Origin of the sequence: Polynucleobacter sp. MWH-UH35A, from assembly GCF_018687075.1 — a bacterium.
Lineage (GTDB): Bacteria > Pseudomonadota > Gammaproteobacteria > Burkholderiales > Burkholderiaceae > Polynucleobacter.
Genome location: NZ_CP061285.1, coordinates 620,727 through 848,372 on the forward strand (window position 1 = coordinate 620,727; position 227,646 = coordinate 848,372).

Sequence of the window (227,646 nt, forward strand, 5' to 3'; positions counted from 1 at the left end):
GGGGAAGGGTGGTGCAGCAATCGGGTGCAAAATTAGAGTAGCAAAAGGTGTTCGCGCCTCTTTTCAATAAATATTTATTTTCTTGTCAGCTTGACCAGATTTGAAGCGTTATTGCTAGTAAGACCAGTAAAAATTAAAATAAATTCATACAGATATACAAGACCAATATATGGGGGTCGATGATGAAGCGCATTAATCAATTCAGACTTTTAGGGCTTGCCGTAATGGCTTTATTGCTAGCTTCGCCCGTGATAGCTCAGGCAGGTAATGTAGGCTGGAATGTATCCGTTGGCGGTGGCTATGGTGGTTGGCGTCCAGCACCATATGGTTTTTATGGCCGCGGCTGGGGTCCAGGTTGGGGTGGTAATTGGGCTTATGCTGGACCTTATTACGGCCCTTACGCTGGTTACTATGCTCCGCCAGTGGTGTATTCACCACCCGTAGTGGCTTATGCTCCACCCCCGCAACCCATGGTTTTGGCTGCGCAACCACAACCCGCAGTTTGGTATTACTGTGCTGCTAGCGGCAAGTATTTCCCATATGTGCAAGAGTGCCCAAGTGGTTGGCAAACTCAGTCTGCAACTCCTCCCACAGGTAATGCCCAGTTACAGCACTAAATATATTTCATTCAATATATTTAGAATTCCAGAATAGCGAAGGATTTATTTGTAATGAAACGATTTACTCGAAACGCAGTGTTAACCGCATCAGTTATTGCGTCATTATCTGCCTGCGTATCCGCCCCAACCGGCCCAACTGTCGCGATCATGCCGCGCGAAGGAAAGCCGTTCGAAGTATTTCAGCAAGAAGATAAAGTATGTAGAGAGTTTGCTGCAAATGCCGTGAAAGATACTGGTGATGCCGCTCTTAAAGAGGGTGTGACGAGCGCAGCTTTGGCAGCCGCTCTTGGTGCCGCTGCTGGTGCTGTGATTGGTGGCGGAAGTCATACAGGTGTTGGGACTGGTGCGGGGGTGGGATTGTTAGGTGGTTCTGCAATCGGTGCCATGAATGCCTCTGGCAAACAAAACCAAGCGCAAGCCCAATACAACATTGCCTACCAGCAGTGCATGTATTCCAAAGGTAATCAAGTTCCTAGTTATGCAACGCCTGCCCCAGGATCAAACTATCGTTAAGCCCTAGGGTATTTGCTGTCTAGGTTTCTACTGGCGGATGTGTTTTCTCATAGCGCTCCGCCGTTCTTCTGAAGAGGTAGAGTAAGAAGCATGCAGCCAAACCTAGGCTCAAGCTATTGCCTGCCCAAAAGCCATTAGCGCCTTGCAAGAATGTAGGTGTATTGCCGAGGACATTAAATCCCATTAAGTAGCCACCACCAAGGCCTACGCCCCAGAGCGAGCCAGCGTAAATCACCATGGGCCAAAAAGCGATGCGATACGCACGCAGAATAAATGCTGCAGTCACTTGTAAAGCATCAAAGACTTGATAAAAAGCAATAAACAAAAAGAGTGGAATGGAAAATACTTTCACTTCTGCTGGCGGGTCATACAAGTCAAGCAGTTGTATCCTGAATATCCAAACGGCTATTCCAATGCTGATACAAAGTGCGGTTGTAAACAATACTGATGACCAGCCTATCTCTTCCGCGCGCTCGGGTTTGTTGGCGCCAATAGATTGCGACACTAAAGTCATCGTAGCAATCGAAAGGGATAAGGGGACCATATAAATCACCGTTCCCATATTGGCCACAATTTGGTGGCCAGCTAATGCAGTGGTCCCAAGGCGTGCAATAAAGAGCGACATGAAGGTGAATGAAGTCACTTCAATCAGGTAGCTAAAACCAATTGGTGTGCCTAGTTTTAGCAAGGTCCAAATGCGATGCCAATTCGGCAGGCTAAAGCGCGCAAAGATCTTAAACGGTCTGTAAAAGCGGTCAAACATGACAAAGCCAAGAGTCATTAATAACCAAGACCAGTTGATGATGACGGTGGCTACAGCGCACCCAGGGCCGCCCATGCCGTCAATGCCAAAACCACCATAAATAAACAGTAGGTTCAAGGGAAGTTTTAGTGCCAGCCCAATGATCTGAACTACGGTGATCACAGTAGGGCGCGAGACGGCATTATGTAATGCCATCAGTACCCGCATTCCCATGCTTGCTGGTAAGCCGATAGCCAAAATGTTGAGATACAACTTTGCTTTATCCTCAATCACCCCGTTCACTTGTGAAATGGCTAATAGGTGATCGGCGTTTAGCAAAATAAAGCAGCCAAATACAGTAAGACCTAAAGCAAGCCAAGTTGCTTGTCTAACTTCTTCGCCGATTTCATGAAAACGTTTTGCGCCAAAGAGTTGTCCAGCAATAGGTGCGAGTGCAGAGACAACACCTGTTAGACCCACATAGATGCTAATGAAAATAGCGGATGCCATTGCTAGTGCGGCGAGGTCATCCGCGGAGTAACGTGCAGTCATCGCAGTATCGAGGACACCAAACGCAATGACTGCAAGCTGACCAATTAATAGTGGTCCAGCTAGTTTTAGTAAAGAAGGAATATCCTCGCGAAGGCGCGATAACTTGAAGTGCAGCACGATTTATTCTGGAATTACTTCGTAAAGACGCAGACGTTCATCGCGATCAGCTGCGCGACGATCTTCCCAGAGAAGGTTCAACTTTTTATTATTAAGTTGCGCGTATGCTTTTGCCTCAGATTGGCTATGCGTCAACATCCATGGACAATTTGGGTCATCGCGTAAATTGAGTTTAGAAAAATACTCAAAAGAGGCGAGCTGTGCAAAGCCGATGTTGCTTGTATCAATGCAACCACCACCTGATGGGACTACTTGCACCAAGCGTGCTGAAACATGGCGATAGGTTTTGGCGTAATTAATAGTTGGAAGCCATAATGTCATGAGGAGCACCCACATTAAAGTGGTGCCAGAGGCGGAGATAATCAAGCAGCGCCAAATTTCTTTTGGGGCACGTGAAGTTCTCCAGCGCACTACTGCTAACCATACGCCGGTAATTGTCAGCGCTACGATAAAGGCCAATAGATTAAATTGACTCTCAAATCCAGGGAGGAGGCGCGCAATATTAGCCGCAGTTGTTTCTGGATAGCCCGTGACCTTTGCTAACCAAATAATCCAAATGGCGAGCGCAATCAGCGTAAAGCTAAACATCGCAAACCAGTCGATAAAGCTAATGACGCTGCGCTTAAGAACTGGAAGGCTAAAGGCAGCGATGATCGAAAGACTTGGAATTAAGATCATTAAGTCATGCTCATTCGCTTCTAGGCGGAACAGCACGTAAATTAAGCTGCCAATAAACAAACTTAATGGGATAGCGAGGTGTGGGGCACGCCAAGCACCCGCTTCTTTAACGCGACCCCAGTGTGCAAGCGAAACAATAGCTAGGGGCCAAACAGGCCAAGCATACGCCCAGAAGTTCACACTTAAAAATCCTAGTGACTCAATTGAAGGTGTGGAACGCATTTCTGGCATATTGCGCCAACCTTCTTCGGCGATGTGACGCCAGTAAGGAGGAAGGTCTGCGAAATACCAAACCAAAGGCCAAATTGCAAAACCAATTAAACCCAAAGCGGTACCGGTAAGCGTCCAGCGAAAACGCAATTTTGCATTGCTGGCAAGCACCGCAATAATGGTAGAGCTGACCACGATCAAACTCAAAGTCAGGTTGCTTGATAGCGCCACGATGGCGATACCCAGGCCGGTCCATAAGCCCCCTTGCCATGGTTTATCTAAACCGCGTACTGTGCCGTAAAGCACGATACTGATACCCATGAGTTGCGCCATCATAGGTGTGGTTTCATGGGCGCGTTGCGCAAGACCGACGCATGCCAAGAAAATCAATAGCGCGCCATCAGCCAAGGTCATGCCGTAGCTCTTCATATTAGGCTGACCACCAACAGCCAAAGCCATTGGCTGCACTTCACGACGACGCCCTAATAAATAAGTGGCATACCAAATAGCTAGCGCTGCAGCAAAAAAGCAGATGGCTGAATACAGTCGAGCAGCATTAGCTGCGCCAATCCATGGACCAAATAATTTAATGAGTGTGGCGCCCATCCAATATGGCAGGGGTGTACCTAGTGAAATGTCGCGGCCTATAAGATGGGGCACAATCCAGTCGATCGTATTGCCGCGAAAGAGAGTCCACATGCCACCAAAGCCAACCGCATCTTCATTCTTCCAGGGGTCCCGAAAGAAGAGGCCGGCAAAACCATAAATCAATGTCAGCGAAAAAATAATCATTCGCGGAATCGATTTAGTGGCAGCGGCAGTAAGTTTGACCATGAGTGAAGTTCAAAATAAAAAAGGCAGCAAACGCTGCCTTGATTATCTCGCAGAGCAGGTATTAAACATACCCTGCGATTAGAAGTGGTTTAAGCCTTCTTCTTAGCTGGCTTTTCAGCAGCTTTAGCTTCTGCAGCAGCAGCTTTTTTCTCAGCTGTTTTAGCAGCGCCATCACCGGAAGCTTTAGCAACAGCTTTAGTTCCGAATTTCTGACGGAATTTCTCAACACGACCAGCGGTATCCATAATTTTCTGGGTACCAGTGTAGAAAGGGTGTGATTCAGAAGAAGTCTCGATCTTGGCTAATGGATATTCATTGCCATCTTCCCACTTGATTGTCTCTTTAGTAGGCATCGTGGAACGAGTCTTGAAGCTGAAGTTATTAGAAACGTCTAGAAAGACGATTTCGCGATAGTCGGGGTGAATGCCAGGTTTCATGTTGAGTCCTAAGAGCGGGTAGCCGTTTTAGTCAAATTGACTTAAATACTTTCCCAGGTTTTAAAAGCAAGTTAATAATGCAGCAAAGGCGAAATTATGCCATGAAATCAAGGACAAAGCGCACTTTGAGGGTCTAAAAAGGGCTAAAACAGCCCCCTAGACCCTTAAATTAGCCTCCGCGACGCATGAGGTCAAAGAATTCGCCGTTGTTTTTGGTGGATTTGAGCTTATCGACAATAAAGTTCATTGCCTCAATATCGTCCATATCGGCCAGCAATTTACGCAATACCCAGATCTTCTGGAGATTTTCGGCTTTAACCAATAATTCCTCGCGGCGAGTACCCGACTTATTGAGATTAATAGATGGGTAAACACGACGCTCAGCCAAACGACGCTCGAGGTGAACTTCCATATTGCCAGTGCCTTTGAATTCCTCATAAATGAGGTCGTCCATACGGCTGCCAGTTTCAATCAGGGCGGTAGCGATGATGGTTAATGAACCACCTTCTTCAATATTGCGAGCGGCACCAAAGAAACGCTTAGGACGTTGCAATGCATTGGCATCCACACCGCCTGAAAGTACCTTGCCGGATGAAGGGACAACTGTGTTGTATGCGCGTGCAAGACGAGTAATCGAGTCAAGCAAGATGATGACATCTTTGCCCATCTCTACTAAACGTTTAGCTTTTTCAATCACCATCTCGGCAACTTGAACGTGACGCACAGCTGGCTCATCAAAAGTTGAGGCAACCACTTCACCACGAACGGAGCGTTGCATTTCGGTAACTTCTTCAGGACGTTCATCAACGAGCAAAACGATCAAGATTGCATCCGGATTGTTTGCAGAGATGGCATGCGCAATGTGTTGCATCATCACTGTCTTACCGGACTTTGGTGAGGCCACGATCAAACCACGCTGACCATAACCAATTGGGGAGATCATGTCGATGATTCGGCCAGTCAGATTCTCTTCGGCCTTGATATCACGCTCTAAGCCGATCACGCGGTTAGGGTGTAATGGCGTTAAGTTTTCGAACATGATGCGGTTTTTAAGTGCTTCTGGAGCTAAACCGTTAATCTTGTCTACCTTGACTAATGCAAAGTAACGTTCGCCATCTTTAGGTGTGCGTACTTCTCCCTCAACGCTATCGCCAGTGTGTAAGTTAAATCTGCGGATCTGTGCAGGAGAGATATAAATATCATCAGGAGAAGCCATATAGGAAGCTTCTGGGGAACGCAAGAAACCAAAGCCATCAGGCAATACTTCTAAAGTGCCATCGCCAAATACAGTTTCACCAGCCTTCGCACGTTTCTTCAGAATGGCAAACATCAATTCTTGTTTGCGCATCCGTTGTGTATTTTCAATCTCCAGGCTAGCAGCCATTTCAAGCAGGGCGGATACGTGGAGGCCTTTAAGTTCAGTTAATTGCATGTGGTTCTCGGGTGTTGGTAAAGATAAAAATGAATATTGGGAATTTGTTTTGGGGTATCGCTGCGCCGATAAAGATCACGCAGATGTGGAAAAACAGAATTTGGAAATTTGCTAAAGAAGGGGGAGGTAAATTACTGAAAATCGGAGCACTGATTAGTGCGTTTGAGTAATACTACACTAAAAAACGGGTCTAGCAACTGCGGTAAATCGGTAAAAACCACAGGCTCAGCGGGTGAACCTGTGGTCTGAGACTATTTACAGATGACTATCAATAAACGCAGTCAACTGGGATTTGGCCAAAGCGCCTACTTTTTGAGCAGCCACGGTGCCATTTTTAAAGAGGATCAGGGTAGGAATGCCGCGAATATTGAACTGGGCAGGAACGCCTTGGTTCTCATCCACGTTCATTTTTGCGATCTGAAGCTTGTCGCCATACTCGCCAGCGAGCTCTTCCAAGATTGGACCAATCATTTTGCAAGGACCACACCACTCAGCCCAGAAGTCGAGCAGAACAGGTTTATCGGACTTGAGGACGTCTTGTTCGAAAGAGGCGTCAGTTACATATTTAATGCCGGCACTCATGAAAATTCCTTATTTAGACTTATTTAGCGAGTTATTTAATTATGTCGTTACAACGCTTATATTAGCAATAAGCGGAACGTTCTGCTCAAAATAGATAAATTACGCCATTAATGTCTCAGCCTTTTCCCATTATTTCTGACCAAAAGCAGCCGCAGGCTTGGTCCATCGTGCCTGATAGTCAAGCTCTGACGCAGCTGGCAAAAGGCATTTGGGATTGTGCGCTGCAAACAAATCAACGCCCCTTGGTGGTGCTGAGTACTGCCGGTCCACTCATAGGGGTGCGGGCTGCCTTAGAGCAAAGCCGACCAAAAGACCTGCCAAACAATATTGCTTTCTTGCCTCAGGTAATCAGTTTTGCTGATTGGCTAGAAGCAGCGCCTGGTGCATGGAAGTTTCCAAAGAAGCAAAGTGATTTGGAGAGATGGTTGTCGGTCTTTGCCAATCTGCGAAAACACAAAACCTTGCAAGCATGGTTCAAGGCAGAAAGCGAAGCAGGAGCTTGGGGGTTGGCGCAGGCGGTGATTGATGCATGCGATTCATTGTCTGAAGTGGTTATTCCACAATTGCAGGGCGAGCTTAATGACTTACTAAAAACACATGCTTTAGATGCAGAAGTTTGGCTTAAGAAGGTGGAGCTTGTATTAGATCAGGCAATTGCAAAAGCTTATGTTGGTCTCGCGCGCAATGTTGTAGATGAAGAGTCTGCGGTACTTCTCACTTTTTGGCGATACCTCACCAATCTTGGCGACCCAGTGATACGCAAACATTTAGCGATGGCGGCACATATGCAATTGGCAAAAACCATTGCAGAAAATCAGCACAACAATAGGCGCCCATTTATTTGGGTGCAGACCGCAGACCCAAAATCGGTTGATAAAGAGTTGATTGAGTGCTACCTAAGTGATTACGCACAGTTTGCACCTGTGGTGCACGTAAGCCTTTGTTGGAATTCAGTGGCTCTTTGGTCTGAAGCACTTTGTGGGCTTGATCTGGAAGGTCAGATAGCATCCGCAAACCCTGCAGAACAATCTCAAGTGAATCGCAATATTCAAGCCAATAGAAATGATGGCTGGCGCTTATTGGTTGCGAGGCGCTTTGAAGAGCTGGCTTGGGCTGCAACCAAATCAATTGAGGCTCACCTCATTGCCGGTAAAAAGAATATTGCCTTGGTTGCGCAAGATCGTTTAGCAGCTCGAAGAGCGCGAGCATTATTGAGTCGCTTGGGTGGTGCATTGCGTATTCGTGATGAAACTGGCTGGAAGTTATCCACCACTAGAGCAGCAGCAGCCTTTGATAGTTGGCTTGAAGTTATTCGCTCACCTAAAGAGGGGCCAAGTGCAAGTGCTTTACTAGAGTTTCTACAAAATCCCTATTTTGATCTGGCGCATAGTCTCAATAAATCTCCTGAAGTATGTGTTGGATTACTGGCGCAGCTTGAAGATATTTTGATTGCCAGTCAGGCGAAGTCCGGATGGGAAACTTTTCTCATGGCGATAGAGCGTGCCAATAAGCATGCGGCTTCTAATGGCGGCTCTCCTAATGAGCATTTAATCGATCTCATCAAATTTGTACGGCACCTGCACGTTGCTTGGCAGCAATTGTCGTTAGATTGCACCAGTGCCTATGACGTTTTGCAGAAAAACCTAGTAGATACTGGCATGGCAGGGCGCCTGGAAAAGGATGCGGCAGGTAAGCAGCTACTAGAGGTGTTGAATAGTTTTAATCTCAGCGATGGCATTTACAGCAAGCTGAAGATGCGATTGCCAGAATGGCTTAGCCTCTTAAAAACAGTGATTGAAGAAGCGACTTATGAGGAGGCTGGCAAAGAAGCGCAAGCCACTTTGAGTATCTTGCCACTAAGTTCAACACGTTTGCGTCAGTTTGATGCGGTAGTGTTGGTTGGATGCGATGAGCAACAGTTACCAGCGTTTTCTGAGCCGCCATTATTTTTCTCGGATACGCTTAATCGCTACCTCAAGTCTTCTACGATTGCTGCGCAATATGTGCAGCAGGCAAGAGACCTATCGCAATTGTTAGCGTCTTGTCAGTCTGTAGATTTTCTGTGGCAGAGCAAAAGTAAAAGTGGTGAACCCCTTCGTCCATCCGCTTGGATCCAGCGCTTGCAGACTCAATTAAAAGACTGGAAAGCAATTGAGTTAAAGCCAGAGGTATATGAGGGTATATCGCAGCCGATTCAGATGTCAGTGGGTGTGCCAGATAAGGATTTGGCGATTCCGGTAACCGTCTCGCCTAGTGCCTATAAGGCTTTGCGGGATTGCCCTTACCGCTATTACGTTAGCAGCCTATTAGGATTACGAAAGGCAAAGGAATTCGAGGAAGGTTTTGACGCCTCTCTCGCAGGCCAGACTTTACATGCACTTCTAAAAACATTTTTTCAGAACCTCAAGACGGAGGAGGCGAAGTCGCATTCACCAGTTCATGAAGGCGCAGAGATGCGGCGCCAGTGGATGATTGAACACTTAATCAAATGCTCGGAACAAGAATTTGAGCGTCTGATATCTGGTGATGCGAGAGTGTTGGGAATACTCAGGGATTGGCAAAAACAAATTCCTAGCTTTATTGATTGGCAAATCAAAAGAGAAAATGAAGGTTGGCGCTATCACGATGCGGAGCTCACCGTTGGCTTCACATTGAGTTTGACTGACCAAAATGGTGTGCAAAGAGATATTCGTATTTCAGGGCGCGCTGACCGATTTGATATTCATCAGTCCGATAGCACAGCAGCAGCTGTTATTGACTATAAAAATCAAAAGATGAAACGGATTGCTGATCGCTCTGAGAATCTCTTGGATGATCCACAGTTGTTAATTTATGCCCGTGCTGCCAGTGAAAATCCCAGTGCTGCCCATATTCCGGGTCGTAAGGTGGATCAGGCTGAGTGGGTGAGTCTCAAGGCCGACTTGGATAAAGGTGAGGATAAAGCCATCCGGGCCCATCCAGTAGAGAATATGCCCGAACTGATGACTCAGTTTTCTGATCAGATCACCCAAGACTTAAATGGTTTGTGGGCACGCAAACCTATGCAAGCATTTGCACCTGATAGCGTTTGCCAATACTGTGAAGCTAGGGGTATTTGCAGAAAGGGCATGTGGTGAGCGAAGAATTTAATTACCCCTTAGCGTGTAATCCAGAAAGATCTGTGATTGTTTCTGCCTGTGCGGGTAGTGGCAAAACTTGGTTATTGGTAGCTCGCATGATTAGGTTGTTGTTAGCAGGCGCAAAACCACAAGAGATCTTGGCGCTCACCTTCACGCGTAAGGCTGCGCAAGAGATGCGTGATCGTCTCTATGGATTATTAGAGGAGTTCGCTTCTGCGGATGACGCAATACTCATACAAGAATTGCAAATCAGAGGGCTGACAAAGGAAGAAGCTACTCTGTTATTGCCACAGGCCAGAGCTCTCTACATCAAGGTCTTATCGAGTCCACAGGCCATTGTTATTGATACCTTCCATGGCTGGTTTGGGCGCCTCCTTGGCGCAGCCCCTGTATCGGCAGACGTACAACCTGGATTCAATCTGAGGGAAGATGCCAAGCGTCTACAAGAAGAATGCATGGAGGATTGGTGGGGCAACCTTCCAGAGGATTTAAAGAATCACTATGACGTATTGCTAGCAGAGTTTGGCGCAGTTGAAACTCAAAAGTTTTTGATGGGTAATTACAGTCTCTTTAAGCAAAGAGGCGCATGGACTTTTTTTAAAAATGCATGCATTGCTAAGAACTTAAAACCAGTTGATTATTTAAACAAAGTCTTGCCTTACCTTAGTCAGAAAAATCCTCTAGAAGAATTTTGGCAGCGCCCCGGTACTAAGAAGGATCTAGAAGTACTCTATAAATGCTTTAGTAACGGCACACCAACACAAGTTGGTAAAGCAGGGTATCTCCAAAAAGTCATTGAGCATCATGATGCCAATGGCTTGGTAATGGATATCGCGAATGAGTTTCAGACTTACTTTTTGACTCAGTCCAGAACTCCTTTGGCTGATATTGCTAAGACTTCAGCCCCTATGCTGAAGTATTTGGAGAAGACCGGCGGTGATCCTGCGCAGATTACATCGATTCGTAATGGCTGGGTGGAGGCATATCAGTCATTATTTGCATGGCAAGGTGAGCATCTCATTCGTGAGCTCAATCTAGCTTGGTTTGCGATGAGTGAAGCAATGCTCGCTCATATGGAAAAAGCCAAAGAGGCTATGCGTGTCCGTGACTTTGATGATTTAGAGATTGGTGTGAGCCAATTAATGGCTAGCTCTGCCAACGCCTCTTATTTGCAGGCTCGCTTGGATGCTAAGTACAAACATATTCTGATCGATGAGTTTCAAGACACCAACCCATTGCAATGGCAAATCTTGCGCTCATGGTTAGATGGGTATGGTGATGATGGTTCGATGCCAAGTGTCTTTATTGTTGGCGATCCCAAACAATCTATCTATCGATTCCGCCGCGCTGATCCAAGGCTGTTTGATAGTGCTAGAGATTTTCTAGTGAATAAACTCAATGCAGTAGCTTTGTCACAAAATACAACCCGCAGAAATGCGCCGGCTATTAACGATGCAGTAAATCAGGTATTTTTGGCGGGTCCTTTGCCAGAGAGCTATCAATTTGCTAAACAATCCACGGCCTGGAAGGCTTTGCAGAGCGGCCCTATAACAGCGGCTTATACGGAAAATGGCGAAGCGCAATTACTGCCTCTCATTGGGTCGATGGTGCATGAGCAGCCAGAGCGACGCAGTACCGCTTTTGATGCTGCGATTCAGGATTCCAGTCAAACGAGTGATGTGCAGCAACGTTACGAAGAAGGTAGGCAAATCAGTCGTTTAATTCATCACGTGATTGCCACACGCCAAGTGATGGATAAAAAAGATGGTCAAGATTATTGGCGCCCAGCAAGAGCAAGTGACTTCATCTTATTGGTGAAGCGTCGTAAATATTTGCCGCAGTTTGAGAGGGCTTTGCGTGAAGCAGGCTTGGCTTATGACAGTACGCGTTTGGGTGGGCTCCTCAATACCTTGGAAATCGATGACTTGATTGCCTTGCTTACGGTCCTGGTTTCTCCCCGTCATGATTTGCCATTAGCCCAAGTTTTGCGTAGCCCGATTTTTGGCTTTACTGAAGCGCAGATGCAAGAACTGAGTATGACTGTAAATGGCAATCAGCAAGGCTATCGCTGTTGGTGGGATGCTTTGCAGGCCAGTCATAACCCATATATCCAAAAGACTTATCGGTATTTGGAGCACTGGCGCAGGCTAGGCGAGGTATTGCCCGTACATGACTTGCTAGATTTGATTTATCACGAGAGTAATTTGCGTGTGCGCTATGCTGTTGCCGCTCAAAATCTGGCAAGGGCACAAGTCTTGGCCAACCTAGACGCCTTTATAGAGCTTGCATTAAATCAAGATGGGGGCCGTTACCCAAGCTTAACTCGATTCATTGATGAGATGAATGCGATGCGTCGTGGCGAGGATGATGAAACGCCAGATGAGGGTGATGTAGAGGCAGAAGTCGATGTCGGCGAGGACATTGGTCAAGCGGATGAGCAAAGCGAGATGTCAGAAGAGGACCGTCATAAACGCGTCCGTTTAATGACGATTCATGGGGCCAAGGGGCTGGAAGCGCCTTTTGTCATCTTGGTCGATGCAAATAATACTGAGTGGCGCGCACCGCATCGCGGAGTTTTATTGGACTGGTCATCCGAGCAATCAAGTCCGACCCATCTTTCTCTATACACGAAGAAGACGCTTACAGGTGAGCGTAGCGTTATTTTCAATAACGAGAATGAAGTTAGTCAAAATGAAAATTGGAACTTGCTTTATGTCGCTATGACTAGGGCTAAGCAGGGTCTATGGATCAGCGGTGCTGCAGGCAATACCAAAAGCGGCATTAATGAGCGCTCTTGGTATGGAAGAGCTTTAGCCGCAGGTATTCCGGTTTTGGATATGAGTGATCTTAGCCAAGAAGATACCCCTGAATTTGAAGAAGAGATTAAAGCAGAGCTAGGAAGCATGTCCTTTAAGATTGACCACTTTCAGACTGCGTGGGATCAAGCGAAGACCAGTTACCAAAATTCGATTGCAAAGATTGAAAGTGGCGCGCTAGCGAAGGAGCTTGCGGAAAAATTGTTGGAGCAAGAAAAAGAAATGCCTGATCCAGAAATCCTAGAAGAGGGCACAAACTTCCACAAACTGCTTGAGTTCCTCACCCCAGACTCTAGCAGTCAAATAAAGCCACCCATGCCAAGCGAGCAAGAGCTTATGAATTGGCTGGGTGTAGATGCGGAGCATGCAAAAAGGCTGCTTACTCGCACGCAAACGGTAATCGAGGCCCCAGAGCTCAAGCCTTACCTAACATCTGGCGAATGGGTTCAGGCCTGGAATGAGTTAGACATTGCCAGTCAAGAAGGCAAGAGCTATCGCATGGATCGCTTGGTGGAGCTTGATGATCACTTGGCGATCATCGATTACAAACTCACGATTCCAGAAGTGGGTAGTGAAAAGTATGAGAGCTACCGCAAGCAGTTACAAGGCTATCAAGCCGAACTTACGCGTATCAGGGGAGATAAGCCCAACAAGGCTTACTTGATTTCATCTAGGGGTGAGATGGTGGAAGTGAAGTAAGTGGCAAGGCGTTGATATTAGGCGGTATCTTTGGGTTTGTTGTCGATCAATTTGCCATTGGTCCTGTTAACCACTGGTCTGGTTCTGCCACGAACTAATCGATGCTTAATTTCACTCCACTCTTCATCTGTCATAGGCAGGTTATCGGGGTCAGATAGAGCGGCCTTAGTAATTGCAGCATCCTCTTCAGCGCTCGGTCTAATTAGTTTTTTCTTCATTGGTATACCTTGTTGGGGGTAGGTATATTAGCGAATGAATATATCCATAGAAATTATGGGAATAGGGGCATAAAGCACTATCATCTCGATATGGAACGCTTTCCCATCATCATCGAACTTGTAGAGGTTGCTCAGCCTTGGCTGTATCGCGTCAGCATTTATCTTTCAAATGCTTTCGTGGATGACCCAGCGATTCTGGCATTTGCTTTTTGCTAAGGGCAAAACAACCCTGACAAGCCACCTGCGGGTGGTTTTTTGTTGCCTAAATTTTGAGCAAATAGCCCCAAAACAACAAAAAGAACTTCATTTTTGCGGTTTTTATATATACTGTATAAACATACAGTACATTAGTAACTATGACGCAAGTAATGAACCCCGCAAAAGCAACCTTAAGCCAGGCACCACAAGCCTTGGCAGGGCATTTTGCTGCCTATGAGCTCAAGCTTCTAAGCCACCGGATTTCAGCTGGGTTCCCTAGTCCAGCGGCAGATTACGCTGAAGATGGCCTGGATCTGAATCATTACCTTGTTCAAAACAAGCCAGCCACTTTTATGTTCACCGTGAAGGGCGATTCGATGCTGGGCGCAGGCATTTGCGACGGCGACAAGGTAGTTGTTGATAAGGCGCTCAAACCAAAACATAAAGACATCGTTGTAGCGGTCGTCAATGGTGAGTACACCATCAAGCGTCTTTATCAATTGCGCGGCCGCATTGAACTCCAGCCAGAAAACCCAAGCTATCAGCCCATCACCTTTAGCGAGGGTAGTGAGTTGCAAATCTGGGGCGTGGTCGTTGGGGTGGTGCGTAAGTACAGCAATGCTAGTGCTAGATACAACAAAGAGGGGAAGTGAGATGAGTGCAAATTCGCAAACTACATCAAGCCCATTAACTCCACTCTTCGCTCTCGTTGATGTAAATAATTTCTACGTTTCTTGCGAGCGGGTATTTCAGCCTAAATTAGAAAATGTGCCAATGGTCGTGCTCTCCAATAACGATGGCTGCGCTGTAGCACGTAGTGCTGAAGTCAAAGCGCTCGGCGTAAAGATGGGAACACCTTGGTTTCAGATGACGGATCTGGCGAAGAAGCATGGCATCTTGGCTCAATCATCGAACTACACGCTGTATGGCGATATGAGTAGCCGCGTAGTGCAAGTGCTGAGAACGTTTACCCCCAATCTGGAGGTCTACAGCATCGACGAGAGTTTTTTGCAAATCGAAACTGTTCTCAAGCAATACCAAGACACCATTGAGTTAGGTCAAAAGATCAAACAGCAAGTTAAAGATACTACCGGCTTACCTGTCTGCGTTGGTATTGGTGCCAGCAAGACATTAGCAAAGCTGGCCAATCACTTAGCTAAAAAGCATAAGCAGTTTGTTGGTGTATGTGATGTGAATGCCATGGCAAAAGAAGGGCTCTATCAATGGATGAGCGAGACTGAAGTGGGTGAGGTGTGGGGTGTTGGTAAACAAATCGCCAAGAAACTCAAAGCCCAAAATATTCAGAGCGTATTTGATCTCTTGCAAGCCTCGCCACAAGCAATGCGTCAACAGTTTGGTGTAGTCATGGAGCGTCTCTGTTATGAGTTGCGCGGCACATCCTGCTTGCAACTAGAGGAGGTGGCGCCAGCTAAACAACAGATCATTGCTTCGCGCAGTTTTGGAAAGCTGGTTACTAGCCAGGTAGAGCTTGCGGAATCGGTGGCCACGCATGTAGCCCGAGCAGCGGAAAAGCTCAGAACGCAAAACAGTACTTCGGGCGCGCTCACGGTATTTATTCAGACCAATCCGTTTAAGCAAAACGAACCACAACATCATCAAAGCATCACGATTCCATTGGCTGACCCAACAGATAACACACTGACATTAACCAATGCAGCCTTGGCAGGCCTTAAGCAAATCTATCAAGCGAACTTTCGCTACAAGAAGGCTGGGGTCATTTTGAATCTGATTAGTGATAAGCCCACAGCCCAGCAATCTTTGTTTGACGATATCGAAACCAAAGGCAAATCTGCACACCTCATGAAGGCGGTAGATGAAATCAATACTCGCTTTGGTAATGCGGCCGTTCGATCTGCAGCCTCAGGAACTAATAGCACTAAAGAAGAGTGGCAGATGAGATCAGGCAATAGATCGCCGAACTACACCACGCGCTGGGATGAGTTGCCAATCGCACGGTGAAAAACATGAAATATTTAAATAAAAACCACCATTTTTTACAAGCTCATTTCGTGAGCTTTAAGTCAATTATTCTGAATTCATAGCAGTAGATAGCAAAAACCAAATAGCAAAAAAGGAGAAATAAATGAACACAATCAGCAACTTGATGAATAACTTTAACGGCATCTCATTGGCAGTGATCATGATCCTGTCTTACTGCGCAGTGTTGAAAAACACCAAGCGTAATGAAGCTGAAACAAAACAGATCTTTAATCGCAGATATCAGTAAAAAATATCAGCGGTAGTAGTAAGCGAAAAAAGCGGTAGGCAGTAAAAGTAGAGGGGGATAAGGGAATCACGGATTCCTTATTCCCTTACTCTTTTTAGGCGGCCTTTAGTTCAAACTTAATTCTCTTTCCTAGGGCGGTTGCTGCACTGGCTAAGGTAATTAAAGTAAGGCTAGTATCGGTTTCATTAAGAAGGCGATTTAAGGCGGCGCGACTAGTGTGCATTCTCTTGGCCATAGAAGTCTTCGTGATGCGTTGTTTCTCCATCTCCCGTTCGATTTGCCAGGCAATTACACGTTTTACTGCCACGGCAGTAGAGTGTTCAAGCAGCGATTCATCTTTTAAAAATTCATCAAAATTACTGCCAATATGTTTTTTCTTCATAATTCTCTCCTTAACAGCTTTACTCTAGTTCTTGCTAAATCTAAATCAGGCTTTGGCATCTTTTGTTGTTTCTTGATGAATCCATGTATTAAAACCATGGTGTTGCCATTAAGAAGAAATAGAATTCTGGCAATTCCATTACTTAGTTTGCTGCGCACTTCCCAAAGTTCGCCATCAATATGTCTCACAAGAGGCATGCCAAGCGGCCAGCCAAATTGAATTGTTTTTATATCTTCACCTATCACCTTTTTATCCTTAGGGCTTAGTAATTGAAGCCATTGCCTAACAGGCTCATTGCCAACTTCGGTCTTAAAAAAGTACACATCTAGTATTGGTCTCTTCATCCATAGAGCGTATCAATAATGATACATATATTACATCAGAAATTACTGAAATCTTTGTAGGGGAGGTCAACTACTAGAGTTCTACAATGAGAGGGTGAGATTTGAAGAGATAGCCCAGTAGGATCAAATTTTGTCTATAAACCCCTGTTTTGAATGTGGCATGTGCTGCCAGTATTTCCGGGTAAGTTTTTATCATGGAGAAATTGCAGGCAATGGTGCAGGCACCGTTCCTGAAGAACTCACATCCAGAGTCTCAACGCACCTAGCATGTATGAAGGGTACAGAGAAGGGTCATGCGCCTTGTATAGCACTTCGCTACACCGAGAAAGATGGTTATCGCTGTTCTATTTATGAACAGCGTTCAAGCACCTGCAGATCGTTTAATGTTCTGAACGAAGATGGCACGATCAATGAAGAATGCCAAAAGCTACAGCAGATTGCTAAACAGAAAAAGCAACAAAAACTACCAACTATTTAGCTTCTAAAGCCTTGCGAAGATATTCTGGGACGTTATCTTGACGCAACATCCATTGCTTGTAGTCAGCCGGCATTTGACTAATCAGTTCACCTTTGTGTTTGCCGTAGGGCATTACCTTCGGAATGTGAGCTTTTTCAGACATTTCCCATAGGGCATCTAAGGAGATGGGTTGCAACTTAGTAATAATTTGCCTAAGAATTTTGGAGCAAATCCAAACGTCAGCTAAGGCACTATGGGCGCTGCGCAATTCCTCTCTAGCGGTATCGCGTTCAAAGTAATACAACAGAGCGCTTTGAGTGTGGCTATCTAGCTCAGGCCATAGGCTGCGCGCAAGAGCAAGGGTGCAAATACGTTTTACTTCTGGCTTGCCAATAGCAACCCAATCAAAATCAATATTGTGGCCAATGAGATATTTGGTGCCAGCTGGCAACCGAAAGGAGCTGCTTGGTGGGCAATTGACCAATTCTTCATCCATGATGTGATGTGTAGCAAGAGCGCCCAAGCTAATCGGTTTACCAGGGTTGTAACGCTGCACCCAGGGATTGCCCACATCAAATGGATTAAGTGAGGTGACATCCAGTGAGGCTGCTTCAATGATGACAGCATCGTTCTTATCAGTTGCTTCTATATCAAAAATAATGGCTTGGGACATAAGGATGTTTTGGTATTAAATAGTTGAATAATTCCATTGTGCCTCGAATTGATTTCTGTAATTGACTTTGAATATAAAAGCACTCATACTTGAACCTACATCAAGAGATGGCTTTGTCGCCACAGCAACCTGCTAACGCTAGTAAGGTGCTCAAAAGATGAGACCCAACACCAACTGGTGGCGGGTAATCAAAAGCGACAAACCCACTTTTTGGTGGGTTTTTTATTGGGCAAACCGATCAAAAAGAGGTCACAAGCTCATTATTTGAACCTGCCAATCTTGATAATGAAGTTATAGAGCTGAATCAATTGATATTGGAGGTCTTATGCGTGACTACACATACTTAAATGGTGCCCGTTTTTCTATTAACAACCTATTTCGTAGTTTGCGGTTTGATATTGACCGCCTTGATATGAGTTGGGTGGATGGTGAGAAGCCAGAATTTTCCAGGGGGCTTCGCGTAGTCGATAACGATGCCGTAAATACTGTGACGGTCGATGGTGAAGATGCGGATAACTTGATTTATAGCCTGACATACATTTTTAGTAAGGAAGATGGCCAGGAAGCGTTTAGGACTGCTACAGATAACTACCTTGCGGTTGCCTTGGAAACTAAGAACTTTTTGGTAACTAGTCAAAAAAAAGATCCCGAGGGAAAGTCTGAAGTAGTGGAGGCGGTGATCCACTAAGCGAACCGAGTTGTTGAAAGAAAGTAGTGCGTGGGCGGAGTTAAACCGAATTGCCAAGCCCTGACATTCGTCCAATTGGCTAAAGAGGAGAAAAACATGAATTTTCAGTTAATTAATATCGAGCTGCATTCCGATGAGCTTAAAAAGTTTGACCCAGCAGAGCAGGGCTTATCAGAGTATCGGTATACCGGGTTCGCTATTGAGGAAGGTGGCAAATACTACTACTGGGCCAAAGGGATCAGTTTAGAAATTAGCGATTGGGAATATGTCAATATCAAGCTCAATCCAAAGCTGTATTACTTTTCAACGGCACTCAAACTGCACCATCGTATTGATAGGGCATTGCAAGCAAGGCTCTCAGTATGACAAGAACCATTTCAGAGAATTTAGCGAGCGCCTATCTTGATGCATGCTATGTGGTTCATAGTGAGAATGGGGGCACAGTGATTAGAGTTGATCAAGTAAACCCCAATCTTGCAAGGTTAATGAAAAAGCATGGGGTAAATAGCGCTGCGTTCTTAACGGCATTCAATCCCTATAGCCAACCTGCAACTGAAGCTGAAAATATCAGCAATCAAAATAGTTTGCTTGCTGATATAGGTGCTCTTGGCCTTAAGAGTGTTTTGGGAGAGGGCAGCGATCCTCGCAAGATTTGGCCTAGCGAGCGCAGTGTTCTTGCGCTAGGCATCTCTCTTCAAGATGCCGAGCGCTTAGCAGATCGATATCAACAAAATGCATTCTTGTGGATTGCAGGCGATGAAGGTTCTGTAGAGCTCAATCTGCGTTACCCCGTAGAAAGGTCGTGCACATGAAAGCTGAATATGACCGGACTGGCCTCATTGCCCTAATCAAATCTGAATTTAAGATTGATTGGCATGGAATTCATGGGGCTAATCATTGGGCTCGAGTGCTAAACCACGGCAAAAATATTGGCCAAATACGCCAGGCTGATTTATTGGTGGTAGAGCTCTTTGCTTTTCTGCACGATAGTTGCCGATTCGATGAAGGGCGAGATCCACAACATGGGGCACGTGCAGCAGAGTTTGCGCACGGCATTCATGGGGATTATTACCAGCTCAATACTGAGCAACTCGATACCTTGTGCTACGCATTAAGACATCACTCGGGAGGCGAGGTCTCGACTAATAAAACGATACAAACCTGCTGGGATGCGGATCGTTTAGATCTTGGTAGGGTAGGAATATTTCCCTCACCTCAATTTCTGTCTCAGGAGGCCAATATCTTTATTGATTTGGCGTATGACTGGAGTAAGCAGAGGACAGGGAGCCACCATCCATGAGCGATGACAATAATTCAGGTGGAATCGTTGGCACGATTATTTCCCTATTGATATTGGCATTTCTATGGCCATATCTATTGGCGATATTGGGTCTCTATATCGCATATATGGTTGCACTAGCGGTTCTGGAATGGATGGCACAGAATCCCCTAATAGTAGTTCTGATTCTATTGGGAGTGGCCTTCGCCTATGCAATCTTTCATTATCGGCTCATACCCAAAGCATGGGGATGGCTAGTTGCTCAATTCAAACCAAAGGCAATAGAAAAAATTTTCATCAACCATGAAATGACAGAATCAATACCAGATTTAGCGCAAAGAAAATTCATTCCCTCAAGCGATCTCTACTGCTACTGGTGTACCAAAAAGCTTGGCAAAAAAGCTTGGGAAAGAAATGGCAACTATTATTGTGATGAATGCCAATCTAAGCGGCTAACAAATTCTTAAACATGGTAATTTTTGGCAGTACCTTCTTAAGTTTTAGTTCCGCCTGCCATAAATCATATTTAGATTGCATCTCAATCCATAACTGAGGGCCGTTACCTAAAAAGACGCCAATACGCAATGCTAGTTCTGGAGTTATTGAGCTCTTCTCTGCTAAGACAGAATGAAGCGTTTGTCTAGAGATGCCAAGGTGCTTAGCAAACTCTGTTACAGAGATGCCGAGCGTAGGGAAGACATCTTCTCTAAGGATGGCACCAGGATGAGTGGGTGATCTTTTGCGCATGATATTAGTGATAGTTTTCTAGGTTAAGTCGGTAAGCATTTTCTTCGCGCCATTCAAAGGTAAGGCACCAAGGTCCGTTGACATGAATGCTATAGCGTTTTGGAACCCCTTCTAGTCCATGAAAATTAAAGCCAGGAATCTTCAGATCATCCAGAGATATAGCGGCATCAATCGCATCTAAGCGACGGATGATTCTATTGATGAGAGACCTTTGTATTCGAACGCTTTTGCCATCTACAAACAACTCTTTTAAGCCTTTGTGAATAAATGATTCAATCATTTACGCATTGTATAGGCTTAGGCTAAAGTGTAAAGTAAAGCCTTACACATGTAAAGCCTTAAAAAACCAAAGTTCATTTGTAGGACATAAGTGCTTTCTCAAGCTCTGCTTTCACTTTGTTCTTTAGGCTTGCTGGCCCAATAACCTCTACGCCCGAGCCATGTTTCAGAATATCCATGATGAGTTCTGGATCTTGGTTGAAATCAAACTCCAGGTTGTAGTAACCCTCTTTATCAAAACTGCCAACTTGCTGCCCATGCCAATGCTCGCCAGCAACCCAGCGCGCATGCTCAGGGGTAAAGCGCAGCTTTGCCCTTTGGGTGGCCTTGCCAGAGAAGATGCCGTAGCTCTCAGCAAAATGATCGTGACAGTCTTTTTCAGTAACTTCTTGTGCTTTTTTGTTGGTTAGAACGGCACTACGAATGCCATCAATGGCAAAGCTGCGTAAGTCATTGCGCATGTGGCAAAAAGCATCGAGATACCAGTTCTCACGATAGTAGATCAGGCGTTGAGGTGAGATCTCGCGTTTAGTGTCCTCACCCTTTCCTTTGGAGTAGTACTCAATCTCAAGGCGATTACGTTTAAGTAGGGCAGCACCAATTTCGGAGAAGTTTTCAATGGAGTTCTTGCGTGAACCCATGCCAATTACTTTAATGCGCTTACGCAATTCCTTGGTTGTCGTTTCACTCTGACCTAAGATGCCATCAATGATTGCCGTGAGCGGTTCAATATGTGGCCCAATCAAGCCGCCTTGATCAAGTGAGGAGAGTAAGTGCTGCATCAAGACCAGCGCAGTAGCTTCCTTCTCAGAGAACCACAAACCCGGCATCTCAATTTTGTCCACTTGATCCGGAAACTCAAATTTGTAACCATTTAAAAAGCGGTCATACACAATCGATGCCTTGAGGCGGCTGCGTAAATATTCCAAGTCGCGTTTGAAGGTTGCCTTGGAGATCTCGAGCTCACTCAGAAAGTCGTCAATCGGCACGCACTTGCGCTGTTGAATCATGTATTTGATGCGGTGCAGACGTTCTGTATCACTCATACAACCCTCTCAGGAGCAAAGAATGGGACCAATAGGTCAAAAACTACATATTTATTGTTTTTATAACTTTAATTAGTTTAAGGCTCATTTGATGAGCTAGCAAGTCTTTAGTCTTGAAATAGGTAAACCACTAGGCGGAGGCCAAAATGATCAAATTTATCGGCATTTTCTTTATGTTTCTGAGTTGGATGGGCTTAGATCGCGGTTTTAGCTTCAGCTTGGTGCTGTTTTTCTTATTAGGCTTTTTCTTGGTTTGTAGCCAAGGCATCTTTGCGCACATGATGTTTGTGCAGCGTGAGAAAGTCAGGGCTCAGTATCGGAGAGGAAGATGACATCAAGCATTCCAAAACTAAATTGTGAGGTGGGTGACTTGGCGATTACAGTTGATTGCCGTATCCCAGCAAACCTCGGAAACATTGTCAGAATTATTTCAGCTGAAGGCTTTAGTGAGTGGGAGGGCCATGACCAACCCCTGTATACCTGGAATGTAGAGGTTGCAACCACAGGCGGCGTTCTCTTTTACAAAGATGAAAATGGTCTTGGTGCCTATACAGCAGGACCTGCTCCGGATAAATATCTACGACGCCTCACTCCACCCAAAGGTTATCTTTTAGAGGAGTTCTCGGAGTCAGAGCAGTTGCAGATGGAGTTTTATGAGCAAGACTGTTTAAAGGGTATTGAGTAATTGCAAAATACTGTCCTTTGAAAACTTACCCAAGGTGATAAGGAAAAAATTTCGGCAATCATTGTCTTTTGCTAGGCGAGTACCCAATCCGATTGCCGTTGTTATCAAAAACATTGGTTACACCTGTTGGCGACTGGGTCTCATAGCCAATGCGATTGCCATTATTGTCATAAACACCATTTGTGGAATTCCAGTTACTAGGACTGTTATTCCAATTATTTGGACTGTTTTGCCAATTGTTAGATGAGTTATTCCAATTGTTCGGTGAGTTGTTCCAGTTATCTGGGCTGTTATTCCAGTTCGTCGTTTGCGCAAGACAGAGTCCAGAAATGAGTATTGCTGTAGCAGCAACAACTCGATAAAAAAGTATTCTCATGAAATTCTCCTGAAAGTAAAAATTACCAACCTCTTACACTCGGGGCGACGGGCGCTTGGCGTGGAGTGTTAATCGAAGTATTGGGGGTTGCATATACCGGTGTGGTTGAGGTGCCTTGGTAAGCGCCACTAGGACTATAAAAATTAGTCTGTCCGTTATCCGTCTGAAATGACTGAACATTCTGACCAGTGGCGTTATAGACATTCGTTACGCCACTCGGTGAAGTTTGGCTATAGCCAAGATAGTTCCCGTTAGGACCGTAAATAGCTTGAGCAGATGCTCCACGTACCAAAAGAACAGCCTGAGCAAGCAAAAAGAGGGTAATGAGGTATTTCATGGGTGACTCCTGAAAGAGTGAACAAAATCACAATAAATTCAGAATAAAAACCCAAGAGCTCACCTAATGAGCCTCCCAACCCCTAATCTGATCCTGTTGCTTTCATAACCGCCTGTATTTGCCCCTGCTGCAAATTTAGGCAAATACAGGAGAAATCATGATTAACGGAAAACCATTAGAAGTAGTTCTAGACACACGCAAAGCCGTCATGGCAAGCAATTCAGGCGAGAGCTTGGATGTATTGCTACGCCTGCGTGCACCAGTGCAGGAGATTGATGTGGCTGCCCGTGCCCAATTAGCTGTATCACTAGTGATTGATCGCTCGGGCTCGATGAGTGGCGGCAAGCTTGATGAAGCTAAACGTTGTGCTCTAGATTTGTTATCTCGCTTAAAAGATGGGGATTGGGTCTCAGTAGTGGCTTATGACGATCGAATTGAGGTCTTGCTAGAAACCATGTCTGTGCGTATGGCCAAAGCTTTACTACCATTACGTTTAGATGAGTTGCAACCCAGAAACATGACCAATCTTCATGGCGGTTGGCTCAAAGGTGCTGAGACTCTGGCGCCAAGAGCAGGGCGCGGTATGGTGAGTCGTGTGATTCTATTGTCTGATGGACAAGCCAATCGTGGACTAACCTCCATTGAGGGAATCTGTGAGCAAGTGCGCGAACTTGCCAGTGCTGGTGTCACGACCTCCACAGTAGGTATTGGTTTTGACTTCAATGAAGAGCTCATGACAGCCATCGCAAAAGCAGGTCAAGGTAATTGTTGGTATGGCCAACGCGCAGAAGATCTTGCTGAATCCTTTGATGCAGAGTTGGGGTTCTTGACCAATCTCGTTTGGCAAGATGTGCGCGTCAAGCTGGAGACACCCTTATTGCCTCGCATGGGTCAGATCAAAATGCGTAATGACTATGTACAAAATACTGCCCAGCAGTATTGTCTGCCAGCAATCGCTCAAGGCTCTGAAGTCTGGATGGCAATTTCCTTATCTATGTCAGAAGTGATTCACCTACAAGACAATGGCTCAGTTCTACGCTGCACCATCCTAGCAAAAGATAAAGATGGCATGGAGCACGAGTTCTCAGTATGCCTCCCGCAGTTGCCGGTAGTCTCATTGGCTGACTACCAACTCGCCCAAGAAAATGAGCTGGTTGCAAGGCGCTTTAATGAGGTTGAGGCAGCCGATATTCAGCGTGAAGCACGTTTGTTTGTGAGAGATCGTAACTGGGTAGCAGTAGAGCGCTTAATGAGAAAGCTAGAAGAGCGTGCACGTGAGAACCCATGGCTTGCTGAAACAGTGCGCTATCTACAAACTCTATTAGAGCGACGCGACCATGAAGCTATGGAAAAAGAGCTGATGTATTCCTCTGACAAGCTGAAGAACCGTGTTGCAGATTTAGATGACACAGTGATGTTCTGCATGATGGAAGAATCTGTTAAACCAGCATTCATGCGCAAGAAGGTTTCTCAAGGACGCAATACGGATTCACAAAAGTAATATTGATGGGTGTGGCGTAGGAAGGCGTTATGCTTTCCTACAGCCATTTCATCCCCAATCACTACCTATTGTTCTCTAAAACCTCTACGCTGAATCCATCCATATAGAGGAGGGATTCGGATTGCAAGTATCTGTTGAATGCACCCATAAGACATTACGTCTCTTTAAGATCCAGTTGGACGCCAGAACCGTCCTAGTTTTGCTGATTATTTGGATGATTTGGGGGATTTTCAGGATTCTGAAGATCTTTTAATAAATCGAAATAGCTTGCCTTGTCATTCAGTTAGAATTTCCTGATAGTTTATATAAGGAGATTCCATGAAATACCCATTGGCCAAGCAAGCTCTTGCCGCTTCATTATCTGCCGTATTGGCATTTACACCATTAATTAGTAATGCATGTACCAGTTTCTTGCTGAAGGGTAATGACAATGGTTATGTCTATGGTCGCACCATGGAGTTTGGTTTGCCCCTAAAGTCTCAACTCACTTTAATTCCCAAAAACACCCCAATGCTGGGTGTTGGTGTGGATAGCAAACCGGGAACAGGTCTCAATTGGACTGCCAAATACACCGCAGCCGGAATGAATGGTTTGGGCTTGCCCGTGCTTGTTGATGGTATGAATGAAAAAGGTTTGGTTGGGGGTTTACTGAATGCACCTAACACTGCAGTCTTTCAGGCGGTTCCACCAAGCGACTCTGCGAAGAGTATTGCCTCGGTTCAGATTCTGACTTATGCCCTGACAAATTTTGCAACGGTCGATGAAGTCAAAGCTGGCTTCCAAAATATTTTGGTAAATCGCTCCATTATTCCGGCTTTTCGAAATCAGTCAGCACCAGTGCGTATGACTTTGCATGATGCCGCAGGTAAAAGCATTGTGATTGAGTATCTCAAGGGCGAGCTAGTGATTACCGATAACCCAACAGGTGTTATGACAAATGACCCTGCGTTTAGAGAGCAGTTAAATAACATTGGTAACTATGCAAACCTGACTAATGTTGAGCGCAATTCTTTAGTCATTAATGGTGCCAACTATGCGCCACCAAGCTCTGGCAGTGGCTTGCATGGTCTGCCTGGAGACTACTTGAGTCCTAGTCGTTTTATTCGTGCGATCTTTTTATCAAAATCTGTGCCAACCAATTACTCTACTGTTCAGCAAACGAATAGTGCCTGGCACATTCTCGGTAGCTTTGATATTCCACCGGGCGCGATTAGCTTGCCAGCAACGAATGCATATGGCGGCGGTGCAGGTGGTATTGAGATCACAGAATGGACAGTGGTTGCAGACAATAAAAACCTGATGTACTACGTCAAGATGTTTGAAACCACCAACGTACAGGCATTTGACTTTAAAAAGGTTGATCCCAACATTAAGGGTGTTCAGTTCTACAACTTGGATAAGCCGCAGACCTACACTCCTATCAATTAAGTCTGCTAATAAGTCTGCTATTAAGCCTGCTTAATCTGGTGTTCTAGTAGCGGAAACAGGCCGGGGAGGGTGGATGAGCCAAACCCCCGGCACTGGCAGAAATTGGGTTTGGCTGCTTCGTTCCCGACCTGACCAGGTTATCCAACCCACCATGCGGGGAGGCCCATCCAATTCCATTTTAGCTTGTTAGAATGTAAGACATGACAGCATTGGCATTGGCCCGTTCGTGGCGCCCCAAAACCTTCTCTGAATTAGTTGGTCAAGACCATGTGGTTAAGGCCTTAACCCATGCTTTGGATCAGGGTCGCCTGCACCATGCATGGCTCTTTACAGGCACCCGTGGGGTAGGTAAGACTACGATTGCCCGCATTATGGCCAAAGCCCTCAATTGCACAGGATCCGATGGTTCCGGCAAGATGACTTCAGAGCCCTGCGGAAAATGCCCAGCTTGTATGGAAATCGATGCAGGTCGCTTTGTGGACTATATCGAGATGGATGCTGCTAGTAATCGTGGTGTTGACGATATTGCCGCTCTATTAGAAAAAGCAGCGTACGCACCAAGTAGTGGTCGTTACAAGGTTTACATGATTGACGAGGTGCATATGCTCACCAATCACGCCTTTAATGCCATGCTCAAAACATTAGAAGAGCCGCCTGAGCACGTCAAATTTATTTTGGCTACTACTGATCCACAAAAGATCCCAGTTACTATTTTGTCTCGTTGCTTGCAGTTCAATCTCAAGCAAATGCCAGTACCACTCATCGTTGAGCACTTAGAGAAAGTACTTGCCTCCGAAAAAGTCGAATACGAAGTCAATGCCCTGCGTGTACTTGCCAAAGCAGCTCAAGGCTCCATGCGGGATGCCTTATCTCTCACTGATCAAGCCATTGCTTACGCTGCTGGCAAGGTCACTGAAGAGTCTGTGCGTGGCATGCTCGGCACCCTAGATGATGCTTATCTCATTCGTATTCTGGACTGCTTAATTGCTAAAGATGGCAAGAGTCTGCTCGCAGTCGCCAATGAAATGGGTGAGCGCAGCATGTCTTTCTCATTAGCACTACAAGACCTCTCAAGCTTGTTGCAAAAGATAGCAGCAGCGCAAGTTGTTCCTGAGTCTGTATTGGATGATTGGCCAGAGGCAGGTGAGATTCGTCGCTTGGCTAGCCAACTGACAAAAGAAGAGGCGCAACTCTTCTATCAAATTACGATTACTAGTCGCCCAGATTTATCACTAGCTCCAGACGAGCAAACTGGTTTTGCTATGACGCTGTTGCGTATGTTGGCATTTCGTCCAGGAAGCAATAATGGCGGAGGAGGTAGCTCTTCTCCATCACCTTCAGCTCCACCAGTAAATACCGCACGTCCAGCAGCAACATCAACAACGCCCGCAGCTAAAGCCGCCGCACCCGCTGCAAGAGTAGCTGCTCCAGCACCAGCGGCACCGACTGCCCAAGCTGCCGTAGCGAGCTCAGCTGATCGCCCAGATTGGCATGCCTTGATGCGTCAATTGCCAGTCAAAGGATTGGTTCAGCAGTTAGCTTTTCAGACTGAATTGCAAGATTGGAATGATTCAGCGGCAGGGGTGCGCGCAACGATTGTGACGCCGATGCCGCAGTTAGCATCTGAGGCTTCAGTTGGTCGTTTGGCGGACGCATTAACAGCCCACTTTGGCAAGCCCGTAAAGATCGTGATTGAAAAAGGTGAAGTCGAGGGTAAGACCGTTGCTAAGGTAGATGCCCAGATTCATCAAGAAAAAAGAATGAATGCGGAACAAATGATTGCTGCTGATCCATTTATTCAGCAACTCGAAAAAGAGTTTGGCGCCAAAGTGGTTGGTGGCTCAGTTAAACCTCTTTGATGTGACTCATTTAGTTAAATATCAATATTCAAAAGCCCTAAGGAAATAAAGCGATGATGAAAGGTGGACTTGCTGGCCTCATGAAACAGGCTCAGCAGATGCAAGAGAAGATGAAAACAGCGCAAGCTGAACTGGCTGCGTTGGAAGTGACTGGTCAAGCAGCTGGTGGCTTAGTGAAGGTAACTATCTCTGGCAAATACGAGCTTAAGCGTGTGCAGATTGATCCAGGCGCAATGGATGATCGCGAGATGTTGGAAGATCTCATCGTGACTGCCTATACAGAGGCATTTAAGCAAGTAGAAGCTGCTAGTGCGCAGATGATGTCTGGTGCTACTGCTGGCATGCCAATGCCTCCTGGTTTCAAGTTGCCGTTCTGATTACATGGCACATATAGAAGCGCCTCAAGATGCACTCGGTCGTTTGATCGAGGCATTGCGTGTGCTACCAGGAGTAGGTCCTAAGTCTGCTCAGCGCATGGCCTTCTATCTCTTGCAGCATGACCGCAATGGTGCAGCAGTACTTGCTCAGTCATTAGGCGAAGCAGTTGAAACAGTAGGACACTGCGCGCGTTGCAATACATTTTCAGAAACCCAGATTTGCAGCACTTGTTCTGATGGTCGTCGTGACCCTTCATTACTTTGTATTGTGGAAACGCCTGCTGATCAAGTGATGGTCGAGCAGACTCTTAGCTTCAAAGGCAATTACTTCGTATTGATGGGTCGACTCTCACCGCTGGATGGCATGGGCCCCAATGAAATTGGTTTTGATCGCCTCCTCAATCGTATTGAGACTCCCGATACCGGAGTTCCTATTCGTGAAGTAGTCTTGGCCACCAACTTCACCAGCGAGGGCGAAGCAACTGCTCATTACATCGGCGAAGTACTCAAAGCTAAAGGTATCAAGGTCACCCGTATTGCACGAGGCATTCCGGTGGGTGGCGAGCTCGAATATGTGGATGCTGGAACCTTGGCTCGCGCCTTAATGGATCGCCGTTAGATGTTCATTCAAATTGAATTATCAGAGTCATTAGTGGCGGACGCTAAATCTGAGTCGAAAATTACAAAAAGAACTCTTTCGAAACAAATTGAGCATTGGGCTCGTTTAGGCAAATCTATTGAAGAAAATCCTGAATTGCCAGTTCCTCTAATTCAAGATATTTTGGAGGGCCAAGCGGAAATGGCCCTCAATAGGCTAACAAAATTTCGTTTTGGATAGTTCTGCCTCCTTCATCAGAATCGCCTGGTAAGTTGTTTCTGGGGTACAGGCCTTGCTTAATCTGAAGGCGATCCACCCAATCTGTCATCTTGTTGCCATAAAGACTAGGTAAATTGCCTCTTTTTGGGGATAATTCGGTCTGCACCACCCTTGGGCTTCAATCTCAAGCTGTGTTTGCCTAGTTTTCTCCATCGGCATGTTGTCTTTGCATTGCACTGGCACCCCAAATAGAAATTGTGAATGACCCGCAAGATTTATCTACTCCTCCTGTTGAGCATTATTTGCACATTCTTCGGAGCAACTGCATTTGCGCAGAAGGCGGGATCAGGCTCGGACCAAATTGCGAGTTTTGCAGAAGCGATTCAAGGTTTACCAACGGAAGGTGAGCTCTTTGGTTTGCCTGTAAACGTGCACGGTCAAACAACCTACATTAATCAGCGCTACAACAACTTTACTTCTAGCTATTCTGGCCCAAATAGTATGTCCTCATTGAAGTCAATGAGCTACACCTGGTCAGGAACTTTATTCTTCGGTGCGCGCTTAGCTCCGAACACGGATATTTATTTCAACCCCGAAGTAATTTCTGGTGTGCCATTTTCTGGATTAACAGGTCTTGGTGGATTTACTAACGGTGAAGCAACCAAGGCAAATGGTGCACAGGCTAAGTTCTATTCTGCACGTGCTTTTTTACGTCAAACATTTAATCAAGAGGGCGATAAAGTTGTTCTCGAGAATGAGGCCAATCAAATTACACAAACGGTAAGTAGTACTCGTGTGGTGGTTACTGCTGGACAGTTTTCTACATTAGATATTTTTGACGATAGTCGTTACGCCAAAGACCCCCGTGTGCAGTTCATGAACTGGGGCAATATGACCTATTTGGCCTATGACTATGCTGCCGATGCCCGCGGCTACAGCACTGGCTTGGCAGGCGAGTGGTACCTCAGTAATTGGGTAATGCGGGCTTCCCGCATGCTCGCACCAAAGAACCCAAATGGCCGCGATCTCAATTGGCAAATCTTCAATGCTTATGGCGATCAAATTGAAGTAGAGCGTCAACACAATATTGCTGACTTGCCTGGAAAGGTTTCGGTGCTCGCTTATCGTAATCGTATGATCTTGGCACGCTTTCAGGACGCAACTAATTATGTTGTAGCCAATAATGCCCAAGGTACGCAAGCAATTAACAACGTGCGCAACAACTATCAATACAAGACCGGTATTGGTATTAATGGTGAACAAGCATTAACTAAAGACCTAGGTATCTATGGTCGCGCCTTTACATCCGATGGCCATACTGAAACGATGTCTTTCACTGAAGCGGATAATTCTTTATCGGTTGGCTTGGGTATGAACGGCACAAGTTGGAGTCGTCCTAAAGATTCAATTGGTATCTCGATGATGCAAAACGGCTTATCGAGCTATCGTCGAAATTATTTACAGGCGGGTGGGGTGTCTTACTTTATCGGCGACTATGCAGGACCAAGCCAGACGATTTCTTATCGTCCAGAGCGCATCGGTGAGGTGTATTACAACGCTACCGTGATTAAAAATGTCTTGGCTGGATTGAACTTTCAGCACATCAATAATCCGGCTTATAACGCCGCGCGTGGACCTGTAAATATCCTATCTTTTAGGATTCATGCCGAGTTTTAAGACTTTACTGGGCTCAGAGGCAATACGAACATAATTATTATCTTTATATTCAACGACTTAGGGATTTTTAATTATTCGACTTTTAGGTTTTGTCCCCTATAATCCTTTAAACCCCCTGAAATGGGTGTGGATGGCTACTAAATCCACTTCTGGGGCTATAAAAACAGCATTTCTGATTTAGAGGCAGTCGCTTTTGTTGATTCTGGGCAAACATAAAACTGGCGTAGTTCGATCGCTCAACAGCGTGACACCATTTGCAATGGTTGCTTTTGTTGTTTGCGCCCCCATCTCTTCTGCCTTAGTGTTTGCTCAGTCTGCCGCTAATAACGCACCACCCGCTAGCGTGACTGTGCAAACGAGCGACACTTCATTGGCAGCCCCTCCATCGATTGGAGCGCAGCTTAGCGAGCAAGATAAGTCCAGTAAGGCAACCGAACTATTTGCGCCAGTAACTAAAGCGAATACACCTAAGATTTATACCAAGCCTGTTTCTTCTGGTCCTAGCGAGATGGATTTGCGCCAACTCTGGAATGAGTTGAAAATTAATAATCCGCAGCTATCTTCATTGCGTGAATCGTATTTATCTGCCAAAGCTTCTGTGCCGCAAATTGCAGCGCCAACTAATCCACAAGTGGGATTGGTGTGGTCTGGCATGCCTGTAGGATCACCTTTAGCGCTCGGTCTTGCGGGAAGTAATCCGAACGTTAGCAATAACAATGCTATTTCGATTGCGCAACCCTTTCAGTTTCCAGGAAAGAAGAGTTTGGCGGCGGATATCGCTGATACCAATGCAGAGGCTTTGCTAGCGAGCTCTGAATCTACCTATCTTCAGTTGGGCGCTCAGCTATCAACCTTGTACTACAACGCCTTGGCTGCGCAAAAGCAATTGCAGGTTCTCAAAGAGTCCGTGATTCGCTTGGAAATGATTAAGAATGTGGCAAAGGCGCGTTATGCCAATAATGCTGCAGCCTACGTTGAGTACCTCAATGCCCAAGTGGCGCAGAGCGCGGCGCAGGCAGATCAATTCAATGTAGAGCGCCAACTCAATGTAGCCTTAAATAACATCAATACATTGGTGGGCCGTCACTCTCGTGAAAAACTGGTCTTACGTGGTGATGTTCGTCGTGCAATCAATGGCGTACCAACCTTAATTGAATTAGAAGATTATGCAGAGACTAGTCACCCATCTTTGAAGAGCTCAGCATTACAGTTGGATGCGGCGCGCAAAGGTGTGGATCTGGCAAAAAAAGCTTATTTGCCAGACTTTCAGCTGATTGGCTCTTCCTACACACCGCGTGGACCATTTGCTTCGAACAATGGTGCACTGTTTTATCAATTTGAATTGGATCTGATTATTCCGCTTTATTTCTTCACTAAAGAAAAGTATGGAGTAGAGCAGGCGCAACGCAATCAAGCCGCTGCCGAAGCGGGTAACATCTCAAATCGTCAGCAAATCGTGCTGGCGGTCAATACGGCATACGCTGTTTATGAGCAAGCCAAAAATCAAACTCAGTTTTTGAGGGAGCGCCAAGTGCCACAGGCCGACGCTGCTTACAAGGTTGGCTTAACCCAATACTCAAATAATGGCCAAGGTTTTAATGATTTGTTGACTGCGCAAACGCAATTGCGTAACTTGGAGATTGCTTTGGCGCAAGCTGAGAGTAATCTTTTGCAGGCACAAGCGGTATTAATGGTTTCAGCGGGTAAAGAACCCTTCTAAGGAGCAGTTTTGAAAGACAAAATTCTTTCGTTTCTAAAGCACTTAACTGAAAAGGCAAAGCCAATTCTGCATAAGGGCGCGCATCATGGAGCGCACCATGCAAAGACAACTGCTGCTGGCTTGATAGGTTTGTATTGGAATCTATCACCACAGAATCGTCATCGTGTTCGCCTCGCCGCTTTTGCATTCGCCATTCTTTCATTAGGTATTGTGGTCGGTCGTGTAACCAACGTAAATCGCACTGTAAAAATTGAAGCCTCTGATAAGGCACTTAAAGTAGAAAAAACAGGGATACTCGAATTAAAGCTGCCTGGTGTTCAGCTTAACCCTGAGATCTACGTATTTCAGTCAGCTGAAAAAGTACAAGTGCCAGTCAATATCAAGGTGCCTGGTCGTTTGGCATTTAATGCTGAAAAATCTAAAGTCCTATCAGCTCGTGCGCCAGGAAGAGTAGAGCGTATTTATGCGTTTGATGGTGCTCATGTAGAAATTGGTTCTCCCATCGTCGAGTTGTATAGCCCAGAGTTTTTATCTGCTCAGCAAGAGTATCTGCTGTCCTCTAAGACAGCCAAAGTGCTTGAAACAAGTAAATCAATGAGTGACTTGTTGGGTGATGCCCGCATTACTCAGCAAGCCGCTGCCAACCGCATGAGAAATCTTGGTGCTGGCGAAGGCGATATTAAGAGTATTGAAAGTACAGGTAAGACCACCAGTAATTTGGTGATGCGCTCACCCCTTAAAGGTGTCGTGGTAAAGCGTAATGTTGAGCCTGGATCTGCAGTTAGTGCAGGAGATGTGATTACTACTTTGGCAGACCCAAAACAACTTTGGTTCTTGGGTAATGTATTTGAGCAAGATTTTCGGATGATTAAACAAGGCCAGAAGATGGTCTTAAGTCTTGAGGCATACCCAGATAAAGAGTTTGTTGCTTACGCTAATTACATTGCGCCAACGATTGACCCACAAACTCGCGCTCTGTTGATACGTGCGGATGTGGAGAATACCGATGATCTCTTGCGTCCCGATATGTATGCCTCGGCATTATTAACGACTGGCACGGCTGATGCTGTGGTTGTTCCGCAGTCAGCGATTGTTCGTGTTCGTGAGAATCGTTACGCCATTATTAAGGTTGGTCCGGAGGTTTACAGACGAGTTCCGGTGAAGGGTTACGACCTAAACAGTAAGAGCTTTGCAATTACTGAGGGTGTAGAACAGGGTTGGCAAATTTTGGCTCAGGGCGCTGTTTTGTTAAACGATCGCTTTGCCAAGCAGGAGGACTAAGTGAGCGTTTTCACCTCCTTTATTCGAGGGGTCATCGAGAAGCGCGTATTGGTTATATTTGCTTCGATCGTGTTGCTCGGACTTGGCATGCTCAGTTTGAGCAAGCTACCGATTCAGCCATACCCAGGTGTTGCACCATTAACTATTCAGGCTATTTCTCAATGGCCAGGTAGAAGTACCACTGAAGTTGAGCAGCAGGTCACTATCCCGGTGGAGAATGCTTTAGCTGGCATTCCTGGATTGCACGCATTTCGCTCCGTATCGCTATTTGGCTTATCAGTTGTAACACTCAAATTTAATGACACTGCCGATCCATTTAAGGCGCGTCAAGTTTTCATTAGCAACCTGTCGAATGTGAGTTTCCCCCCTGGCGTTACATCCAGCATTAGTCCTGACTCTGATGCTACCGGTGAGATCATGCGTTATGAAGTCCGTTCAGACTATGCAAGCTCAACATTACTCAAGACTTTGCAGAACTATGAGATCTATAAAGAACTGAAGCAAACTCCTGGTGTAGCCGATGTTTCATCTTTTGGCGGAAAGGTTCGCCAATATCAAGTGATTGTGAGCCCAGAAAGCTTGCAAGCAAAAGGTGTTTCAGTTAATCAACTCATTACTGCCTTAACGAATGCCAATAGCAATACTGGCGGCGGTTTATTACCTAGTGGTGAACAGCAATTTGTTGTGCGGGGCGTTGGCCTACTCAAAAATATCGACGATATTAAGCAGGTAGTGATCACCATTAATAATGGCGTGCCTATTCACATTGGTGATGTTGCGCGTGTGGAGATTGGTAATGCTCCGCGTTTAGGCATGTTCCAGTTTAATGACAATCCTGATTCTGTAGAGGGAATTGTGTACCTTCGTCGGGGTGAGAATGCCACTGAAGTATTGGCTCGTGTACGAAGCACAGTAGAAAATATTAATAAACATATTTTGCCGCCAGGTATCGAAGTCAAGCCTTTCTACGATCGCCAGGTGCTTTTAGATATCACTATTGGCACTGTTAAACATACTCTATTCTTTGGTATCTCGCTGGTATTGGCAGTGCTGTTTTTCTTCTTAGGCAATATCCGTGCAGCTGCAGTCGTCGCTGCAGTCATTCCTTTGGCCTTATGCGTCTCATTCATACAGATGCATTTATGGAGCGTGCCGGCCAATTTGATTTCTTTGGGTGCAATCGACTTTGGGGTCATCGTGGACTCTGCCGTGATTTTGACGGAGAACGTCATGCGTCACCTAGAGGAGGGTGGCAAGCGCTTAAATCAAAGCATCATTATGGCAACGAGCGAAGTACAGCGTGCCATGATTTATTCGACTGGCATCATCATCGTGGCTTATTCCCCATTGTTCTTTATGGGCGGTGTTGAGGGCATCATCTTTAAGCCCATGGCCTTCACGATGGGCTTTGCTTTGATTGCTGCCATGGTATTAAGTCTGACCTTCTTGCCGGCAATGATCTCTTTGGTGTTTGGTGAAAACTTACACCATACGCCACCGTCTTTTATCACTCGGATTTTGAATGGCTACAAGCCTTTACTCAGAAGATGGATGGATCGTCCATTAACAGTCTTCTCAGTTGCAGTCTTTGTACTGGGTCTCACCTTGTTGAGTATGACCCGTTTGGGAACTGCTTTCTTGCCAACCCTTGAAGAAAATAATATTTGGTTGCGGGTAACCCTCCCGAATACGGTTGACTTGGATTATTCGGTAAAGATAGCGGATCAGTTGCGTGCTACTTTTATGGCGCAACCAGAGATCGATAAGGTTGCCGCACAAATTGGTCGCCCTGATGATGGTACGGATTCAACGGGTGTGTTTAACCAAGAATATGGTCTTTACTTAAAGAGCCCAGAAAATATGCCCAGTGGCTCATCTAAAAAGGACTTAATTGCGCATTTAGAAGCTGAGCTCAATAAGATTCCGGGCATTACTTATAGCTTCTCCCAATACATTCAAGATAACGTCAATGAAGCTTTGTCAGGGGTTAAGGGCGAGAACTCCGTAAAGATATACGGTACCGATTTGGATGTGTTGGATCAAAAAGCTCACGAGGTTATAGAGCAGCTTAAACAGGTTCGCGGTGTAGCTGATGAGGGTATTCTGAAAGAGCTTGGTCAGCCAACCCTGAATATTCAAATCGATCGCGATAAAGCAGCTCGTTACGGCATCAATGTGAATGATATTCAGACAGTAGTAGCCAATGCGATTGGTGGCGCTGCTGTAACCAGCTTGCTCGAGGATGAGAAAACCTTCGGCATTGCTGTGCGCCTCAACGAGGGAAGTCGCAACGATGTTGCAGACATTGGACATTTATTGGTTGAGGCGCCCGATGGCACCAAGGTTCCACTCTCAATGGTTGCCACTGTGCGTTTAACCGATGGCCCATTCTTTATTTATCGTGAAGCAGGCAAGCGATATATTGCGATTAAATTTAGCGTCCGCAATCGTGACTTGGGTAGTGCGGTAGAGGATGCGCAGTTCTTGGTAGAAAAGAACATCACTTTGCCACCAAACTATTCGATTAGCTGGGATGGGCAATTCAACCAAATGAAACAGGCGCAAAAGAAATTGATGTTGATTGTGCCATTAGCACTGTTAGGTATTTTCCTGTTGTTAGTGAGTGCATTCGGCAATTTCCGCGATGCCTTTATTGTGATGATTAATGTGCCATTTGCTGCTATTGGCGGTGTGATTGCATTGCATTTAGCGGGTGAGACCCTGAGTATCTCGGCATTCTTTGGTTTCCTCTCGCTCTTTGGCATTGCGATTCAGGATGGCGTGATTCTGATTTCATTCATCAATAAGACGGCTGCGACAGAGCACGGTCAGATGAAAGATGTGATGGTTGAGGGTGCCTCGTTACGGGTGCGCCCAGTATTAATGACTGCTGCACTTTCAGGCTTGGGCCTCTTACCAGCTGCGCTTTCACACTCGATTGGATCTGAGGCGCAACGTCCGCTTGCCTTGGTGATCGTAGGTGGCATGGTGACAACCACAGTATTGACCCTCTTAGTATTGCCAGTTATCTATGGTTGGTTCAGAGGTCGTGCATTAACTACGCCTATGAGCAATATTTAAGAAGTCATCAAGAGAATCAGAAAGCCTATTCCTATGAGCAATCGTCAACCGCACATCTTGGTCTCTAATGATGATAGCTACTTAGCGCCTGGCTTATTAGCCTTGGTTAATGCCGTTCGTCCATTGGGACGTATCACTGTGATAGCTCCAGAGCAAAACCATAGTGGGGCATCAAACTCTTTAACGCTCTCGAGACCGCTCTCGATTCATCGAGTAGCTGGTGGTGAACGTGATGGATTCTTTTTCATCAATGGCACTCCTACGGATTGCGTGCACGTTGCCATGACTGGTTTCTTAGATGAGAAGCCCGATCTCGTGATCTCCGGCATCAACCAAGGTGAGAATATGGGCGAAGATACGCTTTATTCAGGCACGGTCGCTGCTGCTATTGAGGGGGTCATGTTTGGAGTCCCCGGCATTGCCTTTTCACAAATTGATCGCGGCTGGAATCGTATTGAAGATGCTGCTAAGGCAGCGCACGATGTAGTTGCACAAATGCTGGTCTCCGCTTTAAGTAAAAATCACACTGATGGCGTAGCAACACTACTTAATGTCAATATTCCCAATCGCCCTTATGCAGACCTGTATCGCTGGCGTGTAACCCACTTGGGTAATCGTCATCATTCACAGCCAGTAGTAGTGCAAGATAGCCCTCGTGGTGAAAAAATTTATTGGATCGGTGCGGCAGGTGATGTCAAAGAGGGCTCGGAGGGAACGGATTTTCATGCGATTGCCGAAGGCTGTGTTTCGATTACACCAATGCAATTGGATTTAACGCACCACGCGCGTTTAGCGGCGATGCGTGCTAATGGCTGGGATCGCGGTTGAAGGCTCCCACTGAACGCTTTGCCGCATACCGGCAAGCCTTAGCGGCCAAAGTGCATGCTGGTGGCGTTAAGCACGGAAAAACATTAGAAGCTATTGCTACCGTTCCACGCCATGCATTTATGGATGCGGGTTTGCATGCGCAAGCCTACGAAGATACGGCATTACCGATTGGGCACGAGCAAACTATTTCCAAGCCTTCAGTAGTAGCACGCATGATTGAGTTGTTACACAAGCCTAAACACAAGCTTGGTAAAGTTTTAGAAATCGGGACTGGTTGTGGATACCAAGCAGCAGTTTTAAGTTTGTTAGCCGACGAGGTTTACTCCATTGAACGAATTCGTCCTTTACATGACATGGCCAGATCTAAGTTGCGTCCATTTCGGATTAATAACCTGCGCCTAATTTACGGTGATGGTATTTTGGGTTTACCTCAAGCGGCACCATTTGACGGAATTATTTTGGCGGCAGCAGGTCTGGGCATCCCAGATGCCCTGTTAGACCAGTTATCGATCGGTGGACGCCTCGTTGCGCCAGTTGCCAAAAATGACAAAGAGCAGCAGCTCGTTATGGTTGAGAGGATGAGCTCCCAACGCTACCAAAGAACCGTGCTGGACGAGGTCTTTTTTGTGCCCTTACAATCAGGGGTAGTATGAAATCTATTTCAAATTCCATGATGAATTCATCCAAAAGCCTTTTGATTGCAATCCTGTCTGCATCTTTGGTGCTGATTACTGGCTGCTCTACAACGCCCCGCGCAAAACCGGCAAATGTGGTCGACCGCAGTGGTGGTTCAAGTGAACCAGCTCCTCCTGGTTACTATCGTGTGAAAAAAGGTGATACCTTGGCGCGGATTGCGTTAGACCATGGTCAGGCTCCACGCGATGTCGCTCAGTGGAATAAAGCAATTAATCCCAGCTTCAACCCAAATGTGATTGAAGTGGGTGATTTGATTTTGGTTAAAGCGCCTAGTGGCTCTAAATCTACTGCCGTCGTTGTTGATAAAAAACCTGCGGTAGATAAGTCTGTTGCCTCAACTCCAGCAGCGACTACAGAGCCAGCAAAATCAGAAGTGGTTGCTGAGCCAGGTATTCGTTTGTCATGGCCCGTTAAAGGCAAGGTTACTGGTGAGTTCAGTGAGACCAATAAAGGGATTGATATTGCCGGTAAAGTGGGCGAGCCTGTGCTCGCAGCATCAGACGGTAAGGTGGTTTACGCAGGCAACAGTTTGCGTGGCTACGGTAATCTAGTGATTATTAAACATGACAATACTTATCTGACAGCATATGCCCACAACAGCAAACTCTTGGTGAAAGAGGGTGATACTGTTCGTAAAGGTCAAAAGATTGCCGAGATGGGCGATACCGATGCTACATCTGCAAAGCTGCATTTTGAGTTACGCGTGAACGGTAAACCAGTCAATCCAATACCGTATTTGCAGTGATATTGCAGTAAAACCGCATGGCCACCGTACTTGTATTTGATATCGAAACCATCCCAGATGTAGCGGGCTTGCGTCGTCTGGAGGATTTTCCAGATTCGATGAGCGATTCTGAGGTAGCTAGCAAGGCTATGGCAGATCGGTCTGCTAAAACAGGCAGTGAATTCCTTCCCTTATTCCTACAAAAGATTGTTGCCATCTCTTGCGTCATTCGTAGAACCACAAAAGAGGGTTTGCCACAAATCAAAGTCGGCACTTTGGGTACGCCGCAAGATGATGAGAAGGTCCTCATACAGACCTTCTTTGATCTAGTTGAAAAATACACGCCTCAATTGGTTTCTTGGAATGGCAGTGGTTTTGATCTGCCAGTGCTGCACTATCGCGCCTTAGCGAATCATGTACAAGCCCCACGCTATTGGGAGATGGGCGAGAGTCAAGATTCTGATAGCCGAGAGTTTAAGTGGAATAACTACATTAGTCGTTATCACATGCGTCATCTCGATATGATGGATTTATTGGCTAAATTTAATAGTCGTGCAAACGCACCTTTAGACGGTTTGGCTAAGCTGTGCGGTTTTCCGGGCAAGATGGGCATGGACGGTAGCCAAGTATGGCCTGCTTATCAAGATGGCAAGATCAATGACATCCGCCGTTACTGCGAGACTGATGTCGTTAATACTTATCTCATGTATTGTCGCTTTCAGTTGTTGCGTGGTGGCTTTTCTCTTGAGGAGTATCAGGAAGAGATTGAGTTTGTAAAAGCCTATTTAGAAAAAGAAGCCAAAGAGCCTAACGGTGGTCAGTGGCAAGAATACCTCCAAGGTTTTTCAGCGGATGCGTAGAGGAGATAAGCCAGTCAATATTGAAGTGGCTGAGCCGATTAGAGTGGAGGCGCTAGATCTTGATGCACAAGGAATCGCCCGCCTAGCGCCAAGTGAAGAAGAGGTAACGCAAGACCAAGGCGGCAAAGTCATATTTATCAAGGGTGCATTACCAACAGAGTTGGTCAGATACACCATCACTAGCGATAAGGCGCGCTTTAGTAAAGCCAAGGTCCGTGAAATTCTTAAGCCCGCAGTATTCAGAACTGAGCCTAAATGCAAAGCTTTTGGCGTATGCGGCGGCTGCACTATGCAGCATTTAGAAATTCGTGCACAAGTGGCAATGAAGCAGCGAGTGCTTGAAGATGATTTGCAACATATTGCTAAAGTAAAGCCCGATGAAATTCTCCGCCCCATGGGAGGACCCACTTGGGAATATCGTCATCGCGCACGCTTAAGCGCTGTAAATCGGTCTATTAAAAAGGGCACAGTGCTCATTGGTTTTCATGAAGGTAAAAGCGGTTATGTAGCAGATATGCTGGCCTGTGAGATCTTGCCCAAGCATGTGTCGGATTTATTGCCAAAGATGCGCAAGCTCGTCATGGGTTTATCGATTGTTGATCGCATGCCGCAGATTGAAATTGCTGTTGGCGAACCAGAAGATCCTCATTCTGACGACCCTCAGAAAAATAAACCAGTTACCGCCTTGGTATTTCGCAATCTCAAGCCGCTAACAACACAAGACGAACAACTCCTGCGAGCTTTTGCTGATCAGCATCAAGTCTGGATCTGGCTGCAACCCAAGGGTATTGAGACCGTAGCGCCGTTTTACCCGCAGACCGGCAAGCTTTGCTATCGTCTGCCCGAGTTTGAAATTGAGATGCCATTTAAACCTGCGGATTTCACGCAAGTCAATCACATGATGAATCGTGCATTGGTGAGTAGGGCGATTCGGATGCTAGAGGTAAAGCCAACAGATCGCGTGCTGGATTTGTTCTGCGGCATTGGTAATTTCACATTACCACTTGCACGAAAAGCAAAACAAGTTTTAGGTATTGAGGGGCTTGAGAGTTTGACGGCCCGAGCTAAGGCCAATGCAGTACATAACGGTTTAGTCGACAAAGCGAGTTTCATGCGAAGCGATTTGTTTGAAGTCACAACCGAAACAATAGCTTCATGGGGCAAAGCAGAGCGTTGGTTGATGGACCCACCACGTGAAGGTGCGATGGAAATTTGTAAAGCGCTTGCAGAATTGCACTCACAAGGAAGTGACTTGCTCCCGCAACGCATTGTGTATGTCTCTTGCAATCCCAAAACCTTAGCAAGAGATGTCGATATCTTGTGCCATGAAGCAGGTTATCGACTCAGTAGTGCGGGGATTATTAATATGTTTCCCCATACCTCCCACGTTGAATCTATCGCCGTATTTGACCGCCCGAAGAGTCTCTAAACCTCTGATTTAGAAGCGGTTTCACCTAAAACAGTTCATAATTGCCCCATTTTTGTGCAATAGACCTTAGGGCCTGTCTTATAGAAGAGTAGATTGAACTTGTGCAGTGAAGCATTGCTGCCCAATTCGCAATTTTACTTTTGGGAGTGCGTCATGAAAGCCTCAGATAGTTTTGCCCTCTTACTCATTTTGATGGCACTGTCTTATGCTGTGAGTATGTTTGTAGCTGCTTAATTATTTGCAATACAGAGCTACAAATCATTCACAGGAAGCTTGTTAGTAGTAAATAAAAAGGCGCCCGCAGGCGCCTTAGTGAAGATCACACTTTGCAGTGTGACTAAGTTGGATTGATATCGCTTAGTCTCTATTGCCACCAACAATACCCAAGAGGGCAAGTAAGTTGGTGAAGACGTTGTACACATCCAAGTAGATAGCCAAAGTAGCCATGATGTAGTTGGTTTCGCCGCCGTTGATGACGCGTTGTACGTCAACCAAAATAAAGGCAGAGAAGATTGCAATAGCCAATACCATCACAGTCAACATCAAAGCAGGCAACTGCAACCAGATGTTTGCCAGGGAGGCAACAATCAAGAGCAGTACGCCAACCATCAAGAATTTACCTAGGCCAGAGAAGTCGCTCTTGCTGACAGTTGCGATGGTTGCCATCGTGGCGAAGATTGCTGCAGTACCACCAAAGGACAGCATAATGAGTGTTGCACCATTGCTATAGCTATTGAGGGTGAAGCCAACCAAGCGGGACATCATGATGCCCATGAAGAAGGTAAAGCCCAGGAGTAGAAGAACGCCTACGCCAGTATCTTTATTCTTTTCGATTGCCCAGAAGAAACCAAATGCAACAGCCATAAACACCATGAAGCCAATAAAAGGGCTGCCGGAGAAGAGGTCTAGGCCCATGGCAACGCCAAGCCAGGCGCCGATAACAGTTGGCACCATGGACAGCGCAAGCAGCGCATAGGTATTACGGAGTACGCGGTTGCGTACTTGTACGGTACTGATTGAGCCTGTTTGGCCAAAGCCGTAAGAGTTCAGATCACTCATATTGACTCCTTCTTTGTATAGTGATTACAAGAGCCCATGAAGGGCTGTTGAGGATAAGTATAGACAAAACACCCTAATTTCAAGCCCCTTGCCAAAAGACCTACAAATTAAAGGCTTATGCCCTGTAAATTCAAGGGCTTAGCCCTACAGACATAGGGGTAAATACGGTCAGGCAATGTATAATTCGGGGGTCGCTGGAGTGGGGTGGCAAGTAACCCCATCTGGCAAATACCTTTGAAATCACTATTGGAGTCTTGAATGGCAATTGAACGCACCCTATCTATTATCAAACCTGATGCTGTCGCTAAAAACGTCATCGGCAAAATCTATGACCGTTTCGAATCAGCTGGTTTGAAGATTGTTGCTTCCAGAATGGCACATTTGTCACAAAATGAAGCAGAGCAGTTCTACGGCGTTCATAAAGATCGTCCTTTCTTTAAAGACTTGGTGAGCTTCATGATTTCTGGTCCAGTCATGATTCAAGTTTTGCAAGGCGAAGGCGCTATTGCTAAGAACCGCAACTTGATGGGTGCTACTGATCCTAAGAAAGCAGAAAAAGGCACAATCCGTGCTGACTTTGCTGACAGCATCGATGCAAACGCTGTTCATGGTTCTGATGCTCCTGAAACTGCTGCTGTGGAAGTTGCATTCTTCTTCCCTGGCATGAATGTTTTCAATCGTTAATCAACACCTATCTTTTTATAAGTAGGCGCATTGACCTCCCCGCGCGTAAATCTCTTAGATTTTGACGCTGACCAAATGGCAGCGTATGTCGCGGGGTTGAATGAAAAGCCCTTTAGGGCAAAGCAGCTCATGCAGTGGATACATCAACGAGGTGTGTCGGACATTAATGACATGAGTGATTTAGCAAAAAGCTTTAGAGCGACTTTGCTAGATAAAGCCGAAGTACTTTCTCTCCCCGTTATCAAAGATGAACATGCCCTAGACGGCACCCGCAAGTGGTTGCTGGACGTGGGTGCAGGTAATGCGGTGGAATCTGTGTTTATTCCCGAAGATGATCGAGGCACTTTGTGTATCTCTTCTCAGGCGGGCTGTGCAGTCAATTGCCGTTTTTGCTCTACTGGGCATCAAGGCTTTTCACGCAACCTCACTTCTGGCGAGATCATCGGGCAACTTTGGTTTGCTGAGCACCTTTTGCGCAATGATCCAGACGCAATTCGTCGCATTGAAAAATTTCCTACGCCCGGCTGGGAACACGCGGGCCGAGTCATTTCGAATGTGGTGATGATGGGCATGGGCGAACCCTTACTCAATTACGATAATGTTGTGTCTGCGTTGCGCTTAATGCTCGATGACAGAGCTTATGGTTTGTCACGTCGTCGTGTGACTGTTTCTACATCCGGTGTAGTGCCGATGATTGATCGCTTGGCACAAGATTGTCCAGTGGCGTTAGCTGTTTCCTTGCACGCACCGAATGACGCATTACGTGATCAGCTGGTGCCGCTAAATCAAAAATATCCTTTGCGTGAATTGCTAGACGCTTGTGAGCGTTACTTGCCATTTGCGCCAAGAGACTTTTTAACCTTTGAATACTGCATGCTCGATGGCGTGAATGATTCTGATATTCAAGCGAAAGAATTGGTGCGCTTACTTAAAAATATCAAGTGCAAGATTAATCTCATTCCGTTCAATCCATTCCCAGAATCTGGTTTAAAACGCTCCTCAGCTCAGCGTGTAAATGCCTTTGCGAGCATCTTGTTGGATGCCAGTATGGTCGCAACAGTCCGTAAGACTCGCGGTGATGACATTGCCGCAGCCTGCGGACAGTTGGCGGGGGATGTAGTGGATCGCACCCGTGTACGTGAACGTGCTGTGCATAGCGCTGAGATTGACATCGAAGAAATTAAATCTGAAGACTACCCCATTGAGCGTCCGATTGAGTGGCTCAAAAAGTTAAATTAAAGATGAGATTCTGATTAATCCCATGAGTTCAGCTAATTCTTTGTCACCATTGCCCAATTTACCCTTAGGTCCTTCGCCAAAGCGGGCAACACGTCAAGCAACAGTTGCCTGGAAAAATAACATCATCACGGTTGGTGGCGATGCGCCTGTGCGCGTGCAGTCGATGACCAATACCGATACTGCGGATGCAGTGGGTACAGCGATTCAAGTAAAAGAATTGGCTCGTGCCGGTTCCGAGATGGTGCGTATTACCGTCAATACGCCAGAGGCTGCAGCAGCAGTTCCATACATTCGTGAGCAGTTAGATAAGATGGATGTATTGGTGCCATTGATTGGTGACTTTCATTACAACGGCCACACCTTATTAAATGATTACCCAGAGTGCGCTAAGGCACTCTCTAAGTACCGCATTAATCCAGGCAATGTGGGTAAGGGCGCAAAGCGTGACCCGCAATTTGCACAAATGATTGAGGCAGCCTGCAAATACGATAAGCCCATTCGGATTGGGGTGAACTGGGGAAGCCTAGACCAGGAACTTTTGGCTTCCATTATGGATAGCAATGCTGCTTTAGCAGTTCCAAAGACTGCGCAAGAGGTCATGATTGAAGCTTTGATTCAGTCAGCATTGCAATCTGCAGAAAAGGCTGTCGAATTGGGCATGAACCCCAATCAAATTTTGCTCTCTTGCAAAGTCAGCAATGTTCAAGATTTAGTTGCGGTGTATCGTGATCTCTCCCGTCGTTCTGACTATCCATTGCATTTGGGATTAACTGAAGCAGGCATGGGTAGTAAAGGGATTGTCTCTTCAACAGCAGCAATGGCCATCTTGTTGCAAGAGGGTATCGGCGACACGATTCGTGTTTCATTAACTCCTGATCCAGGTGCGCCTCGTGAAAACGAAGTGATTGTTGCTCAAGAAATTTTGCAAACTATGGGCTTACGTAACTTCACGCCTATGGTGATCGCATGCCCTGGTTGCGGCAGAACGACTAGTACGACATTCCAAGAGCTCGCTGCCAATATCCAGTCTTATTTGCGTCAACAGATGCCGGTTTGGAAGAAAACCCATCCGGGCGTAGAGAATATGAATGTAGCTGTAATGGGATGTATCGTGAACGGCCCAGGTGAGTCCAAGCATGCCAATATTGGTATTTCCTTGCCAGGAACCGGCGAAACCCCAGCGGCGCCAGTATTTGTGGATGGAGTTAAAGTAAAAACGCTGCGTGGTGAGAAAATTGCCGAAGAGTTTCAGGTAATTGTTGATGAGTACGTCAAACAGAACTATGCATCTCAAATTTAAGTAAACATCTGCAAAAAATAAAGCACAACAAAGTACAACAATAATAAAAATGACCGACCAAAGTAAAGATCCGAAAGCGCAAGCTAAAGCACAAAAGACGCAAAAAATTAATGGCGTGCGCGGCATGAATGATCTGCTGCCAGCAGATGCTGCGCAGTGGGCACATCTTGAGCATGTTTTGCGCGATCTTACTCGTTCTTATGGTTATGAGTTTTTGAGAACTCCAATTGTTGAGGCAACAGCCGTATTTCAACGTGGCATTGGTGAGGTTACCGACATTGTTGAAAAAGAAATGTATTCTTTTGAAGATCGCTTGAATGGCGAGCAACTCACTTTGCGTCCTGAAGGTACAGCGGCGTTAGTGCGCTCTGTCATTGAAAATAATTTGCTTTATGAGGGGCCCAAGCGTCTTTGGTATACCGGCCCCATGTTCCGACATGAGCGCCCACAACGTGGTCGCTATCGTCAGTTCCACCAGTTTGGCATTGAGGCCCTGGGGTTTGCTGGTCCTGATATCGATGCCGAAATCATTCTGATGGGTCAACGCCTCTGGGATGAACTCGGCTTGAAGGGTGTGCGCCTAGAAATCAATTCTTTAGGCCAGGCGCCAGAGCGCGCTGAGCATCGCGCAGCCTTGGTAACTTACTTTGAGAAGAATCAATCTCAACTAGATGAAGATTCACAGCGTCGCTTGTTGACCAATCCATTGCGTATCTTAGATTCTAAGAATCCGGAGATGCAGGCCTTGATTGAAGGGGCACCCAAATTATTGGATTTCTTGGGTGAAGAATCACTCAAGCATTTCAATGCAGTACAAGAATTACTCAAGGCCAATAATATCCCTTGCAAAATCAATCCGCGCTTAGTGCGTGGCCTGGATTACTACAACCTCACAGTGTTTGAGTGGGTAACCGATGAACTTGGTGCGCAAGGCACGATTGCTGGTGGCGGACGTTATGACCCATTGATCGAACGCATGGGTGGTAAAGCTGCACCAGCTTGTGGATGGGCAATGGGGATGGAGCGTGTCCTTGAGCTCATGAAAGTTTCTGGTTCCTTGCCCGAAGCGCAAGCTCAATGCGACATTTTTGTATTGCATCAAGGCGGTGAGACATTGACCGCTGCCATGATTATTGCTGAGCGCCTCCGCAGTGCAGGTATCGACACTATTCTTTTCTGTCCTCCAGATGGTCAATCGGCCAGCTTTAAGTCTCAAATGAAGAAAGCTGACAGTAGTGGGGCTGCCTTTGCGGTCATTATTGGTCCGGATGAATTGGCCAGAAATGAGGCGCAACTCAAGGACTTACGTGGCACAGGCGAGCAAAAGTCAGTTCCCCTGGAAGATGTCTTGGGTGCCGCAATTGATGCGCTAGTAGGCGCCTCCGAATAGAATAAGTCTGATATCTATAAATTACCTATTTATTACCTTTTAATTACCCATTAGTTAGCTTGGATTGACATGCCTTTAGATTTAGAAGAACAAGAACAATTAGACCAATTCAAGGCGTTTTGGCAAAAGTACCGAAACCTCATCACTGGCGTAGTAACGGTTGCATTGTTTGCTTATGCTGCATACAGCGGCTATCAGTGGTGGCGTAATAGTCAAGCACTTGAAGCCTCTAAGTTGTATGAAACCATGGTGGGCGCCATTGCTAAGGGCGACAAAGATCAGACTTTACGCGCAGCGGATGATTTGCAGAAAGATTTTGGACGCACGCCTTATGCAGCAATGTCCAGTTTGATTGCTGCACGGATTGCAGTGGATGCGGGAGATAGCGCCAAAGGATTAGATTATTTGCGTTGGGCGGCAAAGAATGCCTCAAATGACGGTTATCTCGCATTAGCGAAATTGCGTTTAGTGACTCAGCTCATTGAGCAGGGCGGTGAGAAAGATTTTGCGGAAGCCGATCAAATCCTGAAAGAGAAGCCGATTGCTGGCTTTGAATCTTTATGGCTTGAGCGTCGTGGCGATTGGTATTTGGCTCAAAAGAAAAATGCTGAAGCGAAAACAAGCTACCAAGATGCTTGGAAAAAATTAGATCAAGCAAAAGAATTTCCTGAGGAGGCACGTCGCCTCTTAAAAGTTAAATTAGATGCTGTTGGAGGAGTTGCTCAGTGATGACTAAAGTGATGACTAAAGCGATGACTAAAGGAATGAAGCGTTTGCCCATGCGCATAGGCGCTGCCTTGGTATTAAGTGCCACGGTCATTGCTTTGGTCGCCTGTTCAGGCGGCTCCAGGGTGCGCAAACCTGCAGAGTTAGTTACCGTAACGAATCAGTTTGATTTGCAACCGGTCTGGTCAACCAGCATTGGTTCATCTGAGTCATTTAACTTTCATCCGATTGTTGCAGGGGATGCGGTATACGTTGCCTCTCACCGCGGTAATCTAGCTAGGATTGATTTAGCAACTGGCAATAAAACGTGGGAAGTATCCGTACCTGAGCGCTTGTCAGTGGGCCCTGGATCCGATGGTCGAACCACTGTTGCAGTTTCAACGAAGGGCATGGTTTATGCCTATGACGATATGGGTAAGCCCATCTGGAATGTCAGCGTTGGCAGTGAAGTGTTAAGTGAGCCTGTGGTAGCTGCTGGCATAGTGGTTGTGCGCGCACTCGATAATCGCTTTGTAGGGTTAGATGCGCAAACAGGTGTTAAGAGATGGACTTATCAGCGTCAGCAGTCCGCTTTATCCTTGCGCGTCGGTTATGGCATGCTTGCGATCGGAAATGAAGTCATTGTTACGGGCTTCACAGGTGGTCGTTTTGGCATGATTGCCATTGCTAATGGCGGCTTGGTTTGGGAGACCCCGGTTTCCTTTCCGAAGGGATTCTCAGAAATTGAGCGCTTGAATGACGTCACTGCAAAGCCAAGTATGGAGGGTGACATTCTCTGCGCAGTTTCTTATCAGGGCCGTATCGGTTGTGGTCAAGCCCGCACTGGCAATCTTTTATGGTTTAAAGACTATTCAAGTTATACCGGCACTTCCCAAAGTAGCGATATGGTTTTTTCAGCGAACGATAAATCCCATGTGACTGCTTTTGCAACTAAAGATGGCACGCAAGTTTGGGAGAACACACAGCTGACTTATCGCGACGTAGGTGAGTCGCTCGCAGTTGGCAGAGTTTTGTTAATGGGCGATGCTCAAGGTTATATCCATGCTTTTTCACAGGCGAACGGCGAGATGGTTGCGCGTATTCGTCACGACAGTAGTCCAATCTCAGCTGCCCCCATTGCGGTAGGCGGTCTCATCTTGGTTCAATCTCAAGGTGGAAAAATAGCGGCGTACAGTCCAAAATGAATCCAGTCATCACCATTGTCGGCCGTCCTAATGTAGGGAAGTCGACGCTCTTTAATCGCTTAACCCGTTCACGCGATGCTTTGGTTGCTGACTTCTCTGGTTTAACGAGAGACCGACACTACGGCAAGGGTCGTATTGGTGAGCGAGCATTTATTTGTGTAGACACTGGTGGTTTTGAGCCAGTAGCAAAAACTGGCATCGTTGCTGAAATGGCAAAGCAAACCAAGCAAGCGGTTGCTGAGTCGGATATTGTGATTTTCTTGGTGGATGGTCGTCTTGGTATGGCCCCGCAAGATCGAGTCATTGCTGATTTCTTGCGTAAGACTGGTAGACCAGTCATTTTGGCGGTCAACAAAACAGAAGGTATGCAGGCGGGTGTTGTTACTGCGGACTTTCATGAGCTTGGTTTAGGTGAGCCTTTTCCAATCTCTTCTGCGCATGGAGATGGTGTTCGCGGTCTGATTGACGATGCATTAGATTCGCTTGGTATCGCAGAGCCAGAGGATGATGATTTAGCTAAAGATCCAAATCGCCCCATGAAGATTGCGGTAGTGGGTCGTCCAAACGTAGGTAAATCAACTTTGATCAATAAGTTGATCGGCGAAGAGCGTGTGATTGCCTTTGATATGCCGGGCACAACACGTGATGCGATTGAAGTGCCATTTGAGCGAAACGGTAAGCCTTATATCTTGGTGGATACCGCCGGTTTACGTCGTCGTGGCAAAGTATTTGAAGCGATTGAGAAATTCTCAGTGGTTAAAACATTACAAGCGATTGCCGACTGTAATGTGGTGATCTTGATGCTAGATGCGCAACAAGATATATCGGAGCAAGATGCCCATATCGCCGGGTTTATTGTTGAGGCTGGTCGTGCATTAGTGGTTGCAGTGAATAAGTGGGATGGCTTGGATTCCTATGTCAAAGAACGAGCGCGCTTAGAGATTGCTCAAAAGCTGCGCTTTCTAGATTTTGCAAACGTCCATCCTATCTCCGCAAAAAAGGGGACTGGTCTTAAGGAGCTCTTTAAGGATGTGGATTCCGCTTACGCTGCAGCAATGGCAAAGCTACCAACCCCTCGTTTGACCCGGATCTTGCAAGAGGCGATTGAACATCAACAGCCAAAACGCGTTGGCATGGGTCGTCCAAAGTTACGTTATGCCCATCAAGGGGGCATGAACCCCCCAATTGTGGTGATTCATGGCACCTCCCTGAGCGGGGTGACAGATAGCTACAAGCGATATTTAGAAGGTCGCTTTAGGGATGTCTTTAAATTACGCGGTACGCCCTTACGTATTCAGATGAATACGGCCAAAAACCCCTATGTTGATGACGATAAGGGCAAAAAAGGCAAAAAGCGGTAATTTCGGCTAAGCTGTCATTCTGCGTTCGAAATGGGCTTGATTTTTTCAAAAATCAGCCCACTTTAGAAGGCTCAATGTGTTCTTAATGAGAGTAATTTGTCGTTAATTAATATGCAGTGCAGATGTGCGGTAAAGATGTGTAGTGAAGATGTGTAGTAAGAGATATATAAAAAAGCAAGACTCCCAAAAAAGTATGTAAGCAAAAAATAATTAAGGAGCAGTATGAGTAATAGCAACCCTAACAAAATTCAACTACTTCAGGATCCATTCCTCAATGCTTTACGCAAAGAGCATGTACCTGTTTCGATCTATCTGGTCAATGGCATTAAGTTGCAAGGCAATATTGAATCGTTTGATCAATATGTCGTGCTCTTGCGCAATACTGTGACGCAGATGGTTTACAAGCATGCAATCTCCACGATCGTTCCTGCTCGTGCGATTGATTTCCGTTTGGAAGAATCTAGCCCTGTATAAAACTGGAGTAGATGCCGCTCGCGCTGTTCTGGTTGGAGTAGACACGGGGCGCGAAGATTTTGCAGACAGCATGGCAGAGCTCAGCCTTTTGGCTGATAGCGCTGGCTCTATACCCGCAGCCAGTGTAATTGCCCGCAAGGGCAGAGCTGATCCCGCACTGTTTATCGGCTCAGGTAAGGCAAATGAGCTCAAGCGTGCCATGGAAGAGCAGGGCGCTGAGCTCGCAATTTTCAATCACCCGCTTTCTCCAACGCAACAACGCAATCTAGAACGCCATATTGGATTTCATGTGATGGATCGCACCGGTTTGATTTTGGATATCTTTAGTCAAAGAGCGCAAAGCCATATCGGTAAGACGCAAGTTGAACTTGCGCAAGTGCGTTATCGCATGTCGCGTTTGGTTAGGGCTTGGAGTCACTTAGAGCGACAGCGTGGTGGTATTGGCGTTCGCGGTGGTCCTGGTGAAACTCAGATGGAGTTAGACCGCCGCATGTTGGCTACTAAAGCTAAGCGCTTAGAAAATGAGTTGGAAAAACTGCAGCGCCAACAACGCACCCAAAGAAGGGCGCGAAATCGCAAAGATGTATTCTCGGTTTCTTTAGTTGGCTATACCAACGCCGGTAAATCCACCTTATTTAATGCCCTAACAAAAGCAGGGACTTATGCGGCCGATCAATTATTTGCCACCCTGGATACCACCTCTCGAAAGGTTCATTTGGACGGGGTAGGTTCGATTGTGGTCTCAGATACAGTGGGATTTATTCGAGAATTGCCTCACCAGTTGGTGGAGGCATTTAGGGCCACCTTGGATGAAACCATCCATGCGGACCTCATTTTGCACGTGATTGATGCGTGCAGTCCGGTAGCTAGGGAGCAAAAGGCTGAAGTTGAGGCTGTTTTGGCGGAAATTGGGGCTGATGACATCCCTCGGATTGAGGTGATGAATAAGATCGACCAGATGCCTCAAACCTTTACCCGAGGGGCTGTTTTGGAGCGTGATGGGCAGGGCTTTCCAAGCCAGGTTTTCCTGTCGGCCAAGACCGGCTTGGGCCTTGATTTACTTCGCTCGGCCTTAGCTGAATGCTCCCAAATGACTGATAGAATAAGGGTCGAGCACAACCGTGCCAAGAAGCAATTGGCCCCGGATGAGTTTTTAGAACCTTTACCCGAACGACCAGAATCTGCTGAATTTAATCCGATTGCCAACCGAAGCTATTTTTCTAATGACGCGTAAATTTCTCGACCTTTTTTCGGTTAATGATCCAGGATGGGGCAATAGTCACAATGCCGGCGGATCCAAGGATGCCAAAGACGGGCAGGCGAGTGATCAAGCCCCTAAAGCAGATCCTGAAACGAATAAGCCAGTAGAAGTTCAGCCGAACCAGCCACAGAATCCCGTGAATAGGCCAGATGGTCCGCCAGATTTAGATGAGTTGTGGCGCGATTTCAATGACAGAATTGCTGGCATCTTTGGCGGCAAGAAAAAGCCAGGCGCTAATAGCGGTTCCTCTTATAAACCCAGCAGCACGGACATTCCTCCGCCATCACAACGCGGCAATGGAGGCGGTAGCAATGGTGGCGGTAATGGCGGTATCAATACGCCTAACTTTAATTTCAGCAATCCATTTGGCTCTAAGGCAAGCTTCCTTATCGCTGGGGCGATTGTTTTCTTTATGTGGGTATGCAGTGGCTTCTTCATTATTCAAGAAGGTCAGGCCGGCGTTATTCTCACTTTTGGTAAGTATGACTACACCGCCAAGCCAGGTATTAATTGGCATATGCCTTGGCCGATTCAGTCTGAAGAGACGGTCAATTTATCCGGCGTGCGATCTGTTGAAGTAGGGCGCCCCGTATTAATTAAAGCTACTAATCAAAAAGATTCATCCATGCTTACTGAGGATGAAAACATCATCGATGTGCGCTTTGCTGTGCAATATCGCTTGAAAGATCCTACAGATTATTTATTCAATAACCGTGATCCAGATGCGGCGGTAGTTCAAGCGGCCGAAACAGCGGTTCGTGAAATCGTTGCTCGCAGCAAAATGGATACTGTTTTGTATGAAGGTCGTGAAAAGATTGGCGTGGATTTAGCGAACTCGATTCAGAAGATTTTGGATAGTTACAAAACAGGTATTTATGTGACTAGCGTGACTGTGCAAAACGTGCAACCTCCTGAACAAGTTCAGGCAGCGTTTGATGATGCGGTTAAGGCAGGTCAAGATCAAGAGCGTTTGAAGAGTGAAGGTCAGGCTTATGCCAACGACATAATTCCACGTGCCAAAGGTACGGCTGCGCGCTTGATTCAAGAGGCTGAAGGCTATAAGGCTCGAGTAGTGGCTACCGCAGAGGGTGATGCCACCCGCTTTAAGCAGATCTTGGTTGAATATGCAAAAGCACCGCAAGTGACGCGTGATCGTATGTATATCGATAGCATCCGCGAGATGTATAACAACGTCACCAAGATCTTGGTGGATACAACCAAGAGCAATAGCTTGCTGTATCTTCCGCTCGATAAAATCGTAGCCCAGGTTAGCGCTGAGAGTGCTCAGGTTGCTAGTGGACAGGCTGCCTCAACCACAAGCACGCCAACAGGTAGCGTGACAGTTGGTGGTGCAACCGGTGGAAATGCAAATCCTTCAAGCTCGACCTCTAGTGCAACTCCTGTAACACCAGCGCCAGCATCAAATAGCGCTATCGATAAGCGTGACGGTCTTCGCAGTCGTGATCGGGAGTCCAGATAATGAATGCGAATCGTTTAATTGCTGCCGGTATCGGCTTTATTGCGCTGATCTACATTTTGTCTTCGAGCGTCTTTGTGGTTGATCAACGTAAATTTGCGGTGGTGTTTTCATTTGGACAAATTGTTCGTGTCATTGAGAAGCCGGGCATCCAAGTAAAGCTACCAGCACCTTTTGAAAGCGTGCGTTTCTTTGATCGCCGTATTTTGACCATTGATAACCCCGAAGCCGAGCGCTTCATCACTGCTGAGAAGAAAAACTTATTGGTAGATTCTTATGTGAAGTGGCGTATTGTCGATCCGCGTAAATTCTTTATTAGCTTTAAAGGGGATGAGCGCTTAGCCCAAGACCGTTTAACGCAATTGGTGCGTTCAGCGCTCAATGAAGAATTTACGAAGCGCACTGTTCGTGAGTTGATCTCCGATCAGCGTGAAGAAGTGATGCAGGGTATTCGCAAGAAGGTTGCTGATGATGCATCGGATATCGGCGTAGAGATTGTAGATGTGCGCTTAAAGCGCGTTGACCTCTTAGCAGAAATCAGTGATTCTGTGTATCGCCGGATGGAGGCAGAGCGTAAGCGTGTGGCTAACGAGTTGCGTTCTATGGGTGCAGCAGAGTCTGACAAGATACGGGCCAATGCGGAACGTCAGCGCGATACGATCTTGGCAGAAGCCTATCGTGATGCTCAAAAGATTAAAGGCGCTGGTGATGCTAGAGCTACCGCTCTTTATGCAGAGGCGTTTGGGCGCGATCCACAGTTCGCTCAGTTTTATCAAAGCTTGGAAGCCTATAGAAGCTCTTTCAAGGATAAGAAGGATGTCATGGTAGTTGAGCCAAATGGTGAGTTCTTCAAGTTCTTGCACAAAAAATAAGAAAGCAAATAGACCAAATCATGAATCGCTGGTTACTTCCTGAAGATATTGCAGATGTTTTGCCTGCTGAGGCACGCAAGGTTGAGTCTTTGCGCCGCGCCATCTTGGATTTGTATCAGTCCTATGGTTATGAGTTGGTTGCTCCTCCCATTCTTGAATTCTTAGATTCTTTGTTAACCGGCACAGGCTCTGATCTCAATCTGCAAACCTTTAAGTTGGTAGACCAACTATCTGGTCGGACATTGGGCTTGCGTGCCGACATAACTCCGCAAGTTGCACGGATTGATGCTCACCTTTTAAATCGTGCTGGCGTCACTCGTCTTTGTTATGCCGGCTCTGTAGCGCATGCTCGCACACCAGTAGGAAGCTCAGCACGTGAAGAGTTGCAGCTTGGTGCTGAGATTTATGGTTGCGCCACCTGGGAAGCCGATTTGGAGGCAATCACCTTATTGCTTAAAACGCTCTCTGTTGCGGGTCTGGAGAAGGTTTACCTGGATTTGTCACACGCTGGCATTTTGGCGGGGATCTTAGATGGTCAGAACTTAGACAAAGAAACAATTGAAGCCCTGTATGGTTTGTTGCAAAGCAAGGATCGCCCTCGTTTGAATAAGTGGGCGGCTTGTTTGCCGGCAAAAGTGGCTGAAGCGCTGCTCGCCTTAACTGAGTTGAATGGTCCTTGCGCAGATGTATTGGCGCAGGCTCGGAAAACATTACCCAAGCATGCGGCAATTGACAAGGCTTTAGCGGATCTCGAGCGTTTAGTCGCCGCTACTGCGAAGTTATCGACCCATTTAGAGCTCAGTATTGATCTGGCAGATTTGCGTGGCTATCAATATCACAGCGGTGTCATGTTTGCCGCTTACGTTGATCAACTGCCGCAACCTATCGCTAGAGGCGGACGTTATGACCATGTTGGTCAGGCCTTTGGACGCCCACGTCCTGCCACTGGGTTTTCATTGGACTTGCTAACTCTAGCCAACTTATCGCCCTTGAATGCGCGCAAGATGGTGATTTCAGCGCCTTGGATTGAGGATGCTGAATTGGACCGAGTGATTGCAACCCTCAGAATTCAGGGTGAGGTGGTGATACAGATTCCGGTAGGCGCAACAGTGGATGCTGCCGAATATCAATGCGATCGTGAGTTGGTTAAGCAGGCGAGCACTTGGGAAGTAAAGAAAAAGTAGCACAACACATTTGTCATTAAGCAGTTAACTTATTTTGTAATTATCTTTTTGGATTTCATTATGTCTTCAAAGCAGCAAGCAAAAGGTCGTAACGTAGTTGTCATTGGCACTCAATGGGGTGATGAAGGCAAAGGTAAGGTTGTAGATTGGTTGACTGATCATGCGCAAGCTGTGGTTCGTTTCCAGGGCGGTCATAATGCCGGCCACACTCTTATCATCGGCGACAAGAAGACGATTTTGCGTTTGATTCCTTCTGGAATCATGCATAAAAATGTGATTTGCTATATCGGCAATGGTGTGGTGCTCTCTCCTGAGGCGCTCTTTAAAGAAATCGGCGAGCTTGAATCTGCTGGTTTAGATGTGCAATCTCGTTTAAAAATCTCAGAAGCAACCACTCTGATTCTGCCGTATCACGTCGCGATTGATCATGCGCGTGAGAAAAAGCGTGGCGAGGCAAAGATTGGTACAACAGGTCGCGGAATTGGTCCAGCATATGAAGATAAAGTAGCCCGCCGTGCATTGCGCGTACAGGACTTGTTCTATCCAGAAAAATTTGCCGAGCAATTACGTGAGAATTTGGAATATCACAATTTCATGCTCACCAATTACTATGGTGCTGAGCCAGTGAATTATGAAAAGACTTTAGCGGAAGCGATGTCTTACGCAGAGCGTCTCAAACCCATGGTGGTAGATGTTTCTAGCGCTTTATACGCCGCAGAACAATCTGGTCAAAATCTCTTGTTCGAAGGTGCACAAGGTACATTGTTGGATATTGACCATGGAACATATCCCTATGTCACTTCCAGTAACTGTGTAGCAGGTAATGCTGCTGCTGGCTCTGGCGTGGGACCCGATTCATTGCAATACATCTTGGGTATTACTAAGGCCTATTGCACTCGCGTTGGTGCTGGCCCATTTCCAAGCGAACTTTATGATCATGACAATCCTGCTAAGCAAGACCCAATTGGCGTTCGTTTAGCGGAAGTCGGTAAAGAATTTGGTTCAGTCACCGGTCGTCCACGCCGTACTGGTTGGTTGGATGCCGCTGCATTGAAGCGTTCAATTCAGATCAATGGCTTATCTGGTCTTTGCATCACCAAGCTTGATGTTCTGGATGGTTTGGAAACCATTCGCTTATGCGTTGGTTACACGCTGGATGGTAAAAAACTAGATGTATTGCCACGCGGCGCAGAATCTGTAGCCCGTTGCGAACCGATTTATGAGGATTTCCCGGGCTGGAAGGGTACAACCTTCGGTATACGCGAGTGGGATAAGCTACCCCCAGAAGCGCAAAAGTTCCTGCGCCGTATTGAAGAGGTGGCGGGTAAGCCAATCGCAATGGTCTCTACAGGCCCAGAACGTGATGAAACCATCCTACTCCAACATCCTTTTCAGGATTGATGGAAAATAGTTGATTCAGTATTGAATGACCTAATTTATTAACTTTTGTTTAAGAAGATAACAACATGACTGCGCGCACTACCTGCAATAGCCTTCAAGTGGCAACTCCTTTATATCGCTTCATCGAAGACAAAGTCCTTCCTGGTACCGGCATTAAGAGTGCTGATTTTTGGAAGGGCTTTGATGAAATCGTTAAAGACCTCACTCCAAAAAATGATGCTTTACTAGCAAAGCGTAATCGCATTCAGTTGGATTTGGATAAATGGCACCAAGCTAACCCAGGCCCGATTAAAGATATGCCTGCCTATCGCAAGTTCTTAAAAGAGATTGGTTATTTGGTTGATGTGCCAGGGAAAATTACTGCTACTACTAAGAATGTTGATGATGAGCTAGCACTTCAAGCTGGCCCTCAATTAGTGGTTCCAGTGCTCAATGCACGTTATGCCTTAAATGCGGCTAATGCGCGTTGGGGTTCTTTGTATGACGCCCTCTACGGTACAGACGTCTTGTCTGAAGAGGATGGCGCTACTAAGACTGGTGCATACAACCCGATTCGTGGTGCAAAGGTAGTTGCTTATGCACGTAACTTCTTGGATCAGTCAGCTCCATTGGCTAAAGGCTCACATCGTGATTCAGTAGCTTATACAGTTGATGGCAATAAATTATCTGTGAAGTTAAAGGATGGCACTTCAACTGGTTTGGCTGATGAGAAGCAATTTGTTGGCTATCAGGGTGAGGCTGCAGCACCAAGCTCAATCCTCTTGCGCAACAACGGTATTCATATTGATATCGAAATTAATAAGAACAAAACGATTGGCGCAAGTGATCCTGCAGGCATCAATGATGTTGTGTTGGAGGCTGCGCTTTCCACCATTTTGGATTTGGAAGATTCTATTGCAGCAGTGGATGGCGATGACAAGGTTGTTGCCTATGAAAACTGGTTAGGCATCCTCAAGGGAACTCTAGTTGAGGAGGTGAAGAAGGGTGATAAGACGATTACTCGTGCGCTTAACCCAGATCGTAAGTACAAAGCCGGTATTGGCGCTGTTGATGCAAAAGACGGTATCGTCACCTTGCACGGTCGTTCACTCTTGTTCCTTCGTAACGTTGGTCATTTAATGACTAACCCAGCCATCATTACTGGTGAGGGCAAAGAGATTTATGAGGGTATTTTGGATGCGGTAGTGACAGTATTAATTGCCTTGTATGACATTAATCGCCCTGCAAGCCAAGCGATTGGCAACACACGCAAGGGCTCTGTCTATATCGTGAAGCCTAAAATGCATAGCCCAGAAGAGGTGGCTTTTGCGGGCGAGCTCTTTGGCCGCGTGGAAAAGCTACTCGGTTTGCCTGCAGATACTGTGAAGCTAGGCATCATGGATGAAGAGCGTCGTATGAGTGCGAACATTAAAGCAGCCATCGCTGCAGCTGGTGCTCGCGTAGCCTTTATTAATACCGGCTTCTTGGATCGTACTGGTGATGAAATGCACACTGCGATGTATGCGGGCCCTATGATGCGCAAAGGTGATATGAAAACCAGCAAATGGTTATCTGCTTATGAGCGTCGCAACGTGTTTGCTGGTTTGGATTGTGGCTTGCGTGGCCGCGCTCAAATCGGCAAGGGAATGTGGGCGATGCCTGACATGATGAAAGCCATGGTTGAGCAGAAGATTGTTCATCCTAAAGCAGGTGCAAATACTGCTTGGGTGCCATCTCCAACGGCTGCGACTTTGCATGCGCTTCATTATCACCAAGTAAACGTCGCTGAGCTCCAAAAGGAAATGGAAAAGCTCGATACCCAGGCAGAAGCTGAAGCATTGATCGATGACTTGTTGACCATTCCGGTGGTTGAAAAGGCTAATTGGTCTAAGGAAGAGATTCAGCAAGAGTTGGATAACAACTGCCAAGGTATCTTGGGTTATGTGGTTCGCTGGATTGATCAAGGCGTTGGTTGTTCTAAGGTACCTGACATCCATAACGTAGGTTTGATGGAAGACCGCGCAACTTTGCGTATCTCAAGTCAACATATTGCTAACTGGTTGCTCAATGGCATCGTGACTGCTGACCAAGTGAATGAGACTTTGCAGCGTATGGCTAAAGTGGTGGATGGTCAGAATGCTGGTGATCCTTTGTATCAGCCGATGATGCCAAATTTCCAGGATTCATATGCCTATAAAGCGGCTAGTGATCTGATCTTCAAAGGTCTTGAGCAGCCCAACGGCTACACTGAACCTTTATTACACGCTTGGCGCTTAGAGGTGAAAAAGGCGCACGCTAAGTAATTTAGTCATTGCCCTAACTAAAAATGGATTTGCCCGAAAAGCAAATCCATTTTTTATTGGCTAGCAACATATGTTCGGATTTTTAAACCTCTTCACTAAAACCCATTCCCGCTTTCCATTTCAATTCAATGACGGTGGCAGGGAGCAGGCTGGTTTTAAAGGTGGCGCAGGGGACTGTGTTGTGAGGGCCATCGCAATTGCTGCAAATCTACCCTATATGAAAGTGTATGAAGATTTAAGGCTGGCAAATGAGAGTTATGCCCAACTCAGAAATGATCGCTTGGCAAAGCGGCTCAATGCAAAAGGCTCTTCACCTAGGAATGGTAATCATCGTAATGTTTTTCATGATTACATCTTGGCACAAGGATTTGAATGGGTGCCGACCATGAAAATAGGTGCTGGCTGCCAGGTGCATTTATGCCCTGATGAGTTGCCTAAGGGGGTACTGATAGCCAAAGTCTCTAAACATCTCACCACGATTGTCGATGGCGTGATTCATGATACGCATGACCCCTCTAGAGGAGGCGCTCGATGCGTATATGGTTATTACCTTAAGAGGCGCTAGGATCTTTTCGGCGATGCTTCATATTCCAGGCAGTTTTGAAGGTATTGGTCATGCCGATCATGACGGATGTAGTCCATGCCATGGAAAATAAACCTGAAAAGGAGATGAAGAAGGCGAGACTTTTCCAGCCGTTCGGCAAGATATCCTCAATAAATCCGATGGTTGTGTAGCAGCTTCCTACGAAGAGCAGGGTTCTAATGCCATCCTGAATTAAGTGGAGTTCAAGAACGTAAACCGTCCATATGATAATTTCGATCATGTGCACTAAGGCAATAAAAAAGAAAGTGACATAGAAGTGAAAAAATACACGGTTATAGTGCTTTTTTGATAGCGATAGACTTGCAAGTTGCTCGAAGCGCAGCATAATGTAATTAATTGCGCTGCCATGAAATAAAAGAATCAGCAACAAGCCCAGCACACCATAAAGAGAGTCTCTCACCAAGGGTAGCAGCGGGATTCCATCGAAACTAGACTGACTGATGAGGTTTAGGGTGACTGACATATATTGGGGTGTATTTCTATGGGTTCTGGATAAGCAATTTTCTGAATCAGGGTTGATAATGTCACATTGATTACCCCAAGTAAAGTAGCCCTTGAACACCATCGCCCTTAATACTGAAACCAAGAAGCGTGAGCGCTTCTTTTTGTTTTCATTGGCGGGAATTCAGTTCACGCATATTCTTGATTTCATGATCATGATGCCTTTGGGCCCTGAATTTATTCGGGTGCTCAATATCAATACGCATCAATTTGGTTTATTGCTTTCTTCTTATACTTTTGCTGCAGCTGCCGCAGGCATCTTGGCAACCTACTATGTAGATCGATTTGAACGAAGAAAGCTGCTCTTAAGTTTGTATGCTTGCTTCATCATCGCAACGCTAGCCTGTGGTTTGGCGCCAAACTATGAATTGCTGTTTATAGCCCGAGCTTTTGCTGGTGCCTTCGGGGGTATCTTAGGTTCCTTAGTTCAAACCATCGTAGCGGATTCAATTCCATTTGAGAGAAGAGGCAAGGCCTTGGGAACGGTCATGGCTGCATTCTCGGTTTCAACGGTTGCTGGTGTCCCATTAGGACTGTTTCTAGCGAACCATATCCCATCTTTGGGTTGGCGTGCACCATTCTTCTTTATCGCCTTTGTTTCGGCCTTCATTCTTTATCTGGGTTACCGAAACATTCCTAGAATTGCGGGCCACTTAGGTCATGCCCATGAGGGGAGTCGCATTAGCCAAATTTGGAAAATCTTAGTTGCCCCTCAGAATATCAAAGCCTTCCTATTTATGGCATTGATCATGATTACTGGGTTCTCGGTAATCCCGTATATCGCCCTATATCTAACATCTAATGTCGGAATTAGTAATTCTTATATCTCCTTGATCTATCTTTGTGGCGGACTGGCTACTTTGATGAGCTCTCGCTTTATCGGGCATATGGCGGATAAGCACGGTAAGGTGCTTGTATTTAGGTTCTTGGCGATGATCAGCTTAATTCCTTTATTGGTTACAACGAATCTACCAGTTGTCCCCTTATGGGTTGTGCTGATTAACTCAACAGCATTCTTTATTTTGGTATCTGGAAGAATGATCCCTGCAATGGCTATGGTGAGTCAGATTGTGGAGAGCAAAGTACGTGGTACGTTTATGAGTCTGATTGGCTCCGTACAAATGCTCTCTTCTGGTATTGCTTCTGTCTTGGCGGGTTGGGTGGTGACCATTGGCCCGAATGGCATGATGCAGCACTACAACCTCGTTGGCTATGGTGCGGCGATTTGTGGATTGTTGACATTCTGGCTGGTAGGATATATTCATTCAGATGCAAAAAAACCATAAAAATAAAAGAACACAAGAACGCAAGAACACAAGAACGCAAAAACATAAAAACATAAGGAGGTCTCATGATCGAATTTAAAAGGCCCGATGGACAAGTTCTGAAGGGATACTTGGCTGAGCCCATCGATAAACCGAATGCCCCAGGGATTGTTGTTATTCAAGAGTGGTGGGGTCTGGATGATGAAGTCAAAGCCGTCGCGGAACGCTTTGCTAAAGCGGGGTATCGGGCATTAGTGCCGGATTTGTATCGCGGCAAATTGGCGCTCGAGGCAAATGAGGCCGAACATCTCATGGGCGATCTCAATTTTGGTGATGCAGCCGGTCAGGACATCCGAGGCGCTGTTCAATACTTAAAGGCAACTGGCAGCGCAAAAGTAGCCGTGACAGGTTTTTGTATGGGTGGTGCGCTAACTATTCTGGCTGCGTGCAATGTTCCTGAATTGGATGCTTCTATTGTTTGGTATGGTAATCCGCCCCTAGAGTATGTTGATGCAAAAGCAATTACGAAGCCTATGCTGGGGCACTGGGCTATGCATGATGAGTTTTTTCCAATTGCTGGTGTGGATCAGCTGGAAGAGAAGCTAAAGCAAGCCGGGGTGGCTTATGAATTCCACCGCTATGATACAAAACATGCTTTTGCAAATCCCAAGTCAGACACTCGAGGTTTGGCCCCATTAAAGTACAGCGCGGAAGCAGCGCAGCTTGCTTGGGAGAGAACCATTCAGTTTTTACAAAAACACATTAACAACTAAGCTATATGAATAATCGACGTGAGGATGCCTTCTTTAATTGGGTATACAAAAAAAGCAATGTCCAAATTCTTTTAATATTGATTCTGTTTTTTGTTACTTTGTTAGATGTATTGCCCCGCTTGCTGCAATTTATCCCAGTCTTTGCGCCGACACAAGATAGCACTCGATTGGGTCTAGCTCTTTTTGGGTCAATCATTACCTTAAGTGGACTGCTGATTGGTTTTTTATTAAATCAAGCACAGTCTAACTTTCGGGAAGTTCAGACCTTAGTATCACAAGAGGCTGGGCGCATTAATAATCTAGATCGTTTATTGACTCGTTTTGGCGACCCATCGATAGCGCCGATTCGGGCAGAGCTTTTTGAGTATATGAATTCCATTGTTGATGATGAATGGGCTTTGCTGCAAAAGGGCGAGGGAAGCACCAAGACGCATATGCTTTGGCGCGGCATCTCCAGAAAGCTGATGTCTATTGAGCCTCATAGCAATCGACAAACTGCGATGTATACCGACATCATTAAAAAATCCGAGGAAGTGGCTGAAAGCCGAGAAGCCCGTATTGAGCATGCCAATGTTCGCTTACCTGGACTGTTTTGGGTGGTTATTCTGATATGTATGCTCGCATTGTTGGGAATCAATACACTATTCCTACCATCAGATTCTTTTTTCTTGGGGTTAAAGATTTTGCCAGTGACCATGGGAGCATTGATTTCTTTATTGGTGATTACTGATCAACCGTTTAAAGGGCAGAATTCCGTCAAGCCAGATGCATTCTATAAAATCATCGAATCTATAAAAACCCGTAAAGAGTAATTCTTTTGTGAATCGCCATGCACTTATTCGCTGAAAATCTTGCTGTAGAAATTTCCACCTATTACCGTAACTTGGCTTTGGGTCATGGTGTCGTACCAAAGGTATTTACATTAGTGAATGGCGAGGGCGACCAATACCTCTTTTTTATTGATGATCTCCCCTTTAAATCTGAGGATGAGCAAAATCAATTTCTTACGTACATCGTGCAGGCTCATGAAGCAGTTTGCTACGCTCGAGGCACCTTGGTTATTGTTGAAAAGAATCAGCAATTTATTGAGTTTGCGGTAATCGATCGAGATGATGTTCAGGCGATTGTCTGCTCGGCTGAGCTGACTAGGGATATGGACGATAAGCCAATTGGCTTGAGTGAATTTGAAAAGACTCTGGCAAAGAAGAGTTCAATTATTTTTGGCTCTCTCTACGAGCCTATCAAGTTATCTGATGAAAAAATCGAGGATTTCGAGAGTCTCTGGCTAGAAATGAAATCTAAAATCTTGCACCGCTCAATGGGACTTTAATTTATTGCTCTGAAATTTACGTGAACTTGCCTCAAGCGCAAAGGATCCAATTAAAGCGGCAACCAAAACGATTGCGCTACCCTTGGCACTTTCGACCATGTTGATAAATAAAGTCGTAAATAAGCTGAGATTGATGATGATGGCTGCCCAGAGCGGCCATAATTTGGCCCCCGTTTTATTGCGCACGCGAATGTGCCCATAAGTAATAGCCGCATACACTAGCAAAAAGGCCAAGCTTGCCATTTTGCCTACGACATCGAGCGGAAATGCCAATACGAGGGCAATCACCAAAAGTGCGGAAATAGTTAATGCACGCAATTCTGTTTTTAAGACGGATTCACCAAGAACTTTTGAGATGGAGTTTTTATGCGCCATGTCAGCAGCAATATTCGAAGCGGCAAAAATGGTGGCATTGAGTGCCGCTGCGCATGCTAATAGGGCGGAGGTTCCAATCAATACAAAGCCTGCTCGTCCCGAGACAATTTGAGCGGCGTCGGCCAATACGTGGCCGTTGTACTGCAGCATTAGCGCAGGAGGGAGTAATAGTACTGCTGCAGTACTGACTAGGATGTAAGCAATGGTCACCAAAATCAGGGCTGAGAACATGGCTAGTGGCAGCTCTTTTTGTGGCTCTTGCATAGCATTAGAGGAATTGGTCACTACCCCAAAACCCTGGTAGTTGATATACAAAATGCCTGTGGCAATTGCAATGCCATTGATTGACCAGCTTGAAACTTGGAAGGCGGCAATATTGGCAGTATGAATGCCTTCTGCAGAGAAGAGTAAAAGGGCAACCGTTACAAAGCCGATAGCCAGAGTTTCCGCTTTACCGACAATATTGGTCCCCAGTAAGTTAATGCCAGCGCACAAAACGACAATGCCAGCACTAATAAGTTTCACTTCGAATGGGGATAGATCACCACCAAGCAAAGTGTTGGCATATTCAGAAAATCCGGCGGCATAGAGTGCTGCTGCAATCAGATAGGCGATGTATTGAAAGATATTAAGACCACCAGAAATTACTCCGGGTCCAAAACCCATGACCGTAAAGGTAGCGGCGCCTCCGCTACTAGGAAAGGTAGCGCCCAATTTGGCATAAGAGTAGACCGAGAACGAGGCGGCAATGGCGCCTAGTAAGAACGCCAAAGGAATGTGCGAACCAGCATGTGCACTTGCAGTGCCCAAAAGAGAAAACAGCCCCGCCCCCATCATCCCACCGATGCCTAGGGCAGTGGCTGAAAATAGGCTAATGCCTTTAGCCTTTTGATTCTCTTTTTTGAGTAAGGTGGGGTTTAAGGGGTTAGTCAAGGTAGGCAAACTGTTGGGTAGGTGCCCTATATTAAAGCTATTTAGGCTCTAGGGCGACGATATAGGGCTGACTTGAGAATGGCATAATTCTTGGGAATTAATCACTTAATGGGGATCCTGTGAAAAAAATGAATCGCACCTTAATTTCCAAATCTATTTCTGCATTGGTAGCGTGCTCCGTGCCACTTTTTGCCTCAGCAGAAATTATGGTCCTGAAAGCGGCAAACATTATCACCATGAATGACAAAAGTCCGCGCGCAGAAGCGATTGCTTTTGATACCAGTACAAAAAAGATTACTGCAGTTGGATCATTAAAGGATGTGCGTGCTTCAGCCCCTAATGCAACCTTTAAGGATTTGGGCAATACCGTTCTAATGCCGGGGTTCATTGATCCCCATAATCACCCCATGCTCTCGGGTATCACGACACAAGCTCCTGCTTATTGGGTTGCGCCCTATGTCGGTTACAAGTCTTGGTCAGATGTTCAAGCAAAAATTCTGAAGTCGGATAAAGAGGCAAAGCCAGGCGTGCCACTCATTTTTAATGGTGTGGATCGTTTGTTACAACAAGCACCACTTCCAACCAAAGATGTATTGGACAAACTTACTCCAAGTGGTCGCCCCGTGATAGTGATTGATAATTCTGGCCATGCGGTGTACTTTAATTCGGCAACCGTGAAATTTTTGGGATGGAAGGACGGTAAGCCACCGGCAAATCCAGTCGGAGGTAGTTACGGTCGCAACCCAGATGGAACATCCAATGGGGTGGCTAATGAAGCTGCGGCCCTGATGGCGGTAGTTGGTCCTTTATTTCCGACGGCTATTCCAAAGCCGTTGATGTCTGGTGCTGAGTGGTACGCCTTTATGGCCTCTAAAGGCATCACCTCAACCTCTGAGCATACTTATAACAGTGGCCTATACAAACCATATTTGGCGTTGGCTTCAATGCCAAATAGCCCATTAAGAATGCACGTTTATCACATGGCAATTGATGCGGATGCGGGCGATCAAGTTGCTTGGCCTGATCCGAGCATGGTACGCAAAAATGGCATTAAGCTTTGGGCCGATGGTAGCCCATGGTTGGGTAATGTGGCGCAGAGTTTTCCATATCTAGAAAATCAACGTACCAAAGACGCAGAAATCATTATTGGGCCGCTAGGTGAGAAGGGTATGAATTACACGCGCCTACAGTTAGATCAAATGTTGGATAAATATACGCCGATGGGCTATCAAATGTCATTCCACTGTAATGGGGATGTTGGTTTTGATGTGGTCTTGGATGCTTATGAGTATGCGTTGACCAAGTACAAACTCTTGGGCACTGATCACCGGTGGCGCGTTGAGCATTTGGGGGCGGCACGAGCAGATCAGTTCCAGCGGGCGAAAAGTCTAGGCGTCACAGTTTCCATGGCGCCGTTCCAATATATCTATTGGGGTGATTTGTTAGATGGCACGATGTTTAAATCAGAGTATGGCGCTGAATGGCAGCGTGTCAATGATGCATTTAAGGCTGATATCCACCCCTCTTTTCATAACGATGGTTCGGTTTCACCCCCAGATACACTCAGAAATATTCAGCATATGGTGACTCGTACCACCGAAGCTGGAAATGTCCATGGGGCTAATCAGGCGGTAACCATGGATCAGGCACTCAAAGCATCCACCATGAATGGTGCATATCAACTTAAACGCGATCACGAGATAGGTTCTCTCGAGGTTGGTAAGTATGCTGATATCGTCGAGCTCTCAGCAGACATCACTACCGTTAATCCGAATGAGATCTTGGAAAAAGTCAAAGTTCAAGGCACTTGGTTAGGGGGCAAGAAGATTGATACTGCTAAATTCTTAAAAGAAGTTGCAGCACTAAGTCCTGCAGAGCATAAGGATGCCGCTAAGGCAGCGCTGAAAGACGTCCACAGTCATTAATAAGCCTTTATAAAAAGCCGCCTTCGGGCGGTTTTTCTTTGGGCGAAGGAAAAACATTCAGCTATTGAAAAAAGAGCTTTAGCTCCCATATAGATCTTTGTAGGTGTATATGGTGCCCAGGAAGGGACTTCTGAACCTTGATTGAATGGGTCTTGCGGGTCGATGGTGTAAATTTGGTGTAATTCTTTATTGGCTAGCCGATGGGAAAGACATCCTCCAATAGCAGGCTTGGAAGGCTTTAATTGGTCAGTTTACTAGAAAACTGAATAAAAACAACGATTTACTGTGGGGTTTTTAGTAGGGTATTGCGTTATCTGTAATAATTTGTGTGATAATTGGGGCTCGGAATAAATCCGCATCAACTCTGGCGAAGCTGGAGCTTTTTGTTTTCTTAGAGGGGTTTTATGGCGGTTGCTGGAGGAAGTGCTACATGGGTTCAGATTGAGCAAAGGGTTGATCAAATTTGTGCTGATGTGTTTCAGACAGCATCTGAGGTTTTAAAAAGTGTAGAGCACCTTGGTTTTGTGAATCTTCTTTCGGAGCCAAAACCAAACGCTGAAGATAAGATGTTGCGTGTAAAGGTTGTTGAATCAGTATTTACGGCAATTATTGGTTATTTTGAGCAAAACGATAAGCATGACCTAGTCCAAAAAATGTTGAATGCTAAGCAACAAATTTTGCATTTAGAAATGCTTATTTATGCAGTAAAGTCAAAGGATATTGACGAAAGTAATAGACTTGTCGAGCTTCTAGAAAAGCAGAGGCATATATAAGGAGTTGCATATGAATATGACACTAAAAATCATTAAGCAAAAAGATCTTTCGGGGTCTATATCATCTAACGATGAGGCAATGCAATGCTTGAAAACTATTCAAAACAATTTTTCGCAAACTAAAAGCGAACTTCGTGAAATTGGTTTGCTTAATGGTGATGGGCAGTTAATACATAGCCATGCTGAGCTATCCCTTTGTGCATAAGATGTATTGTTGAGTTGGCGAATGAGAAGCCCCAGATATGGGGCTTTTTTATTTTTCTATTAGCCACTTCTAATTTGGTGTAATTTTGGTGTAATTGTGGTGTAAAGATTAAGAGAGAGTGAAAAGGCCCTTGTATTTAAAGGGATTGCTGTCAACGCAGCGCCAAAAATAATTTTTTGAAAAACCCTGAAAGCCTTATAGAATAAGGCTTAGCGGGCTATTTCGTGGTACCCAGGAAGGGACTCGAACCCCCACAACCTTACGATCGCCAGCACCTGAAGCTGGTGCGTCTACCAATTTCGCCACCTGGGCATGCCTCTATTATAGGGGGATAGGTGTTTTTGGGCATTTTCGACCCCATTTTGGCTTTTTCCATTCAGACTTAGTGGTTTGATACAGTAGCCTTATTCAGAACAAAAATAGATATCGGTAGATATATACAGGGCATGGATTGCCGAAGGAATTAAATGCGTAAAGCAAAAGACTTGATGCCACGCGAGGCTGACCGTTTAGGAACAGTTCAGGGGCATCGAGATGGATTTGGATTTGTTATTCCCGATGATGGTGGTGAAGACATCTTTCTCTCGGAAAGAGAAATGTCACGCGTGATGCACGGCGATAGAGTCAATGTCAGAGTATTGGGAACAGATCGACGTGGTCGTCCAGAAGGACAGATCGTCGAGGTAGTGCTGCATGCCAACAAAGTAGTGATCGGTCGCCTCTTAAATGAAAACGGGGTTCTGATTGTTGCGCCAGAAGATAAGCGCATTGGTCATGACATCTTGATTCCGCCAAAGGGTCAAGGACAAGCTAAGTTAGGCCAGGTCGTTAGTGTGGAGATCATTGATTACCCAGATAGCTATCGCCAAGCGGTTGGTCGCGTTGTGGAAGTCCTGGGCGAGATTGATGATCCAGGCATGGAAATCGAAATCGCTGTCCGTAAATATGGCGTGCCCCATGAATTTTCAGCAGCTGCCATGAAAGAGGCAGCAGCATTGCCTGATACAGTCCAGCAGTCTGATTTAGAGGGTCGTATTGACCTGCGTGACGTACCTTTGGTCACCATTGATGGTGCTGATGCGCGTGACTTTGATGATGCTGTGTATTGCGAGCCGGTAATGTATGGCCAGACTAAGGCTTGGCGTCTGATTGTGGCGATTGCTGACGTATCCCATTATGTAAAACCAGGTCAGCCATTAGATGACGAAGGTTTATTGCGCGCAACTTCGGTGTATTTCCCGAGACGCGTTATACCGATGCTTCCCGAGAAAATCTCTAACGGTCTTTGCTCTCTGAACCCTGGTGTAGACCGTTTATGTATGGTGTGTGATTCGGTTGTCGATAACAACGGTATAGTTTTAGCTTATCAGTTTTACCCAGCAGTAATGCACTCGGCGCAACGCTTTACTTATGACACGGTTTGGGAAATCCTTTCCAATAGCAAAGGTCCCGAGGCTGCGCGCTTTGCACAGTTCCGTCCTTTACTGGGTAATCTGTATTCGCTGTATAAGATTTTGCTCGCTGCTCGCGAGAAGCGCGGCGCAATTGAGTTTGAGACTACTGAGACACAAATTATTAGTAATGAGCTTGGCAAGATACTGCGCATTGAGCCACGCATTCGTAATGATGCTCACCGCTTAATTGAAGAGTGTATGTTGACTGCTAACGTTTGTGCAGCAGACTTTATTGAGAAAAATAAGCACCTCAGCCTCTATCGTGTCCATGGCGAGCCATCTGAAGAGAAGTTGATGACATTACGCCAAGTCCTGAGAACCTCAGGGCTCTCATTAGGCGGCGGCGATAAGCCCAAGCCACGTGATTACGCTAAATTAATGCGTGAAATTAAAGAGCGGCCTGATGCCAATATGTTGCAGTCAGTTGTATTGCGCTCGATGCAGCAAGCCATGTACCAGCCAGATAATGAAGGCCACTTTGGTTTAGCTTATCCAGCGTATTCTCATTTCACCAGCCCGATTCGCCGTTATCCTGACTTGCTAACCCATCGGGTGATCAAGTCGATTCTGCAGAAAAAGTCTTACGTGCCAGTCTTGCCGCCTAAGGTTCCACTAAACCTCACATTGCCGCGCAAGGGTAAAGGTCGTGAGAATGCAGTGAATGCTAAAAAATCTCAAAGTGATGCTAAGGCAGGAGTCGCTAAGGGCGCTAAGCCTCCTAAAGGTGCCAATGCTGCATTACCAATCTGGGGTCAATTGGGTGTTCACTGCTCATCTAATGAGCGTCGTGCTGATGAGGCATCACGAGATGTGGAAGCATGGCTGAAGTGTTACTACATGCGTGACCATTTGGGTCAAGAGTATGCGGGCACAGTCACTGGTGTCGCTAACTTCGGCTTATTTATTCAGCTTGAGAATCTTTTTGTTGAAGGGATGGTGCATGTCACCGAACTTGGTGGAGATTACTTCCAGTATGACGAAGCGCGCCAAGAGTTGCGTGGTGAACGTACCGGTATTCGGTATCGCTTAGGCGATCGTATGCATGTGTTGGTCAGTCGCGTTGATCTTGATGCACGTAAGATTGAATTCAGTTTGGTTAAATCTGTTGGTGCCGAGCCTGGAGGGTCATCTAATCGTCGTCAGTTGTTATTGGCAACGGATACCGGTAGACCAAATAAGAAGGCAGCATCAAAAAGAAGTCGTCCTGATAACAAGATTCCACAAAAGCCTAGCGGCATTAATGTGAATGCGGCTAAATCCGCAGGTACTTTAGGGGTTAACCAGTCTAAGAGCAAAGCTGCCCGTAAGAACAGTAAGTCCGCAAAGCCTGGTAGGTCTGTCGGTAAGCCCGCAGGAAGTAAACCTCCGGTTCGCAATACTAAGGCTCGCCGCAAATAAGGATGAAGTAGATAGATGAAGCAAATACTAGTTGGTTTTCATGCAGTACAAGCGCGCTTAAGGGTAGATCCAGACAGCCTAAAATCCGTGTACTTTGACCCCAGTCGGCGTGATAGACGGATGGGGGATTTTTTAAAGCAAGCCGAAGAGATTTTAGGTGAGCGTTTGCATGCGGCTGATGCTGAGCGCTTGCATAAGTTAACTGGCCATGATCGCCATCAAGGTGTAGTTGCTTTGGCTGAAAAAATGACGGTTGCTCGAACCATTTCTGAGGTGGTTGAGGATGTAGAGGGCGCTCAAGAGAAGCCACTATTTCTAGTATTAGATGGCGTAACGGATCCGCATAACTTTGGTGCCTGCCTTCGTGTGGCGGATGGCGCTGGTGTTGACGCTGTCGTAATTCCGAAAGATCGCTCTGCCTCGATTAATGCTACGGTAAGCAAGGTATCCAGTGGCGCTTCGGAAGTAATGCCAGTGATTACGGTGACTAATCTTGTTCGTAGCATGAAAGAAATGCAAGAAGCAGGTGTTTGGCTCATTGGCACCGATGATGAGGCGACCAAATCGATCTATGACATTGATCTCACAGGCTCTATTGGCATTGTGATGGGGGCCGAAGGCGAGGGTATGCGTCGTCTTACCAAGGAAAACTGTGATGAACTCGTCCGCATCCCAATGCAAGGCGTCGTTTCTAGTTTGAATGTCTCTGTTGCAAGTGGCGTATGCTTGTATGAGGCATTAAGACAGCGCTTGGCTAAAGTAACCAAGTAAGTTAACCAAGTAGCAACCTACTAAACCAAGGAGTTTCATATGAAATGCAATATTGGACACACTGACCGCGTTCTGCGAATGACAGTTGGTGTCACGCTAATGGGTTTAGCTGGTTTTGGTATCACTGGCCCTTGGGCTTGGATAGGGGTTATCCCACTCTTAACCGGAATGATCGGCAATTGCCCAGCCTATTCAATACTGGGTATTAATACTGGTAAAAAGTAGTTACTTAGCCAGTAATGCTTCCAACTTCTCGGTATCTACGCAGAAGTTTCGAATTCCCTCAGCCAATTTCTCCGTTGCCATCGCATCATTGTTCAGTTGCAGGCGGAAATTCGATTCGTCGAGCTTCAATTGTGTAATGCCTTCTGCTTGTAATGCCGCTTTGGCGTTAGCGGGATCGAGTTTTTTCTCAACAGGTGCATTGCCATTTTGAAGTTCAGCCAATAGTTCTGGGCTAATGGTTAATAGATCGCAACCGGCTAACTCTAATATCTGACTGGTATTGCGAAAACTAGCGCCCATGATCTCGGTAGGAATACCAAAGTGTTTGTAGTAATGAAATATTCTCTTCACTGATGTGACGCCTGGATCATTTGCGCCGCCATTATTAGCATCGCTCCAGTTGCTGCCTAGCTTTGCTTTATTCCAATCGGTAATACGACCGACAAACGGAGAGATCAGTTTGGCATTCGCCGCTCCGCAAGCTGCAGCTTGAATAAGCGAAAAGAGCAGAGTCATATTGCAATGGATGCCTTGTGCTTCTAATTCTTTTGCAGCGGCAATACCTTCCCATGTACCAGCTAATTTAATCAGAATACGTTGGCGATCAATGCCATGAGATTCATATAAGGCAATTAAATGTTTGGCCTTAGCCACTGTGCCCCTGGTGTCGAAAGAGAGTCTGGCATCTACTTCGGTCGAAACGCGACCTGGAACGATTTTTAAAATCTCTAGGCCGAAAGCAACCAAAATGTAATCAACTAAGTCTGTTGGGTGCATGCCTGGATGCGCTGCTTTTACAGATTGCACCAAAGCTTGGTAATTGCTTTGCTGAGCAGCCTTCAAAATCAGCGAGGGGTTAGTAGTTGCATCCTGGGGCCGAAACGCTTGCATGCGCTCAAAATCGCCTGTATCAGCTACGACCGTAGTGAGATTCTTTAGTTGGTCTAGCTGACTTTGTGCCGAGGTAGTAGTATTCATGGGCTTGCTCAATACTCGTAAGTTTTTTTTGAATATCATATGATAGATGGATTATTACTTCATTCCAACAAAGGCATAAGGGCGCTCAGCAGGTATATGAATCAAGATCAATTAAAGCAAATGGTGGGCGAGGCGGCTCGGGATGAAGTTCTCAAATTGCCTGCGGGGCAGATTTTGGGGGTAGGTACAGGCTCGACTGCCAACTGCTTCATTGATGCACTAGCTCCGCATAAGGATCATTTTGCTGGCACGGTATCGAGCTCCAATGCTACTACTGAGCGCTTACTCAAACATGGCTTTAAAGTGCTTGATCCCAACGATGTCCAAGGTCTTCCTGCATATGTCGATGGCGCAGATGAAATTGATCCTGCTGGCCACATGATTAAAGGTGGGGGTGGAGCACTCACGAGAGAAAAGATTATTGCTTCTATGGCAAAACAATTTATTTGTATTTGCGATTCATCTAAGCAGGTGCCTGTGCTGGGTAATTTTGCATTACCAGTTGAAATCATTCCGCTAGCTAAAGGTATTGTGAGTAGGGAGTTAGAGAAGTTTGGCGGCAAAGTGACACTGCGTTTAGCTAAAAGCACTCGCGCCGATCTCAATCAAACACCGAGCGAGCCATTTGTGACGGATAACGGTGGCTGGATCTTGGATGTTGCGGGATTGAAGATTGCCGACCCCTTGAAGATGGAGGCGCAAATTAATCAAATCGCTGGCGTTATTACCGTTGGTTTATTCGCCAAAGAAAAAGCCAATATATTGCTGGTGAGTAATGCTGCTGGCGTGGAACGCATAGCTCTCTAAACATAGCATGGATATTCAGATATTAAAAAACCCGACGGGGCATCCCCATCGGGTTTGTTTGCCATGGTATGCATGGCACAGGCTCTCGGAAGGTATTTAGTTCCTTAGCCTATAAGTACATAGATGTACTTATTGAGAGTGGCTTTCGCCAATGCAGTGGGGCACCATAACTGCCTCACCACGATCTCATCCTATGCCTGTGATTTAGGGATGTCAACACCCCAAATTCATCATTAATCAAAAGCTAATGAATATTTACTCTGCTGGAGGTACGTAACCTTGTGCCGTATCTGCGCCGCCTTCAAAGAAGTACTTTTCTACTTGCTTTAAGAGGTATTGGCGTGCGCGTGGGTCAGCCATATTGAGGCGGTTTTCATTAATCAGCATGGTTTGCTGCTTTAACCAGGCGGCCCAAGCTTCTTTGGAAACTTGATTCCAAATCTTTTTACCAAGTTCGCCTGGAAGTGGGGCGAAATCCAAGCCCTCAGCCTCTTTGTTAAGTTTGATGCATTGAACCATGCGTGCCATCTGTAATGCCTTTCTTGTATTTCTGAAGTTGCCGAGACTACTTATAGATCTTTAGTGAGAACCATGGACTTGCGGTCCCAGTTATAAATTTGTTTTCTTTCTACGGGCAAATCATCAACGGATGCCCGTTTAAAGCCACGCTTTAAGAACCAATGCTCAGTTCTGGTGGTGAGAACAAATAATTTTTTGATACCTTCTTGTTTGGCACGCATCTCTATCCGCTTGAGCAGGCGCTCGCCATCTCCCGATCCCTGTACATCTGGATCAACCGCGAGGCAGGCCAATTCGCCAACACCATTGGGAAATGGAAAAAGAGCGGCGCAACCGAAGAGTACTCGGTCATGCTCAATGACGGAGAAGCGTTGAATATCGCGCTCGATAACATCCTGGCCACGTGCCGCCAAAATACCTTCTTCCTCCAAAGGCATAGTCAGTTGCAGAATGCCGCCAACGTCATCTTGATTGGCTTCGCGCAGGTTCTCAATATCGGAAGAAGCAAGCATCATGCCAATACCATCATGGGTAAAGAGCTCTTCTAAAAGAGCGCCATCCTGGTTGCAGGGCAGGAAGTGAACGCGGCTCACGCCAGCACGAATTGCTCTACCAGCAGTATTTAGCAGGCCCTTCATGCCAAGGTCCATATCTTTATTTTGCGCTACATATTCTTGAAGCTGCGGCATGGAGAGTTCGGTGATGAAGTCTCCCTCAGCGTCTTTTAGGCCGTCATATGGACTTAAGAATATGAGCTTGTCTGCCTTCAGGGCGGCGGCAGTTGAGGCAGCCACATCTTCGTAGGCAAGATTGAATGCCTGTCCCGTTGGCGAAAAACCTAAAGGTGAAAGCAACACAATCTTATTGCTATCTAAAGATTGTCTAATAGAGCCAGAGTCAACTTTACGAACCAAGCCCGTATGAATGTAATCGGTACCCTCGACAACGCCAACAGGCATAGCAGTGATGAAGTTGCCAGAGATAACAGAGATACGAGATCCTGCCATTGGGGTGTTAGGTAAACCACGGCTAAATGCGGCTTCAATATCAAGGCGCAACTCACCAGCAGCTTCTTTCACGCACTCCAAGGCGGCGGCATCGGTAATCCGATAGCTGTGCATCGCACTCTTGCCGAACTTGCTTTTGATCTTACGGAGCATGAGCTGCTCTTCAATCTGTGGGCGTATGCCGTGAACCAACACAATCCGCATACCCATGGCATGGAGCATGGCGATATCTTCAATGAGGTTCTCAAGACCGGCTTCTTGGACAAGCTCGCCTGCGAATGCAATCACAAAGGTCTTCTCGCGGAAGCTATGAATATAAGGCGCAACATCGCGCAACCACCCCACAAAAGGGAAGTTGGAGGTCGTTTCTTCAGCCAAAGAGGCCTGGTTCGGTGCATTTGTCGGCATAGTGAGAAAATTATAGGGTGCAAGAGCCTATAAACCAACAAAAACCCAAAGCAATCCCCAAGCCTGTGTCTGCTTCCAACACCTCGCGCAAGCCAGACATTCGCTTTCCGGAGGAATTGCCGGTCTCTGGTCAGCGTCAACTGATCAAGGATGCCCTACAGAGCCACCAGGTAGTGATAGTTTGTGGTGAGACGGGTTCAGGGAAGACGACCCAGCTTCCGAAGATCTGCTTAGATCTGGGGCGAGGCACGATTAATGGTGGCAAGCTGATTGGCCACACCCAACCCCGCCGAATAGCGGCAACAGCTACTGCCAAAAGAATTGCCCAAGAGCTTGGTTCACCTATTGGTCAGGATGTTGGTTATCAAGTACGCTTTGCTGATAAGACTAGCAATACTGCTTCTATCAAGTTAATGACAGACGGTATTCTGCTCGCTGAGACGCAACGAGATCCTCAGCTGCGCGCTTATGACACGATCATTATTGATGAGGCCCATGAGCGTAGTCTGAATATTGATTTCTTATTGGGGTATCTGAGGCAACTCCTCCCTAAGCGACCCGATCTGAAGTTGATCATTACATCAGCAACGATTGATGCCCAGCGTTTTGCAGAACACTTTGCTATCAATGGCAAAGTGGCGCCAGTCATTGAGGTGAGTGGAAGACTATTTCCTGTAGAGCAGCGTTATGCACCATTAGAACCAGACGCGAATTCAGGCAATAAGTTAGATGGAAAAAAAGAATCCAAGGCTGCAAAAGAAATTCCAGATGCCGTAACAGAAGCGATAACGAACCTATGGCGAGAAGGTGCAGCCGGCGCTGGGGATGTTTTGGTGTTCTTGCCAGGTGAGCGTGAGATACGAGACTGTGCTGAGGCATTGCGCAAAGACCATCTACTACAACAACGCTTTCATCCGGAGATTCTGAGTTTATTTGCACGTCAGTCGGTTGCTGAGCAAGAGAGAGTGTTTAGTCTGGGTAATGGACGCAGAATCATTCTGACTACCAACGTTGCAGAGACCTCATTAACCGTTCCCAATATTCGATACGTGATTGATAGTGGTTTAGCAAGAGTAAAACGTTATTCCTACCGTAATAAGGTAGAGCAGCTCCAAATTGAGTCTATTTCTCAAGCAGCCGCCAATCAAAGGGCGGGTCGCTGCGGTCGTGTGTCGGATGGCATTTGTGTGCGCCTATACAGCGAGCAAGATTATCTAGCTCGTCCTCAATTTACTGACCCAGAAATATTACGTAGCTCACTAGCTGCTGTATTGCTACGTATGAGCTCATTGCGTTTGCCCAAGATTCAACACTTTCCATTTATTGATAAGCCACTAGGAAGGGCAATTGCTGATGGTGTGCAATTGCTTGATGAGTTGGGAGCAATTGAATTTGATGAATCTGAACCTGTCGACACTAAGGATGCCAGTAAAGACATTAATAACAACTTCAAATTGACTGCTATAGGTAAGCAGTTGGCGGATTTACCACTAGATCCTCGGATTGGCAGAATGTTGCTTGCTGCAAAAGAGCAGAGTGCTCTGAAGGAAGTAACCATTATTGCTTCTGCATTAGCCACTCAAGACCCTCGCGACCGACCTATGGATCAGGCGGGTGCCGCAGATCAAGCGCACCTCCAGTTTGCGGATGAGCGCTCCGATTTTCTGAGTTTTGTAAAGCTGTGGAATTGGTATCAAGACGCTTTGCAACATAAGCACAGCAATCGTCAACTGGAGACCCTTTGTAAGAGTAAATTTCTGTCACCGCGTCGCTTGCGCGAGTGGCGTGATGTACATGGTCAACTCCATACGATGCTGGGTGAGAAGGGGTGGAGGGAAAATGGTTTGGCGGCAACATATGAACAGGTTCACCTGTCGTTACTGACGGGTTTGCTTGGATATGTTGCCAAAAAAGAAGAGGATGAAAAATCCCAAGATCGCAATAGCAAGACAGGTGGTTATATTGGAGCGCGTGGTATTCGTCCATTTATCTGGCCCGGTTCTACTATCGGTAAAAAAGCAGGTGCCTGGATTCTGGCTGGTGAGTTGCAAGAAACGAATCGTATGTATGCCAGAACCATTGCGAAAATTGAGCCGCAGTGGGTTGAGCGGGTTGCTGCACATCGACTCATCAAGTCCTTAAGTGATCCCTTTTGGGATAACCGTCAGGGTGAGGTGATGGCATTTGAGCGAGGCACTTTATATGGTCTGCCCATATACCATGGTCGTCGCGTACGCTATGAGCCACATAACCCTGAAGAAGCGCGCGAGTTATTTATTCGCCAAGCACTTGTCCAAGAAGAAATGTTTGGGCGCATGGACACTCCCGCACTCCAGCGGGAAACAGAAACGGATGCGAAGAAAAAATACCCTAATGCGTTTGGTTTCTTCTGGCATAACCGTCGACTGATCAAAGAGATTGAAGCGCTAGAGCATCGATCACGCCGTCCTGATGTATTGGTGGACGATGATTTGCTATTTGCTTTTTATGACTCTCGCATTCCTAAGGGCGTTTGTAGTCGAGAAGGTCTTAAAGCATCGCTGACGAAAAACGGTAAAGAAGATAACAATCAAGGAAGCGATTTAGATAGTCAACTTCGCCTAGAGAAGGCGGACTTGATGCGTCATGAGGCGGCGGGCATTACCGTCGATCGCTATCCGAAAACCATGCTAGTGGGCGCTGCACAGCTGAGTCTTACGTACCACTTCGAGCCAGGCAGCCCAAAAGATGGTGTGACTCTGGTTGTTCCATTAACCCAACTCAATCAAGTCGATGGACGTCGCTGCGAATGGTTGGTGCCTGGCATGTGTGAAGAAAAGGTATTGCTGCTACTCAAATCCTTGCCGCAGAAATTAAGGCGCCACTGTGTGCCACTCCCGGATTGCGCTAAGTCTTTCCTTGAACGTAAGTTGGAAGAGAAGCAATTTGGTGTTGGCGACTTTTTAGATAGCTTGATTAGCGATATTCGTAAAGAACGTGGCTTGGAGATTAAGCGTACCGACTTTAGGCCGGAGTCACTACCTTTGCATTCCTCGATGAACTTCCGTTTGATTGATGAGCATGGGCGACAACTGGAGGTAGAGCGCAACCTGGCTCGCTTACGCTCAGAGTATGGCCAGACTGCCCGTAGTGCCTTCCAAGCGATTGCCCAAGAAGCGGCTCAGGTCGAGTTAGGTGTAGAGCCGCCAGTAGGTAGGTCTAATGTCAATGGCGGTGTCAGCCCTTCAAATGCCACACGCAAGGTCGAGCAAGGCGGTTATCGCACTTGGGAGTTTGGAGAACTACCAGAAACTCTGGAGATTCAAAAAGGCAATAAGACCTTATTTGGCTATCCCGCCTTAGTGGATCGTATTGATTATTGTGACCTAGAAGTATTTGATGACTTAGCAGAGGCCCGCAAACAACATGCCTTAGGCTTGCGACGCTTGTTTGCTCTGAATAACAAGGACACACTCAAGGCATTACAAAAGCAGTTGCCAGGAATCCGCGAACTCGGCTTGTTATTTATTAATGTGGGATCAGTAGATGGATTGATAGAGCAGATTCTTCATATCGCTCTTGAACGTGCATTTATGACCGAGCCGCTTCCAGTAAATGCGGAGCAATTTACAGAGCGACTTCAAGCCGGTAAGCCACGGTTAGCACTGATTGCCCAGGAGATCTCACGCCATGCATTAAACGCATTACAGGCTTATGCGGATTTACAGAAAAAGGTTGCCAGTGCGAAAGCGGCATCACCAACGGCTTATGCCGATATTCAGACGCAGATGCAGGGATTAATTTTCCCAAAGTTTGTCGCAGAAATACCCTATGCCCAGTTAGTACATGTGCCGCGGTATTTAAAAGCCATTGCCATGCGGATAGATAAATTGCGCTCTAATCCGAGTCGCGATGCCCAGTGTCAAAAAGACTGGGAATCCGTTGCCCGGCCATGGCAAAAGCTAATGCAGGGTAATAAGGGTTCCGCTTCTTATGTAATGACTGAAGACCAGGCTTTGATCGACTTCCGCTGGCAGTTAGAAGAGTTGAGGGTGGCCTTGTATGCTCAAGAGCTTAAAACGCCAACCCCGATGTCTCTTAAGCGCCTTGAAAAGGTTTTGGCAAGTTTGCGCTAGGTCAAATCCGTTGAGCCAGAGAGGTCATTTAGACCCCTCGATTGCTTACAATGGAGGCATGTATACATTTATCAAAATTAGAGGTTTTCGCATACTTGCGGACTTCGCGCTATTGTCTCTACTTGTAGTCAATCAGCACGCTTTTGCTCAGGCGGCTAATCCAGCAATTCCGGCATCTTCTGCAAATCAACCTAAATTGGCAGTGATTCTGAATTCTGGCGAAGCATCAGTCAGTTTGATTGACATGACAACGCGTCAAGTAATGAAAACGGTTCCGGTTGGGAAGGAGCCGCATCACTTGATGATTACGCCGGATCAAAAAACGTTATTGATTGCAAACGCCGCTGGCAATGATGTTGTTTTGATGAATCCCACTACTGGTGAATTGACTGGCAAGATTCCTAACATCATCGATCCATACCAAATTGGTTATTCACCTAATCACAAGTGGTTTATAGCAAATGGCAATCGCTTGGATCGTGTTGATATATACGCAGCCAACGGTGCTGATCTGAAATTAGCTAAGACTGTGAAATTAGCCAAGACACCTAGTCATATTGCTTTTACATCCGATAGCAAGATTGCATTTATCACGCTGCAGGATTCGAGTGAGCTTGCTGCGATTGATCTCGAGACACAAAATGTATTGTGGGTAATGCCTACAGGTAAAGTTCCGGCTGGTTTATGGATGACGCCAGGCGACCAATACCTGCTGGTGGGTATCACTGGCGAAGACTATGTACAAGTGATTGACTGGAAAACCCGTAAAGAAGTGAAGCGCATTCCAACAGGTAAAGGTGCACACAACTTCCGTCCTTTGGGGGACAAGAAACATGTATTTGTAAGTAACCGTATTGCTTCCACCATCAGCCTGATTAATATGCAAACCTTAGAGAAGGTGGGTGATATTACCGGTCTTCCAGCAGGTCCTGACGATATGGAAATTACCCCTGACGGTAAAACGCTCTGGGTCACTTTCCGCTTTTCGAAGAAGGTAGGTGTGATTGATATTCCTTCGATGAAGTTGATCGCTGTGATTCCAGTAGGCAAGTCTCCACATGGCGTGTTCTTTACTCCAAGGGCTGGATGGGAGTAAACCTCATAATGAAGTGCATGAGTAATAAAACTTTCATGTGTACTGCAGCCGCGCTTTTGCTCGGCTGTTTTTCATTAGGCGCCTTGGCTCAATCTGCTGAGTGCAACAAGAAGGTTTACCTCACTTTTGATACAGGCAATATGTCAGTAGCAGAAAAGGTTGCTGAGATTCTGAAGCGACAAAACGTCAAAGCCACTTTTTTCTTGGCGAATGAGAAAACCTTTCGTGGCGACTTTTCTTTAGATGATTCTTGGAAGGCCTATTGGCAAGAACGTGTTAAAGAAGGTCATCATTTTGGCAGTCATACCTATGACCATACGTATTTTGTGAAAGACGGTCCGAAGGGTGAAGTATTTGAAAAGCCTCAATTTGGTCCTAAGGCGGGTATGACCATTCTCTATAACGAAGCAGCGATGTGTAAAGAGATTCGCCGAGTGGATCAGCGGTTTCAGGAGCTTACCGAGCACCCGTTACAAAAGATTTGGCGTGCCCCAGGCGGTAAAACATCACCGACTTTGATTCGGATGGGGGATATGTGCGGCTATCAGCACATTGGTTGGGCCCCTGCTGGTTTCTTGGGGGATGAGCTAAATTCTGATAAATATCCCAACAGCAGTCTTTTGGATAAAGCGAGTCGCAATCTAGCGGATGGAGATATCACCATGGCCCACCTGGGTATTTGGTCTAGAAAAGACCCTTGGGCGCCAGCTGTTTTAGAGCAGCTTATTGTGAACTTGAAGGGGCGAGGGTTTTGCTTTGGACTGCTGCCCAAAAATTCCGCAAATCCGTCAAAATAAGTCATGGATTTCAACACTATTAACTCCTTTGTTGCGAACATTTACGCCAGTGTTCAGGAGTTTCTATTCTCCAATGTTGTAGGTCCGGTTCTGTATCAATTTGATCTGATGTCTTGGGCTGAGGATGTATTTGATGGCATTGATTGGTTTTTGTTTGGTTGTATTCAAATTTTCTTAATCATCGTTGTCCTCAGAACCTGGGAGCGACTTGCCCCAGCGGAAAAGCAGGAGCGCTTTGCAAAATCGACCAGGGCAGATATTTTCTATACGCTATTTCATCGCTTGGGGATTTTTCACGGGCTGATCTTTGTTGCATTATCTGGATTTTTCTTTGAGATCGATTCCATCTTGCATGATTTTCGCTTTGGTCGACTCAATGTCGAGTCGTGGTGGCCAGGGGTGAGCTCAATTCCGATGATCAGTTTCCTGATCTACTTGGTGCTGTTGGATTTCGTGGACTATCTTTACCACCGTGCTTCGCATATATTTAATTGGTGGTGGCAGTTGCATGCCTTGCATCATAGTCAAACGGTTATGACTGCTTGGTCTGACAATCGCAACCACATTCTTGATGACATCATGCGCGCCACTTTCATGGCTTTCTTTGCCTTGCTGTTTGGTGTATCACCAGGTCAGTTCATTATGTTGATTGCTCTAAGTCAATTTATTCAGAGTTGGCAGCATGCCAATATCAAGGTCCATTTAGGTTCAGCTAAATATTTCCTGATTTCTCCTATGTTTCATCGCATGCATCATGCGGTTGGGTATGGTCATGAGGCTAAAGGCAAGCCTGGTGTTCTAGGGGGTTGTAATTTTGGTATTTTGTTTCCATGGTGGGACATGCTTTTTGGAACTGCCGTATTTCCTAAAGAGGCCTATCCTACGGGTGTAAGAGGTTTATCGGTTTCGGAAAATATCTTCGCTCAACAATGGCAAGGTCTAGTCCGTGCTATCAAAGAATTTAAGCCTAAGAAGACTAGCGGTCATTAGGCAATAGGAGTTGTATGGTCGGATTGCAGCAGGTATTTAAATCTTTTGGAATGGCTTTGGTTGGAACTATGCACCCGCGCATACTCTGGCTAAGCTTAAGACCATTTCTGATTGTCTCTGTTTTATGGGGATGCCTTATTTGGCTCTTCTGGACGCCAGCACTGGAGGCTTTAAGCGTCTTCCTAACAACCTCTATCTTCACTAGTTGGATACAGGAGGGGCTCGTGTGGGCTGGCTTTGATAATGCCAGAGCGTGGATTGCGCCACTATTTTTTGTCATGCTGATCATTCCTTTAATTACGATTAGCTTATTGGTTTTTATTGCCTTCTCGACAGTGCCTGCAATTGTGAAGATTGCTGCGAGGCAAGCCCATTTTCAAGATCTTGAATGCAAGCAGGGCGGCGGCTTCTTTGGGAGTCTGATGTATAGCCTATGGTCTGCATTAATTTGTTTAGCTTTAGTCATGTTGACCTTGCCCGTTTGGTGGGTGCCCCCATTGGTGGCGGTATTGCCGCCATTGTTATGGGGTTGGCTAACCATGAGGTTGATGTCATACGATGTTCTTGCAAAACATGCGAGTGCTGAAGAGCGTGATCTTCTGCTTGAAAAATATCGCTGGCCATTACTCTGTATGGGGATTGCATCCGGAATGTTGGGCGCGGTGCCCACTTTCTTTTGGGCAACTTCTGCCTTGGCTTTGGTGCTGTTCCCGATCGTGAGCTTTATCGCGCTCTGGATTTATTCTCTAATCTTTGTGTTTGCTGCTTTATGGTTTAGCTACTTCTTGTTGGATGCCCTCAAGCAGTTGCGAGAAGACGAGCTGGACAAAGCGCTTACTGTGCAATCGCGTGTGGTTGATATGGAACTTCCGCATCATCGTTAATGCGATAGCCAATGAAATGAGTGATGCAATGAAAAAAGTTGAAATTGATGAACCAAAAGATGCAGTAGCCGTGGCGCAGCGTCGCTTTGGTTTAATTGTTATTGGCGATGAAATCTTGTCAGGGCGTCGTCAAGACAAGCACATGAGCAAGTTGATTGAGCTTCTGAATGAGCGCGGTCTTAGTCTTGCTTGGGCTAAGTATGTTGCGGATGATCCTGAGCAAATTACTGCTACGCTGAAAGAAAGTTTTGCGAGCGGAGATGTCGTTTTTAGCACCGGTGGTATTGGCGCGACTCCAGATGATCACACACGTCAATGTGCAGCACTTGCACTTGGCACCAAAACCGAATTACATCCAACTGCACAAGAGCTCATCGCTGGGCGTATTCAGTCAATGGCAGAGGGCGATCCGATGAAGGCGGATTTAAACACTCCCGAGAATCAACATCGCTTCAAGATGGGGGAGTTCCCCATTGGCAGTGACATCATTCCCAATCCCTACAACCAGATACCTGGATTTCGAATTCGAGAGCATCACTTTGTTCCAGGTTTCCCGGTCATGGCTGCGCCGATGATGGCTTGGTGTTTGGATACTCACTACAAGGATCTCTTTCATCAAGAGAACTGGGCTGAGCAAAGTTTCATTGTGCCTAAGGGCATTGAATCAACCTTGACCCCCTTAATGGAGCGTATAGAGGCGAATTTTCCTGGGGTGAAGGTCTTTAGTCTGCCGTCGGTAGGGGATGCCTCAAAGGGCGGTGTATACGCCCAGCGCCACATTGAATTGGGCATTAAAGGCAACGCCAATCTTCTGGAAAGTGCTTGGATTGCCTTAAGAACGGGCACCCAAGAGCTGGGTTACGAAATCCACGATATCAGCTGATCCTATTTGCACTAAAAAGGTGCAAATAGGGGTATTTGAGCTTATATGAGGGGTATTTGGGCACTTAAACAGTGCAATAATGAGAGTTCCCATTTGTTTGCTTCAGTAAATTACATACATCCATTAGGCATGTTTGATGCCTGGAATAAACAAGGGTGTATGCCTTAAGTTTTGATTCCGAATTTAGTTAATAGAGGAGATTTGCATGACGAAGACCGTCGCTGATGTGATGAAGTTAGTTAAAGAGAAAGAATGTACTTTCGTTGATTTCCGCTTTGTGGATACAAAGGGTAAAGAACAGCACACGACAGTTCCTATCTCTGCTTTTGACGAAGACAAGTTTGAGAGTGGTCATGCATTTGACGGCTCCTCTATCGCTGGCTGGAAGGGTATTGAAGCATCTGACATGCTGCTCAAACCAGATCCAACAGCTGCTTACATCGACCCATTCTATGAAGAGCCAACTTTGGTGTTGACTTGCGACGTAATCGAGCCAGCTGATGGCAAGGGTTATGACCGTGACCCACGTTCTATTGCTAAGCGCGCTGAAGCGTACTTAAAGAGCACAGGTATTGGTGATGCTGCTTACTTTGGCCCAGAGCCAGAGTTCTTTATTTTTGACGGCGTTCGTTGGGGCGCTGACATGCAGGGTTGCTTCGTGAAGATTGATTCCGAAGAGGCTCCATGGTCTTCAGGTGCTGAGATCGAAGGTGGCAATACTGGTCACCGTCCAGGTAAAAAAGGCGGCTACTTCCCAGTTGCTCCTGTAGATACATTCCAAGATATGCGCTCTGAAATGTGCTTGATTCTTGAATCATTGGGCATTCCAGTTGAAGTGCATCACCATGAAGTTGCTGGCCAAGGCCAAAACGAATTGGGCACTAAGTTCAGCACATTGGTACAGCGCGCTGACTGGACTATCTGGCAGAAATACGTCATTCAAAACGTTGCTCATGCTTACGGCAAAACAGCAACATTCATGCCTAAGCCAGTAGTTGGCGATAACGGTTCTGGTATGCACGTTCACCAATCTATTTGGAAAAACGGCGAGAACTTGTTTGCTGGTAACGGCTACGCAGGTTTGTCAGAATTCGCATTGTTCTACATTGGCGGCATCATCAAGCACGCTAAGGCATTGAATGCGATTACTAACCCAGGTACAAACTCATACAAGCGTTTGGTTCCTGGCTTTGAGGCTCCTGTGAAGTTGGCCTACTCAGCACGTAACCGTTCTGCTTCTATCCGTATTCCGCACGTTCCAAGCCCTAAGGGTCGTCGTATCGAAACACGCTTCCCAGATCCATTGGCTAACCCATACCTCTGCTTCTCAGCATTGATGATGGCTGGTTTAGATGGTGTGCAGAACAAGATTCATCCGGGCGAAGCTGCTGACAAGAACTTGTATGACTTGCCACCAGAAGAAGATGCAAAGATCCCAACCGTTTGCGCAAGCTTGGAAGAGGCATTGGATGCGTTGAGGAAAGATCACGAGTTCTTGACTCGCGGTGGTGTATTCACTGAATCCATGATTGATGCATATATCAATTTGAAGATGGAAGATGTCACACGTTTCCGTATGACAACACATCCGATCGAATTTGATATGTACTACTCCCTGTAAGCGAAGGAGAGAACTTGAGCGCAGATCTGTTGCGCAATTCGTTCAAGGGAGCAGCTTCGGCTGCTCCTTTTTTTCCGACATTGCTTGATCAGATGCCTAATGCCATCGTGGTATTCGGGGCTGAGAACCAACAATTGGTGTATGTGAACCCAGCCGCCGAGTCGGCTTTGGATCTTTCACGTAAATCACTTGAAGGCCAGTCTGTGCATAATTTGTTTGGCAATAACGATGCATTGAATGTCATGATTAGTGAGGTTAAGCAAGGGCATGTTTTGGCGCAGCGCCAAGAGATGATTCTGCATTCCTTGCCCGGAAGTATTCATCAAGATTCTATGCCCGCACATGTTGTGATTGCATCTCTAGAAGATCCCGCCCTCATCATGATGGAGTGGTTTCCGATCGATCAGCAACTGCGCAGTGAGCGCGATGAGCGCGTGACGCAGCAAGTAGAAGCCAATAAGCAGTTAATGCGCAATTTGGCGCATGAGATTAAAAACCCTCTAGGCGGCATACGTGGGGCAGCCCAACTACTAGAGTTTGAATTGCCTGATAAAGGCTTGCGTGAATATACGCAAGTCATCATTAAAGAGTCCGATCGCCTCCAAACCTTGGTTGATCGTCTCTTGGCCCCGCATCGCAAAGCGCATGTGATGGAGTCATTTAATGTGCATGAGGCTTTAGAGCGCGTGCGTAGTTTGGTTCTAGCTGAGTTTCCAAAGGGACTCAAAATTATTCGCAATTACGACACCAGCCTTCCCGATGTATTGGGAGACCGTGAGCAGTTGATTCAGGCAACCCTAAACATTGTTCATAATGCAGCGCAAGCACTGAGCGAAGAAATTAAGAGTGGTATTGCTCAAATTGAGTTAAAGACCCGTGTGGCACGCTCTGTCACGATTGCTAAACATCGCTATAAATTGGCGATGGACTTGCATGTGATTGATAACGGCCCAGGCATCCCCAAAGAAATTATTGAACGCATCTTCTTTCCCCTGGTTTCAGGCAGGGAGGGCGGTAGCGGTTTGGGTCTTACCTTAGCGCAAACCTTTGTTCAACAACACCAGGGATCTATTGCTTGCAATAGTCGTCCTGGTTGCACCGATTTTCATATTCAAATTCCATACCGTAGGCAGGAGAAAGCATCATGAAACCAATTTGGATCGTCGACGATGATCAATCCATTCGTTGGGTCTTAGAAAAAGCCTTAGCGCGCGAGAATATCCCGCACAAGAGCTTCTCGAATCCGAACGATGTCTTGAATGCTTTAGAAAAAGAATCTCCACAGGTACTGATTTCAGACATTCGTATGCCGCGTGGTAATGGCTTGGATTTATTGCAGCACGTAAAAGCCAGTCATCCCAATTTGCCAGTCATCATCATGACTGCTTATTCTGATTTGGATTCAGCGGTCTCCTCTTTTCAGGGTGGTGCCTTTGAATATCTCACAAAACCATTTGATGTAGAAAAAGCGATTGAATTAATTCATCGTGCAGTAGAGCAGGGCATTCGCAATGACTCCGGTGCCAAAGAGCTGACAGCATGGCGGCAGGATGCAACCGAGATTATTGGGCAAGCACCTGCCATGCAGGAAATCTTTCGTGCGATTGGGCGCTTAGCGCAAACCAATGCCACTGTACTCATCACGGGTGAATCAGGTACAGGTAAAGAGTTGGTCGCCCATGCTTTGCATAAGCATAGCCCTTGCGCTAAAGGTCCATTTGTCTCATTGAGCACCTCTGCTGTGCCAAAAGACTTATTGGAATCTGAGTTGTTTGGTCACGAGCGTGGCGCTTTTCCTGGTGCGCAAACTTTACGTCGTGGTCGCTTTGAGCAGGCTGATGGTGGCACACTATTCTTAGGTGAAGTAGGTGATTTACCGTTTGATTTGCAAACCCGTTTGTTGCGAGTTTTGTCTGATGGTCATTTTTATCGCATTGGCGGACAAGATCCAATTAAGGCCAACGTTCGCATTATTGCCTCCACTCATCAAAATCTCGATGCACGAGTGGCTGCGGGACTCTTTCGTGAAGATTTATTACACCGTTTAAATGTCATTCGTTTGCGTATGCCTTCATTGCGCGAGCGTAGTGAGGATATCCCGATGTTGGCTCGGCACTTTATGCTCAGTTGCGCCAAGTCCTTAGGTGTAGATCCTAAAAAGCTGTCTGATGAAGTCTTAAAAGAAATTAGTGCAATGCCATTTCCAGGTAACGTGCGCCAATTGGAGAACTTGTGTCATTGGCTTACTGTGATGACGCCTGCAAACGTGATCGGCGTTAGCGATCTTCCTACAGACATCGTTGCACAAGCTAGTGAGCAACCTATCATTATTCCTGGAGAGTCCTCGCCGAGTAGTCCGGTTGCCACTAAGCCTGCCGCAGGTGATTGGGAGAGTGGTCTTGGTCGCTTGGCTGTCAAGATGTTGCAAGATGGTGACAAAGAGGTGTTTGACGCATTGACTGCGCGTTTTGAAAAAGCGGTGCTGCAAGCTGCTCTAGAGGTTACGCGCGGCAGAAGGGTGGAGGCCGCACAACGCCTTGGCATTGGCCGCAACACTATTACTCGCAAGTTGCAAGAATTAGGTATTGATGACTGATTCAGTAAGAATTGCGGCGTGGAATGTGAACTCCTTAAAAGTTCGCCTTCCACAAGTCCTTCGCTGGTTGCAGGATCAGGAAAAAAAGCAGCAGCCTATTGATGCGCTCTGTTTACAAGAACTCAAGCTCACAGATGATAAGTATCCCCATCAAGAGCTGGAGAATGCTGGTTACCTTAGCCTAGCAGCTGGTCAAAAAACTTATAACGGTGTAGCGATCATCTTGCGCAAAGCAGCGCTTGCGCCAATCGCATCTGATCCAGACACGGCATTCTTAAAGCCTGTCAGAAATATTCCCAACCATGAAGACGACCAGCAGCGTATTTTGGCAGCAACGGTTTGTTTTGCTGGTACACAACCGATGAGATTGGTTTCAGCCTACTTTCCGAATGGCCAAGCACCGGGCAGCGATAAATTTATCTATAAGCTGGGTTGGCTCAAAGCCTTGCAGAGGTGGTTGGGTGAAGAGTTGGAACAAAATAGTCGCCTGGCTTTGTTAGGCGACTTTAATATTGCCCCAGCAGATGAAGATGTCCATGATCCCAAAGCGTGGGAAGGGCAGAATTTGGTATCTCCACCAGAGCGTGAAGCATTTCAGGAGCTTATTAAGCTTGGGCTCCACGATTCATTTCGAATGTTTGAGCAAGCACCTAAATCCTTTAGCTGGTGGGACTACCGCATGATGGGTTTCAGAAGAAACGCTGGTATGCGGATCGATCATATCTTGCTCAGTGAAGCGCTCAAAGAAAAGTGCAGTGCAAGCTCAGTAGATAAAGAACCTAGAACCTGGGAGCAGCCATCCGATCATGCCCCGGTAGTAGCTACGGTCAAAAAAGCCTAAGGTGGGCTAAGTTAATCCGCCATGCCGTAATAAGGCATCAATACTGGGCTCTCTACCTCTAAATGCTTTGAAGGATTCAGCTGCAGGACGACTGCCGCCAACTTCCAAAATCTCTTGACGATAACGAATGCCGGTTTTTTCATCCAGAACGCTACCCGTGAGCTTTGCTGCCTCTTCAAAGGCAGAGTAAACGTCTGCCGATAAGACTTCTGCCCACTTATAGCTGTAGTAGCCTGCAGCATAACCGCCGGCAAAGATATGGCTAAAGGTGTTAATCCAGCGTGAGATTTTGGGTTGCGGGATGACATTGAATTGATCGGCAATTTCTCGCGAGAGCTCCAGCACTGCTTGGCCTTGGGCATTTTTGGCATCAAAGCCAGCATGAAGGCGCCAATCAGTTAATGACATCACAATTTGACGCAATGTCATATAGCCGTTTTGGAAGTTCTTCGCAGCTAAGATTTTTTCATAGAGTGCACGCGGTAATGGTTCGCCAGTTTCAGCATGGGCAGTCATTTTTTCTAAGACTTCCCATTCCCAGCAAAAGTTTTCCATAAATTGACTTGGCAACTCAACCGCATCCCACTCAACTCCATTAATGCCAGAAACTCCCAAAGCACTTACTTGCGTTAAGAGGTGATGCAAGCCATGACCACTCTCATGGAAAAGGGTGATCACATCATCATGCGTAATGGTGGGCTGACGTAATACGCCATTCACCTTTACTGGTGGCGCAAAGTTACAGACTAAGTAGGCAACCGGTATTTGAATCTCACCATTTGGCAATACTCTGCGACCACGGGCATCGTCCATCCAAGCGCCGCCACGCTTTCCTGGGCGGGCATACGGATCTAAATAAAAATATGCCACGATATTACCCTTGGCATTCTTGACGGAGAAGGATTGCACATCAGCATGCCAAGTAGGCAAGTTGGCCGCCTCAATCTTAACGCCAAACAAAGTCTGAATCACTTGGAAGAGGCCGTCCAATACTTTTGGTAGGGGGAAGTATTGCTTGAGCTCATTCTCGGAAAATGAATAACGTTCTTGCTTTAATCGCTCAGAAGCAAAGGCAATATCCCATGGTTCCAAGCCATCGGCAATCGATAGTTCGGTTTTGGCAAATTCAGAAAGTTCTTGCCAGTCCTTGAGTGCAAATGGTTTTGCTTTTTGGGCGAAATTCGTTAAGAAGGAATCCACTTCATCAACACTCTTGGCCATTTTGGGCGCCAAACTCAGTGCGGCATAGTTTTTGAATCCCAGCATCCGTGCTTCTTCATCCCGCAGCCTGAGTTGTTCAAGCATGTTTTGCGTGTTGTCCCAATCTATCTTGCCCTTGGCGTACTGTGGAGCCAGCTCAGATGCTCGGGTGACATAAGCTTCATACATTAGGCGACGCAGTTCACGATTCTCGGAATACTGCATGATTGGGTAATAGGATGGAAAGTGCAGAGTAAATGCCCAACCCTTGAGATTCTTCTGTTGCGCAGTATCTGCAGCGGCAGCAATGGCATCTTCGGGTAGGCCGACTAGTTCAGTTTTATCCGTCACCAAATGGGTAAAGCCATCAGTAGCATCCAATACATGATCTGAGAAGGCTTTGCTGAGTGTGGCTTGCTCATCCTGAATTTCAGAAAACCGAGGTTTATTAGCATCACTAAGCTCTGCGCCACCCAAGCGAAAATCCCGTAAGGAATTCTCAATCACTTTTTTCTGTGCAGCACTCAGTTTTGCAAAGTCAGGAGATTTGCTGAGTTCCTTAAATTTCTTGTAGAGGTCTAAGTTCTGACCTAGACTCGAAAAGAAGGCGGTGACCTTTGGCAGCATTTCTCCATAAGCGGCGCGCAACTCTGGCGTATCAGCAACACTATTAAGATGAGAAATCACACCCCAAGATCTTCCTAAAGATTCGGTGGCATCTTCTAATGGTTCTGCAAGCGCATCCCAATTAGAAGGAGTGTTTGGATTGACTGCCACATCTACTGCGTCTTGTGCGTGCTTAAGTAAATGCTCAATCGCTGGTGCGATATGTTCTGGTTTCACCTCTGAGTAGGCTGCAATGCCGCGCCCAAAAGTCAGCAGGGGATTGTTTTGTAATTCGGCGGGGAGAGTGCTAGTCGGGGTGGAGGGTGAGGATGTAGTCATCCCTCTAGCTTAATCGACCGGGAGTACTTTTGCCAAAAATCCCGATCAATTCCTCATGGCAATATCAGTTAATGCTTGGCTGCCTTTTCGGCTGCCTCCAGAGTGTTCATGAGAAGCATCGTGATTGTCATTGGGCCAACTCCGCCAGGAACTGGGGTAATCCAGCCAGCGACATACTTGGCGGCATCGAAATCTACATCACCACACAGCTTCCCATCGGGGAGTCGATTAATGCCGACATCAATGACTACAGCCCCGTTTTTGACCATATCACCAGAGATCATTTTGGGCTTTCCGGTAGCTACCACCAAGATATCCGCATCCTTAGTGTGGTGTGCTAAATCTCGAGTCTTGCTATTACATATAGTGACAGTGGCGCCCGCTTGCAATAACAACATGGCCATGGGCTTGCCGACAATATTCGAAGCGCCAACAATCACTGCACGTGCACCCCGAATTGGGTATTCAATACTCTCTAAAATTTTCATGCAACCATATGGAGTGCATGGTTTGAATTCTGGTTGGCCAACCATCAGCGCGCCAGCATTGGCAACATGAAAGCCATCCACATCTTTCTCTGGGGCAATCGCTTCAAGTACGGGTTCTGAGGCAATATGCTCTGGCAATGGCAGTTGCACCAAGATTCCATGAATAGCAGGATCTGCATTCAGGGTGGCAATGCGAGCAAGTAACTCTTCTTCACCTAAGTCAGCAGAGTAGCGCTCTAACACAGAATGAAAGCCAACATCTTCGCAAGCCTTGACCTTGTTGCGCACATATACCGCACTAGCAGGGTTGTCGCCAACCACAATCACTGCCAAACCCGGTCTAGCGCCTTTGGCGGTAACAATAGCGCCACGAGCAGCAATCTCAGTGCGCAGTTTTTTTGAAAGGGCGTTTCCGTCTAGTAATTGAGCTGGCATGGAAAACTTCAGTAATTGCTCAGTGATTAATTGGGCTGAGGATCAGATAAAGCCAGGCGGAGCAGGTCTGCGACGGTATTGACGTTGAGTTTTTCCATGATATTCGCACGATGGGCTTCCACAGTCTTAATAGATATACCAAGGTCATCTGCAATTTGTTTATTTAGGCGACCAGCCACAATGCGCTCTAGAACTTGACGCTCACGACCCGTCAACTTGCTAAGCAAGCTTTGGGTGATTTTGCGTTGATTGGCTTGTGAGTAGTCAACGCGTGCTTTCGCAAGCATGCGATCTACTAAGCCACAAAGATCATTTTCTTTAAAAGGTTTTTCGATGAAGTCCACTGCGCCTCGTTTCATAGTGGATACCGCCATAGAAACATCGCCGTGACCAGTAATGAAAGCAACTGGCATTGGCAAGTTTTCGCTGGTAAGGCGCTCTTGTAATTCAAGTCCTGACATGCCGGGCATACGCACGTCTAAAATGGCGCATGAGATAGTGGACTTATCGGTACTCTGTAAGGACTGTAAAAAGCGTTCAGCGCTAGCATGGCAACGAACAACATAGCCATTGCTTTCTAGTAGCCATGTAAGTGAGTCTCTAACAGCTTCATCATCATCAACCACATAAACAACTTCAGCTTGATTAGGTTTTGCAGTAGCGCTTAAGTTCATATCAGTTCTCGCGAGGTAATTCTTTAAGTTCGGTGTTAAACATGACTCTTGGTTTCGGGGGATTCCAAGGGTAGAAGTATTGTAAAGGTGCAGCCAGCCAGCCTAGTCTGTTCCGAGTCCTGGACGTTGGTGGCCCAAAGCCTGCCGTGGTGAGATTCAATAATAGAACGACAAATATTCAGCCCCATGCCCATTCCATCGGATTTTGTGCTGAAAAATGGCTCAAAAATGCGTTCCAGAGCATTTTCTGCGATGCCACCCCCAGCGTCGGTAACCTGAATGCGGAGCATCGCCGGGAAAATACTGGTATCTAAATCGGTCCTGATTCGAACCGGGGGCGCCGACCAGCGGGAGGAGAGGGGGTAAGCCTCGCGCACGCTATCAAGGGCATTTTTTAGAAGATTCACCACCACCTGCAGAATGAGGACCGGATCTAAGTTGACTACTGGCAGGTTTTCAGCGATTTCTGACTGAATACTCAAGCGGTGACGATGGGCCTCAATTTCTACTAAGCCAACCGCATCATTGATGATTTCGCCAATATTGGATTCTTTGCGCTGGGGCTCGCTGCGTTTTACAAAACCCCGAATGCGTTGAATGATGGTGCCTGCACGATGCGCTTGTTCAGAAGCCTTCTCAAGAGCGGGGAGAATTTCCTTAGATACGGTAGGATCTAAATTGCCATCTAAGCGTTTTGCTACACCCATGCAATAGTTTGAGATGGCGGATAAAGGTTGATTTAATTCATGCGCCAAGGAAGAGGCCATTTCACCCATCGTGGTGAGACGACTAGTGAACTGCATGCGCTCCTCTTGTTGGCGTGCTTGCTCTTCAGCTGCTTTACGGGCGGTGATATCGGTAGCAATCAGTAATTGGGCAAGATGTCCGTCAACCCAAGGGATGAAGCGGCGCCTTACCTCAAACCATTTATTGCTACCATCAGTCAATTGAATATCTTCAGACTCCGACTCTTGATAGAGGAATGAAGTCGGAATGCCATCGTGAATGTAATCTTGAAAGTCTTGTGCAATGTTATGCAGAGTGTCGATTTTCTTTTCTTGCTGTGCTAACTGAAAGTGGCCTTTAGAGTCATTGCCAAAATTTTCCCGATAGAAGCGGTTTGCAAAAAGGAGCTCGTCTGTCTCAAGTGATACAACGGAGACGGCAGCATCTAAACCTTCTAGAACGGTTGTGAAACGTTCTTGCGAAGCAGCCAATTCTTCACGAATCTTTTTAGGCTCAGAAATATCAATCAGTGAAGTGACCCAGCCAGTCTGTTTGCCTTTTTCGTTGATCAAGGGGGCAATAAAGGTACGTGTTTGGATTAGGGTGCCATCGCGTTTTAAGATTGCGCCCTCAATGCCGATCTTCATGCCGTCGCTGATGCCAGATTGCAAGGCTCGATTCATTTTCTCAATGAGCTCATCTCGCCTGCTGTCGGGCCAGAATGGAAACGGTGGGGTGAGACCCATTAACTCTTCGGAAGACCAGCCTGTCATTTCACAAAAAGCGCGATTCACATAGGTAATGCGCTTTTGCATATCGTGAGCACGTATGCCTACAGGAGTAGAGTTTTCCATGGCATTACGAAAGCTGGTCTCGGTACGCAAGCTAGCCTCCGCCTCTTGGCGAACCTGCATTTGTTTGAGCACGGACCAAAGGCTCCAAATAACGAATACACACAAGCCCAATACAACGCCAATCAACATCCTGAAGGTAAGGTTGGTGGGAGGAGGGTAGGTGTCAATTCGTAAAGTGATATTTGGGCTTAAAACACCGATATCTAAACTAGTCTGGTTGCTGAATGCTCTTTTGGGAGTGCCTTTATCCGAAGAGATAGCCAACACCTTTTCGTTGTCGGTGATGAGGGTAAAGCGGTAATAGGACTTGAGGTCTCCAGGGATGATGTCCAGTATGCCTTGGGTGGTGTAGAGCGCTGCCAAATAACCAACAATTTCTCCGCTAATGATGTTTGGCACCACTTGCCAAAAGACGATTTTTCTCTCCGCAGAAATCGGCTCATCACCAGGTAAGTTGAGAGAAATAAATGGGCTGAAAGCAGCTCGACTAGTGACTCTGCTGAGTTCAATTGTGGAAGCTAGGCTGGAGTTAATGAGTTGATCATTTTGGGTTTTGGTAATCCAGTCCGTCTTGTTGGTTTCAGTAGGAGCTACCCACTGACGCTGACTCAGGTTGTTGAGCCAAATGATTTTGATTACTTCATGATTGTTGCTAACTAGCTCATCTGCTTGCTCTCGCGCAATTTGCTTGAGTTTGGCCTGATCCTCACTTGCTGCTACTTCTCGGTTGATCGTTGTCAGTGCATCAAGATTGCTAGCAAAGCGCGTTTGAATCCGTTGCTTAGCAAACGAGAGCTCTCTGAATAGCGCGGCCTCTTGCTGATTCTTTTCTTGTAAATGCAGCGTCCCCAAAATAATGCCCATGACTGCTGTGAAGAGAACAATGGCGAGTAGAGGGGTGTAAACCAGCCTAAATCCGCGTATTTTGCGGAACCACTGAATCGGGCTAAGGATTAATCTGGAAAGGGCTGTTTTTTTCATGAACACCGATCATTTTGCCCTATAGCACCCCTATTGAATGGTTTTTTAGATTAGACATTCTTTCTATTTGCAGCGCAATAAAATACCACATTATGAGAAATATTATCATTATGTGGAAAATTGCTTGTTTACACCCATATACCTTCCTAGAATATTGCCTATAGAGTTAATGACAAATTAAGCACTATTCATTGGAGACAAAAGATGGCCGCAGTTCCAGACCAAGTATTAGGTAAACAGAATGCCCAGGATGTGGATCCGGGGGAGACTCAAGAATGGTTGCAAGCGCTTGATGGCGTGATTCGCAACGAGGGTCCTGAGAGAGCGGCCTATCTGATTGATCAGCAAATTTCTCATGCGAGGGTTAACGGAGTAGTGCAGCCTTTCCATGCAGAGACTCCTTATATCAATACCATCCCTGTTGAAAACCAGGCACGCTTACCCGGTGACCAAAATGTAGAGCATCGCATTCGTTCCTACACGCGTTGGAATGCAATGGCAATGGTTCTGCGTGCTAATAAAGACACCAACGTTGGTGGGCATATTTCTTCATTCCAGTCAGCAGCTACTTTGTATGACGTTGGCTTTAATCATTTCTGGCACGCCCCATCTCCTGAGCATGGCGGGGATCTGATATTTGTTCAAGGACACTCGGCGCCGGGTGTTTATGCGCGTGCATATATGTTGGGCCGTCTTGAAGAGGGTCAGCTTAATAACTTCCGTCAAGAAGTGGGCGGTAAAGGAATCTCTAGTTACCCACATCCATGGTTGATGCCAGATTTTTGGCAGTTCCCAACAGTGTCGATGGGTCTTGGCCCAATTATGGCCATTTATCAAGCGCGCTTTATGAAGTACCTGACTGATCGTGGATTTATTCAGGAGCAAGGTCGCAAAGTCTGGGCCTTCTTGGGTGATGGTGAAACCGACGAACCAGAATCGTTGGGCGCAATTGGCATGGCCGGTCGTGAAAAGCTCGACAACCTTATTTTTGTTATTAACTGCAACTTGCAGCGCTTAGATGGGCCAGTGCGCGGTAATGGAAAAATCATTCAGGAGCTTGAGAGTGAATTCCGTGGCGCAGGTTGGAATGTCATCAAAGTAGTGTGGGGCGGTCAGTGGGATGCTTTATTTGCCCGCGACAAAAAAGGCATCTTGATGCAGCGCCTTGGCGAAATTGTTGACGGTCAGTATCAAACCATGAAGTCTAAGAATGGCGCTTATGTTCGCGAGATCGTATTTAATACCCCAGAATTAAAAGCTTTAGTGAGCGACTGGAGTGATGATGAAATCTGGCAACTCAATCGCGGTGGTCATGATCCTCATAAAGTTTTTGCAGCATTTCATGCGGCGGTAAATCACAAAGAACAGCCAACAGTGATCTTGGCCCACACCATTAAAGGTTATGGCATGGGAGGCTCTGGAGAGGCTATGAATATTGCCCACCAAGCCAAGAAGATGAACGCCGATGACGTCCGTCGTTTCCGCGATCGCTTTGAGATTCCTGTAAAAGATGAGCAATTAGATGAAATGCCTTTGGTGAAATTTGCCGAAGGTAGTCCAGAGTTGGAGTACATGAAGGCGCGTCGTCAAGAATTAGGTGGCTACCTGCCACAACGTCGTATGAAGGCAGAAAGTCTGCCTGTGCCAGCACTCGATGTTTTTGCTCCTTTGCTAGAAGCTACTACAGAGGGTCGCGAGATCTCAACAACCATGGCATTCGTACGCATGCTCAATACGGTTGTGCGCGATAAAGTTTTGGGTAAGCGTGTAGTACCTATTGTTCCAGATGAATCTCGTACCTTTGGTATGGAAGGCATGTTCCGCCAACTCGGCATTTGGAATCAATTGGGTCAGTTGTATACACCAGAAGATCATGATCAATTGATGTTCTATAAAGAAGATAAGACTGGTCAAATCTTGCAAGAGGGTATTAACGAAGCTGGTGGTATGTGTGATTGGATCGCCGCTGCAACTTCTTACTCTACCCACGGCGTCCCAATGCTGCCTTTCTATATCTTCTACTCGATGTTTGGTTTCCAGCGTATTGGTGACTTGGCTTGGGCAGCAGGCGATATGCGTAGTCGTGGTTTCTTGCTGGGGGGTACTGCCGGCAGAACTACTTTGAATGGTGAGGGCTTGCAACATGAAGATGGTCATAGCCATCTCTGGAGCGGTGCAGTTCCAAACTGCATTAGCTATGACCCTACATTCGCATTTGAGTTGGCTGTAGTAATTCAAGATGGTATGCGTCGCATGTTGGAAGTTCAGGAAGACGTGTATTACTACGTTACGTTGATGAACGAGAACTATGCTCATCCAGCAATGCCTAGGGGCGCAGAAAAAGACATTATTAAAGGTATGTACAAGTTGAAGTCTGTTGGAGACGACAAGGCATCGCTACGTGTACAACTCTTAGGTTCTGGCACCATCTTCCGTGAGGTGATTGAAGCTGCCGAGATTCTCCATAAAGATTGGGGCATTGCTTCTGATTTATGGGGTTGCCCAAGTTTCACTGAGTTAGGCCGTGATTGGACTGCGGTTCACCGCGCTAATTTACTGAACCCAACTGCTGCGCCAGCCTTATCTCATGTGGAGAAGTGCTTGAAAGATACCTCCGGGCCAATCGTTGCTGCTACCGACTATGTTCGTTTGTTCGCAGAGCAGATTCGTCCAGCGATTCAGCACATGGGTCGTCGCTATGAAGTGTTAGGCACTGACGGCTTTGGTCGTTCTGATACCCGTGAAAAACTTCGTGACTTCTTTGAAGTAGATCGCCGTTGGGTAGTTCTCACCGCTTTGAGATCGTTGGTTGACTCTGGTCAGCTTGATCGCTCTAAGTTGGCTGAAGCGATTAAGAAATATGACATCGACACTACTAAACCAAACCCGATGATGGTTTGATAAGAGATAAATACTATGAGTCAACTAATTGAAATCAAAGTCCCGGATATCGGTGACTATAAAGATGTGCCGGTCATTGAAGTCTTAGTCAAGGCGGGTGACAAGGTCGAGAAAGAGCAATCCATTGTGGTGCTTGAATCTGATAAAGCCACTATGGATGTTCCCTCATCGCACTCCGGCATCGTTAAAGAAGTCAAAGTTAAAGTGGGTGACAACCTTTCTGAGGGATCACTGGTGATTACTTTAGAAGAGGGCGCGGGAGCGCCTGCAGCTTCAGCACCACCGCCTGCGGTCAGTGCATCTGCTGCAGCACCTGCAAGCACTGGCGGCTCACCTATTGAAATTAAGGTTCCCGATATTGGTGATTACAAAGATGTTCCAGTCATTGAAGTCTTAGTCAAGGCAGGTGACAAGGTCGAGAAAGAGCAATCGATTGTTGTTCTTGAGTCTGATAAAGCCACTATGGACGTTCCTTCATCACACTCCGGCATCGTCAAAGAAGTTAAGGTCAAGGTAGGTGATAACCTCTCCGAAGGATCGGTAGTTGTGATCTTGGAAGGTGGGGCATCAGGATCTGCAACGGCTCCTGCCACCGCACCTGCAGCATCTCCAGCCGCTTCAGCAAGCAAACCGGTTGAACCTCCAATTGCACGTGCACCAGCACCGCCTCCCATTAGCAGTACACCTGCTCCAGTGGATGCAGCAGTGAGCCATGCAAGCCCATCTGTGCGCAAGTTTGCGCGTGAGCTCGGTGTGACCATTGCGCAAGTCAAAGGGTCTGGACCAAAGGGTCGGATCACGCAGGAAGATGTTCAAGCATTTGTGAAGGCGGCCATGAGTAGCGGAGCTGCAAGCTCTGCGGCAGCATCTAGTGGCGGTAGCTTAGGCGGCCTCAATTTGATTCCTTGGCCGAAAGTGGATTTCACGAAGTTTGGTGAGATTGAGCGTCAGCCATTAAATCGAATTAAGAAACTCACTGCAGCCAATTTGGGTCGCAACTGGGTGATGATTCCTGCCGTGACTTACCACGAGGACGCTGACATTACTGACTTAGAGGCATTCCGTGTTCTCACGAATAAAGAGAACGAGAAGAAGGGCATCAAAATTACCATGCTCGCTTTCTTAATGAAAGCCGCTGTAGCAGCGCTGAAGAAATATCCTGAGTTCAACAGCTCTTTGGATGGCGATGATCTGATTCTGAAGAAATACTTCAATATTGGTTTTGCGGCAGATACACCAACAGGATTGGTTGTACCTGTGATTAAGGATGCAGATAAGAAAGGCATCTTTGAGTTAGCGAAAGAAACCTCTGATTTAGCGGCGCTCGCTCGGGATGGCAAGTTAAAGCCAGATCAAATGCAAGGCGCTAGCTTTACGATCTCATCTCTAGGCGGTATTGGTGGTACGTATTTCTCGCCGATTGTGAATGCGCCTGAGGTAGCTATTCTGGGTGTTAGCAAGGCTGCCATGAAACCAGTTTGGGATGGCAAGCAATTTGTCCCAAGACTGATTTGTCCATTATCTTTGTCTGCAGATCACCGCGTGATTGATGGTGCTTTGGCTACGCGTTTCAATGTGTACATAGCTCAGCTCTTGGCCGACTTCCGTCGCGCTAGTCTGTAAGGGGGGTCTATGGCTAAGCAAACGATTCTCGTTCCAGATATTGGAGACTATTCAGATGTGCCGGTGATTGAAGTGCTGGTTAAGGTTGGTGACGTGATTGAAAAAGAACAGCCGTTATTGGTTCTTGAATCCGACAAGGCCACAATGGAAGTGCCAGCAGATGCTGCAGGCACCGTTACTAGCATTGCAATCAAACTCGGGGATAAGGTCAGCAAAGGTTCTGTGATCGCTGAAATTGAAGCGAGTGCTCCGGCTCCAGCAGCAAAACCTGTCACATCAACTGCGCCAACACCAGCAGTGCCAACAATGACAGCGGCTCCTGCACCAGTGGCGGGGCAGTACAGCGGCAAGGTTGATCATGAGTGTGAAATGCTGCTGCTTGGTGCGGGTCCTGGTGGTTACAGTGCAGCGTTCCGTAGTGCTGATTTGGGCATGAATACCGTATTAGTAGAGCGCTATCCGACTTTAGGTGGTGTGTGCTTGAACGTGGGTTGTATTCCATCAAAAGCATTACTTCATACCACCGCAGTCATGGATGAAGTCAAAACCATGGCTAAGCACGGCATTACTTTTGGCGCCCCCAAGATTGAGATCGATCAATTGCGTGCTTACAAAGAATCTGTGATTGCCAAATTAACGGGCGGACTGGCTGGTATGGCAAAAGCCCGTAAGGTGAAAGTGGTGCGTGGTCTAGGTAAGTTTTTGGATGCAAACCATGTCGAGGTTGAGCTAACTGACGGTTCAGGTCAGGATCTCACCGGCAAAAAAGAAGTGGTGCGTTTTCAGAAGGCCATCATTGCTGCAGGTAGTCAACCCGTTAAATTACCTTTCTTGCCAGCAGATCCACGTATTGTGGATAGCACTGGCGCATTACTGCTCAAGAGTATTCCAAAGAGAATGCTCGTTATTGGTGGTGGCATTATTGGTTTGGAGATGGCAACGGTATACAGCACACTCGGTTCGCGCATCGACATCGCTGAGATGATGGATGGCCTTATGGCTGGTGCTGATCGTGATTTAGAAAAAGTTTGGGAGAAGTTCAATGCCGGACGATTTGAAAAAATCATGCTCAAGACCCGCGCTGCCAAGGCTGAAGTTAAACCCGATGGCATACAAGTAAGCTTTGAAGGTGAAAATGCTCCAGCAGAACCGCAAACCTACGACTTGGTATTGGTTGCGGTAGGTCGCGCACCGAATGGCAAAAAGATTGATGCTGATAAAGCGGGTGTTCAAGTCGATGATCGCGGTTTTATTCCGGTTGACAAACAAATGCGTACCAATGTGCCTAATATTTTCGCCATTGGCGACTTGGTTGGTCAGCCAATGCTGGCTCACAAGGCAGTGCATGAAGGTCACGTTGCTGCTGAAGTTGCTGCTGGTGAAAAATCCTACTTTGATGCGAAACAAATTCCATCAGTTGCCTACACAGATCCTGAGGTAGCTTGGGCTGGTTTGACAGAGGAGCAGTGTAAGGCGCAGGGAATCGCTTATGAGAAAGGTTTATTTCCATGGGCGGCCAGTGGACGTGCCATTGCCAATGGTCGTGATGAAGGTTTCACGAAGCTGATTTTTGATGCTACTACTCATCGCATTATCGGTGGCGGTATTGTTGGTACACACGCCGGTGATTTAATTGGTGAAGTGTGTTTGGCTATCGAGATGGGTGCCGATGCAGTGGATATTGGTAAAACAATACATCCCCATCCCACTCTCGGTGAATCGGTTGGTCTAGCTGCTGAAGCGGCGCATGGTCATTGCACCGACTTGCCACCAGTAAAAAAGAAATCTTAAGTAGTTAAGAAATATTGGCGGTGCAAAAGTAAAAGCCCCGAGTCATCGGGGCTTTTGCATTCAAGCGGGTTCGCTTAAGTTTCTTTTGAGATTATTTCTTCTTGCCGGATTTACTGGCGGTATCAGCAGCCTTTAATACGGTTTCAGTTGCGGTGTTGAGATTGGTTTGCGCAACTTCAACTGCATGCTTCACCGCCTTTTGACTAGTTTCAAACACATTGTTTGCAGAAGCGATAGCCTGTTTCATAGCTTGCACGGCTGCATCAGAGCCAGCTGGCGCATTCTTAGTCCACTCTTCCACCAATGAGTTGATTTTCTTTTGCCCTGCTTGAAATTCTTTTTCAGCAGACTGGGTGAAACTATTTTGAGTCTCGTGGGCCAATTCATATAAATGACGACTATAAGCCATAATTTTTTCTGCCATCGGCTGCACAGTTTCAGCTTGATGAGCAAGCAATTGCTGAATGTCTTTAACTTCCAGCGCTTTCTTGGCGCTATTCATGCTATCGCTCAAGCTTTGTTTGGCAATGTGCATGTTGAGCTCAACCAATTTTTCAATACTTTGCAAAGCTTGATTGGTTAAGCCACTCAAGGTTTCTAAGTTTGCTTTTTGTGCGGCTGCAATTTGTTCTGGGGTTAAGTTCATCTTTATCTCTTTCCGTTTGACTGGTCTTTTGCTTGTGTACTTTTCTCTAATGTACTCCCTTTGGCAGCATTATATGAGCTAAATATTGCGTTGCAGCATAAGTTGCGCGTGATGGATCTAAGAAGGTCAAACGTGAAAAGAGCCTAAAATTGAACTCTTAGTAAAATTCTCAATATTTTCAGTAAGTTATCCATGAAGCTTTCATTAGACAATGCCATTGCCCCGATATTTGTACTTATTTGGAGCACTGGCTTTGTCATTGCGCGTCTGGCCATGCCCTATGTAGAGCCGGCAACCTTCTTATTTTGGCGTTTTACGGGTGTTTTAGCCGCCATGGCAGCCCTCAGTTTGGTGTGGAGAATTACTTGGCCTAGTTGGTCTCAAATCAAGCACATCGCCGTTGCCGGCATGTTGCTCCAGTTTGGGTATTTGCTAGGCGTATGGTTTGCTGTCAGATTGGGAATGACGGCTGGGCTCGTGGCAATCATTGTGGGGCTTCAGCCAATCGTGACTGCTTGGTTCGCCGCCTGGATTTCAGAAAAGGTAACTCCTCGCCAATGGATTGGCCTGGGATTTGGATTTGCTGGCGTCGCCTTGGTCGTTGCTGAAAAAATCGGCTTTGCACATATTCCTTTTGCAAGTTACATACTCGCATTTGCTGGATTGCTCTCGATTACCTTTGGCACCTTGTATCAGAAGAAATATTGTCCCGTATTTGACCTACGCGCTGGCTCATCCATTCAGTTTGGTGTGTCAGCGGTACTCTGCTTTATCTGCATGTATTTATTCGAGTCGGGAGAGATGGTTTGGAATGCATCCGTTATTAGTGCTTTGCTGTGGGCTATCTTCCCGTTATCAATTGGGTCCATCAGCTTGCTATTTATGATGATTCGCAAGGGGGCTGCAACTAAAGTCACCAGCTTTCTCTATTTAGTGCCACCGACAACTGCAGCAATGGCTTGGTTGATGTTTGATGAGCCATTTACATTATTAATGGCGGTGGGCTTGTGCTTGACGATGACGGGCGTGGTGCTAGTAAATGCCCGTCAGGCCAATACAGTGGCGACGATTGCGGAGTAGGGTAAGCCGTTTAAAGTTTATTTAGTGGGATGAATTACCTAGTTTGGGGCGAATAAAACCGTCATGTCTTAGGAAATTAATTATCATTCCGTATGTTGAAAGTTTTGGAAGGTATTTTGGGATGCGTTTGAATCGATTTTGGCTTGCTGCCTTAGGGACACTTTTTGTAGTTAGCACCTTAGTTAATACACCCGCTATTGCCTCTACTAAAGATAAGCAGACCGCTAAAACTCCCGCCAAAGCAACTACTAAGACATCTACAAAATCTGCCAAGAAGCCCAAAACTGTTCGCGTTACAGTAACGCGTTCAGCAGAACCCATCATTCCTGCGAGACCATCTCTTGCTACTGCATTGGGATTGCGTGGTCAGCACGATGAGCTCAGTCTCAAATCTAGCGTAGCCATGGTTGTTAATCAAGATACCAAAGAAGTGTATTTTGAAAAGAACCCATCGGTGAGTTTACCGATTGCCTCTATTACCAAGTTAATGACAGCGATGGTGGTGTTGGACTCTAAGTTACCTTTAGATGAAACATTGGTCATTAATGCAGACGACGTGCATATCTATCGCACATCCCGTTTAGCTGGCGGCACAGTTTTAACCAGAGAAGAGGCATTGCTCTTGGCGCTCATGTCCTCTGAGAACCGGGCCGCATATACCTTGGGAAGAAATTATCCAGGCGGCATCCCTGCGTTTGTGGATGCGATGAATCGTAAGGCAAAAGAATTGGGCATGGACCACTCTCATTTTGCCGATCCTACCGGACTCATGAGTGAGAACGTTGCCTCTGCGGAAGATCTAACAAGGATGTTGAATGCTGCTTATCAATACAAAATGATTCGGGAGTTTTCAACCTGGCCAGATTTAACTATGGTGATTGCGAAACGTCCGCAGAAGTTTCTCAACACCAATCGCTTAGTACGCTCCGGTGATATGAATATCGGCCTCCAGAAAACTGGCTTTATTAATGCCGCTGGTAAATGTTTAGTAATGCAAGCTAGAGTGAACAACACACCATTGCTGTTGGTTTTCTTGGACTCTGTTGGAACGCAATCACGTTTTGCAGACGCTGTGCGTGTGCGCGATTGGTATGAGCGTATGCCTTCTGGTGCGCAGCCGATCCGTCGCTTGATGTAAGCTGAGCTAACTAGCTTGCTGAGCCAGGCTCGGCAGATTTGGGTTTAAAGCCCATGCCCTTGGATATCTGTAGGGCAGTTTCTTGAAGGGCGCGTAGCCAATCTGCCTGAATGCGATCGGTTGGCGCACTCAAAGATAAGCCAGCAACTAATTTTCCAGTGTCATCCAAAATGGCGGCAGCTAAGCAGCTTACGCCCAGCTCTAATTCTTCATCATCACGAGCACTGCCGACTTTACGCACGTTATTGAGCTCTGTTTCGAGTTTGCCAAGTTCGGTAATGCTATTGCGTGTATGACCTGATAAGCCAGTGCGAGTGACATAAGCGCGTACTTGGCTAGGATCATCACTCGCTAAAAATAGTTTGCCAACAGAGGTGAGGTGAAGTGGTGCGCGACCGCCAATGGCGCGAACTACCTGCATACCAGAGCGTTCGCTATAGGCGCGGTCAACATAGACGATTTCATCACCTTGGCGAACCGATAAATTCACAGTTTCACCGGTAAGTTTATGAAGGGTGCGCATTGGAAGTTGAGCGGCTTCACGAACAGAAAGGCGAGCCTTTACCAAGTTTCCCAATTCCAAAAGTTTTAGGCCCAGACGATAAGCGCCGCCATCCCCACGCTCTACCAATCGACAGGCAACCATGTCATTCAAAATGCGGTGGGCAGTAGAGGGGTGAAGACCTGTAATTTCAGCTAAGTTCTTCAGGCTACTAGACTCTTCTTGAACGGCAAGGGCATCGAGCAAATTCATCATGCGCTCCACTACCTGGATAGCAGTTTTTCCTACTTCACCAGTAGATTTTGGGGTTTTGATGGTTTTGCTGGTGCTCATAGCCCGTATTGTAGCGATTTCCAATGAGATTGCATATTATGAAATCCCATTTTATAAACCTACAACAGCAAATTGTATTGGTGCTGAATCTAGCTTAGTGCTGCCTTAGTGCTGCCTTAGTGCTGCCTTAGTGCTGCCTTAAGGCTGTCTTAAGGCTTTGGCACATTCATTCACGAGGTCTGGGCCACGATAGATGAGTCCGCTATAGAGTTGAACAAGGCTAGCGCCTGCCATGATCTTCTCACGCGCATCGATACCGCTGAGGATGCCGCCTACGCCAATAATAGGTAGCTGATTGCCTAGTCTTGCCTTTAAAGCTTTAATCACGACATTCGAAGCATGACGCACAGGTGCACCTGATAGGCCGCCAGTTTCTGTTCCATGCTCCATGCCTTGTACCGCATCTCGTGCAATGGTTGTATTGGTGGCAATGACCGCATCCATACCAAACTCCATCAGAAGGTCAGCAATGAGATTGATATCGTCATGATCTAAGTCCGGTGCAATCTTCAGAAACAAAGGTTTGCGTACACCATAGCGGTCGCTTAAACGCTTGCGTGCTGCATCCAAGCTGCCCAGCAATTCGCGGAGCATTTCTTCGCCTTGTAAGGCGCGTAGGTTTTGGGTGTTTGGAGAAGAGATGTTGACAGTAATGTAAGTAGCAATTTCATAGACTGCCTCCATCGCTAAAACATAGTCACGTGAAGCCTCTTCTATAGGTGTACTGGCGTTCTTGCCAATATTCAATCCAAGCACACCACCGCTTTGCCAAAACTTTGAACGACGCACTCTCGCTACGCAAGCATCTACGCCATCATTATTAAATCCCATGCGATTAATGATTGCTTGGGCTTCTGGAAGACGGAACATTCGTGGCTTAGGATTGCCAGGTTGGGGTTTTGGAGTAATGGTGCCGATTTCAAGAAATCCAAACCCGAGTGCGGCAAGTGCATCAATATGTTTGCCGTCTTTGTCCAGTCCTGCAGCTAATCCCACTGGATTTGGAAACTCAATGCCGCAAACTATTTGGGGATCTTTAATGGGCTTGGTAACTAAGCGCTCTAACAATCCCCAACGCTCTGCGCGATCCAAATTGCTGAGAGTGAGATTATGGGCATTTTCTGGATCCAGGCAAAAGAGCCAAGGGCGTAGGAGGGAGTAACGATCGATCATGGATGGATATTATGACTCAGACAGCGGTTGCCAATGATCATCAATCAAGCCTTCCATAGGTTGGTATTTCACCTTGTATGACATCTTGTCGCTTTCCTTGATGTAGTAGCCAAGGTAAAGGTAGGGCAAGCTTAATATGCGGGCTTGTTCTATCTGCCACAAGATGCTGTAACTTCCATAACTCGCAGTAGGCTCAGAGGTGTCGTAGAAGGTATATACCGACGATATACCCTGTTCCAGAATATCGATCATGCTGACCATGCGCAAACGACCTGGATGGGGATCATGCGGGCCATCCCGAAACTCAACAATACGGGAGTTCACACGACTTTGCAGTAAGAACTGCATGTATTGATCTTGATCGTCGCTATCCATATCGCCACCTGCATGACGTTCAGCCTGATAGCGTTGATAGAGTTGGTAGTGCTCTTCTTGGTAACCAAGATTGAGTACAAAGGCCTCTAGACCTGCATGTTTTTTATGGGCTCGACGTTGACTGCGTGAAGGCACAAATTGATTCACCAAAATGCGTGTGGCAATACAAGCCTTGCATTCATCACAATATGGTCGATAAGTATATAAGCCGCTTCGTCTAAATCCTGCATTCAATAAATCACTGTACACATCTGCATGAATGAGGTGTGAGGGTGTAGCTACTTGTGAGCGTGCAGTCTTGTTCGGCAAATAGCTGCAAGCATAGGGAGCAGTTGCATAAAACTGCAGAGTGGTTAAGGGAAGTTCTTTAAGCTGAGTCATATCCAGTGATGCAAAATAGATTTGTCAAAAGTCCAGGATTTGTCAATATTAGTTTGATTTATGGATGTTTGCAGTTGTTCTAAAAAAGCTTGCCTAGGTATTGGGGTTGCGCCTAATGATAGGAGGTGGCTTGTCTCTTGCTGACAGTCAATCATTGAAACCCCGAGTTGGAGGCACCAGGCGCTCAGTGCGGCTAATGCAATTTTGGAAGCATTCGCCTTGCGACTAAACATGGATTCTCCGAATACCATGCCGCCAAAATTGACGCAATACAGACCACCTGTTAACTGGCCATCCTCTCTCACCGCAATACTGTGAGCATATCCTTGCTCATGAAGTGCAGTGTAAGCATCCATAATTTCGTGGGTAATCCATGTGCCATCTTGATTCTTTCGAGTGCTGGTAGCGCAAGAGCGGATAACAGCGCCAAAATCGTCATCCACCACAATTTGCGACGGTGAGTTTTGAGTAAAGGAGCGGATGATTTTTCGCAAGGACTCACTGCATTTAAATTCATTGGGCTTTAATACCATCCGGGGGTCTGGTGACCACCAGAGGATGGGTTGATTATCGGAGTACCAAGGAAAGATACCTTGTTGATAAGCGCGAGCAAGTTGCCCTGGATAGATCCGTTCGCTAACAGCAATTAATCCAGGAACGCTGGGATCGGGATCCGCCTCGATGAGGGGGTTTGGAAAAGGATCCTGAGGTCCTAACCAAGAGATCTGACTCATGTTGACTCAAATGCGTTCAGATGGCAAAACATCGCGACTGCGAACATGAAATTCTTTCCCAGACTCCAAAAGGCCGGCAGCGCGATCTGCAAAGAACCATTCGAGAGTTTGCTTAACAGTGGGGAAGGCTAACTCACTCCATGGAATCTCATCTTCATGAAAAAGTGCAACCTCTAGACTTTCTTCGCCGGCAGAAAACTCTGGCGTTTGCATCGTAGCAAGGTAAAACAGGTGTACCTGCTCTGCATGAGGTACGTTTAATAATGAGTAAAGCGGGCCAATCTCTACTGTGGCACCTGCTTCTTCTAAAGTTTCACGTGCAGCGCCATGACTGGTGCTTTCGCCTAATTCCATAAATCCTGCCGGGAGCGTCCAAAATCCATAGCGTGGCTCGATTGCACGTCGACACAAGAGAATTTGATTCCCAAACACCGGGATGCTGCCCACAACGTTGCGGGGATTTTGATAATGAATGCTGCCACAGGCATCGCAGACATGACGCTCTCGAGAATCATCCGCTGGAATTTTGATTGTCAATACAGCGGCACAGTTAGGGCAAAACTTCATACTGACTTTCTAAAAATAGGCCTTGATGGCGCCTCGCAGGGCATTGCTAAGAATAATCTCTTCTGCCATTGCAACATCATCAATAGTCAGGTTTGCTTCGCGGGCATTCATAGTAGGGTCAGCCAGTAGGGCTGCACGCATGACTCCAGGTAGAAGTCCCGCCGAAAGCGGTGGGGTAAGCCACTCAGCACTACCTTGAGGTTTGATAAAAATGCTAGTTCTACCACCCTCAGTGACAAAGCATTGCTCATTTAAGAATACAGCGTCAAAACCCCCGAGCTTTACAGCTTCTTGCCAGGCCTGATCGTATAGGGCACGGTTGCTAATTTTGTGGCGCAACAAAGGATCCCCTGAAAACATCGTGGTGTTGCCCTCAAGAATGTCTTTGGCCCAAAATATTTTGACGGGATCCATTATTTGGTGAATGGCAGTAGTTGCAACAGAAAGCTCTCCATGAGGCGCAAGATCAAGTCTTAATCGATAGGACAAGTTTTTGTCTAGCGTTGCACAAGTGCTCGCAATGAAGTTCTTGGCAGCCTCGGGATTGAAAGTCATCCTCAAGGAGCGGGCAGAAGCTTGCATCCGATCTAGATGTTCCTGTAACCGCAGTGCCTCACCATGAGATATCGCAATCGTTTCAAACAAACCTGTTGCGCTTGGTAGATCCATGAGAAAAGCCGATTTAATGCGGCACTCTTGCCACTCTTGGGTGGCATCGGAATCATTGGTAATGCCAGCGCCGATACCTAAGGTGAAAGCAGATTCGTGTGACTGACTATTTTCGGCAATCTCAACGGTGCGAATCGGTACGCTAAAAGCAAAATCACCGTTGGGATCAAGCCAACCCAAGGCGCCACAGTAATAGCCGCGATCTTTAGGCTCTAGTTCCTGAATAATTTCCATGCTACGTTTTTTTGGCGCTCCCGTGACGGAGCCGCAGGGAAAGACTGCATTAAAAACATCAAACAGACCAACATCTGGTTTGATTTGGCCTTGTACGGTGGAAGTCATTTGCAATACATCACCATGTCTGGCGACTTGGAATAAGTTTGGAACAGAGACGGTTCCCGGCAAAGAGATGCGACTTAGATCATTGCGCAGTAAGTCCACAATCATGACATTCTCTGCTTGATTCTTTGGGTCATCAGATAGGGCGCTCGCTACTGTCGATAAAGCGCTAGCAGTACCCTTCATCGGCATCGCTTTTAATGTGTCTCCATCACGCGCTATAAACAACTCAGGAGACTGGGACAATAAAAAATTACCTTGATGCTCTATGTAAGCGCCAAATCTTCCAGGCTGTCGATCTCTTAAGCGCTTATATAGAGCGAGTGGTGCGCCATATATATTGCCCGTGATCCGATAGGTGTGATTAATTTGATAGGTATCACCGCTTCGAATGTATTCCTGAATTGCATCAATATCCGCAGCAAAACGATCCTCAGATGTAGATTCGTGAACATTAACTACACCAGCGCTTCGCTGTGACTCGTCAAATAAGGCAATTTTTTCTGCAATGAAATGATCAACTTCTTGCTTGGAGAGTTTTTTGAAGCTCGCGAAAGACCAAGCTTCAATTAATGGATGGGGATCTGTGGATAAATTGGCTCTTTGGGGAAGATGATGAATTTGCCTGCCGAGTTCATAAGCAAAAGCACCGACAACGAATTGGCCGCTCGAGAGTGCTGTGGAAATTTCAGCAAAGCACTTTTGTGTAGTTGCTAAATCAACAGCTTGATCACCACTTGGGGTGACGCACCAGTACTGGTGCGTATTTTCATAGAGACGACTAGTCGGTGAGGCTGCGGTGCTTTGCGCATCGTCAAGCAAAATCATCGCAGCTTACCTAGGAATGTCTACTTACTTCAGAATCGTAGCGGATTCGATGGTGACAGTCTTGCTTGGTACATCCGCCATCCTACCCATACGGGGTGCTGGTGCAACCATCGTTGGTATCTTGCGAATGGCATCAATGGTTTGTGTGCCAGAGATTACTTTGCCAAATACGGTGTAGCCATTACCCATGGCATTGGGATAGTCCAGGCCAGCATTATCTTTTACGTTGATAAAGAACTGTGATGTTGCGGAATCAGGATCAGACGTGCGAGCCATCGCAATCGTGTAGGCATTGTTTTTTAAACCGTTTTGCGCCTCGGAAACCACTGGAGCATTGGTTGGCTTTTGATTCAAATCTGCAGTAAAGCCACCGCCTTGGATCATAAAACCATCAATCACGCGATGAAAGATCGTGCCGTTATAAAAACCGCTCTTTACATAATTTAAGAAGTTGGCAGTTGTTTTGGGTGCCTTCACATCATCGAGCTCCACTACGAAATTACCCATAGTGGTCTTGAATTCAACTTTTGGCCCCGCAGAGGCGGCTTGGCTGGTAAAGCAAGAAATGGCAACAACTAGCGTGGCAAATAGCTTGCGCATGAGAACTCCTTAATAAAATAACTTGTTAGATTGTATTGCTCAATATTACGGGTAAACCGGCCTGGAGTTATCAATTTAGCCCATTGGGTACATTGCCGGCATAGGCATAAGAGGCCTCTGAAAACATGCCAGGTCTAGCAAGGTAATCCAAGGTCCAGTCAATGGTATCGACACCCCAAAAGCAATGCTGGTTCACGATAAGAGCGGGCACTCCAAATGCGCCATCTGCTCTAGCTTGATTGGTATTGGCAATCAACTTAGCCTTTACTTCTGGATCTTCAGGTTTGGGTGTGTCTGCAGACAAGCCTAGGTAAGTGCAAAATTCTGGCCAAGATAGATTGGGATCTTTGCCTTCAACCCAAACATAATCAAAAGCGCACCCAACCATCTGCCAATCGGCATTCTGTTCAACCAACAGTCGTTGTGCAGCAACAGTCATAAATGGGTGATGCTCAGGAAAGCGAAAAGGGATACCAAGCTTTTCTGCTTGCCAAACGCAAAACTGATAGGTGTGTGGGCGTTTCGCTGCCACTTCGCCAGGCCCCTTGTTATCAGAGGCTCTAAGCAGACCACCCAACAATATTGGCACTGGCCTAATATCCAGCTTCTTTTCTAGGCGCTGTCGTTGCTTGATGTAAAGATAAGCAAAGGGGGAGACGATATCGTAATAGAAAGTGGCTGCAGTCTTTGTACTCATATCACCTTATTTTTTATCTCGCGATTTATTTTTTTTGATGCTCTTTATCAAGCTTTCTTAAGAAAGCCATCTTCTCTTTAATCTGAGACTCTAGACCGCGTTCAACGGGTTCATACCAATGCGGCTCTTTCATACCCTCTGGTAAGTAGGATTCACCAGCAGCATACCCATGTGGTTCATCATGTGCATAGCGATATGCTTTGCCATGACCAAGCTCTTTCATCAGTTTGGTCGGCGCATTGCGTAGATGATTGGGAACGGGTTTGGATTGATCATTTGCCACATAAGCGCGCGCAGCATTAAAGGCCTTATAGCTGGCATTACTCTTAGAGGCTACCGCAAGATAAACCACCGCTTGTCCGAGTGCCAGCTCACCCTCGGGGGAGCCCAATCTTTCATAGGTCTGCGCTGCGTCATTGGCTAATTGCATCGCCCTGGGGTCTGCTAGACCTATATCTTCCCAGGCCATACGAATGATGCGTCTGGCCAGATAGCGTGGGTCTGCACCACCATCAAGCATGCGACAAAACCAATACAAAGCTGCATCGGGATTGGACCCACGCACTGATTTATGTAGAGCAGAGATTTGATCGTAGAAATGATCGCCACCTTTATCAAAGCGTCGTGCTTGTGCGCTCAAAGAATTTTCGATAAATGGTTGATTCACCACTGTCACTTCAGCATTAGGTGTCAGTACTGCATTGTGCACTTGCTCAACTAAATTCAGAAGTCGTCGTGCATCACCATCAGCATTGGAGATGAGGGTGTCAATCGCATCAGATTCAAATTGCACTTCAGGCATTGCATGCTGATGTGCACGCTCAAAGAGCAGTTTTAACTCTTCTGGGGTTAACGACTTCAGTACGTAGACCTGAGCGCGTGATAGCAGTGCTGAGTTCACCTCGAATGAGGGGTTCTCGGTGGTGGCGCCAATAAAGGTAAATAAGCCTGATTCCACATGGGGTAGCAGGGCATCTTGTTGGCTTTTATTAAAGCGGTGGATCTCGTCGACGAACAAGATTGTTTGTTTGCCATACTGATCCATGTTTTGCTGGGCTTGATCAATAGCTTCACGAATTTCTTTAACGCCAGCCAATACTGCAGAGATAGCTATGAACTCACGATCAAATGCTTTCGCCGAGAGACGTGCTAGCGTAGTTTTACCAACGCCTGGCGGACCCCACAAAATCATTGAGTGAGGCTTACCTGAGGCAAACGCAAGGTTTAGTGGTTTGCCGTTCGCCAGTAGATGAGTCTGCCCAATGACTTCCTCAATCGTTTTTGGACGCAAGGATTCCGCTAGGGGCGGAGGCGGTGCGTTATCAAAAAGATTGCCCATTACATCATGCTTGAATAAATAGAATGACTAAGGATGCCCATGTTAAGCATCCAGCAGCAATATACGTTAAGCGGTTGCGCATGGTCATGAATGCTGAGCGGGTTGCTTCATCTGAAAAATAGTATTGATAGGTATTCTGATCAATATTGCGCTGAATCACTAAGGTGGAAGCCAAAATAAGCAAGCCAACAGGTATATAGATATGCAGCGCTACCCAGGCAACTAAGGCTGGAATAACCCCCCAGATCCAAGCATTACGGTCTTCCCAGCGATCACCCGCAGGGGCTTTACCCAGTAAGTGTAAGTTCGCACCCCAATGTAAGGCACCCATAAAGGATGTAATGACAGCCCCGTAGCCTGCCAAAGACTCGGCACTTAAGTAGTTAACGGGCGTTGGTGCTAGTTGCACCAACAGGGCTAAGCCAATGAATGGAATGAGGCCAGCATAGCCAAGTTTGCGTACGAGAGGAGAGATGGGATTCACAATTAAGGGATTCACAATGAAGTCTTCACAGTTGATGAGGTATGAATCAAGTTATTTGTCGTAGCTATAAACGCCACGGCCAGTTTTGCGGCCGAGATATCCTGCTGCAACCATTTCGCGAAGAAGTGGGCAAGGACGGTATTTAGAGTCGCTAAAGTTTTCAAAATAGACTTCCATTACTGCTAAGCAAGTATCAAGACCAATCAGATCTGCTAAAGCGAGTGGCCCAATCGGTTGGTTACAGCCTAACTTCATACCGGCATCAATATCTTCTGGGCTAGCAAGCCCCTCTGACAAAACAAAAAATGCTTCGTTAATCATCGGCAACAAAATGCGATTAACTACAAAGCCTGGTGAGTTTTTAACGGTGATTGGCTCTTTGCCAACACGCTTAGCCATTTCAATGATGGCGGCATGGGTAGCATCGCTAGTTTGCAGACCGCGGATCACTTCCACCAAAGCCATCAGGGGCGGTGGGTTAAAGAAGTGCATGCCAATAAAGCGGGCAGGGTTGGAATCGAGTGCTGCAAGTTTGGTAATAGATAGCGAGGAAGTATTGGTAGCAATGATGGTGTCTTTGCTGACAATCTCATCCACCTGCTTCAGAATCTTTTCTTTAACTGCTTGATTCTCAGTGGCGGCTTCAATCACCAAACCTAATCCCTTGAAATCCTCATAAGATGTGCTGCCTTTGATGCGCTTAAGTGCCGCATCTTTTGCCTCAACCGTTAAGGTTTCTTTTTTGACGAGACGATCTAGGCTCTTGCTAATTTGTTCAAGCCCACGTTGTACAGCGGCCTCGCTAATGTCAACCATAACTACATCAAGGCCTGCAACCGCACAGACTTGAGCAATTCCGTTGCCCATAGTGCCTGCGCCAATGACGCCTACTGATTGAATACTCATCTTATTTCCTTTTTTGATACTGGGTTGAACCAAATAACTGCTCTCTAGCCTTGTCATCATGCAAGGGTTTACGTAATGCTGTTAATACTTCGCAACCGCGCTTTACTGCTGGTCGCTTACCAATCTTTTCAAACCATTTTTTGAAATGCGGATACTCATGGATATCAATGCCTTGATTTTTCCAGTTGCGAGTCCATGGATAAATTGCAATATCCGCTATCGAATAGGATTTGCCTGCGATATAAGGATTATCTTGCAGTTGCCTATCCAATACCCCATAAATACGTTTGGCTTCATTAGTGTAGCGATTGATGGCGTATTCGATTTTCTCAGGTGCGTAGAGGCGGAAGTGGTGGTTTTGCCCAAGCATAGGGCCAAGACCACCCATTTGGAACATGAGCCATTGCAGTACTTCGTACTTGCCACGGGTATCTTGGGGTAGGAACTTGCCAGTTTTGCCTGCCAAATACAGAAGAATTGCGCCGGACTCAAAAAGGCTAATGGGTTTGCCATCCGGACCATTGGGGTCGACGATTGCTGGAATCTTGTTATTCGGGCTAATTTTTAAAAAGGCTTTGGCGAATTGATCTCCTGCGCCAATATCAATCGGGTGTGCGAGCCACTCTTTCCCCAAACGATAGCCACATTCTTCCAACATGATATGAACCTTGTGACCATTTGGTGTGGGCCAGCTATATACATCGATTACGCTAGGTTTCTGGTTAGCCATATTGTCCTCTATAAAGTTTGTAAACGCTGTAGTGCTTGAGACAGGGTTTGTTCTTGCTTTGCAAAACAAAAACGAATCACGCCAGACTCGGTAGATTGCTCATAAAAAGCGGAGACTGGAATAGCGGCAACCCCAATTTCAGTTGTTAACCATTTACAAAAGTCAGCCTCATTAAATTTTGCCTGGGGAATATCTAATGCCGAGTAGTCAACACACTGAAAATAAGTGCCTGGAGTAGGTAGTAATTTAAATTTAGTCTTATCTAATCCTGCTTTGAAAAAATCTCGCTTTGCTTGATAAAAGGCGGGAAGATTTAAATAGTGTTCAGCGTTCGATAGATAACAAGCTAGGCCATATTGCATCGGCGTATTGACAGTGAAGACATTGAACTGATGAACTTTGCGAAACTCCTTAGTCAATGCAGGCGGGGCGGCTACATAGCCCACCTTCCAGCCCGTGACATGATAGGTCTTGCCAAAGCTTGAAATCAGAAAACTCCTAGCGGCCAGTTCTGGGTGAGAAGCAACGCTGTGATGCTTTGCGCCGTCATAAACCATGTGTTCATAGACTTCATCACTCAAGATTAATGCGGAAGTATCTCGCACTAAATCTGCGAGCTGATCTAAGTCCGCCTTACTCCAAATCATCCCGGTAGGGTTGTGTGGAGTATTGATAATGATCAATCGGGTATTGGAATTGATTGCTTTTTTTAAGTTGTCCCAAGGAATTTCATAGGAAGCCACTTGCCCAGATTCATCGCGAACCACTTCCAAAGAGATGGCAACCGTTTTGCCGCCGGCCAATTCAATGGAAGGGCGATAGCTGTCATAAGCCGGCTCGATGATGATGACTTCATCACCAGGGCTAACGCAAGCGAGTATTGCCGTCAGAATACCTTGCGTTCCGCCTGCAGTAACTGTGATCTCAGCGTCAGGATCATAGTGATGGTTGTAAATGCGTTCAATCTTCTTGCTAATGCCATTACGTAACTCTGTAATGCCAATCATCGGCGGGTATTGATTGCGATCTGCCAGCATGGCAGCGTTTACTTCCTCAATCAGTTTTCGATCGCATGGAAAATCTGGAAAACCTTGCCCAAGATTAATTGCGTGATGCTCTGCAGCAAGAGCAGACATTACTGTAAAGATGGTGGTCCCAACCTTAGGTAGTCGACTTGGAAATAAAGGTGTTTTTTGTGGGCTCATGCGGGGAGGGGTAATGATTAGTCTTTTAAAGCGGATATATCCGGTAGTCGCTAGAATGGTAAAAATACATAAACAAATTGTGCCATGCTGATCGTTCTTTCACCTGCTAAATCCTTGGATTACAAGACCCCTGTTAAGGTCAAAGCACCAACCTTGCCTGAGTTTGTCTCAGAATCCGCAAAGCTGATTGCCGATCTCAAGAAATTGGCTCCACAAGATATCGCTAAATTAATGGGTTTATCTGATCAATTGGCTGCCCTGAATGTGGGTCGCTATCGGGATTGGTCCAAGAAATTCACCGAAGAAAACAGTAAACCAGCCATTTATGCTTTTGATGGCGATGTCTACGATGGCTTTGATGTCAAAACCCTAGATGCGAAGTCCGTAAAGTTTGCTCAAGACCATATCCGGATTTTGTCAGGCCTTTATGGCGCCCTTAAGCCATTGGATTTAATGCAGCCCTACCGCTTGGAGATGGGCACTGCACTCAAAAATGCCAGAGGAAAGGACCTTTATGCCTTTTGGGGGAATCGTGTCACGGATTCCATCAAGAGCGTTTTGGAAAAACAAAAGAAGCCTGTGCTGCTCAATTTGGCTTCTGAGGAGTATTTCAAGGTGCTTCAGCCTAAAGAGTTGGATTGCCAAATTATTTCTCCCGTATTTCAGGATGCTAAGGATGGTAAGTACAAGATTATTTCTTTTTATGCCAAGCGAGCTCGTGGCTTAATGGCTCGGTATGTTGTGGAAAATCGCATTACCGATCCAGCCGACTTGAAAGGTTTTAATCTGGACGGGTATAAATACTATGCCGCAGAATCGAAAGTAGATAAGCCAGTATTTAGAAGGGCAGAAAGAAAATAATGGCCGTACATCGTACTAAATCATCACAACGCAACTCTCCTGAAGTAGAGAAGTTGGTGGCCGATGCCATTTCTTTGGCAGCTTCTGGCAGTCAAATTGAAGATCGATTTTGGGAAGAGCGATTAAATGTCCGCTTGATGCGTCTTCTAAAGAGCCAGAATCAAAATGTAATCGATGCCGCCCTAGATCAAACCTTTCGAATTAACACGGTTGCCTTTGAAGTGCTTGCTGATATTGCAGAAACCTTGGCAGAGTCATTAAAGCTAGAGCATGAAGGGCAGGAGTGGGATGTGTTGTTATTGGCAATGCCGATTGTTGCTCACACGCGCTATCAAATTCCATCGGGCCCACTACCTGCCAATATTATTGAATCCACCGCACAAGCTTTGCATGCTGCAATCGCAGCAACGGATACCCGCTTAGCAATTGTTCCTTGGCTCTACAGCATTGATCAAATGCCCCATTCACATTGCCAAACTCGCATATTGACCGAAGCTTTAGCGACTGCCGCTATCTCTGGAAAAGAAGTCAAGCTTGAGTTGCGCGATATGTCAGAAACCATTGCTGTCTTAGCAGATCCACGTTTTATTATTGCGGCTTTAAGCGCACCAAGTGGTTCGCCGATTTTCCGCTGGCAGGCTGAGCCACCGGCGCGCCAAGAGCGTGGCGTAAGTTTGATTGGTTGGCAAAATGCAATGCAAGAGCCAATAGCTTCTTTAATGCCTGGGTGTGAGTTTGAGTTGTTATTGCCAGAAGCCTATTTCACAAATTGTCGCTTGGCGGATAAGCATGTGCGACCTTTGAGTATTCGTGCAGCGGTTAATTTCTTGGAAAGTGCTCTCGGAATATTGCCTGCAGGCTTATCGTGCGTAGTTGGTGCTTTTGGTGAAGAGCAGGCTGATGAGTATCGAATTTCGTTTAGTGCCAAAGGTTCCTCCGAGGTAATGTATGGGGTGATCTGGCCGTTATATGATCGTGAAAGTGTAGCCAGCGATGCCTTGAATGATCTTGCGGATGATGAGAGTCCAATCAAGAAGATTTGTGATGCCTTGCATGATGCTGGAGTGGATGATGTGTTCCGTCATGCCATGTTGTTTGATCCCGAGCTCTGTGATGACTGCGGTGCACCGTTATTCCCCGATCGCTCTGGTGAGGCTGTGCATGCTGAGATGCCGGATGATGCGCCATCACAGCAGCCCTTATTTCATTAGAGAAGAGATGAGATAAAAACGAAACAAAAAGAAATGAAACGAAACCAGACGAACAAGAAAAGCTAAGCAATAAAAAAGCCGCAATGAAGCGGCTTTTTTATTTGATGCAATCTCAGAAATTAATTCTGCACAAAAGGTTCCGCACCAGCAAACAAGTGGGGCAACTTACCAGCTTTCATTTCTGCTGTTTGGCAGAAATCGGCAAGACGCACACCTGCTTTAATGTTAAATAACATTGCTTTGTTGCCTAACACCACTAGGTCAAAACCAGAGTTGGTGTTCTTGTAACGCAAGCTGCCAGGTAGGGAGGTTTGGCGCTCTAAATCATATGATTTAGCTTCCCAAGTTAAGCGAACTTTTTCAGTGCTACCAGTAGTTTTGAACTGCTTGCTTTCCTGGCAAGTCCAAGTAATCACTTCTTCATTAGCGCTGGCGCTTGCAGTACCCAGAAGGCTTGCAAGTGCTACGCTAATGGCGAGAAGATTCTTTTTCATGTGCAAAATTTCCTAAGAGGATTAAGAGAGCAAGTGCTTAACGCCAGCTTGTTCTTCGAGCAATTCATTCAATGTGTGTGTCATGCGCTCACGGGAGAATGCATCGATTTCTAAACCTTCGATCATCTTGTATTCGCCGTTTTCGCAAACCACTGGGAAGCCATAAATTACTTCAGCAGGAATACCGTATTCACCTTTGGAAGGAATACCCATTGTTACCCACTTGCCGTTGGTACCCAGAACCCAATCATGAATGTGATCGATTGCCGCATTTGCTGCAGAGGCTGCAGAAGAAAGGCCACGAGCTTCAATGATGGCTGCGCCACGCTTACCAACAGTAGGAATAAATACGTCTTTGTTCCATGCTGCATCGTTAATGGCATCTTTAACAGACTTGCCGTCGATTGTTGCAAAGCGATAGTCTGGGTACATTGTTGGGCTGTGATTGCCCCATACAACCAATTTCTCAATATCAGCAACTGGCTTGTTCAACTTGTTAGCCAATTGTGAGAGCGCGCGGTTGTGATCAAGGCGTAACATTGCTGTGAAGTTCTTCGCAGGAATATCTGGGGCAGATTTCATGGCAATGTAAGCATTGGTATTTGCTGGGTTACCAACAACCAATACTTTTACAGTTTTCTTAGCAACGGCATTCAAGGCTTTGCCTTGTGCTGTGAAAATTTGTGCGTTAGCTGAGAGCAAATCTTTGCGCTCCATGCCAGGGCCACGTGGGCGTGCGCCAACTAAAAGTGCAACATCGATGTCTTTAAAAGCGGTCATTGGGTCAGAGTGCGCTGTCATTCCTGCCAAGAGTGGGAAAGCACAGTCTTCCAACTCCATCATGACGCCAGTTAAAGCTTTTTGAGCCTTTTCATCAGGAATCTCAAGTAATTGCAGGATTACGGGCTGATCTTTGCCCAAAAGGTCGCCATTGGCGATACGGAATAAAAGGGAATATCCGATTTGACCGGCTGCACCGGTTACGGCGACACGCATTGGGGCTTTTGCCATTACTAATAACTCCAGAAGAAGGTTAAGAGGGTTGATGAACGAAAACTTTTCTATTATCCATTCAAGTGTAGGGACTTTAGCTTTACACTGTCAATGATGTCTTATATAAGACTAGAATTACCAAGAATTTTATCCAATTGACGCGGCCTGGAGTTAATTTGTCTGATGTGACTTTGCCTATTGCCTCATTTAGCCCTCTGTATGAACAGATTAAGGCGATGATTTTGGCTAGTTTGCAAGCTTCGGAGTGGCTTCCGGGGGAGGTTATTCCCAGTGAAATGGAGCTTGCTGCCCGTTATGCGGTTAGTCAAGGCACTGTTCGCAAGGCGATTGATGAGCTTGCTGCCCAAAACTTGTTGGTCCGCCGCCAAGGGAAGGGCACTTTTGTGGCCACCCACCAAGAGGACGACTGGCAGTACCGTTTTCTGCGTTTGGCGCCAGATTCTGGTGAAAAATTTCACCTTACCAATCAATTTTTGACCTGCGAAGCTACAAAAGCGACTGCTTATGTAGCAGATTTGCTTAAATTAAAGGCAGGCGACCCCATCATTCACATTGACCGAGTTCAGAGCTTTGCAGGCAAACCCATTGTTTTTGAAGAGATTTTGCTACCTGGCACCCGTTTTAAAGGTTTGGATCTTGAGGCGCTGAATGCTTGGCATGGTCCGATGTATGCCTTTTATGAGGGGCAGTACGCCACACATATGGTTCGAGCTGAAGAAAAAATTAAAGCTGTAGCTGCTGACGAGGTCTTGGCCAAGCATTTGCATCTTGTGGTCGGTGCTCCGCTACTTTCTGTAGAGCGGGTGGCTTTTACCTACGGGAATAAACCAGTAGAAATTCGTCATGCTAGATACGACACTACAGAGCAGCATTACGAAAACAAATTGAACTAAGTTTCCAAGAGAGCCACATCAGTAAAAACCAGTAATTTGACCCTTTAAACGCCAAAAAATCCCCAACACCCCTAAGGTTTCCAATAGAATATGTTGCGATACAACAAAACCACACTGAACCTCCACCTAAAGATAGAGATTGCCCATGGTTGATTCACAGCAAAACGTTAAAAAAGACAGACCGGTTTATCGAAATATTGGTCTAGCCCAGTTAATTAAATACCGCCTTCCTTGGGCTGGTAAGGTGTCCATTCTTCACCGCATCAGTGGAGCAGCTTTGTTCCTCATGTTGCCATTTATTTTGTATCTCTTTGATCAGAGTCTTGCCTCTGAGTTGAGCTACCAAAAATTCCAGGCTTTTACAGGCAATATCTTGGTGAAAATTATTTGCCTTGGCTTGATTTGGTCTTTCTTGCACCACTTCTGTGCTGGTATCCGCTACCTCCTGCTTGATTTAGAAATCGGCGTCGAGAAGTCTGAAGCGAATCGTTCGGCCATAGTCGTATTGTTCGTTGGCATCGCTCTGACTGCAGTGGTGGGTCTCAAATTATTCGGCTTGTACTAAGCGCACAACATCTAAGGAAATTTCATGCCTATTTATCAAATTGGACCAAAGCGCTTAGTTGTAGGTGCGCACTACGGACTTAAAGAATGGATCATCCAACGCGTTACTGCGATAGTGATGGTGGTGTTCACGATTGTTTTGTTGGTTGACTACTGCATCACCGGCAGCGCCACCTATGAGGGTTGGTCTGGCTTGTTTAGCGGTCAAGTAATGAAGCTGTTGACACTGTTGGCCTTTATCAGCTTGTTCTACCACGCTTGGATTGGCGTGCGTGACATCTGGATGGATTACATCAAACCCGTCAGCATTCGTCTGACACTCCAAGTGTTGACCGTTTTGTATCTTGTAGCCTGTGCGGCCTATGCCGTTCAAATTTTGTGGAAAGTGTAATTCGATGACTGCAATTAAAAAATCATTGCCACGCCGCCGTTTTGATGCGGTGATCGTTGGAGCAGGTGGTTCTGGTATGCGCGCATCATTGCAGTTGGCTGAAGCCGGCTTGAATGTTGCTGTACTAACGAAAGTTTTCCCAACACGTTCACATACTGTTGCTGCACAAGGTGGTATCGGTGCTTCATTGGGCAATATGAGTGAAGACAATTGGCACTATCACTTCTATGACACCATCAAAGGATCTGACTGGTTAGGTGACCAAGACGTGATCGAATTTATGTGTCGTGAGGCTCCAAAAGTCGTTTATGAGTTAGAGCACTTTGGTATGCCGTTTGACCGTAATCCAGATGGCACGATTTATCAGCGCCCATTCGGTGGTCACACTGCAAACTATGGCGAGAAGCCAGTACAGCGTGCTTGCGCTGCTGCTGACCGTACTGGTCACGCAATGTTGCACACTTTGTATCAGCGTAACGTGCGTGCGAAAACCAACTTCTTTGTTGAATGGTTGGCGCTGGATTTGATTCGTGATGACGCTGGCGATGTTGTTGGTGTTACTGCTCTTGAAATGGAAACCGGTCAGGTTTACATCTTGGAAGCCAAGATTGTGATGTTGGCAACCGGTGGTGCGGGCCGTATTTGGGATGCATCGACTAACGCATTTATTAATACCGGCGACGGTATGGGCTTAGCGGCTCGCGCAGGTATCCCATTGGAAGACATGGAATTCTGGCAATTCCACCCAACTGGCGTTGCTGGTGCGGGTGTATTGTTGACAGAAGGCTGCCGCGGTGAAGGCGGCATCTTGCGCAATAAAGATGGTGAGCGTTTCATGGAACGTTATGCGCCAACTTTGAAAGATTTGGCTCCGCGCGATTTCGTATCTCGCTCCATGGACCAAGAAATTAAAGAAGGGCGCGGTTGTGGTCCAAACGGTGACTATGTTGTGCTCGATTTGACACACATTGGTGCCGATACCATCATGAAGCGTTTGCCTTCTGTTTATGAGATCGGTATTAACTTTGCTAACGTGGACGTTACTAAAGAGCCTATCCCAGTTGTACCAACTATTCACTATCAGATGGGCGGCATTCCGACCAACATTAATGGCCAAGTAGTTGTTCCAGGCAATGGCAAACACAATGAAGTTATCAATGGCTTGTATGCTATTGGTGAGTGCTCCTGCGTTTCTGTACACGGTGCTAACCGTTTGGGTACAAACTCATTGCTCGACCTTTTGGTATTCGGTCGTGCTGCTGGTAACCACATTGTTGGCCTGGATCTCAAGAATCGCGAATTCAAGCCATTGCCTGCGAATGCTGGTGAGCAAACCTTAGAGCGTATTGCGAAGTTGGATAACTCTACTTCTGGTGAATATGCGCAAGACGTAGCTAACGACATTCGTAAGTGCATGCAGAAATACGCTGGCGTGTTCCGCAATCAAGAATTGATGGACGAAGGTGTTCGTCAAATGGCGAAGTTGACAGAACGTGCTAAGAACTTATGGGTAAAAGACAAATCCGAAATTTTCAATACAGCACGTATTGAAGCTTTGGAAGTGGCTAACTTGGTTGAGACTGCAAATGCAACGATGACTTCTGCGGCAGCTCGCAAAGAAAGTCGTGGTGCTCACTCGCATGATGATCACCCACATCGTGATGATGACAACTGGATGAAACATACTCTTTGGTATAGCGAAGGCAATCGTTTGGATTACAAACCTGTCCAATTGAAACCATTGACTGTTGATTCAGTTCCTCCAAAAGAACGTACTTTCTAAGCAAGAGAGATAGAAGATGAGTGATATCCGTATATTCGAAATTTACCGCTACGATCCAGATGTCGATGCAGCTCCACGTATGCAGCGCTATGAGTTGGAGCTCACTGGCGAGCGTATGTTGTTGGACGCCTTAATTTCTTTGAAGAAGCAAGACGAAACCATTTCTTATCGTCGCTCATGCCGTGAGGGTGTGTGTGGTTCAGATGCGATGAACATCAATGGTAAGAACGGTTTAGCCTGTTTGACCAATATGTTGACTTTGCCTAAGGTCATCACATTGCGTCCATTACCTGGTTTGCCGGTAGTGCGTGATTTGATCGTCGACATGACATTGTTCTTTAAGCAATATTTATCCATCAAGCCTTATTTGGTAAACGACAATCCCGCTCCTGAAAAAGAGCGTCTGCAAAGTCCCGAAGAGCGCGAAGAACTGAATGGTTTGTATGAGTGCATCTTATGCGCCTCATGCTCAACTTCATGCCCATCTTTCTGGTGGAATCCAGATAAGTTCGTTGGTCCAGCTGGCTTGTTGCAGGCATATCGCTTTATTGCTGATAGCCGTGATGAAGATACAAATCAACGCTTGGACAACTTAGAGGATCCATACCGCTTATTCCGTTGTCACACAATCATGAACTGCGTGGATGTATGTCCTAAGCACTTGAATCCAACGAAAGCAATCGGCAAGATCAAGGAGTTGATGGTTCGTAGGGCAGTATGACCCTAGGTAATGCGGAGTTATATCGTTTAAAGAGCGATGCTCGCAGGGGCTTGCTAGAGAACGATTTAATTCTGCAGCGTTTCTTTGAGCGTTATGGTGCTCAGTTAAGCGTAGAAGATGGAAAGGTATTAAGCCAGTTATTAGCTTTAGATGACAACGACCTAATGGATTTATTGATAGGTCGCAAAGATTCTCTAGCCAGTCTGGAGAAAGAGATGCAGGCAGACTCTTTCAAGATGGTCCTAAAAAGGCTGAGAGAGAAGTAATCATCTTTTTGGTGCAGTAGCAGCATGAGTGCATGAGTGAATAGTGTATTAATCATAATTTTGAATGACTAAGGATTAGAAATGATTGAATCGGACATCAAGGCAAAACTCTCGTTTTCGGATGGAACACCAGATATTGATCTGCCAATTTACAAAGGGACAGTCGGCCCTGACGTAATTGACATTCGTAAGCTTTATGGTCAGACCGGCAAGTTCACCTACGATTCAGGCTTTCTTTCTACTGCGTCATGTAATAGCAAAATTACCTATATCGATGGCGATAAAGGCGAGCTGCTCTATCGCGGCTACCCAATCGAAGATTTAGCAAACAATTGTGATTTCTTAGAAGTTTGTTACCTCTTGATCAATGGTGAGCTGCCAAATGCCACCCAGAAAAAGGATTTTGATGCAATGGTCATGCACCACACCATGGTTCATGAGCAAATGCAATTCTTCTTGCGTGGCTTCCGTCGCGATGCTCATCCAATGTCAGTATTGACTGGTTTGGTTGGTGCAATGGCAGCCTTCTACCATGATGAGATCAATTACAGCGATCCGCATGCTCGTGAAGTAGCGCAAATTCGTTTGATTGCAAAGATGCCTACTTTGGTAGCGATGGCCTATAAATATTCAGTAGGACAACCATTTATCTATCCAGATAATTCCTTGTCTTACACCGCTAACTTTATGCGCATGATGTTTGCTACGCCATGTGAAGAGTACAAAGTAAACCCAGTATTGGTTCGTGCTTTAGATCGCATCTTCACATTGCATGCAGACCATGAGCAAAACGCATCTACTTCTACAGTGCGTTTGTGCGGCTCTTCTGGCACAAATCCTTTTGCTGCTATCTCTGCAGGTATTGCTTGTCTTTGGGGCCCAGCGCACGGTGGTGCAAATGAAGCCTGCTTGCAGATGCTCAATGAGATTCAAGCACAAGGTGGCGTAGAAAAGATTCATGAATTCATCGCTCAAGTTAAAGACAAGAACTCTAGTGTTCGCTTGATGGGCTTTGGACATCGCGTTTACAAGAACTTTGACCCACGCGCTAAATTGATGCGTGAAACTTGCTACGAAGTATTGAATGAACTAGGTCTTCAAGATGATCCATTGTTTAAGTTGGCAATGACGCTTGAGAAGATTGCTTTGGAAGACGACTATTTCGTCAGCCGTAAGCTTTATCCAAACGTAGACTTCTACTCTGGTATCGTGCAGCGTGCTTTAGGTATCCCGACAGAGATGTTTACCTGTATCTTTGCTTTAGCAAGAACTGTAGGCTGGATTGCTCAGTGGGAAGAAATGATTACTGATCCTGAGTACAAGATTGGACGTCCACGTCAGTTGTATGTTGGCGAAACAACACGCAAGGTTCCAAACATCACAGTTCGTAAATAAGGTTTTTAAGGTCACTCATGTCTCGTACGCTTTATGACAAATTGTGGGATGACCACGTTGTTTACTCTGAAGAGGATGGCACAGCCACGATTTATATTGATCGTCAGTTGCTTCATGAGGTAACCAGTCCTCAGGCATTTGAAGGTTTGAATTTGGCTGGTCGTCCTGTTTGGCGCATCTCCGCTAATTTAGCGGTCTCTGATCACAATGTGCCTACAACAGACCGATCTGAAGGTATTACTGATCCGATCTCCAAGCTACAAGTAGATACGCTGGATCAAAACTGCGATGCTTTTGGTATTACGCAATACAAGATGAATGATGCCCGTCAAGGGATTGTGCATGTCATCGGACCAGAGCAGGGCGCTACTTTGCCTGGTATGACAGTTGTATGCGGTGATTCTCATACGAGTACGCACGGTGCGTTTGGGGCTTTGGCATTTGGAATCGGCACATCCGAAGTTGAACATGTATTAGCTACCCAAACTTTGCTCATGAAAAAGAGCAAGAATATGCTGGTTAAGGTAGATGGTCGTTTACAGCCTGGTTCAACTGCGAAAGATATTGTGCTTGCTGTGATCGGCAAGATTGGGACTGCAGGCGGCACTGGTTACACCATTGAGTTTGCTGGCGAAGCGATTCGCAACCTTTCTATGGAAGGTCGCATGACACTTTGCAATATGGCCATTGAAGCAGGCGCTCGTGCCGGTTTAGTGGCTGTGGATGAAACCACGATTGAATACATTCAAGGTCGTCCATATGCGCCTAAGGGCCCTGCGATGTTGCAAGCATTGCAATACTGGAGAACTTTGCATTCAGATGCTGATGCTAAGTTTGATGCAGTAGTTGAATTGCGCGCAGAAGAAATTGCGCCACAGGTTACTTGGGGAACTTCTCCAGAAATGGTGCTTGCGATTAGTGAGCGTGTTCCTGATCCAGAGAGAGAACGTGATCCAAATAAGCGGGCTGCGATGGAGAGAGCATTGGAATATATGAATCTCAATCCAAATACCCCAATGAGCAGTATTGCAGTGGATAAGGTATTTATTGGTTCCTGTACAAATAGTCGCATTGAGGATATTCGTGCTGCAGCAAAAGTAGTCGATCGAATTGGCAAGAAGGTGGCATCTAACATTAAGTTGGCCTTGGTAGTTCCAGGCTCGGGTTTGGTAAAGGCGCAAGCAGAGCGAGAAGGTTTAGATCGCATATTCAAAGCCGCTGGCTTTGAATGGCGTGAGCCTGGATGCTCTATGTGTCTAGCAATGAATGCCGATCGCCTAGAGCCAGGAGAGCGCTGCGCTTCTACTTCTAACCGTAACTTTGAAGGTCGCCAAGGTAATGGCGGCCGCACACATTTGGTTAGTCCTGCAATGGCTGCTGCTGCTGCGATCGAAGGCCACTTCGTTGACGTACGCAAGATTTCATAAGGAAATAAATTAATGAAATTTTCTTCACTCTCTTTAATTTCTAGGCTGGCAATTGTTGGTGTCGCTGGGATGATTATTTCTGCATGTAGCAGCACCATGGAAGGCATGGGTAAAGATTTGCAGAACATGGGAGCTTCCATGGGCGGATCAAGCAATACACAGCAAAATAATCAATCCCAAACCAAGGGTAAGGATGTTGTTGTTACCCCAGTGAAGTAAATCAACAGCGTTAATTGAGTCAAAGTAAAAGAGTTAAATAGAATCATGGAAAAATTTACGGTATACAAAGGTTTAGTTGCTCCGCTTAATCGCGAGAACGTGGATACCGATGCCATTATTCCGAAACAGTTTTTGAAATCCATCAAGAAAACTGGCTTTGGCCAAAATTTATTTGATGAGTGGCGTTACTTAGATCATGGTGAGCCTGGTCAAGATTGCAGTACACGCCCGCTCAATCCAGATTTTGTCCTCAATCAACCACGCTACAAAGGTGCCGGAATTCTCCTGGCTCGCAAGAATTTTGGATGTGGCAGCTCACGCGAGCATGCTCCATGGGCATTGGATCAATTCGGCTTTAGGGCTGTGATTGCCCCCAGTTTTGCAGACATTTTCTATAACAACTGCTTCAAAAACGGTGTATTACCTATCGTTTTGACTGAAATGCAGGTGGATCACCTGTTTAACGAAACCCATGCATTTAATGGCTATCAGTTGACGATCGATCTCGAGGCCCAGCAGGTGATTACTTCTGATGGAACTGCCTATAGCTTTGATGTAGCTCCTTTTAGGAAGTATTGCCTCATCAATGGCTTAGACGATATTGGCTTAACCCTGCGCCATGCAGATAAAATCAAGGCTTATGAAGCTGAGCGCATTCTCAGAATGCCTTGGCTTGCGACACAATTGCCGTAATTTCGTTGATTTAAAGGCCTTTCATGAAAATTGCAGTTCTCCCGGGCGATGGTATCGGCCCGGAAATCGTTGCTCAAGCCGTTCGAGTGCTCCAAGCGCTTGGCCCAAAGTTTGATTTAGAAGAAGCTCCAGTAGGTGGTGCTGCCTATGACGTTGCTGGACATCCCTTACCACCAGCCACTTTAGAGCTCGCTAAAAAAGCAGATGCTATTTTGTTTGGTGCAGTCGGTGATTGGAAATACGATACGTTGGCGCGTGAACTGCGCCCTGAGCAAGCGATTCTGGGTTTGCGTAAGCATCTTGAGTTGTTTGCTAATTTCAGGCCTGCAATTTGTTATCCAGAACTGACTGCTGCATCCAGTCTGAAGCCAGAAATTATCGGTGGCTTAGATATTTTGATCGTGCGCGAGCTCAATGGCGATATCTACTTTGGTCAGCCGCGCGGCATTCGTACTTCAGAGTTGCCGCTATTCAAAGGTGCACGTGAAGGCTTTGACACTATGCACTACAGCGAGCCAGAAGTGGAGCGTATTGGTCGCGTAGCATTTGAAGCAGCGCGTAAGCGTGGTAAAAAAGTATGTAGCGTAGATAAAGCAAACGTTTTGGAAACTTCGCAGCTATGGCGTGAAGTGATGATCCGGGTTTCAAAAGATTATCCAGATGTTGAGTTATCCCATATGTATGTCGATAACGCTGCAATGCAATTGGTTAAGGCGCCTAAAGCGTTTGACGTTGTAGTGACCGGCAATCTCTTTGGTGATATCTTGTCTGATGAGGCTGCGATGTTGACTGGCTCGATTGGTATGTTGCCATCTGCATCCTTGGATAAGAACAACAAGGGCTTGTACGAGCCTAGTCACGGTTCAGCTCCAGATATTGCTGGCAAGGGTATCGCCAATCCATTGGCAACGATTTTGTCTGCAGCAATGATGCTACGTTATTCCTTGGGTATGCCTGCAGAAGCAGATCGCATCGAAAAAGCGGTACAAAAAGTATTGGCGCAAGGATTACGTACGGCTGATATTCATACTGAAGGCACTAAGAAAGTATCTACCATTGAAATGGGTGATGCTGTAGTTGCAGCACTTGCATAGTATTAAAAATAAACAAAATAAGAAACAACATAATCACATTTACTAGATAGTTAAACATCATGGCAAATTCAAAAACACCTTTGGTTGGTTTAGTTGGCTGGCGCGGAATGGTTGGCAGTGTTCTTATGGAGCGCATGCTTGCTGAGAAAGATTTCGATTTAATTGAGCCAGTATTTTTTAGTACCAGCCAAGCCGGTGGCGAAGTGCCGCTCCTCAATGGTCAAAAAGTCACTAAGGGCGAAAGCACTCTGCAAGACGCCAATGACATCAAAGCATTGTCTCGTTGCGACATCATTCTTACTTGCCAAGGTGGTGACTACACTAATGACATCTTCCCTAAGCTGCGTGCTGCAGGCTGGAATGGTCACTGGATTGATGCTGCTAGCGCATTGCGCATGAAAGATGACGCAGTATTGGTTTTAGACCCCGTTAATCGCCCGGTGATTGATAAAGCCTTGGCTGCTGGCGGCAAGAACTGGATCGGTGCTAATTGCACTGTGAGTTTGATGATGATGGCTATGGGTGGCTTGGTAAAGGCTGACATGGTTGAGTGGATCAGCGCGATGACTTACCAAGCTGCTTCTGGAGCGGGTGCACAGAATATGCGTGAGTTACTCCTGCAAATGGGTGCATTACGCGATAGCGTAGCTACTGAACTAGCTGACCCATCTTCATGGATTTTGGATATTGATCGCAAAGTTACTGAGACATTGCGCTCTGCTGATTTTCCGAAAAAGAATTTCCGTAATACTGCATTAGCGGGCAGCTTAATTCCTTGGATCGATGTGCCTGTTGAGAACGGTCAAACTAAGGAAGAGTGGAAGGGTGGCGCTGAGTTCAATAAGATCTTAGGACGTCCAGCATTCCGCACACCTGGTAGCATACCAATTGATGGTTTGTGTGTACGCGTGGGTGCGATGCGTTGCCACTCACAAGGTTTGACTGTAAAGCTCAAAAAAGATATTCCGCTCAAGGAGATCGAAGCAATTTTGGCTGCTGACAATCAGTGGGTCAAAGTCGTTCCAAATGATCGCGAAACAACTGAGCGTGACTTATCTCCTGCAGCCATCAGCGGCACATTGACTGTGCCTATTGGTCGTTTGCACAAGATGGCAATGGGCCCAGAGTACTTGGGGGCATTTACGGTTGGCGACCAACTCCTATGGGGTGCTGCTGAGCCATTGCGTCGTATGCTGCGCATCTTGCTAGAGAAATAATTTCGCCCTTATGTTTCGTATTGGCCAGTTGGGCTTAAAGCTACTTTGCATTGTTCTGCTTAGCTGGTCTTCATTTGCTAGCGCCATTTCTCTGGGTGCTCCACAGTTGCAATCTCGTCCCGGCGAGCCACTGCGGGTTGAGATTCCAATTCGGGTTGGTGCAGATGAGCAGGGTATCTTAACTAGTCTCAATGTGGCGATGCCGAATAAGGCCGCTTATGAGCGCCTAGGAATTTCTCAAAAGATTCTTGAGCTCAACCCACAGGCAATGGTTTACCGCAATCGCCAAGAGCAACTGATGGTATTGGTGGAGACTGTGAATTCAGTTCCGATGACGGATGATCCATTCCTGGATGTACTAGTAAACCTCAACTGGTCTAGCGGCAGCCTCACTAAAACATTTACATTGTTACTTGGCGACGTACAGAAGGTGACAGTGAAGCCCGGTCAAACATTGTCAGAAATTGCAGCCATCATTGCGCCTCAACTTGATGGCGCCACATTAGATCAAACCATGATGGCTTTGTATAAAGCCAATCCAGATGCCTTTGCGAGTGGCAGCATCAATCGTTTGGCTGCTGGTGCCGAATTGGCTAAGCCAAGCCAGGCCTTGCTACGTTCAATTAGTCCTGCAGAAGCAAATCAGTTTGTGGCTGATGCCAATGAGCAGTGGCGCGCAGAGCATGCTGAAAAAGAGGCGGGTTCTGGTAGCGGAAAGTCGGGCAATGCCAAAGCAGTGGAAGTTGCTCCAAAAGATCGTCTGAAGATTGGTTCAAGCACCGATGGTAATGAGCAAGAGCGTCGCTATACCGAAGAGTTAGTCGCTCAGGAGAAGATGCTTGAGCAAACCAAAGCACGTGTTGCCGAGTTAGAAAAGAATATTGCTGATCTACAAAAGCTTCTGGATAAGTCCAAAGAGAAGAAGGCAGTAGACAGTAACTTTGGTTTGGGTGGCTTTGGCCCAGCTATTTTGGCTATTGGGTTAATTGCGCTAACAGGCCTCCTCTTGTGGGGCTTAGCTCGTAATGCGCGTCGTTCAGAGACGCCAAGCTTTTCAGTGCAAACCCATCACACAGATAAAGAAGAGACGCATCAAGAAGAGAAGCCTGCAGCTGGAGTGCATTTTGAAATGCCAGCTCGCGCTAAGGCATTGTTCGAGGGAATTGATCTCGATTTATCGAAGCCCCCTAAAGAATCGCCTCCAGTGTTAAATGTGCCTGTTGCTAATCCTTTGGCGGATACTTTGCGTGTCAAGTTAAATCTCGCACGCGCCTACATTACGATTGAAGACTTTTCTGCTGCTAAAAAGTCGCTTGAAGAAGTTCTTCGTATGAGTAATTCGGTAGATCCAGCAATTACGATTGAGGCACAAGGATTGTTGGCGGAAATCGCGCATCGCAATACCTAAATGATGCGCATAGCCCTAGGCCTTCAATACGATGGCAGTCCATATTCTGGCTGGCAAACGCAGGTCAGTCACAATACAGTACAAGACGAATTAGAAAAGGCGATTTCTACATTTGTTGGTGAGCAAGCCTGCACAACGCAACCCATACAAACCATCACCGCTGGCAGAACGGATGCCGGTGTTCATGCCCTAGGCCAGGTTGTGCATTTTGATACCAATGTCGAGCGGGAGGATTTTTCCTGGGTTAGAGGGGTGAACTCCTTTCTGCCGCCATCGATTGTGGTGAATTGGGCAAAGTCAGTGAGCGATGAGTTCAGTGCGCGTTTTTCTGCTTATGAGCGTGAATATATTTACGCATTACAGGCAGGTCCATGTCGCTCGCCGATGTCTCATTTACGTGCTGGGTACTTAATGCTGCCACCAAATCAGTGGCTTGATGTAGATGCAATGAAAAAATCTGCAGAGTGTTTGATTGGCGAACATGACTTTAGTTCATTTCGATCATCTGAGTGTCAGAGCAAGACACCGATTAAAACAATTTACTCTATAGAGATTATTTCAGACCAGCCATGGTTGTATTTTCGGATTCGTGGCAATGCCTTCTTGCATCACATGATCCGTAATCTTGTCGGTTGCTTTTTGCAAATTGGCCAGGGTAGGCAAAAAGCCGAATGGATGGCCGAAGTCTTAGCTGCCAAGAATAGGAAAATTGCTGCCCCTACCTTTATGGCAGATGGCTTGTATTTGGCAAAAATTACCTACCCAGAAGCATTTGCCATCCCGCAGCCATGGCTAGAAAACTCTTGGCTGCCAGCTCAGGTCATCGGTAAGAGAGAGAAATAGCTGGCTCTTGGCCTTATCATTCATTTATGGGCTTACTGACATACTCACCAGGCCGAACTAGGGTCAAAATCTGCGGTTTAAAGACAGCAGCGGATGTGGATTCTGCCGTTTCTGCAGGGGTGGATGCAATTGGCTTTGTCTTTTACCCGCCAAGCGTACGCGCTGTAAGCCCCAATATCGCCGCCCAGCTCATTTCAAGACTCCCGGCAGGGGTGGATGCGGTTGGATTGGTTGTAAACGCCACCGATGAGCAATTTGCCGCTATTCGGGCTGCTGCCTCAATCACCTTATGGCAGTTTCATGGGGATGAGACCCCAGAGCGCTGTGCCCAGCTTGCTGCAGGCGAGCCTTGGATGAAGGCTGCCCGCGTAGGTGCTGGCTTCGCTTTTGAGGATTTTTCCCTACAATACGGGGATGCAAACGCTTTTCTCCTAGATGCCCTCGTCGAGGGATATGGTGGTGGAGGCGTTCCTTTTGATTGGCAAGGAATTCCACAGACATGGGTAAGCGAAAACGCGCCTCGGGTCGTTTTGAGTGGTGGATTGAACACGCACAACGTGGGCGAGGCGATTGCACGCCTACATCCTTGCGCAGTTGACGTCAGTAGTGGCGTAGAAAGCAGCAGGGGTGTTAAGGATCCTGCGCTTATGACTGAGTTTGTCAAAGCAGTGCGCGCAGCAGATGCCAAAGCATCATCCCAATAATATGCTGTAGATAAATCAAAAGAGGTAGCTATGTACGACAAGCCAGATGCACGAGGACACTTTGGTCCGTATGGTGGCGTGTTTGTTTCTGAGACATTGATGTATGCATTAGATGAGCTGAAAGAAGCTTATGCAAAATATCAAAACGATCCAGAATTCATTGAAGAGTTTCATTACGAGCTCAAACACTTTGTAGGTAGACCATCACCGGTTTATCACGCAAAGCGTTGGAGTGAAATGCTCGGTGGTGCGCAGATCTATCTCAAGCGAGAAGATTTAAATCACACTGGCGCACACAAGATTAATAACGTGATTGGTCAAGCCATGCTGGCTAAGCGTATGGGCAAGCCGCGCATCATTGCCGAGACAGGCGCAGGTCAGCACGGCGTTGCCACGGCTACCATTTGTGCACGCTTTGGTTTGGACTGTACGGTTTATCAGGGCTCGGTTGACGTCGCACGTCAAGCGCAAAACGTGTTCCGTATGAAGTTGCTTGGTGCCAAAGTGGTTCCTGTGGAATCTGGCACTAAGACTTTGAAAGACGCACTCAATGAAGCGATGCGTGATTGGGTCACTAATGTTGATAACACCTTTTACATCATCGGTACTGTTGCTGGTCCCCATCCTTATCCAATGATGGTGCGAGATTTCCAAAGTGTCATTGGCGAAGAGTGCAAAGTACAAATGCCTGAGATGACCGGTCGTCAGCCTGACTATGTTTTAGCTTGTGTTGGTGGGGGATCTAATGCAATGGGTATTTTCTACCCATATATTGATCTTCCGGAAGTCAAATTAGTGGGGGTTGAAGCAGCCGGCCATGGTTTGGGTAGTGGTTTGCATTCGGCAGCGCTGTGCGTTGGCAAGCCAGGTGTATTGCACGGCAACCGCACTTATCTTTTGCAAGATGAAAATGGTCAGATTTCCGAAACACATTCTGTTTCCGCTGGTATGGATTATCCAGGAGTAGGTCCTGAGCATGCTTGGTTAAAAGATTCTGGTCGCGCTGACTATGTTGCCATTACTGACGAAGAGGCGCTGCAGGCATTCCATGATTGCTGCCGTATTGAGGGCATTATTCCTGCGCTTGAGTCTTCTCACGCTATTGCCTACGCCTGCAAGCTGGCCAAGACATTACCTAAAGACAAAACCATCTTGGTCAACCTTTCTGGTCGCGGCGATAAAGACATGCATACCGTTGCTCAAGCAACTGGCTCTGAAGGCTAAGTAAAAAAATAAAACGAAAAGAAGAATCAGAAAATAAAAATAGAAAACGAATTAGCTATGTCAAAAATTACTGCACTCTTTAAAGAGTTAAAGGCAACCGGTAAGAAAGGATTAATTCCTTTTATTACCGCAGGCGATCCAGATCCCAGGCTAACAGTTGAGTTAATGCATGCATTAGTGCGTGGTGGTTCAAGTGTGATTGAATTGGGTGTACCGTTTTCTGATCCGATGGCGGATGGTCCTGTGATTCAAAGATCATCTGAGCGCGCGCTAACGCATGGCGTCACATTGCACAGTTGTTTAGAAATGGTGAAAGCGTTTCGCAAGGATGATGCCAATACACCGGTTGTGCTGATGGGGTATGCAAATCCAGTAGAGCAAATGGGAGCAGAGCGTTTTGCAAATGAAGCCAAAGCTGCCGGTGTTGATGGTGTGCTCGTGGTCGATTATCCGCCAGAGGAGTGTGTCGATTTTGCTGCTCGTATGCGCGTTGCCGGAATTGACCCTATCTTTCTGCTAGCACCTACTTCTTCGCATGAGCGTATTAAAGAGGCTGCCAAAATAGCTTCTGGTTATATCTATTATGTTTCTATGCGCGGTGTTACTGGCGCATCTCACCTCAATACCCAGGATGTGGCCAGCATCATCCCTAAAATACGTGAAGAAACCGATATTCCGATTGCTGTAGGTTTCGGAATTAGCGATGCCGCTAGCGCCAAGGCGGTATCGGCCAGCGCTGATGCTGTGGTCATTGGTAGCAGAATTATTCGTCTTTTGGAGGATGCACCCCCTGGGCAGGCAGTACAATCACTAGAAACCTTCATTCGTGAGATTCGTGACGCATTGGATAGTTAAAAACTAATGAGCTGGATAGATAAATTACTCCCACCCCAAATTCAACATACTGATCCTGCCAATCGCAAGTCAGTGCCCGAGGGATTGTGGGTTAAGTGCCCAGGTTGCGAAACGGTTCTCTACAGCACTGATATTGAAGCCAATTTATCGGTTTGCCCAAAATGTAGTCATCACATGCGCATCGGCGCACGTCTGCGTTTGGAAAGTTTGTTAGATCCAAAGGGGCGCTATGAAATTGGCGCTGACATTTACCCAACGGACCCACTCAAATTTAAGGACTCGAAAAAATACCCAGATCGCATCAAAGAAGCAAATGATGCTGCTGGTGAATCTGAGGCTCTCATTGTGATGGGTGGCAAGATTGAGGCTATTCCTGTAGTGGCTGCTTGTTTTGAATTTCAGTACATGGGTGGCTCGATGGGTTCTGTAGTGGGTGAGCGTTTTGCTCGCGGCGTTCAAGAAGCTATCAATAAGAAGTGTGCATTTATTTGCGTTACTGCTACCGGTGGTGCGCGTATGCAAGAGAGTTTGCTATCTCTGTTTCAGATGGCTAAGACTAATTCGATGTTGACCTTGTTATCCAAAAAAGGTTTGCCCTACATCAGCGTCTTAACTGATCCAACCATGGGCGGCATCTCTGCGAGTTTTGCCTTTATGGGTGACGTTGTGATGGCTGAACCAAAAGCATTAATTGGTTTTGCTGGCCCACGCGTGATTGAGCAAACTGTGCGTGAAAAATTGCCTGAAGGGTTTCAGAGGTCGGAATTCTTGATGCAAAAGGGTGGCATTGACATGATTGTTGATCGTCGCCAAATGCGTGGCGAAATTGCCCGCCTGCTTGCTTTGTTGCAAAAGCTTCCTGAGCCTGCGATAGCGGGTAGCGCAGCTGTTTAAGCGCTTGAACTCAGCACACCAAGCCCCCATATTATTTTCTAGCCTAGAGGCTTGGCTTAGCCACCTTGAAACTGCTCACCCTGTCGGTATTGACATGGGGCTTGAGCGTATTAATCGCGTCAAGGCTGCTTTAGATCTTCATTTTGAATGTCCGGTGATCACTGTTGCTGGTACCAATGGCAAGGGATCTACCTGTGCATTCTTGGAAAGCATTCTTTTGGCTTCTGGCTATCGTGTTGGTTGTCATACTTCTCCACACCTTTTGAAGTTTAATGAGCGCGCTCGTATTAACGGCGAGGATGTTAATGACAATATCTTGCTAGAGCATTTCGCAGCTGTCGAAAAAGCTCGCGTTAGTCTGGTGGATGCACCAACGTTGACGTATTTTGAATTCACCACCTTGGCCATCATGCATCTTTTTTCCAAGGCGAATTTAGATGCGGTGATATTGGAAGTGGGCATGGGTGGCCGTTTGGATGCGGTCAATATCGTGGATGCCGATTGCGCTATCGTGACTAGCATTGATATCGACCATGCGGATTTTTTAGGTGGCACACGCGAAGCGATTGGTCTGGAGAAGGCTGGTATTTTCCGTCCAGGGCAGATTGCGGTATGCGGTGATCCTGTGCCACCAAAATCACTCGTTGACTATGCTGAAAAGCTGGGTTGTGACCTTTGGTTACAGGGGCGCGATTACAACTTCCAGGGGGATAAACAACAATGGGGTTGGGCAGGGCGCAATAAGCGCTTTAGTGGGCTTGGCTACCCAGCACTCCGTGGTGCTAATCAGATTCTGAATGCCTCTGCAGTTGTGGCTGCCCTAATGGCCTTACATCAGCGTTTGCCGGTCAGTGCGCAGGATATTCGCAATGGCTTTGCGCTTGTTGAGTTGCCAGGGCGATTCCAGGTCTTGCCAGGCCAGCCTACTGTTGTATTGGATGTTGCCCACAACCCTCATGCAGCCGCAACTTTGGCCCAGGGGCTCGATAAGATGGGTTACCACCCCTACACCTATGCCATTTTTGGGGCTATGGCTGACAAAGACATTGAGGGGGTGATCAAACCCCTCCTAAATATTGTGGATTTCTGGTTTTGTGCCAATTTGCCAACCCCGAGGGCTGCCAGCGCAGAGGCCTTGGCTGAGAAGCTCGAATCCATGGGTGTAAAGCCTAAAAATGGGGCAGACGGCGGCATCGAAATCTTCGAAAACCCTGCTTTAGCGTATCAAAAAGCGCTATCTTTAGCGGGTGAGGGTGATAGAATTGTTACCTTCGGATCCTTCTATACCGTTGCAGGCGTAATGACTTACCGAAACAACCAGGCCCACTGATCCATGATTCGTTTACCAAGCTTTTTTAAGCGAAAAACCCAGTCTGATGACCTTGAAATAGATTCAAGGGGAAGTCGCACCACTAGGCGTGCTGCGCCACGTAGCTTCCAGCGCGCAGCAGAAGCGGAAGAGTTAGCCCTTACAGAGGATCCAGAACAACAAAGAGCGCGTCATCGCTTGATAGGCGCAGCTGTATTGGTTCTCATTGCGGTAGTTGGTCTGCCTCGTATTTTGGATAGCAAGCCAAAGTCTTCGCCAAACGACATTGCTGTCAATATTGTGACCAGTTTGCCAATTCCTGGGGCCGAAACTAAGGTTGAAGAAAAGCCAAAAGTAGAGGCGCCTGTTGAGTCTGTTAAAGAAGCGTCTACCGCAGCAGTTGCCCCTACGTCTGAAGTTAAGCCAGAGGCAAAGTCAGTAGCACCTGCAGTAAATAAATCTGCAACATTGGGATTGGCTGCTGGTGAGGAAGTAGTTGCCCCTAGCACCCCTAAGGCGGACTCCAAATCTAAGGCGGATGATGTTGCCAAATCTGCTGCGCCAAATGGCGCAACTAAATACATTATTCAAATTGGCGCTTTTGCGTCTGAAGCGAATGTCAAGGCCTTGTCCGCTAGACTCAAAAACCAAAATATTCCCAGTTATACCCTGAATAAGGCTGGTGCTGATGGGGCTAAGATTTTCTTGGTGCGTGCGGGACCCTTCACCGACAAAGATGCTGCTGAAGCAGCCGAAAAGAAAATTAAGGCGATGGGTCTCACGCCTAGACTCGTTGAATCCGGTAAGCAGTAATGGAATACTTATCCACCCTCAAGCTAACATCGGTGGATTACTTCACCCTAGTTGTACTTTTGATATCTGCTTTGGTGGGCATCTCACGCGGTTTGTTTAAAGAAGTGCTTGCTCTAGCTTCATGGTTTGCAGCCGCATGGGTTGCCTATCACTACAGTAATTACCTTTCTACGGAGTGGCTATCTACGTTTCATCTAGATGAGTTACTCAGCCTCGGCGCAAGCTTCCTCATCCTCTTTGTTCTGACCTTGATTGTTTGTGGTTTATTTGGTGGGGTAGTGCAAAAAATTATTTTGTCTGTTGGGCTTAGCTTAACTGACCGTTTTTTAGGTTTAATCTTTGGCGTGATTCGTGGTGGCTTGATCGTAGTGGTGTTGGCAACACTAGCTGCGCTCACACCTATTCCGCAAAGTATGGCCTGGAAGAATGCTATCACCAGACCAGCAATTGATATGGCGACCGGTTTAATTAAAGGCTGGCTACCAAGTGACTGGGCGAAGCAATTGGGTGATGCAATGCCCAAAGTTACCCCTACCATTACTCCTAAAATAACAATAGGAATCTAGAGATATGTGCGGCGTCGTTGGAACTATTTCCCACTCACCAGTAAATCAACTTCTCTATGATGCCTTGTTGCTTTTGCAACATCGCGGTCAAGATGCTGCGGGTATTGCAACGATGAACGGTAATTCGTTCACAATGCACAAAGCCAATGGCTTAGTAAGAGACGTCTTCAGAACTCGCAATATGCGCAGCTTAGTGGGTAATGCTGGCATTGGTCAGGTACGTTATCCAACTGCGGGTTCTGCAAGCAGCGAAGAAGAGGCGCAGCCTTTTTATGTTAGCGCTCCTTACGGCATTATCTTGGCGCATAATGGTAATCTAACAAACGCACCAAGCTTACGCGTAGAGATGGCCTATCGAGACCGTCGCCATATCAACACTAGCTCTGATACTGAAGTACTGCTGAATGTCTTGGCAGATGAGCTTCAAAAAGAAACTAATAGCGCAGCTCTTGATGAGGGCGCAATGTTTAATGCCGTTACTGGCGTCACAAATCGCGTTAAAGGCTCTTATGCGGTGGTTTCCTTAATTGCCGGTTATGGTCTATTGGCCTTCCGTGATCAGTATGGCATTCGTCCTCTATGTATTGGTCGTATTGATACACCTCAAGGTCCTGAGTGGATGATTGCATCTGAGTCTGTGGCGTTAGAGGGCTTAGGCTTTACATTCGTGCGCGATGTAAACCCAGGTGAGGCTATCTATATTGATCTCGATGGCAATTTCTATTCACGTCAATGTGTACCTAATGCGGTTCTGACTCCTTGTATTTTTGAATACGTCTACATGGCTCGTCCAGACTCCACTATTGATGGTGTGACTGTCTATAACGTACGTATGCGTATGGGGGATTACTTAGCAGAAAAGATCCGCAGAGAGACTAATGTTGCTGAGATTGATGTGGTGATGCCGATTCCGGATTCTAGTCGCCCAGCAGCAATGCAAGTTGCTAAGAACTTAGGGGTGGATTACCGCGAAGGCTTCTTTAAGAATCGTTATATCGGTCGCACCTTCATCATGCCAGGACAGGCTGTGCGTAAGAAGTCTGTACGTCAAAAACTCAATGCCATGCGTATTGAGTTCAAAGATAAGACGGTATTAATTGTGGATGATTCGATTGTGCGTGGCACCACCTCCTTTGAGATTGTGCAGATGGCACGTGAATCTGGCGCCAAGAAAGTGATCTTTGCATCAGCTGCCCCGCCAGTACGCTTCCCGAACGTTTACGGCATTGATATGCCTACACGTAGTGAGTTGGTTGCCTATGGTCGCACTGATGAAGAAATTAATAAGATGATTGGCGCTGACCAGCTGATCTATCAAAGTATTGAAGATATGAAGCAGGCTGTTAGAGATGTGAATCCGGCTATCAAAAACTTCGAAGCTTCCTGTTTTGATGGTAATTACATCACAGGCGATATCACTGAGTCTTATCTAGATGCTTTGGAGGCCGCCAGAAATACCTCAGCAGCTAAGGCGGATCGTCAAAAGGACTCTAGTGACTTTGCGCGCTCCCAGCTCCATCTGCATTTGGCTACCGAAGACTAAAAAGCGACAGGAATTTGCCTCACCCGAGGCAAATCTGCAATTCGGTGTCAAAATAGCAGCATGAAGAGTAAAACTACACGCCAAAAACCCGATTTTTCAAAGCTAGCGCTCGAGACCTTAGCGGTGCGTGCTGGCACACGTCGTACCTCTGAATATCAAGAGCATTCAGAAGCAATGTTCCTGACATCTAGTTTTTGCTTTGATAGTGCTGAGTTGGCCGCTGATGGTTTTGCACATGCTGATCAAGGATTTATCTATTCTCGTTTTACCAATCCCACAGTGAGCATGTTTCAAGATCGCTTGGCTGCTTTAGAGGGTGGCGAAGCTTGCATCGCAACAGCATCAGGCATGTCAGCCATTTTGACAATGGCGATGGCGCACTTGCAAGCGGGTGATCATGTTATTTGTTCACGCTCCGTATTTGGTGCAACCATTCAATTATTTACCAATATTTTGGGTCGCTTTGGTATCACCACCACCTATGTAGATTTGGCTGATACCAAATCGTGGCAGGCTGCTGTTCAACCTAACACCAAATTATTTTATTTAGAGACGCCTTCAAATCCCTTAACTGAAATTGCTGATATCAAAGCAATTTCAAAGGTGGCGAAGAAGGCGGGCGCGTTATTTGCCGTTGATAACTGCTTTTGCACGCCTGCATTGCAAAAGCCATTGGCGCTTGGCGCTGATGTTGTGATTCATTCAGCAACTAAGTATCTTGATGGTCAAGGCAGGGTAGTGGGTGGCGCCATTGTAGGTAGTAATGATTTCATCATGGGCAAGGTGTTTCCGTATGTACGTACTGCAGGCCCAACACTCTCGGCGTTTAATGCTTGGGTATTCCTGAAGGGATTAGAGACACTAGAGCTGCGCATGAAGCAGCAGAGTCAGAATGCGCTTGCCTTAGCGCAATGGCTAGAAAAACAGCCAGGAGTAGAGCGTGTTTATCACCCGGGCCTCAAATCTCATCCTCAGCATGCTTTAGCGAAGCGTCAGCAAAAAGAGGGTGGTGCGATTCTGTCTTTCACCTTGAAGGGTGGTAAGAAGGCTGCATTCAAGTTGATCAATCAAACTAAACTTTGCTCGATCACTGCAAACTTGGGTGATACCCGCACGACCATTACGCATCCAGCGACAACCACCCATTGCCGTGTCACGCCTGAGGCACGCAAAGCGGCTGGTATTACAGATGGCTTGGTGCGCATTGCAGTGGGATTGGAAAACATCAACGATTTAAAGAATGACCTCGTTGGCGGACTCAAAAAATAATCAAGTTCATCAGGATCGGCCTATGAGTTTTGCTGATGCTACCCAGTTTTGGAACGAGCGCTTTGATAAAGAAGAGTTCATCTTTGGTAAAGAGCCAAATGAATATCTGGTTGAGAAAGCAAATCAGTACTTAAGGCCCGGAAATAAGGTGCTATGCATTGCTGATGGAGAAGGACGCAATGGTGTCTGGCTCGCCAAGCAAGGTATGCAGGTTGTTGGATTTGATGCATCTGATGTTGCTTTAGCTAAAGCAAAGCAATTTGCTAAAGATAATCAAGTTGAGGTGGAGTACTCATTCTCCGATACCGACAGCTTCGCATGGCAGGACAATGCTTACGATGCAGTCATTGGCATCTTCATTCAGTTTGCCGATCCAGCAATGCGGGCTAGAATCTTTGAGCAGACTTACAAAGCCCTAAAGCCAGGCGGTCTCTTTATTCTGCAGGGCTATACCCCAAAGCAGCTCGATTACAAGACTGGTGGTCCAAGTCTGATTGAACATCTCTACACAGAAGAATTAATACGAGATCTTGCTCATGAGTTTCAGATTCTAGAACTCGTTAGTTACGAAAAAGAGCTTTCTGAAGGCCCAAGACATACTGGTATGTCAGCGATTCTGGGTTTAGTCGCTAAAAAGTGAATTTTCTTTTATGAAGACTATTGAAATTAAAAGTGCTTGGCAGGGGAATAGCGATTGCAATGCATGCTCAATTCGCAGCTCAGCGCTATTTGCAGAGTTGAATGAGGAAGATTTTTCTAAAATTCATTCACCTATTGATGATCTTAGGTTTGAGGCAAATGCGGGTATATATACGCAGGGAAACTCTGCAGAGCATTTGTATACATTACGCGAAGGCTATATCAAGCTATTGCATGTAAATTCAGATGGCTCGAGCAGAATCGTACGCCTAGTGATGCCTGGTGATCTTTTTGGTATGGAGGCTTTGCTAGAGGAAAACTATGCTCATTCAGCCAGCGCTTTATCAAATGTACATTTATGTCGCATTCCAAAAGCAATTATTTCGAGTCTAGGTGAAGAATCGCCACGTTTGCATCGCCAGATAGTGAAAAAATGGGGTGAAGCTTTAGCCCAGTCTGAATCTTGGTTCTCTGAAATCAATACTGGACGCATTGAAGTGCGCTTAGCCCGTTTTTTTCTCAGAGTCGCAAAGGCTTCTGGAGAGATGGCAGTTGCGCCTCTCTTTAAGCGTGAGGATATGGGCTTAATGATGGATGTGAAGTTTGAGACTATTAGTCGAGCTCTCGCTTCTATGGCTGAACAGGGCCTTATTTCTAATATCAGCAGATTAAGTATTCAGATTCCTAATTTAGAAAAATTAAAAAGTTTTTCCCAGGCGGGATCTTAAATACAAAAATCTCAGAGAGAGGTAATAAAAAAGACTGCCGCAGCAGTCTTTTTTATTGATCGAAATGAATCGATGCATTTGATTAGACTCTAGCCTTGACTTAAGCTTTCTTAGCGTAAGCAGAGCACCAGCCTTTGCCAGCAACTTGTTTACCAGCAAACAAGGAGCAACCACCAGCAGCGGCACCCACTTTACCTTGGAACAATGCGCAGTTATCGCACTCTTGACCAGCAGCATATTTAGCGTACTTGGCTTTATCTACTTTAGAAGCATCTGCTTTGTAACCGAGTGCAGCAGCTTGTGGATCAGTTTCTGCAACCATGGCTTGAGCTTGAACCTTGCCGTTCAAAGCCAAAGTACAGGCACCAGCAGCAGACAAAATCATAAATTGACGACGACTATTTTTCATAAAGACTCCAGGGTTTGGGTGAATATAAAACTTAAAAAACTAGCTATATTGCATATTAAATGGGATAACACCACCAACAATAGGGGTTTCTCAGTATTAAGTTTAACCAAGCTTGGCCCCACACTACATAAATATGCATAAATGCGTATAAAAGCATTTAAACCAGCGTTTCACATCAAAATAATACACAGAGGGGTTTTATGAAAAAGTTTCTTTCTTTTGGTCTGATGTTGTTTTCAGGTCTCGCCGCAGCTCAATCTCCTGCGCCTAGCAATCCAGAATTGCTGCAGATTATCGATAAGTCTACAAACTTTATTGTTAAAACCTCCAAGGGTCCGATTGAAATTACCCGCGTCATGACCCCTTGTGCCAAGAACAAGGGTTGGTTGCAGCCTTTAATTCCTATTAAAGGTGTTGTGCCAGTTGATGAAATTGATGTGTTAAATGCCCTCAATGACAAAGACTCATTGGTTGTGGATATGCGGGTAGTGGACGATCGCGTAAAAGGAACTATTCCAGGTTCTATTGGTATTCCTTATACCGAGGTGGCAATGCGCATGGATGAATTGGGTTGCAAAAAACCCGCTGCTGGTTCAACCAAGTGGGATTGCTCAAAGGCTAAGAAGGTGTATGCGTTCTGTAACGGCCCAGTTTGCCCGCAAAGCCCAATGGCAATGGCCGCTATGACTCGTGATGGATTCCCAGCAACCAAGATTTATTACTACCGTGGTGGCATGTTGGATTGGGATGCTCTCGGACTAACAACCGTTAAGGGTGAGTTCTAATTACTCCACCTGTTTTAATGCAAAAAGGGAGCGCTAAGCTCCCTTTTTCTTTCAATAAAACCCTGCAGTATTTATTTATTGGCACTTTTATCAAGCACGGGCTTTAAGCGTTTCATATTGTCAATGAGCGGCTGAAATGGGCCGTACTTATGTTGTTCTGCGGATGCGCCATCCACATATGGGGGGAATGCTGCATCTACTGGTTTATTCCAGCGCGCTGGGAAGTCTTTATCCAGATTGGCTTTAATAGGCCGTGGTTTACTCAATATGTAGCCTGCAACGTCATAAGCCTCATCATTGGTGAGTAATGTTTGGCTGTGCATGGAACCAAGAGGCATATTGGTTTTAATAAAGGCAGCTGCAGTTAATAGACGATTCATGCCAGCACCATTATTAAAAGTGTCTTTTCCCCATAGTGGTGGGAATGTATAGCCTTTGGCCTCACCGGGTTTGCCGTTGCGTAAACCAGCGCCATCTTGGCCATGGCAGGCAACGCATTTTTCTGCGTATACTTTTTCGCCAGCGGAAACGCTTGACATGCGATCAGGTGGGTTGAATTTTGGCAACCCTTGGCCTTCAACTGAACTACCAACTGGAACGCCTTTAGATAAAAAATGAATGTAGGTTACAAAAGCCTTCATTTCTTTGGCGTCAAAAGGGAGTGGCTTGCCATTCATGCTGCGCTCCATACAGCCATTCACCCGTTCTTCTATGGTGCTGACATCATCTTCACGACCACGGTATTGTGGAAAGGTAGCTTGTGCACCTACCCAGGGAATAGCAAATTTCTTAGTAGCACCTTCTTGATGACAGTTTGTACAGGCCAAATTATTTCCTGCATAGCGCATCTTTTTGTCAGCCACTTCGGGTCCGATGACAGCATAGGTTTTTTCTGCTAACTGCTTACCGTAGCGAGCCAATCGGCCGTAGTGATCGTTTGGTAAGTTATCGACGTCATACTTGATGCTGGGATCCTCAACTTGAGCCAAGGCGAGTATCGGAGTTAACAGGATGACTAGTAAAAGCTTGTGGAAATTCATATAAAACCTAGAAATAATGATGTGACTCAGATTCTAGGGTTTCAGCAATCTTGCTTCATGATCTATGTCAAAGAAACTGCCCATTGCATGACATGGATCAAATTTCGATTTCCGCTTTAACCAAAAGCCTTGACTTTTCTCAAGCAATCAATAATATATAAAAATATATATTATTAATGCCTAAAGTGAGATCAACTGAGATGGATAACAAAGTAGAGCAGATCAAACCAGCGCCTTATATGAATCCGCTTTTAGCGGGTGTTCTTCTTGGCGTGGTTTTACTAGCCACTTTTGTAATAACGGGTCATGGATTAGGAGCGACTGGCTTTACAACTAGATTGGCTGCCTGGTTGGGCATGTATATCGCTCCGGCCGCCACAAATGCCAATGATTATCTTGGTGGAATGGTTGAAGATGGAAAGCCATTGAATTCCTGGATTACATGGCAAGTGATTGGCGTTGCCTTGGGTGCACTTGCTTCTGCTTTCTTTGCTCACAGAATCAAATTTAAGTTAGATGGCGCAAAGTTTTTAGGTGGATCAAAGCGTCCTTGGACCGCACTTTTTGGCGGCTTGCTGGCAGGATTTGGGGCAAGGATCGCTGCGGGATGCACTAGTGGACTAGGTCTTTCTGGTGCGGCGGTATTGAGTCTTGCTGGGTTTACTTTTCTCGGTGCATTCTTCGCTGTTGGCTTATTGGTAAGTCGCTTCTTAAAAGAGGAGAAATAAGATGAGTGAAATTATTTCAGGACTTCTTCTAGGTGCTGGCTTTGGCTTTGTTTTGGAGCGTGCGGGCTTTGGCAATCCAAACAAGTTAACCGGTCAATTTCGTTTGACTGATTGGTCTGTATTCAAGGTGATGTTTACCGCCATTGTGTTTGCTGCTGTTGGGCTTATGGTGCTGGAGAAGGTTGGGATGGTTGATGCTAGCAGCCTGTTCATCCCTCCTGCATTTTTAGGGGCTGCTGCGCTTGGCGGGGCATTTGTGGGCGCTGGATTTGCTATAGGCGGCTATTGTCCTGGTACCTCTGTTGTTGGGTTTATGTCAGGTCGTATTGATGCAGCAATTTTTTTGCTTGGTCTATTGGTGGGCACCATTGTATTTGCAGTGATCTACCCAAGTGTTGAGGTTTTAACAACCTTAGGCGAGTTCTCAAAGGCGGACTCCTTAACTGATGCATTCAATATATCGCCTTTATCTATCAATATTGGCATGGTCCTTGCGGCTATCGGTATTTTTATTCTCGGCTCTTGGATGGAAAAGAAATCTAAGGGCGCAGTTTGTTCACAGCATTAATTTTCAATAAGGAAAAACATGTCAAAGAAATCTACTGTTGCAGCATTGGCAATGGCCTTGGCTGGCTTAACAGCGGCACCGCTAGCTATTTCGGCGGATGCCCCTGCGAATCCTACGGGCTCTGAGCAAAAGAATCCTTGCGGCCCTGCTAAGAAGAAAGCTGCCAATCCTTGTGGCCCAGCAAATCCTTGTGGCCCTAAAAAGCGCAAGGCTGCCGAGTAATTCCTAAATGCTCACTCAATCTCATCTTTCGTTAGCTGCTCAGGAGCTGGCAAATATTCAGATGTGGTATGCCGAAACTGGCCGCACTTTGAATGAAGCTGTTTTATGTGGCGCAAAAGATTTTGTTGAGTGGCAGCACTATCCAAATAATGACTTAATTGATGGAGATAGCGGTTATGAGTTTTACTACCATGCTCATTCTGCAGATGAAACCCCAAGTGGCGAACATGGCCATTTTCATGTAATCAAACGTGACAAAAATAGTTTTCATCACTTGATTGGGATTGCATTAAATCAAAAAGGTTTCCCAGTGCGGCTATTTACTACTAATCAGTGGGTTACTGGCGAGGAAATGGTTGATTCTATGGTGGCAATTAAATCCATTAAGGGATTTGAGATGGTGGTGAAAGGTCGCATGACACCAGTAAGTAAGTGGATTAGCGCTTTGATCAAATTATTTGCGCCCGAGATTGAGAAACTCATTTTGGAGCGGGATCAAAAGATTGTGCAATTGGTTGCAAAGCAGGGTGATCGAGCATCTGCACTGAATTCAAGGATGCATCATGTATTAACGGAGTGCAAAATCGATTTAATGGAACGTCTTTCAGAGCATTTGTCAGTTGTAAATTCATAGAGGGATAAAAATGAAAAAGATTCAATGGGCTTTAGCCTTGGTTTTAACAAGCTTAGTCAGCTTGGTCCAAGCCCTAACATTGCCGGGGCCGGTAGTCAGTGCAGATTGGCTATCCAATAACCTGTCAGACGTTCAGGTGATTGAGGTGAGAACAGATTTGGCCAGCTACGTTAGGAATCCTGAGTTCGATGTAGATAAAAAAACTGGAAAGAAATTTTTGGTTGAGGTTGGCGGTCACATTTCAAATTCTAGTCTTCTGGACTTTAAGAAGGTGCGTGTAGAGCGCATGGTTGACGGTAAAAAGATTAAATTTCTGATTCCTGAAAAGGCGGACTTTGAGAAGCTAGTTCAAACCTTAGGTATTAATTCAGATAAGCCAATCATTCTTGTTCCTATTGGTCAAGATATGTCGGATATTGATGAGGCCTTGAGAACCTATTGGTCGTTCAAGGTGTATGGCGAGGATCAGGTTGCTGTATTGGATGGCGGTATTGCTGGTTGGCTAAATGAGGGTCGTGAGTTTACTACCGCTAATACGCAAAAACCCGCTGGCAACTGGGCGGCTAAAGCATATCGTAAGGAACTAATCGCTAGCTCAGATGATGTTGCTGCAGCATCTAAGGGTGGCAAGCCACAGTTATTAGATGCGCGCCAACCCGCTCAGTATTTAGGCCTTGCTAAGCGCCCAGACGTACTTACATTTGGCCATATTTCTGGCTCTAAAGAGTTGGCCCCAGAATTATTGGCAAAACCAGTGAATGGTGCACTCTATTTCTGGCTGAAAAATACCTATGACGCATTAATGTCGGCGAATGGTTTAAGTATTAAGGCTCCCACAATTGCCTATTGCAATACTGGTCACTTGGCTGCTGGTGGATGGTTTGTTATGTCTGAATTGGTGGGCAATAAATCAACCAAGTTATATGACGGATCCTTATATCTTTGGACTCTTGAAGGTCGTCCACTGGTAGGTGTTCCTCTGAATTAACGGAATTTTCTATGCCTGTCATCAAAGCGAATATCGATTTGGAAAGGATGCAGTCTTCAGCAGATGATGCTTGTCGTTTGATGAAGGTGTTGTCAAATCGTGATCGGATGATGTTGTTGTGTCAAATTAGCCAAGGGGAAATGTGTGTAGGTGAGTTAGAGGAATGTCTTGATATTCAACAGCCCACCTTATCGCAGCAACTCACTGTTTTAAGGAATGAAGCCTTGGTGAAGACTAGAAGAGAAGGTAAGCAAATTTATTACTCACATTCCAACCATATTGCTTTAGAAGTGATGAATGTGCTTTATCAAAATTACTGTAGTAATTAACCAAAAAGGAGTATTAATATGAAATGTAACGTTGGTGGTATTGATCGTATGTTACGGATGGTCGTAGGCTTAGTATTGATTGGTCTGGCTGCTACTGGTAACGTTGGGGTTTGGGGTTGGATTGGTGTTGTGCCTCTGGCAACAGGCCTATTTAGATTCTGTCCAGCGTACCCGCTTTTGGGTATTAATACTTGCGGCAAAGATTCATCTTGTGGCGGTAGCGGTTGCTGTAAATAAGTTTTAGTGATGAATAAAAAGGGCGGCTGATGCTGCCCTTTTTGCATTAAGCGTGGATGAATAGCCCAATTAACAGAAGAAGTGAATATAAGTGGATAGCTAATAAATTACGCACAATCATTTTTTTGATTTCCCATTTTTCATTGCTTCTTCGGGCTATCTCTTTTGAGCAATAAGAAAATATTGGCAAGACTAGAAAGGTAATCCCAGTTACCTTGGGTATCTGACCCATGAAAATTCCAGCGATCTGAAAAGCATAAGCGGTAATGAAGGTGCCTGTGTACCAAAGGCTCAACGTGCGGCTGTTGACATTACTTGCTAGCGTCCTCTTGTTTGCGAGCCGGTCTGCATTAATGTCTGGAATTTGGTTTACCAGGAGAATATTTGAAACCATCAAGCCATATGCCAACCCGAGGGGAATCGCCTCGTAAGCCATTCTATGGACTTGAACGCAAGCAAATCCGATAACCACCAGTGCCCACGCCACAGATATTGCGAGCTCGCCTAAGACTCCCCTTGACATCAACTCAAGCGGAGGTGCCGAGTAGGCCCATGCTATTCCTAACCCGATCAATCCTAAGGGTATTAAAAGCCAGGTTGTCTGCGTACAAATATACAAACCAATTACAGACCCTAGCAATATCAGTGTTACAGCAAGTTGCGCTATTTGGGATGGATTCAGTAGTTGATCTTGGATAAATCGACTGCCACCTGTAAAGGGGGATATGCGATCAAGATTATTTTGATCGCTACCATTAAGGTGGTCGAAGTAATCATTGAATAGATTGGCCGCTGCGTGCGCTGATAGTGCAACACTCAACCCAAGAATATTCATGAAAAACGATTCTTTGTTAGCGCTAGGTAAGGCAATGCCTAGTAAGCACCCCAATAGAGTAATGGTTAGAAAGGCTGGTCTAGTTGCCCAGAACAGCTTTGACGCAATATTCATATTGATATCCCACTGCGGATATTAGTGATCAACAAATCGCCTTGGGTCATTGATCGGACGTAGTGGCATGATATGAATCTGGCTTCCATCTAGCTCAAGATGCATAAGGCTACCTGCATCCATATTCAAGCGCTTAATTTCAGATGAAGAGGCAAGCCATTCAATTTGGTGGTCGCTATTTTGAATCTGAAGTTGTACTGCAGCCATTTGCCCAAGGGTGCTAATTTCCAGTATGGTGGCGCAGATAGAGGTTTTTGAGGATTCCTTATGGACGCTCAAACCGCTTTGAGGGATTACCCAGGCAACCTGAACATTAGGCGGAATTTTTCCTTTGTCAGCAACGATAAAGCTATGCTCGCAACCATCCCAGCTAAGTTTGCCGGCATTAAATACACCATGAAACATATTGCTAATACCAACCAACTCCGCCACTCGAGAATTTCTAGGTTTTTGAAAGAGGGTTCGCGGCGCAGCAGATTGCAAGCTAATGCCTTTATCAATAACGGTAATCTGATCAGCAAGCAAATCCGCTTCCCTTAAGTCATGCGTTACTAGCAGGATGGGAATGTTTAAGTCTTTGCGTAAATCGGCAAGTGTTTTATAGAGGCTTTGACGTGTTGGCGTGTCTACTGCCGAAAATGGTTCGTCGAGTAGCAAAATTTTGGGGTTGCGTGCCAATGCACGCGCTAGTGCTACCCGCTGTTGTTGTCCACCAGAGAGTTGATGTGGCATGCGGTTCGCAAGATCCAATATGCCCATACGATTTAGTAAGTCTTGAGCTGCTGCCTTGCGTTCTGCTGAGGAGAGTGCAGAATTATGGAGGGGGATGATGATGTTCTCAATAGCTGAGAGATGTGGAAATAGGGCGTATTGCTGAAATAAAAATCCACAGGATCGCTCTGCTGGCGGAAGATTCGTTGTAACACCAGAGACCTCGTTGGCCTCAAACCATGTCTTTCCGTCACACTCAATTTTTCCGGTTTTCGCCAAGCTAAGACCGGCGATTGCTCTTAGCACACTGGTTTTGCCGCTTCCAGATGGGCCCACTAAAGCGTGAAGCTGACCCGCAGCACATTCCAAGGTTATCTGAAGTGGATTTGGCGCTGTTTGGCTAATTTTTAGTTTAAGCATTAGCCTCTACCTCGGTTGGAGTGGCGGAACGATTTTCCAAACACCCCATAGGAAACCGCAATTGCGATAAGAGATATTCCGAGAAGCAATGAGGCCAGGGCACCTGCGCCTGCAGTGTCAAAGCTTTGCACCTTGTCATATATCGAAATGGCAACGGTTTTGGTTTCGCCGGGAATAGCTCCGCCAACCATCAAAACAACGCCAAATTCTCCGAGAGTATGAGCAAAAGTCAAAACCGCAGCGCTAGTAATGCCTCGCCATGCAAGTGGTAGCTCTATTAAACGAAAGATTTGCCATTTAGATAGTCCGCTGACCTGAGCTGCCTCTCTGATATCTGGGTTAATAGCCTCAAAAGCACGCTGAATTGGTTGAATGGCAAACGGTAGGTTGACGATGAGGGAGGCGATGAGGATTCCTGCGAATGAGAATACCAAGGGGATGCCAAATACACTTTTTCCACTCAGTCCTACTAATAGGTAGTAGCCAAGCACTGTTGGTGGTAATACTAGGGGGAGTGCTAATGCAGCCTCAATCCAGGGTTTACTTTTATTAAGCTGTAGCAGGGAATGTGCCACCCAGACCCCAAATGGGATGATGAGGGCTAAGGTCCATAAAGCCAGCTTTAGCGAGAGGAAAATTGCGTCCGAATCCATGATCTGATTGTATTGCTAAGCAATATAAGGGTATCTCACTATATCGAATGTATTGGCGACAAGGTCAAATATATGCGCATACACGCATATATCCACATATATCTTTAAGGCATCGCATAAATTGAAATCAAGGGTTCAAAAAGCAACCAAAAATTTGTCTCCAAAACAAATGGAGAAGGTATTTTCTCAAGTTGCCGCCTATTTCAATGTGTTGTCTGAGCCTGCGCGCTTACGCATTATGTATGCGGTCTGTAGTGGAGAAAAATCTGTTTCTGAAGTTGTTGAGATGTGTGGCACGAGTCAGGCCAATGTATCGCGACACTTGCTGGCCTTGAACAAGGCTGGAATCTTGGTGAGGCGAAAAGAGGGTGTCACGGTTTATTACTCGATTGCAGATACTGCAACCGTTGAAATGTGTCAAACAGTCTGCGCAAAGATCGCAGAAGGTATTCATTAAGTTTGCAGTTAATCACTTATAAGTAGAGGTCAAATGACTAAGAAGCAAATTGAATTGAGCGCTGAGGATATCTCCGCGATTGAGAAGCCTGCCAATCGGGCTCGTTTGGTTAAAGCGCCAGAGCACTTTATCTCTCAAGAATTAATTGCCGACATCAATGCCAATGGTCTTGATGAAACGCGTCGCGGTTTCTTGCGCAAAGGGTTTATGTCAGCAGTTGGCGGCGCCGCAGCAGGCTTGGCTGCGCCACTGGCTTTTGCTGCTGGTGAGGGTGATCCAGCGATTCTTGAAAAACAAGAGTGGCAGACTACGCTTGGCAAGAATGTGGCCACAATGCCCTATGGCGTGCCATCAATTTATGAATCCAATTTAATTCGCCGTGAGTCACCAGGTTTAACACGCGTCTCAGCAGCTTCAGTTGCATTTACTCCTTTGCAAGGTTTGTTTGGAACCATTACGCCTAATGGATTGCATTTTGAGCGTCACCATCAAGGTTGGTACAACCTGAATCCTGAAACCCATCGCTTGATGGTGAACGGTATGGTTAAAAATGCACGTGTATTTACGATGAACGATTTGATGAGATTGCCATCGGTATCGCGCACACACTTTATTGAGTGCGGCGCCAATACTGGTTTGGAGTGGGGTAACGTTGCAGTACCAACTGTGCAATATACCCATGGCATGCTCTCTTGCTGTGAATTTACTGGCGTACCTCTCAAGGTATTGTTAGATGAGTGCGGCGCTGATCTGAAAAAAGGGAAGTTCTTACTTGCAGAGGGTGGTGATGGTTCCGGCATGACTCGTACGATCAATTTAGAAAGTTGCCTTGATGACACCATCGTAGCTTGGAGTATGAATGGTGAAATGCTGCGCCCAGAAAACGGTTTCCCGCTGCGCTTAGTTGTGCCTGGAGTTCAAGGCGTCAGCTGGGTTAAATGGTTACGTCGCCTTGAAGTAGGTGATATGCCTTGGAATGCTAAAGACGAAGCAGTTCATTACATTGAACTGATGCCGGATGGAATTCATCGTCAATACGCCTCTATTCAAGAATGTAAATCTGTAATCACTACACCTTCTGGTGGTCAGCAATTGCTCGACAAGGGTTTCTATAACGTCAGTGGCATGGCTTGGTCCGGCCGCGGCAAGATAAGGCGTGTGGATGTTTCATTTGATGGAGGCAATAACTGGCGTCAAGCGCGCTTGGAAACGCCAATTCTCACTAAGTCAATTACCCGTTTCAATATTGATTGGGTGTGGGATGGCTCACCAGCAATATTGCAATCCAGGGCGGTGGATGACACGGGTTATATCCAACCTGCGATTAAAACTTTGCGCAATGTTCGTGGTACACGTTCGATTTATCACAACAATGCAATTCAGTCTTGGAAATTAGATTCAAACGGTGAGGTGAGCAATGTACAAGTTGGGTAAATCGATTGCTCGTTTAGGGCTGTTGTCCGCAGGATTGCTGGCTGCTAATTTTGCTTATGCGCAAAGTACTCAGGGCTCTGCCAAATTTCCTGGAGTGGGCCGCAATGCTACCCCAGCTGAAGTGGCGGCATGGGATATTGATGTACGCCCCGATTTCAAAGGGTTGCCCAAAGGGTCTGGATCGGTAGATCAAGGCCAAACAATTTGGGAAGCCAAATGCGCTAGTTGCCACGGAATTTTCGGTGAATCAAATGAGATTTTTACGCCGATTACTGGCGGTACGACCAAGGATGATGTTAAGACTGGAAGAGTCGCCTCTCTTGCGGATATGAAGCAGCCACAGAGAACCACTTTGATGAAGGTTCCTACTGTTTCTACTTTGTGGGATTACATCTATCGTGCAATGCCGTGGAATGCACCAAGATCTTTAACTCCAGATGAGACATATGCTTTGGTTGCTTTTATCTTGAGCATTGGCGAGGTAGTTCCGGATGACTTTGTATTGAGCAATACCAATATTGCTGAAGTGCAAGCCAAAATGCCTAACCGCAATGGTATGACCAGAAAGCATGGTTTCTGGAATGTCAAAGATAAGCCTGACGTCAATGGTTCTTCTTGCATGAATAATTGCGTGCCATTTGTGCAAATTGGATCTACCTTGCCTGATTTTGCGCGTGATGCGCATGGCAATATTGCAGAGCAAAATCGCTTATATGGCCCATATCGCGGTGCTGACACCACTAAGCCGCCAATTTCAAAACTACCAGGTGCATCAGGAGAAGGGCTAGCCCACGCTAAGGATACCCATGCCAATGCCCCCAAGGGTGCTGCAGCCTTATTTAAAAATGAGAATTGCTCTGCCTGTCATGCTCCAAACGCTAAACTGGTTGGACCTTCAATAGCGGATATTTCTGCTAAATATAAAGACCAAAGCGGTGCCTTAGATAAACTGATGGCTAAGGTAAAGAATGGTGGATCTGGAGTTTGGGGTTCAATACCGATGCCGCCACAATCGCAATTATCAGATGCAGATCGCAAAACGCTCGTGGAGTGGGTGCTATCAGGGGGTAAATAAGAAGGGGGCTTTTGAATAACCCGCATGGTTTATTGGAAAGCAGATAATATATTCATAGTAAGAGATTAATAAAGGAGTTTTTATGAATCAGCAGCGACGCAGTTTATTGAAATATTCAGCCGTATTCGGATTGATGGCTTCTGCGGGTCTTATTAGCGTAGCCCAAGCTCAAGAGTGGAATAAAGCCGCATTCGAAGGCAAGAGTCTTGATGACGTATTCAAAATCTTGGGAGCAGGTAGCCCGGACAAGTCTGGTGCAGTGACTTTGAATGCCCCTGACATTGCAGAGAATGGTGCAGTAGTTCCTGTTGGAATTACAACCACACTGAAAGCTGAGCAAATGGCAATCTTGGTTGAGAAAAACCCAAGCGCCTTAGCTGCTCAATTCTTTATCCCTTCCGGCACTGAGCCATTTGTTACTACTCGTATCAAGATGGGTCAAACCTCTAATGTTTACGCTTTAGTAAAAGCGGATGGCAAGTGGAGCATGGCCGTTAAGGAAGTGAAAGTTACTTTAGGCGGTTGCGGCGGTTAACCCCCCCCAACAACTAAATCATTAATTAATTACTAGATTAAAAGAGGAAAACATGGCTGATCCAATGCGCGTAAGAGCTGCTGAGAACGGTGGAATTGTGGATGTAAAGATTTTGATGAAGCACGATATGGAGTCTGGTCAGCGTAAAGATGCTGCTGGCAAAACCATTCCGGCATGGTTCATCAGCACAATTAATGTCAAAGCAAATGGCAAAGATGTATTGAATGGTCAGTTTGGCCCAGCAGTTTCTAAGGATCCATTCTTGAACTTCAAGTACAAGGGCGCCAAAGGTGACAAGATTGTTGTGAGCTGGGTAGATAGCAAGGGCGACAAGCGCACTGACGAAGCTACTGCTTCTTAATTCGCTTTTGTACTAATAAATCTTTACCGTCTCAAGAGTTTTGAAAGGGTTGCAAATGCAGCGTAAATTTTCTTTAGGTTTAGCCACGGGTGTAACGGCTGCTTTATTAATGGTCACATCATCTGTTTCAGCGCAAAAGAGTGCTACAGACGATATTGCAAAATATCGTGAGATGATTGCTGATGGCAACCCTTCAGAACTTTATGAGGCTGCTGGTGAAGATTTGTGGAAAAAGCCTGCCGGTCCTAAGAATGCCACTTTAGAAAAGTGTGATTTAGGTTTAGGACCTGGGGTAGTGAAGGGTGCAGCGGCTCAGCTGCCACGCTACTTCAAAGATGCCAATAAGGTTCAAGATCTCGAGTCCCGCCTAATGACTTGTATGCAAAAACTTCAAGGGCGTGATCCGCAAGAGATGATTGATGCGCCGTTTCAAAAGGGCCCCAAAAAGGATATGGAGGCTATTGTTGCTTACGTAGTAACAATGTCTAAAGGCGACAAAATTAAAGTTAGCACCGCACATCCAAAAGAAAAAGAAATGTATGAGCTTGGTAAGCGCGCATTCTTCTTCCAAGGCGGACCAATGGATTTTTCTTGTGCATCATGCCATGGAGAAGATGGTAGGCGTATTCGCTTGCAAGACCTACCAAATATAACGACTCAAAAGGGTGCTGCTATGGGTTGGGGTTATTGGCCTGCTTATCGTGTATCAAGTGGACAGTTCTGGACGATGCAGCAACGCTTGAATGATTGCTATCGTCAACAACGATTCCCATTCCCAATTTATACCTCTGATGTAACTATTGCTTTATCTATGTATATGGCTAAGAACGCTAATGGCGGTACGGTTGAAACCCCTGGCTTGAAGCGTTAATGGATAAGAGATAGAGATACTATGAACATGAAGAATATTAAATCCCTCTTGGCTGTTAGTGGTGTTGCATTGGCTGCATTGGTGATGTATGGGAATGCGGCAGCACAGCAGGCAAATGATCCTAAATTCAACAAGATGATGAAGGATGGCTTTCGAGCTGATGGTATTGCTGGTTTAGATCGCATTCAACAAGATGAAACCCAAAAGTTTTGCTCAGACCCTGTGTTTGCCAATAGCAAACAAGGCGAAAAAATGCGTGAAAAGATTCAGAAGCTCAATATGGATGACATTAAGCAACCGTCTGATGGCAAGTACATCGGCGATTGGAAGAAGGGCGAGGCGATTGCGCAGAGCGGCCGCGGCGCAACTTGGACTGATAAGGCTGATACCGTCATTGGCGGTGGTTGCTATAACTGTCACCAGATCGATCCTAAAGAAATTTCCTATGGAAATATCGGTCCATCATTAACGGGTTATGGAAAGTTGCGCGGCTATTCTCAAGAAGTGGTTACTTATACCTGGAATCGGATTAATAACTCCAAGGCATACAACGCTTGTAGCAATATGCCAAGGTTTGCACACTTTAAACTCTTAAATGAGCAGCAGATACGGGATGTTATGGCCTTGCTGCTTGACCCTGCCTCTCCAGTTAATCAATAACGAATCAAAGAACAGGCCGATAGGCCTGTTTTCTTAAGGAAATATTTATATGTCATTAAATCGTCGTGACTTTTTGCAGGCCTTAGCGATTGCATCAGCGGGTGGCTTGAGTTTGCAATCCAATTTCGTGAATGCTCAGAGCACCGCACAGAAATATTATGATTTGCCTAAATTTGGTAATGTCCATTTCTTGCACTTTACCGACTGTCATGCGCAGTTATTGCCTATTTACTTCCGTGAGCCTAATGTCAATTTGGGTATTGGTGCGCAAGAAGGTAAGACTCCGCATTTGGTCGGAGAATATTTTCTAAAGGCAAATGGCATACTAGCCGGCACACGTGACGCTCATGCCTTCACTTATTTAGATTACGTTGCTGCGGCTCAGAATTACGGCAAGATGGGTGGCTTCGCCCACATGGCTACGTTGGTCAAGCAAATGAAAGCAAATCGCCCTGGCGCTTTATTGCTCGATGGTGGAGATACTTGGCAAGGCTCTGGAACAGCGCTTTGGACCAATGGCCAAGATATGGTTGATGCAGCTCTTGCGTTGGGTGTTGATGTGATGACCCCCCATTGGGAAATGACTTTAGGTGAGAAGCGTGTGATGGAGATCGTCAATGGCGATTTCAAAGGCAAAGTCAATTTTGTTGCGCAGAATATTAAGACAGCTGACTTTGGGGATTCTGTATTCAATCCTTATGTCATGAAAGTGCAGAACGGTATTCAGGTTGCCATCATTGGTCAAGCCTTCCCATATACACCAATTGCCAACCCGCGTTACTTCACGCCAGATTGGACCTTTGGCATCCAAGAAGAAAACCTCCAGAAGACAATTAATGAAGTGAAGTCCAAGGGAGCCAAGGTTGTGGTTCTGCTCTCTCACAATGGTATGGACGTAGACCTGAAGATGGCTTCTCGTGTCAGTGGTCTTGATGCCATCATGGGTGGTCATACTCATGATGGGGTTCCTATTCCAGTCAAAGTGAAGAACTCAGGTGGCGTAACCCTAGTAACTAACGCCGGCTCTAATAGTAAGTTCTTGGGAGTGCTTGATTTTGATGTCAAAGGTGGTAAGGCGGTAGATTTCCGCTACAAATTATTCCCAATTTTCTCTAATATGATTCCTGCAGATCCAACTATGAATAAGTTGATTGCAAAAATCAGAGCGCCATTCGAGGCGAAACTGAATGAAAAATTGGCGACTACTGAGGGTCTCTTATACCGTCGTGGCAACTTCAATGGTAGCTTTGATCAGCTCATCCTAGACGGCCTCATGGCGCAAAAGAATGCCGAGATTGCGTTCTCACCAGGCTTCCGCTGGGGAACTAGTTTGTTACCAGGTCAAGCTATCACTCGGGAGAATCTTTTAGATCAAACTGCAATTACATATCCGTACACCACCGTCACCAATATGAGTGGTGAAACCATCAAAACTATTCTCGAGGATGTGGCAGATAATTTATTTAATCCAGATCCGTATTACCAACAGGGTGGTGATATGGTTCGGGTCGGCGGCATGCAATACACCATAGATCCAGCACAAACGGCTGGAAAGCGGATTACCGATATGCGCTTGAATGGTAAACCTATTGAGGCAAGCAAGACCTATAAGGTTGCTGGATGGGCGCCGGTTAGCGAAGAGGCTAAGAATGCTGGCGGTGAGCCGATTTGGGATGTGATTGAGCGTCACCTGCGTGATGTCAAGGTGGTGAAGGCGGTTAAGCTTAATGAGCCAGTTATTAAAGGGGTTTCAAACAACCCTGGCATGGCCCCAATCTAATTAACTTCATCGAAGAATCATATGAAAAAACTATTTACCATTATCGCTGCCTTGACTCTTGTGTTTGGGTTTTGCAGTAATGTTTCGGCTCAATCTGCAGGCAATACCAAAGTCGTTTATCACATCGATGATGCTGAAACTCAGGGATTAAAAGGTTTACGTAACATCCGAAACCATCTTGATGTTTCCCCTCAAACAACCATTATTGTTGTGACTCATGCGAATGGCGTGGATTTGTTGATGGAAGGTGGCAAGGATAAGAAGAACAATGTGGAATACGCACCTTTGGTCGGCGCCTTGAAATCTCGTGGTGTGAAGTTTGAGGTTTGTGAGATTACGTTAAAGAATCGTAATTTGAAAAAAGATCAGTTCACACTTGATGCGGATTTCACACCATCTGGCGTGGTACGCGTCGCCGATTTGCAATACAAAGATGGCTTTGCCTATATCAAGCCCTAAGTAAGTTCCAATGAATTGCTTTAAAACTTTTGCGGGGATCCTGTTGGGATCCCTTATCTTTTTGGGTTCGGCGCTAGGTCAGGGTAAGCCTAGCGATACGATAAAGCTTAAGCCAGTACAAGTGGCGCCCCATACCTATTTTGTACAAGGCTTTCCGGAGATGGGTAGTAGCTCCAACCAGAACTTCATTTCTAATGCTGGATTTATTGTTACTCCAGATGGAGTGGTAGTGGTTGATGCCTTGGGGTCGCCGATTCTTGCGCAAAAGCTCATCGCTGAAATTAAAAACATTACCCCGCAGAAAATAGTGGCCGTTATAGTTAGTCACTATCATGCGGATCATGTTTATGGTTTGCAAGAATTCAAAAAAATTGGCGCCAAAATTTATGCTCAAGGTGAGGGAAGAAATTACCTCTCTTCTGAAACTGCTAAGCAACGTTTGATTGCCTCAAGAATTGATTTTGCTCCCTGGGTTAATGCAAATACCAAATTAATACCTGCAGATGTATGGGTGGACCAAAAGTCAAAGTTGATAATTGGCGGAGTAGATTTTTTTGTGAGCAGGGTGGGTCCTGCACATGCGCCTGAAGATCTGATGGTCTACGTACCATCAGAAAAAGTCCTTTTTGCAGGAGATTTGGTTTTCAGAGGGCGTATCCCCTTTGTTGGAAACGCTGACAGCAAGGGCTGGTTAATCGCTTTAGATGAGATTGAGAAACTCAACCCCAATATCGTCATTCCAGGGCACGGCAATTATTCCGCTAAACCAGCTGAAGATATTGCCTTTACAAGGGATTACCTCAATTATTTGCGCGAATCCATGTCTAAAGCGGCAATTAATCTGGATCCATTCGAGGATGCCTATCAACAGGCTGATTGGTCTGAATATGAGGGAATGCCGCTGTTTAGGGCTGCCAATCGCATGAACGCCTATAACGTCTATCTGTCGATCCAGGCCGAATAGACATTCAACCAAGGCAAATTAAGCCATTGGGCCTTAAAATAGAGGATTAATGCTAAATCCTTGATTTGTAATGAAAATGATTTTTCTTCGATTCCTGCTTGCTACCGCATTCGGTACGCTGATGAATCTGCCTGTTCTGGCCAGCCCAGATTTGGCCAATGGCAAAACTATTGACCAGCAAAAGTGCTATTCCTGTCACGCAAAGAAAAGTGGGTTTGGTAATGGGGACATGATTTATACCCGTTCGGATAGCAAAGTAAAGTCTTTGGCTAATTTAAAGAAGATGGTTGCACTTTGTAATACTGAGCTCCGTCTTGATCTATTTCCAGAGGATGAAGCAGATGTCACGGCCTTCCTCAATCAACAGTTTTACAAATTTAAACCTTAATCTTTCAAAAAACTCGCCATGGATGTTGTTGATATCAATTCTTTAAGTAAATCGGTTCTTTGGGCAACTTTTGCCATAACCTTTTTTCTTGGTGCAGTGATGCAAAAAACAGGTTTTTGCAGCATGGGCGCTGTTTCTGACATATTCATTATGTCAAGCTGGGATCGTTTAAAACAATGGTTTCTGGCTATCGGTGTTGCGATTGTTGGTTTCACATTAATGTCTTACATGGGCTTAATAGACCCGCTTAAAAGTTTTTACACTGGCAATAAATTTTTATGGCTCTCCACAATTGTTGGAAGTATTTTGTTTGGTCTGGGGATGGTTTTAGCTTCAGGATGTGGCAGTAAAACGTTGATCCGTATTGGTGGCGGCAACTTGAAGTCCATTGTGGTGTTTATGGTTCTGGGCCTCACTGCTTATATGACGATGCGTGGATTCTTGGGCGTAGTTCGCATCAATACTTTGGATACGATATTTATTGCCTTGAATACACCTCAAGATCTGCCTAGTTTATTGAGTGCACCTCTTGGAGTTGCTCGACCACAGCTCCATCTAGCTCTTGGTTTAATCATTGGCGCAGCATTTATTGCCTATGCTTTAGCTAGCAAAACATTTTGGACTGCTGAAAACCTATTTGCAGGTAGTGCCGTTGGGTTGGCGATTTGTGCTGTTTGGTGGGTATCGGGCAATTTGGGTTATGTCGCCGAAGATCCAAACACTTTGGAAGAAGTATTTTTAGTTACGAATTCTGGTCGCATGGAAAGCCTATCGTTTGTTGCTCCCTATGCTTACTCTTTGGATTGGTTGATGATGTACAGCGACACATCCAAAGTGCTCACACTAGGCATTGTCGCTGTGTTGGGGATGATTTTGGGTTCTGCGGCGGTTTCGATTGCGACTAAAACATTTCGTTGGGAATCGTTTCGTAATACCGAAGATACTGCTAATCATTTAGTTGGTGCGGCGCTCATGGGCTTTGGTGGTGTGACGGCCCTAGGTTGTACGGTGGGGCAGGGCTTGAGTGGCATTTCAACGCTAGCGCTTGGCTCGCTATTAGCTTTGCCTGGATTTATTTTTGGAGCTTATTTAGGTCTACGTTATCTGCAGATACGCCTTGCTCCTAACCCTTGTAGTTAATTTTCAAAGACGAACGAATAAATAATGCAAATTGATTGGATGTCTTTTACCCCCGTACCTTCGCTGCTAGGAGGGATGATTCTTGGACTTGCAGCCGCCTTGTATGTTTTATTGCATGGTCGTATTTTGGGTATCAGCGGAATTGTTTCTGGTTTATTGCACCCGAAATTAACAGATTCAGCTTGGCGTGTTGCTCTTGTTTTTGGTTTGATATCTGCACCTTTTCTAGCAGCGTTATTTTTCGGGATATTTCCAGTTGTAGAAATTGAGGCAGATTGGATGGCAATTGTGATTGCTGGCCTTCTGGTTGGCTTTGGAGCTCAATATGGCTCGGGCTGTACCAGTGGCCATGGTATCTGTGGCCTTTCACGTCTATCACCACGTTCATTGGTTGCCACACTCTCTTTTATGAGCGCAGGTTTTATTACTGTTTTTGTGCTTCGCCACGTGATTGGGGTTTGAGATGAGAAAACATTTCAACATCCTTGGTCAATATGCAATTGGCGTGCTTTTTGGCTGGGGCTTGATTATTTCTGGCATGAGCAACCCACAAAAAATATTAGGATTTTTAGATTTAGCCGGCAACTGGGATCCTTCATTAATGTTTGTAATGGTGGGTGCTGTGATTGTGGGCTTAGCCGGGTTTTATGTTGCCAGCAAAAGAACGGAAGCTTTTTTTGGTGGTGCACTACATATCCCCAAGAGTGCTGATATTACTAAACCATTGCTTATTGGTAGTTTGATTTTTGGGGCTGGCTGGGGGATCGCTGGCTTTTGTCCAGGTCCAGCTCTGGTTGCCCTGGGCGCTGGCCACCTGAAGGCCTTGGTATTCGTGGTTGCAATGTTAGCCGGCATGGAGATCTGTGAGCGCTTTTTCACTGCCCATAAAAGCAAACCAAGCCAGTGAGTTGACTCTGATTTAGAATTAACTCTATTGCTATTTATTCAATGTAGAGGGTTTTATGAGTCTTCCTATTTCTTGCCATAACGCACAGTTTGGCACTCTCGGTCAGATCGAACCAAGTCATTTGGCTGAAATTGCCAAACAAGGCTATAAGAGCGTGATTAACAACCGTCCTGACGGTGAGGGTGGCCCGAGCCAGCCTTTGAACGCCGCCATTCAATCTGAAGCAGAAAAATTGGGTTTGAATTATGTGTACTTGCCAGTGGTATCGGGTGCAATTACTCCAGATCAAGTTCAGGAGATGGCGCGCCTCTTGAAAACTTTACCAGGACCCATTCTGGCCTTCTGTCGCTCTGGTGCGCGTTCAACTAATTTGTACCAGCTTGTATTGCAACTGGGCTAATTTAAAGAGCGCTCGCTAAACCATGCGTATCACTATTCCCGAAGAACGAAAGCTGGTTCATGAAATGATCATGCCTATTCGTTGGGGTGATATGGATGCGTATGGTCATGTCAATAACACCGTGTACTTTCGTTACATGGAGCAGGCTCGGTGCGAATGGATTACTGGCATGGGCTACGAGGTTGCGCCGGGTCGCGAATCTATGCTGATGCTCAATGGCTTCTGTAATTTTTATCAACAACTTTCGTTCCCAGGTGAATTGATATTAAAGACCTCCATTGGCGCCATCGGTAGAACCAGTTTGGATGTCTATACCAGCATGGCTTTAACTACCTCGCCTGAAGTCGAGGCGGCTATTGGCGGGGCCACAATGGTGTGGGTAGACCTCACTACCAATAAGTCGGCCCCTTGGCCTGAGCATATTTTGCAAAAGTTGCGCTAGTCTATCGTGCAACCCAGCAATCCTCATATCTTAAGAGTCGATCAATTTTTATCTGAACTAGATCAATTTGATCTCGTGATTGATGTGAGATCTCAGGCTGAGTTTGCTTTAGATCACATTCCTGGTGCGGTCAATTACCCAGTTCTTGATAATGAAGAGCGCGCCAAAATTGGAACGCTCTACAAACAAGTTTCTCCCTTTGCAGCCAAGAAGCTCGGCGCAGCATTAGTCTCTAAAAACATTGCCACTCATCTTGAAAATCATTTCCTGGACTTGCCTCGTGAATGGCGTCCATTAATCTACTGCTGGCGTGGTGGTGAACGTAGCGGTGCCTTTACCCATATTTTGAATCGGATTGGTTGGAAGGCTAAACAACTCGAGGGAGGTTATCAAACCTTTCGTCGTACTGTGATTAGCGGGTTAGATCAAGCAGCCAATCAGTTTTCCTTTCAGGTCATTTGCGGAATGACTGGAAGCGGTAAAACGCGGGTACTACAAGAAATTGGTGCATTGGGGGCCCAGATCCTTGATTTGGAAGGGTTGGCAGTGCATCGCGGCTCAGTGCTTGGTAACGAGCCCAATGAGGATCAGCCATCGCAAAAGGGATTTGAAACTGCTCTATGGAATGCATTGCGTTCGCTTGATCCCGCTAAGCCAGTATTTGTGGAGTCCGAAAGCAAGAAGGTGGGGGGATTACACGTGCCTGATGCCTTGATGGAAAAAATTCGTAATGGGTCTTGTATTGAATTGAGATCGAGCACACAAACACGAGTGTCTTGGCTAATTCGTGAGTACCATCACTTCTTAACTGATACGGATAATTTCAAACGTAAACTGGCATTGCTAACTGCGCATTATGGAAAAGCGCAGATTGCTAAATGGAATGAAGCAATCGATGCTGGTCTTTTTCCGGAACTTGTTGAGGAGCTTTTAGTAAAGCATTACGACCCTTCATATCAATCATCTATCGTACGAAATTTTCCCCGTTACAAAGAAGAAAAGTTTGTGCAGCTAGAGAGTGATAGCAATCAAGCTTTTGAACGCGCTGCAAAGGCAATATTAAGAGCGTCTCTGATCTAAATCTAAGTTACCCGATGAACCAATCAATTAAGATATGCATTGGTTTGCGATAGATCTTGTTCTGTTATCTCTCCGGTAATGGCAGCAAGGCGCAATCTATTTAGAAAATAATTTACTTTCTCCATGTAGAGCGCGTAATCGGTGGCAATCAGATCGCTTTCGGCGCCCAATAACTCCATTGTGGTGCGAGAACCGTTAGCATAGCCATCCCGAGTAGAGTTTAGTCTTGCAAGGCCCGTCTTTTGTGCGCTTGAAAGGGCGCTAAGCTTTGCCTTGGCGTTACTCATAGAATACCAGAGAGCTCTCAAGATTCTCTCTAAATTTTGTTCTGATTTAGCGTATTCAGCCTTGGTTTTTTCTATTAGTAGCAGCGCCTCTTCTTGTTTTGCCGAACGGTACCCACCGGTATATAGGGGGATAGACAATTGCAGGCCTACCAAGTAATTATTCGTGGCCGTATTGCTTGATGGTCCAAAATCACCAGACCCATTAAGCTTATCCTTGGAAGTTTGAGCCACAGCATCTAACTTCGGAGAGGAAATAGCGCCATATTTTTCTGCTTCTTCTTTTGCAACTTTCTCTTGGACTAAAAGCAATTGCAGTTGAATATTTTGTGATTTTAGTTTTGCAATATAGGTTTCAATATTGGATAGGTTTAGACCATCTACATTTAGAGCAATTCTTAGCTTATCTACTACTACTGGACTTCCAAATAAATCCTGTAAAGCAAGTTTTTTCACTGCCAGATTGGTTGCGGCATCTAAAGCATGAACTTTAATTGTATCCAGCCTCTCATTCGCCTCTTGCATATCGGTTTGGGTTGCATCACCGAGCTTAAAGCGCTTTTCAATTTGCTGGCGTGTGTTGGCAATTGCGAATTCTTGTTTTTTAGCCAATCGGACTGCTTCTTCAGCGCTTAGCACATCAAAGTAACGCTCCGCTACCAATAGAATTAAGTTTTGGTGTGCTGCTTGTGCACCTAGATTTGAGGCATCTGCGGAAAGGTTAAGTTGACGACTTTGAGCTAACCGCTCTCGGTTATAAATCGACTGTGTTGCACCAATCGTATAGCGATTAACAAAACCATTATTAACAGAGGTATTAAAGTTGGCACCGTTGATAGTGCCCATTCCTGGGGCGTAAAACTGAGCGCCAGTCGTTGAGGTGTTATAGCTCATGCTGCCAGTAAGGGCATTTAAGTTAATGCTTGGTAGCCATAGAGAGGTTCCTTGGTCACGTCTTTTTTCACCAGCCATTTGTTCATAACGGCTAGCTATAAACTCCGGGTCTCGATTTTGTGCCTCTTTCCAAACTTCCATTAGGCTGGTTGCCATTGCGGGGTGGATCGAAATTGTTAGCAGAGCTATTGCAGCTGTTACTAGGGGTTTAATAAGACTTAGTTTCATATTTAACCTATGGTGTTATGCGCCAGCCTTAATGCCTAGTTTTCGGACAATTGTTTCCATAAGGCACCATTTAGTTATTCCACTTTGCATGATATTTTTCCTATATATTTAATGGATTTATTGAGGGATTTTTCTGCGTGAGGAGTATGCAGAGTAGTAGAGGAGTGGGATCACTACTAAAGTGAGTGCGGTAGATACAAGAATGCCAAAAATCAATGAAATGGCTAGCCCATTAAAAATTGGATCATCTAAGATAAAAAATGCACCGAGCATAGCGGCAAGTCCAGTTAAGGCAATCGGTTGCGCTCTGGTAATGGCAGCGTTTACAACTGCATCTTTGAATTCCATGCCGCCTCGAACCTGTAGATTAATAAAATCAACCAGCAATATTGAATTTCGCACAATAATCCCCGCCAAGGCAATCATGCCTATCATTGAGGTTGCGGTAAATTGCGCACCCAAAAGTGCATGCCCCGGCATTACACCAATAATGGTTAGAGGTATTGGCGCCATGATAATTAATGGGGTGAGATAGGAACCAAAGTGGGCAACTACCAAAAGGTAGATGAGTATTAGGCCCACAGCATAAGCAGCCCCCATATCGCGAAAGGTCTCATAAGTTACTTGCCACTCGCCATCCCACTTAATTGCGTAGTGCTGATAGGGGTTGGATGGTGCCTTGGTGAAGTATTCTTCTACAGGGTTTCCTTGAGAATCCTTTATGGCGCTTACAAATTCCCTTGTCTTAAATAAGCCATACAAAGGACTGTCGATTTTTCCTGCTGTGTCGCCAACGACATAGCTTACGGGCAAGAGATCTTTGCGGTAAATAACTTGCTCCCTATCCCCATCAACGATAGAGACTAGCTGACTCAGGGGTACAGCCTCTCGTTGAGAGCTTTTAATTGTAAGCTTCAATAGGCTATCAAGTGAATCTTGCTGGTCTAGTGGCAGTCTGATTTGTGTTGGGGCAGGATACTTTGATTGATCATGGATATAAGCGGCATCCTCGCCAGCAAGCCCGGCTCTTAAAGTTGTCACAATAGCCTGTTGTGATATCCCCATTAGACTGGCTTTGCGCCGATCCACTACAAGGAATTTTTTGGGCGCTTTTGCCACGCTGCTGTCATCAATATCGACGATGCCATCGGTCTTTTCGAAGGCAGACCTTACTGACTTGCTAATATTGAATCTACCATCAGCCGTAGGGCCATATATTTCGGCAACAATAGGTGAGAGTACAGGGGGCCCTGGGGGGACTTCAACCACCTTTACATTGGCGTCATATTGTTTAGCGATGTCTTGTAGCTCTGGGCGCAAACGACTTGCAATTTTGTGGCTTTGATCTGAGCGATGGTGCTTATCAATGAGATTTACTTGAATATCGCCTAGAGCGGGGCTCTGCCGAAAATAATACTGACGCACCAGGCCATTAAAGTTAATGGGTGCTGCTGTTCCTGCATACACTTGGTAGCTGCTCACTTCTGGGGCTTTTGCTAAAGTAGCCCCCATTTCACGCAATACATCAGATGTTTTTTCTATCTTGGTATTAGGTGGCATATTAAGAATGACCTGAAATTCAGATTTGTTATCAAATGGCAACATTTTCAGTACGACCAATCCAAATATGGGGAGCGAAAGGGAAATTAAAATTGCTCCAATTACTCCTATTGAAAGTAGCTTGCGATTTCTTTTGCCGTATTGATCGTTAAGCAGCGGTTCAAATACCTTTTTAAATTTTGGACCGATCCAATCCGCAAGATTAAAATGAGTGTTTTTTAAATCTGAATGCTTTGGCAGCCAGAGTCTCGCCATCCATGGGGTTACCATAAATGCGATTGCAAGCGATAGCAGCATCCCCATGCTGGAGTTAATCGGAATTGGGCTCATGTATGGACCCATTAACCCGCTAATAAAGGCCATCGGTAAAAGCGCGGCGATTACTGTGAGGGTGGCCAATATAGTGGGGCCACCCACTTCGTCAACTGCACCAGGAATAATTTCCTTTAAGTTTTTCTTTGGGTAAAGCAATTGATGGCGGTGAATATTTTCTACCACCACAATTGCGTCATCAACCAAGATTCCAATAGAAAATATTAGAGCGAAAAGAGAAACGCGATTAATCGTGAAGCCCCAGGCCCAAGAGGCAAATAAGGTGGTCGCTAAAGTGAGTACAACTGCGGAACCAACAATTAATGCTTCTCTTCGTCCTAAGGCGAAGAATATTAGTGCAACCACGGATAGGGTAGCGAAGATTAATTTTTGAATTAGCTTTGTAGCTTTTTCGTCTGCAGTTTCGCCATAATTTCGAGATACTGCAATCTCAATATCTTTCGGTATCAAAGTGGATTTCAGTGCATTAATTTGGGATATAACTTGGTTTGATACCTCAACAGCGTTTTCACCAGGCTTTTTGGTGACTGAAATAGTAACTGCTGGATGGTCTATTGAAGATTTGCTTTTAGCGTCGGCATGCCAGACTAAGCGCTGATTTTGAATGGGGCCCTCAACTACTGCGGCCACATCTCTCATGTAAATTGGATTGCCTTGACGAACTCCTAGAGCAATTGATTGGACATCTTCCAAGCTTTTCAGAAAAGGGCCGGTTTCGATTGCAATCCTACCTTGCTCTGTTAGTAGATCACCTACAGGCATTCCTAGGTTAGCTGTCTCTAGTGCCATTCTTAACTCTGGAATCGTTACACCCTTGATAGCCATTTTTTCGGGATTCACTTCAATCCGAACAGCCCGCCCTGGGCCTCCTATCGTGGTGACCTCGCGTGCCCCCTTAACTCTTTTTAAGTCTATCTCTACTTTATTGGCAATTTTTTCCAGTTCGAATGCACTTATCGAGGGATTATTTGAAAATAGTGTGAGCGATAGGATTGGTACGTCATCGATTCCCTTTGGCTTAATAATCGCTGGCATCACTCCAAGACCCTTTGGTAGCCAGTCAGAGTTAGCGGCGACAGTATCATGCAAGCGGACTAATGCTTCAGTTCTCGGTACGCCAACTTTGAATTGAACTGTAATGACTGATAAACCTGTTTGCGACATAGACATCACATGCTCTATCCCTGCAATTTGAGATAGAACTTGCTCCGCTGGTATGGATACCATTTCCTCCACATTTTTTGCGGTTGCGCCGGGGAAGGGGATGATGACATTAGCCATCGTGACATTGATTTGCGGCTCCTCCTCACGTGGCGTTACGATAATGGCGAATAGACCAAGTAATAATGCAAGAATAGCCAGAAGAGGAGTTATCTGCGCGCTTTGAAAGAATTTAGCGAATCGGCCTGATAAGCCTAATTTCTTATCCATGTACTTGATCCCCTAAATATTGCAAAATAAGATTCAATATATTTAACGTTGATTGTTTTGATTAAAAAAGGCTCAGAATAAATTGATTCAGTTGTGAAGTTGGCAGTGCGCCGGTAATACGCTTAATCTCAACTCCATTTTTAAATGCCGCTAAGGTGGGTATGGAGCGGATAGAAAATTCTTGAGCAATAACTGGTTGGGCTTCAGTGTCTAATTTAATGTGAAGAACCTGTTCGCCATATTTTTTTGCGCTAGCTTCAAAAGTTGGGGCAAACATCTTGCATGGCCCGCACCAAGGCGCCCAGAAATCTACTACAACAGGTAGGTTGCTATAACTGAGGATTTCTTTAAGGCTTGCTTGGTCTGCATCAATAGGGCCTAACAATAAACCTGCTTTACAAACTCCACATACTGGATTTTGATTAATCCGTTCCAATGGTAGGCGATTAAATTTATGGCAGCTTGGGCACTTAATCAACATATATTGCGTTCCCTTAAATATGGATTAATTAATTACAGTGTTCGATGTACTTGCAACATCTGATAAATCTTTTCGTCAATCGGACCGGGTAGAGGTGTAATACCAGCCTCCCGAAGCTGCATGCATATTTGACCTCTTAGAACAATTAGCCCCTTAAGTGTCTCGCGCTTATGAAAATGATCGTGATTGCGATCGATATCGGCAAGTAAAAACTGATGTAAATTTTCGTGATCAGAAAGATCTAAATTTAAGGCAAAGGCGAGCCGCACAATTTCTTGGTTAAGCTCATGAATCGTTTTTTCATATTCATGCTCTTGAAAAGGGGCAGATATTGTATTCATGATGCCTCCTTTAATGGAGGTAAGCTGTTATGTACATGCTGTTACTTTATTAGTTCTATTCTTGGTTGATCTGATTAAGCAATTTCTAACATGAGCGTTCTATGACATTATATAATAAAATATAATATATGAATATTATTTAAAAGGAAAGCACATGAAAACAGCTCATGATTTGGTTGCTCAGGCTAAATTGTCAATAAATGAGGTTTCTATCGGGGATGCACCCCATGCTATTCAGGGTGCTGACGTGTTATTGGATGTGCGCGAAGCGGATGAATATGCAAATGGACATATCCCTGGGGCCATTCATATGTCTCGAGGTTTACTTGAATTCAAGTTAAGCAATGATCCAAATTTAAGCTCTCGGGATCTCAAAATAGTGCTCTACTGTAAAAATAGCGGTAGGGCTGCATTAGCATCAAAGGCACTGCATGACATGGGATATATGAACATTCAATCAATTGCCGGTGGATTTGATGCGTGGGCTCAGGCGGGTAACCCAATTGCTAAACCAGAGCCAATCGAATTTGAGTAAATGAACTAATAAATAAAGGACATCATCATGAGTGGAAATCCAACCGTAAGACTTAAGCAGCAAGCGGATTATCAGTTTGCAATATTTTATAGCGAGGAAAAAGCTCCTATCATGGGTGATGAGCCGCCACCCCTGGGGAAATCGGAGGGGGCAACCCCTTCGCAATTACTAATTGCTGCGGTTGCCAATTGTTTATCGGACTCGTTGCTTTTTGCTTTAAGAAAATTCAAACAAGCTCCTGAGCCTATAGAGACTTTAGCTACTTGCGAAATAGGACGCAATGAGCAGAATCGCCTCCGAATTTTGTCGATACGCGTTGAGATACATGTTGGCGTGCCTGGGGAGTCTTTGGAGAATCTAGATAGAGTCTTGGCTCAGTTTCAGGAGTTTTGCACTGTTTCATCAAGTGTTGGCGCAGGTATTCCGGTCAATGTGTTCGTAATCGATAGTTTAAGAAAGCAACTTTACCCAGCAATCTAAGCGATCTTTTTGATGTTAATCAAATAATCTTTTTTTAAAGATCCTATAGTGAAACCACTGGAGGATGAAAAATGAAAATGTTAGTTGAGCTATTTGGATCGTTTGCAGGTCAATTAAGTTTGGCGGTTATTCTTTTTATGATCGGCATGGTCATATTTTTTGCCCGTTTATTTATTAAGAAAAGTGCTGAGGGCGGCGATCAGTAATTGCACATAAAAAAGCCCTTGAGTATGCATTCAAGGGCTTTTGTAATGCCTAGCTATCTTTATTTAGCTAAACGCTTGAATTCCTGTTTGTGCACGACCGAGAATCAAGGCATGAATATCATGAGTTCCTTCATAAGTATTTACTACCTCAAGGTTCAACATGTGACGCACAACGCCGTACTCATCTGAAATGCCGTTACCGCCGTGCATATCACGCGCCATGCGAGCAATATCTAAAGACTTGCCGCAAGAGTTACGTTTCATGATGGAAGTGATCTCTGGAGCGGCAATCCCTTCGTCTTTCATGCGACCTAAACGTAAACATCCTTGCAATCCCAATGCAATTTCAGTTTGCATATCGGCCAATTTTTTCTGGATCAATTGATTGCTAGCTAGAGGCTTACCAAATTGTTTGCGATCCATGGTGTATTGACGGGCAGCGTACCAGCACCATTCAGCAGCGCCTAATGCGCCCCAGGCAATCCCATAGCGCGCAGAATTTAAGCAAGTGAAGGGGCCTTTGAGGCCTTCAATTTCAGGAAATTCATTTTCGGCTGGAACAAATACTTCATCCATCACAATTTCGCCAGTGATGGAAGCTCTTAGACCCATCTTGCCGCTGATCTTTGGTGCGCTTAAGCCTTTCATCCCTTTTTCAAGAATGTAGCCGCGAATAATGCCTTCATCATTTTTCGCCCAAACCACAAACACATCAGCAATCGGAGAGTTGGAGATCCACATCTTGGATCCGGTAAGCGAAAATCCGCCAGGAACTTTCTTAGCTCTCGTAATCATGCCGCCAGCATCAGAGCCGTAGTTTGGTTCAGTTAAACCAAAGCAGCCAATCCATTCACCACTGGCTAATTTAGGTAGGTACTTTTGTTTTTGGGCTTCGCTACCAAATTCATTAATCGGCACCATCACCAAGGAGGACTGAACGCTCATCATGGAGCGATAACCGGAATCCACGCGTTCGATTTCACGGGCGATTAAACCGTAGGAGACGTAGTTCAGATTGGCGCCACCATACTGCTCGGGAATCGTGATTCCTAAGAGGCCTAATTCACCCATTTCGCGGAAGATGGCGGGATCGGTTGTCTCATTGCGAAAAGCATCGTGAATGCGAGGCATTAAACGGCCTTGAGCGTACTCGGCCGCAGCATCTCGAACCATGCGTTCCTCTTCGGTAAGCTGGGTATCAAGTAGCAGGGGGTCTGCCCAATTAAAGCTTGCCTTACTTTTGCTCATTGCTTTGCCATCCTATATCGTTTTATCTTCACTTTTAGCCTGCTTCCTGCGAATTTTCAGGAATGCAGATATTCTGTTTCTATTATCCATTTTTCTGGACTTATGGACTCGCCTCGACGCCACCATCGCTATTACGACCTCATTCTGGCCGCCTTTGTGGTCGTTTTGTTGTGCTCTAACTTTATTGGCGCTGGTAAGGCTGCTGTCATTGATCTTCCGTATTTTGGATCCGTCCCATTTGGTGGCGGGATTTTGTTCTTTCCCATTGCCTATTTCTTCGGCGACATCCTAACCGAGGTCTATGGCTATGCTTATGATCGCAGGGCGGTGTGGGCTGGTTTTGCTGCTCTCGCATTTGCCGCGGTGATGGCGCAGATTGTGATTGCTTTGCCGGTGGCGCCTGGTGATTACATGGCGAACTATCAGCATGGTCTCGAAACTGTTTTTGGAAATTCCTGGCGTATTGCCTTGGCTTCGATGTTCTCTTTTTGGTGCGGAAGTCTAACGAACAGTTATGTTTTGGCCAAAATGAAAATCTGGACCCAGGGACGTTTTTTGTGGATGAGGGCGATTGGTTCGACGGCAGTGGGGGAGATGGTCGACTCGACATTCTTTTATATGCTGGCTTTCTATGGCATTTGGCCTACCCATGAAATTCTTCAGGTTGCGCTAGCTCAGTACGTCCTCAAGACATCTTGGGAAATCTTGGCCACTCCTATGACCTATTGGGTCGTGAACTTCCTTAAGCGTAAGGAAAACGAGGATTTCTACGATATTCATACGAATTTCACCCCATTTAGGGTCAAAGTCTAAGCAAGGGGCATGGCTTAGTGCCAACAAAGCGCTCTAAGCCGTTAAAATAACGGTCTTTGCCCCCTATCGGGGTAACTATTGAATTTCAGAAAGCTAGAAAACATCCGTGCTGTCAGCATCTAATATCACCATGCAGTTTGGGGCAAAACCCCTCTTTGAGAACATTTCCGTGAAGTTTGGCGGCGGCAATCGTTATGGCCTTATCGGCGCGAACGGTTGCGGTAAATCTACCTTCATGAAAATTTTAGGTGGCGAACTTGAGCCAACTAGCGGTAACGTGAGTTTGGATCCCGGCATTCGTTTGGGTAAGTTGCGTCAAGATCAATTTGCTTACGAAGATGTTCGTGTACTCGATGTGGTGATGATGGGTCACGAAGAGATGTGGAAAGCTGCAGCAGAACGTGATGCAATTTACGCTAACCCTGATGCTTCTGATGAAGATTACATGAAGGCTGCTGAGCTTGAGGGCAAGTACGCAGAATACGGCGGTTATACAGCTGAGGCAAAAGCAGGTGAGTTGCTATTGGGTATTGGTATTCCTATCGAGCAGCACAATGGTCCAATGAGTAATGTGGCGCCCGGTTGGAAATTGCGTGTATTGCTAGCGCAGGCTTTGTTCTCTGACCCAGACGTTCTATTGTTGGATGAGCCAACCAATAACTTGGATATTCACTCTATTCATTGGCTTGAGGACATCCTCAATCAAATTAAGAGCACCATCGTCATCATTTCCCATGATCGTCACTTCCTCAATGAGGTCTGCACACATATGGCGGATATGGACTATGGAACGCTGAAGGTTTACCCAGGAAACTATGACTCCTATATGCTGGCATCGGTGCAAGCGCGCACACAGCAGCTAAGCAACAACGCTAAAGCCAAAGAAAAAATTGCTGAACTACAGGCGTTCGTGGCACGATTCTCTGCAAATGCTTCTAAAGCGAAACAAGCAACTTCACGCCAACGGCAACTGGAGAAGATTGAAGTTGTTGAGGTCAAGCCATCTTCTCGCCAAAATCCGTTTATACGTTTTGAGTATGAAAAGAAGCTTCATAATATGGCGGTGGAGTGCAATGCACTTACTAAAGCCTATGATCGCGTGATCTTCAAAAACTTTAAACTGGGTGTGCGTGCCGGTGAGAAGATTGCCATCATTGGTCAAAACGGTGCTGGTAAGACAACACTGCTGAAAGCTATTTTGAGCAAGCGCTTCGAAGGCATTGCTGTTGATAGTGGTGATGTGAAGTGGGCTGAGAACGCAAACGTTGGTGTAATGCCTCAAGACAATACTGAGTTGTTTGCAAAAGACGAGTTGCTCATGGATTGGATGAACAACTGGCGCAACACTGGTGATGATGATCAAGTGATCCGTGGCACATTAGGCCGCCTATTATTCTCCGGCGATGATATTGGCAAGTCCGTGAAAGTGCTCTCTGGTGGCGAAAAGGGCAGAATGATTTGGGGCAAACTCATGCTCCAAAAATATAACGTGTTAGCAATGGATGAGCCGACCAATCACATGGATATGGAATCTATTGAGAGTTTGCAGATTGCGCTCGAGAAATACGATGGCACGCTCATATTTGTTTCTCACGATCGTGAATTCGTATCCGCTTTGGCTAATCGTATCTTAGAGGTGAAGATGGATGGTACGGTAGTAGATTACTCTGGAACCTACGAAGAATATTTGCGTAGCCAAGAACTAACGGGGTAGTCCGCCAAGCTCACTAGCAAGCCCGCCATGAATTCTTTAAGCGGGCTTGTTTTCTTTAGCTTGTCGTTGAAAGCGAGTTGCAGTGCCTTCTGCACGAATGCGTTTCCATACTGACGCTTTTTCGTCATCAGAAAAGAACACCCAATTGCTCACTTCATTGAGTGTGCGTCCGCAGCCTTGGCAGATTTCGTCGTAAAGCGTGGTGCATACGCCAATGCACGGGGAGTCGGACTCGTTATCCCCTGTAGATAGGGAGTGAGAGCCGTCTTGCGAGGCTAATTTATGGTCGTTGCTTCCAGAATTCATAGCTGTACTTTAGTTGATTTCAGGGGACTGTGCTCGGCCAGCTCGTCTACATAGGCGCCAATACCTTGATGCTCTCGATCCAAGAAGTGCTGTACAGCTTTGGCAAACTGCGGATCAGCTATGAAATGAGCAGATTGGATGGTGGTTGGTAGAAATCCGCGCGCCATCTTATGCTCGCCTTGTGCGCCTCCTTCAAAGGTCTTTATCTTGTTAGAAATACAGTATTCAATGGCTTGGTAGTAAGCAGTTTCAAAGTGTAGGCAGGGTACATGCTCAATAGCACCCCAATATCTTCCGTATGCCTTTGAATTCTCAGCATCTACCACTAGCATTGAGGCTGCAATTGGGCTGCCATTACGCTCCGCAATAATCAAATGTAAATTTTCAGGCATGCGTTGTGCCCATAACTTAAAAAATGCCAGGTTGAGATATGGGTTGGAGCGATGTTCTAAGTATGTATTTTCATAGCAGCGATAGAAAAATTCCCAATCGGCAACAGTGGAGAATATTCCTGGTACATGTCTAAAGCAAATGGATTCCCTTGCTACTTGTTCGCGCTCACGTCGTATATTTTTACGACGTTTCATTGTTAAAGCAGATAGAAAATACTCGAAATTCTCAAAGCCTTGGTTGTGCCAATGAAATTGCACGGAGTCACGTAGCATGAAGCCATTCTTCTTAAAGCCATTTGCCTCGAGAGTTATGGGAAATAAGATGTGCGCTGAAGACAGATTATTTTGCATTACTAAAGTCTTCAGCCCTTTGATTAACCTCTCTTCAATCAACTGATGATCTCTATTTTTATTGCATAGGATTCGAGGGCCTTGGACAGGTGTAAATGGGATGGCGCAGAGCGCTTTCGGAAAGTACGCCATGCCTTGTTGCTCGTAGGCTTGAGCCCATGACCAATCGAACACAAATTCTCCGTAAGAGTGTTGCTTTAAATACAGAGGCATTGCGCCAATTAGTTGGTCATGGTCTTTTAGGAGTAGGTGCGCAACTTGCCACCCTGTATTACCTCCAACACATCTGGTTTCTTCTAACGCACTGAGAAATTCATGACGCAAAAAAGGTCCTGCATCAGTAGGAAGTAGGGCATTCCAGTTCTGGCAGGGGATATCGCTTAAGCGATCAAGTATTTCTAATTGAAATGAACCGGGCTGGGCCACGATTAACGCTGAATGAGCTCTATTTTGTAGCCATCAGGATCGGTGACAAATGCAATGATGGTATCGCCACCAGCTACTGGACCAGCTTCACGGGTGACATTACCGCCTGCTGCTTTAATCTTTGTGCATGCGGTATAAGCATCAGGAACACCAATAGCAATGTGACCATACGCAGTTCCCATCTCATAGCTATGAACCCCATGGTTATACGTAAGCTCAATTTCAGCCTGACCATCACCATTGCCTTTGCCAAAGCCGACAAATGCAAGTGAATACTTTTGCTCAGGGCGCTCGGTAGTGCGGAGCAAATTCATGCCCAAGACTTTGGTATAGAAATCAATCGAACGATTTAAGTCGCCAACGCGCAGCATGGTGTGTAGGATCATCATGGTTTGAATATAACGCTATTTAATGAATTTTGTTTTGAATGAAAAACCCCGGCATCTAACCGGGGTTTGTTGTATTTCACCTTCTTACATTGATGCGTAGTTTGGTCCGCCACCACCTTCAGGTGTAACCCAGACGATATTTTGCGTGGGATCTTTGATATCACAAGTCTTGCAGTGCACGCAGTTTTGAGAGTTAATTTGTAGGCGCGCTTTGCCATCGGTTTCCACAAATTCATAGACGCCTGCGGGGCAGTATCGTTGCTCAGGACCTGCATAGGTTTTGAGATTGGTATCTACAGGTACGGAATCATTCTTCAGGGTTAAATGAATAGGCTGATTCTCGGCATGATTGGTATTAGAGATAAATACAGATGAGAGGCGATCAAACGTAATCTTGCCATCTGGCTTTGGATAGTCAATTGGCTTGTGTTGAGCGGCCGGTTCTAGGCATTCATGATCGGCATGTTTTAGATGAACAGTCCAAGGCATATTGCCACCCAACAGTTTTTGCTCTAATCCCACCATTAAGGTGCCAAGATAGAGTCCTTTGGACATCCATGGTTTGAAGTTGCGCGCTTGATTGAGTTCGGTATGTAACCAACTATTTTGGAATGCAGTTGGATAAGCAGACAAAACATCTTCGGAGCGATTTTCATTGATGGCCGCTACTGCTGCTTCTGCAGCAAGCATGCCCGTCTTAATGGCCGCATGACTACCTTTAATGCGAGAGGCATTTAAGAAGCCTGCGTCACATCCGATGAGTGCACCACCAGGAAATACTGTCTTAGGCAGACTGTTTAAGCCGCCCGCTGTCAGTGCGCGGGCACCATAGGCGATACGTTTACCGCCTTCAAATGTTTCCCGAATCTTGGGATGTAACTTATAGCGTTGGAATTCTTCAAACGGAGAGAGGTAAGGATTTTTATAGGAAAGTCCAACTACTAAACCAACTGCGACCTTGTTATCTCCTAGGTGATAGAGAAATGAGCCGCCATAGGTATCACTCTCCAACGGCCAGCCTGCTGTGTGGACCACCAGTCCAGGCTTGCTCTTTGAGGGTTCTACCTCCCAGAGCTCTTTAATGCCAATGCCGTAGCTTTGTGGATCAGCATCTTTATCTAGTGCAAATTTAGAGATGAGTTGTTTGCCGAGATGCCCGCGTGAACCTTCTGCAAAGAGGGTGTACTTACCCCGCAACTCCATACCCAGTTGAAATTGATCCGTTGGGTTACCTTCTTTATCCAAACCCATGGAACCAGTAATGACTCCACAAACTGCACCTTGATCGTTATACAGAATTTCTGCCGCAGGAAAACCGGGAAAAATTTCAACACCAAGATTTTCTGCTTGTTGACCGAGCCAACGTGTGACGTTTGCAAGACTAACAATGTAGTTGCCTTCATTTTTAAAGCAGTGGGGCAGCATCCAATTGGGAACTTGATGCGAGTTATCACTGGTTAAGAATAAAAACTGATCTTGAGTTACTTCTGTTTCTAGTGGCGCTCCTAATTCTTTCCAATCGGGAAATAACTCAGTAAGCGCCTTTGGATCCATTACCGCCCCAGAAAGAATGTGAGCGCCGATTTCGGAACCCTTTTCTAGAACGCACACGCTGATTTCTTTACCGGAGGCATTGGCCAGTTGCTTAGCTTTAATGGCGGCTGATAAGCCCGCAGTCCCACCCCCCACAATGACTAAGTCATAGTCCATGGAGTCTCTAGGACCAAATTGCTCTACCAGTTCAGCAGCATTCATTCAATTTCTCCGAAATTTCTCAAAAATAGGGTATTTAAGCCCTAATAGTTTAGTTCTAACTGCCAAAAACCAATTCAGTGCCAAGACCGCCTAGTTTAGGGAGTCTGAAGCGTTATGATTGCTTTTTTACCCATTTTGGCAATATTAGGACAAAAGTTATGAATAAAACTTACCCATCGGCAGTAGATGCCTTGCGGGATATCTTAAAAGACGGACAGAAATTGGCTGTTGGTGGCTTTGGTCTTTGTGGCATTCCCGAGGCTTTGATTCAGGCGGTGAAGGATTTGGGCGCTCAAAATCTTACGGCGATTGCTAATAACGCTGGCGTAGATGGTTTTGGTTTGGGTTTGTTGCTTAATTCTCGTCAAGTAAAAAAGATGGTTGCATCTTATGTAGGTGAAAACAAAGAATTTGAACGTCAGTACTTGGCAGGTGAGTTGGAATTGGAATTTACACCCCAAGGTACCTTGGCTGAAAAATTACGTGCAGGTGGTTGTGGCATTCCTGCCTTCTATACCAAGACTGGTGTTGGTACATTGGTTGCGGATGGCAAAGAAGAGAAAACATTTGATGGTGAGAAATACATCATGGAGCGCTCAATCGTTTCTGATATCTCCTTAGTAAAAGCATGGAAAGCAGACAAGTCAGGGAACTTGGTTTATCGCTACACCGCACGTAACTTCAATCCAGTTGTAGCAATGGCCGGCAAGATTACGGTTGCAGAAGTTGAGGAGATCGTAGAAAACGGTCAATTGCATCCAGACGAAATCCACACGCCGGGCATTTATGTGCACCGTCTTGTGATTAATAAATCACCTGAGAAGCGAATTGAGCAGCGCACTTTAACTGCAAAGGCGTAATTTCCAGAACGCTAAAGCAATAGTGCAGCAACAAAACAGCAACAGAACTAAATACTTAGGAAGATCGAAATGCCTTGGACAAGAGATGAAATGGCGGCGCGTGCTGCTAAAGAATTAAAAGACGGTTACTACGTGAATTTGGGTATTGGCATGCCTACCTTGGTAGCCAACCATGTACCTAAAGATATGGAAGTATGGCTTCAGTCTGAAAATGGATTGTTAGGCATTGGCCCATTTCCAACTGAAGAAACCATTGATGCCGACCTCATCAATGCTGGCAAGCAAACCATCACAACTTTGCCTGGCTCATCCATTTTCTCTTCTGCTGATTCATTTGGAATGATTCGCGGCGGCAAAATCAACATTGCCATTTTAGGTGCAATGCAGGTAAGCGAGCACGGTGACTTGGCCAACTGGATGATTCCAGGAAAAATGGTTAAGGGCATGGGCGGTGCGATGGACTTGGTAGCCGGCGTGAAACATGTGGTTGTGCTGATGGAGCATGTTGCCAAGAAAAAGGATGGCACTGAAGAGCTTAAAATTTTGCCGAAATGCACATTGCCTTTGACGGGGGTGGGCGTCATTAGCCAGATCATTACTGACCTATGTGTTCTGGATATCACCCCTAAAGGTTTGAAGCTCACTGAACTTGCTCCGGGCGTAACCAAGGAGGAGGTTATCGCTAAGACAGGTGCCCCTGTCGATACAACGGGTTTCTAAGCAATTTATCCAGATGAATGAAATAATGGAATCACTATGTCGGGATTCCATTTTTCTCATTCAAAACCCTCAAATTCCAAAATGAATTCGGGTGTTGATCCATCGCTTCATGCTCATAAAAAGGGTGATGCTCGGCATACCCACAGCAAGCAAGTCTCCAATCAAAATTTACTATTGATCGCCTTAGTCCTCACTTTGGGCTTTTCTGGGATTGAGGGTGCTGCAGCGTACTTCGCCAACTCATTGGCTTTGATATCCGATGCTGGCCACATGGTCACCGATGCAGCGGCATTAGGTCTAGCTTTATTGGCGCAAATTATTTCCCGTAGACCACCATCTCCAAAGCATTCTTTTGGCTTTGGACGTGCTGAAGCACTTGCTGCATTTGTAAACAGCATTGCGATGTTGGCCTTAGTTGTCTGGATTGTGGTTGAGGCGATTAGTCGCTTCTATGATCCCCACAAAGTAGATGGTCTGACAGTAACGGTAGTTGCTGCCATTGGCCTCGTGATGAATATTGTTGTTGCCTGGGTGCTTTCTCGCGACAAGAAGAGTGTAAATACACGTGCTGCCCTGGTGCATGTCATGGGGGATCTATTGGGATCAATTGCTGCACTGGTTGCGGGCGTTGTAATTCAGCTCACTGGCTGGATGCCGATTGACGCAATTCTCTCGATTCTGGTCTCACTGCTGATTCTTAAATCCACTATTTCGATTCTTCATGAGTCCTATCACTTTCTAATGGAGGGTGTACCGCTTCATATTGACTATCTGCAGGTCGGTACTGATTTAAGAAATACACCTGGTGTGCTTGCGGTCCATGATTTACACGTCTGGGAAATGACGCCAAGCTTTCCGGCATTGATTGGACATATTGAAATTGCCGATATGCAAGAGTGGCCACAGATCATGTCTCGAATCAACGAAATGCTATTAAACAAGCACGGCATTGATCATGTCACTTTACAACCTGAGGAGGTGGGTGAGGGTCATGAGCATGAGCACGATCACGCTAGTCATGAAGTTCGCAATGAAACGCAAGCGGAGAATGTGTTTCATGATGGTGAAACTTTTTATGTAGAGTGTTCAAGCGGGGATGAGAAACATCGCATGGCTTATCACGCTTGGGGAAATCCAAATAACAAAGTATTACTCTGCGTTCATGGTCTCACAAGACGGGGCAGTGACTTTAAGACGCTTGCACAGGCAATGTATAAAGACTATTACGTTGTGTGTCCAGATGTTGTCGGTAGAGGTGATTCAGATCGACTCAGCAATCCCATGCTCTATGCGGTGCCACAGTATGTTTCAGACATTGCTGCTTTAGTGAAAAAACTGAATGTTACTCAAGTTGACTGGTTTGGCACGTCGATGGGTGGTCTTATCGGCATGGTGTATGCCGCCATGCCAAATTCTCCGATACGTCGCATGCTGATTAATGATGTGGGCCCTAGAATTCAGCCCGAGGCAATCAAACGTTTGGGTTCTTATGTTGGCCAACCATTTGCCTTTGCCAATCGTGAAGATGCACTTACTCGCTTAAATGAAATTTGCGCTAGTTTTGGTGAACATACTCCGCAAGAGTGGGAAATTTATAACGGACCTATGTTGGTTCAGAAGGAGGGTAAATGGATCATGCATTACGACCCTAATATTTCTGTGCCGTTTGCATCTGTCAATCCCATTATGGCTAAAGCTGGCGAGATGGCGATGTGGCATGCTTTTAAGCAAATTCATATTCCGATGCTCATCGTACGTGGCAGTAATTCAGACTTGCTCTCAGCGGCAACCGTTGCTGAAATGTGCAAAGTCAATCCATATGCTCGCAGCATTGAGATCCCGAATGTAGGTCATGCGCCCGCATTTGTGAAGCCAGAACAAATTGCGTTGGCAAAAGAATTCTTCAGCTAATCCTCTAATTCATTTTTGCCGATGGCAAATGCTCCCATCAACACCGAAAAGCTAGCCGTATTTCAGGATGCTTGGTATGGCGAGCCAGCTGAATCACATGCACTTGCTGTATCGCAGATTCTGCAAACTCTCAATCTAGATGAGGCAACCCTCATTGCAGCAAGCAATATTGCGCGCACCCATGGCAAAGAGGCGCTTACTAAGCTGATTGGTGAAGAGCCTGCGAAGTTGCTGATTGGTTACCGCGGTTTACGCCAAGCCCAGGCAAAGTTAGTGCGTGGCGATGGTGGTTTAAGTGTCACTGGTCAAGAAGAGATGTTGCGCAAAATGCTTTTGGCTTTTGGTGATGATCTTCGAGTAGTGCTTATTTATCTTGCATCTCGTTTGCAGACCCTGCGTTGGGTAACTCAAGAGAAAATTGAGATGCCTGCGGCCTGGGCGCAAGAAATCCTGAATATCGATGCCTCCTTGGCGAACCGTTTAGGTATTTGGCAAATGAAATGGGAGATGGAGGACTTAGCATTTCGTGTCTTATCTCCACAAACCTATCGGGACATTGCCAAGATGCTTGATGCCAAGCGCATTGAACGTCAATCCTTCATCGATCAAATCGTTCTACAGTTGCAACAAGAATTAAAAGCTGCGCAGATTAAAGGCGAAGTGCTTGGAAGACCAAAGCATATCTATAGCATCTGGAAAAAGATGGAGGGGAAGTCTTTAGACTTTGCCAATCTGTATGACGTTAGAGCGTTCCGAGTCCTGGTCGATGATGTGAAGTCTTGTTATGCCGTCTTGGGTATCGTGCATAACGTGTGGCAGCCAGTTCCTCGTGAGTTTGACGATTACATTGCAAGGCCTAAACCAAACGGTTACCAATCCTTACATACGGTGGTAATGAATGCTGATGGCACTGCATTTGAAATTCAAGTGCGCACTCAAGAAATGCATCAACAGGCTGAGTATGGTTTAGCGGCACACTGGCGCTACAAAGAGGGCGCTTATGTCGGCATGGCAACGCCACCCAATCCAACAAAATCCAATAAGCCCAGCATCCATCATCAACAGGGTACGCACAGCGCTGAGGTGGCCTATGAGCGACAAATTGCCTGGGCCAGACAGCTCATCTCCTGGAAAGAAGATGCCTGGGAGCAACTAAAACATCATGAGATTGATGATCACATTTATGTTCTCACTCCATTAGGAAAGGTCATTTCTTTGGAGAAGGGTTCAACGCCAATTGACTTTGCATATGCTGTTCATACCAGTCTTGGCCATCGCTGTAGGGGTGCGCGAGTCGATGGCGCTATGGTACCACTTGAGACCGCATTACATAATGGTCAAACAATCGAGATCATTGCTGTTAAACATGGCGGCCCCTCTAGAGACTGGATTAGTCCAGATAAACATTATTTGCGTTCGCAAAGAGCGCGGCAAAGGGTGCGCGCTTGGTTTAATGCGCTCGACGATGAAGAGACTGCTCAGTCTGGAAAAGCGTTAGAGAGCAAGACGGACGCTATCACAGAACTAAAGACTGTCTCCTCTCCGCCTGAAATTGTCTTGCGTAGCGGTAGTCATAAATCAGGGCGGGGTGGTGATGTCTTGGTGGTGGGAGTTGACTCACTACTAACGCAATTAGCACGTTGTTGCCGGCCAGTACCGCCAGATTCAATTGCTGGATTTGTCACTCAAGGCAGGGGTGTCTCGATCCATCGACGTTCTTGTAAAACCTTTAGAGGCCTATTGGAAAGAGCGCCAGAGCGGGTCATTCAAACGGCATGGACCGCCTCGGCAGCAGATCCGATCGCCAGCCAGGAGCAAAAACGCGTATTCCCGGCTGACTTGGTGGTGAGTGGTTTGGACCGTCCTGGGCTCATGCGGGAGCTTTTTGAGATTCTCACAAGACAAGGTGTGCATGTTATCGACCTGCGTAAATCGGTCAAAAAGGGTCTGGCGCAGATACTTCTGACAATTGAAGTAAGGGATTCTGAGGTCTTGCGCTTGGTTCAAAACAGTCTAGAAGAGGTCAAAGGGGTCACCCAAGTACGCCGCCGGTGATAAACTCTAGGGCTGTATAGGCTCGTAGCTCAGCTGGTTAGAGCACCACCTTGACATGGTGGGGGTCGTTGGTTCGAGTCCAATCGAGCCTACCAACGAATAAGACCCAATAGAGGCGCGGATGCCCCAAAGCTACCGCGCTTTCTTTTTGGGAAAGATGTCTGGAATGAAGTTCGGTAAATAAGATGGGGTCGTCATGCTTGTAGTTACTCTACCCGATGGGTCAAAACGTGAGTTTGAGGCCCCAGTTCGCGTTGCTGATGTTGCGCAGAGCATTGGTAGTGGTCTTGCAAAAGCTGCTTTAGGCGGCATTGTGGACGGCAAGATGGTCGATACCAGTTTTGTAATCGATAAAGACAGTCAACTTGCCATCATTACTGATAAGAGTCCAGAGGCGCTAGAAATTGTGCGTCACTCTACTGCGCATTTACTTGCCTATGCCGTAAAAGAATTATTTCCTGAAGCGCAAGTCACTATTGGTCCAGTTGTAGAGAATGGTTTTTACTATGACTTCTCTTATCAACGTCCATTTACGCCTGATGACTTGGTTGCCTTAGAGAAGAAAATGACTGAGCTTGCTAAAAAAGATGAGCCAGTAATTCGAAGCGTGATGCCGCGTGATGAGGCGGTTAAGTTCTTTAAAGATCAAGGCGAGAACTACAAAGCAGAATTAATTGCCAGCATTCCACAAGGTGAAGACGTCTCGCTGTATGCCGAAGGTAAGTTCACGGATTTATGCCGCGGACCTCACGTGCCATCCACTGGAAAGCTGAAGGTATTTAAGTTGATGAAGCTTGCTGGCGCTTACTGGCGTGGTGATAGCAAGAATGAGGTGTTGCAGCGTATCTACGGCACTGCCTGGCTACGCAAGGAAGATCAAGATGCTTACCTACATATGCTTGAAGAGTCTGAGAAGCGTGATCATCGCCGTCTCGGTAAGCAACTCGATTTATTTCACTTCCAAGAAGAAGCTCCCGGATTAATTTTCTGGCATCCAAAAGGTTGGTCGATTTGGCAAGAAGTTGAGCAGTACATGCGTCGCGTGTATCAGCAAGAAGGCTATCAAGAAGTGAAAGCCCCACAAATTTTGGATCGTGGTCTATGGGAAAAATCGGGCCACTGGGAAAATTACAAAGAGAATATGTTTACGACAGAGTCGGAGAATCGTGCGTATGCATTAAAGCCGATGAACTGTCCCGGTCACGTACAAATTTACAACTCTGGTTTGCATAGCTATCGCGAATTGCCATTGCGTTTTGGTGAGTTTGGTCAATGTCATCGCAATGAACCATCTGGTGCCTTGCATGGTTTAATGCGCGTGCGCGGTTTTACGCAAGATGATGGTCATATTTTCTGTACCGAAGACCAAATTCAATCTGAAGTGGCGGCTTTCGATAAAGCAGTGCGTGCGGTGTATCAAGATTTTGGTTTTACCGAGGTGGCTGTGAAGCTCGCTTTACGTCCAGCCAAGCGTGTAGGTGATGACGCTATTTGGGATAAGGCGGAAGAGGCTCTTCGTGGTGCATTAAAGGCTTCTGGTCAGGAATGGGAAGAATTGCCTGGCGAGGGTGCTTTTTACGGTCCGAAGATCGAATATCACCTCAAGGACTCCATTGGACGTACTTGGCAGTGCGGCACGATACAGGTCGATTTCTCCATGCCAGCCCGTTTGGGTGCTGAATATGTGGCTGAGGACAATAGCCGTAAGACGCCAGTGATGCTCCACAGGGCAATTGTGGGCTCTTTAGAGCGTTTTATTGGCATTTTGATCGAAAATCACGCTGGAAATATGCCTGTTTGGCTTGCTCCGACCCAGGCTGTAGTGCTCAATATCTCAGGAAATTCTGCTGCATATGCACAACAAGTGCAGCAATTGCTGAAAAAACAAGGGTTTAGAGTCGAATCGGATTTGCGGAACGAGAAAATTACGTATAAAATACGCGAGCACGCATTACAGAAGATCCCGTTTTTGCTAGTTGTAGGGGATAAAGAATCTGAAAGTAATACGGTGGCCGTTCGTGCCCGTGGCGGAGTGGATTTAGGTGTAATGCCTCTTGATGCCTTCGTTGCCCGACTCCAGCAGGATATTTCCCAGAAAGTCGGACCCGAGCCTAGCTAGGGTTAGAACAGTCTTTATTGTTTTTTTAAAGGAATTAAGAAGATCGCTACTGAAAAATTGCAACGCATTAATCGGGAAATTACTGCTCCTGAAGTGCGTTTGATTGGAATTGATGGTGAACCCATTGGTGTAGTTAAGTTGAGTGAAGCCTTGGCTGCAGCAGAAGAGAAAGAAACCGATTTGGTTGAAATTGCTCCGACAGCTGTTCCACCTGTAGTCCGCATCATGGACTTTGGCAAATTCAAATACCAAGAAGCCAAGCGCCAGCATGAAGCAAAGCTGAAGCAAAAAGTCATTCAGGTGAAGGAAGTGAAATTCCGCCCTGGTACTGATGATGGTGACTACGGTGTGAAGCTACGCAATCTAATCCGCTTTTTAGAAGATGGCGATAAGACAAAGATTACGCTGCGTTTTCGGGGTCGTGAAATGGCACACCAAGAAATTGGAGCAAGAATGTTGGAGCGTTTAAAGGCAGATCTCGTTGAGTATGGCCAAGTTGAACAGTTTCCAAAAATGGAAGGCCGCCAGATGGTGATGGTGTTGGCCCCCATTCGTAAGGCTAAGTAACTAGGTTCTACCTGGTTCTTATGTAGGGAGGCGCCTGAAGTTAATCGCTAAGGGTGCTGGTATTTTGAAGTGCTTCTGGGTACAGGAAGAGTAACCGTCGGTTGCCACCTATGTTGCACAAGTAATTGAAGGGGTGCTTTATGCCCAAGATGAAGAGTAAGAGTAGCGCTAAAAAGCGCTTCACGGTCCGCGCAGGCGGAACGATTAAGCGAGGCCAGGCTTTTAAACGCCATATCCTCACTAAGAAAACCACAAAGAATAAGCGTCACCTCCGTGGTTCCACAGAAGTTGCGAAATCTGACATCAAGTCAATTCGCTCCATGCTTCCATACGCTTAACCTCAGACTAGATTAGGAGAATTCAATGCCAAGAGTCAAACGTGGGGTTACAGCAAGAGCCCGTCATAAAAAAATCACCGATGCTGCTACAGGTTACCGTGGCCGTCGTAAGAACGTATTCCGCATTGCTAAGCAAGCGGTTATGCGTGCTGGTCAATATGCTTATCGTGACCGTCGCAACAAGAAACGTGTATTCCGCGCTTTGTGGATTGCCCGTATCAACGCGGCAGTTCGTCAACATGACATGACCTATAGCGTATTCATGAATGGTATGAAGAAAGCTGCGATCGAACTCGACCGCAAAGTGCTTTCTGATATGGCCATTGCTGACAAAGCGGCTTTTGCTGCTTTGGTTACTCGGATCAAATCCGTAGTAAACGCTGCAGCTTAATCTTAGTTTTCTAAACTAAGCTGCAATGGTTTCTCTCGACCACATTGTCGAGGATGCTAAACGTGATTTCCTCGGAGCTGCCGATGCGGCAGCTCTAGAGGACGCGAAAGCCAAGTATCTCGGTAAGTCAGGTGTTCTCACTGAGCGTTTAAAAGCGCTTGGTGGAATGTCGCCTGAGGAGCGTAAGAGTGCTGGCGCCCAAATTAATCAAATCAAGACCCAAGTAGAAGCTGCATTACAAGAGCGTCGCCAAGCTTTGGCTGATGCAGTATTGATGCAGCGCCTTGCGGCGGAGTCCATTGACGTTTCTTTGCCTGGCCGTGGTCAGGCTGTAGGTAGTTTGCATCCCGTGATGCGTACCTGGGAGCGTGTTGAAGAGATCTTCCGTTCGATTGGTTTTGATGTAGCCGATGGCCCTGAAATTGAAACCGATTGGTTTAATTTCACCGCCTTAAATAGTCCCGAGAATCATCCTGCACGTTCTATGCAGGATACGTTTTATATTAATGGCAAAGACTCCAATGAGAAGCCTTTGTTATTGCGTACGCATACGAGCCCTATTCAAGTTCGTTATGCAAGCGAGCACGTTAAGAAATATGCTAATGCAGACGTAATGCCGCCAATCAAAGTGATTGCACCAGGTAGAACCTATCGTGTGGATAGCGATGCGACCCATTCACCCATGTTCCATCAGGTTGAAGGTTTATGGATTGCTGAGAATGTTTCCTTTGCTGACCTTAAAGGTGTCTATACAGACTTCTTAAGAACCTTCTTTGAGACAAATGAGTTGCAAGTGCGCTTCCGTCCATCCTATTTCCCATTCACTGAGCCATCGGCTGAGATTGATATGGCCTTTGGCAGCGGCAAACTTGCCGGCCGTTGGCTGGAGATATCTGGGGCGGGGCAGGTTCATCCAAATGTATTACGCAATATGGGTATCGACCCAGAGCGCTACACCGGTTTCGCCTTTGGATCTGGTCTAGAGCGCTTAACCATGTTGCGTTACGGTGTAGATGATTTACGCCTCTTCTTCGAAAATGATTTGCGTTTCTTGGCGCAGTTCCCTGCATAACAATTATTTATTACTTCCAAATATTAGATCGCTATGCAATTTTCTGAATCTTGGCTCCGTCAGTATGTGAACCCATCGCTGGATAGTGATGCATTAGGTCATGCAATGACGATGGCTGGTTTAGAGGTTGAAGAACAACATTCAGTTGCGCCCACATTTACCAAGATTGTGGTTGCGCAGATTCTATCTGCCGAGCAGCATCCTGATGCAGATCGTTTGCGTGTCTGCAAAGTAGACGCAGGAACCGGTCAAGAATTGCAAATCGTTTGCGGTGCTCCAAATGCGCGTGCTGGCATTAGGATTCCTTGCGCCATGGTGGGTGCCGAATTGCCTCCAGCGGAAGCGGGCGGCAAGCCTTTCATGATCAAGGTTGGCAAGCTGCGTGGCGTAGAAAGCCAAGGCATGCTGTGTTCAGGTCGCGAGCTTGGTTTGGGTGATGACCATGAAGGCATCTTAGAGCTGCCTGCAGATGCGCCGGTTGGAAAAGATATTCGCGAATATCTTGACTTAGATGATCAAATCTTTGTTATTAAGTTAACTCCTAATAAAGCGGACTGCCTCTCGTTGATAGGCATGGCAAGAGAGGTTTCAGCGATCACTGGCGCTGCGCTCTGCGCACCAAAGTGGACGCCACCTGCAGTATCGATAGAAGACAAACGCAAGGTTACTGTAGAAAGTAAAGAACTCTGTGGACGCTTTGCTGGTCGTGTGATCCGTGGAGTTAACCCGCAAGCAAAAACACCTGATTGGATTGTGAAGCGTTTATCACGTGCAGGTCAAAGAAGTATTTCCGCTTTGGTTGATCTATCCAACTATGTCATGTTAGAAATGGGTCAGCCAACCCATGTATTTGATATAGATAAGTTAAATGGTGATATCACTGTACGTTGGGCTAAAGCGGGCGAAACGCTTGAATTATTAAATGGTCAAACAGTAACTTTGCATGGTCCAGATTCAGCCGGCAAATTGCAAGACGCCGGCGTAGTAGCGGATCAATCTGGTCCAGTAGCTCTTGCCGGCATCATGGGTGGTAATCATTGTGCCGTATCAGATGACACTCAGAATATCTATGTTGAGGCTGCTTATTGGCTGCCTTCAGCTATCCAGGGCCGTGCTCGTCGCTTTAACTTTAGTACCGATGCAGCACATCGCTTTGAGCGTGGCGTAGATCCACAAAATACGGTGAATTGCTTAGAGTATCTCAGCGCATTAATTATTGAGGTTTGCGGTGGTCAAGCAGGCCCAGTAGATGATCAAGTATTGAATGTTCCAGAGCGCAAGCCAGTCAAAATGCGCTTGGCTAGGGCGGAAAAAGTGATCGGCATTCCGCTAACAACGGAGATTGTTGGGGATGTCTTTAAACGCCTCGGTTTTGAATTCAAACAAGAGGGTGACGTATTTATTATTACGCCGCCAAGCTATCGCTTTGATATTGAGATTGAAGAAGATTTAATCGAAGAGGTCGCACGCATGTACGGCTTCGAAAATATTCCAGATCAACCACCAGTAGCATCCTTAAAGATGAGTGCTAAAGCGGAAGCAAAACGTGGTATTCATTTATTGCGTCAACGTTTAGCACTGCAAGGCTATCAAGAGGCCGTGAACTTTGGCTTTACTGATCTTGAAAGCGAACAACGTCTTGCGGGTGCTCAAGAGCAGGGCCTGATTAAGGTGCTTAACCCGATTGCCAATCAGTATGGTGTCATGCGCAGCACACTGTGGGGTGGTTTGTTGGCTAACCTCAAGGCGAATTTAAACCGTGGTGCAGGGCGCGTACGCCTGTTTGAGGCTGGTCGCGTATTTAAACGAGACTCCAATACACAAGAAGAGGCTGGCAAAGTGGCTGGCTTTCATCAGCCGCAAAAAATTGGTGGGTTGGCTTATGGATCATTTGTTCCTGAGCAATGGGCTAATACAACGCGTGCTGTAGATTTCTTTGATGTTAAAGGTGACCTTGAGCGTGTTTTAGATCCGCTACATTTCGTGACAGAATCCGCTCAGCATCCAGCACTACACCCAGGCCGTAGTGCGAAGATATTCTTGATTGCAGGCAAGAATCGCACAGAAGTTGGTTTTATTGGAGAGCTCCATCCTGGTCTGCAACAAGCTTATGAATTGCCACAAGCGCCAGTGTTATTTGAATTAGATTTGGATCCGATTCGTGAGCTGGGTTTACCAGTCCCTGAGGAATTGAGTAAATTTCCAGCGGTGCAGCGTGATTTAGCGTTGGTAGTAAATCAAAGCGTTTCTTCTCAATCGCTATTAGATGCAATGGCTGCTAGCAAGCAAAACTTCGTGCGCAATATTGAGCTCTTTGATGTGTTCAAGCCGAAGGCGGGATCCAGCAGTATGGCTGACGATGAGAAAAGTTTGGCCTTCCGTGTCACCCTGTTAAACCCTAATGAAACATTGCAGGATCCCCAAATTGATGCAGTAATGGCTGCTTTGTTGGGTGCAGTTGAGAAAAAGTGCGCAGCCCGTTTGCGCTAGGTTTAATATTAGGCATAAATCACATAATTAATTAGTTACCAAAGAGACAAGCAATGACTGAATTGATTACTAACGACACCGTTACCAAGAATGAGCTCTCTGAAGCTCTCTTTGATCAGGTTGGGCTAAACAAGCGCGAAGCAAAAGATATGATCGATGCTTTCTTTGACCGCATTGGCCAGTCTCTTGAGACAGGCGTTGAAGTGAAGATTTCAGGCTTTGGTAATTTCCAGTTGCGCAATAAATCGGCTCGTCCTGGCCGAAATCCAAAGACAGGTCAAATGATTCCCATTGCTGCGAGACGCGTTGTCACTTTTCACGCAAGTCAAAAGCTTAAAGATGTAGTGGAGTCACATGCTCGAGAAAACCGAGTTTGATGCTAGCTCAGTACTGCTGAGCTCTCAACTTCCCCCCATACCAGCTAAACGCTATTTCACCATTGGTGAAGTGGCTGACCTTTGTGGTGTGCGTTCGCACGTACTGCGTTATTGGGAGCAGGAGTTTTCTCAGCTCAGCCCGCAGAAGCGCCGTGGTAACCGCCGCTACTATCAACATCATGAGGTAGTGCTGATTCGCAAGATCCGTTCACTGCTATATGAAGAGGGTTTTACGATTAGCGGCGCTCGTAATCGCCTCGAGGAAGCGCGTGGCGATCTCCGTCTGCGCGAAGAGTTGCAGGCAGTCCTGCAGATTCTTTCTAAATAGTTACTGCTACAATTTTGTCTTTCGTCGGGGCGTAGCGCAGCCTGGTAGCGTACATGCATGGGGTGCATGTGGTCGGAGGTTCAAATCCTCTCGCCCCGACCATTAATGTCTTCATCTTTCATCAAAAACATCTCCCATGACAAGTACTGAAAAATCCATCGAATATTTTGGTCTCAAGATTCCTTTTTTGGCGCATTTGGGTGTTGTGCCTGAGTACGCAAAAGATGGTAAGTCTCGCATTAGCCTGGATTTGAAGCCTGAGTATGAGAATAGCTTTGGTATCGCTCATGGCGGCGTCATCATGACTCTCTTAGACTTTGCGATGGGCGCAGCAGCCAGAAGTACAACAGACGTTCCTTTAGGTGCTATGACCATTGATATGTCCGTGAGCTTCTTGCGGCCCAGTGTTGGCAAAATTGTGGTTGAAGGTACCATTTTGAAGCCAGGTAAAACAATTAATTATTGTGAAGCAGTGGTCTTGAATGAGGCGGGGGAGGTTACTGCTAAATCTAGTGGCACGTTTATGCTCCGAAAATCCAGCGCACCTTAATTAAGTATAGTATTTATAAAGATTATGTATTTTATTTAACTTTATAAATAAAACACTATTAGATATAGGTTAATAATCCAATAATATATATTGTCAGGGTCATTAATTTATATATAATCACTCTCTAATGCGGCTTATTTAAGCTGCATATAACTACTTATTATTCGGAGAGTGAAAACAATATGCCTTCTTATAAAGAGCTTTTAGCCCAACGTGAACAGTTGGATAAACAGATTAAAGAAGCAATCGCCCTTGAAAAGGCTGATGGTATTGCCAAAGCAAAGGCGATTATTGAGCAATATGATTTAACTGCATCAGACCTATTTAGCCGTAAAGCAGGCGGAAAGAGTGCTGGCGGCAAGGTAGCCCCTAAATACCGCAATCCATCTACTGGTGAAACATGGACTGGCCGAGGTAAGGCGCCAAAGTGGATAGAGGGTAGGGATCGCAGCAATTATTTGATCTAAGTTACTGTTCTAATTAAGTTTTAATTGAAATAGGCCGCTTTATGCGGCCTATTTCTTGGTACATTCTCCCAGCCTAAATGAGTCCCTAGGCGCACTTTCTGGCAAGTGCCTCAACGAAGAGTGGCTCCAAGAGTTCATGTCTTGAGCCGTGAGCCCAACGATCTCCCGCCTCAGGATTGGTCGCTGGGTAGCCAATAATGAGGGGGTTAAGGTCAATTAAGCCGTTTGCAAGCTCTTGCTTAATATTCTCATTTAGGGAGTGTTTGCCGCTTGAGTTTTCATCTGCCAGCGCAACGACACCAGGATGAAGCTTAATAAAACCTTCATCCACTAAAATAGGTATGCGCTGTGTGTCCTTGTTTTTACTCAAATAATGGATTAAATGAACTTGTTCAACAGGCGGGATTAAAGCATCCAAAAAGATCAAATCGGGAGCAATCGAGACCGCCTTCATAAGGCCTTCTAGACTATCAACGGCCATTTCCATATCCACCTTAAGTTGCCAGTCGGCAATTGATTCTAATAATTCTTGCCCATTCTCCGATCTTCTAAATATTCCCATGGCAACGCAGTTTTGGGTGGTTTTTTGACGCATCGCCCTTTTTCTTCGTAGTAACTGTTGTTCTAGGGAGCTGGCTAATATTCGCCTATGGCCGCCCCGGGTTTTCCAAGCGATGAGTTCGCCTAATTCCACCATTTTCTGAACTGTGCCTAGAGATACTTGTAAGATCTTGGCGCTTTGGCGTGTGCTGAGATACTCTGTTTCGGGGGTAATCAATTTCATATTTCCCTTAATTTCATTAAATTGTTTGAAGATTTAGAGAATAAAAATCAAAATCATTTGAATCTGTCGGTAACCCTTTAAAGCAGAGTAGGAAACTTCTTATTAATCTCCGCTTATAGGGAGATACCCCAAAATCCCTGAAAATCAGGGAAAGCCCTTTATGTATCAATGGTCATTCGTGTTAAATTACTGTCGTAGTACCAGTATTTGCACAGATCAATTCGTGAAACGGTACAGCCGTGTAACGGATGGTTATAACCACAGTTTTTATTCGGGAAACCCGATGAAAGGTGAGCATCATGATGCAGGATCAAAGAGATAACTCCTATCTCTTCGGCGGAAACGCCCCCTACGTAGAGGAACTCTACGAATCCTACTTGCACGATCCAGCTTCCGTAGCTGATCATTGGCGAGATTATTTCGATAACGTGAAACAGGTTCCAGCGGTTGATGGTTCATCTCGAACTGACGTTGCCCACGGACCGATTGTTGCTTCATTTGCTGAGCGCGCTAAGCAAGGTCCTATCAGAACGATTTCTGATTCGGCCGACTCAGAGATGGGCCGCAAACGCGTTGCTGTTCAGCAGTTAATTGCCGCATATCGTAACGTCGGCAATCGCTGGGCAAACTTGGATCCATTGAAGCGGACAGAGCGCCAGGACATTCCTGAGTTAGATCCCGCTTTTTATGGCTTCACTGATGGCGATATGGATATCGTCTTCAATACTAGTAATACATTCTTCGGCAGAAACGAAATGTCTTTACGCGATTTGCTCCAGGCATTGCGTGAGACTTATTGCGGCACGATTGGCGTCGAGTTCATGTTTATCGCCGATCAGAAGATTAAAAAATGGTGGCAAGAAAAGTTGGAGTCCATTCGCTCCACACCGCAATTTAATGTGGACGAAAAGCGCCAAATCCTGGACCGAGTTACTGCGGCTGAGGGTTTAGAACGTTATCTCCAAGCAAAGTATGTTGGTCAAAAGCGCTTCTCCCTTGAGGGTGGCGAGAGCTTTATTGCCTGTATGGATGAATTAATCCGTGATGCGGGCAATAAGGGCGTTCAAGAGATTGTGATTGGTATGGCCCACCGCGGTCGTCTCAACGTATTGGTAAATACTTTGGGCAAAATGCCTAAGGACTTGTTTGCTGAGTTTGAGCATAAGGGCCCAGAGACATTACCTGCAGGTGACGTGAAATATCACCAAGGCTTCTCAAGCGATATTTCTACTCCTGGTGGTCCAGTTCACTTGTCATTGGCATTTAACCCATCTCATTTAGAGATCGTCAACCCAGTTGTTGAAGGTTCTGCACGCGCTCGTATGGAGCGTCGTGGCGACATGTTGGGCGAGCAAGTGATGCCGGTGTTGGTGCACGGTGATGCTGCGATTGCAGGTCAGGGCGTCATGCAAGAAACATTGGCGATGTCAGAAGTTCGTGGTTATTCCACGGGCGGCACAATGCACATTGTGATTAACAATCAAATTGGTTTCACAACTTCTGATCCACGCGACTTGCGCTCCAGTTTGTATTGCACTGACGTGATGAAGATTGTGGATGCGCCTGTACTGCACGTTAATGGCGATGATCCAGAAGCAGTGGTGTTGGCAACCAAGTTGGCCGTTGAGTTCCGCATGAAGTTTCACAAGGACGTTGCAGTTGACATCATTTGCTTCCGCAAATTAGGTCACAACGAGCAAGATACGCCCGCCATGACTCAGCCATTGATGTACAAAATCATTGCTGCACATCCTGGCACACGCAAGCTTTACGCTGATAAGTTAGAAACTCAAGGTGTATTGCCTGCTGGTACTGGCGACCTCATGGTTAAAGAGTATCGCGCAGCGATGGATGAGGGTAAACAGACTTCTGACCCAGTCTTGAGTAACTTCAAAGGTAAGTTTGCAGTCGATTGGTCTCCATTTTTGAACAAGAAGTGGACTGACGAAGCTGATACAGCGATTCCATTAACTGAGTGGAAGCGTTTGGCTGAGAAGATCTCCACTATTCCCGAGGGTTTCAAAGCACATCCATTGGTTGCTAAGGTTTACAACGACCGTGCCGCTATGGGTCGTGGCGAAGTCAATATTGACTGGGGTATGGGCGAGCACATGGCTTTCGCATCTCTGGTTGCTAGCGGTTACCCAGTGCGTTTGTCTGGTGAAGACAGCGGGCGCGGCACCTTTACCCACCGTCATGCAGTTCTGCACGAGCAAAACCGTGAGAAGTGGGATACCGGTACTTATATCGCACTCCAACACGTAACCAAAGATCAAGCTCCGTTTGTGGTGATTGATTCCATTCTTTCTGAGGAGGCAGTGCTTGGTTTTGAGTATGGCTACGCTGCTGCAGAACCAAATACCTTAACTATTTGGGAGGCTCAGTTCGGTGACTTTGCAAACGGTGCTCAAGTGGTTATTGACCAGTTCATCGCTTCTGGCGAAGTGAAGTGGGGTCGTGCCAATGGTTTAGTGATGATGTTGCCGCATGGTTACGAAGGTCAAGGTCCTGAGCATTCCTCAGCACGTCTTGAGCGCTTTATGCAGTTATGTGCTGATACCAATATGCAAGTTATTCAGCCGACCACTGCATCGCAAATCTTCCACGTATTGCGCCGTCAGATGATTCGTCAGTTCCGCAAACCGCTGATCTTGATGACACCAAAATCATTGCTTCGTAACAAAGAAGCTGCCTCACCTTTATCTGAATTCACCAAAGGCGGTTTCCAAACTGTTATTGGTGAGCGTGATGAGTCTATTGACGCCAAACAAGTTACTCGTTTGGTAATGTGCTCTGGCAAGGTTTATTACGACCTGGTTAAACAACGTGCCGAGAAGAAGATTGGTGATGTTGCCATTATTCGTTTGGAACAGTTATATCCATTCCCGCACAAGGCGCTGACTGCTGAGCTGAAGAAGTATCCAAAGCTGGAAGAGGTTGTATGGTGTCAGGATGAGCCACAAAACCAAGGCGCTTGGTTCTTCGTGCAGCACAACATCTTGGAAAACATGTCTGATGGCATGAAGTTGGGCTATGCAGGCCGTCCCGCATCAGCATCACCAGCTTGTGGTTATGCCCATCTCCACCAAGAACAGCAGAAGTCGTTACTGAATGCGGCGTTTGCCAAACTCAAAGGTTACGTGATTACGAAATAATCGTCTTCATAACTCTACATACACACATACATATAAACAGGATTAATCATGGCTATTTTCGAAGTTAAAGTTCCCCAACTCTCAGAATCAGTTGCTGAAGCAACATTGTTGCAGTGGAAAAAGAAGGTTGGCGATGCTGTAGGTCAAGACGAGATCTTGATTGAAATCGAAACCGATAAGGTTGTTCTCGAAGTGCCGGCTCCTTCAGCTGGTGTTTTGACAGAAATCGTAGTTGCTGATGGAGGCACTGTAGTGGCTGAGCAATTGATCGCCAAGATCGATAGCACTGCTGTTGCAGCCGCTGCTCCAGCAGCAGCCGCAGCTCCAGCACCAGCTGCTGCTCCTGCAGCAGCCCCAGCAAAAGCTGCCGCTCCTGCCGCTAAGGCTGGTGCCTCTGCTTCACCTTCCGCATCCAAGATTCTTGCTGAGAAAGGTGTTGATGCTGGCCAAGTCGCTGGCTCTGGTCGTGATGGTCGCATCACTAAAGGTGATGCATTGAATGCTTCTGCGGGTGGCGCTAAGTCAGCTGCATTGCCAAGCGCACCAATTCCAACTGGCGATCGTCCTGAAGAGCGCGTTCCAATGAGCCGCTTGCGTGCGCGTATCGCTGAGCGTTTGCTCGAGTCTCAAGCAAACAACGCTATCTTGACTACCTTCAACGAAGTCAACATGGGTCCAGTCATTGCTTTACGTAACAAATACAAGGATCAATTTGAGAAGACTCATGGCGTGAAGTTGGGCTTCATGTCTTTCTTCGTTAAAGCAGCAACACATGCATTGAAGAAATTCCCGCTTTTGAATGCATCTGTTGATGGCAACGACATTGTTTATCACGGTTACTTCGATATCGGTATTGCTGTTAGCTCACCACGTGGCTTGGTCGTTCCAATTCTGCGTGACGTTGACCAAATGAACTTGGCTGACATCGAGAAGAAGATTGCTGAATTCGGCACTAAAGCTCGCGAAGGTAAATTGTCGATTGAAGAGTTAACCGGCGGTACGTTCTCCATCTCTAACGGTGGCGTATTCGGTTCTATGCTTTCTACTCCGATCATCAACCCACCACAATCCGCTATTTTGGGTATCCACGCTACCAAGGACCGTGCTGTTGTTGAAAATGGTCAAGTAGTAGTTCGCCCAATTAACTACCTCGCTTTGTCATACGATCACCGCATCATTGACGGCCGTGAGGCTGTGCTTGGTTTAGTTGCTATGAAGGATGCGCTGGAAGATCCTTCACGTCTTCTCCTTGATTTGTAAGAAGGAAAGATCATGAGCCAAGCTTTTGACGTAGTAGTAATTGGTGGTGGCCCTGGTGGCTACATTGCCGCAATCCGTGCAGCGCAACTCGGTTTCAAGGTTGCCTGCGCAGAATCAAGTTCTTATGACGATCCTAAGGGCGAGCCACGTTTGGGTGGCACCTGTTTGAACGTTGGCTGTATTCCATCTAAAGCATTGTTAGCATCATCTGAAGAATTTGAGAAAATCAATCATCATGCTGCTGATCACGGTATTAAAGTGGGTGCTGTGAGCATCGACTCTAAGAAGATGATTGCCCGCAAAGATGACATCGTTACGAAGATGACTGGCGGCATTCAGTACTTGTTCCGCAAGAACAAAATCACTTTGTTAAAGGGCCACGCTTCGTTTGAAGGTAAGGGTGCTGATGGCTATCAAATCAAAATTGATGGCAAAGATAAAGAAACTGTTACTGCAAAGAATGTAATCATTGCAACTGGTTCTAAAGCGCGCCATCTTCCAGGTATCACTGTAGACAACGTATTGATCTGCGATAACGAAGGCGCCTTGAAGTTTGAGTCTGCCCCTAAGAAATTAGGCGTAATTGGTGCAGGCGTTATTGGCTTGGAGTTGGGTTCTGTATGGCGTCGTCTCGGTGCTGAAGTGACTGTGCTCGAAGCTATGCCTTCATTCTTGGGCGCTTGTGATATCAGTATTGCTAAAGAGGCTCAAAAGCTTTTTGTTAAGCAAGGCTTGAGTATTAATACTGGCGTAAAAATTGGCGACGTTAAAGCGGACAAGAAGGGTGTAGTAGTCAATTACACCGATAGCGCTGGTAAAGCCGGCAAGCTGGAATGTGACCGTTTGATTGTTTCTGTTGGACGCGTACCAAATACCGATAAATTAGGTCTAGATAAGATTGGTCTCAAAGTGGATGAGCGTGGTTTCATTCCAATTGATGACCATACTTGTGCAACTGCAGCGCCTGGTGTTTATGCCGTGGGTGACGTAGTTCGCGGACCAATGTTGGCTCATAAAGCAGAAGATGAGGGTGTGTTAGCTGCAGAAGTGATTGCCGGCCAAAAACCGCATATTGATTACAACTGCATTCCTTGGGTTATTTATACCGATCCTGAAATTGCCTGGGTTGGTAAAACAGAACAAGCACTTAAAGAGGCTGGCGTTGCTTACAAAGCAGGTCAGTTCCCATTTGCTGCTAACGGCCGTGCTTTAGGCATGGGTCGTGCTGATGGTTTCATCAAAGTATTGGCTGATGCGAAAACGGATGAGATTCTTGGCGTTCATATCATTGGCGCCAATGCTTCTGACCTTATCGCCGAAGCAGCGGTTGCGATGGAATTCAAAGCGGCAGCAGAAGATATTGCTCGTATCTGTCATGCACATCCAAGTTTGTCTGAAGTGATGCGCGAAGCAGCGTTAGCGACAGACTCACGTGCATTAAATATGTAATTGAAAACCATTGAGTTTTACCAACAAGAGTTAAAAGCGCGCGGGTATCAAAGTGATCCCGCGCAGCTTCGTGCTGTAGAGCGTCTTCAGGAATGTGAAGATCAATGGATTGCCTATAAAGAAATTCGTAGCAATACGCTCAAAAAAAAGATATTTAAACCAACGCTACCTCGAGGTCTTTACCTATGGGGTGGGGTAGGTCGTGGAAAGTCATTCTTAATGGACTGCTTTTATGCAGCCTCTCCATTAGAAAAGAAAATCCGCATTCATTTTCATGAATTTATGCGCGAAGTTCATCGTGAACTCCATGAGTTATCAGGCTTATCCGATCCTCTGGATGAATTAGCAAAGCGCATCTCTCATCGCTATCGCCTCATCTGTTTTGATGAGTTTCATATCAATGACATCGCTGATGCCATGATTTTGTATCGCTTACTTGATGCGCTCTTTGCCGACCGCGTGCAATTTGTGATGACATCAAATTATCGCCCCGACCAACTCTATCCAAATGGCTTGCATCGTGATCGATTGGTTCCGGCTATTAAATTATTGGAAGAAAAACTGGATGTATTAAATGTGGATGCGGGCAATGATTACCGCCGCGTTCAAATGGCTCAAGTTGAAGCCTATTTAACGCCAGTAAATGCAGAGACTCAGGCAACGCTTGGTCAAATGTTTCATACATTGATTGGTAACCAAAAAGAAACGCCCAATCCAGTTCTTCATATTGAGTCTCGTGAATTGCGCCCTTTGCATATGGCTGATGGAGTAGTTTGGTTTGATTTTCAAACTCTGTGCTGCGGTCCACGCTCGCAAAATGACTATTTAGAAATCGCCAACCAGTTTCATACGGTGATTCTGTCTGGTGTGCCCTATATGCCTCCCAGAATGACCAATGAGGCGCGCCGCTTTGTCTGGTTAATTGACGTTTTATATGACCATAAGATCAAGTTAATCATCTCCGCAGAGGTCCCGGCCCCGGATTTATACACGGAAGGTCAAATTACCGCTGAATTCTCAAGAACGGTGTCCCGTTTGATCGAGATGCAGTCTCGCGATTACCTGGATGCGCCGCGCCGGGTAATTGATACCAGCTTGACCTAAAATAGGGTCATGAGCAGCTTTTCACCCCTTAATGCCGACTTGCATTGCCATTCAGTGATTTCTGATGGCACCTTGACGCCTGAAGAATTGGCTGAGCGCGCCAAAGCTAATGGGGTGCATTTGTGGGCACTTACCGATCATGATGAGCTTGGCGGGCAAAAACGTGCTCGTGAGGCTGCTAAAACATTAAAGATAGATTATCTTGCTGGCGTAGAAATCTCTGTCACCTGGATGGGTGAAACGATTCATATTGTCGGTCTGGGTATCGATGCAGAACATGCTGGAATTATCGAAGGCTTGCGTCAGACGCGCGCCGGTCGTGCGAATCGTGCTCAACTGATGGCTGAGCAGTTGCTGAAAGTCGGGGTTCCTGGTGCGTATGAAGGTGCGCTGCACTTTGCAGGCAATCATGAATTGATTTCCAGAACACACTTCGCTCGCTTTTTAGTTGAGCAGGGCGTATGTCGAAATACTGAGCATGTATTTAAGAATTACTTAATTGAAGGCAAGCCGGGATACGTTCCTCATCAATGGGCTAGTTTGGATAATGCCGTTCACTGGATTAAGGCAGCTGGCGGCGTTGCGGTGATTGCCCATCCAGGCCGCTACAGTAGACTCAATGCTATGCAAATGGATGAGCTCTACAAGCGCTTTAAAGATCTTGGAGGCCTGGCGATTGAGGTGATTACTGGAAGCCACAGCCCTGATCAATATAAAACGTTTGCAAACATTGCGCAGCAATATGGCTTTTTGGCTTCACGGGGTTCCGATTTTCATGACCCAAACGAGAGCCATATTGATCTAGGCAGCTTGCCACATCTACCGGATCATCTCACTCCGGTATGGTCTGCTTTTCATTAATCACCTAAACCAATTAACCACTAAGAAAAAGAAATCCGATGTTTGCTGAACGCGTTCTCTCTGGCATGCGCCCAACCGGCAATTTGCACCTAGGTCACTACCATGGTGTTTTAAAGAACTGGGTACGCTTGCAGTCCGAATATCCTTGCTTCTTTTTTGTAGCCGATTGGCATGCATTAACTACTCACTATGAAACACCAGATGTGATTGAACAATCGGTGTGGGACATGGTGATTGACTGGTTGGCAACTGGAGTAGATCCCAATCAAGCCACTTTGTTTATCCAAAGTAAAGTGCCTGAGCATGCTGAACTCTTTTTGTTGCTATCCATGGGAACCCCATTGGGCTGGTTGGAACGTGTTCCTACCTATAAGGATCAGATTGAAAAGCTCAAGGAAAAGGATCTTCAAACTTATGGCTTTCTGGGTTACCCCTTGTTACAAGCTGCCGATATTCTGATTTACCGAGCACAATTTGTACCGGTTGGTGAGGACCAGGTACCGCATGTAGAAATGACGCGTGAAGTAGCCCGTCGTTTTAATTACTTGTATGGACGTGAACCCGGCTTTGAGGAAAAAGCATTAGAGGCCGTGAAAAAGTTAGGTAGCAAACGAGCCAAGATGTATGCAGAACTGCGTGTGGCATTTCAGGAGCGGGGAGATGATGAGGCGCTAGAGCAGGCCAAGGCTTTATTGCAAGAATCGCAAAGTCTGTCCATGGCTGACCGTGAAAGGCTCTTTGGCTTCCTGGAGGGCGCTCGAAAAATTATTCTGCCTGAACCGCAAGCCTTACTGACAACAGCTTCACGTATGCCTGGTATTGATGGTCAAAAAATGTCCAAGTCGTATGGCAACACTATTAGCATTCGTGAAAATCCAGAAGATGTCATTAAAAAGATTCGTACGATGCCAACCGACCCTGCACGCGTTCGCAGAACTGATGTTGGTGATCCAGCACGTTGCCCAGTATGGCAGCTGCATACTGTGTACTCCAATGAAGAGACTAAGCAGTGGGTTGATAAGGGTTGTAAGTCAGCCGGTATCGGTTGCCTAGAGTGCAAGCAGCCTGTGATTGATTCAATCCTGGCGGAACAACAGCCCATGTTTGAGCGCGCTCAAAAATACCTTGATGATCCGAGTTTGTTGCGCTCCATCATTGCTGATGGTTGCGATAAAGCCCGTAAGGTTGCTCAAGAAACGATGCGTGAGGTTCGCGAATCTATGGGTCTAGCTTACGATTGAGGACTGATCTTGCCTAATGCGCATGACGTGATTGCCAATGCATCATCTTGGGTTAAGCGGTTTACTCCGCTGATTCCAAAAGATGGGATTGTTTTGGATTTTGCATGTGGCTCTGGCCGACACTCAGCGTATTTAGCTAATGCCGGCTATCAGGTTTTAGCGGTAGATCAAGATATCTCCGTGGTTCAGTCCATGAACAACCCCCTGATCTCCAGCGCCTGTTTTGATCTTGAGCAGGAAAAATGGCCTCTGATGGGCTCGGATTTCAGTGGCATCGTGGTAACCAACTACTTATATCGCCCACACCTAGATCAATTACCCAAAATGTTAGTAGAGGGGGGTGTCCTAATTTATGAAACCTTCGCCCTAGGAAATGGAGATTTTGGCAAACCTTCGAACCCTAATTTCCTTCTAAATCCGGGGGAATTGCTCGCTTTTGCCTCTCGTCATGGGCTTAGGGTGGTGGCATATGAGGATATTTACGTGGATCAGCCCAAACCAGCTATGGTTCAGCGCCTGTGTGCGGTAAAAGGTGAGCTAAAACAGCGCATTCCGTTACAATTTCAGGGTTAAGACAGCTTAAAAATCGGTGCATATTCGGTGATCAATACAGCGCATTCCAAAGGTAGCAAAAAGCCTATTGCTGGCAGCATGCCAGCTATCGTGACCCCCATGTTTGAGGATGGCAGCTTAGATTTTGCTAGCCTGCGTTCTTTATTGGACTGGCATGTGTCCGAGGGTACTGATGGGATTGTGATTGTTGGAACCAGTGGAGAATCCCCGACAGTTTCGGTTGAAGAGCACTGCGAATTAATTCGCGTGACCGTGGAGCAGATTGCTGGACGCATTCCCGTGATTGCGGGCACTGGCGGCAACTCCACCATTGAGGCAATCGAATTAACTCAATTTGCTAAACAGGTTGGTGCTGATGCCAGCTTGCAAGTGGTGCCGTATTACAACAAGCCTACGCAAGAGGGCATGTATGCGCATTTTAAAAAGATTGCGGAGTCAGTAGATTTGCCGGTAATTTTGTATAACGTTCCTGGCAGAACAGTTGCTGACTTGGCTGGCGATACTGTGGTCCGATTGGCGGGCGTGCCAGGCATTATCGGTATTAAAGAGGCTACCGGTAGTTTGGAGCGTGGCACTTTGTTGATCAATGATTTGAAGCGTGCAGGCTATCAAGACTTCTCCGTATTTTCTGGTGATGACTTAACAGCTGCCATGTTGATGTTGATGGGCGGTAAGGGCAATATTTCAGTTACAGCCAACATTGCACCTCGTTTAATGCATGAACTCTGTGTAGCCGCAATGTCTGATGATGTTAAGCGCACCCGTGAAATCCAATATCAATTGATTGCAGTTCACAAAGCCATGTTCACGGAAGCAAATCCAATCCCTGTGAAATGGGCTTTACATGAGATGGGCAAAATTACTGCAGGTATTCGTTTGCCATTAACACCCTTAAGCAATTCTTTGCGCGAGCCTTTGAAGGCAGCTTTAAAACAGGCCAACCTAATATGATGAATTTGCTTCAATTAATCCGTCGATATCTATCGATATTCGCATTGGTGGTTATTGCATCTGCGACATTAACAGCTTGTAAATCAGTCACCAGCAATGACACTGTTGACTATAAGAGTGCAGGCGCAGTCCGCGGCCCTAATTTGTCCTACCCCCCTGACTTAATTACCGCCCAGGCCGATCGTCGTTATATCGTTCAAGACGGCACAGCAACGATGTCTGAATACAATGCGGCCGTTAAGAAGTCGGTACAGATGAGAAGCAATGTCATGACCGGAATTCCGGGTATGCGGATTGCACGGGATGGTGAGCGTCGCTGGTTAGTGGTTGAGAAACCAGCCCCTGAGCTCTATCCACAAGTAAAAGATTTCTGGCAGGAGAATGGATTCTTGTTGGTAGTGGACTCTCCATCCACTGGCATCATGGAAACTGATTGGGCTGAAAATCGCGCAAAGATCGCCCAAGACTGGATACGTTCAACAGTTGGTGGCGCAATTGATTCTATTTACGACACTGGCGAGCGCGATAAATACAAAACGCGTTTAGAAGTTTCAAAACCTGGCGAGACCGAAATTTACATTACGCAACGCGGTGCGATTGAAAAATGTACAACGGACTCTACTGGAAATTGTATTTCTACAATCTGGACTGCTAGACCCAATGATCCTGAGTTAGAGGCAGCGTTTTTGGCTCGATTGATGGAACGCTTGGGTATGACGCAAGAGCAAGCTAAAGCCATGGTTGCCGTGCCGCTGGGCCCCAAAACTCCAAAAGCGAAGTTTGTTCAAGAGGGCAGTAATCAGGCTTATATTGAGTTGAGTGCAGGCTTTGATCGCTCTTGGCGTGATGTTGGTTTAGCGCTGGATCGCTCGAACTTCACTGTTGAGGATCGCAATCGCGCCAATGGTGTTTATTACGTGCGCTACGTTAATCCTAAGGACTTGGGCGACACCAAAGGTTTCTTCTCTAATCTCTTTAGTAGTAAGGACGATTCCAGCTTGAAAGCAAAAAAATATCAAGTTGTCGTGAAGAGCACTGGTGAAAACTCTGCCAATGTTTATGTGCAAAATGCCGAGGGTAAACCTGAGAATACGCCTGCCGGATTCCAGCTGTTGACAATGTTGACTGAGCAGTTAACGCGGTAGGGCTGTGTAATTTAATGAAGCAAATAAAAAAGCCGCTTTTCAGCGGCTTTTTTTCTTCATGAAGAAGATTACTTCTTAGCGTCAGCAGCAGGAGCAGCTGGAGCAGCAGCAGGTGCTTCAGCAGCAGGAGCAGCTGGAGCAGCAGCAGGAGCAGCTTCAACAGGCTTTGCTTCTTCTTTTTTACCGCAAGCGGCCAAGGCGATTGCTAACATAGCAGCGAATACGAGTGACTTCTTCATTTGTAAATTCCTTTAAAAAAATTAACAACAATTACCGGTAATTGTTTTTTTGGTAGCTCCAAGGGATTATCCCTAGGTAGTTTCCAGTATTAATTATATCCATCTCCATCATCAATGCTCAAAAATCAGCCATCCAGCTAAGTAAGCCTCATAAAGGCTGGATTTATCAAGATTTTGCGGTTTATTGGCCTTCAGAAACTTATTGGCAGAAAGGCTTTGCCAGGCCGAAACGGCTGCCGGAGTTTGCCCTTGGGTTACCAGCTCTCCATTGCAATAAACCTGCTTTCCTAGACTTAAAATCCGGGTTTGCGCTTGGGGTATAAGCAATTTGGAGCCCAATTGTTTTGTAAATGCCTTTGGGTTTAGCGCATCCTCAGGACCAGTAAAAAAGGCTTGTTGTTTGGGCTCTGAGAGATAAGCTGTAATGCCCGGTAAAAAACCCTCAATTTGATTTAATTTCAGTTCTTTCACTTTTACTGCAAGTTGTTGAATGAGTTCATCAGGCAGTTGCTCGGCTTCTAGAGTTGCTCTTTGCTTTGGGTCTGCAAACTTATTCTCGAGCTCCGGAATATCTTCCAAAGATTCGGCGAGGCGCCATAAACCTTCTTGCAGCAATTCTTTAAAGCTGGGAGAGCGAAATCCAACGGACCAGGTTTGACAGCCCGCATCAAGTGCGATGCCATCATGCGCCACATGAGGTGGTAAATAGAGCATGTCTCCCGGCTCGAGAACCCATTCTTGCTCTGCTTTAAAGTTCTGCAGAATCTTTAATGGAAGATTGGGATTGAGGCTTAAATCTTTTTGCTCTGAAATTTTCCACTGTCTTCTGCCAGACATCTGTATTAAAAAGACATCATAAGAATCAAAATGGGGGCCGACGCCTCCGCCAATGCCAGCAATGCTGATCATGAGGTCATCTAGGCGAGCATCTGGAATGAATCGAAACCACGAGAGTATTTTGTTGGCGCTGGGGTGATGCGCATCCATTCCTTGAAATAGCAGAGTCCAATCCGGTGTCTCAATCGACGGAATTGCCTTTTTGGAAAATGGCCCTTGGTTAAAACTCCAGGGCTTGGCTCTCACTAAGCGGGATTCCACTTCGTCCTGCAGGGCAAATTTGAGTAGCTCATGCGAGGGAATGGGGCTATCTAAGGGCTCCCCATTCTGAGCAGATAAAGCGAATGCTGGGATGGCCCCACGGACGAGAAGAGGCTTTTTATGCCAATAGCGTGTCATAAACTGATTAGGGCTAATCCCGCCAAATAATGCCCAAGGCTCAGCTATTGGGAGCTTTGGAGGGGCCTGGGGCGGTTCATAGGGCTTGCTCAAGTAAAATGAGGTCATAAAGTGAAAAGGTAAGTGCTTTTTAGAAACTGATTAAAAACGAATGTTTGACAAATTCCGCATGAAGATTGAAAAAAATACCATCGTATCCCTTCGTTATAAGTTAACCGATGCGCAAAACAATGTCATCGAAGAACCCGATTCTCCGATGGTATACCTGCACGGCGGCTACGAAGGTACTTTTCCTAAAATTGAGACCCTCTTAGATGGTCAAGATATTGGCTACGAGGCCACGATTCAGCTGGAGCCTAACGAGGCCTTTGGTGAGTATGACCCTGAGCTTTTGAAGATCGAACCCCGCACTCGTTTTCCAGAGCCCTTAGAAGTGGGAATGCAGTTCGAGGGTGTGCCTGATGCAGAAGAAGATGCTGCAGCAGATGACGCAGATGATATGGATGATGAGCCATTAATCTACACCGTGACTGATGTTGCAGATAATCAAGTGGTCTTGGACGGCAATCATCCTTTGGCGGGAATGGCATTGCGTTTTTGGGTCCAGGTGGAAGACGTTCGGGCTGCCACAGATGATGAGATTGAAAACCGCCACCCAGAGGGCGGCGAGAGCTTTTCATTTGGCATGCCTAATGACGATGGCGATGATGAGGAAGATTTTCCGGGTGGTGCATTAGGTGGTGATAGTGCTGGTCCGCATACTTTGCATTAATGAATGCCACCACTGAAACAAAAAAAAGGAATAGTGCGCTATTCCTTTTTTATTGGGTTCTAAGTTTCGAGCTAGTCCTGCGTGACCCCTGAATGACTATTCCTTTAGCCATTCTTTAATGGCATCTAAATCACGCTTGGTATCGCTCGAACCAGATGCATCGGGGCTAGTTGGTGTATTGCTGAACTTCGCAAGCGCTCGTTCAAGCGCAGCTATTTTGGCTTCTTGTTCAATCGTGGCATCAATTAAACCTTTGAGTGCCATCGATACAGGATCGTCTACATTTGGAGTAACACCGTAAGCAGAAAAATATTCTTTCGTTTTGCTATCAGGGCTTTGCGGTAAATCTGGATGCAATATGCGTGCTGGAATACCAACAGCAGTTGCGCCTGGCGGAATTTCTTTGAGAACAACCGCATTCGAGCCAACGCGTGCGCCATCGCCAACAGTAAATCCACCTAGTACCTTAGCGCCTGCACTAATCACAACACCTTTGCCGAGTGTAGGGTGGCGCTTCACACCTTTATAGAGGGATGTGCCACCTAAAGTTACGCCTTGATAAATTGTGCAGTCATCACCAATTTCTGTGGTTTCGCCAATGACAATGCCAAGTCCATGATCTAGAAAAACTCTGCGACCAATCTTTGCTCCCGGATGAATTTCAATACCAGTCAGAAAGCGTGCAAACATAGACAGTACACGTGCTATCCATTTGAGGCCGAGATTCCATAAAAAATGAGAAACACGATGCAGCCAGACTGCATGCAGACCTTGGTAGCAGGTGATCACCTCGAGACGATTTCGCGCTGCTGGGTCTCTGGCAATAATCGAGTCGACTTGGTCGAAAAGGGAAATAGTCATAAATTGATTTTAACGGGATGTGCTTATTTTCTCAGGAGCATTTGTTTTGCAATGCCTCGTAAAAGATCAATCTCTTCCTTCTGGAGTCGACTACGTGCAAATAAGGCCTGTATACGCGGCATCAGTTTTTTGGGGTTGGCGGGGTCTAGATAGCCTATGGCCTCTAAGCCTTCACGCCAATGCTCCAACATGGCTGCCACGGCGGCTGGATCGGCATAATCGGCCATTTCTTGGCGGTTTGCCAGTAAGTTTGCATCTAGGCACTTGCTGCGAAATGATTCCCTGAGGGTGTATGCACAAACCATCAGGGCTTGGGCGAGATTTAGGGATGGGTAGGCTGGGTTGGCATCTAGCCACACGCGGTGCGTACACAACGCTAAATCATCGTTATCAAGGCCTGTTCTTTCGGGGCCAAAGAGCAGGGCAATTTTTCCTCCCCCTGCAGTTGTTTGCGCTACCAACGTCCTGGCACTTTCCCAATCTAGGGCGGGAGGCCCGAATTCCCGATCTCGGCTAGTAAGACCTAGTACTAGGGAGCATCCCTGCACAGCAGTAGTTAAAGAGTTGCTTTCAGAGGAGTTCTCTAGGATGTCTGCGGCACCGCTGGCTAGGGCGATAGCATCAGGGCTGCTTGCAATACTTTTGATCTTGGGATTAATGAGTCGCAAGTCGCTAAAGCCCATGGTTTTGAGGGCGCGAGCAGCCGAACCCACGTTCCCGGGGTGGCTTGTTTCGACTAGGATCCAGCGAATCAATGTAGAGGTATCCATATTCATCAATGTGCTGTGGAGTGGGTTATGGGGTTTGTAATTGGGACTTAATCCAGAGTAAATGATGCGAATCGTTTAGAATCAATCTGTTAGCTTCGTATTGTCATGCAATTTACCTTAATTGTTGGCATTGCAAGGGGCTTGTTCTTATTTAATTTGTCCATCAATACTATGCATCCCATGTTAAATGTGGCCGTAAAGGCCGCCCGTCGCGCTGGAACAGTCATCAATCGCGCTTCTTTGAATTTGGAGCGCTTGCAGGTTGACCGTAAGCAACACAACGATTTCGTAACTGAGGTGGACAAAGCTGCAGAAGCGGCCATTATTGAAACGCTGAGTGAAGCCTATCCAACCCATGGATTTTTGGCTGAGGAAACCGGCGAGCGCAATGCGGATGCAGAAAATGTTTGGATCATTGATCCATTAGATGGCACCACCAATTTTATTCATGGCTTTCCACAATATGCGGTATCAATTGCGCTTTCAGTTAATGGCGTAACGCAACAAGCTGTGGTGTATGACCCAACCCGTGACGAATTATTTACCGCTACTCGTGGGGCTGGCGCTTACTTAGATCGTCGTCGTTTGCGCGTTGCTACACAAGATCGTTTGGCTAATGCATTGTTGGGAACTGGCTTTCCATACCGTGAAGATCAGGATCTCGATAAATATCTAAAAATCTTTGGTGAGATGTCACGCCAATGTGCCGGCTTACGCCGCCCAGGTGCTGCTTCTTTAGATTTGGCATATGTCGCAGCAGGTCGATACGATGGTTTCTTCGAAAGTGATCTCAAGCCTTGGGATATGGCTGCAGGCGCCTTGTTGATCACTGAGGCAGGCGGCCTAATTGGCAACTATCGCGGCGAAGAAGGCTTCCTCAAGAGTGGTGAGGTAATGGCAGCTAATCCGCGCATCTTTGCTCAGATGGTGCAAACGCTGTCTAAATATTCAGCGTCTTAATGTCGAGGCAGTGGACCTGATTAATGCTTAATCAGGTCGAGATAGCGAGTACCAGCGCTATCAATTAGTAGGGTGCTTGCCCTGGGTCGACCGCTCTCAGGGTGATCTAGGTCCCAGTCAGATAAAACCCAGCGTTGCCAACTTTGTTCACCAAAAGACTCTTGGTGATGCTTGGGCATGTGGGTATGCCCATGAATTAATCTATTCCCAGTTTGATTTCTTAATGCAGCAGCACAAGCTTCTTTTGTCACATCCATCTTGCGTTGCTGTGTTGTGGATAGTTGTTGCGATTGGTATTGGCTATGACTGTTGGTTCTCAGGCGTTGTGCAATGCCCTTGCGCCAGTTGAGTGGCAAGCTTAGGAAGATTTTTTGTACCAAGGGTTTTCTGACCCAGCTACGAAAAAGTTGATAGCCATGATCTGCGGTGCATAGAGCATCGCCATGAGCGAGCACCCATTTTTGTGCAGCAATTTCAACTACGCTTGGATCTGGCAAAAGTGTCATGCCAGTCTTTTTGATAAAGTTTTTACCAATTAAAAAATCGCGATTGCCATGCAGGTAATACGTTTTTACTTTGGTGGAAAGATTGGCGATGGCCCGCTGAACCTCTTGTTGGAATGGAGATGATGCTGCGGCATCATCACCCACCCAATACTCAAATAAATCACCTAAAATAAATACCGCCTCGACTTTGGGAGCCTCTTTTTCACAGAAGTCAAAAAAGCGTTGTGCCGTCAAAGGCATTGACGGCGTGAGGTGCAAGTCTGAGATGAGCAGGGCGCTCGCGTATTGCGGAATCATTCCTCGAGAACAGTAGCCTTCTCGATGACAACATCTTCAGTTGGCACATCTTGATGAAAACCGGAGCTACCAGTTTTAACCTTGCGGATGGTGTCAACTACATCCATGCCGTCAGTCACCTTGCCAAATACTGCATAGCCCCAACCTTGGGCATTTGGAGCGGTGTGATTTAAAAAATCGTTGTCATTCACGTTGATGAAGAATTGAGCGGTTGCTGAGTGTGGTTCGCTGGTCCGCGCCATTGCTACGGTGTAGCGATCGTTCTTTAGTCCATTGTTAGCTTCATTTTCAATTTCTGCACCGGTCGGCTTTTGCTTCATTCCAGCAGTCATGCCGCCACCTTGAATCATGAAGTTATTAATAACGCGATGAAAGATCGTGCCATCGTAATGACCGCTCTTGACATACTGTAAAAAATTAGCAACGCTCTTGGGCGCTTTAGCTGCATCAAGGGTGAGGGTGATATCACCCTTATTGGTTTTTAGGAGTACTTTCGCCATTATTGGTTTTACTTTCTAAAGGGTTAGAGGATAAATTATTGCTTGGTAGAGAATCCGATGTATTCGCTGATGGATTCACTGTGGAATTGAGGGCGCGATTCATGGGACGTTTTGCTGGCGGCTTGAGAACATCTAAGAGTGCCTTAGCACGATTGGAGTACTGGCGTTGATTGAGTTGAGCATTCTTCGCTGCATCTTCATAGGCTTGGGCGCCAAGACGAATATAGATTTCACCTAAGTTCGCAGAAGCAATTGCATAGCTAGGGCGCAGTTTTAATGCCAACTCTAAATAATCTCGCGCTTCAATCCATTGACCTTGATTGGCAGCAATCGCTGCTAGATTGTTATAAGGCTCAGGTAATTCGGGAAACTGTTGTGTTATTTCAATCAACGTTTTCTTGGCTTGATCAAACTGGTGCAATTCAATTTGCAAACGTGCTTTTACAAAACGCAGCTGCACATTGCGAGGAGCCTTCTTCAGATCTATATTAATTTGCGTTACAGCATCTTCGTACTTTCGTGCTTTGATCAGTTTTTCAACGCTCGATGGCACTGCATTCTTGCTAATGGGGTCTGGCTCAATAATCAAGAAAGACAAGAAAGGTACGCCAACGGTTTCGGATAACTCTGGATTTAATGGGTCATAGCCTATATCCGCCGAAAGTCTAGGGGGGTCAGTGGGGCTGTATCCGCCAAGGTAAGGTTGGGGGGTGGATTGCCCAGACTTCATCTCCTGGGTGTTTAGTGCCGTTATTTCTGCATCGGCACGCTGCTGTGCAGGGGTGCTGCAGCCCGATAGAAGTGCCAGGGTTGCTAAAGCTGCAAAAGCTGGGGCAAAGACCTTATTCAGGGTGGGGCGTGGCGCTGGGGCGTTGTGGGGCATAGGGGAAGGGGTGTGAAACGGGCTCATTCGATATACTCAGCGCTCAGTCTAACAAATTGGCGCTACTTGCCCCTCCTTTATAGCCCTATGCTGCAAATCTATAACACCCTTAGCCGCTCAAAACAGGTCTTTAAGCCCATAGTCCCGGGCAAGGTCAAGATGTACGTCTGTGGCATGACGGTTTATGACTTTTGCCATATCGGCCATGCCAGGGTGATGATTGTCTTTGACATCGTTGTTCGTTGGCTTAGGGCAAGCGGCTATGAGGTGGTTTATGTGCGCAACATCACCGACATTGACGACAAGATTATCAACCGCGCTATTGAGAATGGCGAACCTATTTCCGTATTAACCAATCGGTTTATTGACGCCATGCACGCTGACTCTGATGAATTGGGTTTAATGCATCCCGATCAAGAGCCGCGTGCTACAGATTACATCGCGCAGATGCAAGGCATGATTGGTAAGCTTATTGAAAACGAATTAGCCTATCAAGCCAATGATGGTGACGTCAATTTTGCAGTGCGCTTGCTACCACGCTATGGTCAGCTATCTGGCAAGACGCTTGATGAACTCAATGCTGGTGAACGTGTTGCGGTAGGTGATGGCAAACGAGATCCACTCGATTTTGTTTTGTGGAAAAGTGCTAAGGCTGAAGAGCCTGCTGATACACGCTGGAATTCACCATGGGGCGAAGGACGTCCTGGTTGGCATATTGAATGTTCGGCTATGTCCTGCGACCTATTGGGGCAGCATTTTGATATTCATGGTGGCGGCGCTGATTTGCAGTTCCCCCATCACGAAAATGAAATCGCCCAAAGTGAAGGTGCTTTGTATGGCAAAGATCGCAAAGAAGATGATGCTCCCTTTGTCAATTACTGGATGCATAACGGCCACATCCGCGTCAATGAAGAAAAGATGTCCAAGTCTTTAGGTAATTTCTTCTTAATTCGGGATGTGTTGAAAAGCTTTGATCCTGAAGTTCTGCGTTTCTTCATGTTGAAGGCCCATTACCGTAGCCCGATTAATTACAGCGATGCGCAGCTAGAAGAGGCTCGCTCTGGCTTGGTGCGTCTCTACACCGCATTAGCCCAAGCCTCTCAGGCCCAAGCTATTAAGTTGGATTCGAGTAATCCATGGGCGCAACGCTTTGCTGATGCCATGAATGATGACTTCAATACGCCAGAAGCCATCGCCGTCTTGTTTGACTTGGCAAGTGAAGTCAATCGTGCCCAAGGTGATGAAAAGCAACTGCTGGCCAACACAATGAAAGCTCTTGGTGCTTCACTGAATTTCTTGCAACGTGACCCCACCGCATTCTTGCAAGCAGGCTCAAAAGATCACAGCGGTTTAAGTCTGGAGCAGATTGAAGAACAAATTGCAGCACGTGTTGCTGCTAAGCAAGCAAAAGACTTTGCTAAAGCGGATATGATTCGCAAGACATTGCTAGAGCAGGGGATTGTCTTAGAAGATAAACCTGGTGGTTTAACTGAATGGCGTAGGGCTTAATGACGGCGGTTAAAGATAAAGCAGAGTCGATCTTGGAAGAGGTGGCTCCAGACTACTGGGAGCAAGCTTGCAAGGAATTGATGAAGCAAGATCGTATTCTGAAAAAACTGATTCCTAAATACGGCTCTGGATTTTTGGTAACAAGAGGCGATCCCTTTAATACATTGGCAAGGGCGATTGTTGGTCAGCAGATTTCAGTAGCAGCAGCCCAATCCGTTTGGAATCGGGTTTTTGCTGCCAGCAAAAAGAAGGTCACACCAAAAAATATCTTGGCACTTTCGGTGGAAGAGTTGCGCGCCGCTGGATTATCGGGACGCAAGGTTGAATACATCCGTGATTTGGCGGATCACTTCGATTCTGGGCGTCTACATGCCAATCAGTGGAAGGATATGGATGATGAGAGCGTTATTAAGGAATTAAGCTCCATTCGGGGAATTGGCCGTTGGACAGCCGAAATGTTCCTCATTTTCAACATGATTCGCCCCAATATCCTGCCTTTAGACGATATTGGCCTCATTAAGGCTATTTCCCTCAATTACTTCAGTGGTGAGCCTGTAAGCCGCCATGAGGCTAGGGAGGTGGCAGCCAATTGGGCCCCGTGGCGCACGGTCGCCACCTGGTATATGTGGAGAAGTATCGACCCAATTCCGGTTGAATATTAAAATCAGACTATGAAAACGACTTTCCTGGATTTTGAGCAGCAAATCGCCGAATTAGAGTCAAAGATTGAAGAGCTGCGTTTTGTGCAAGATGAGTCATCGGTAGATATCTCCGATGAGATCAAAACGCTTGCCGAAAAAAGCCAGCAGCTAACCAAAGATGTTTATGCCAACCTCACTCCTTGGCAGGTATCTCAAGTAGCGCGTCATCCACAGCGTCCTTACACATTAGATTACGTTGGTGCTTTGTTCACCGACTTTCATGAGTTACATGGCGATCGCACTTTTGCAGATGATCAATCCATCATCGGTGGCTTAGCCCGTTTTGAAAATCAACCCTGCATGGTGATAGGTCATCAAAAGGGTCGCGATACTAAAGAGCGCGCTCTGCGAAACTTCGGCATGAGTCGTCCTGAGGGATATCGCAAAGCAATGCGCCTGATGCGCTTAGCAGAAAAATTTGGCATTCCCGTATTTACCTTTGTTGATACCCCAGGCGCATTTCCTGGTATCGATGCAGAAGAGCGCAATCAATCTGAAGCGATTGGTCGTAACTTATATGTTCAAGCTGAACTCGAAGTGCCCATCATCGCCACCATCATCGGTGAGGGTGGCTCTGGCGGTGCATTAGCCATTGCGATGGGCGACGTCGTATTAATGCTGCAGAACTCTACCTATTCCGTGATTTCTCCTGAGGGTTGTGCTTCTATCTTGTGGAAGACGGCGGACAAAGCTCCTGAGGCCGCCGAACAGTTGGGTCTTACAGCACAGCGCTTGAAGGCTTTGGGTCTGATTGACAAGATTGTGGCTGAACCAATTGGTGGTGCGCATCGGGATTACGACAACATGATGAGCAATATGCGCAAAGCTCTTGCTGAATCTTTAAAAACGTTTGACGGTATGAAAGTAGATGCATTACTTGAGCGTCGTCATGAGCGTTTGATGAGCTATGGCAAGTTTAAGGAAATCACAGCCAAGTCCTAAGCTAGGAAAACGAATTGCGGTTGCCTTGAGTGGCGGCCTCGATTCGGTTGTGTTGCTCGACACAGTTTGCAAAGCGCAAGCTAAAAATCAAAATCAAATCTATGCCTTTCATATTCATCATGGTTTACAAAAGCCGGCGGATGACTGGTTAATTTTCTGCGAGAAGCTCGCAAAACAATACAAGATCCATTTTGATTTTAGGCTGCTTCATCTTGCCACCGAGGGGGCTAAAGGTAATGTTGAGGCAAGGGCAAGGGCAGGGCGTTACGAAGCCCTTGCTGATCTTTGTGAAGAGTATGGCATCGAAGATTTGCTCTTGGCGCATCACCAGAACGATCAAGCGGAGACAGTCCTCTTGCAACTCCTCCGAGGCGCTGGTGTGGCGGGCCTATCAGGCATGCCCCACAGCAGAACATTGGATTTCAACAATCACAGCATCACTCTTTGGCGCCCGCTCTTAAATCAGAGTAGACAAGAGCTTGAGGCTTATGCAAAACAACACAAGCTCAAATGGATTGAAGATCCTAGCAATCAAAATACAAAATATCGTCGTAATGCGATCCGTAAAAAAATTATTCCCGCTTTAGAAAATATTCAACCCGAAGCATTGGCCAATATGGCGCGTAGTGCGGAGCTGCTTAGTGAAGCGCAAATACTGCTCAACCGCTTAGCGCAGCAAGATGGCAAAAGCATTTTCGATCAGGCTCGCCTAAAAGTATTGCCGCTATTGGCCTTAGCAAATGATGACTTACCTGCAGCCAATAATGTGTTGCGCTATTGGCTTCAAACACAGCAGTTGGCAATGCCATCTCAAGATCGCTTACAGTCTTGGTGGCGTGATCTTGCTAAAGTTAAACCAGGTGCCAATCTTGAGTGGCTACATGATGAGAAAAAAATCTATCTATGGCGTGGAGCTCTCCAAGTAGCAGGCACTGAAGAAGGGCGTTGGATTCTTAAACCATTGCCAAGCAACTCCAAGCAATTGGGGCTTTCTGCTGATTGGGTTCAAGAGGCACAACAAAACAATCAAATTAGCCTTAGGGAGCGTCAAGGCTCCGAGAAGATGCAGATTAAGCCTAGGACACCACGTAAAACCCTCAAAAACCTCTATCAGGAGGCTGATATACCGCCCTGGGAGCGTCAGGCACCCTTGCTCTATATCAACGATGAATTGATCGCCGTAGCTGGTATTGGGCTTAGTTATCCGCACCTAACATCGTCTGGTAGGCGAGTACTCCCAGAATGGGTGCAAAACCCTGTAAAATAAGCCCTTTTTAGACCCTCAAGGATTCATTTCCTTGTTACAGATAGTTAAATAGACGGTTTTATGGCTCTTATCGTTCATAAATACGGCGGCACCTCAATGGGCTCAACTGAGCGCATTGCCAATGTTGCTAAACGCGTTGCTAAATGGATGCGTGCAGGCCACCAGGTGGTGGTGGTGCCTTCAGCGATGTCTGGTGAAACCAATCGCTTGTTAGGTCTCGCAAAAGAAATTAACCCCGAAGCAAGCCCACGTGAGTTAGATCAAATTGCCTCTACCGGTGAGCAGGTGAGTTCTGGCCTGTTAGCGCTGGCTTTAATGCGTGAAGGTATTGACGCAGTAAGTTATGCTGGCTGGCAAGTTACTGTGCATACGGATTCTTCCTTCACGAAGGCTCGTATCAAGAGCATTGAAAGCGATAAGATCCTCAAGGATCTCAATGCGGGTCGTGCTGTAGTGGTCACCGGATTTCAAGGTGTTGATCCAAACGGCAATATCACCACATTAGGCCGTGGCGGTTCGGATACATCGGCAGTTGCGATGGCGGCAGCCTTAAAGGCTGATGAGTGCTTAATCTACACAGACGTTGATGGCGTTTACACAACTGACCCGCGTGTTTGTGAAGATGCACGTCGCTTAGACAAAATTACCTTTGAAGAGATGCTAGAAATGGCAAGCTTAGGTTCAAAGGTATTGCAGATTCGTTCAGTTGAGTTTGCTGGTAAGTACAAAGTTAAAACCCGGGTTCTGTCTTCTTTGACAGACCCATTGATGCCTTTAGCTGAAGAGATGAGCTCAGGCACCTTGATTACATTTGAAGAGGACAGCACTATGGAAGCCGCAGTTATTTCCGGCATCGCCTTTGCGCGTGATGAAGCGAAGATTACCGTTCTTGGAGTTCCTGATCGTCCAGGTATTGCCTATCAAATTCTTGGACCGATTGCGGATGCAAATATTGATGTTGACATCATCATTCAGAACCAATCTGTTGAAGGTAAGACAGACTTCACATTTACTGTGCCACGTGCGGATTACCAAAAAGCGCTTGATATTCTGAAGAACACTGTGCAAGCACACATTGAAGCAAAAGAAATTTCTGGTGATCCAAAGGTTTCTAAAGTTTCAGTGGTGGGTGTTGGCATGCGTTCTCATGTTGGTATTGCTAGCAAGATGTTCCGCACATTGTCAGAAGAGGGCATCAATATCTTGATGATCTCGACTAGCGAAATTAAGATCTCCGTCGTCATCGATGAGAAATACATGGAATTGGCTGTACGTGCCTTGCACAAGGCGTTTGAGTTAGATCAGAAGTAAGTAAAAAGCGTAATAAATCCCTTAGAAGCGGTTATCCGTTAAACTGTGGGGCGTTGTAAGAGTAAGAAGTACGGAGACGTGGCCGAGCTGGTCGAAGGCACTCCCCTGCTAAGGGAGCATCGGGGCTAAAACTCTGATCGGAGGTTCGAATCCTCTCGTCTCCGCCAAGTACTTAAAGATAAAGGGGCTCATGGCCCCTTTATTTATTTCTAACACTCAACTACAAATGATCGTTAGTTGAGCATGAATAGTTAGTTAAATCCGTTCACGGCCTGCATATAGCCCTGGATGTATTGAGGCGGAACAAACAGGTCTGTCTTCACACCTGTTTTGGAAGATAGAGTGATGATAAAGCCCGTCTTTGCTTTGTCTTTGATAAATGTCCCGGGCAATTGAATGGAAACCACTTCTCTAAAGATGCATCCTCTGTCACCACAAGCCCCAGCTTCCCTACCAACTACCTTAAAGCTTGTGGCAGGTGCACCTTCTTGAGTGGCTGAATCGTAGTAACGCCATTGTGAAAAATACGTTAACTGCGCAATCAATTCATATGTCTTTGATCCTTGCTTGTCTTGCTCAGCTTTTAGGCTAAACATTTCATAGGTATTGGCTTCATCCATCGTATTGATCGGAGGGCCTTGATAGGTTTTTCCGCCAGTTGCTGAATTTGGCGTAATGATGGTGGAGTGATATACGTCATTCACTTCCCAACCGCTAATTTTTCTGTCATTCATATTGCAGGCGGCTAGAGCACAAATTGCCAGCAATAAAGCTACTCGATAGATGATGCGATGCATATAAAGCTCCCTAAGTTCTCCAAATAATACTATTTTTAGCTTAAGCACCGTCTTTATAGCCCCTGAGCCTCGGTCGCTAAACACCTAAGGCCATCTCTTAATCCATTTTCTCTATTAGGGTATCTCACTAGTAAATTAATATACTTCACAACTTCACAACTTCAGTAGTTGTGATATAGTGTCAGAACTGGGAGATGAAATGAAGCGACAGATACCAAAAACACATCAAGCCTTGGAATGGGTGGGGAAGGGCATGACTGCTGCTCAAGCAGCCAGAAAGATGCAAATTTCAGAATCCAGTGTGTATGCCGCTCTCAGAAAGACTAGGGCGAAAGAAGTGGGCTGTTGTCCAACGTGTGGTCACAAAATAAGGAACTAAGATGAAAAAGACTCTATTAGCAGCTGTATCGATTTCCGTTGCTGCGTTTGCTTATGCAAATACATCACCGTCAGATTCCTCTGCGTTGGTAAATCAGCAGTGCAAGATCTCTGCGGAGGCGGTATCAACCTTGAAGGGTTTGCGTTATGGCAATACTTCAATCCGCAAGGATGTGTCTACATTAATCAATACGAGCTTAAAGACACAGGAGAATCGCGATCTAGCACAAAAGACTTTGAATTTGATGGTTGATGACAAGTTAACCGATGTGAGAAGTCTTGAGGGTAAGTATTGCTCTTAAGATTCAGTCTGTAGCCAGTGCGGAGTGCTGAATGTCCTGATTGTGGGAATGTGAGGGCATTGTTCAATCAGTGTCCGCATTGTGATTCTCTCAATTTGCCGATCTTAAGTTCGGATACGATTGAGCTCAATATTAAGCAAGACGGGCCTTTGGTTGAGGAGGCTCTAGATCGGTTGACGGACTACCTTCGCAAATCCATGGAGGTGGGCGTCAAGGCGATAGTGCTGATTCATGGCTATGGCTCAAGTGGAGAGGGTGGTCGAATCAAATGGGCTATTCATGATGCGCTTGAAAATAATCGCTATTCAGACAGGGTGGATGAGTACTATTTTGGTGAAGACGTCCCCTATGCTAGCGAGGCTTACCATTCGTTACTCAAACGCCGTCCAGGTTTAAAACGATATCTCAAGCGATTCAAGGAAGGGAATGCCGGTATGACAGTTTTACTACTGGGATCACAGGCTAGAAGTGCTTAGAATAGCGTTATACAAGCAATTAATCAGAAACTTAAGTCTTTTCTATTAGGTACATATTTCCATGACTGCTAAGAAAACCGACCAATCAGTTGCGCATGATGACAGCTCAAAAGGCGCTGAAGGTCTAATCAGTGAATTCAAATCTTTGATGGCTGATGCTGAGGCCCTCATTAAGGCGACTGAAGATCATCCAGGTGCTGCCGTTAGCTCGATTCGCAATAAGGCTTTAGAAACACTTGCAGGTGCGAAAGAAAGCCTCTCCGGTGTAGAGGGCAAGATGCTAGATAAGGCAAAAGTCGCTGCTGAAAGTGCAGATGATTTTGTCCATCGCAATCCCTGGGAGGCTGTTGGTGTTGCTGCGGGCTTAGGCTTGCTCATTGGTTTATTTATTGGTCGCCGCTAGATTGCTATGTCACAAGAAAATTTACTTTCCTCTATTAAGGGCCTTGCTTCTACTGGAGTATCCATAGCCCAAACACGTTTAGAGCTTTTATCACTAGATGTGCAGATCGCTAGAAGCAAATTCATCAGTTTGCTTGTGATGATTATTAGCGCCTTGTTCTTCTTATTCTTTGGCCTTGTGATGCTGGCATTGCTGATTGTGATTTATAGCTGGGAGACCGATCGCATGTTGGCTCTCGGATTATTAACGGGTGCTTTTTTATCCGTGGGCCTGATTCTGGCGTTCTTAATTACTCAGTCACTACGTAAGATGCCAAAATTATTTGAGGCATCTATTACTGAATTAGCCAAAGATCGCGAAGCACTTTCAAAATGAGTGAGCATTTAAAGGCGCTAGAGCATCGCCAACACGAGCTCAAACTTCAGGCGCACCGTGAGCGTAAGGAGTTTGCTGAACATTTTGAGGTATGGGAAAAGCCGCTATCTTGGGCTGACAAAGGAATTGATGCAGCCAACTTCCTAAAGAACAATCCCATTCTATGGACGAGCGCCTTTGCAGCACTTGCGCATTACAAACCTAAACTGGCAAGCAAAGTTTTGGCTGTAGGTTGGGGCGCTATGAAGATTATTAAAAGCGCTAAAAAACTAATCTAAGTTTTTAGAACGGAATGGTGGCGAATGCCGGATTGATTTAGAAGCGTACTGCCATCTAAGTAAGTAATTTCCAGCAGGGTTATCGCGCCACAAACTTCAAAGCCGGCGCCACGCATTAATTTGTCTGCAGCAACTAGGGTGCCGCCAGTAGCTAGCACATCATCAAGCAACAATACTTTGGCATCTTTAGGTAAGGTAGATTGCTGAATTTCTAAAGAGTCATTGCCGTACTCTAGACCATATGCCTCTCGATGACTGGCCAGGGGAAGCTTATTGGGCTTTCTGGCCAGCGCTAAACCTTTGTGCGCATGGTGGGCTAGAGCTGACCCAAAGATAAAACCTCGTGACTCAATGCCCAAGATGTGGGTGTAATCAAATTGCTTGGCAACCTCATCTAGCTGGCGAATGGCCTCTTTAAAGGCTGCTGGGTTGGCTAGAAGCGGGGATATATCCCTAAAAAGAACACCGGGCTTTGGAAAATCTGGAACTCCGGGTAGATAATCTAATAAACGCATAGCCAACCATCATGAAAACAGAACTTCTCATTATTACCGCATTAGAGACTGAGCTCAAGCGCGCAGCATTGCCAAGTGGAGTAGAGATTGTGTATTCCGGAATTGGCAAAATTAATGCAGCCTTGACCACCATTAAAGCAATTCACCAGCATTCTCCAAAGAGAATACTGAATTTTGGTACCGCCGGCAAAATTAAGTCTGAACTACATGGCTTACTAGAAATTGGTAAAGTGATTCAACGCGATATGGATGCTGAGCCACTAGCGCCACGCGGCAGCACACCATTTTGCAATAGACCCCAGGAGTATGTTTCTACCGGCCAATTTGTATGCGGCTCCGGTGATAGTTTCGTGACAGCATACGATCCCTGGTTGCATAGTCAAGGCGTGGATGTCGTCGATATGGAGCTATTTGCCATTGCTGCAATTGCACATGAACACAGAATTCCTTGGCAATCGTTTAAATACATCACCGATGAAGCAAACGAGAGCTCTGGAGAGGATTGGCATGCCAAGGTTCATCATGGTCAGGAACTCATGTTGGAGAAGCTCAAGGACATTCTCTCAGGTTAGTATTTCATATGGAATGTTGGATGCCATTTTAAAAAGGATAATTACCGGATGATGCATCAGCGCTTTGATTACATCATTGTTGGCGGAGGATCTGCTGGTAGTGTGATGGCTGGTCGCCTCAGTGAGGACGCCAATTGCAGCGTAGCTTTACTTGAGGCTGGAGGTAATGGCGATAGTTGGGTTGTTAAAACCCCTGCGGCTGCAGTGGCGATGTTACCGACGCATCTTAATAATTACGCATATGAAACAGTCCCGCAAAAAGGTTTAAATGGTCGTCGTGGCTATCAGCCACGAGGTAAATGTCTGGGCGGGTCTTCTGCGATTAACGCGATGATTTACACAAGAGGTCATCGATCTGACTATGATCACTGGGCATCCCTCGGTAATGTAGGTTGGTCATACGATGAGCTACTACCGTACTTTAAGAAAAGCGAAAACAACACTACATTCAAGAACCTATTCCACGGCAATGACGGCCCATTAGCGGTTTCGAATCTGCAATCAAATAATCCTTTTCAGCAAATCTATATAAATGCCGCCAAGGAGACGGGCTTTCCCATTAATGAAGACTTCAATGGGGCGGAGCAAGAAGGACTAGGTATTTATCAAGTTACTCACAAGAATGGCGAGCGCTGGAGTGCAGCGCGGGGTTATTTGCACCCACATATGGGTAAGCGCCCCAATCTTCATGTAAAAACTGGTGTTCAGGTTGAACGCATTCTATTTGAAGGAAAAAAGGCGATAGGGATTGCCTATACCCAAGACGGAAAGCGACACACCTTGCATGCCAACAAGGAAGTGATTCTTTGCGCTGGCGCGTTTCATTCTCCGCAATTGCTAATGGTCTCAGGAGTAGGCCCTAAAGATCAATTACGTCAGTTTGAGATACCGCTGATTCATGACCTTCCTGGGGTTGGTCAAAACCTACAAGATCATCCAGACTTTATCTTTGGATACTCAGCCAATAGCCTTGATCTTATTGGTATATCTTTAGCAGGTTCCGTTAAGTTGGTCGGTGAAATCCTCAAATATGCTCGTATACGTCATGGCATGATTGCGACCAACTTTGCAGAAGCAGGCGGCTTTCTGAAAACAGATCCCAGTCTTGACGCACCCGATGTGCAGCTGCATTTTGTAGTCAGCCTAGTGGAAGATCATGCCCGTAAACTACATATGGCCCATGGTTATTCATGTCATGTGTGTGTGCTAAGACCAAAGAGTCGCGGTCAAGTGACTCTGGCTAGTGCCAATATGAATGATGCACCTTTAATAGACCCCGCTTTTCTAATCGAAGAAGAAGATCTAGAAACCTTGGTTAAGGGTTATAAATTAACTAAAAAATTAATGGATGCTCCTGCATTTACCAAGATACGCAAAGAGGATATCTTTACGCCGAATGTAAAAACTGATGACGATATTCGGGAGATTATTCGAGAGAGGGCAGATACGGTTTATCACCCAGTAGGCACTTGCAAAATGGGTAATGATGATATGGCCGTGGTTGATTCAAACCTCAGAGTTCACGGAATAGAGGGCCTTCGTGTTGTTGATGCATCTATCATGCCGACTTTGGTTGGCGGCAATACTAATGCTCCCGTAATCGCCATTGCTGAAAAGGCTGCGGATTTGATCCGAGAGGATCGTTAATCTAATTCATCGAAATTGGGTGCGCGCTTTTCTATAAATGCTGTGAGCGCCTCTTTGGCTGCCGGACTATGTAGTCTATCGATAAAGAGCTTGCCCTCAATATCGATTTGCTTGAGTATTGCAGCCTTAAGCTCACCACCTTTTAATAATGACTTGGTTCGTAAAACGGATCCCAATGATAGGGCAGCAAGTTTTTTTGCGCGCTGTTCTGCATATGGCAATGCGGATGGTTCTAAAACTACCTTGTTTACAAATCCAAGCGCCTGAGCATCTTCTGCGCTAATAGGCTCACCGAAAAGTAGAATTTCAGACGCCTTTTGATGGCCAACGAGGCATGGGAGCAATAAAGATACTGCACCCTCTGGAACCAATCCCAGCGAAACAAATGGAAATATAAAGCGCGCATCCTTTTGGGCGTATACCAAGTCACAATGAAACAGCATTGTTGCCCCAATACCGACGGCAACCCCATCAACAGCAGCAATCAAGGGCTTGGTAAGACCTGCCAGCACCTTTAATAAGTTAATGGGTGGAGCATCTTCATGAGTGATAGGGGATTGCATGAAATCCGCAATATCGTTTCCGGCTGAGAAGGAATTTCCAGCGCCAGATATCAACATCACTTTTACTTGAGGGTTCTGATCGGCCTCAGATAGTATCTGCGTAAGCTCACGATACATGGCGTTGGTAAACGCATTCTTTTTCTCAGGACGATTTAACAATATCTTGAGAATTCCGTCAGACAAATAATGATTAATCATGAGAATTAAGCAGGGCTTTTAAGTAATGCGTCTTTAGTTTGATCGTATTCAGTCTTTAAACGAGCAACAAACTGTGCCGTAGGTGTAACCGCTTTTACGGCCCCAATACCTTGCCCGCAGCCCCAGATATCTTTCCAGGCCTTCTGAGCTGCCCCGCTAAAGTTCATCTTGCTGGGATCGCTTTCGGGGAGATTGTCTGGATCCAACCCGGCATTACGGATGGAGGGTGCTAAATAGTTACCAGAAACGCCGGTAAATAGGTTGCTCAAGACGATATCATCTGAATTGCAGTCGACTACTGCTTGCTTGTAGGCGTCACTTGCGCGCGCTTCCTCAGTGGCGATAAATGCCGAGCCAATATAGGCATAGTCAGCACCCATTGCTTGAGCAGCCAATACTGCACTACCAGTGGCAATGGAACCACTCAGAATCAACGGGCCTTTAAACCATTCCCGAATTTCCTGAATTAAAGCAAAAGGACTTTTAATACCAGCATGTCCGCCAGCACCAGCAGCAACAGCGATTAAGCCATCAGCACCTTTTTCAATTGCTTTCCTAGCAAAGGCATTATTAATAACATCATGTAAGACGATGCCGCCATAACTATGCGCAGCTGTATTAATTTCTTCGCGAGCACCTAGAGAGGTGATGATGATTGGAACTTTATATTTAACGCACAGCGCCATATCGTGTTCAAGACGATCATTACTCTTGTGCACAATTTGATTAATGGCAAAAGGGGCGGCAGGCTTATCGGGATGTTCTTGGTTGTATGCATCCAGAGCAGTAGTGATTTCAATCAACCACTCCTCAAGTTGCTCTGCAGGTCTAGCGTTGAGGGCAGGCATAGACCCAATCACGCCCGCCTTACATTGGGCAATCAGCAGCTTGGGGTTGCTAACAATGAATAGTGGGGCGGCGATGACGGGCAAATTTCCATTTGCCAAATGTTTGCCTAGAACTTCTGGAAGAGGTTGATGGTTCATATGGTGTATTTAATTGGTATGTAAATTACTGCTTTGCTTTGTACCAAACTTGGGTACGTCCCAATAGTGGGACGCCTATATAACCGCGAACATCCATTTTTTTGCCATCTTCAGTCGCAATCTTGACGCGATAGATCTCACCTTCCTCTGGATCTAAAATTCTGCCATCCGACCAGACGCCTAGCTTGTCTCGCTTAAGATCGGTCATGATTTTCATACCGAGAATCGGTTTATCTTTGCGATCATCTTTGCAAAGTGTGCAATAGACCAAGGGTTTTTCATTGGGCTTGGGGAAAGTTTTAATGATGGTACCTTCAAGTTTGCCGTTCACTTCATCAATTTTGATTAAAGAGGATGGTTCATTCGTCTTGTCATCGATCGTCTTCCAAACGCCAACAGCTGGATCGGCGGCTTGAGCATACGCATTGCCTGTAAGAAGACCTAGAAAGCAGGCTGATAGCATGAATTGTTTTTTTAACATCCTGATGTCTCCTAATAAGCAATGATGTCGATTAATTCTGATAAATGTTATTTAACAACGCTCAAATATTCCAGCTGCGCCCATACCAGTGCCTACGCACATGGTGACCATCGCATGCTTCAGTTTGCGTCGCTGCAAAGCGTGGATGGCGGTAGCAGCGCGGATAGCGCCTGTAGCGCCCAAAGGATGCCCAAGGGCAATAGCACTTCCTAATGGGTTCACCTTGCTTTGATCTAAACCAAGATCTCGAATGACAGCTAAGGACTGTGCTGCAAATGCTTCGTTCAACTCGATCCAATCTAAATCCTGCAAATTGAGTCCAGCCAGTTTTAATGCAGCCGGAATCGCTTCTTTAGGTCCAATCCCCATAATTTCAGGAGGAACACCTTTTACTGCAAAGCTCACAAAGCGCGCCAAAGGAGTT

At 46.2% G+C, this 227,646-nt stretch carries 235 protein-coding genes, 4 tRNA genes, 1 other RNA gene, 1 pseudogene and 1 riboswitch (2 of these 242 running past the window's edge); of the genes and pseudogenes, 170 read left to right on the forward strand and 71 right to left on the reverse strand.

Annotated elements, in window-relative coordinates; genetic code table 11:
• The 3 genes from ICV36_RS03325 to ICV36_RS03335 all read left to right on the forward strand — a co-directional run.
• Positions 1 to 41, forward strand: the 3' end of a protein-coding gene (locus tag ICV36_RS03325; RefSeq protein WP_251375067.1) for a tripartite tricarboxylate transporter substrate binding protein. 904 nt of this gene lie to the left of the window's left edge; 41 of the gene's 945 nt are visible here — the last part of the coding sequence; its start codon lies off the left edge, out of view; its stop codon occupies positions 39 to 41.
• Between the two features lie 138 nt (positions 42 to 179).
• Positions 180 to 617, forward strand: a complete 438-nt coding sequence (locus ICV36_RS03330; protein WP_215401118.1) for a hypothetical protein — start codon at positions 180 to 182, stop codon at positions 615 to 617.
• Between the two features lie 54 nt (positions 618 to 671).
• Complete coding sequence (locus ICV36_RS03335; protein WP_215401119.1) at positions 672 to 1,133, forward strand: glycine zipper family protein; 462 nt, start codon at positions 672 to 674, stop codon at positions 1,131 to 1,133.
• A gap of 19 nt (positions 1,134 to 1,152) precedes the next feature.
• On the opposite strand, the gene ICV36_RS03340 is transcribed toward ICV36_RS03335, so the two are convergent.
• The 5 genes from ICV36_RS03340 to trxA form a co-directional block, all read right to left on the reverse strand.
• Positions 1,153 to 2,544, reverse strand: coding sequence for an MATE family efflux transporter (locus ICV36_RS03340; protein ID WP_215401120.1), 1,392 nt, complete (start codon positions 2,542 to 2,544; stop codon positions 1,153 to 1,155).
• Between the two features lie 3 nt (positions 2,545 to 2,547).
• Entirely contained in the window at positions 2,548 to 4,266 is a 1,719-nt protein-coding gene (locus tag ICV36_RS03345; protein ID WP_215401121.1) for a glycosyltransferase family 39 protein, read from the reverse strand.
• Positions 4,267 to 4,355: 89 nt separating this feature from the next.
• Positions 4,356 to 4,703, reverse strand: a complete 348-nt coding sequence (locus ICV36_RS03350; protein ID WP_215401122.1) for a type B 50S ribosomal protein L31 — start codon at positions 4,701 to 4,703, stop codon at positions 4,356 to 4,358.
• Positions 4,704 to 4,872: 169 nt separating this feature from the next.
• A complete protein-coding gene (gene rho, locus ICV36_RS03355; protein ID WP_215401123.1) occupies positions 4,873 to 6,135 on the reverse strand; it encodes a transcription termination factor Rho in 1,263 nt (420 codons plus the stop codon).
• A 255-nt stretch (positions 6,136 to 6,390) separates the two neighbouring features.
• Positions 6,391 to 6,717 (reverse strand): thioredoxin TrxA, encoded by a 327-nt coding sequence (trxA, locus tag ICV36_RS03360; protein WP_068321063.1) that lies wholly within the window; start codon positions 6,715 to 6,717, stop codon positions 6,391 to 6,393.
• A gap of 110 nt (positions 6,718 to 6,827) precedes the next feature.
• On the opposite strand from trxA, the gene ICV36_RS03365 reads away from it, so the two are divergent.
• Both ICV36_RS03365 and ICV36_RS03370 read left to right on the forward strand, forming a co-directional pair.
• Entirely contained in the window at positions 6,828 to 9,833 is a 3,006-nt protein-coding gene (locus ICV36_RS03365) for a PD-(D/E)XK nuclease family protein (RefSeq protein ID WP_215401124.1), read from the forward strand.
• Positions 9,830 to 13,351 carry an exodeoxyribonuclease V subunit beta gene (locus ICV36_RS03370; RefSeq protein ID WP_251375069.1) on the forward strand — a complete coding sequence of 1,174 codons (3,522 nt, stop codon included), beginning with the start codon at positions 9,830 to 9,832 and terminating at the stop codon, positions 13,349 to 13,351. Before ICV36_RS03365 ends, ICV36_RS03370 begins: the two co-directional genes overlap by 4 nt.
• 17 nt (positions 13,352 to 13,368) lie before the next feature.
• On the opposite strand, the gene ICV36_RS03375 is transcribed toward ICV36_RS03370, so the two are convergent.
• A complete protein-coding gene (locus ICV36_RS03375) occupies positions 13,369 to 13,569 on the reverse strand; it encodes a hypothetical protein (protein WP_215401126.1) in 201 nt (66 codons plus the stop codon).
• 90 nt (positions 13,570 to 13,659) lie between these two features.
• On the opposite strand from ICV36_RS03375, the gene ICV36_RS10280 reads away from it, so the two are divergent.
• From ICV36_RS10280 to ICV36_RS03390, 4 genes are all read left to right on the forward strand, one after another.
• Positions 13,660 to 13,785: a hypothetical protein gene (locus tag ICV36_RS10280; protein WP_256438089.1), complete on the forward strand. Its 126-nt coding sequence runs from the start codon at positions 13,660 to 13,662 to the stop codon at positions 13,783 to 13,785.
• A 140-nt stretch (positions 13,786 to 13,925) separates the two neighbouring features.
• Positions 13,926 to 14,420 (forward strand): LexA family transcriptional regulator, encoded by a 495-nt coding sequence (locus ICV36_RS03380; RefSeq protein WP_215401127.1) that lies wholly within the window; start codon positions 13,926 to 13,928, stop codon positions 14,418 to 14,420.
• A gap of 1 nt (position 14,421) precedes the next feature.
• Positions 14,422 to 15,747, forward strand: a complete 1,326-nt coding sequence (locus ICV36_RS03385) for a Y-family DNA polymerase (protein WP_215401128.1) — start codon at positions 14,422 to 14,424, stop codon at positions 15,745 to 15,747.
• Between the two features lie 124 nt (positions 15,748 to 15,871).
• Positions 15,872 to 16,015, forward strand: a complete 144-nt coding sequence (locus ICV36_RS03390; RefSeq protein ID WP_215401129.1) for a hypothetical protein — start codon at positions 15,872 to 15,874, stop codon at positions 16,013 to 16,015.
• Positions 16,016 to 16,109: 94 nt separating this feature from the next.
• On the opposite strand, the gene ICV36_RS03395 is transcribed toward ICV36_RS03390, so the two are convergent.
• Together ICV36_RS03395 and ICV36_RS03400 are read right to left on the reverse strand one after the other, a co-directional pair.
• Positions 16,110 to 16,397, reverse strand: a complete 288-nt coding sequence (locus tag ICV36_RS03395; RefSeq protein ID WP_215401130.1) for a helix-turn-helix transcriptional regulator — start codon at positions 16,395 to 16,397, stop codon at positions 16,110 to 16,112.
• A complete protein-coding gene (locus ICV36_RS03400) occupies positions 16,394 to 16,741 on the reverse strand; it encodes a type II toxin-antitoxin system RelE/ParE family toxin (protein ID WP_215401131.1) in 348 nt (115 codons plus the stop codon). The genes ICV36_RS03395 and ICV36_RS03400 overlap by 4 nt, the downstream gene beginning before the upstream one ends.
• Before the next feature lie 130 nt (positions 16,742 to 16,871).
• Here ICV36_RS03400 and ICV36_RS03405 point away from each other — a divergent pair, with 130 nt between their 5' ends.
• Positions 16,872 to 17,219 carry a YkgJ family cysteine cluster protein gene (locus ICV36_RS03405; protein ID WP_256438090.1) on the forward strand — a complete coding sequence of 116 codons (348 nt, stop codon included), beginning with the start codon at positions 16,872 to 16,874 and terminating at the stop codon, positions 17,217 to 17,219.
• Here ICV36_RS03405 and ICV36_RS03410 read toward each other — a convergent pair.
• Positions 17,212 to 17,871: a putative quorum-sensing-regulated virulence factor gene (locus ICV36_RS03410; RefSeq protein WP_215401133.1), complete on the reverse strand. Its 660-nt coding sequence runs from the start codon at positions 17,869 to 17,871 to the stop codon at positions 17,212 to 17,214. The genes ICV36_RS03405 and ICV36_RS03410 overlap by 8 nt on opposite strands.
• Before the next feature lie 92 nt (positions 17,872 to 17,963).
• Positions 17,964 to 18,073: riboswitch (SAM-I-IV-variant riboswitch) on the forward strand.
• A gap of 123 nt (positions 18,074 to 18,196) precedes the next feature.
• On the opposite strand from ICV36_RS03410, the gene ICV36_RS03415 reads away from it, so the two are divergent.
• The 5 genes from ICV36_RS03415 (at position 18,197) to ICV36_RS03435 (ending at position 20,305) form a co-directional block, all read left to right on the forward strand.
• Complete coding sequence (locus tag ICV36_RS03415) at positions 18,197 to 18,559, forward strand: hypothetical protein (RefSeq protein ID WP_215401134.1); 363 nt, start codon at positions 18,197 to 18,199, stop codon at positions 18,557 to 18,559.
• Between the two features lie 96 nt (positions 18,560 to 18,655).
• Positions 18,656 to 18,925 (forward strand): hypothetical protein, encoded by a 270-nt coding sequence (locus tag ICV36_RS03420; protein ID WP_215401135.1) that lies wholly within the window; start codon positions 18,656 to 18,658, stop codon positions 18,923 to 18,925.
• Complete coding sequence (locus ICV36_RS03425) at positions 18,922 to 19,371, forward strand: DUF3293 domain-containing protein (protein WP_215401136.1); 450 nt, start codon at positions 18,922 to 18,924, stop codon at positions 19,369 to 19,371. The genes ICV36_RS03420 and ICV36_RS03425 overlap by 4 nt, the downstream gene beginning before the upstream one ends.
• Complete coding sequence (locus ICV36_RS03430) at positions 19,368 to 19,859, forward strand: hypothetical protein (RefSeq protein WP_215401137.1); 492 nt, start codon at positions 19,368 to 19,370, stop codon at positions 19,857 to 19,859. The genes ICV36_RS03425 and ICV36_RS03430 overlap by 4 nt, the downstream gene beginning before the upstream one ends.
• Positions 19,856 to 20,305, forward strand: coding sequence for a hypothetical protein (locus ICV36_RS03435; protein WP_215401138.1), 450 nt, complete (start codon positions 19,856 to 19,858; stop codon positions 20,303 to 20,305). The genes ICV36_RS03430 and ICV36_RS03435 overlap by 4 nt, the downstream gene beginning before the upstream one ends.
• Here the strand turns inward: ICV36_RS03435 and ICV36_RS03440 are convergent.
• From ICV36_RS03440 to ICV36_RS03450, 3 genes are all read right to left on the reverse strand, one after another.
• Positions 20,283 to 20,585 (reverse strand): HigA family addiction module antitoxin, encoded by a 303-nt coding sequence (locus tag ICV36_RS03440; RefSeq protein ID WP_371743209.1) that lies wholly within the window; start codon positions 20,583 to 20,585, stop codon positions 20,283 to 20,285. The genes ICV36_RS03435 and ICV36_RS03440 overlap by 23 nt on opposite strands.
• Before the next feature lie 4 nt (positions 20,586 to 20,589).
• Positions 20,590 to 20,865 carry a type II toxin-antitoxin system RelE/ParE family toxin gene (locus ICV36_RS03445; RefSeq protein ID WP_215401139.1) on the reverse strand — a complete coding sequence of 92 codons (276 nt, stop codon included), beginning with the start codon at positions 20,863 to 20,865 and terminating at the stop codon, positions 20,590 to 20,592.
• Positions 20,866 to 20,938: 73 nt separating this feature from the next.
• Positions 20,939 to 21,910: a YafY family protein gene (locus tag ICV36_RS03450; protein WP_215401140.1), complete on the reverse strand. Its 972-nt coding sequence runs from the start codon at positions 21,908 to 21,910 to the stop codon at positions 20,939 to 20,941.
• 146 nt (positions 21,911 to 22,056) lie between these two features.
• Here ICV36_RS03450 and ICV36_RS03455 point away from each other — a divergent pair, with 146 nt between their 5' ends.
• Both ICV36_RS03455 and ICV36_RS03460 read left to right on the forward strand, forming a co-directional pair.
• Complete coding sequence (locus ICV36_RS03455) at positions 22,057 to 22,242, forward strand: hypothetical protein (RefSeq protein ID WP_215401141.1); 186 nt, start codon at positions 22,057 to 22,059, stop codon at positions 22,240 to 22,242.
• A complete protein-coding gene (locus ICV36_RS03460) occupies positions 22,239 to 22,595 on the forward strand; it encodes a hypothetical protein (RefSeq protein ID WP_215401143.1) in 357 nt (118 codons plus the stop codon). Before ICV36_RS03455 ends, ICV36_RS03460 begins: the two co-directional genes overlap by 4 nt.
• A gap of 58 nt (positions 22,596 to 22,653) precedes the next feature.
• Here the strand turns inward: ICV36_RS03460 and ICV36_RS03465 are convergent, their stop codons facing one another.
• Both ICV36_RS03465 and ICV36_RS03470 read right to left on the reverse strand, forming a co-directional pair.
• Positions 22,654 to 22,971, reverse strand: a complete 318-nt coding sequence (locus ICV36_RS03465; protein ID WP_215401145.1) for a hypothetical protein — start codon at positions 22,969 to 22,971, stop codon at positions 22,654 to 22,656.
• A 22-nt stretch (positions 22,972 to 22,993) separates the two neighbouring features.
• Positions 22,994 to 23,308, reverse strand: coding sequence for a hypothetical protein (locus ICV36_RS03470; protein WP_215401147.1), 315 nt, complete (start codon positions 23,306 to 23,308; stop codon positions 22,994 to 22,996).
• Between the two features lie 157 nt (positions 23,309 to 23,465).
• Here ICV36_RS03470 and ICV36_RS03475 point away from each other — a divergent pair, with 157 nt between their 5' ends.
• Positions 23,466 to 24,809 carry a VWA domain-containing protein gene (locus ICV36_RS03475; RefSeq protein ID WP_215401149.1) on the forward strand — a complete coding sequence of 448 codons (1,344 nt, stop codon included), beginning with the start codon at positions 23,466 to 23,468 and terminating at the stop codon, positions 24,807 to 24,809.
• Positions 24,810 to 25,127: 318 nt separating this feature from the next.
• Positions 25,128 to 26,237 carry a linear amide C-N hydrolase gene (locus ICV36_RS03480; protein ID WP_215401151.1) on the forward strand — a complete coding sequence of 370 codons (1,110 nt, stop codon included), beginning with the start codon at positions 25,128 to 25,130 and terminating at the stop codon, positions 26,235 to 26,237.
• Between the two features lie 69 nt (positions 26,238 to 26,306).
• On the opposite strand, the gene ffs is transcribed toward ICV36_RS03480, so the two are convergent.
• Positions 26,307 to 26,405: signal recognition particle sRNA small type (gene ffs, locus ICV36_RS03485), an RNA gene on the reverse strand.
• A gap of 32 nt (positions 26,406 to 26,437) precedes the next feature.
• Here ffs and dnaX point away from each other — a divergent pair.
• The 13 genes and pseudogenes from dnaX to rlmD all read left to right on the forward strand — a co-directional run bounded on the left by dnaX (position 26,438) and on the right by rlmD (position 41,586).
• Positions 26,438 to 28,096, forward strand: coding sequence for a DNA polymerase III subunit gamma/tau (gene dnaX / locus ICV36_RS03490; RefSeq protein ID WP_215401152.1), 1,659 nt, complete (start codon positions 26,438 to 26,440; stop codon positions 28,094 to 28,096).
• 53 nt (positions 28,097 to 28,149) lie between these two features.
• Positions 28,150 to 28,473, forward strand: a complete 324-nt coding sequence (locus ICV36_RS03495) for a YbaB/EbfC family nucleoid-associated protein (protein WP_072582156.1) — start codon at positions 28,150 to 28,152, stop codon at positions 28,471 to 28,473.
• A gap of 4 nt (positions 28,474 to 28,477) precedes the next feature.
• Positions 28,478 to 29,092: a recombination mediator RecR gene (gene recR, locus ICV36_RS03500; protein WP_215401155.1), complete on the forward strand. Its 615-nt coding sequence runs from the start codon at positions 28,478 to 28,480 to the stop codon at positions 29,090 to 29,092.
• Positions 29,093 to 29,311: a ParD-like family protein gene (locus ICV36_RS03505; protein ID WP_215401157.1), complete on the forward strand. Its 219-nt coding sequence runs from the start codon at positions 29,093 to 29,095 to the stop codon at positions 29,309 to 29,311. It begins immediately after the preceding gene.
• Between the two features lie 240 nt (positions 29,312 to 29,551).
• Positions 29,552 to 30,967 (forward strand): carbohydrate porin, encoded by a 1,416-nt coding sequence (locus ICV36_RS03510; protein ID WP_215401159.1) that lies wholly within the window; start codon positions 29,552 to 29,554, stop codon positions 30,965 to 30,967.
• Between the two features lie 193 nt (positions 30,968 to 31,160).
• Positions 31,161 to 32,687 carry a TolC family protein gene (locus ICV36_RS03515; RefSeq protein ID WP_251375070.1) on the forward strand — a complete coding sequence of 509 codons (1,527 nt, stop codon included), beginning with the start codon at positions 31,161 to 31,163 and terminating at the stop codon, positions 32,685 to 32,687.
• A 9-nt stretch (positions 32,688 to 32,696) separates the two neighbouring features.
• On the forward strand, positions 32,697 to 33,968 hold the full coding sequence (locus ICV36_RS03520) for an efflux RND transporter periplasmic adaptor subunit (RefSeq protein ID WP_215401160.1): 1,272 nt from the start codon (positions 32,697 to 32,699) through the stop codon (positions 33,966 to 33,968).
• Complete coding sequence (locus ICV36_RS03525; RefSeq protein ID WP_215401161.1) at positions 33,969 to 37,049, forward strand: efflux RND transporter permease subunit; 3,081 nt, start codon at positions 33,969 to 33,971, stop codon at positions 37,047 to 37,049. It abuts the gene before it with no gap.
• A 33-nt stretch (positions 37,050 to 37,082) separates the two neighbouring features.
• A complete protein-coding gene (surE, locus tag ICV36_RS03530) occupies positions 37,083 to 37,877 on the forward strand; it encodes a 5'/3'-nucleotidase SurE (protein WP_215401162.1) in 795 nt (264 codons plus the stop codon).
• Positions 37,878 to 37,906: 29 nt separating this feature from the next.
• A pseudogene (locus ICV36_RS03535) lies at positions 37,907 to 38,530 on the forward strand (protein-L-isoaspartate(D-aspartate) O-methyltransferase); the annotation flags it as partial.
• Positions 38,527 to 39,318, forward strand: a complete 792-nt coding sequence (locus ICV36_RS03540; RefSeq protein WP_215401164.1) for a peptidoglycan DD-metalloendopeptidase family protein — start codon at positions 38,527 to 38,529, stop codon at positions 39,316 to 39,318. The pseudogene ICV36_RS03535 and the gene ICV36_RS03540, both read left to right, overlap by 4 nt.
• 17 nt (positions 39,319 to 39,335) lie before the next feature.
• The gene (locus tag ICV36_RS03545; protein WP_215401165.1) at positions 39,336 to 40,157 is read left to right on the forward strand and encodes a 3'-5' exonuclease; all 822 of its coding nucleotides are present in this window, start codon (positions 39,336 to 39,338) and stop codon (positions 40,155 to 40,157) included.
• A complete protein-coding gene (gene rlmD / locus ICV36_RS03550) occupies positions 40,150 to 41,586 on the forward strand; it encodes a 23S rRNA (uracil(1939)-C(5))-methyltransferase RlmD (RefSeq protein WP_215401169.1) in 1,437 nt (478 codons plus the stop codon). Before ICV36_RS03545 ends, rlmD begins: the two co-directional genes overlap by 8 nt.
• Before the next feature lie 357 nt (positions 41,587 to 41,943).
• Here rlmD and ICV36_RS03555 read toward each other — a convergent pair whose 3' ends face one another.
• A complete protein-coding gene (locus tag ICV36_RS03555) occupies positions 41,944 to 42,645 on the reverse strand; it encodes a Bax inhibitor-1 family protein (RefSeq protein ID WP_215401171.1) in 702 nt (233 codons plus the stop codon).
• 258 nt (positions 42,646 to 42,903) lie between these two features.
• Between ICV36_RS03555 and ndk the strand changes: the two genes are divergently transcribed.
• The 15 genes from ndk to ICV36_RS03630 all read left to right on the forward strand — a co-directional run bounded on the left by ndk (position 42,904) and on the right by ICV36_RS03630 (position 60,045).
• Positions 42,904 to 43,329 carry a nucleoside-diphosphate kinase gene (gene ndk / locus ICV36_RS03560; RefSeq protein ID WP_215401173.1) on the forward strand — a complete coding sequence of 142 codons (426 nt, stop codon included), beginning with the start codon at positions 42,904 to 42,906 and terminating at the stop codon, positions 43,327 to 43,329.
• Between the two features lie 30 nt (positions 43,330 to 43,359).
• A complete protein-coding gene (gene rlmN / locus ICV36_RS03565; protein ID WP_215401175.1) occupies positions 43,360 to 44,568 on the forward strand; it encodes a 23S rRNA (adenine(2503)-C(2))-methyltransferase RlmN in 1,209 nt (402 codons plus the stop codon).
• Positions 44,569 to 44,590: 22 nt separating this feature from the next.
• The gene (gene ispG, locus ICV36_RS03570; protein WP_215401176.1) at positions 44,591 to 45,868 is read left to right on the forward strand and encodes a flavodoxin-dependent (E)-4-hydroxy-3-methylbut-2-enyl-diphosphate synthase; all 1,278 of its coding nucleotides are present in this window, start codon (positions 44,591 to 44,593) and stop codon (positions 45,866 to 45,868) included.
• 49 nt (positions 45,869 to 45,917) lie between these two features.
• The gene (gene hisS, locus ICV36_RS03575) at positions 45,918 to 47,258 is read left to right on the forward strand and encodes a histidine--tRNA ligase (protein WP_215401178.1); all 1,341 of its coding nucleotides are present in this window, start codon (positions 45,918 to 45,920) and stop codon (positions 47,256 to 47,258) included.
• A 69-nt stretch (positions 47,259 to 47,327) separates the two neighbouring features.
• Positions 47,328 to 47,987: a tetratricopeptide repeat protein gene (locus tag ICV36_RS03580; protein WP_215401179.1), complete on the forward strand. Its 660-nt coding sequence runs from the start codon at positions 47,328 to 47,330 to the stop codon at positions 47,985 to 47,987.
• Positions 47,987 to 49,168 (forward strand): outer membrane protein assembly factor BamB, encoded by a 1,182-nt coding sequence (gene bamB, locus ICV36_RS03585; RefSeq protein ID WP_251375071.1) that lies wholly within the window; start codon positions 47,987 to 47,989, stop codon positions 49,166 to 49,168. The genes ICV36_RS03580 and bamB overlap by 1 nt, the downstream gene beginning before the upstream one ends.
• The gene (gene der, locus ICV36_RS03590) at positions 49,165 to 50,529 is read left to right on the forward strand and encodes a ribosome biogenesis GTPase Der (RefSeq protein WP_215401180.1); all 1,365 of its coding nucleotides are present in this window, start codon (positions 49,165 to 49,167) and stop codon (positions 50,527 to 50,529) included. The genes bamB and der overlap by 4 nt, the downstream gene beginning before the upstream one ends.
• 222 nt (positions 50,530 to 50,751) lie before the next feature.
• On the forward strand, positions 50,752 to 51,003 hold the full coding sequence (hfq, locus tag ICV36_RS03595; protein WP_215401181.1) for an RNA chaperone Hfq: 252 nt from the start codon (positions 50,752 to 50,754) through the stop codon (positions 51,001 to 51,003).
• Positions 50,963 to 52,237 carry a GTPase HflX gene (gene hflX / locus ICV36_RS03600; RefSeq protein WP_256438091.1) on the forward strand — a complete coding sequence of 425 codons (1,275 nt, stop codon included), beginning with the start codon at positions 50,963 to 50,965 and terminating at the stop codon, positions 52,235 to 52,237. The genes hfq and hflX overlap by 41 nt, the downstream gene beginning before the upstream one ends.
• Complete coding sequence (gene hflK / locus ICV36_RS03605) at positions 52,227 to 53,744, forward strand: FtsH protease activity modulator HflK (RefSeq protein ID WP_215401183.1); 1,518 nt, start codon at positions 52,227 to 52,229, stop codon at positions 53,742 to 53,744. The genes hflX and hflK overlap by 11 nt, the downstream gene beginning before the upstream one ends.
• Positions 53,744 to 54,613 carry a protease modulator HflC gene (hflC, locus tag ICV36_RS03610; protein WP_215401184.1) on the forward strand — a complete coding sequence of 290 codons (870 nt, stop codon included), beginning with the start codon at positions 53,744 to 53,746 and terminating at the stop codon, positions 54,611 to 54,613. The genes hflK and hflC overlap by 1 nt, the downstream gene beginning before the upstream one ends.
• Positions 54,614 to 54,633: 20 nt before the next feature.
• The gene (locus tag ICV36_RS03615) at positions 54,634 to 55,797 is read left to right on the forward strand and encodes an ATP phosphoribosyltransferase regulatory subunit (RefSeq protein WP_215401186.1); all 1,164 of its coding nucleotides are present in this window, start codon (positions 54,634 to 54,636) and stop codon (positions 55,795 to 55,797) included.
• A 60-nt stretch (positions 55,798 to 55,857) separates the two neighbouring features.
• Positions 55,858 to 57,198 (forward strand): adenylosuccinate synthase, encoded by a 1,341-nt coding sequence (locus tag ICV36_RS03620; RefSeq protein WP_215401188.1) that lies wholly within the window; start codon positions 55,858 to 55,860, stop codon positions 57,196 to 57,198.
• Between the two features lie 65 nt (positions 57,199 to 57,263).
• A complete protein-coding gene (locus ICV36_RS03625) occupies positions 57,264 to 59,480 on the forward strand; it encodes a malate synthase G (protein WP_215401190.1) in 2,217 nt (738 codons plus the stop codon).
• A gap of 70 nt (positions 59,481 to 59,550) precedes the next feature.
• Positions 59,551 to 60,045, forward strand: a complete 495-nt coding sequence (locus tag ICV36_RS03630; protein WP_215401191.1) for a hypothetical protein — start codon at positions 59,551 to 59,553, stop codon at positions 60,043 to 60,045.
• On the opposite strand, the gene ICV36_RS03635 is transcribed toward ICV36_RS03630, so the two are convergent.
• Positions 60,032 to 60,547 (reverse strand): hypothetical protein, encoded by a 516-nt coding sequence (locus ICV36_RS03635; RefSeq protein WP_215401192.1) that lies wholly within the window; start codon positions 60,545 to 60,547, stop codon positions 60,032 to 60,034. The two genes, ICV36_RS03630 and ICV36_RS03635, sit on opposite strands and share 14 nt — an antisense overlap.
• Positions 60,548 to 60,638: 91 nt before the next feature.
• Here ICV36_RS03635 and ICV36_RS03640 point away from each other — a divergent pair, with 91 nt between their 5' ends.
• From ICV36_RS03640 to ICV36_RS03655, 4 genes are all read left to right on the forward strand, one after another.
• The gene (locus ICV36_RS03640) at positions 60,639 to 61,871 is read left to right on the forward strand and encodes an MFS transporter (RefSeq protein WP_251375072.1); all 1,233 of its coding nucleotides are present in this window, start codon (positions 60,639 to 60,641) and stop codon (positions 61,869 to 61,871) included.
• A gap of 65 nt (positions 61,872 to 61,936) precedes the next feature.
• The gene (locus tag ICV36_RS03645) at positions 61,937 to 62,623 is read left to right on the forward strand and encodes a dienelactone hydrolase family protein (protein ID WP_215401193.1); all 687 of its coding nucleotides are present in this window, start codon (positions 61,937 to 61,939) and stop codon (positions 62,621 to 62,623) included.
• Between the two features lie 5 nt (positions 62,624 to 62,628).
• Positions 62,629 to 63,435 carry a DUF4239 domain-containing protein gene (locus ICV36_RS03650; protein WP_215401194.1) on the forward strand — a complete coding sequence of 269 codons (807 nt, stop codon included), beginning with the start codon at positions 62,629 to 62,631 and terminating at the stop codon, positions 63,433 to 63,435.
• 17 nt (positions 63,436 to 63,452) lie between these two features.
• A complete protein-coding gene (locus ICV36_RS03655; protein ID WP_215401196.1) occupies positions 63,453 to 63,953 on the forward strand; it encodes a hypothetical protein in 501 nt (166 codons plus the stop codon).
• On the opposite strand, the gene ICV36_RS03660 is transcribed toward ICV36_RS03655, so the two are convergent.
• Entirely contained in the window at positions 63,939 to 65,261 is a 1,323-nt protein-coding gene (locus ICV36_RS03660) for an APC family permease (protein ID WP_215401198.1), read from the reverse strand. The two genes, ICV36_RS03655 and ICV36_RS03660, sit on opposite strands and share 15 nt — an antisense overlap.
• A gap of 128 nt (positions 65,262 to 65,389) precedes the next feature.
• Between ICV36_RS03660 and ICV36_RS03665 the strand changes: the two genes are divergently transcribed.
• From ICV36_RS03665 to ICV36_RS03675, 3 genes are all read left to right on the forward strand, one after another.
• Positions 65,390 to 67,186, forward strand: coding sequence for an amidohydrolase (locus ICV36_RS03665; protein ID WP_215401200.1), 1,797 nt, complete (start codon positions 65,390 to 65,392; stop codon positions 67,184 to 67,186).
• A 404-nt stretch (positions 67,187 to 67,590) separates the two neighbouring features.
• Positions 67,591 to 67,959 carry a hypothetical protein gene (locus ICV36_RS03670; RefSeq protein WP_215401201.1) on the forward strand — a complete coding sequence of 123 codons (369 nt, stop codon included), beginning with the start codon at positions 67,591 to 67,593 and terminating at the stop codon, positions 67,957 to 67,959.
• A 10-nt stretch (positions 67,960 to 67,969) separates the two neighbouring features.
• Positions 67,970 to 68,164, forward strand: a complete 195-nt coding sequence (locus tag ICV36_RS03675) for a hypothetical protein (RefSeq protein ID WP_215401203.1) — start codon at positions 67,970 to 67,972, stop codon at positions 68,162 to 68,164.
• A 225-nt stretch (positions 68,165 to 68,389) separates the two neighbouring features.
• Here ICV36_RS03675 and ICV36_RS03680 read toward each other — a convergent pair.
• Positions 68,390 to 68,476 (reverse strand) — tRNA-Leu (locus tag ICV36_RS03680).
• Between the two features lie 155 nt (positions 68,477 to 68,631).
• Here ICV36_RS03680 and rnr point away from each other — a divergent pair.
• The 3 genes from rnr to ICV36_RS03695 are packed head-to-tail and all read left to right on the forward strand — an operon-like array spanning position 68,632 to position 72,012.
• The gene (gene rnr, locus ICV36_RS03685; protein WP_215401204.1) at positions 68,632 to 71,016 is read left to right on the forward strand and encodes a ribonuclease R; all 2,385 of its coding nucleotides are present in this window, start codon (positions 68,632 to 68,634) and stop codon (positions 71,014 to 71,016) included.
• Between the two features lie 15 nt (positions 71,017 to 71,031).
• On the forward strand, positions 71,032 to 71,787 hold the full coding sequence (rlmB, locus tag ICV36_RS03690; protein ID WP_215401205.1) for a 23S rRNA (guanosine(2251)-2'-O)-methyltransferase RlmB: 756 nt from the start codon (positions 71,032 to 71,034) through the stop codon (positions 71,785 to 71,787).
• Positions 71,788 to 71,826: 39 nt separating this feature from the next.
• Positions 71,827 to 72,012, forward strand: coding sequence for a DUF2892 domain-containing protein (locus tag ICV36_RS03695; protein ID WP_215401206.1), 186 nt, complete (start codon positions 71,827 to 71,829; stop codon positions 72,010 to 72,012).
• Here ICV36_RS03695 and tal read toward each other — a convergent pair whose 3' ends face one another.
• Positions 72,013 to 72,990, reverse strand: coding sequence for a transaldolase (gene tal / locus ICV36_RS03700; protein WP_215401207.1), 978 nt, complete (start codon positions 72,988 to 72,990; stop codon positions 72,013 to 72,015).
• Positions 72,991 to 73,086: 96 nt separating this feature from the next.
• On the opposite strand from tal, the gene rpiA reads away from it, so the two are divergent.
• Complete coding sequence (rpiA, locus tag ICV36_RS03705; RefSeq protein ID WP_215401208.1) at positions 73,087 to 73,797, forward strand: ribose-5-phosphate isomerase RpiA; 711 nt, start codon at positions 73,087 to 73,089, stop codon at positions 73,795 to 73,797.
• Between the two features lie 255 nt (positions 73,798 to 74,052).
• On the opposite strand, the gene ICV36_RS03710 is transcribed toward rpiA, so the two are convergent.
• Together ICV36_RS03710 and argA are read right to left on the reverse strand one after the other, a co-directional pair.
• The gene (locus ICV36_RS03710; RefSeq protein ID WP_215401209.1) at positions 74,053 to 74,325 is read right to left on the reverse strand and encodes an oxidative damage protection protein; all 273 of its coding nucleotides are present in this window, start codon (positions 74,323 to 74,325) and stop codon (positions 74,053 to 74,055) included.
• 41 nt (positions 74,326 to 74,366) lie between these two features.
• On the reverse strand, positions 74,367 to 75,731 hold the full coding sequence (gene argA / locus ICV36_RS03715) for an amino-acid N-acetyltransferase (RefSeq protein ID WP_215401210.1): 1,365 nt from the start codon (positions 75,729 to 75,731) through the stop codon (positions 74,367 to 74,369).
• Between the two features lie 17 nt (positions 75,732 to 75,748).
• Here argA and hrpA point away from each other — a divergent pair, with 17 nt between their 5' ends.
• The 10 genes from hrpA to xth all read left to right on the forward strand — a co-directional run bounded on the left by hrpA (position 75,749) and on the right by xth (position 89,554).
• Positions 75,749 to 79,846, forward strand: coding sequence for an ATP-dependent RNA helicase HrpA (gene hrpA, locus ICV36_RS03720; RefSeq protein WP_371743210.1), 4,098 nt, complete (start codon positions 75,749 to 75,751; stop codon positions 79,844 to 79,846).
• A 58-nt stretch (positions 79,847 to 79,904) separates the two neighbouring features.
• Positions 79,905 to 80,942 carry a cytochrome D1 domain-containing protein gene (locus tag ICV36_RS03725; RefSeq protein WP_251375073.1) on the forward strand — a complete coding sequence of 346 codons (1,038 nt, stop codon included), beginning with the start codon at positions 79,905 to 79,907 and terminating at the stop codon, positions 80,940 to 80,942.
• Between the two features lie 8 nt (positions 80,943 to 80,950).
• On the forward strand, positions 80,951 to 81,739 hold the full coding sequence (locus ICV36_RS03730) for a polysaccharide deacetylase family protein (RefSeq protein ID WP_371743211.1): 789 nt from the start codon (positions 80,951 to 80,953) through the stop codon (positions 81,737 to 81,739).
• A gap of 3 nt (positions 81,740 to 81,742) precedes the next feature.
• A complete protein-coding gene (locus ICV36_RS03735; RefSeq protein WP_215401212.1) occupies positions 81,743 to 82,729 on the forward strand; it encodes a sterol desaturase family protein in 987 nt (328 codons plus the stop codon).
• Between the two features lie 14 nt (positions 82,730 to 82,743).
• On the forward strand, positions 82,744 to 83,613 hold the full coding sequence (locus ICV36_RS03740) for an EI24 domain-containing protein (protein ID WP_215401213.1): 870 nt from the start codon (positions 82,744 to 82,746) through the stop codon (positions 83,611 to 83,613).
• A gap of 28 nt (positions 83,614 to 83,641) precedes the next feature.
• Positions 83,642 to 84,496 carry a molybdopterin-binding protein gene (locus ICV36_RS03745; RefSeq protein WP_215401551.1) on the forward strand — a complete coding sequence of 285 codons (855 nt, stop codon included), beginning with the start codon at positions 83,642 to 83,644 and terminating at the stop codon, positions 84,494 to 84,496.
• Positions 84,497 to 84,701: 205 nt separating this feature from the next.
• The gene (gene glnA, locus ICV36_RS03750) at positions 84,702 to 86,117 is read left to right on the forward strand and encodes a type I glutamate--ammonia ligase (protein WP_215401214.1); all 1,416 of its coding nucleotides are present in this window, start codon (positions 84,702 to 84,704) and stop codon (positions 86,115 to 86,117) included.
• Positions 86,118 to 86,131: 14 nt separating this feature from the next.
• Positions 86,132 to 87,265 carry a nitrogen regulation protein NR(II) gene (glnL, locus tag ICV36_RS03755; protein WP_256438092.1) on the forward strand — a complete coding sequence of 378 codons (1,134 nt, stop codon included), beginning with the start codon at positions 86,132 to 86,134 and terminating at the stop codon, positions 87,263 to 87,265.
• Complete coding sequence (ntrC, locus tag ICV36_RS03760; protein ID WP_215401216.1) at positions 87,262 to 88,713, forward strand: nitrogen regulation protein NR(I); 1,452 nt, start codon at positions 87,262 to 87,264, stop codon at positions 88,711 to 88,713. The genes glnL and ntrC overlap by 4 nt, the downstream gene beginning before the upstream one ends.
• Complete coding sequence (gene xth / locus ICV36_RS03765) at positions 88,706 to 89,554, forward strand: exodeoxyribonuclease III (RefSeq protein WP_215401217.1); 849 nt, start codon at positions 88,706 to 88,708, stop codon at positions 89,552 to 89,554. Before ntrC ends, xth begins: the two co-directional genes overlap by 8 nt.
• A gap of 6 nt (positions 89,555 to 89,560) precedes the next feature.
• Here the strand turns inward: xth and ICV36_RS03770 are convergent, their stop codons facing one another.
• The 4 genes from ICV36_RS03770 to ICV36_RS03785 all read right to left on the reverse strand — a co-directional run bounded on the left by ICV36_RS03770 (position 89,561) and on the right by ICV36_RS03785 (position 95,857).
• Positions 89,561 to 91,699, reverse strand: coding sequence for a M3 family metallopeptidase (locus tag ICV36_RS03770; RefSeq protein ID WP_215401218.1), 2,139 nt, complete (start codon positions 91,697 to 91,699; stop codon positions 89,561 to 89,563).
• Between the two features lie 68 nt (positions 91,700 to 91,767).
• A complete protein-coding gene (gene folD / locus ICV36_RS03775) occupies positions 91,768 to 92,622 on the reverse strand; it encodes a bifunctional methylenetetrahydrofolate dehydrogenase/methenyltetrahydrofolate cyclohydrolase FolD (protein ID WP_215401219.1) in 855 nt (284 codons plus the stop codon).
• A 26-nt stretch (positions 92,623 to 92,648) separates the two neighbouring features.
• Positions 92,649 to 93,296: a response regulator transcription factor gene (locus ICV36_RS03780; RefSeq protein WP_215401221.1), complete on the reverse strand. Its 648-nt coding sequence runs from the start codon at positions 93,294 to 93,296 to the stop codon at positions 92,649 to 92,651.
• Positions 93,297 to 93,331: 35 nt separating this feature from the next.
• Positions 93,332 to 95,857: a PAS domain-containing sensor histidine kinase gene (locus ICV36_RS03785; RefSeq protein ID WP_215401223.1), complete on the reverse strand. Its 2,526-nt coding sequence runs from the start codon at positions 95,855 to 95,857 to the stop codon at positions 93,332 to 93,334.
• A gap of 204 nt (positions 95,858 to 96,061) precedes the next feature.
• Here ICV36_RS03785 and aceE point away from each other — a divergent pair, with 204 nt between their 5' ends.
• Genes aceE through lpdA (ICV36_RS03800) form a run of 3 tightly spaced genes read left to right on the forward strand, consistent with a single transcriptional unit; the run spans position 96,062 to position 102,172 of the window.
• Positions 96,062 to 98,758 carry a pyruvate dehydrogenase (acetyl-transferring), homodimeric type gene (aceE, locus tag ICV36_RS03790; protein ID WP_215401224.1) on the forward strand — a complete coding sequence of 899 codons (2,697 nt, stop codon included), beginning with the start codon at positions 96,062 to 96,064 and terminating at the stop codon, positions 98,756 to 98,758.
• A 15-nt stretch (positions 98,759 to 98,773) separates the two neighbouring features.
• On the forward strand, positions 98,774 to 100,381 hold the full coding sequence (gene aceF / locus ICV36_RS03795) for a dihydrolipoyllysine-residue acetyltransferase (RefSeq protein ID WP_215401225.1): 1,608 nt from the start codon (positions 98,774 to 98,776) through the stop codon (positions 100,379 to 100,381).
• A gap of 9 nt (positions 100,382 to 100,390) precedes the next feature.
• The gene (gene lpdA / locus ICV36_RS03800) at positions 100,391 to 102,172 is read left to right on the forward strand and encodes a dihydrolipoyl dehydrogenase (RefSeq protein ID WP_215401227.1); all 1,782 of its coding nucleotides are present in this window, start codon (positions 100,391 to 100,393) and stop codon (positions 102,170 to 102,172) included.
• A 91-nt stretch (positions 102,173 to 102,263) separates the two neighbouring features.
• On the opposite strand, the gene ICV36_RS03805 is transcribed toward lpdA (ICV36_RS03800), so the two are convergent.
• Positions 102,264 to 102,818, reverse strand: a complete 555-nt coding sequence (locus tag ICV36_RS03805; protein ID WP_215401229.1) for a phasin family protein — start codon at positions 102,816 to 102,818, stop codon at positions 102,264 to 102,266.
• Positions 102,819 to 103,010: 192 nt separating this feature from the next.
• On the opposite strand from ICV36_RS03805, the gene ICV36_RS03810 reads away from it, so the two are divergent.
• Together ICV36_RS03810 and ICV36_RS03815 are read left to right on the forward strand one after the other, a co-directional pair.
• On the forward strand, positions 103,011 to 103,898 hold the full coding sequence (locus tag ICV36_RS03810; RefSeq protein WP_215401230.1) for a DMT family transporter: 888 nt from the start codon (positions 103,011 to 103,013) through the stop codon (positions 103,896 to 103,898).
• 121 nt (positions 103,899 to 104,019) lie between these two features.
• Positions 104,020 to 105,036, forward strand: coding sequence for a serine hydrolase (locus tag ICV36_RS03815; protein WP_215401231.1), 1,017 nt, complete (start codon positions 104,020 to 104,022; stop codon positions 105,034 to 105,036).
• 10 nt (positions 105,037 to 105,046) lie between these two features.
• Here the strand turns inward: ICV36_RS03815 and ICV36_RS03820 are convergent, their stop codons facing one another.
• From ICV36_RS03820 to ICV36_RS03880, 13 genes are all read right to left on the reverse strand, one after another.
• Positions 105,047 to 105,871: an IclR family transcriptional regulator gene (locus ICV36_RS03820; RefSeq protein ID WP_215401233.1), complete on the reverse strand. Its 825-nt coding sequence runs from the start codon at positions 105,869 to 105,871 to the stop codon at positions 105,047 to 105,049.
• Positions 105,872 to 106,009: 138 nt separating this feature from the next.
• Positions 106,010 to 107,044 (reverse strand): quinone-dependent dihydroorotate dehydrogenase, encoded by a 1,035-nt coding sequence (locus ICV36_RS03825; protein ID WP_215401235.1) that lies wholly within the window; start codon positions 107,042 to 107,044, stop codon positions 106,010 to 106,012.
• A gap of 9 nt (positions 107,045 to 107,053) precedes the next feature.
• Complete coding sequence (locus tag ICV36_RS03830) at positions 107,054 to 107,800, reverse strand: arginyltransferase (RefSeq protein ID WP_215401236.1); 747 nt, start codon at positions 107,798 to 107,800, stop codon at positions 107,054 to 107,056.
• Positions 107,797 to 108,534, reverse strand: a complete 738-nt coding sequence (aat, locus tag ICV36_RS03835) for a leucyl/phenylalanyl-tRNA--protein transferase (protein ID WP_215401238.1) — start codon at positions 108,532 to 108,534, stop codon at positions 107,797 to 107,799. Before aat ends, ICV36_RS03830 begins: the two co-directional genes overlap by 4 nt.
• Before the next feature lie 6 nt (positions 108,535 to 108,540).
• Positions 108,541 to 109,101: an NUDIX hydrolase gene (locus tag ICV36_RS03840; RefSeq protein ID WP_215401240.1), complete on the reverse strand. Its 561-nt coding sequence runs from the start codon at positions 109,099 to 109,101 to the stop codon at positions 108,541 to 108,543.
• Between the two features lie 9 nt (positions 109,102 to 109,110).
• Positions 109,111 to 110,937 (reverse strand): bifunctional chorismate-binding protein/class IV aminotransferase, encoded by a 1,827-nt coding sequence (locus tag ICV36_RS03845; RefSeq protein ID WP_215401241.1) that lies wholly within the window; start codon positions 110,935 to 110,937, stop codon positions 109,111 to 109,113.
• 24 nt (positions 110,938 to 110,961) lie between these two features.
• A complete protein-coding gene (locus ICV36_RS03850) occupies positions 110,962 to 111,537 on the reverse strand; it encodes a peptidylprolyl isomerase (protein WP_215401242.1) in 576 nt (191 codons plus the stop codon).
• Between the two features lie 70 nt (positions 111,538 to 111,607).
• Positions 111,608 to 112,234, reverse strand: a complete 627-nt coding sequence (locus ICV36_RS03855) for a 2-hydroxychromene-2-carboxylate isomerase (RefSeq protein ID WP_215401243.1) — start codon at positions 112,232 to 112,234, stop codon at positions 111,608 to 111,610.
• 25 nt (positions 112,235 to 112,259) lie between these two features.
• The gene (locus ICV36_RS03860) at positions 112,260 to 113,573 is read right to left on the reverse strand and encodes a replication-associated recombination protein A (protein ID WP_215401245.1); all 1,314 of its coding nucleotides are present in this window, start codon (positions 113,571 to 113,573) and stop codon (positions 112,260 to 112,262) included.
• A gap of 4 nt (positions 113,574 to 113,577) precedes the next feature.
• On the reverse strand, positions 113,578 to 114,072 hold the full coding sequence (locus ICV36_RS03865; protein WP_251375075.1) for a DUF3429 domain-containing protein: 495 nt from the start codon (positions 114,070 to 114,072) through the stop codon (positions 113,578 to 113,580).
• A gap of 36 nt (positions 114,073 to 114,108) precedes the next feature.
• Positions 114,109 to 114,963: a 3-hydroxybutyryl-CoA dehydrogenase gene (locus ICV36_RS03870; RefSeq protein ID WP_215401246.1), complete on the reverse strand. Its 855-nt coding sequence runs from the start codon at positions 114,961 to 114,963 to the stop codon at positions 114,109 to 114,111.
• A 1-nt stretch (position 114,964) separates the two neighbouring features.
• Positions 114,965 to 115,693, reverse strand: a complete 729-nt coding sequence (locus ICV36_RS03875) for a glutathione binding-like protein (RefSeq protein WP_215401248.1) — start codon at positions 115,691 to 115,693, stop codon at positions 114,965 to 114,967.
• Positions 115,694 to 115,701: 8 nt separating this feature from the next.
• Entirely contained in the window at positions 115,702 to 116,898 is a 1,197-nt protein-coding gene (locus ICV36_RS03880; RefSeq protein ID WP_215401249.1) for a pyridoxal phosphate-dependent aminotransferase, read from the reverse strand.
• An 84-nt stretch (positions 116,899 to 116,982) separates the two neighbouring features.
• Between ICV36_RS03880 and yaaA the strand changes: the two genes are divergently transcribed.
• On the forward strand, positions 116,983 to 117,759 hold the full coding sequence (gene yaaA / locus ICV36_RS03885) for a peroxide stress protein YaaA (protein WP_215401250.1): 777 nt from the start codon (positions 116,983 to 116,985) through the stop codon (positions 117,757 to 117,759).
• On the forward strand, positions 117,759 to 118,970 hold the full coding sequence (locus tag ICV36_RS03890; RefSeq protein ID WP_215401252.1) for a DUF2863 family protein: 1,212 nt from the start codon (positions 117,759 to 117,761) through the stop codon (positions 118,968 to 118,970). The genes yaaA and ICV36_RS03890 overlap by 1 nt, the downstream gene beginning before the upstream one ends.
• Before the next feature lie 119 nt (positions 118,971 to 119,089).
• Here the strand turns inward: ICV36_RS03890 and ICV36_RS03895 are convergent, their stop codons facing one another.
• Together ICV36_RS03895 and ICV36_RS03900 are read right to left on the reverse strand one after the other, a co-directional pair.
• Positions 119,090 to 119,464: a hypothetical protein gene (locus ICV36_RS03895; RefSeq protein WP_215401253.1), complete on the reverse strand. Its 375-nt coding sequence runs from the start codon at positions 119,462 to 119,464 to the stop codon at positions 119,090 to 119,092.
• A 21-nt stretch (positions 119,465 to 119,485) separates the two neighbouring features.
• Positions 119,486 to 120,475 carry a malate dehydrogenase gene (locus tag ICV36_RS03900; protein ID WP_215401257.1) on the reverse strand — a complete coding sequence of 330 codons (990 nt, stop codon included), beginning with the start codon at positions 120,473 to 120,475 and terminating at the stop codon, positions 119,486 to 119,488.
• Positions 120,476 to 120,642: 167 nt separating this feature from the next.
• Here ICV36_RS03900 and ICV36_RS03905 point away from each other — a divergent pair, with 167 nt between their 5' ends.
• From ICV36_RS03905 to ICV36_RS04025, 25 genes are all read left to right on the forward strand, one after another.
• The gene (locus tag ICV36_RS03905) at positions 120,643 to 121,371 is read left to right on the forward strand and encodes a GntR family transcriptional regulator (protein ID WP_251375124.1); all 729 of its coding nucleotides are present in this window, start codon (positions 120,643 to 120,645) and stop codon (positions 121,369 to 121,371) included.
• A gap of 145 nt (positions 121,372 to 121,516) precedes the next feature.
• On the forward strand, positions 121,517 to 121,936 hold the full coding sequence (sdhC, locus tag ICV36_RS03910) for a succinate dehydrogenase, cytochrome b556 subunit (protein WP_215401259.1): 420 nt from the start codon (positions 121,517 to 121,519) through the stop codon (positions 121,934 to 121,936).
• Positions 121,937 to 121,960: 24 nt separating this feature from the next.
• Positions 121,961 to 122,326 (forward strand): succinate dehydrogenase, hydrophobic membrane anchor protein, encoded by a 366-nt coding sequence (gene sdhD / locus ICV36_RS03915; protein ID WP_215401260.1) that lies wholly within the window; start codon positions 121,961 to 121,963, stop codon positions 122,324 to 122,326.
• 4 nt (positions 122,327 to 122,330) lie between these two features.
• A complete protein-coding gene (gene sdhA / locus ICV36_RS03920) occupies positions 122,331 to 124,109 on the forward strand; it encodes a succinate dehydrogenase flavoprotein subunit (protein WP_215401262.1) in 1,779 nt (592 codons plus the stop codon).
• 16 nt (positions 124,110 to 124,125) lie between these two features.
• Positions 124,126 to 124,830, forward strand: coding sequence for a succinate dehydrogenase iron-sulfur subunit (locus ICV36_RS03925; protein ID WP_215401263.1), 705 nt, complete (start codon positions 124,126 to 124,128; stop codon positions 124,828 to 124,830).
• The gene (locus ICV36_RS03930; RefSeq protein ID WP_215401264.1) at positions 124,827 to 125,096 is read left to right on the forward strand and encodes a succinate dehydrogenase assembly factor 2; all 270 of its coding nucleotides are present in this window, start codon (positions 124,827 to 124,829) and stop codon (positions 125,094 to 125,096) included. Before ICV36_RS03925 ends, ICV36_RS03930 begins: the two co-directional genes overlap by 4 nt.
• Before the next feature lie 81 nt (positions 125,097 to 125,177).
• Entirely contained in the window at positions 125,178 to 126,491 is a 1,314-nt protein-coding gene (gltA, locus tag ICV36_RS03935) for a citrate synthase (protein WP_215401266.1), read from the forward strand.
• Between the two features lie 17 nt (positions 126,492 to 126,508).
• Positions 126,509 to 127,918, forward strand: a complete 1,410-nt coding sequence (gene leuC / locus ICV36_RS03940) for a 3-isopropylmalate dehydratase large subunit (protein WP_215401267.1) — start codon at positions 126,509 to 126,511, stop codon at positions 127,916 to 127,918.
• Between the two features lie 12 nt (positions 127,919 to 127,930).
• Positions 127,931 to 128,137 carry a hypothetical protein gene (locus ICV36_RS03945; protein ID WP_215401268.1) on the forward strand — a complete coding sequence of 69 codons (207 nt, stop codon included), beginning with the start codon at positions 127,931 to 127,933 and terminating at the stop codon, positions 128,135 to 128,137.
• A gap of 45 nt (positions 128,138 to 128,182) precedes the next feature.
• A complete protein-coding gene (gene leuD, locus ICV36_RS03950) occupies positions 128,183 to 128,830 on the forward strand; it encodes a 3-isopropylmalate dehydratase small subunit (protein WP_215401269.1) in 648 nt (215 codons plus the stop codon).
• A 23-nt stretch (positions 128,831 to 128,853) separates the two neighbouring features.
• Complete coding sequence (gene leuB, locus ICV36_RS03955; RefSeq protein WP_215401270.1) at positions 128,854 to 129,924, forward strand: 3-isopropylmalate dehydrogenase; 1,071 nt, start codon at positions 128,854 to 128,856, stop codon at positions 129,922 to 129,924.
• 59 nt (positions 129,925 to 129,983) lie between these two features.
• The gene (gene asd, locus ICV36_RS03960) at positions 129,984 to 131,141 is read left to right on the forward strand and encodes an aspartate-semialdehyde dehydrogenase (protein WP_215401271.1); all 1,158 of its coding nucleotides are present in this window, start codon (positions 129,984 to 129,986) and stop codon (positions 131,139 to 131,141) included.
• Between the two features lie 10 nt (positions 131,142 to 131,151).
• The gene (locus ICV36_RS03965) at positions 131,152 to 132,549 is read left to right on the forward strand and encodes a FimV/HubP family polar landmark protein (RefSeq protein WP_215401273.1); all 1,398 of its coding nucleotides are present in this window, start codon (positions 131,152 to 131,154) and stop codon (positions 132,547 to 132,549) included.
• Complete coding sequence (truA, locus tag ICV36_RS03970) at positions 132,550 to 133,392, forward strand: tRNA pseudouridine(38-40) synthase TruA (protein ID WP_215401275.1); 843 nt, start codon at positions 132,550 to 132,552, stop codon at positions 133,390 to 133,392.
• Positions 133,393 to 133,418: 26 nt separating this feature from the next.
• Positions 133,419 to 134,096 (forward strand): phosphoribosylanthranilate isomerase, encoded by a 678-nt coding sequence (locus ICV36_RS03975; RefSeq protein ID WP_215401277.1) that lies wholly within the window; start codon positions 133,419 to 133,421, stop codon positions 134,094 to 134,096.
• Between the two features lie 30 nt (positions 134,097 to 134,126).
• Positions 134,127 to 135,320 carry a tryptophan synthase subunit beta gene (gene trpB / locus ICV36_RS03980; RefSeq protein WP_215401278.1) on the forward strand — a complete coding sequence of 398 codons (1,194 nt, stop codon included), beginning with the start codon at positions 134,127 to 134,129 and terminating at the stop codon, positions 135,318 to 135,320.
• Positions 135,321 to 135,377: 57 nt separating this feature from the next.
• Positions 135,378 to 136,175, forward strand: coding sequence for a tryptophan synthase subunit alpha (gene trpA / locus ICV36_RS03985; protein WP_215401279.1), 798 nt, complete (start codon positions 135,378 to 135,380; stop codon positions 136,173 to 136,175).
• Between the two features lie 6 nt (positions 136,176 to 136,181).
• On the forward strand, positions 136,182 to 137,069 hold the full coding sequence (accD, locus tag ICV36_RS03990) for an acetyl-CoA carboxylase, carboxyltransferase subunit beta (RefSeq protein WP_215401281.1): 888 nt from the start codon (positions 136,182 to 136,184) through the stop codon (positions 137,067 to 137,069).
• 4 nt (positions 137,070 to 137,073) lie between these two features.
• Entirely contained in the window at positions 137,074 to 138,399 is a 1,326-nt protein-coding gene (folC, locus tag ICV36_RS03995) for a bifunctional tetrahydrofolate synthase/dihydrofolate synthase (protein ID WP_215401282.1), read from the forward strand.
• A gap of 3 nt (positions 138,400 to 138,402) precedes the next feature.
• A complete protein-coding gene (locus tag ICV36_RS04000) occupies positions 138,403 to 139,191 on the forward strand; it encodes an SPOR domain-containing protein (protein WP_215401284.1) in 789 nt (262 codons plus the stop codon).
• The gene (locus tag ICV36_RS04005; RefSeq protein WP_215401285.1) at positions 139,191 to 139,757 is read left to right on the forward strand and encodes a CvpA family protein; all 567 of its coding nucleotides are present in this window, start codon (positions 139,191 to 139,193) and stop codon (positions 139,755 to 139,757) included. Before ICV36_RS04000 ends, ICV36_RS04005 begins: the two co-directional genes overlap by 1 nt.
• Positions 139,758 to 139,761: 4 nt before the next feature.
• Positions 139,762 to 141,300 carry an amidophosphoribosyltransferase gene (gene purF, locus ICV36_RS04010; RefSeq protein ID WP_215401287.1) on the forward strand — a complete coding sequence of 513 codons (1,539 nt, stop codon included), beginning with the start codon at positions 139,762 to 139,764 and terminating at the stop codon, positions 141,298 to 141,300.
• Between the two features lie 60 nt (positions 141,301 to 141,360).
• Positions 141,361 to 142,569: an O-succinylhomoserine sulfhydrylase gene (locus ICV36_RS04015; protein ID WP_215401288.1), complete on the forward strand. Its 1,209-nt coding sequence runs from the start codon at positions 141,361 to 141,363 to the stop codon at positions 142,567 to 142,569.
• A 22-nt stretch (positions 142,570 to 142,591) separates the two neighbouring features.
• Complete coding sequence (locus tag ICV36_RS04020; RefSeq protein WP_215401289.1) at positions 142,592 to 143,209, forward strand: bifunctional 2-polyprenyl-6-hydroxyphenol methylase/3-demethylubiquinol 3-O-methyltransferase UbiG; 618 nt, start codon at positions 142,592 to 142,594, stop codon at positions 143,207 to 143,209.
• Positions 143,210 to 143,219: 10 nt separating this feature from the next.
• Positions 143,220 to 143,936, forward strand: coding sequence for a Crp/Fnr family transcriptional regulator (locus tag ICV36_RS04025; RefSeq protein ID WP_215401291.1), 717 nt, complete (start codon positions 143,220 to 143,222; stop codon positions 143,934 to 143,936).
• A 100-nt stretch (positions 143,937 to 144,036) separates the two neighbouring features.
• Here ICV36_RS04025 and ICV36_RS04030 read toward each other — a convergent pair whose 3' ends face one another.
• Positions 144,037 to 144,345, reverse strand: coding sequence for a high-potential iron-sulfur protein (locus tag ICV36_RS04030; protein ID WP_215384603.1), 309 nt, complete (start codon positions 144,343 to 144,345; stop codon positions 144,037 to 144,039).
• Between the two features lie 200 nt (positions 144,346 to 144,545).
• On the opposite strand from ICV36_RS04030, the gene ICV36_RS04035 reads away from it, so the two are divergent.
• Positions 144,546 to 145,130, forward strand: coding sequence for a rhodanese-like domain-containing protein (locus tag ICV36_RS04035; protein WP_215401293.1), 585 nt, complete (start codon positions 144,546 to 144,548; stop codon positions 145,128 to 145,130).
• 71 nt (positions 145,131 to 145,201) lie between these two features.
• Here ICV36_RS04035 and ICV36_RS04040 read toward each other — a convergent pair whose 3' ends face one another.
• A complete protein-coding gene (locus ICV36_RS04040; RefSeq protein ID WP_215401295.1) occupies positions 145,202 to 146,170 on the reverse strand; it encodes a c-type cytochrome in 969 nt (322 codons plus the stop codon).
• A 176-nt stretch (positions 146,171 to 146,346) separates the two neighbouring features.
• On the opposite strand from ICV36_RS04040, the gene ICV36_RS04045 reads away from it, so the two are divergent.
• Genes ICV36_RS04045 through ICV36_RS04075 form a run of 7 tightly spaced genes read left to right on the forward strand, consistent with a single transcriptional unit; the run spans position 146,347 to position 149,876 of the window.
• Positions 146,347 to 146,898 (forward strand): YeeE/YedE thiosulfate transporter family protein, encoded by a 552-nt coding sequence (locus ICV36_RS04045; protein ID WP_251375076.1) that lies wholly within the window; start codon positions 146,347 to 146,349, stop codon positions 146,896 to 146,898.
• A gap of 1 nt (position 146,899) precedes the next feature.
• Positions 146,900 to 147,466, forward strand: a complete 567-nt coding sequence (locus ICV36_RS04050; protein ID WP_215401297.1) for a DUF6691 family protein — start codon at positions 146,900 to 146,902, stop codon at positions 147,464 to 147,466.
• Between the two features lie 18 nt (positions 147,467 to 147,484).
• Positions 147,485 to 147,688, forward strand: coding sequence for a hypothetical protein (locus tag ICV36_RS04055; protein ID WP_215401299.1), 204 nt, complete (start codon positions 147,485 to 147,487; stop codon positions 147,686 to 147,688).
• A 7-nt stretch (positions 147,689 to 147,695) separates the two neighbouring features.
• The gene (locus tag ICV36_RS04060; protein WP_215401301.1) at positions 147,696 to 148,322 is read left to right on the forward strand and encodes a hypothetical protein; all 627 of its coding nucleotides are present in this window, start codon (positions 147,696 to 147,698) and stop codon (positions 148,320 to 148,322) included.
• Positions 148,323 to 148,332: 10 nt separating this feature from the next.
• Positions 148,333 to 149,310 carry a sulfurtransferase gene (locus ICV36_RS04065; protein ID WP_215401303.1) on the forward strand — a complete coding sequence of 326 codons (978 nt, stop codon included), beginning with the start codon at positions 148,333 to 148,335 and terminating at the stop codon, positions 149,308 to 149,310.
• An 11-nt stretch (positions 149,311 to 149,321) separates the two neighbouring features.
• Positions 149,322 to 149,639: a helix-turn-helix transcriptional regulator gene (locus ICV36_RS04070; RefSeq protein ID WP_215401305.1), complete on the forward strand. Its 318-nt coding sequence runs from the start codon at positions 149,322 to 149,324 to the stop codon at positions 149,637 to 149,639.
• A gap of 18 nt (positions 149,640 to 149,657) precedes the next feature.
• Entirely contained in the window at positions 149,658 to 149,876 is a 219-nt protein-coding gene (locus ICV36_RS04075) for a DUF2892 domain-containing protein (protein ID WP_215401307.1), read from the forward strand.
• Positions 149,877 to 149,922: 46 nt separating this feature from the next.
• Here the strand turns inward: ICV36_RS04075 and ICV36_RS04080 are convergent, their stop codons facing one another.
• Genes ICV36_RS04080 through modB form a run of 3 tightly spaced genes read right to left on the reverse strand, consistent with a single transcriptional unit; the run spans position 149,923 to position 152,609 of the window.
• Positions 149,923 to 150,825 (reverse strand): prenyltransferase, encoded by a 903-nt coding sequence (locus ICV36_RS04080; protein WP_215401309.1) that lies wholly within the window; start codon positions 150,823 to 150,825, stop codon positions 149,923 to 149,925.
• Between the two features lie 21 nt (positions 150,826 to 150,846).
• Positions 150,847 to 151,956: an ABC transporter ATP-binding protein gene (locus tag ICV36_RS04085; protein WP_215401310.1), complete on the reverse strand. Its 1,110-nt coding sequence runs from the start codon at positions 151,954 to 151,956 to the stop codon at positions 150,847 to 150,849.
• Positions 151,956 to 152,609: a molybdate ABC transporter permease subunit gene (gene modB, locus ICV36_RS04090; protein ID WP_215401312.1), complete on the reverse strand. Its 654-nt coding sequence runs from the start codon at positions 152,607 to 152,609 to the stop codon at positions 151,956 to 151,958. Before modB ends, ICV36_RS04085 begins: the two co-directional genes overlap by 1 nt.
• Before the next feature lie 121 nt (positions 152,610 to 152,730).
• Here modB and ICV36_RS04095 point away from each other — a divergent pair, with 121 nt between their 5' ends.
• From ICV36_RS04095 to ICV36_RS04145, 11 genes are all read left to right on the forward strand, one after another.
• Entirely contained in the window at positions 152,731 to 153,066 is a 336-nt protein-coding gene (locus ICV36_RS04095; protein WP_215401314.1) for a metalloregulator ArsR/SmtB family transcription factor, read from the forward strand.
• Positions 153,067 to 153,144: 78 nt separating this feature from the next.
• Entirely contained in the window at positions 153,145 to 154,500 is a 1,356-nt protein-coding gene (soxC, locus tag ICV36_RS04100) for a sulfite dehydrogenase (protein ID WP_371743215.1), read from the forward strand.
• The gene (locus ICV36_RS04105) at positions 154,484 to 155,575 is read left to right on the forward strand and encodes a c-type cytochrome (RefSeq protein WP_215401318.1); all 1,092 of its coding nucleotides are present in this window, start codon (positions 154,484 to 154,486) and stop codon (positions 155,573 to 155,575) included. The genes soxC and ICV36_RS04105 overlap by 17 nt, the downstream gene beginning before the upstream one ends.
• An 82-nt stretch (positions 155,576 to 155,657) precedes the next feature.
• A complete protein-coding gene (gene soxY, locus ICV36_RS04110) occupies positions 155,658 to 156,110 on the forward strand; it encodes a thiosulfate oxidation carrier protein SoxY (RefSeq protein WP_215401320.1) in 453 nt (150 codons plus the stop codon).
• A 52-nt stretch (positions 156,111 to 156,162) separates the two neighbouring features.
• On the forward strand, positions 156,163 to 156,471 hold the full coding sequence (gene soxZ / locus ICV36_RS04115; protein WP_087909856.1) for a thiosulfate oxidation carrier complex protein SoxZ: 309 nt from the start codon (positions 156,163 to 156,165) through the stop codon (positions 156,469 to 156,471).
• A 55-nt stretch (positions 156,472 to 156,526) separates the two neighbouring features.
• On the forward strand, positions 156,527 to 157,342 hold the full coding sequence (gene soxA / locus ICV36_RS04120; RefSeq protein ID WP_215401321.1) for a sulfur oxidation c-type cytochrome SoxA: 816 nt from the start codon (positions 156,527 to 156,529) through the stop codon (positions 157,340 to 157,342).
• Positions 157,343 to 157,363: 21 nt separating this feature from the next.
• Positions 157,364 to 158,002, forward strand: a complete 639-nt coding sequence (soxX, locus tag ICV36_RS04125) for a sulfur oxidation c-type cytochrome SoxX (protein WP_215401326.1) — start codon at positions 157,364 to 157,366, stop codon at positions 158,000 to 158,002.
• Between the two features lie 49 nt (positions 158,003 to 158,051).
• The gene (gene soxB / locus ICV36_RS04130) at positions 158,052 to 159,782 is read left to right on the forward strand and encodes a thiosulfohydrolase SoxB (protein WP_215401328.1); all 1,731 of its coding nucleotides are present in this window, start codon (positions 158,052 to 158,054) and stop codon (positions 159,780 to 159,782) included.
• A gap of 21 nt (positions 159,783 to 159,803) precedes the next feature.
• Positions 159,804 to 160,241: a DsrE family protein gene (locus ICV36_RS04135; protein ID WP_215401330.1), complete on the forward strand. Its 438-nt coding sequence runs from the start codon at positions 159,804 to 159,806 to the stop codon at positions 160,239 to 160,241.
• 10 nt (positions 160,242 to 160,251) lie between these two features.
• Positions 160,252 to 161,205: an MBL fold metallo-hydrolase gene (locus ICV36_RS04140; protein ID WP_215401331.1), complete on the forward strand. Its 954-nt coding sequence runs from the start codon at positions 160,252 to 160,254 to the stop codon at positions 161,203 to 161,205.
• A gap of 70 nt (positions 161,206 to 161,275) precedes the next feature.
• Complete coding sequence (locus ICV36_RS04145) at positions 161,276 to 161,593, forward strand: hypothetical protein (RefSeq protein ID WP_251375077.1); 318 nt, start codon at positions 161,276 to 161,278, stop codon at positions 161,591 to 161,593.
• Here the strand turns inward: ICV36_RS04145 and ICV36_RS10220 are convergent.
• Positions 161,590 to 161,736 (reverse strand): hypothetical protein, encoded by a 147-nt coding sequence (locus ICV36_RS10220; protein ID WP_251375079.1) that lies wholly within the window; start codon positions 161,734 to 161,736, stop codon positions 161,590 to 161,592. The two genes, ICV36_RS04145 and ICV36_RS10220, sit on opposite strands and share 4 nt — an antisense overlap.
• 7 nt (positions 161,737 to 161,743) lie before the next feature.
• Between ICV36_RS10220 and ICV36_RS04150 the strand changes: the two genes are divergently transcribed.
• From ICV36_RS04150 to mnmH, 6 genes are read left to right on the forward strand one after another with little or no spacing between them, the layout of a single operon-like run.
• The gene (locus tag ICV36_RS04150; RefSeq protein WP_251375080.1) at positions 161,744 to 162,733 is read left to right on the forward strand and encodes a YeeE/YedE family protein; all 990 of its coding nucleotides are present in this window, start codon (positions 161,744 to 161,746) and stop codon (positions 162,731 to 162,733) included.
• 24 nt (positions 162,734 to 162,757) lie between these two features.
• Positions 162,758 to 163,195, forward strand: coding sequence for a YeeE/YedE family protein (locus ICV36_RS04155; protein ID WP_215401334.1), 438 nt, complete (start codon positions 162,758 to 162,760; stop codon positions 163,193 to 163,195).
• A gap of 1 nt (position 163,196) precedes the next feature.
• Positions 163,197 to 163,640, forward strand: coding sequence for a YeeE/YedE family protein (locus ICV36_RS04160; protein WP_215401335.1), 444 nt, complete (start codon positions 163,197 to 163,199; stop codon positions 163,638 to 163,640).
• A 55-nt stretch (positions 163,641 to 163,695) separates the two neighbouring features.
• Positions 163,696 to 164,040 carry a TIGR01244 family sulfur transferase gene (locus ICV36_RS04165; protein ID WP_215401336.1) on the forward strand — a complete coding sequence of 115 codons (345 nt, stop codon included), beginning with the start codon at positions 163,696 to 163,698 and terminating at the stop codon, positions 164,038 to 164,040.
• Positions 164,041 to 164,062: 22 nt separating this feature from the next.
• Positions 164,063 to 164,482, forward strand: coding sequence for a thioesterase family protein (locus ICV36_RS04170; RefSeq protein ID WP_215401337.1), 420 nt, complete (start codon positions 164,063 to 164,065; stop codon positions 164,480 to 164,482).
• 6 nt (positions 164,483 to 164,488) lie between these two features.
• Positions 164,489 to 165,562, forward strand: coding sequence for a tRNA 2-selenouridine(34) synthase MnmH (gene mnmH, locus ICV36_RS04175; protein WP_215401338.1), 1,074 nt, complete (start codon positions 164,489 to 164,491; stop codon positions 165,560 to 165,562).
• 23 nt (positions 165,563 to 165,585) lie between these two features.
• On the opposite strand, the gene ICV36_RS04180 is transcribed toward mnmH, so the two are convergent.
• The 4 genes from ICV36_RS04180 to ICV36_RS04195 form a co-directional block, all read right to left on the reverse strand.
• Positions 165,586 to 166,968, reverse strand: a complete 1,383-nt coding sequence (locus ICV36_RS04180; protein ID WP_215401339.1) for a TolC family protein — start codon at positions 166,966 to 166,968, stop codon at positions 165,586 to 165,588.
• Positions 166,969 to 167,085: 117 nt separating this feature from the next.
• Complete coding sequence (locus tag ICV36_RS04185; RefSeq protein WP_215401340.1) at positions 167,086 to 170,292, reverse strand: efflux RND transporter permease subunit; 3,207 nt, start codon at positions 170,290 to 170,292, stop codon at positions 167,086 to 167,088.
• Between the two features lie 61 nt (positions 170,293 to 170,353).
• Entirely contained in the window at positions 170,354 to 170,773 is a 420-nt protein-coding gene (trxC, locus tag ICV36_RS04190; protein ID WP_215401341.1) for a thioredoxin TrxC, read from the reverse strand.
• Between the two features lie 32 nt (positions 170,774 to 170,805).
• Positions 170,806 to 171,114: a hypothetical protein gene (locus tag ICV36_RS04195; protein ID WP_215401342.1), complete on the reverse strand. Its 309-nt coding sequence runs from the start codon at positions 171,112 to 171,114 to the stop codon at positions 170,806 to 170,808.
• Between the two features lie 154 nt (positions 171,115 to 171,268).
• Here ICV36_RS04195 and ICV36_RS04200 point away from each other — a divergent pair, with 154 nt between their 5' ends.
• The 3 genes from ICV36_RS04200 to ICV36_RS04210 all read left to right on the forward strand — a co-directional run bounded on the left by ICV36_RS04200 (position 171,269) and on the right by ICV36_RS04210 (position 172,335).
• Positions 171,269 to 171,649, forward strand: coding sequence for a rhodanese-like domain-containing protein (locus tag ICV36_RS04200; RefSeq protein WP_215401343.1), 381 nt, complete (start codon positions 171,269 to 171,271; stop codon positions 171,647 to 171,649).
• 27 nt (positions 171,650 to 171,676) lie between these two features.
• The gene (locus ICV36_RS04205) at positions 171,677 to 172,129 is read left to right on the forward strand and encodes an OsmC family protein (RefSeq protein WP_215401344.1); all 453 of its coding nucleotides are present in this window, start codon (positions 171,677 to 171,679) and stop codon (positions 172,127 to 172,129) included.
• A 71-nt stretch (positions 172,130 to 172,200) separates the two neighbouring features.
• Complete coding sequence (locus ICV36_RS04210; RefSeq protein WP_215360034.1) at positions 172,201 to 172,335, forward strand: DUF3149 domain-containing protein; 135 nt, start codon at positions 172,201 to 172,203, stop codon at positions 172,333 to 172,335.
• 63 nt (positions 172,336 to 172,398) lie between these two features.
• Here the strand turns inward: ICV36_RS04210 and ICV36_RS04215 are convergent, their stop codons facing one another.
• Positions 172,399 to 173,583 carry an acyl-CoA dehydrogenase gene (locus ICV36_RS04215; protein ID WP_215401345.1) on the reverse strand — a complete coding sequence of 395 codons (1,185 nt, stop codon included), beginning with the start codon at positions 173,581 to 173,583 and terminating at the stop codon, positions 172,399 to 172,401.
• 102 nt (positions 173,584 to 173,685) lie between these two features.
• On the opposite strand from ICV36_RS04215, the gene ICV36_RS04220 reads away from it, so the two are divergent.
• Positions 173,686 to 174,396: a queuosine precursor transporter gene (locus tag ICV36_RS04220; protein ID WP_215401346.1), complete on the forward strand. Its 711-nt coding sequence runs from the start codon at positions 173,686 to 173,688 to the stop codon at positions 174,394 to 174,396.
• A 106-nt stretch (positions 174,397 to 174,502) separates the two neighbouring features.
• A complete protein-coding gene (locus ICV36_RS04225; RefSeq protein ID WP_215401347.1) occupies positions 174,503 to 176,110 on the forward strand; it encodes an ABC-F family ATPase in 1,608 nt (535 codons plus the stop codon).
• Positions 176,111 to 176,146: 36 nt separating this feature from the next.
• Here the strand turns inward: ICV36_RS04225 and ICV36_RS04230 are convergent, their stop codons facing one another.
• The 4 genes from ICV36_RS04230 to ICV36_RS04245 form a co-directional block, all read right to left on the reverse strand.
• Positions 176,147 to 176,416, reverse strand: a complete 270-nt coding sequence (locus ICV36_RS04230) for a DUF1289 domain-containing protein (protein ID WP_215401348.1) — start codon at positions 176,414 to 176,416, stop codon at positions 176,147 to 176,149.
• A complete protein-coding gene (locus tag ICV36_RS04235) occupies positions 176,413 to 177,588 on the reverse strand; it encodes a GNAT family N-acetyltransferase (protein WP_371743216.1) in 1,176 nt (391 codons plus the stop codon). The genes ICV36_RS04230 and ICV36_RS04235 overlap by 4 nt, the downstream gene beginning before the upstream one ends.
• Complete coding sequence (gene gloA / locus ICV36_RS04240; RefSeq protein ID WP_215401350.1) at positions 177,588 to 177,974, reverse strand: lactoylglutathione lyase; 387 nt, start codon at positions 177,972 to 177,974, stop codon at positions 177,588 to 177,590. The genes ICV36_RS04235 and gloA overlap by 1 nt, the downstream gene beginning before the upstream one ends.
• Positions 177,975 to 178,058: 84 nt before the next feature.
• A complete protein-coding gene (locus ICV36_RS04245) occupies positions 178,059 to 179,729 on the reverse strand; it encodes an electron transfer flavoprotein-ubiquinone oxidoreductase (protein ID WP_215401351.1) in 1,671 nt (556 codons plus the stop codon).
• Positions 179,730 to 179,887: 158 nt separating this feature from the next.
• On the opposite strand from ICV36_RS04245, the gene ICV36_RS04250 reads away from it, so the two are divergent.
• The 16 genes from ICV36_RS04250 to ICV36_RS04325 all read left to right on the forward strand — a co-directional run bounded on the left by ICV36_RS04250 (position 179,888) and on the right by ICV36_RS04325 (position 193,974).
• Positions 179,888 to 180,589, forward strand: coding sequence for a CoA transferase subunit A (locus ICV36_RS04250; protein WP_215401352.1), 702 nt, complete (start codon positions 179,888 to 179,890; stop codon positions 180,587 to 180,589).
• 69 nt (positions 180,590 to 180,658) lie between these two features.
• Positions 180,659 to 181,309 (forward strand): CoA transferase subunit B, encoded by a 651-nt coding sequence (locus tag ICV36_RS04255; RefSeq protein WP_068321494.1) that lies wholly within the window; start codon positions 180,659 to 180,661, stop codon positions 181,307 to 181,309.
• 81 nt (positions 181,310 to 181,390) lie between these two features.
• A complete protein-coding gene (locus ICV36_RS10300; RefSeq protein WP_215401353.1) occupies positions 181,391 to 183,220 on the forward strand; it encodes an alpha/beta fold hydrolase in 1,830 nt (609 codons plus the stop codon).
• A 21-nt stretch (positions 183,221 to 183,241) separates the two neighbouring features.
• Complete coding sequence (locus tag ICV36_RS04265; protein ID WP_215401354.1) at positions 183,242 to 185,275, forward strand: bifunctional (p)ppGpp synthetase/guanosine-3',5'-bis(diphosphate) 3'-pyrophosphohydrolase; 2,034 nt, start codon at positions 183,242 to 183,244, stop codon at positions 185,273 to 185,275.
• Between the two features lie 18 nt (positions 185,276 to 185,293).
• Positions 185,294 to 185,370: transfer RNA gene (locus ICV36_RS04270), tRNA-Val, on the forward strand.
• Positions 185,371 to 185,471: 101 nt separating this feature from the next.
• Complete coding sequence (thrS, locus tag ICV36_RS04275; protein WP_215401355.1) at positions 185,472 to 187,394, forward strand: threonine--tRNA ligase; 1,923 nt, start codon at positions 185,472 to 185,474, stop codon at positions 187,392 to 187,394.
• Between the two features lie 42 nt (positions 187,395 to 187,436).
• The gene (infC, locus tag ICV36_RS04280) at positions 187,437 to 187,961 is read left to right on the forward strand and encodes a translation initiation factor IF-3 (RefSeq protein ID WP_215401556.1); all 525 of its coding nucleotides are present in this window, start codon (positions 187,437 to 187,439) and stop codon (positions 187,959 to 187,961) included.
• A 140-nt stretch (positions 187,962 to 188,101) separates the two neighbouring features.
• Positions 188,102 to 188,299 (forward strand): 50S ribosomal protein L35, encoded by a 198-nt coding sequence (gene rpmI, locus ICV36_RS04285; protein ID WP_215401356.1) that lies wholly within the window; start codon positions 188,102 to 188,104, stop codon positions 188,297 to 188,299.
• Positions 188,300 to 188,324: 25 nt separating this feature from the next.
• Complete coding sequence (gene rplT, locus ICV36_RS04290) at positions 188,325 to 188,690, forward strand: 50S ribosomal protein L20 (protein ID WP_011902675.1); 366 nt, start codon at positions 188,325 to 188,327, stop codon at positions 188,688 to 188,690.
• A 25-nt stretch (positions 188,691 to 188,715) separates the two neighbouring features.
• On the forward strand, positions 188,716 to 189,762 hold the full coding sequence (gene pheS, locus ICV36_RS04295) for a phenylalanine--tRNA ligase subunit alpha (RefSeq protein WP_215401357.1): 1,047 nt from the start codon (positions 188,716 to 188,718) through the stop codon (positions 189,760 to 189,762).
• 33 nt (positions 189,763 to 189,795) lie between these two features.
• Complete coding sequence (gene pheT / locus ICV36_RS04300; protein ID WP_215401358.1) at positions 189,796 to 192,252, forward strand: phenylalanine--tRNA ligase subunit beta; 2,457 nt, start codon at positions 189,796 to 189,798, stop codon at positions 192,250 to 192,252.
• Between the two features lie 53 nt (positions 192,253 to 192,305).
• Positions 192,306 to 192,629, forward strand: a complete 324-nt coding sequence (locus ICV36_RS04305; protein ID WP_215401359.1) for an integration host factor subunit alpha — start codon at positions 192,306 to 192,308, stop codon at positions 192,627 to 192,629.
• Positions 192,607 to 192,957, forward strand: coding sequence for a MerR family transcriptional regulator (locus ICV36_RS04310; RefSeq protein ID WP_215349475.1), 351 nt, complete (start codon positions 192,607 to 192,609; stop codon positions 192,955 to 192,957). Before ICV36_RS04305 ends, ICV36_RS04310 begins: the two co-directional genes overlap by 23 nt.
• 25 nt (positions 192,958 to 192,982) lie before the next feature.
• Positions 192,983 to 193,059: transfer RNA gene (locus tag ICV36_RS04315), tRNA-Pro, on the forward strand.
• Positions 193,060 to 193,093: 34 nt separating this feature from the next.
• Positions 193,094 to 193,507, forward strand: coding sequence for a PaaI family thioesterase (locus ICV36_RS04320; protein WP_215401360.1), 414 nt, complete (start codon positions 193,094 to 193,096; stop codon positions 193,505 to 193,507).
• Positions 193,508 to 193,689: 182 nt separating this feature from the next.
• Complete coding sequence (locus ICV36_RS04325; RefSeq protein WP_215401361.1) at positions 193,690 to 193,974, forward strand: H-NS family nucleoid-associated regulatory protein; 285 nt, start codon at positions 193,690 to 193,692, stop codon at positions 193,972 to 193,974.
• Positions 193,975 to 194,059: 85 nt separating this feature from the next.
• On the opposite strand, the gene ICV36_RS04330 is transcribed toward ICV36_RS04325, so the two are convergent.
• Positions 194,060 to 194,758, reverse strand: coding sequence for a helix-turn-helix domain-containing protein (locus ICV36_RS04330; protein ID WP_215401362.1), 699 nt, complete (start codon positions 194,756 to 194,758; stop codon positions 194,060 to 194,062).
• A 299-nt stretch (positions 194,759 to 195,057) separates the two neighbouring features.
• On the opposite strand from ICV36_RS04330, the gene ICV36_RS04335 reads away from it, so the two are divergent.
• From ICV36_RS04335 to bamC, 9 genes are all read left to right on the forward strand, one after another.
• Positions 195,058 to 197,913, forward strand: coding sequence for a 2-oxoglutarate dehydrogenase E1 component (locus ICV36_RS04335; protein WP_215401363.1), 2,856 nt, complete (start codon positions 195,058 to 195,060; stop codon positions 197,911 to 197,913).
• A 48-nt stretch (positions 197,914 to 197,961) separates the two neighbouring features.
• A complete protein-coding gene (gene odhB, locus ICV36_RS04340) occupies positions 197,962 to 199,173 on the forward strand; it encodes a 2-oxoglutarate dehydrogenase complex dihydrolipoyllysine-residue succinyltransferase (protein ID WP_215401364.1) in 1,212 nt (403 codons plus the stop codon).
• Between the two features lie 12 nt (positions 199,174 to 199,185).
• Positions 199,186 to 200,622, forward strand: coding sequence for a dihydrolipoyl dehydrogenase (gene lpdA / locus ICV36_RS04345; protein ID WP_215401365.1), 1,437 nt, complete (start codon positions 199,186 to 199,188; stop codon positions 200,620 to 200,622).
• The gene (gene zapE, locus ICV36_RS04350) at positions 200,623 to 201,726 is read left to right on the forward strand and encodes a cell division protein ZapE (RefSeq protein WP_215401366.1); all 1,104 of its coding nucleotides are present in this window, start codon (positions 200,623 to 200,625) and stop codon (positions 201,724 to 201,726) included. It abuts the gene before it with no gap.
• Between the two features lie 9 nt (positions 201,727 to 201,735).
• Positions 201,736 to 202,587 carry a 3',5'-nucleoside bisphosphate phosphatase gene (locus ICV36_RS04355; protein WP_215401367.1) on the forward strand — a complete coding sequence of 284 codons (852 nt, stop codon included), beginning with the start codon at positions 201,736 to 201,738 and terminating at the stop codon, positions 202,585 to 202,587.
• 38 nt (positions 202,588 to 202,625) lie between these two features.
• Entirely contained in the window at positions 202,626 to 203,828 is a 1,203-nt protein-coding gene (locus ICV36_RS04360; RefSeq protein WP_215401368.1) for a tryptophan--tRNA ligase, read from the forward strand.
• A gap of 9 nt (positions 203,829 to 203,837) precedes the next feature.
• Complete coding sequence (locus tag ICV36_RS04365) at positions 203,838 to 204,401, forward strand: bifunctional 2-polyprenyl-6-hydroxyphenol methylase/3-demethylubiquinol 3-O-methyltransferase UbiG (protein WP_251375082.1); 564 nt, start codon at positions 203,838 to 203,840, stop codon at positions 204,399 to 204,401.
• 78 nt (positions 204,402 to 204,479) lie between these two features.
• Entirely contained in the window at positions 204,480 to 205,352 is an 873-nt protein-coding gene (gene dapA / locus ICV36_RS04370) for a 4-hydroxy-tetrahydrodipicolinate synthase (RefSeq protein WP_215401558.1), read from the forward strand.
• Positions 205,352 to 206,497 (forward strand): outer membrane protein assembly factor BamC, encoded by a 1,146-nt coding sequence (gene bamC, locus ICV36_RS04375; protein ID WP_215401559.1) that lies wholly within the window; start codon positions 205,352 to 205,354, stop codon positions 206,495 to 206,497. Before dapA ends, bamC begins: the two co-directional genes overlap by 1 nt.
• A 68-nt stretch (positions 206,498 to 206,565) precedes the next feature.
• On the opposite strand, the gene ICV36_RS04380 is transcribed toward bamC, so the two are convergent.
• Together ICV36_RS04380 and ICV36_RS04385 are read right to left on the reverse strand one after the other, a co-directional pair.
• Entirely contained in the window at positions 206,566 to 206,736 is a 171-nt protein-coding gene (locus ICV36_RS04380; RefSeq protein WP_215392539.1) for a hypothetical protein, read from the reverse strand.
• Between the two features lie 111 nt (positions 206,737 to 206,847).
• Positions 206,848 to 207,972: a cupin domain-containing protein gene (locus ICV36_RS04385; protein ID WP_251375083.1), complete on the reverse strand. Its 1,125-nt coding sequence runs from the start codon at positions 207,970 to 207,972 to the stop codon at positions 206,848 to 206,850.
• A gap of 169 nt (positions 207,973 to 208,141) precedes the next feature.
• On the opposite strand from ICV36_RS04385, the gene ICV36_RS04390 reads away from it, so the two are divergent.
• Positions 208,142 to 208,744 carry a peptidylprolyl isomerase gene (locus ICV36_RS04390; protein ID WP_215401370.1) on the forward strand — a complete coding sequence of 201 codons (603 nt, stop codon included), beginning with the start codon at positions 208,142 to 208,144 and terminating at the stop codon, positions 208,742 to 208,744.
• A 96-nt stretch (positions 208,745 to 208,840) separates the two neighbouring features.
• On the opposite strand, the gene cysE is transcribed toward ICV36_RS04390, so the two are convergent.
• Positions 208,841 to 209,605, reverse strand: coding sequence for a serine O-acetyltransferase (gene cysE / locus ICV36_RS04395; protein ID WP_215401371.1), 765 nt, complete (start codon positions 209,603 to 209,605; stop codon positions 208,841 to 208,843).
• Positions 209,606 to 209,628: 23 nt separating this feature from the next.
• Positions 209,629 to 210,375 (reverse strand): RNA methyltransferase, encoded by a 747-nt coding sequence (locus ICV36_RS04400; protein WP_251375085.1) that lies wholly within the window; start codon positions 210,373 to 210,375, stop codon positions 209,629 to 209,631.
• 171 nt (positions 210,376 to 210,546) lie between these two features.
• Here ICV36_RS04400 and ICV36_RS04405 point away from each other — a divergent pair, with 171 nt between their 5' ends.
• On the forward strand, positions 210,547 to 211,335 hold the full coding sequence (locus ICV36_RS04405) for an inositol monophosphatase family protein (protein ID WP_215401560.1): 789 nt from the start codon (positions 210,547 to 210,549) through the stop codon (positions 211,333 to 211,335).
• Positions 211,336 to 211,355: 20 nt separating this feature from the next.
• Here the strand turns inward: ICV36_RS04405 and ICV36_RS04410 are convergent, their stop codons facing one another.
• The 3 genes from ICV36_RS04410 to ICV36_RS04420 are packed head-to-tail and all read right to left on the reverse strand — an operon-like array spanning position 211,356 to position 213,521.
• Positions 211,356 to 212,138, reverse strand: a complete 783-nt coding sequence (locus tag ICV36_RS04410; RefSeq protein ID WP_215401373.1) for a UDP-2,3-diacylglucosamine diphosphatase — start codon at positions 212,136 to 212,138, stop codon at positions 211,356 to 211,358.
• Positions 212,135 to 212,638 carry a peptidylprolyl isomerase gene (locus tag ICV36_RS04415; protein ID WP_215401374.1) on the reverse strand — a complete coding sequence of 168 codons (504 nt, stop codon included), beginning with the start codon at positions 212,636 to 212,638 and terminating at the stop codon, positions 212,135 to 212,137. Before ICV36_RS04415 ends, ICV36_RS04410 begins: the two co-directional genes overlap by 4 nt.
• Positions 212,610 to 213,521 carry a M48 family metallopeptidase gene (locus ICV36_RS04420; protein ID WP_251375086.1) on the reverse strand — a complete coding sequence of 304 codons (912 nt, stop codon included), beginning with the start codon at positions 213,519 to 213,521 and terminating at the stop codon, positions 212,610 to 212,612. The genes ICV36_RS04415 and ICV36_RS04420 overlap by 29 nt, the downstream gene beginning before the upstream one ends.
• An 87-nt stretch (positions 213,522 to 213,608) precedes the next feature.
• Between ICV36_RS04420 and cysS the strand changes: the two genes are divergently transcribed.
• From cysS to ICV36_RS04450, 6 genes are all read left to right on the forward strand, one after another.
• Positions 213,609 to 215,030: a cysteine--tRNA ligase gene (gene cysS / locus ICV36_RS04425; protein WP_215401376.1), complete on the forward strand. Its 1,422-nt coding sequence runs from the start codon at positions 213,609 to 213,611 to the stop codon at positions 215,028 to 215,030.
• Positions 215,030 to 215,692, forward strand: a complete 663-nt coding sequence (locus ICV36_RS04430) for a DNA-3-methyladenine glycosylase (RefSeq protein ID WP_215401377.1) — start codon at positions 215,030 to 215,032, stop codon at positions 215,690 to 215,692. Before cysS ends, ICV36_RS04430 begins: the two co-directional genes overlap by 1 nt.
• A gap of 9 nt (positions 215,693 to 215,701) precedes the next feature.
• Positions 215,702 to 216,673 (forward strand): acetyl-CoA carboxylase carboxyltransferase subunit alpha, encoded by a 972-nt coding sequence (locus ICV36_RS04435; protein ID WP_215361765.1) that lies wholly within the window; start codon positions 215,702 to 215,704, stop codon positions 216,671 to 216,673.
• On the forward strand, positions 216,639 to 217,940 hold the full coding sequence (gene tilS / locus ICV36_RS04440) for a tRNA lysidine(34) synthetase TilS (protein WP_215401378.1): 1,302 nt from the start codon (positions 216,639 to 216,641) through the stop codon (positions 217,938 to 217,940). Before ICV36_RS04435 ends, tilS begins: the two co-directional genes overlap by 35 nt.
• A gap of 60 nt (positions 217,941 to 218,000) precedes the next feature.
• Positions 218,001 to 219,251 (forward strand): aspartate kinase, encoded by a 1,251-nt coding sequence (locus ICV36_RS04445; RefSeq protein ID WP_215401379.1) that lies wholly within the window; start codon positions 218,001 to 218,003, stop codon positions 219,249 to 219,251.
• A 72-nt stretch (positions 219,252 to 219,323) separates the two neighbouring features.
• Positions 219,324 to 219,418, forward strand: a tRNA-Ser gene (locus ICV36_RS04450).
• 84 nt (positions 219,419 to 219,502) lie between these two features.
• On the opposite strand, the gene ICV36_RS04455 is transcribed toward ICV36_RS04450, so the two are convergent.
• Positions 219,503 to 220,048 (reverse strand): hypothetical protein, encoded by a 546-nt coding sequence (locus ICV36_RS04455; RefSeq protein ID WP_215401380.1) that lies wholly within the window; start codon positions 220,046 to 220,048, stop codon positions 219,503 to 219,505.
• 380 nt (positions 220,049 to 220,428) lie between these two features.
• Here ICV36_RS04455 and ICV36_RS04460 point away from each other — a divergent pair, with 380 nt between their 5' ends.
• The 5 genes from ICV36_RS04460 (at position 220,429) to ICV36_RS04480 (ending at position 222,260) form a co-directional block, all read left to right on the forward strand.
• Entirely contained in the window at positions 220,429 to 220,728 is a 300-nt protein-coding gene (locus ICV36_RS04460; protein ID WP_215401381.1) for a hypothetical protein, read from the forward strand.
• Between the two features lie 95 nt (positions 220,729 to 220,823).
• A complete protein-coding gene (locus ICV36_RS04465; protein ID WP_251375087.1) occupies positions 220,824 to 221,204 on the forward strand; it encodes a Smr/MutS family protein in 381 nt (126 codons plus the stop codon).
• Between the two features lie 61 nt (positions 221,205 to 221,265).
• A complete protein-coding gene (locus tag ICV36_RS04470; protein ID WP_215401383.1) occupies positions 221,266 to 221,607 on the forward strand; it encodes a YqjD family protein in 342 nt (113 codons plus the stop codon).
• 6 nt (positions 221,608 to 221,613) lie between these two features.
• The gene (locus ICV36_RS04475; protein WP_215401384.1) at positions 221,614 to 221,982 is read left to right on the forward strand and encodes a phage holin family protein; all 369 of its coding nucleotides are present in this window, start codon (positions 221,614 to 221,616) and stop codon (positions 221,980 to 221,982) included.
• On the forward strand, positions 221,979 to 222,260 hold the full coding sequence (locus tag ICV36_RS04480) for a YqjK-like family protein (protein ID WP_215401385.1): 282 nt from the start codon (positions 221,979 to 221,981) through the stop codon (positions 222,258 to 222,260). Before ICV36_RS04475 ends, ICV36_RS04480 begins: the two co-directional genes overlap by 4 nt.
• Here ICV36_RS04480 and ICV36_RS04485 read toward each other — a convergent pair.
• Positions 222,257 to 222,775, reverse strand: coding sequence for an adenine phosphoribosyltransferase (locus ICV36_RS04485; protein WP_215401386.1), 519 nt, complete (start codon positions 222,773 to 222,775; stop codon positions 222,257 to 222,259). The two genes, ICV36_RS04480 and ICV36_RS04485, sit on opposite strands and share 4 nt — an antisense overlap.
• An 11-nt stretch (positions 222,776 to 222,786) precedes the next feature.
• On the opposite strand from ICV36_RS04485, the gene ICV36_RS04490 reads away from it, so the two are divergent.
• Positions 222,787 to 223,347, forward strand: coding sequence for a 5'-methylthioadenosine nucleosidase (locus ICV36_RS04490; RefSeq protein WP_215401387.1), 561 nt, complete (start codon positions 222,787 to 222,789; stop codon positions 223,345 to 223,347).
• 51 nt (positions 223,348 to 223,398) lie between these two features.
• On the forward strand, positions 223,399 to 224,994 hold the full coding sequence (locus ICV36_RS04495; RefSeq protein WP_215401561.1) for a GMC family oxidoreductase: 1,596 nt from the start codon (positions 223,399 to 223,401) through the stop codon (positions 224,992 to 224,994).
• Here ICV36_RS04495 and ICV36_RS04500 read toward each other — a convergent pair.
• The 4 genes in view from ICV36_RS04500 to ICV36_RS04515 are tightly spaced (at most 51 nt apart) and all read right to left on the reverse strand, a layout consistent with a single transcriptional unit that may run on beyond the window.
• Positions 224,991 to 225,755, reverse strand: a complete 765-nt coding sequence (locus ICV36_RS04500; RefSeq protein WP_215401388.1) for an enoyl-CoA hydratase — start codon at positions 225,753 to 225,755, stop codon at positions 224,991 to 224,993. The two genes, ICV36_RS04495 and ICV36_RS04500, sit on opposite strands and share 4 nt — an antisense overlap.
• A 5-nt stretch (positions 225,756 to 225,760) precedes the next feature.
• The gene (locus tag ICV36_RS04505) at positions 225,761 to 226,741 is read right to left on the reverse strand and encodes a nitronate monooxygenase family protein (RefSeq protein ID WP_215401389.1); all 981 of its coding nucleotides are present in this window, start codon (positions 226,739 to 226,741) and stop codon (positions 225,761 to 225,763) included.
• A 25-nt stretch (positions 226,742 to 226,766) separates the two neighbouring features.
• Entirely contained in the window at positions 226,767 to 227,222 is a 456-nt protein-coding gene (locus tag ICV36_RS04510; protein WP_251375089.1) for a DUF2147 domain-containing protein, read from the reverse strand.
• 51 nt (positions 227,223 to 227,273) lie between these two features.
• A protein-coding gene (locus ICV36_RS04515) for an acetyl-CoA C-acyltransferase (RefSeq protein ID WP_215401390.1) crosses the window boundary here: on the reverse strand, positions 227,274 to 227,646 show its 3' end. The gene runs 824 nt beyond the window's last position; 373 of the gene's 1,197 nt are visible here — the last part of the coding sequence; its start codon lies beyond the right edge, outside the window — the gene reads right to left on this strand; it ends in the stop codon at positions 227,274 to 227,276.

Coding starts and splice junctions, on each gene's coding strand:
- ICV36_RS03330 (WP_215401118.1), top strand. CDS start 180: ATGATGAAGCGCATTAATCAATTCAGACTTTTAGGGCTTGCCGTAATG.
- ICV36_RS03335 (WP_215401119.1), top strand. CDS start 672: ATGAAACGATTTACTCGAAACGCAGTGTTAACCGCATCAGTTATTGCG.
- ICV36_RS03345 (WP_215401121.1), bottom strand. CDS start 4,266: ATGGTCAAACTTACTGCCGCTGCCACTAAATCGATTCCGCGAATGATT.
- ICV36_RS03350 (WP_215401122.1), bottom strand. CDS start 4,703: ATGAAACCTGGCATTCACCCCGACTATCGCGAAATCGTCTTTCTAGAC.
- rho (WP_215401123.1), bottom strand. CDS start 6,135: ATGCAATTAACTGAACTTAAAGGCCTCCACGTATCCGCCCTGCTTGAA.
- trxA (WP_068321063.1), bottom strand. CDS start 6,717: ATGAGTGCCGGCATTAAATATGTAACTGACGCCTCTTTCGAACAAGAC.
- ICV36_RS03365 (WP_215401124.1), top strand. CDS start 6,828: ATGTCTCAGCCTTTTCCCATTATTTCTGACCAAAAGCAGCCGCAGGCT.
- ICV36_RS03375 (WP_215401126.1), bottom strand. CDS start 13,569: ATGAAGAAAAAACTAATTAGACCGAGCGCTGAAGAGGATGCTGCAATT.
- ICV36_RS10280 (WP_256438089.1), top strand. CDS start 13,660: ATGGAACGCTTTCCCATCATCATCGAACTTGTAGAGGTTGCTCAGCCT.
- ICV36_RS03380 (WP_215401127.1), top strand. CDS start 13,926: ATGACGCAAGTAATGAACCCCGCAAAAGCAACCTTAAGCCAGGCACCA.
- ICV36_RS03385 (WP_215401128.1), top strand. CDS start 14,422: ATGAGTGCAAATTCGCAAACTACATCAAGCCCATTAACTCCACTCTTC.
- ICV36_RS03390 (WP_215401129.1), top strand. CDS start 15,872: ATGAACACAATCAGCAACTTGATGAATAACTTTAACGGCATCTCATTG.
- ICV36_RS03395 (WP_215401130.1), bottom strand. CDS start 16,397: ATGAAGAAAAAACATATTGGCAGTAATTTTGATGAATTTTTAAAAGAT.
- ICV36_RS03400 (WP_215401131.1), bottom strand. CDS start 16,741: ATGAAGAGACCAATACTAGATGTGTACTTTTTTAAGACCGAAGTTGGC.
- ICV36_RS03410 (WP_215401133.1), bottom strand. CDS start 17,871: ATGTCCCAAGCCATTATTTTTGATATAGAAGCAACTGATAAGAACGAT.
- ICV36_RS03415 (WP_215401134.1), top strand. CDS start 18,197: ATGCGTGACTACACATACTTAAATGGTGCCCGTTTTTCTATTAACAAC.
- ICV36_RS03420 (WP_215401135.1), top strand. CDS start 18,656: ATGAATTTTCAGTTAATTAATATCGAGCTGCATTCCGATGAGCTTAAA.
- ICV36_RS03425 (WP_215401136.1), top strand. CDS start 18,922: ATGACAAGAACCATTTCAGAGAATTTAGCGAGCGCCTATCTTGATGCA.
- ICV36_RS03430 (WP_215401137.1), top strand. CDS start 19,368: ATGAAAGCTGAATATGACCGGACTGGCCTCATTGCCCTAATCAAATCT.
- ICV36_RS03435 (WP_215401138.1), top strand. CDS start 19,856: ATGAGCGATGACAATAATTCAGGTGGAATCGTTGGCACGATTATTTCC.
- ICV36_RS03440 (WP_371743209.1), bottom strand. CDS start 20,585: ATGCGCAAAAGATCACCCACTCATCCTGGTGCCATCCTTAGAGAAGAT.
- ICV36_RS03445 (WP_215401139.1), bottom strand. CDS start 20,865: ATGATTGAATCATTTATTCACAAAGGCTTAAAAGAGTTGTTTGTAGAT.
- ICV36_RS03450 (WP_215401140.1), bottom strand. CDS start 21,910: ATGAGTGATACAGAACGTCTGCACCGCATCAAATACATGATTCAACAG.
- ICV36_RS03455 (WP_215401141.1), top strand. CDS start 22,057: ATGATCAAATTTATCGGCATTTTCTTTATGTTTCTGAGTTGGATGGGC.
- ICV36_RS03460 (WP_215401143.1), top strand. CDS start 22,239: ATGACATCAAGCATTCCAAAACTAAATTGTGAGGTGGGTGACTTGGCG.
- ICV36_RS03465 (WP_215401145.1), bottom strand. CDS start 22,971: ATGAGAATACTTTTTTATCGAGTTGTTGCTGCTACAGCAATACTCATT.
- ICV36_RS03470 (WP_215401147.1), bottom strand. CDS start 23,308: ATGAAATACCTCATTACCCTCTTTTTGCTTGCTCAGGCTGTTCTTTTG.
- ICV36_RS03475 (WP_215401149.1), top strand. CDS start 23,466: ATGATTAACGGAAAACCATTAGAAGTAGTTCTAGACACACGCAAAGCC.
- ICV36_RS03480 (WP_215401151.1), top strand. CDS start 25,128: ATGAAATACCCATTGGCCAAGCAAGCTCTTGCCGCTTCATTATCTGCC.
- dnaX (WP_215401152.1), top strand. CDS start 26,438: ATGACAGCATTGGCATTGGCCCGTTCGTGGCGCCCCAAAACCTTCTCT.
- ICV36_RS03495 (WP_072582156.1), top strand. CDS start 28,150: ATGATGAAAGGTGGACTTGCTGGCCTCATGAAACAGGCTCAGCAGATG.
- recR (WP_215401155.1), top strand. CDS start 28,478: ATGGCACATATAGAAGCGCCTCAAGATGCACTCGGTCGTTTGATCGAG.
- ICV36_RS03505 (WP_215401157.1), top strand. CDS start 29,093: ATGTTCATTCAAATTGAATTATCAGAGTCATTAGTGGCGGACGCTAAA.
- ICV36_RS03510 (WP_215401159.1), top strand. CDS start 29,552: ATGACCCGCAAGATTTATCTACTCCTCCTGTTGAGCATTATTTGCACA.
- surE (WP_215401162.1), top strand. CDS start 37,083: ATGAGCAATCGTCAACCGCACATCTTGGTCTCTAATGATGATAGCTAC.
- ICV36_RS03540 (WP_215401164.1), top strand. CDS start 38,527: ATGAAATCTATTTCAAATTCCATGATGAATTCATCCAAAAGCCTTTTG.
- ICV36_RS03545 (WP_215401165.1), top strand. CDS start 39,336: ATGGCCACCGTACTTGTATTTGATATCGAAACCATCCCAGATGTAGCG.
- rlmD (WP_215401169.1), top strand. CDS start 40,150: ATGCGTAGAGGAGATAAGCCAGTCAATATTGAAGTGGCTGAGCCGATT.
- ICV36_RS03555 (WP_215401171.1), bottom strand. CDS start 42,645: ATGAGTGATCTGAACTCTTACGGCTTTGGCCAAACAGGCTCAATCAGT.
- ndk (WP_215401173.1), top strand. CDS start 42,904: ATGGCAATTGAACGCACCCTATCTATTATCAAACCTGATGCTGTCGCT.
- ispG (WP_215401176.1), top strand. CDS start 44,591: ATGAGTTCAGCTAATTCTTTGTCACCATTGCCCAATTTACCCTTAGGT.
- hisS (WP_215401178.1), top strand. CDS start 45,918: ATGACCGACCAAAGTAAAGATCCGAAAGCGCAAGCTAAAGCACAAAAG.
- ICV36_RS03580 (WP_215401179.1), top strand. CDS start 47,328: ATGCCTTTAGATTTAGAAGAACAAGAACAATTAGACCAATTCAAGGCG.
- bamB (WP_251375071.1), top strand. CDS start 47,987: ATGACTAAAGTGATGACTAAAGCGATGACTAAAGGAATGAAGCGTTTG.
- der (WP_215401180.1), top strand. CDS start 49,165: ATGAATCCAGTCATCACCATTGTCGGCCGTCCTAATGTAGGGAAGTCG.
- hfq (WP_215401181.1), top strand. CDS start 50,752: ATGAGTAATAGCAACCCTAACAAAATTCAACTACTTCAGGATCCATTC.
- hflK (WP_215401183.1), top strand. CDS start 52,227: ATGACGCGTAAATTTCTCGACCTTTTTTCGGTTAATGATCCAGGATGG.
- hflC (WP_215401184.1), top strand. CDS start 53,744: ATGAATGCGAATCGTTTAATTGCTGCCGGTATCGGCTTTATTGCGCTG.
- ICV36_RS03615 (WP_215401186.1), top strand. CDS start 54,634: ATGAATCGCTGGTTACTTCCTGAAGATATTGCAGATGTTTTGCCTGCT.
- ICV36_RS03620 (WP_215401188.1), top strand. CDS start 55,858: ATGTCTTCAAAGCAGCAAGCAAAAGGTCGTAACGTAGTTGTCATTGGC.
- ICV36_RS03625 (WP_215401190.1), top strand. CDS start 57,264: ATGACTGCGCGCACTACCTGCAATAGCCTTCAAGTGGCAACTCCTTTA.
- ICV36_RS03630 (WP_215401191.1), top strand. CDS start 59,551: ATGTTCGGATTTTTAAACCTCTTCACTAAAACCCATTCCCGCTTTCCA.
- ICV36_RS03635 (WP_215401192.1), bottom strand. CDS start 60,547: ATGTCAGTCACCCTAAACCTCATCAGTCAGTCTAGTTTCGATGGAATC.
- ICV36_RS03645 (WP_215401193.1), top strand. CDS start 61,937: ATGATCGAATTTAAAAGGCCCGATGGACAAGTTCTGAAGGGATACTTG.
- ICV36_RS03650 (WP_215401194.1), top strand. CDS start 62,629: ATGAATAATCGACGTGAGGATGCCTTCTTTAATTGGGTATACAAAAAA.
- ICV36_RS03655 (WP_215401196.1), top strand. CDS start 63,453: ATGCACTTATTCGCTGAAAATCTTGCTGTAGAAATTTCCACCTATTAC.
- ICV36_RS03665 (WP_215401200.1), top strand. CDS start 65,390: ATGAATCGCACCTTAATTTCCAAATCTATTTCTGCATTGGTAGCGTGC.
- ICV36_RS03670 (WP_215401201.1), top strand. CDS start 67,591: ATGGCGGTTGCTGGAGGAAGTGCTACATGGGTTCAGATTGAGCAAAGG.
- ICV36_RS03675 (WP_215401203.1), top strand. CDS start 67,970: ATGAATATGACACTAAAAATCATTAAGCAAAAAGATCTTTCGGGGTCT.
- rnr (WP_215401204.1), top strand. CDS start 68,632: ATGCGTAAAGCAAAAGACTTGATGCCACGCGAGGCTGACCGTTTAGGA.
- rlmB (WP_215401205.1), top strand. CDS start 71,032: ATGAAGCAAATACTAGTTGGTTTTCATGCAGTACAAGCGCGCTTAAGG.
- ICV36_RS03695 (WP_215401206.1), top strand. CDS start 71,827: ATGAAATGCAATATTGGACACACTGACCGCGTTCTGCGAATGACAGTT.
- tal (WP_215401207.1), bottom strand. CDS start 72,990: ATGAATACTACTACCTCGGCACAAAGTCAGCTAGACCAACTAAAGAAT.
- rpiA (WP_215401208.1), top strand. CDS start 73,087: ATGAATCAAGATCAATTAAAGCAAATGGTGGGCGAGGCGGCTCGGGAT.
- ICV36_RS03710 (WP_215401209.1), bottom strand. CDS start 74,325: ATGGCACGCATGGTTCAATGCATCAAACTTAACAAAGAGGCTGAGGGC.
- argA (WP_215401210.1), bottom strand. CDS start 75,731: ATGCCGACAAATGCACCGAACCAGGCCTCTTTGGCTGAAGAAACGACC.
- ICV36_RS03725 (WP_251375073.1), top strand. CDS start 79,905: ATGTATACATTTATCAAAATTAGAGGTTTTCGCATACTTGCGGACTTC.
- ICV36_RS03730 (WP_371743211.1), top strand. CDS start 80,951: ATGAAGTGCATGAGTAATAAAACTTTCATGTGTACTGCAGCCGCGCTT.
- ICV36_RS03735 (WP_215401212.1), top strand. CDS start 81,743: ATGGATTTCAACACTATTAACTCCTTTGTTGCGAACATTTACGCCAGT.
- ICV36_RS03740 (WP_215401213.1), top strand. CDS start 82,744: ATGGTCGGATTGCAGCAGGTATTTAAATCTTTTGGAATGGCTTTGGTT.
- ICV36_RS03745 (WP_215401551.1), top strand. CDS start 83,642: ATGAAAAAAGTTGAAATTGATGAACCAAAAGATGCAGTAGCCGTGGCG.
- glnA (WP_215401214.1), top strand. CDS start 84,702: ATGACGAAGACCGTCGCTGATGTGATGAAGTTAGTTAAAGAGAAAGAA.
- ntrC (WP_215401216.1), top strand. CDS start 87,262: ATGAAACCAATTTGGATCGTCGACGATGATCAATCCATTCGTTGGGTC.
- xth (WP_215401217.1), top strand. CDS start 88,706: ATGACTGATTCAGTAAGAATTGCGGCGTGGAATGTGAACTCCTTAAAA.
- ICV36_RS03770 (WP_215401218.1), bottom strand. CDS start 91,699: ATGACTACATCCTCACCCTCCACCCCGACTAGCACTCTCCCCGCCGAA.
- folD (WP_215401219.1), bottom strand. CDS start 92,622: ATGCCAGCTCAATTACTAGACGGAAACGCCCTTTCAAAAAAACTGCGC.
- ICV36_RS03780 (WP_215401221.1), bottom strand. CDS start 93,296: ATGAACTTAAGCGCTACTGCAAAACCTAATCAAGCTGAAGTTGTTTAT.
- ICV36_RS03785 (WP_215401223.1), bottom strand. CDS start 95,857: ATGAAAAAAACAGCCCTTTCCAGATTAATCCTTAGCCCGATTCAGTGG.
- aceE (WP_215401224.1), top strand. CDS start 96,062: ATGGCCGCAGTTCCAGACCAAGTATTAGGTAAACAGAATGCCCAGGAT.
- aceF (WP_215401225.1), top strand. CDS start 98,774: ATGAGTCAACTAATTGAAATCAAAGTCCCGGATATCGGTGACTATAAA.
- lpdA (WP_215401227.1), top strand. CDS start 100,391: ATGGCTAAGCAAACGATTCTCGTTCCAGATATTGGAGACTATTCAGAT.
- ICV36_RS03805 (WP_215401229.1), bottom strand. CDS start 102,818: ATGAACTTAACCCCAGAACAAATTGCAGCCGCACAAAAAGCAAACTTA.
- ICV36_RS03810 (WP_215401230.1), top strand. CDS start 103,011: ATGAAGCTTTCATTAGACAATGCCATTGCCCCGATATTTGTACTTATT.
- ICV36_RS03815 (WP_215401231.1), top strand. CDS start 104,020: ATGCGTTTGAATCGATTTTGGCTTGCTGCCTTAGGGACACTTTTTGTA.
- ICV36_RS03820 (WP_215401233.1), bottom strand. CDS start 105,871: ATGAGCACCAGCAAAACCATCAAAACCCCAAAATCTACTGGTGAAGTA.
- ICV36_RS03825 (WP_215401235.1), bottom strand. CDS start 107,044: ATGATCGATCGTTACTCCCTCCTACGCCCTTGGCTCTTTTGCCTGGAT.
- ICV36_RS03830 (WP_215401236.1), bottom strand. CDS start 107,800: ATGACTCAGCTTAAAGAACTTCCCTTAACCACTCTGCAGTTTTATGCA.
- aat (WP_215401238.1), bottom strand. CDS start 108,534: ATGAGTCAGATCTCTTGGTTAGGACCTCAGGATCCTTTTCCAAACCCC.
- ICV36_RS03840 (WP_215401240.1), bottom strand. CDS start 109,101: ATGAAGTTTTGCCCTAACTGTGCCGCTGTATTGACAATCAAAATTCCA.
- ICV36_RS03845 (WP_215401241.1), bottom strand. CDS start 110,937: ATGATTTTGCTTGACGATGCGCAAAGCACCGCAGCCTCACCGACTAGT.
- ICV36_RS03850 (WP_215401242.1), bottom strand. CDS start 111,537: ATGCGCAAGCTATTTGCCACGCTAGTTGTTGCCATTTCTTGCTTTACC.
- ICV36_RS03855 (WP_215401243.1), bottom strand. CDS start 112,234: ATGAGTACAAAGACTGCAGCCACTTTCTATTACGATATCGTCTCCCCC.
- ICV36_RS03860 (WP_215401245.1), bottom strand. CDS start 113,573: ATGGGCAATCTTTTTGATAACGCACCGCCTCCGCCCCTAGCGGAATCC.
- ICV36_RS03870 (WP_215401246.1), bottom strand. CDS start 114,963: ATGAGTATTCAATCAGTAGGCGTCATTGGCGCAGGCACTATGGGCAAC.
- ICV36_RS03875 (WP_215401248.1), bottom strand. CDS start 115,693: ATGGCTAACCAGAAACCTAGCGTAATCGATGTATATAGCTGGCCCACA.
- ICV36_RS03880 (WP_215401249.1), bottom strand. CDS start 116,898: ATGAGCCCACAAAAAACACCTTTATTTCCAAGTCGACTACCTAAGGTT.
- yaaA (WP_215401250.1), top strand. CDS start 116,983: ATGCTGATCGTTCTTTCACCTGCTAAATCCTTGGATTACAAGACCCCT.
- ICV36_RS03890 (WP_215401252.1), top strand. CDS start 117,759: ATGGCCGTACATCGTACTAAATCATCACAACGCAACTCTCCTGAAGTA.
- ICV36_RS03895 (WP_215401253.1), bottom strand. CDS start 119,464: ATGAAAAAGAATCTTCTCGCCATTAGCGTAGCACTTGCAAGCCTTCTG.
- ICV36_RS03900 (WP_215401257.1), bottom strand. CDS start 120,475: ATGGCAAAAGCCCCAATGCGTGTCGCCGTAACCGGTGCAGCCGGTCAA.
- sdhC (WP_215401259.1), top strand. CDS start 121,517: ATGGTTGATTCACAGCAAAACGTTAAAAAAGACAGACCGGTTTATCGA.
- sdhD (WP_215401260.1), top strand. CDS start 121,961: ATGCCTATTTATCAAATTGGACCAAAGCGCTTAGTTGTAGGTGCGCAC.
- sdhA (WP_215401262.1), top strand. CDS start 122,331: ATGACTGCAATTAAAAAATCATTGCCACGCCGCCGTTTTGATGCGGTG.
- ICV36_RS03925 (WP_215401263.1), top strand. CDS start 124,126: ATGAGTGATATCCGTATATTCGAAATTTACCGCTACGATCCAGATGTC.
- ICV36_RS03930 (WP_215401264.1), top strand. CDS start 124,827: ATGACCCTAGGTAATGCGGAGTTATATCGTTTAAAGAGCGATGCTCGC.
- gltA (WP_215401266.1), top strand. CDS start 125,178: ATGATTGAATCGGACATCAAGGCAAAACTCTCGTTTTCGGATGGAACA.
- leuC (WP_215401267.1), top strand. CDS start 126,509: ATGTCTCGTACGCTTTATGACAAATTGTGGGATGACCACGTTGTTTAC.
- ICV36_RS03945 (WP_215401268.1), top strand. CDS start 127,931: ATGAAATTTTCTTCACTCTCTTTAATTTCTAGGCTGGCAATTGTTGGT.
- leuD (WP_215401269.1), top strand. CDS start 128,183: ATGGAAAAATTTACGGTATACAAAGGTTTAGTTGCTCCGCTTAATCGC.
- leuB (WP_215401270.1), top strand. CDS start 128,854: ATGAAAATTGCAGTTCTCCCGGGCGATGGTATCGGCCCGGAAATCGTT.
- asd (WP_215401271.1), top strand. CDS start 129,984: ATGGCAAATTCAAAAACACCTTTGGTTGGTTTAGTTGGCTGGCGCGGA.
- ICV36_RS03965 (WP_215401273.1), top strand. CDS start 131,152: ATGTTTCGTATTGGCCAGTTGGGCTTAAAGCTACTTTGCATTGTTCTG.
- truA (WP_215401275.1), top strand. CDS start 132,550: ATGATGCGCATAGCCCTAGGCCTTCAATACGATGGCAGTCCATATTCT.
- ICV36_RS03975 (WP_215401277.1), top strand. CDS start 133,419: ATGGGCTTACTGACATACTCACCAGGCCGAACTAGGGTCAAAATCTGC.
- trpB (WP_215401278.1), top strand. CDS start 134,127: ATGTACGACAAGCCAGATGCACGAGGACACTTTGGTCCGTATGGTGGC.
- trpA (WP_215401279.1), top strand. CDS start 135,378: ATGTCAAAAATTACTGCACTCTTTAAAGAGTTAAAGGCAACCGGTAAG.
- accD (WP_215401281.1), top strand. CDS start 136,182: ATGAGCTGGATAGATAAATTACTCCCACCCCAAATTCAACATACTGAT.
- ICV36_RS04000 (WP_215401284.1), top strand. CDS start 138,403: ATGATTCGTTTACCAAGCTTTTTTAAGCGAAAAACCCAGTCTGATGAC.
- ICV36_RS04005 (WP_215401285.1), top strand. CDS start 139,191: ATGGAATACTTATCCACCCTCAAGCTAACATCGGTGGATTACTTCACC.
- purF (WP_215401287.1), top strand. CDS start 139,762: ATGTGCGGCGTCGTTGGAACTATTTCCCACTCACCAGTAAATCAACTT.
- ICV36_RS04015 (WP_215401288.1), top strand. CDS start 141,361: ATGAAGAGTAAAACTACACGCCAAAAACCCGATTTTTCAAAGCTAGCG.
- ICV36_RS04020 (WP_215401289.1), top strand. CDS start 142,592: ATGAGTTTTGCTGATGCTACCCAGTTTTGGAACGAGCGCTTTGATAAA.
- ICV36_RS04025 (WP_215401291.1), top strand. CDS start 143,220: ATGAAGACTATTGAAATTAAAAGTGCTTGGCAGGGGAATAGCGATTGC.
- ICV36_RS04030 (WP_215384603.1), bottom strand. CDS start 144,345: ATGAAAAATAGTCGTCGTCAATTTATGATTTTGTCTGCTGCTGGTGCC.
- ICV36_RS04035 (WP_215401293.1), top strand. CDS start 144,546: ATGAAAAAGTTTCTTTCTTTTGGTCTGATGTTGTTTTCAGGTCTCGCC.
- ICV36_RS04040 (WP_215401295.1), bottom strand. CDS start 146,170: ATGAATTTCCACAAGCTTTTACTAGTCATCCTGTTAACTCCGATACTC.
- ICV36_RS04045 (WP_251375076.1), top strand. CDS start 146,347: ATGCCTAAAGTGAGATCAACTGAGATGGATAACAAAGTAGAGCAGATC.
- ICV36_RS04050 (WP_215401297.1), top strand. CDS start 146,900: ATGAGTGAAATTATTTCAGGACTTCTTCTAGGTGCTGGCTTTGGCTTT.
- ICV36_RS04055 (WP_215401299.1), top strand. CDS start 147,485: ATGTCAAAGAAATCTACTGTTGCAGCATTGGCAATGGCCTTGGCTGGC.
- ICV36_RS04060 (WP_215401301.1), top strand. CDS start 147,696: ATGCTCACTCAATCTCATCTTTCGTTAGCTGCTCAGGAGCTGGCAAAT.
- ICV36_RS04065 (WP_215401303.1), top strand. CDS start 148,333: ATGAAAAAGATTCAATGGGCTTTAGCCTTGGTTTTAACAAGCTTAGTC.
- ICV36_RS04070 (WP_215401305.1), top strand. CDS start 149,322: ATGCCTGTCATCAAAGCGAATATCGATTTGGAAAGGATGCAGTCTTCA.
- ICV36_RS04075 (WP_215401307.1), top strand. CDS start 149,658: ATGAAATGTAACGTTGGTGGTATTGATCGTATGTTACGGATGGTCGTA.
- ICV36_RS04080 (WP_215401309.1), bottom strand. CDS start 150,825: ATGAATATTGCGTCAAAGCTGTTCTGGGCAACTAGACCAGCCTTTCTA.
- ICV36_RS04085 (WP_215401310.1), bottom strand. CDS start 151,956: ATGCTTAAACTAAAAATTAGCCAAACAGCGCCAAATCCACTTCAGATA.
- modB (WP_215401312.1), bottom strand. CDS start 152,609: ATGGATTCGGACGCAATTTTCCTCTCGCTAAAGCTGGCTTTATGGACC.
- ICV36_RS04105 (WP_215401318.1), top strand. CDS start 154,484: ATGTACAAGTTGGGTAAATCGATTGCTCGTTTAGGGCTGTTGTCCGCA.
- soxY (WP_215401320.1), top strand. CDS start 155,658: ATGAATCAGCAGCGACGCAGTTTATTGAAATATTCAGCCGTATTCGGA.
- soxZ (WP_087909856.1), top strand. CDS start 156,163: ATGGCTGATCCAATGCGCGTAAGAGCTGCTGAGAACGGTGGAATTGTG.
- soxA (WP_215401321.1), top strand. CDS start 156,527: ATGCAGCGTAAATTTTCTTTAGGTTTAGCCACGGGTGTAACGGCTGCT.
- soxX (WP_215401326.1), top strand. CDS start 157,364: ATGAACATGAAGAATATTAAATCCCTCTTGGCTGTTAGTGGTGTTGCA.
- soxB (WP_215401328.1), top strand. CDS start 158,052: ATGTCATTAAATCGTCGTGACTTTTTGCAGGCCTTAGCGATTGCATCA.
- ICV36_RS04135 (WP_215401330.1), top strand. CDS start 159,804: ATGAAAAAACTATTTACCATTATCGCTGCCTTGACTCTTGTGTTTGGG.
- ICV36_RS04140 (WP_215401331.1), top strand. CDS start 160,252: ATGAATTGCTTTAAAACTTTTGCGGGGATCCTGTTGGGATCCCTTATC.
- ICV36_RS04145 (WP_251375077.1), top strand. CDS start 161,276: ATGAAAATGATTTTTCTTCGATTCCTGCTTGCTACCGCATTCGGTACG.
- ICV36_RS10220 (WP_251375079.1), bottom strand. CDS start 161,736: ATGTCAGAAACAGCGCCCATGCTGCAAAAACCTGTTTTTTGCATCACT.
- ICV36_RS04150 (WP_251375080.1), top strand. CDS start 161,744: ATGTCAAGCTGGGATCGTTTAAAACAATGGTTTCTGGCTATCGGTGTT.
- ICV36_RS04155 (WP_215401334.1), top strand. CDS start 162,758: ATGCAAATTGATTGGATGTCTTTTACCCCCGTACCTTCGCTGCTAGGA.
- ICV36_RS04160 (WP_215401335.1), top strand. CDS start 163,197: ATGAGAAAACATTTCAACATCCTTGGTCAATATGCAATTGGCGTGCTT.
- ICV36_RS04165 (WP_215401336.1), top strand. CDS start 163,696: ATGAGTCTTCCTATTTCTTGCCATAACGCACAGTTTGGCACTCTCGGT.
- ICV36_RS04170 (WP_215401337.1), top strand. CDS start 164,063: ATGCGTATCACTATTCCCGAAGAACGAAAGCTGGTTCATGAAATGATC.
- ICV36_RS04180 (WP_215401339.1), bottom strand. CDS start 166,968: ATGAAACTAAGTCTTATTAAACCCCTAGTAACAGCTGCAATAGCTCTG.
- ICV36_RS04185 (WP_215401340.1), bottom strand. CDS start 170,292: ATGGATAAGAAATTAGGCTTATCAGGCCGATTCGCTAAATTCTTTCAA.
- trxC (WP_215401341.1), bottom strand. CDS start 170,773: ATGTTGATTAAGTGCCCAAGCTGCCATAAATTTAATCGCCTACCATTG.
- ICV36_RS04195 (WP_215401342.1), bottom strand. CDS start 171,114: ATGAATACAATATCTGCCCCTTTTCAAGAGCATGAATATGAAAAAACG.
- ICV36_RS04200 (WP_215401343.1), top strand. CDS start 171,269: ATGAAAACAGCTCATGATTTGGTTGCTCAGGCTAAATTGTCAATAAAT.
- ICV36_RS04205 (WP_215401344.1), top strand. CDS start 171,677: ATGAGTGGAAATCCAACCGTAAGACTTAAGCAGCAAGCGGATTATCAG.
- ICV36_RS04210 (WP_215360034.1), top strand. CDS start 172,201: ATGAAAATGTTAGTTGAGCTATTTGGATCGTTTGCAGGTCAATTAAGT.
- ICV36_RS04215 (WP_215401345.1), bottom strand. CDS start 173,583: ATGAGCAAAAGTAAGGCAAGCTTTAATTGGGCAGACCCCCTGCTACTT.
- ICV36_RS04220 (WP_215401346.1), top strand. CDS start 173,686: ATGGACTCGCCTCGACGCCACCATCGCTATTACGACCTCATTCTGGCC.
- ICV36_RS04230 (WP_215401348.1), bottom strand. CDS start 176,416: ATGAATTCTGGAAGCAACGACCATAAATTAGCCTCGCAAGACGGCTCT.
- gloA (WP_215401350.1), bottom strand. CDS start 177,974: ATGATGATCCTACACACCATGCTGCGCGTTGGCGACTTAAATCGTTCG.
- ICV36_RS04245 (WP_215401351.1), bottom strand. CDS start 179,729: ATGAATGCTGCTGAACTGGTAGAGCAATTTGGTCCTAGAGACTCCATG.
- ICV36_RS04250 (WP_215401352.1), top strand. CDS start 179,888: ATGAATAAAACTTACCCATCGGCAGTAGATGCCTTGCGGGATATCTTA.
- ICV36_RS04255 (WP_068321494.1), top strand. CDS start 180,659: ATGCCTTGGACAAGAGATGAAATGGCGGCGCGTGCTGCTAAAGAATTA.
- ICV36_RS10300 (WP_215401353.1), top strand. CDS start 181,391: ATGAATTCGGGTGTTGATCCATCGCTTCATGCTCATAAAAAGGGTGAT.
- ICV36_RS04265 (WP_215401354.1), top strand. CDS start 183,242: ATGGCAAATGCTCCCATCAACACCGAAAAGCTAGCCGTATTTCAGGAT.
- thrS (WP_215401355.1), top strand. CDS start 185,472: ATGCTTGTAGTTACTCTACCCGATGGGTCAAAACGTGAGTTTGAGGCC.
- rpmI (WP_215401356.1), top strand. CDS start 188,102: ATGCCCAAGATGAAGAGTAAGAGTAGCGCTAAAAAGCGCTTCACGGTC.
- rplT (WP_011902675.1), top strand. CDS start 188,325: ATGCCAAGAGTCAAACGTGGGGTTACAGCAAGAGCCCGTCATAAAAAA.
- pheS (WP_215401357.1), top strand. CDS start 188,716: ATGGTTTCTCTCGACCACATTGTCGAGGATGCTAAACGTGATTTCCTC.
- pheT (WP_215401358.1), top strand. CDS start 189,796: ATGCAATTTTCTGAATCTTGGCTCCGTCAGTATGTGAACCCATCGCTG.
- ICV36_RS04305 (WP_215401359.1), top strand. CDS start 192,306: ATGACTGAATTGATTACTAACGACACCGTTACCAAGAATGAGCTCTCT.
- ICV36_RS04310 (WP_215349475.1), top strand. CDS start 192,607: ATGCTCGAGAAAACCGAGTTTGATGCTAGCTCAGTACTGCTGAGCTCT.
- ICV36_RS04320 (WP_215401360.1), top strand. CDS start 193,094: ATGACAAGTACTGAAAAATCCATCGAATATTTTGGTCTCAAGATTCCT.
- ICV36_RS04325 (WP_215401361.1), top strand. CDS start 193,690: ATGCCTTCTTATAAAGAGCTTTTAGCCCAACGTGAACAGTTGGATAAA.
- ICV36_RS04330 (WP_215401362.1), bottom strand. CDS start 194,758: ATGAAATTGATTACCCCCGAAACAGAGTATCTCAGCACACGCCAAAGC.
- ICV36_RS04335 (WP_215401363.1), top strand. CDS start 195,058: ATGATGCAGGATCAAAGAGATAACTCCTATCTCTTCGGCGGAAACGCC.
- odhB (WP_215401364.1), top strand. CDS start 197,962: ATGGCTATTTTCGAAGTTAAAGTTCCCCAACTCTCAGAATCAGTTGCT.
- lpdA (WP_215401365.1), top strand. CDS start 199,186: ATGAGCCAAGCTTTTGACGTAGTAGTAATTGGTGGTGGCCCTGGTGGC.
- ICV36_RS04355 (WP_215401367.1), top strand. CDS start 201,736: ATGAGCAGCTTTTCACCCCTTAATGCCGACTTGCATTGCCATTCAGTG.
- ICV36_RS04360 (WP_215401368.1), top strand. CDS start 202,626: ATGTTTGCTGAACGCGTTCTCTCTGGCATGCGCCCAACCGGCAATTTG.
- dapA (WP_215401558.1), top strand. CDS start 204,480: ATGCCAGCTATCGTGACCCCCATGTTTGAGGATGGCAGCTTAGATTTT.
- bamC (WP_215401559.1), top strand. CDS start 205,352: ATGAATTTGCTTCAATTAATCCGTCGATATCTATCGATATTCGCATTG.
- ICV36_RS04380 (WP_215392539.1), bottom strand. CDS start 206,736: ATGAAGAAGTCACTCGTATTCGCTGCTATGTTAGCAATCGCCTTGGCC.
- ICV36_RS04385 (WP_251375083.1), bottom strand. CDS start 207,972: ATGACACGCTATTGGCATAAAAAGCCTCTTCTCGTCCGTGGGGCCATC.
- ICV36_RS04390 (WP_215401370.1), top strand. CDS start 208,142: ATGAAGATTGAAAAAAATACCATCGTATCCCTTCGTTATAAGTTAACC.
- cysE (WP_215401371.1), bottom strand. CDS start 209,605: ATGACTATTTCCCTTTTCGACCAAGTCGACTCGATTATTGCCAGAGAC.
- ICV36_RS04400 (WP_251375085.1), bottom strand. CDS start 210,375: ATGGATACCTCTACATTGATTCGCTGGATCCTAGTCGAAACAAGCCAC.
- ICV36_RS04405 (WP_215401560.1), top strand. CDS start 210,547: ATGCATCCCATGTTAAATGTGGCCGTAAAGGCCGCCCGTCGCGCTGGA.
- ICV36_RS04410 (WP_215401373.1), bottom strand. CDS start 212,138: ATGATTCCGCAATACGCGAGCGCCCTGCTCATCTCAGACTTGCACCTC.
- ICV36_RS04415 (WP_215401374.1), bottom strand. CDS start 212,638: ATGGCGAAAGTACTCCTAAAAACCAATAAGGGTGATATCACCCTCACC.
- ICV36_RS04420 (WP_251375086.1), bottom strand. CDS start 213,521: ATGCCCCACAACGCCCCAGCGCCACGCCCCACCCTGAATAAGGTCTTT.
- cysS (WP_215401376.1), top strand. CDS start 213,609: ATGCTGCAAATCTATAACACCCTTAGCCGCTCAAAACAGGTCTTTAAG.
- ICV36_RS04430 (WP_215401377.1), top strand. CDS start 215,030: ATGACGGCGGTTAAAGATAAAGCAGAGTCGATCTTGGAAGAGGTGGCT.
- ICV36_RS04435 (WP_215361765.1), top strand. CDS start 215,702: ATGAAAACGACTTTCCTGGATTTTGAGCAGCAAATCGCCGAATTAGAG.
- tilS (WP_215401378.1), top strand. CDS start 216,639: ATGGCAAGTTTAAGGAAATCACAGCCAAGTCCTAAGCTAGGAAAACGA.
- ICV36_RS04445 (WP_215401379.1), top strand. CDS start 218,001: ATGGCTCTTATCGTTCATAAATACGGCGGCACCTCAATGGGCTCAACT.
- ICV36_RS04455 (WP_215401380.1), bottom strand. CDS start 220,048: ATGCATCGCATCATCTATCGAGTAGCTTTATTGCTGGCAATTTGTGCT.
- ICV36_RS04460 (WP_215401381.1), top strand. CDS start 220,429: ATGAAAAAGACTCTATTAGCAGCTGTATCGATTTCCGTTGCTGCGTTT.
- ICV36_RS04470 (WP_215401383.1), top strand. CDS start 221,266: ATGACTGCTAAGAAAACCGACCAATCAGTTGCGCATGATGACAGCTCA.
- ICV36_RS04475 (WP_215401384.1), top strand. CDS start 221,614: ATGTCACAAGAAAATTTACTTTCCTCTATTAAGGGCCTTGCTTCTACT.
- ICV36_RS04480 (WP_215401385.1), top strand. CDS start 221,979: ATGAGTGAGCATTTAAAGGCGCTAGAGCATCGCCAACACGAGCTCAAA.
- ICV36_RS04485 (WP_215401386.1), bottom strand. CDS start 222,775: ATGCGTTTATTAGATTATCTACCCGGAGTTCCAGATTTTCCAAAGCCC.
- ICV36_RS04490 (WP_215401387.1), top strand. CDS start 222,787: ATGAAAACAGAACTTCTCATTATTACCGCATTAGAGACTGAGCTCAAG.
- ICV36_RS04495 (WP_215401561.1), top strand. CDS start 223,399: ATGCATCAGCGCTTTGATTACATCATTGTTGGCGGAGGATCTGCTGGT.
- ICV36_RS04500 (WP_215401388.1), bottom strand. CDS start 225,755: ATGATTAATCATTATTTGTCTGACGGAATTCTCAAGATATTGTTAAAT.
- ICV36_RS04505 (WP_215401389.1), bottom strand. CDS start 226,741: ATGAACCATCAACCTCTTCCAGAAGTTCTAGGCAAACATTTGGCAAAT.
- ICV36_RS04510 (WP_251375089.1), bottom strand. CDS start 227,222: ATGTTAAAAAAACAATTCATGCTATCAGCCTGCTTTCTAGGTCTTCTT.